This is a genomic window from Aquabacter sp. DMC10 (genome assembly GCF_056314145.1).
Window position 1 is genome coordinate 397,215 of record NZ_JBQUYX010000002.1, and the last position, 226,613, is coordinate 623,827.

General features: G+C 67.6%; 198 protein-coding genes, 1 tRNA gene, 2 pseudogenes, 1 riboswitch and 1 other annotated feature (2 of these 203 cut by a window edge). Of the genes and pseudogenes, 84 read left to right on the top strand and 117 right to left on the bottom strand.

What is annotated here, in order from left to right; translation table 11 throughout:
• From ACT54L_RS06590 to paaA, 15 genes are all read right to left on the bottom strand, one after another.
• Positions 1-428 carry the 5' portion of a MaoC family dehydratase gene (locus ACT54L_RS06590; protein WP_476084747.1) on the bottom strand. The gene continues 28 nt to the left of window position 1, outside the view, so the window shows 428 of its 456 coding nt (coding positions 1-428); its start codon is at positions 426-428; its stop codon lies beyond the left edge, outside the window.
• Positions 425-889 carry an FAS1-like dehydratase domain-containing protein gene (locus ACT54L_RS06595; protein WP_476084748.1) on the bottom strand — a complete coding sequence of 155 codons (465 nt, stop codon included), beginning with the start codon at positions 887-889 and terminating at the stop codon, positions 425-427. The genes ACT54L_RS06590 and ACT54L_RS06595 overlap by 4 nt, the downstream gene beginning before the upstream one ends.
• A gap of 8 nt (positions 890-897) precedes the next feature.
• The gene (locus ACT54L_RS06600) at positions 898-1,251 is read right to left on the bottom strand and encodes an ArsC family reductase (RefSeq protein ID WP_476084749.1); all 354 of its coding nucleotides are present in this window, start codon (positions 1,249-1,251) and stop codon (positions 898-900) included.
• Positions 1,252-1,413: 162 nt separating this feature from the next.
• The gene (gene rpoC, locus ACT54L_RS06605) at positions 1,414-5,598 is read right to left on the bottom strand and encodes a DNA-directed RNA polymerase subunit beta' (RefSeq protein WP_476084750.1); all 4,185 of its coding nucleotides are present in this window, start codon (positions 5,596-5,598) and stop codon (positions 1,414-1,416) included.
• Between the two features lie 122 nt (positions 5,599-5,720).
• A complete protein-coding gene (rpoB, locus tag ACT54L_RS06610; protein WP_476084752.1) occupies positions 5,721-9,851 on the bottom strand; it encodes a DNA-directed RNA polymerase subunit beta in 4,131 nt (1,376 codons plus the stop codon).
• A 263-nt stretch (positions 9,852-10,114) separates the two neighbouring features.
• Complete coding sequence (gene rplL / locus ACT54L_RS06615; protein WP_209104658.1) at positions 10,115-10,492, bottom strand: 50S ribosomal protein L7/L12; 378 nt, start codon at positions 10,490-10,492, stop codon at positions 10,115-10,117.
• 53 nt (positions 10,493-10,545) lie between these two features.
• Positions 10,546-11,064 carry a 50S ribosomal protein L10 gene (gene rplJ, locus ACT54L_RS06620; RefSeq protein ID WP_209104659.1) on the bottom strand — a complete coding sequence of 173 codons (519 nt, stop codon included), beginning with the start codon at positions 11,062-11,064 and terminating at the stop codon, positions 10,546-10,548.
• A 732-nt stretch (positions 11,065-11,796) separates the two neighbouring features.
• Positions 11,797-12,495: a 50S ribosomal protein L1 gene (rplA, locus tag ACT54L_RS06625; RefSeq protein WP_476084753.1), complete on the bottom strand. Its 699-nt coding sequence runs from the start codon at positions 12,493-12,495 to the stop codon at positions 11,797-11,799.
• 5 nt (positions 12,496-12,500) lie between these two features.
• The gene (gene rplK, locus ACT54L_RS06630) at positions 12,501-12,950 is read right to left on the bottom strand and encodes a 50S ribosomal protein L11 (RefSeq protein WP_476084754.1); all 450 of its coding nucleotides are present in this window, start codon (positions 12,948-12,950) and stop codon (positions 12,501-12,503) included.
• A gap of 287 nt (positions 12,951-13,237) precedes the next feature.
• On the bottom strand, positions 13,238-20,077 hold the full coding sequence (locus ACT54L_RS06635) for a hypothetical protein (protein WP_476084755.1): 6,840 nt from the start codon (positions 20,075-20,077) through the stop codon (positions 13,238-13,240).
• A gap of 588 nt (positions 20,078-20,665) precedes the next feature.
• Complete coding sequence (gene paaE, locus ACT54L_RS06640) at positions 20,666-21,808, bottom strand: 1,2-phenylacetyl-CoA epoxidase subunit PaaE (protein WP_476084756.1); 1,143 nt, start codon at positions 21,806-21,808, stop codon at positions 20,666-20,668.
• Between the two features lie 12 nt (positions 21,809-21,820).
• Positions 21,821-22,291 (bottom strand): 1,2-phenylacetyl-CoA epoxidase subunit PaaD, encoded by a 471-nt coding sequence (paaD, locus tag ACT54L_RS06645; RefSeq protein ID WP_476085174.1) that lies wholly within the window; start codon positions 22,289-22,291, stop codon positions 21,821-21,823.
• Between the two features lie 53 nt (positions 22,292-22,344).
• Positions 22,345-23,121: a 1,2-phenylacetyl-CoA epoxidase subunit PaaC gene (gene paaC / locus ACT54L_RS06650; protein WP_476084757.1), complete on the bottom strand. Its 777-nt coding sequence runs from the start codon at positions 23,119-23,121 to the stop codon at positions 22,345-22,347.
• A 58-nt stretch (positions 23,122-23,179) separates the two neighbouring features.
• Positions 23,180-23,467, bottom strand: a complete 288-nt coding sequence (gene paaB, locus ACT54L_RS06655) for a 1,2-phenylacetyl-CoA epoxidase subunit PaaB (RefSeq protein ID WP_209104664.1) — start codon at positions 23,465-23,467, stop codon at positions 23,180-23,182.
• Between the two features lie 177 nt (positions 23,468-23,644).
• Positions 23,645-24,631: a 1,2-phenylacetyl-CoA epoxidase subunit PaaA gene (paaA, locus tag ACT54L_RS06660; protein ID WP_476084759.1), complete on the bottom strand. Its 987-nt coding sequence runs from the start codon at positions 24,629-24,631 to the stop codon at positions 23,645-23,647.
• A gap of 434 nt (positions 24,632-25,065) precedes the next feature.
• Here paaA and ACT54L_RS06665 point away from each other — a divergent pair, with 434 nt between their 5' ends.
• The 4 genes from ACT54L_RS06665 to ACT54L_RS06680 all read left to right on the top strand — a co-directional run bounded on the left by ACT54L_RS06665 (position 25,066) and on the right by ACT54L_RS06680 (position 29,916).
• On the top strand, positions 25,066-25,374 hold the full coding sequence (locus ACT54L_RS06665; protein WP_476084760.1) for an alkylphosphonate utilization protein: 309 nt from the start codon (positions 25,066-25,068) through the stop codon (positions 25,372-25,374).
• 145 nt (positions 25,375-25,519) lie between these two features.
• Positions 25,520-26,929: a class II fumarate hydratase gene (gene fumC / locus ACT54L_RS06670; protein WP_476084761.1), complete on the top strand. Its 1,410-nt coding sequence runs from the start codon at positions 25,520-25,522 to the stop codon at positions 26,927-26,929.
• A gap of 102 nt (positions 26,930-27,031) precedes the next feature.
• Positions 27,032-28,651: an NAD-dependent malic enzyme gene (locus tag ACT54L_RS06675; protein ID WP_476084762.1), complete on the top strand. Its 1,620-nt coding sequence runs from the start codon at positions 27,032-27,034 to the stop codon at positions 28,649-28,651.
• 2 nt (positions 28,652-28,653) lie between these two features.
• Positions 28,654-29,916, top strand: coding sequence for a threonine/serine exporter family protein (locus tag ACT54L_RS06680; RefSeq protein WP_476084763.1), 1,263 nt, complete (start codon positions 28,654-28,656; stop codon positions 29,914-29,916).
• Positions 29,917-29,940: 24 nt separating this feature from the next.
• Here the strand turns inward: ACT54L_RS06680 and paaX are convergent, their stop codons facing one another.
• A complete protein-coding gene (paaX, locus tag ACT54L_RS06685; RefSeq protein ID WP_476084764.1) occupies positions 29,941-30,828 on the bottom strand; it encodes a phenylacetic acid degradation operon negative regulatory protein PaaX in 888 nt (295 codons plus the stop codon).
• A gap of 70 nt (positions 30,829-30,898) precedes the next feature.
• The gene (locus tag ACT54L_RS06690; protein ID WP_476084765.1) at positions 30,899-31,663 is read right to left on the bottom strand and encodes a TetR/AcrR family transcriptional regulator; all 765 of its coding nucleotides are present in this window, start codon (positions 31,661-31,663) and stop codon (positions 30,899-30,901) included.
• Between the two features lie 315 nt (positions 31,664-31,978).
• Here ACT54L_RS06690 and ACT54L_RS06695 point away from each other — a divergent pair, with 315 nt between their 5' ends.
• From ACT54L_RS06695 to ACT54L_RS06730, 8 genes are all read left to right on the top strand, one after another.
• A complete protein-coding gene (locus tag ACT54L_RS06695; protein WP_476084766.1) occupies positions 31,979-33,136 on the top strand; it encodes an ABC transporter substrate-binding protein in 1,158 nt (385 codons plus the stop codon).
• Positions 33,137-33,438: 302 nt separating this feature from the next.
• Complete coding sequence (locus ACT54L_RS06700; RefSeq protein WP_476084767.1) at positions 33,439-34,311, top strand: branched-chain amino acid ABC transporter permease; 873 nt, start codon at positions 33,439-33,441, stop codon at positions 34,309-34,311.
• Positions 34,311-35,258: a branched-chain amino acid ABC transporter permease gene (locus ACT54L_RS06705; protein ID WP_476084768.1), complete on the top strand. Its 948-nt coding sequence runs from the start codon at positions 34,311-34,313 to the stop codon at positions 35,256-35,258. Before ACT54L_RS06700 ends, ACT54L_RS06705 begins: the two co-directional genes overlap by 1 nt.
• Complete coding sequence (locus ACT54L_RS06710) at positions 35,255-36,043, top strand: ABC transporter ATP-binding protein (protein ID WP_476084769.1); 789 nt, start codon at positions 35,255-35,257, stop codon at positions 36,041-36,043. The genes ACT54L_RS06705 and ACT54L_RS06710 overlap by 4 nt, the downstream gene beginning before the upstream one ends.
• On the top strand, positions 36,030-36,728 hold the full coding sequence (locus tag ACT54L_RS06715) for an ABC transporter ATP-binding protein (protein ID WP_476084770.1): 699 nt from the start codon (positions 36,030-36,032) through the stop codon (positions 36,726-36,728). Before ACT54L_RS06710 ends, ACT54L_RS06715 begins: the two co-directional genes overlap by 14 nt.
• Positions 36,729-36,922: 194 nt before the next feature.
• Positions 36,923-37,936, top strand: coding sequence for an ABC transporter substrate-binding protein (locus ACT54L_RS06720; protein ID WP_476084771.1), 1,014 nt, complete (start codon positions 36,923-36,925; stop codon positions 37,934-37,936).
• A 247-nt stretch (positions 37,937-38,183) separates the two neighbouring features.
• Entirely contained in the window at positions 38,184-38,963 is a 780-nt protein-coding gene (locus tag ACT54L_RS06725) for an ABC transporter ATP-binding protein (protein WP_476084772.1), read from the top strand.
• Positions 38,960-39,730 carry an ABC transporter permease gene (locus ACT54L_RS06730; protein ID WP_476084773.1) on the top strand — a complete coding sequence of 257 codons (771 nt, stop codon included), beginning with the start codon at positions 38,960-38,962 and terminating at the stop codon, positions 39,728-39,730. Before ACT54L_RS06725 ends, ACT54L_RS06730 begins: the two co-directional genes overlap by 4 nt.
• 108 nt (positions 39,731-39,838) lie before the next feature.
• Here the strand turns inward: ACT54L_RS06730 and ggt are convergent, their stop codons facing one another.
• Positions 39,839-41,374 (bottom strand): gamma-glutamyltransferase, encoded by a 1,536-nt coding sequence (ggt, locus tag ACT54L_RS06735; protein WP_476084774.1) that lies wholly within the window; start codon positions 41,372-41,374, stop codon positions 39,839-39,841.
• Between the two features lie 106 nt (positions 41,375-41,480).
• Positions 41,481-42,056: a MarR family winged helix-turn-helix transcriptional regulator gene (locus tag ACT54L_RS06740; protein WP_476084775.1), complete on the bottom strand. Its 576-nt coding sequence runs from the start codon at positions 42,054-42,056 to the stop codon at positions 41,481-41,483.
• Positions 42,057-42,178: 122 nt separating this feature from the next.
• On the opposite strand from ACT54L_RS06740, the gene ACT54L_RS06745 reads away from it, so the two are divergent.
• The 4 genes from ACT54L_RS06745 to ACT54L_RS06760 are packed head-to-tail and all read left to right on the top strand — an operon-like array spanning position 42,179 to position 46,083.
• Positions 42,179-42,736 carry a flavin reductase family protein gene (locus ACT54L_RS06745; protein WP_476084776.1) on the top strand — a complete coding sequence of 186 codons (558 nt, stop codon included), beginning with the start codon at positions 42,179-42,181 and terminating at the stop codon, positions 42,734-42,736.
• Positions 42,737-42,770: 34 nt separating this feature from the next.
• Positions 42,771-44,255, top strand: coding sequence for a 4-hydroxyphenylacetate 3-hydroxylase family protein (locus tag ACT54L_RS06750; RefSeq protein WP_476084777.1), 1,485 nt, complete (start codon positions 42,771-42,773; stop codon positions 44,253-44,255).
• A gap of 35 nt (positions 44,256-44,290) precedes the next feature.
• The gene (locus tag ACT54L_RS06755; protein ID WP_476084778.1) at positions 44,291-44,671 is read left to right on the top strand and encodes a cupin domain-containing protein; all 381 of its coding nucleotides are present in this window, start codon (positions 44,291-44,293) and stop codon (positions 44,669-44,671) included.
• Between the two features lie 53 nt (positions 44,672-44,724).
• A complete protein-coding gene (locus tag ACT54L_RS06760; protein ID WP_476084779.1) occupies positions 44,725-46,083 on the top strand; it encodes an amidase in 1,359 nt (452 codons plus the stop codon).
• A gap of 32 nt (positions 46,084-46,115) precedes the next feature.
• Here ACT54L_RS06760 and ACT54L_RS06765 read toward each other — a convergent pair whose 3' ends face one another.
• The 11 genes from ACT54L_RS06765 to yidD all read right to left on the bottom strand — a co-directional run bounded on the left by ACT54L_RS06765 (position 46,116) and on the right by yidD (position 56,436).
• Entirely contained in the window at positions 46,116-46,793 is a 678-nt protein-coding gene (locus ACT54L_RS06765; RefSeq protein WP_476084780.1) for a GntR family transcriptional regulator, read from the bottom strand.
• 126 nt (positions 46,794-46,919) lie between these two features.
• On the bottom strand, positions 46,920-47,606 hold the full coding sequence (locus tag ACT54L_RS06770; RefSeq protein WP_476084781.1) for a DUF2848 domain-containing protein: 687 nt from the start codon (positions 47,604-47,606) through the stop codon (positions 46,920-46,922).
• Between the two features lie 139 nt (positions 47,607-47,745).
• Positions 47,746-48,918, bottom strand: a complete 1,173-nt coding sequence (locus ACT54L_RS06775) for an ABC transporter substrate-binding protein (protein WP_476084782.1) — start codon at positions 48,916-48,918, stop codon at positions 47,746-47,748.
• Between the two features lie 19 nt (positions 48,919-48,937).
• Positions 48,938-49,669: an ABC transporter ATP-binding protein gene (locus tag ACT54L_RS06780; RefSeq protein WP_476084783.1), complete on the bottom strand. Its 732-nt coding sequence runs from the start codon at positions 49,667-49,669 to the stop codon at positions 48,938-48,940.
• 3 nt (positions 49,670-49,672) lie between these two features.
• Entirely contained in the window at positions 49,673-50,428 is a 756-nt protein-coding gene (locus tag ACT54L_RS06785) for an ABC transporter ATP-binding protein (protein WP_476084784.1), read from the bottom strand.
• The gene (locus ACT54L_RS06790) at positions 50,425-51,267 is read right to left on the bottom strand and encodes a branched-chain amino acid ABC transporter permease (protein WP_476084785.1); all 843 of its coding nucleotides are present in this window, start codon (positions 51,265-51,267) and stop codon (positions 50,425-50,427) included. Before ACT54L_RS06790 ends, ACT54L_RS06785 begins: the two co-directional genes overlap by 4 nt.
• Positions 51,267-52,139: a branched-chain amino acid ABC transporter permease gene (locus ACT54L_RS06795; protein WP_476084786.1), complete on the bottom strand. Its 873-nt coding sequence runs from the start codon at positions 52,137-52,139 to the stop codon at positions 51,267-51,269. The genes ACT54L_RS06790 and ACT54L_RS06795 overlap by 1 nt, the downstream gene beginning before the upstream one ends.
• Before the next feature lie 313 nt (positions 52,140-52,452).
• On the bottom strand, positions 52,453-53,307 hold the full coding sequence (locus tag ACT54L_RS06800; RefSeq protein WP_476084787.1) for a nitroreductase family protein: 855 nt from the start codon (positions 53,305-53,307) through the stop codon (positions 52,453-52,455).
• Between the two features lie 131 nt (positions 53,308-53,438).
• Complete coding sequence (locus ACT54L_RS06805) at positions 53,439-53,783, bottom strand: DUF1236 domain-containing protein (RefSeq protein ID WP_476084788.1); 345 nt, start codon at positions 53,781-53,783, stop codon at positions 53,439-53,441.
• 244 nt (positions 53,784-54,027) lie between these two features.
• Positions 54,028-56,001 carry a threonine--tRNA ligase gene (gene thrS / locus ACT54L_RS06810; protein ID WP_476084789.1) on the bottom strand — a complete coding sequence of 658 codons (1,974 nt, stop codon included), beginning with the start codon at positions 55,999-56,001 and terminating at the stop codon, positions 54,028-54,030.
• 150 nt (positions 56,002-56,151) lie between these two features.
• Positions 56,152-56,436, bottom strand: a complete 285-nt coding sequence (yidD, locus tag ACT54L_RS06815) for a membrane protein insertion efficiency factor YidD (RefSeq protein ID WP_476085176.1) — start codon at positions 56,434-56,436, stop codon at positions 56,152-56,154.
• A 458-nt stretch (positions 56,437-56,894) separates the two neighbouring features.
• On the opposite strand from yidD, the gene ACT54L_RS06820 reads away from it, so the two are divergent.
• Positions 56,895-60,398, top strand: coding sequence for a DUF4214 domain-containing protein (locus tag ACT54L_RS06820; protein WP_476084790.1), 3,504 nt, complete (start codon positions 56,895-56,897; stop codon positions 60,396-60,398).
• A gap of 89 nt (positions 60,399-60,487) precedes the next feature.
• Here the strand turns inward: ACT54L_RS06820 and ACT54L_RS06825 are convergent, their stop codons facing one another.
• Complete coding sequence (locus ACT54L_RS06825) at positions 60,488-60,946, bottom strand: iron-sulfur cluster assembly scaffold protein (RefSeq protein ID WP_476084791.1); 459 nt, start codon at positions 60,944-60,946, stop codon at positions 60,488-60,490.
• A 266-nt stretch (positions 60,947-61,212) separates the two neighbouring features.
• Between ACT54L_RS06825 and folE the strand changes: the two genes are divergently transcribed.
• From folE to ACT54L_RS06840, 3 genes are all read left to right on the top strand, one after another.
• Positions 61,213-61,884, top strand: coding sequence for a GTP cyclohydrolase I FolE (folE, locus tag ACT54L_RS06830; RefSeq protein WP_476084792.1), 672 nt, complete (start codon positions 61,213-61,215; stop codon positions 61,882-61,884).
• Positions 61,885-61,908: 24 nt separating this feature from the next.
• Positions 61,909-62,394, top strand: a complete 486-nt coding sequence (gene hisI / locus ACT54L_RS06835) for a phosphoribosyl-AMP cyclohydrolase (protein ID WP_476084793.1) — start codon at positions 61,909-61,911, stop codon at positions 62,392-62,394.
• 124 nt (positions 62,395-62,518) lie between these two features.
• The gene (locus tag ACT54L_RS06840; protein ID WP_476084794.1) at positions 62,519-63,571 is read left to right on the top strand and encodes a patatin-like phospholipase family protein; all 1,053 of its coding nucleotides are present in this window, start codon (positions 62,519-62,521) and stop codon (positions 63,569-63,571) included.
• Between the two features lie 36 nt (positions 63,572-63,607).
• On the opposite strand, the gene ACT54L_RS06845 is transcribed toward ACT54L_RS06840, so the two are convergent.
• Both ACT54L_RS06845 and ACT54L_RS06850 read right to left on the bottom strand, forming a co-directional pair.
• Complete coding sequence (locus ACT54L_RS06845) at positions 63,608-64,039, bottom strand: CBS domain-containing protein (RefSeq protein WP_476084795.1); 432 nt, start codon at positions 64,037-64,039, stop codon at positions 63,608-63,610.
• Between the two features lie 172 nt (positions 64,040-64,211).
• Positions 64,212-64,967 carry a rhomboid family intramembrane serine protease gene (locus ACT54L_RS06850; RefSeq protein WP_476084796.1) on the bottom strand — a complete coding sequence of 252 codons (756 nt, stop codon included), beginning with the start codon at positions 64,965-64,967 and terminating at the stop codon, positions 64,212-64,214.
• 264 nt (positions 64,968-65,231) lie between these two features.
• Here ACT54L_RS06850 and ACT54L_RS06855 point away from each other — a divergent pair, with 264 nt between their 5' ends.
• Positions 65,232-65,894, top strand: a complete 663-nt coding sequence (locus tag ACT54L_RS06855) for a transglutaminase-like cysteine peptidase (RefSeq protein ID WP_476084797.1) — start codon at positions 65,232-65,234, stop codon at positions 65,892-65,894.
• Positions 65,895-65,927: 33 nt separating this feature from the next.
• Here ACT54L_RS06855 and ACT54L_RS06860 read toward each other — a convergent pair whose 3' ends face one another.
• On the bottom strand, positions 65,928-66,458 hold the full coding sequence (locus ACT54L_RS06860) for a gamma carbonic anhydrase family protein (RefSeq protein WP_476084798.1): 531 nt from the start codon (positions 66,456-66,458) through the stop codon (positions 65,928-65,930).
• 104 nt (positions 66,459-66,562) lie between these two features.
• Positions 66,563-67,138 (bottom strand): low affinity iron permease family protein, encoded by a 576-nt coding sequence (locus ACT54L_RS06865; RefSeq protein WP_476084799.1) that lies wholly within the window; start codon positions 67,136-67,138, stop codon positions 66,563-66,565.
• Between the two features lie 84 nt (positions 67,139-67,222).
• Here ACT54L_RS06865 and ACT54L_RS06870 point away from each other — a divergent pair, with 84 nt between their 5' ends.
• From ACT54L_RS06870 to ACT54L_RS06895, 6 genes and pseudogenes are all read left to right on the top strand, one after another.
• On the top strand, positions 67,223-67,645 hold the full coding sequence (locus tag ACT54L_RS06870; RefSeq protein ID WP_476084800.1) for an MAPEG family protein: 423 nt from the start codon (positions 67,223-67,225) through the stop codon (positions 67,643-67,645).
• A gap of 71 nt (positions 67,646-67,716) precedes the next feature.
• Positions 67,717-68,391 (top strand): 5'-methylthioadenosine/S-adenosylhomocysteine nucleosidase, encoded by a 675-nt coding sequence (locus tag ACT54L_RS06875; protein WP_476084801.1) that lies wholly within the window; start codon positions 67,717-67,719, stop codon positions 68,389-68,391.
• Positions 68,388-69,689 carry an RsmB/NOP family class I SAM-dependent RNA methyltransferase gene (locus ACT54L_RS06880; RefSeq protein ID WP_476084802.1) on the top strand — a complete coding sequence of 434 codons (1,302 nt, stop codon included), beginning with the start codon at positions 68,388-68,390 and terminating at the stop codon, positions 69,687-69,689. The genes ACT54L_RS06875 and ACT54L_RS06880 overlap by 4 nt, the downstream gene beginning before the upstream one ends.
• A 44-nt stretch (positions 69,690-69,733) precedes the next feature.
• A complete protein-coding gene (locus ACT54L_RS06885) occupies positions 69,734-70,561 on the top strand; it encodes an ArsR/SmtB family transcription factor (protein ID WP_476084803.1) in 828 nt (275 codons plus the stop codon).
• A 108-nt stretch (positions 70,562-70,669) separates the two neighbouring features.
• Positions 70,670-72,217, top strand: a complete 1,548-nt coding sequence (gene guaA / locus ACT54L_RS06890; RefSeq protein ID WP_476084804.1) for a glutamine-hydrolyzing GMP synthase — start codon at positions 70,670-70,672, stop codon at positions 72,215-72,217.
• 53 nt (positions 72,218-72,270) lie between these two features.
• Positions 72,271-72,791 (top strand): annotated as a pseudogene (locus tag ACT54L_RS06895) (transposase family protein); the annotation flags it as partial.
• Positions 72,555-72,671, top strand: a sequence feature (AL1L pseudoknot). It overlaps the preceding pseudogene by 117 nt.
• On the opposite strand, the gene ACT54L_RS06900 reads toward ACT54L_RS06895, so the two are convergent.
• Entirely contained in the window at positions 72,695-72,976 is a 282-nt protein-coding gene (locus tag ACT54L_RS06900; RefSeq protein WP_476085197.1) for a hypothetical protein, read from the bottom strand. The pseudogene ACT54L_RS06895 and the gene ACT54L_RS06900 sit on opposite strands and share 97 nt — an antisense overlap.
• Here ACT54L_RS06900 and ACT54L_RS06905 point away from each other — a divergent pair.
• On the top strand, positions 72,975-73,268 hold the full coding sequence (locus ACT54L_RS06905; protein WP_476085199.1) for a hypothetical protein: 294 nt from the start codon (positions 72,975-72,977) through the stop codon (positions 73,266-73,268). The genes ACT54L_RS06900 and ACT54L_RS06905 overlap by 2 nt on opposite strands.
• A 151-nt stretch (positions 73,269-73,419) precedes the next feature.
• On the opposite strand, the gene ACT54L_RS06910 is transcribed toward ACT54L_RS06905, so the two are convergent.
• Positions 73,420-74,412 carry an MBL fold metallo-hydrolase gene (locus ACT54L_RS06910; RefSeq protein ID WP_476084805.1) on the bottom strand — a complete coding sequence of 331 codons (993 nt, stop codon included), beginning with the start codon at positions 74,410-74,412 and terminating at the stop codon, positions 73,420-73,422.
• 174 nt (positions 74,413-74,586) lie between these two features.
• Here ACT54L_RS06910 and ACT54L_RS06915 point away from each other — a divergent pair, with 174 nt between their 5' ends.
• A complete protein-coding gene (locus tag ACT54L_RS06915; protein WP_476084806.1) occupies positions 74,587-75,492 on the top strand; it encodes a LysR family transcriptional regulator in 906 nt (301 codons plus the stop codon).
• A gap of 131 nt (positions 75,493-75,623) precedes the next feature.
• Here the strand turns inward: ACT54L_RS06915 and ACT54L_RS06920 are convergent, their stop codons facing one another.
• The 3 genes from ACT54L_RS06920 to ACT54L_RS06930 all read right to left on the bottom strand — a co-directional run bounded on the left by ACT54L_RS06920 (position 75,624) and on the right by ACT54L_RS06930 (position 77,746).
• On the bottom strand, positions 75,624-75,959 hold the full coding sequence (locus ACT54L_RS06920) for an Atu4866 domain-containing protein (RefSeq protein WP_476084807.1): 336 nt from the start codon (positions 75,957-75,959) through the stop codon (positions 75,624-75,626).
• A gap of 126 nt (positions 75,960-76,085) precedes the next feature.
• Positions 76,086-76,637 carry a nuclear transport factor 2 family protein gene (locus tag ACT54L_RS06925; RefSeq protein WP_476084808.1) on the bottom strand — a complete coding sequence of 184 codons (552 nt, stop codon included), beginning with the start codon at positions 76,635-76,637 and terminating at the stop codon, positions 76,086-76,088.
• A gap of 50 nt (positions 76,638-76,687) precedes the next feature.
• Positions 76,688-77,746: an aldo/keto reductase gene (locus ACT54L_RS06930; RefSeq protein ID WP_476084809.1), complete on the bottom strand. Its 1,059-nt coding sequence runs from the start codon at positions 77,744-77,746 to the stop codon at positions 76,688-76,690.
• A 98-nt stretch (positions 77,747-77,844) separates the two neighbouring features.
• Between ACT54L_RS06930 and ACT54L_RS06935 the strand changes: the two genes are divergently transcribed.
• Positions 77,845-78,735 carry a LysR family transcriptional regulator gene (locus ACT54L_RS06935; protein WP_476084810.1) on the top strand — a complete coding sequence of 297 codons (891 nt, stop codon included), beginning with the start codon at positions 77,845-77,847 and terminating at the stop codon, positions 78,733-78,735.
• A gap of 233 nt (positions 78,736-78,968) precedes the next feature.
• On the opposite strand, the gene ACT54L_RS06940 is transcribed toward ACT54L_RS06935, so the two are convergent.
• A complete protein-coding gene (locus tag ACT54L_RS06940) occupies positions 78,969-80,174 on the bottom strand; it encodes an alpha/beta hydrolase family protein (protein WP_476084811.1) in 1,206 nt (401 codons plus the stop codon).
• Positions 80,175-80,520: 346 nt separating this feature from the next.
• Here ACT54L_RS06940 and cbiB point away from each other — a divergent pair, with 346 nt between their 5' ends.
• Positions 80,521-81,477 (top strand): adenosylcobinamide-phosphate synthase CbiB, encoded by a 957-nt coding sequence (gene cbiB, locus ACT54L_RS06945; protein WP_476085178.1) that lies wholly within the window; start codon positions 80,521-80,523, stop codon positions 81,475-81,477.
• On the opposite strand, the gene cobF is transcribed toward cbiB, so the two are convergent.
• The 4 genes from cobF to cbiE are packed head-to-tail and all read right to left on the bottom strand — an operon-like array spanning position 81,430 to position 85,574.
• Positions 81,430-82,239: a precorrin-6A synthase (deacetylating) gene (gene cobF / locus ACT54L_RS06950; RefSeq protein WP_476084812.1), complete on the bottom strand. Its 810-nt coding sequence runs from the start codon at positions 82,237-82,239 to the stop codon at positions 81,430-81,432. The genes cbiB and cobF overlap by 48 nt on opposite strands.
• Positions 82,236-83,555 (bottom strand): cobyrinate a,c-diamide synthase, encoded by a 1,320-nt coding sequence (locus ACT54L_RS06955; protein WP_476084813.1) that lies wholly within the window; start codon positions 83,553-83,555, stop codon positions 82,236-82,238. Before ACT54L_RS06955 ends, cobF begins: the two co-directional genes overlap by 4 nt.
• Positions 83,555-84,337 (bottom strand): precorrin-4 C(11)-methyltransferase, encoded by a 783-nt coding sequence (gene cobM, locus ACT54L_RS06960; RefSeq protein WP_476084814.1) that lies wholly within the window; start codon positions 84,335-84,337, stop codon positions 83,555-83,557. Before cobM ends, ACT54L_RS06955 begins: the two co-directional genes overlap by 1 nt.
• 16 nt (positions 84,338-84,353) lie before the next feature.
• On the bottom strand, positions 84,354-85,574 hold the full coding sequence (gene cbiE / locus ACT54L_RS06965) for a precorrin-6y C5,15-methyltransferase (decarboxylating) subunit CbiE (RefSeq protein ID WP_476084815.1): 1,221 nt from the start codon (positions 85,572-85,574) through the stop codon (positions 84,354-84,356).
• Between cbiE and ACT54L_RS06970 the strand changes: the two genes are divergently transcribed.
• Complete coding sequence (locus ACT54L_RS06970) at positions 85,573-86,325, top strand: cobalt-precorrin-6A reductase (protein WP_476084816.1); 753 nt, start codon at positions 85,573-85,575, stop codon at positions 86,323-86,325. The genes cbiE and ACT54L_RS06970 overlap by 2 nt on opposite strands.
• On the opposite strand, the gene cobJ is transcribed toward ACT54L_RS06970, so the two are convergent.
• From cobJ to ACT54L_RS07010, 8 genes are read right to left on the bottom strand one after another with little or no spacing between them, the layout of a single operon-like run.
• The gene (gene cobJ / locus ACT54L_RS06975; RefSeq protein ID WP_476084817.1) at positions 86,301-87,035 is read right to left on the bottom strand and encodes a precorrin-3B C(17)-methyltransferase; all 735 of its coding nucleotides are present in this window, start codon (positions 87,033-87,035) and stop codon (positions 86,301-86,303) included. The genes ACT54L_RS06970 and cobJ overlap by 25 nt on opposite strands.
• Positions 87,032-87,763 (bottom strand): precorrin-2 C(20)-methyltransferase, encoded by a 732-nt coding sequence (locus tag ACT54L_RS06980; RefSeq protein ID WP_476084818.1) that lies wholly within the window; start codon positions 87,761-87,763, stop codon positions 87,032-87,034. Before ACT54L_RS06980 ends, cobJ begins: the two co-directional genes overlap by 4 nt.
• Before the next feature lie 9 nt (positions 87,764-87,772).
• Positions 87,773-88,402, bottom strand: coding sequence for a precorrin-8X methylmutase (locus tag ACT54L_RS06985; protein WP_476084819.1), 630 nt, complete (start codon positions 88,400-88,402; stop codon positions 87,773-87,775).
• A complete protein-coding gene (gene cobG, locus ACT54L_RS06990) occupies positions 88,402-89,568 on the bottom strand; it encodes a precorrin-3B synthase (protein WP_476084820.1) in 1,167 nt (388 codons plus the stop codon). The genes ACT54L_RS06985 and cobG overlap by 1 nt, the downstream gene beginning before the upstream one ends.
• On the bottom strand, positions 89,565-92,813 hold the full coding sequence (gene cobN, locus ACT54L_RS06995; protein WP_476084821.1) for a cobaltochelatase subunit CobN: 3,249 nt from the start codon (positions 92,811-92,813) through the stop codon (positions 89,565-89,567). Before cobN ends, cobG begins: the two co-directional genes overlap by 4 nt.
• Before the next feature lie 3 nt (positions 92,814-92,816).
• Positions 92,817-93,881: a cobalamin biosynthesis protein CobW gene (gene cobW / locus ACT54L_RS07000; protein ID WP_476084822.1), complete on the bottom strand. Its 1,065-nt coding sequence runs from the start codon at positions 93,879-93,881 to the stop codon at positions 92,817-92,819.
• A gap of 12 nt (positions 93,882-93,893) precedes the next feature.
• Positions 93,894-94,244, bottom strand: a complete 351-nt coding sequence (locus ACT54L_RS07005; RefSeq protein WP_476084823.1) for a DUF1636 family protein — start codon at positions 94,242-94,244, stop codon at positions 93,894-93,896.
• Between the two features lie 56 nt (positions 94,245-94,300).
• Positions 94,301-94,981 (bottom strand): energy-coupling factor ABC transporter permease, encoded by a 681-nt coding sequence (locus ACT54L_RS07010; protein WP_476084825.1) that lies wholly within the window; start codon positions 94,979-94,981, stop codon positions 94,301-94,303.
• Positions 94,982-95,239: 258 nt separating this feature from the next.
• Positions 95,240-95,457: riboswitch (cobalamin riboswitch) on the bottom strand.
• 92 nt (positions 95,458-95,549) lie between these two features.
• On the opposite strand from ACT54L_RS07010, the gene cobO reads away from it, so the two are divergent.
• A complete protein-coding gene (gene cobO / locus ACT54L_RS07015; RefSeq protein WP_476084826.1) occupies positions 95,550-96,167 on the top strand; it encodes a cob(I)yrinic acid a,c-diamide adenosyltransferase in 618 nt (205 codons plus the stop codon).
• A gap of 17 nt (positions 96,168-96,184) precedes the next feature.
• Positions 96,185-97,633, top strand: coding sequence for a cobyric acid synthase (locus tag ACT54L_RS07020; RefSeq protein ID WP_476084827.1), 1,449 nt, complete (start codon positions 96,185-96,187; stop codon positions 97,631-97,633).
• Between the two features lie 9 nt (positions 97,634-97,642).
• On the opposite strand, the gene ACT54L_RS07025 is transcribed toward ACT54L_RS07020, so the two are convergent.
• The 6 genes from ACT54L_RS07025 to ACT54L_RS07050 all read right to left on the bottom strand — a co-directional run bounded on the left by ACT54L_RS07025 (position 97,643) and on the right by ACT54L_RS07050 (position 105,152).
• Entirely contained in the window at positions 97,643-99,730 is a 2,088-nt protein-coding gene (locus tag ACT54L_RS07025) for a putative bifunctional diguanylate cyclase/phosphodiesterase (RefSeq protein WP_476084828.1), read from the bottom strand.
• A gap of 166 nt (positions 99,731-99,896) precedes the next feature.
• On the bottom strand, positions 99,897-100,970 hold the full coding sequence (gene cobD, locus ACT54L_RS07030) for a threonine-phosphate decarboxylase CobD (RefSeq protein WP_476084829.1): 1,074 nt from the start codon (positions 100,968-100,970) through the stop codon (positions 99,897-99,899).
• 72 nt (positions 100,971-101,042) lie between these two features.
• A complete protein-coding gene (locus tag ACT54L_RS07035) occupies positions 101,043-102,761 on the bottom strand; it encodes a cation:proton antiporter domain-containing protein (protein ID WP_476084830.1) in 1,719 nt (572 codons plus the stop codon).
• Between the two features lie 96 nt (positions 102,762-102,857).
• Positions 102,858-103,274: a DUF192 domain-containing protein gene (locus tag ACT54L_RS07040; protein ID WP_476085179.1), complete on the bottom strand. Its 417-nt coding sequence runs from the start codon at positions 103,272-103,274 to the stop codon at positions 102,858-102,860.
• A gap of 346 nt (positions 103,275-103,620) precedes the next feature.
• Positions 103,621-104,607, bottom strand: coding sequence for an NAD(P)H-quinone oxidoreductase (locus ACT54L_RS07045; protein WP_476084831.1), 987 nt, complete (start codon positions 104,605-104,607; stop codon positions 103,621-103,623).
• Entirely contained in the window at positions 104,604-105,152 is a 549-nt protein-coding gene (locus ACT54L_RS07050; protein ID WP_476084832.1) for a hypothetical protein, read from the bottom strand. Before ACT54L_RS07050 ends, ACT54L_RS07045 begins: the two co-directional genes overlap by 4 nt.
• Before the next feature lie 398 nt (positions 105,153-105,550).
• Here ACT54L_RS07050 and ACT54L_RS07055 point away from each other — a divergent pair, with 398 nt between their 5' ends.
• Positions 105,551-106,471, top strand: a complete 921-nt coding sequence (locus ACT54L_RS07055; protein WP_476084833.1) for a LysR family transcriptional regulator — start codon at positions 105,551-105,553, stop codon at positions 106,469-106,471.
• Between the two features lie 73 nt (positions 106,472-106,544).
• Here the strand turns inward: ACT54L_RS07055 and ACT54L_RS07060 are convergent, their stop codons facing one another.
• Together ACT54L_RS07060 and ACT54L_RS07065 are read right to left on the bottom strand one after the other, a co-directional pair.
• Positions 106,545-107,192: a cold-shock protein gene (locus ACT54L_RS07060; RefSeq protein ID WP_476084834.1), complete on the bottom strand. Its 648-nt coding sequence runs from the start codon at positions 107,190-107,192 to the stop codon at positions 106,545-106,547.
• Positions 107,193-107,434: 242 nt separating this feature from the next.
• Positions 107,435-108,217 carry an SIR2 family NAD-dependent protein deacylase gene (locus ACT54L_RS07065; RefSeq protein ID WP_476084835.1) on the bottom strand — a complete coding sequence of 261 codons (783 nt, stop codon included), beginning with the start codon at positions 108,215-108,217 and terminating at the stop codon, positions 107,435-107,437.
• A 63-nt stretch (positions 108,218-108,280) separates the two neighbouring features.
• Here ACT54L_RS07065 and ACT54L_RS07070 point away from each other — a divergent pair, with 63 nt between their 5' ends.
• Positions 108,281-108,703, top strand: coding sequence for a VOC family protein (locus ACT54L_RS07070; RefSeq protein ID WP_476084836.1), 423 nt, complete (start codon positions 108,281-108,283; stop codon positions 108,701-108,703).
• Positions 108,704-109,131: 428 nt separating this feature from the next.
• Positions 109,132-109,206: transfer RNA gene (locus ACT54L_RS07075), tRNA-Glu, on the top strand.
• A gap of 59 nt (positions 109,207-109,265) precedes the next feature.
• Here ACT54L_RS07075 and ACT54L_RS07080 read toward each other — a convergent pair.
• The 10 genes from ACT54L_RS07080 to ACT54L_RS07125 form a co-directional block, all read right to left on the bottom strand.
• On the bottom strand, positions 109,266-110,282 hold the full coding sequence (locus ACT54L_RS07080; protein ID WP_476084837.1) for a hypothetical protein: 1,017 nt from the start codon (positions 110,280-110,282) through the stop codon (positions 109,266-109,268).
• Between the two features lie 177 nt (positions 110,283-110,459).
• The gene (locus ACT54L_RS07085; protein ID WP_476084838.1) at positions 110,460-110,861 is read right to left on the bottom strand and encodes a type II toxin-antitoxin system death-on-curing family toxin; all 402 of its coding nucleotides are present in this window, start codon (positions 110,859-110,861) and stop codon (positions 110,460-110,462) included.
• Positions 110,858-111,082, bottom strand: a complete 225-nt coding sequence (locus tag ACT54L_RS07090; protein WP_209104771.1) for an AbrB/MazE/SpoVT family DNA-binding domain-containing protein — start codon at positions 111,080-111,082, stop codon at positions 110,858-110,860. The genes ACT54L_RS07085 and ACT54L_RS07090 overlap by 4 nt, the downstream gene beginning before the upstream one ends.
• A 112-nt stretch (positions 111,083-111,194) precedes the next feature.
• Entirely contained in the window at positions 111,195-112,268 is a 1,074-nt protein-coding gene (locus ACT54L_RS07095; protein WP_476084839.1) for a 2,3-butanediol dehydrogenase, read from the bottom strand.
• A 77-nt stretch (positions 112,269-112,345) separates the two neighbouring features.
• The gene (locus ACT54L_RS07100; protein ID WP_476084840.1) at positions 112,346-112,690 is read right to left on the bottom strand and encodes a carboxymuconolactone decarboxylase family protein; all 345 of its coding nucleotides are present in this window, start codon (positions 112,688-112,690) and stop codon (positions 112,346-112,348) included.
• A gap of 10 nt (positions 112,691-112,700) precedes the next feature.
• Positions 112,701-113,498 carry a glucose 1-dehydrogenase gene (locus ACT54L_RS07105; RefSeq protein WP_476084841.1) on the bottom strand — a complete coding sequence of 266 codons (798 nt, stop codon included), beginning with the start codon at positions 113,496-113,498 and terminating at the stop codon, positions 112,701-112,703.
• Between the two features lie 59 nt (positions 113,499-113,557).
• Positions 113,558-114,664, bottom strand: coding sequence for an acetoin dehydrogenase dihydrolipoyllysine-residue acetyltransferase subunit (locus ACT54L_RS07110; RefSeq protein WP_476084842.1), 1,107 nt, complete (start codon positions 114,662-114,664; stop codon positions 113,558-113,560).
• Between the two features lie 28 nt (positions 114,665-114,692).
• Positions 114,693-115,715 carry an alpha-ketoacid dehydrogenase subunit beta gene (locus ACT54L_RS07115; RefSeq protein ID WP_476084843.1) on the bottom strand — a complete coding sequence of 341 codons (1,023 nt, stop codon included), beginning with the start codon at positions 115,713-115,715 and terminating at the stop codon, positions 114,693-114,695.
• A gap of 28 nt (positions 115,716-115,743) precedes the next feature.
• Positions 115,744-116,727, bottom strand: coding sequence for a thiamine pyrophosphate-dependent dehydrogenase E1 component subunit alpha (locus tag ACT54L_RS07120; RefSeq protein WP_476084844.1), 984 nt, complete (start codon positions 116,725-116,727; stop codon positions 115,744-115,746).
• A 39-nt stretch (positions 116,728-116,766) separates the two neighbouring features.
• The gene (locus ACT54L_RS07125) at positions 116,767-117,840 is read right to left on the bottom strand and encodes an ATP-NAD kinase family protein (RefSeq protein ID WP_476084845.1); all 1,074 of its coding nucleotides are present in this window, start codon (positions 117,838-117,840) and stop codon (positions 116,767-116,769) included.
• A gap of 336 nt (positions 117,841-118,176) precedes the next feature.
• Here ACT54L_RS07125 and ACT54L_RS07130 point away from each other — a divergent pair, with 336 nt between their 5' ends.
• Positions 118,177-120,192 (top strand): sigma-54-dependent Fis family transcriptional regulator, encoded by a 2,016-nt coding sequence (locus tag ACT54L_RS07130; protein WP_476084846.1) that lies wholly within the window; start codon positions 118,177-118,179, stop codon positions 120,190-120,192.
• Positions 120,193-120,486: 294 nt separating this feature from the next.
• Positions 120,487-122,679, top strand: coding sequence for a methyl-accepting chemotaxis protein (locus tag ACT54L_RS07135; RefSeq protein ID WP_476084847.1), 2,193 nt, complete (start codon positions 120,487-120,489; stop codon positions 122,677-122,679).
• Positions 122,680-122,740: 61 nt separating this feature from the next.
• On the opposite strand, the gene ACT54L_RS07140 is transcribed toward ACT54L_RS07135, so the two are convergent.
• From ACT54L_RS07140 to ACT54L_RS07160, 5 genes are all read right to left on the bottom strand, one after another.
• Positions 122,741-123,139: a DUF779 domain-containing protein gene (locus tag ACT54L_RS07140; RefSeq protein WP_476084848.1), complete on the bottom strand. Its 399-nt coding sequence runs from the start codon at positions 123,137-123,139 to the stop codon at positions 122,741-122,743.
• 179 nt (positions 123,140-123,318) lie between these two features.
• Positions 123,319-124,350 (bottom strand): alcohol dehydrogenase AdhP, encoded by a 1,032-nt coding sequence (gene adhP / locus ACT54L_RS07145; RefSeq protein WP_476084849.1) that lies wholly within the window; start codon positions 124,348-124,350, stop codon positions 123,319-123,321.
• A 277-nt stretch (positions 124,351-124,627) separates the two neighbouring features.
• Positions 124,628-126,145 carry an aldehyde dehydrogenase gene (gene adh / locus ACT54L_RS07150; RefSeq protein WP_476084850.1) on the bottom strand — a complete coding sequence of 506 codons (1,518 nt, stop codon included), beginning with the start codon at positions 126,143-126,145 and terminating at the stop codon, positions 124,628-124,630.
• Positions 126,146-126,280: 135 nt separating this feature from the next.
• Positions 126,281-127,252, bottom strand: coding sequence for a GAF domain-containing protein (locus ACT54L_RS07155; protein ID WP_476084851.1), 972 nt, complete (start codon positions 127,250-127,252; stop codon positions 126,281-126,283).
• Between the two features lie 186 nt (positions 127,253-127,438).
• Entirely contained in the window at positions 127,439-129,238 is a 1,800-nt protein-coding gene (locus ACT54L_RS07160; RefSeq protein WP_476084852.1) for an ABC transporter ATP-binding protein, read from the bottom strand.
• Between the two features lie 430 nt (positions 129,239-129,668).
• Here ACT54L_RS07160 and cls point away from each other — a divergent pair, with 430 nt between their 5' ends.
• Complete coding sequence (gene cls / locus ACT54L_RS07165) at positions 129,669-131,117, top strand: cardiolipin synthase (RefSeq protein ID WP_476084853.1); 1,449 nt, start codon at positions 129,669-129,671, stop codon at positions 131,115-131,117.
• Positions 131,118-131,150: 33 nt separating this feature from the next.
• On the opposite strand, the gene ACT54L_RS07170 is transcribed toward cls, so the two are convergent.
• From ACT54L_RS07170 to ACT54L_RS07230, 13 genes and pseudogenes are all read right to left on the bottom strand, one after another.
• Positions 131,151-131,438 (bottom strand): YciI family protein, encoded by a 288-nt coding sequence (locus tag ACT54L_RS07170; RefSeq protein WP_476085181.1) that lies wholly within the window; start codon positions 131,436-131,438, stop codon positions 131,151-131,153.
• A gap of 85 nt (positions 131,439-131,523) precedes the next feature.
• Positions 131,524-132,525: a sugar ABC transporter substrate-binding protein gene (locus ACT54L_RS07175; RefSeq protein ID WP_476084854.1), complete on the bottom strand. Its 1,002-nt coding sequence runs from the start codon at positions 132,523-132,525 to the stop codon at positions 131,524-131,526.
• 55 nt (positions 132,526-132,580) lie between these two features.
• Positions 132,581-133,618 (bottom strand): ketopantoate reductase family protein, encoded by a 1,038-nt coding sequence (locus tag ACT54L_RS07180; RefSeq protein ID WP_476084855.1) that lies wholly within the window; start codon positions 133,616-133,618, stop codon positions 132,581-132,583.
• A 99-nt stretch (positions 133,619-133,717) separates the two neighbouring features.
• Positions 133,718-134,692: a sugar ABC transporter substrate-binding protein gene (locus ACT54L_RS07185; RefSeq protein ID WP_476084856.1), complete on the bottom strand. Its 975-nt coding sequence runs from the start codon at positions 134,690-134,692 to the stop codon at positions 133,718-133,720.
• A gap of 131 nt (positions 134,693-134,823) precedes the next feature.
• Complete coding sequence (locus ACT54L_RS07190) at positions 134,824-135,798, bottom strand: ABC transporter permease (RefSeq protein ID WP_476084857.1); 975 nt, start codon at positions 135,796-135,798, stop codon at positions 134,824-134,826.
• The gene (locus tag ACT54L_RS07195) at positions 135,795-136,754 is read right to left on the bottom strand and encodes an ABC transporter permease (protein ID WP_476084858.1); all 960 of its coding nucleotides are present in this window, start codon (positions 136,752-136,754) and stop codon (positions 135,795-135,797) included. Before ACT54L_RS07195 ends, ACT54L_RS07190 begins: the two co-directional genes overlap by 4 nt.
• On the bottom strand, positions 136,747-138,285 hold the full coding sequence (locus ACT54L_RS07200) for a sugar ABC transporter ATP-binding protein (protein ID WP_476084859.1): 1,539 nt from the start codon (positions 138,283-138,285) through the stop codon (positions 136,747-136,749). The genes ACT54L_RS07195 and ACT54L_RS07200 overlap by 8 nt, the downstream gene beginning before the upstream one ends.
• Before the next feature lie 8 nt (positions 138,286-138,293).
• Positions 138,294-139,703: an FAD-linked oxidase C-terminal domain-containing protein gene (locus ACT54L_RS07205; protein WP_476084860.1), complete on the bottom strand. Its 1,410-nt coding sequence runs from the start codon at positions 139,701-139,703 to the stop codon at positions 138,294-138,296.
• Positions 139,704-139,765: 62 nt separating this feature from the next.
• Entirely contained in the window at positions 139,766-140,653 is an 888-nt protein-coding gene (locus tag ACT54L_RS07210) for an intradiol ring-cleavage dioxygenase (RefSeq protein WP_476084861.1), read from the bottom strand.
• Positions 140,650-141,567 (bottom strand): NAD(P)-dependent oxidoreductase, encoded by a 918-nt coding sequence (locus ACT54L_RS07215; RefSeq protein WP_476084862.1) that lies wholly within the window; start codon positions 141,565-141,567, stop codon positions 140,650-140,652. The genes ACT54L_RS07210 and ACT54L_RS07215 overlap by 4 nt, the downstream gene beginning before the upstream one ends.
• A 12-nt stretch (positions 141,568-141,579) precedes the next feature.
• Positions 141,580-142,944, bottom strand: a complete 1,365-nt coding sequence (locus ACT54L_RS07220; RefSeq protein ID WP_476084863.1) for an amidohydrolase family protein — start codon at positions 142,942-142,944, stop codon at positions 141,580-141,582.
• A 3-nt stretch (positions 142,945-142,947) separates the two neighbouring features.
• Positions 142,948-144,036: a maleylacetate reductase gene (locus ACT54L_RS07225; RefSeq protein ID WP_476084864.1), complete on the bottom strand. Its 1,089-nt coding sequence runs from the start codon at positions 144,034-144,036 to the stop codon at positions 142,948-142,950.
• A 127-nt stretch (positions 144,037-144,163) separates the two neighbouring features.
• A pseudogene (locus tag ACT54L_RS07230) lies at positions 144,164-144,466 on the bottom strand (Dabb family protein); the annotation flags it as partial.
• A gap of 108 nt (positions 144,467-144,574) precedes the next feature.
• On the opposite strand from ACT54L_RS07230, the gene ACT54L_RS07235 reads away from it, so the two are divergent.
• From ACT54L_RS07235 to ACT54L_RS07245, 3 genes are all read left to right on the top strand, one after another.
• Positions 144,575-145,489: a LysR family transcriptional regulator gene (locus ACT54L_RS07235; RefSeq protein ID WP_476084865.1), complete on the top strand. Its 915-nt coding sequence runs from the start codon at positions 144,575-144,577 to the stop codon at positions 145,487-145,489.
• 241 nt (positions 145,490-145,730) lie between these two features.
• Positions 145,731-146,339: a TetR/AcrR family transcriptional regulator gene (locus ACT54L_RS07240; RefSeq protein WP_274774458.1), complete on the top strand. Its 609-nt coding sequence runs from the start codon at positions 145,731-145,733 to the stop codon at positions 146,337-146,339.
• A gap of 413 nt (positions 146,340-146,752) precedes the next feature.
• The gene (locus ACT54L_RS07245) at positions 146,753-147,409 is read left to right on the top strand and encodes a DUF3313 domain-containing protein (RefSeq protein ID WP_476084866.1); all 657 of its coding nucleotides are present in this window, start codon (positions 146,753-146,755) and stop codon (positions 147,407-147,409) included.
• A 106-nt stretch (positions 147,410-147,515) separates the two neighbouring features.
• Here ACT54L_RS07245 and ACT54L_RS07250 read toward each other — a convergent pair whose 3' ends face one another.
• Entirely contained in the window at positions 147,516-148,577 is a 1,062-nt protein-coding gene (locus ACT54L_RS07250) for a carbon-nitrogen hydrolase family protein (RefSeq protein ID WP_209104800.1), read from the bottom strand.
• A 379-nt stretch (positions 148,578-148,956) separates the two neighbouring features.
• On the opposite strand from ACT54L_RS07250, the gene ACT54L_RS07255 reads away from it, so the two are divergent.
• The 6 genes from ACT54L_RS07255 (at position 148,957) to ACT54L_RS07280 (ending at position 154,191) form a co-directional block, all read left to right on the top strand.
• Positions 148,957-149,814 (top strand): branched-chain amino acid ABC transporter permease, encoded by an 858-nt coding sequence (locus tag ACT54L_RS07255; protein ID WP_476084867.1) that lies wholly within the window; start codon positions 148,957-148,959, stop codon positions 149,812-149,814.
• Positions 149,811-150,815 carry a branched-chain amino acid ABC transporter permease gene (locus tag ACT54L_RS07260; RefSeq protein WP_476084868.1) on the top strand — a complete coding sequence of 335 codons (1,005 nt, stop codon included), beginning with the start codon at positions 149,811-149,813 and terminating at the stop codon, positions 150,813-150,815. Before ACT54L_RS07255 ends, ACT54L_RS07260 begins: the two co-directional genes overlap by 4 nt.
• A gap of 5 nt (positions 150,816-150,820) precedes the next feature.
• Positions 150,821-151,573, top strand: a complete 753-nt coding sequence (locus ACT54L_RS07265) for an ABC transporter ATP-binding protein (protein WP_476084869.1) — start codon at positions 150,821-150,823, stop codon at positions 151,571-151,573.
• Entirely contained in the window at positions 151,570-152,277 is a 708-nt protein-coding gene (locus ACT54L_RS07270; RefSeq protein WP_476084870.1) for an ABC transporter ATP-binding protein, read from the top strand. Before ACT54L_RS07265 ends, ACT54L_RS07270 begins: the two co-directional genes overlap by 4 nt.
• Before the next feature lie 25 nt (positions 152,278-152,302).
• Positions 152,303-153,616, top strand: coding sequence for an ABC transporter substrate-binding protein (locus tag ACT54L_RS07275; protein WP_476084871.1), 1,314 nt, complete (start codon positions 152,303-152,305; stop codon positions 153,614-153,616).
• A 119-nt stretch (positions 153,617-153,735) separates the two neighbouring features.
• Positions 153,736-154,191 (top strand): YccF domain-containing protein, encoded by a 456-nt coding sequence (locus ACT54L_RS07280; protein WP_476084872.1) that lies wholly within the window; start codon positions 153,736-153,738, stop codon positions 154,189-154,191.
• Between the two features lie 121 nt (positions 154,192-154,312).
• Here the strand turns inward: ACT54L_RS07280 and ACT54L_RS07285 are convergent, their stop codons facing one another.
• The 3 genes from ACT54L_RS07285 to ACT54L_RS07295 form a co-directional block, all read right to left on the bottom strand.
• The gene (locus tag ACT54L_RS07285) at positions 154,313-154,948 is read right to left on the bottom strand and encodes an OmpA family protein (RefSeq protein WP_476084873.1); all 636 of its coding nucleotides are present in this window, start codon (positions 154,946-154,948) and stop codon (positions 154,313-154,315) included.
• A 37-nt stretch (positions 154,949-154,985) separates the two neighbouring features.
• The gene (locus tag ACT54L_RS07290; RefSeq protein WP_476084874.1) at positions 154,986-155,405 is read right to left on the bottom strand and encodes a hypothetical protein; all 420 of its coding nucleotides are present in this window, start codon (positions 155,403-155,405) and stop codon (positions 154,986-154,988) included.
• A 200-nt stretch (positions 155,406-155,605) separates the two neighbouring features.
• The gene (locus tag ACT54L_RS07295) at positions 155,606-156,610 is read right to left on the bottom strand and encodes a helix-turn-helix domain-containing protein (protein WP_476084875.1); all 1,005 of its coding nucleotides are present in this window, start codon (positions 156,608-156,610) and stop codon (positions 155,606-155,608) included.
• A 94-nt stretch (positions 156,611-156,704) separates the two neighbouring features.
• On the opposite strand from ACT54L_RS07295, the gene ACT54L_RS07300 reads away from it, so the two are divergent.
• Complete coding sequence (locus ACT54L_RS07300; protein ID WP_476084876.1) at positions 156,705-157,748, top strand: AraC family transcriptional regulator; 1,044 nt, start codon at positions 156,705-156,707, stop codon at positions 157,746-157,748.
• 40 nt (positions 157,749-157,788) lie between these two features.
• On the opposite strand, the gene ACT54L_RS07305 is transcribed toward ACT54L_RS07300, so the two are convergent.
• From ACT54L_RS07305 to ACT54L_RS07325, 5 genes are all read right to left on the bottom strand, one after another.
• Positions 157,789-158,997 carry an alpha/beta hydrolase family protein gene (locus ACT54L_RS07305; protein WP_476084877.1) on the bottom strand — a complete coding sequence of 403 codons (1,209 nt, stop codon included), beginning with the start codon at positions 158,995-158,997 and terminating at the stop codon, positions 157,789-157,791.
• Positions 158,998-159,160: 163 nt separating this feature from the next.
• On the bottom strand, positions 159,161-159,556 hold the full coding sequence (locus ACT54L_RS07310; RefSeq protein ID WP_476084878.1) for a DUF2177 family protein: 396 nt from the start codon (positions 159,554-159,556) through the stop codon (positions 159,161-159,163).
• Between the two features lie 89 nt (positions 159,557-159,645).
• The gene (locus tag ACT54L_RS07315) at positions 159,646-160,452 is read right to left on the bottom strand and encodes a DUF1295 domain-containing protein (RefSeq protein WP_476084879.1); all 807 of its coding nucleotides are present in this window, start codon (positions 160,450-160,452) and stop codon (positions 159,646-159,648) included.
• 10 nt (positions 160,453-160,462) lie between these two features.
• Positions 160,463-161,101, bottom strand: coding sequence for a cadmium/peroxide/UV radiation responsive anti-sigma factor ChrR (gene chrR / locus ACT54L_RS07320; protein ID WP_476084880.1), 639 nt, complete (start codon positions 161,099-161,101; stop codon positions 160,463-160,465).
• Positions 161,098-161,658, bottom strand: coding sequence for a sigma-70 family RNA polymerase sigma factor (locus ACT54L_RS07325; RefSeq protein ID WP_476084881.1), 561 nt, complete (start codon positions 161,656-161,658; stop codon positions 161,098-161,100). The genes chrR and ACT54L_RS07325 overlap by 4 nt, the downstream gene beginning before the upstream one ends.
• Before the next feature lie 191 nt (positions 161,659-161,849).
• On the opposite strand from ACT54L_RS07325, the gene ACT54L_RS07330 reads away from it, so the two are divergent.
• The 10 genes from ACT54L_RS07330 to cydX all read left to right on the top strand — a co-directional run bounded on the left by ACT54L_RS07330 (position 161,850) and on the right by cydX (position 172,873).
• The gene (locus ACT54L_RS07330) at positions 161,850-163,190 is read left to right on the top strand and encodes an NAD(P)/FAD-dependent oxidoreductase (protein ID WP_476084882.1); all 1,341 of its coding nucleotides are present in this window, start codon (positions 161,850-161,852) and stop codon (positions 163,188-163,190) included.
• Positions 163,187-163,996, top strand: coding sequence for a DUF1365 domain-containing protein (locus tag ACT54L_RS07335; protein ID WP_476084883.1), 810 nt, complete (start codon positions 163,187-163,189; stop codon positions 163,994-163,996). Before ACT54L_RS07330 ends, ACT54L_RS07335 begins: the two co-directional genes overlap by 4 nt.
• Entirely contained in the window at positions 163,993-165,258 is a 1,266-nt protein-coding gene (locus ACT54L_RS07340) for a class I SAM-dependent methyltransferase (protein WP_476084884.1), read from the top strand. The genes ACT54L_RS07335 and ACT54L_RS07340 overlap by 4 nt, the downstream gene beginning before the upstream one ends.
• A gap of 55 nt (positions 165,259-165,313) precedes the next feature.
• Entirely contained in the window at positions 165,314-165,670 is a 357-nt protein-coding gene (locus ACT54L_RS07345) for a low affinity iron permease family protein (RefSeq protein WP_476084885.1), read from the top strand.
• Between the two features lie 216 nt (positions 165,671-165,886).
• Entirely contained in the window at positions 165,887-166,471 is a 585-nt protein-coding gene (locus ACT54L_RS07350; RefSeq protein WP_476084886.1) for a GbsR/MarR family transcriptional regulator, read from the top strand.
• A 5-nt stretch (positions 166,472-166,476) separates the two neighbouring features.
• A complete protein-coding gene (gene cydD / locus ACT54L_RS07355) occupies positions 166,477-168,186 on the top strand; it encodes a thiol reductant ABC exporter subunit CydD (protein WP_476084887.1) in 1,710 nt (569 codons plus the stop codon).
• Positions 168,183-169,880 carry a thiol reductant ABC exporter subunit CydC gene (gene cydC, locus ACT54L_RS07360; RefSeq protein WP_476084888.1) on the top strand — a complete coding sequence of 566 codons (1,698 nt, stop codon included), beginning with the start codon at positions 168,183-168,185 and terminating at the stop codon, positions 169,878-169,880. The genes cydD and cydC overlap by 4 nt, the downstream gene beginning before the upstream one ends.
• Positions 169,881-169,952: 72 nt before the next feature.
• Positions 169,953-171,530 carry a cytochrome ubiquinol oxidase subunit I gene (locus ACT54L_RS07365; RefSeq protein WP_476084889.1) on the top strand — a complete coding sequence of 526 codons (1,578 nt, stop codon included), beginning with the start codon at positions 169,953-169,955 and terminating at the stop codon, positions 171,528-171,530.
• A 6-nt stretch (positions 171,531-171,536) separates the two neighbouring features.
• Positions 171,537-172,691, top strand: a complete 1,155-nt coding sequence (gene cydB, locus ACT54L_RS07370; protein ID WP_476084890.1) for a cytochrome d ubiquinol oxidase subunit II — start codon at positions 171,537-171,539, stop codon at positions 172,689-172,691.
• Between the two features lie 65 nt (positions 172,692-172,756).
• Complete coding sequence (gene cydX, locus ACT54L_RS07375) at positions 172,757-172,873, top strand: cytochrome bd-I oxidase subunit CydX (RefSeq protein WP_476084891.1); 117 nt, start codon at positions 172,757-172,759, stop codon at positions 172,871-172,873.
• Between the two features lie 75 nt (positions 172,874-172,948).
• Here cydX and ACT54L_RS07380 read toward each other — a convergent pair whose 3' ends face one another.
• Together ACT54L_RS07380 and ACT54L_RS07385 are read right to left on the bottom strand one after the other, a co-directional pair.
• Positions 172,949-174,076 (bottom strand): zinc-dependent alcohol dehydrogenase family protein, encoded by a 1,128-nt coding sequence (locus ACT54L_RS07380; RefSeq protein WP_476084892.1) that lies wholly within the window; start codon positions 174,074-174,076, stop codon positions 172,949-172,951.
• 192 nt (positions 174,077-174,268) lie between these two features.
• Entirely contained in the window at positions 174,269-175,111 is an 843-nt protein-coding gene (locus ACT54L_RS07385) for an HTD2 family dehydratase (RefSeq protein WP_476084893.1), read from the bottom strand.
• Between the two features lie 273 nt (positions 175,112-175,384).
• Here ACT54L_RS07385 and ACT54L_RS07390 point away from each other — a divergent pair, with 273 nt between their 5' ends.
• The gene (locus ACT54L_RS07390) at positions 175,385-176,599 is read left to right on the top strand and encodes an ABC transporter substrate-binding protein (RefSeq protein WP_476084894.1); all 1,215 of its coding nucleotides are present in this window, start codon (positions 175,385-175,387) and stop codon (positions 176,597-176,599) included.
• Positions 176,600-176,615: 16 nt separating this feature from the next.
• On the opposite strand, the gene ACT54L_RS07395 is transcribed toward ACT54L_RS07390, so the two are convergent.
• The 3 genes from ACT54L_RS07395 to ACT54L_RS07405 form a co-directional block, all read right to left on the bottom strand.
• On the bottom strand, positions 176,616-178,142 hold the full coding sequence (locus ACT54L_RS07395) for a fumarate hydratase (protein WP_476084895.1): 1,527 nt from the start codon (positions 178,140-178,142) through the stop codon (positions 176,616-176,618).
• Positions 178,143-178,202: 60 nt separating this feature from the next.
• On the bottom strand, positions 178,203-179,204 hold the full coding sequence (locus ACT54L_RS07400) for an MBL fold metallo-hydrolase (protein ID WP_476084896.1): 1,002 nt from the start codon (positions 179,202-179,204) through the stop codon (positions 178,203-178,205).
• Between the two features lie 166 nt (positions 179,205-179,370).
• The gene (locus ACT54L_RS07405) at positions 179,371-180,747 is read right to left on the bottom strand and encodes an MmgE/PrpD family protein (RefSeq protein WP_476084897.1); all 1,377 of its coding nucleotides are present in this window, start codon (positions 180,745-180,747) and stop codon (positions 179,371-179,373) included.
• A gap of 307 nt (positions 180,748-181,054) precedes the next feature.
• On the opposite strand from ACT54L_RS07405, the gene ACT54L_RS07410 reads away from it, so the two are divergent.
• The 3 genes from ACT54L_RS07410 to ACT54L_RS07420 all read left to right on the top strand — a co-directional run bounded on the left by ACT54L_RS07410 (position 181,055) and on the right by ACT54L_RS07420 (position 184,018).
• Positions 181,055-182,197 (top strand): CaiB/BaiF CoA transferase family protein, encoded by a 1,143-nt coding sequence (locus ACT54L_RS07410; protein WP_476084898.1) that lies wholly within the window; start codon positions 181,055-181,057, stop codon positions 182,195-182,197.
• A gap of 14 nt (positions 182,198-182,211) precedes the next feature.
• Positions 182,212-182,910 (top strand): class I SAM-dependent methyltransferase, encoded by a 699-nt coding sequence (locus tag ACT54L_RS07415; protein WP_476084899.1) that lies wholly within the window; start codon positions 182,212-182,214, stop codon positions 182,908-182,910.
• A gap of 145 nt (positions 182,911-183,055) precedes the next feature.
• Positions 183,056-184,018, top strand: coding sequence for a LysR family transcriptional regulator (locus ACT54L_RS07420; RefSeq protein ID WP_476084900.1), 963 nt, complete (start codon positions 183,056-183,058; stop codon positions 184,016-184,018).
• 15 nt (positions 184,019-184,033) lie between these two features.
• Here the strand turns inward: ACT54L_RS07420 and ACT54L_RS07425 are convergent, their stop codons facing one another.
• Positions 184,034-184,504 (bottom strand): hypothetical protein, encoded by a 471-nt coding sequence (locus ACT54L_RS07425; protein ID WP_476084901.1) that lies wholly within the window; start codon positions 184,502-184,504, stop codon positions 184,034-184,036.
• Positions 184,505-184,853: 349 nt separating this feature from the next.
• On the opposite strand from ACT54L_RS07425, the gene ACT54L_RS07430 reads away from it, so the two are divergent.
• From ACT54L_RS07430 to ACT54L_RS07460, 7 genes are all read left to right on the top strand, one after another.
• The gene (locus tag ACT54L_RS07430) at positions 184,854-186,149 is read left to right on the top strand and encodes an ABC transporter substrate-binding protein (RefSeq protein ID WP_476084902.1); all 1,296 of its coding nucleotides are present in this window, start codon (positions 184,854-184,856) and stop codon (positions 186,147-186,149) included.
• A gap of 135 nt (positions 186,150-186,284) precedes the next feature.
• On the top strand, positions 186,285-187,190 hold the full coding sequence (locus tag ACT54L_RS07435; protein WP_476084903.1) for a branched-chain amino acid ABC transporter permease: 906 nt from the start codon (positions 186,285-186,287) through the stop codon (positions 187,188-187,190).
• 1 nt (position 187,191) lies between these two features.
• Positions 187,192-188,169: a branched-chain amino acid ABC transporter permease gene (locus tag ACT54L_RS07440; RefSeq protein ID WP_476084904.1), complete on the top strand. Its 978-nt coding sequence runs from the start codon at positions 187,192-187,194 to the stop codon at positions 188,167-188,169.
• Positions 188,166-188,921 (top strand): ABC transporter ATP-binding protein, encoded by a 756-nt coding sequence (locus tag ACT54L_RS07445; RefSeq protein WP_476084905.1) that lies wholly within the window; start codon positions 188,166-188,168, stop codon positions 188,919-188,921. Before ACT54L_RS07440 ends, ACT54L_RS07445 begins: the two co-directional genes overlap by 4 nt.
• A 3-nt stretch (positions 188,922-188,924) precedes the next feature.
• Positions 188,925-189,602 (top strand): ABC transporter ATP-binding protein, encoded by a 678-nt coding sequence (locus tag ACT54L_RS07450; protein ID WP_476084906.1) that lies wholly within the window; start codon positions 188,925-188,927, stop codon positions 189,600-189,602.
• Entirely contained in the window at positions 189,599-191,077 is a 1,479-nt protein-coding gene (locus tag ACT54L_RS07455) for an aldehyde dehydrogenase family protein (protein ID WP_476084907.1), read from the top strand. The genes ACT54L_RS07450 and ACT54L_RS07455 overlap by 4 nt, the downstream gene beginning before the upstream one ends.
• A 10-nt stretch (positions 191,078-191,087) precedes the next feature.
• Positions 191,088-191,837: an SDR family oxidoreductase gene (locus ACT54L_RS07460; protein ID WP_209104840.1), complete on the top strand. Its 750-nt coding sequence runs from the start codon at positions 191,088-191,090 to the stop codon at positions 191,835-191,837.
• 51 nt (positions 191,838-191,888) lie between these two features.
• Here ACT54L_RS07460 and ACT54L_RS07465 read toward each other — a convergent pair whose 3' ends face one another.
• The 8 genes from ACT54L_RS07465 to ACT54L_RS07500 form a co-directional block, all read right to left on the bottom strand.
• Positions 191,889-193,445, bottom strand: coding sequence for an acyl-CoA synthetase (locus tag ACT54L_RS07465; protein ID WP_476084908.1), 1,557 nt, complete (start codon positions 193,443-193,445; stop codon positions 191,889-191,891).
• Positions 193,446-193,447: 2 nt separating this feature from the next.
• A complete protein-coding gene (locus tag ACT54L_RS07470) occupies positions 193,448-194,464 on the bottom strand; it encodes a zinc-dependent alcohol dehydrogenase family protein (protein WP_476084909.1) in 1,017 nt (338 codons plus the stop codon).
• Positions 194,465-194,468: 4 nt separating this feature from the next.
• Entirely contained in the window at positions 194,469-195,626 is a 1,158-nt protein-coding gene (locus ACT54L_RS07475) for an acyl-CoA dehydrogenase family protein (RefSeq protein ID WP_476084910.1), read from the bottom strand.
• A complete protein-coding gene (locus ACT54L_RS07480; protein WP_476085182.1) occupies positions 195,623-196,579 on the bottom strand; it encodes a branched-chain amino acid ABC transporter permease in 957 nt (318 codons plus the stop codon). Before ACT54L_RS07480 ends, ACT54L_RS07475 begins: the two co-directional genes overlap by 4 nt.
• Positions 196,579-197,439 carry a branched-chain amino acid ABC transporter permease gene (locus ACT54L_RS07485; RefSeq protein ID WP_476084911.1) on the bottom strand — a complete coding sequence of 287 codons (861 nt, stop codon included), beginning with the start codon at positions 197,437-197,439 and terminating at the stop codon, positions 196,579-196,581. Before ACT54L_RS07485 ends, ACT54L_RS07480 begins: the two co-directional genes overlap by 1 nt.
• Before the next feature lie 106 nt (positions 197,440-197,545).
• Positions 197,546-198,760, bottom strand: coding sequence for an ABC transporter substrate-binding protein (locus tag ACT54L_RS07490; RefSeq protein ID WP_476084912.1), 1,215 nt, complete (start codon positions 198,758-198,760; stop codon positions 197,546-197,548).
• Positions 198,761-198,835: 75 nt separating this feature from the next.
• Complete coding sequence (locus ACT54L_RS07495) at positions 198,836-199,537, bottom strand: ABC transporter ATP-binding protein (protein ID WP_476084913.1); 702 nt, start codon at positions 199,535-199,537, stop codon at positions 198,836-198,838.
• Position 199,538: 1 nt separating this feature from the next.
• Positions 199,539-200,285, bottom strand: coding sequence for an ABC transporter ATP-binding protein (locus ACT54L_RS07500; protein ID WP_476084914.1), 747 nt, complete (start codon positions 200,283-200,285; stop codon positions 199,539-199,541).
• Between the two features lie 143 nt (positions 200,286-200,428).
• On the opposite strand from ACT54L_RS07500, the gene ACT54L_RS07505 reads away from it, so the two are divergent.
• Positions 200,429-201,340, top strand: coding sequence for a LysR family transcriptional regulator (locus ACT54L_RS07505; protein WP_476084915.1), 912 nt, complete (start codon positions 200,429-200,431; stop codon positions 201,338-201,340).
• Between the two features lie 78 nt (positions 201,341-201,418).
• Here the strand turns inward: ACT54L_RS07505 and ACT54L_RS07510 are convergent, their stop codons facing one another.
• Positions 201,419-202,465, bottom strand: coding sequence for a YeiH family protein (locus ACT54L_RS07510; RefSeq protein ID WP_476084916.1), 1,047 nt, complete (start codon positions 202,463-202,465; stop codon positions 201,419-201,421).
• A gap of 250 nt (positions 202,466-202,715) precedes the next feature.
• Between ACT54L_RS07510 and ACT54L_RS07515 the strand changes: the two genes are divergently transcribed.
• Entirely contained in the window at positions 202,716-204,221 is a 1,506-nt protein-coding gene (locus ACT54L_RS07515) for a porin (RefSeq protein WP_476084917.1), read from the top strand.
• 4 nt (positions 204,222-204,225) lie between these two features.
• On the opposite strand, the gene ACT54L_RS07520 is transcribed toward ACT54L_RS07515, so the two are convergent.
• Entirely contained in the window at positions 204,226-204,996 is a 771-nt protein-coding gene (locus ACT54L_RS07520; RefSeq protein WP_476084918.1) for a GntR family transcriptional regulator, read from the bottom strand.
• Positions 204,997-205,269: 273 nt separating this feature from the next.
• Between ACT54L_RS07520 and ACT54L_RS07525 the strand changes: the two genes are divergently transcribed.
• From ACT54L_RS07525 to ACT54L_RS07550, 6 genes are all read left to right on the top strand, one after another.
• Complete coding sequence (locus ACT54L_RS07525; RefSeq protein WP_476084919.1) at positions 205,270-206,280, top strand: ABC transporter substrate-binding protein; 1,011 nt, start codon at positions 205,270-205,272, stop codon at positions 206,278-206,280.
• A gap of 128 nt (positions 206,281-206,408) precedes the next feature.
• Entirely contained in the window at positions 206,409-208,478 is a 2,070-nt protein-coding gene (locus ACT54L_RS07530; RefSeq protein ID WP_476084920.1) for a metallophosphoesterase family protein, read from the top strand.
• A gap of 13 nt (positions 208,479-208,491) precedes the next feature.
• Positions 208,492-209,295, top strand: coding sequence for an ABC transporter ATP-binding protein (locus tag ACT54L_RS07535; RefSeq protein ID WP_476084921.1), 804 nt, complete (start codon positions 208,492-208,494; stop codon positions 209,293-209,295).
• Complete coding sequence (locus ACT54L_RS07540; protein ID WP_476084922.1) at positions 209,295-210,182, top strand: ABC transporter permease; 888 nt, start codon at positions 209,295-209,297, stop codon at positions 210,180-210,182. The genes ACT54L_RS07535 and ACT54L_RS07540 overlap by 1 nt, the downstream gene beginning before the upstream one ends.
• Positions 210,179-212,497 (top strand): PHP domain-containing protein, encoded by a 2,319-nt coding sequence (locus tag ACT54L_RS07545; RefSeq protein WP_476084923.1) that lies wholly within the window; start codon positions 210,179-210,181, stop codon positions 212,495-212,497. Before ACT54L_RS07540 ends, ACT54L_RS07545 begins: the two co-directional genes overlap by 4 nt.
• Positions 212,494-213,291, top strand: a complete 798-nt coding sequence (locus tag ACT54L_RS07550) for a phosphosulfolactate synthase (RefSeq protein ID WP_476084924.1) — start codon at positions 212,494-212,496, stop codon at positions 213,289-213,291. Before ACT54L_RS07545 ends, ACT54L_RS07550 begins: the two co-directional genes overlap by 4 nt.
• Before the next feature lie 22 nt (positions 213,292-213,313).
• Here ACT54L_RS07550 and ACT54L_RS07555 read toward each other — a convergent pair whose 3' ends face one another.
• The 3 genes from ACT54L_RS07555 to recA form a co-directional block, all read right to left on the bottom strand.
• Positions 213,314-214,564, bottom strand: coding sequence for a cyclic nucleotide-gated ion channel (locus ACT54L_RS07555; protein ID WP_476084925.1), 1,251 nt, complete (start codon positions 214,562-214,564; stop codon positions 213,314-213,316).
• Positions 214,565-216,190: 1,626 nt separating this feature from the next.
• Complete coding sequence (gene alaS, locus ACT54L_RS07560) at positions 216,191-218,839, bottom strand: alanine--tRNA ligase (protein ID WP_476084927.1); 2,649 nt, start codon at positions 218,837-218,839, stop codon at positions 216,191-216,193.
• Between the two features lie 295 nt (positions 218,840-219,134).
• Positions 219,135-220,217 (bottom strand): recombinase RecA, encoded by a 1,083-nt coding sequence (recA, locus tag ACT54L_RS07565; RefSeq protein WP_476084928.1) that lies wholly within the window; start codon positions 220,215-220,217, stop codon positions 219,135-219,137.
• A 220-nt stretch (positions 220,218-220,437) separates the two neighbouring features.
• On the opposite strand from recA, the gene ACT54L_RS07570 reads away from it, so the two are divergent.
• The 5 genes from ACT54L_RS07570 to ACT54L_RS07590 form a co-directional block, all read left to right on the top strand.
• On the top strand, positions 220,438-221,511 hold the full coding sequence (locus ACT54L_RS07570) for an AI-2E family transporter (protein ID WP_476084929.1): 1,074 nt from the start codon (positions 220,438-220,440) through the stop codon (positions 221,509-221,511).
• Between the two features lie 349 nt (positions 221,512-221,860).
• Positions 221,861-222,742, top strand: coding sequence for an IclR family transcriptional regulator (locus ACT54L_RS07575; RefSeq protein ID WP_476084930.1), 882 nt, complete (start codon positions 221,861-221,863; stop codon positions 222,740-222,742).
• A gap of 3 nt (positions 222,743-222,745) precedes the next feature.
• A complete protein-coding gene (locus ACT54L_RS07580; protein WP_476084931.1) occupies positions 222,746-224,809 on the top strand; it encodes a hydantoinase/oxoprolinase family protein in 2,064 nt (687 codons plus the stop codon).
• A gap of 11 nt (positions 224,810-224,820) precedes the next feature.
• On the top strand, positions 224,821-226,383 hold the full coding sequence (locus ACT54L_RS07585) for a hydantoinase B/oxoprolinase family protein (protein ID WP_476084932.1): 1,563 nt from the start codon (positions 224,821-224,823) through the stop codon (positions 226,381-226,383).
• A gap of 76 nt (positions 226,384-226,459) precedes the next feature.
• A protein-coding gene (locus ACT54L_RS07590) for an ABC transporter substrate-binding protein (RefSeq protein ID WP_476084933.1) crosses the window boundary here: on the top strand, positions 226,460-226,613 show its 5' end (the start). Its footprint extends 986 nt past the window's final position; the window shows 154 of its 1,140 coding nt (coding positions 1-154); it begins with the start codon at positions 226,460-226,462; its stop codon lies beyond the right edge, outside the window.

Consider the following 226,613-nt stretch of genomic DNA (forward strand, 5'->3'; position numbering starts at 1 on the left):
GCGGCCGCCACCGGACCGGGCAGGCGAATTTCAGCCTCGCCCACGGCGACAGGCCGGCCCCGCACCCGTGCGGTGAGGTCCGCGCGGATGTGGCGCCAGGGGCCGTCATCGCGCACCTCCAGGACTTTGCCCTCCACACGCACGGTGTCGCCCGGCCGCACCGGGGCCACGAAGCGGGCCGTGAGGCTGCGCACGAAGCCCGCCGGGCCGGCGGCATCGCTGGCGACCCGGCCCATGAAGGCCATGGTGAGCATGCCGTGGGCGATGATGCCGCCGAGCCCCGCCGCCTCGGCGAAGGGCTTGTCATAATGGATGCGGCTGTAATCCTCCGAGGCGCCGGCATAGCGCACCAATTGCTCGGTGGTGACGGGTGCTGTCTTCAGGACGAACACATGGCCCACGGGCCAGGCGCGGGGATCGATGCTCATGCGGACAGCCCCAGCTCCTGGAGCGAGCGATAGATGGTGGTGCGGGCGCACGTGACCACCCTTTGGCCGGCCTCGTCATCCACGCGCACCTCCTGCCGCATGACCTCAAGAGGTCCCTTGCTGCCGCGCCGCTCCTCGAGGCCGGCAAAGGCGAAACGGCAGACCAGTCGCATGCCTGCCACCACCGGGCGTTCGTAGGTGAAGGTCACCGCGCCCGCGAGGATCCGACGCCGGTCCAGGGCGGCGAGCCAGGGCGCCTCATGGGGCGGGCGAAAGGTGATGGGAAAGGTGGGGGGCGCGAGAATGTCGCCATACCCCTGCGCCCGTGCCACATCGGGATCATGGAACAACGGATTGGTGTCGCCGATGGCGCGGGCGAACTTGCGCACCGCGCCCCGCTCCACCTCCACGATGAATGGCTCCATCTGCATGCCGATGAGGGAGCGGTCGATCTCGCTCATGCCCGGCATCAGCCCTTCAGCGCCGCATAGGCGGCGGGATCGAAGCCCACCAGGAGACGTCCGCGCGCTTCCAGCACCGGCCGCTTGATGAGGCTCGGATGGGCCAGCATGAGAGCGACGGCCTTGCCTTCGTCCAGGTCCGCCCGCTCCGCCTCGGGCAGCTTGCGGAAGGTGGTGCCGGCCTTGTTCACCAGCTTTTCCCAGCCCACCTGGGCCATCCAGGCCTGAAGCTTGTCCCGTGAGATGCCCGCCGTTTTGTAGTCATGGAAGGCATAGGCCACGCCCGCCCCGTCCAGGGCGGTCCGGGCCTTCTTCATGGTGTCGCAGTTCTTGATGCCGTAGATCGTGACGTCCGACGCCATGTCCGCCTCTCCATGCCAAGTGCGCCGGTCTCGGTCATCCCCGCCGCGGGGTCAAGGCGGCAGCACCGCCGTCCCCATTCCCATATGCGCCGGCCAAAGAAAAAGGCCGCCCCGAAGGGCGGCCTTGATCCGTTTGTCACACCCGGGCGCAGGCCCGATGGCTCACTCCGCCGCGTCGAGCGGACCTTCCACCATCGGCTGCCCACCTTCGGACTGCTCGCGGGTGGCGACGATGAGGTCGTCGCGGGAGTTCGCCACCACGCGCAGACGGTTCATCTGGGCGCCGGTGCCGGCCGGGATGAGGCGGCCGACGATGACGTTCTCCTTGAGGCCTTCCAGCGGGTCCACCTTGCCGTTAACAGCCGCTTCCGTGAGGACGCGGGTGGTCTCCTGGAACGAGGCCGCCGAGAAGAAGGAGCGGGTCTGGAGGCTCGCCTTCGTGATGCCGAGGAGCACGGGATGGCCGGTCGCGGGCTTCTTGCCCTCTTCCGCCGCCTTCTCGTTGGCCTCGACGAACTCGATGCGATCCACCTGCTCGCCATCCAGGAAGTCGGTCTCGCCCGCGTCGTCGATCTCCACCTTCTGGAGCATGTTGCGGACGATGACTTCGATGTGCTTGTCGTTGATGTTCACGCCCTGGAGCCGGTAGACCTCCTGGATCTCGTTGACGAGGAAGGCGGCGAGCTCTTCCACGCCCTTGATCGCCAGGATGTCGTGCGGCGCCGGGTTGCCGTCCACCAGGAAGTCGCCCTTCTCCACCACGTCGCCGTCCTGGAGATGGATGTGCTTGCCCTTCGGGATCAGGTACTCCACCGCATCCCCGCCGTCAGACGGCTCGATGGTGAGGCGGCGCTTGTTCTTGTAGTCGCGGCCGAAGCGGACCGTGCCGGAGACTTCCGCGATGATGGCGGCATCCTTCGGACGACGGGCCTCGAACAGCTCCGCCACGCGCGGCAGACCGCCCGTGATGTCGCGGGTCTTGGCGCTTTCCATGGGCACGCGGGCCACCACGTCGCCGGCCTTGATGCTCTGGCCGGGGTCCACCGAGATGATGGCTTCCACGGGCAGGGCGTAGCGGGCGTCACCGCCGCGGGCCAGCTTGATGACCTTGCCGTCGCCACCCTTGATGAGGATGGCGGGGCGCAGGTCGGCGCCGCGCACGGCACGGGTGTCCGTGACCACGCGCTTGGCGATGCCGGTGGCCTCGTCGATGGCCTCGTTCATGGACTGGCCTTCGACCAGATCCTCGAAGCCCACGGTGCCGTCCACCTCGGTGAGGATGGGACGGGTGTAGGGGTCCCACTCGGCGATGCGCTGGCCGCGCTTCACCGTGTCGCCCTCGTCCACCTTCAGGCGCGAACCATACTGGACGCGGTTCACCGCGCGCTCGGTGCCGTCATGGTCGACGATCACCACCGCGAGGTTGCGGCCCATCACGATGAGGTCGCCGTCCGAGTTCCGCGCCACATTGCGGTTGCGGATGCGGATGGTGCCCTCGAAGTTGCTCTCCACAAAGGACGAGTCCGCCAGCTGGGCGGCGCCGCCGATGTGGAAGGTGCGCATGGTGAGCTGGGTGCCCGGCTCGCCGATGGACTGCGCCGCGATGACGCCGACCGCCTCGCCCATGTTGACGGGCGTGCCGCGGGCCAGATCGCGCCCGTAGCAGGTGCCGCACACGCCGTTGCGGGTCTCACAGGTCAGCACCGACCGGATCTTGATTTCCTGGATGCCAGACTTGTTGATCCGATCGATATGCGGCTCCTCGATCATGTGGCCCTTGGCCACGATGATGGCGCCGGTGGCCGGCTCGACCACGTCTTCCACGGCGGTACGGCCGAGGACGCGCGAGGCGAGCGAAGCCACCACCTGTCCGCTGTCGATGATGGCGCGCATGTGGATGCCATTCGTCGAGCCGCAATCGCGCTCGGTGATGATGGAATCCTGCGCCACGTCGACGAGACGACGGGTGAGATAGCCCGAGTTGGCCGTCTTCAGAGCGGTGTCGGCAAGGCCCTTACGCGCGCCGTGGGTGGAGTTGAAGTACTCCATCACGGTCAGGCCTTCCTTGAAGTTCGAGATGATCGGGCTCTCGATGATCTCGCCCGACGGCTTGGCCATGAGGCCGCGCATGCCGGCAAGCTGCTTCATCTGCGCGGGCGACCCACGCGCTCCGGAGTGGGACATCATGTAGATCGAGTTGATCTGCTTGTCCCGACCGGTCTTCGGGTCCTTCTTGACCGAAGAGATTTCCTTCATCATCTCGTCGGCGATGCGATCGGTGCACTTGCCCCAGGCATCGACGACCTTGTTGTACTTCTCGCCCTGGGTGATCAGGCCGTCATTATACTGCTGCTCGTACTCCTTGGTGAGAGCACGGGTCTCTTCCACCAGGTCCCACTTCTTCTTCGGCACGACCATGTCGTCCTTGCCGAAGGAAATGCCGGCCCGGAAGGCGTTGTAGAAGCCCAGCGCCATGATGCGGTCGCAGAAGATCACGCTCTCCTTCTGACCGCAGTGACGGTACACCGCGTCGATCATGTTGGAGATTTCCTTCTTCGTCATCAGCTTGTTGACGACGTCGAAGGGCACCTTCGGGTGCTTGGGCAGCAGCTCGCCGATCTTCATGCGGCCGGGCGTGGTCTCGTAGATCTTGGAGACCTTGTTGCCGTCCGCATCCACGCCGATGTAGCGGCCGCGGATCTTGGTGGCGAGCGTGATGGACTTGGCCGCCAGCGCGTGGTCGATCTCGCCCATGTCCGCGAACGCCATGCCCTCGCCGGGCTCGTTGTCGCGCATGATGGAGAGATAATAGAGACCCAGCACGATGTCCTGCGAGGGCACGATGATGGGCGCGCCGTTCGCCGGGTGCAGGATGTTGTTGGTGGACATCATGAGCACGCGGGCCTCAAGCTGGGCTTCCAGCGAGAGGGGAACGTGCACGGCCATCTGGTCGCCGTCGAAGTCCGCGTTGAAGGCCGAGCAGACCAGCGGGTGAAGCTGGATCGCCTTGCCCTCGATCAGCACAGGCTCGAAAGCCTGGATGCCCAAGCGGTGCAGCGTCGGGGCGCGGTTGAGCATCACGGGATGCTCGCGGATGACTTCGTCCAGGATGTCCCAAACCTCGGGACGCTCCTTCTCCACCAGCTTCTTGGCCTGCTTGACGGTGGCCGAATGGCCCTTGGCGTCGAGGCGGGCATAGATGAAGGGCTTGAACAGCTCGAGCGCCATCTTCTTCGGCAGGCCGCACTGGTGCAGCTTGAGCTCGGGACCCACCACGATCACCGAGCGGCCGGAATAGTCGACGCGCTTGCCGAGCAGGTTCTGGCGGAACCGGCCCTGCTTGCCCTTCAGCATGTCGGCGAGCGACTTCAGCGGGCGCTTGTTGGCACCCGTGATGACGCGGCCGCGGCGGCCGTTGTCGAACAGCGCATCCACCGCTTCCTGAAGCATGCGCTTCTCGTTGCGGATGATGATGTCCGGCGCGCGCAGCTCAATGAGTCGCTTCAGGCGGTTGTTGCGGTTGATGACGCGGCGATAGAGATCGTTCAGGTCCGAGGTGGCGAACCGGCCGCCGTCCAGCGGGACGAGCGGGCGCAGGTCCGGCGGGATCACCGGGACATGGGTGAGGATCATCCATTCCGGCTTGTTGCCGGAGAGCTGGAAGGCCTCCACGATCTTCAGGCGCTTGGCGAGCTTCTTGGGCTTCAGCTCGGTGGTGGCCTCGGCGATCTCCACCCGCAGGTCGGCGGCGATCTTTTCCAGGTCCATGGAGCGCAGCAGCTCGCGGATGGCTTCGGCGCCGATCATGGCGGTGAAGCTGTCCTCGCCATACTCGTCCTGGGCGCGCAGATAGTCGTCCTCGGACAGAAGCTGGCGATACTTGAGGGGGGTCAGGCCCGGCTCAAGCACCACGAAATATTCGAAGTAAAGGATGCGCTCCAGGTCCTTGAGGGTCATGTCGAGCAGCAGGCCAATGCGGCTCGGCAGGGACTTCAGGAACCAGATATGGGCGACGGGCGCGGCCAGTTCGATATGGCCCATGCGCTCGCGGCGCACGCGCGAGAGGGTGACCTCGACGCCGCACTTCTCGCAGATGATGCCCTTGTACTTCATGCGCTTGTACTTGCCGCACAAGCACTCATAGTCCTTGATGGGCCCGAAGATGCGTGCGCAGAACAGGCCGTCGCGCTCGGGCTTGAAGGTCCGGTAGTTGATGGTCTCAGGCTTCTTGATCTCGCCATAGGACCAGGAGGCGATCTTCTCGGGGCTCGCGATCGAGATCTTGATCTGATCAAAGGTCGGAGCCGGGGTCGCCGGATTGAAGAGATTCATCACCTCTTGATTCATCGCCGTCTCCTTCGGCTCGGCCGGGTGGTCCCCTCATGCCGCCTGAGGGGGACCGGCCGGAAAATTCGTGTCACATCGCGGCGGCGCAGGCTCGACGCCTGCGCCCTTGGATGAACGCGGCCTTATTCGGCCGCGGGCAGGTTCTCGCGGGTGCCGGGGGCGACGTTGCGCCCGGTCTTGGAATTCACCAGCTCGACATTGAGGCCGAGCGAGCGCATTTCCTTCACCAGCACGTTGAAGCTTTCCGGAATGCCGCTCTCGAACGTGTCCTCGCCGCGCACGATGGCCTCGTAGACCTTGGTGCGGCCGGCCACGTCGTCCGACTTCACGGTGAGCATTTCCTGGAGGGTGTAGGCCGCGCCATAGGCCTCCAGCGCCCACACTTCCATTTCGCCGAAGCGCTGGCCACCGAACTGCGCCTTGCCGCCCAGCGGCTGCTGGGTGACGAGCGAGTAGGGGCCGATGGAGCGGGCGTGGATCTTGTCGTCCACCAGGTGATGCAGCTTCAGCATGTAGATGTAGCCGACCGTCACGTTACGGTCGAAGGGCTCGCCGGTGCGTCCGTCATAGAGGGTGGACTGGCCGGACGGGTTGAGACCAGCCTTCTCCAGCTGCGCCTCGATGTCGGCCTCGCGGGCGCCGTCGAACACCGGGGTGGCCATGGGCACACCCTTGCGCAGGTTCTCCGACAGCTCGATCAGCTCGTTCTGCTTCAAGGGCTCGATCTCGGCCTTGCCGTAGACGCTCTCCAGAGCGCCGCGCAGCTTGGCTTCGTCGTGCGCCGCATAATAGGCATCGACCGCCGCCGCCACCTGGCGACCCAGGCCCGCGCAGGCCCAGCCCAGATGGGTTTCGAGGATCTGTCCCACATTCATGCGGCTCGGCACGCCGAGCGGGTTCAGCACGATGTCCACGTTGGTGCCGTCCTCAAGGAACGGCATGTCTTCCACGGGGACGATGCGCGAAACCACGCCCTTGTTGCCGTGACGGCCGGCCATCTTGTCGCCAGGCTGGATCTTGCGCTTCACCGCGACGAAGACCTTGACCATCTTCATCACGCCCGGAGGCAGCTCGTCGCCACGCTGGAGCTTTTCGACCTTGTCGAGGAAGCGCTGCTCAAGGCGCTTCTTGGACTCGTCATACTGGGCGCGCATGGCTTCGATTTCACCCATGAGGGTGTCGTCGGCCACCGCGAACAGCCACCACTGCGAGCGCGGGGTGTCACCCAGCAGCTCCTTGGTGATCTCCGTGTCCTTCTTGAAGCCCTTGGGACCGGCAATGCCGGGCTTGCCCGAGAGCATCTCCAGGAGACGGCCATAGACGTTGCGGTCCAGGATCGCCTGCTCGTCGTCGCGGTCCTTGGCGAGACGCTCGATCTCCTCGCGCTCGATGGCCAGCGCACGCTCGTCCTTGTCGACGCCGTGGCGGTTGAACACGCGCACTTCCACCACCGTGCCCGTCGTGCCCGGAGGCAGGCGGAGCGAGGTGTCGCGCACGTCGGCGGCCTTCTCGCCGAAGATGGCGCGCAGGAGCTTTTCTTCCGGCGTCATCGGGCTCTCGCCCTTGGGGGTGATCTTGCCCACCAGGATGTCGCCGGCCCGCACTTCCGCGCCGATATAGACGATGCCCGCTTCGTCGAGATTCTTCAGCGCCTCTTCCGAGACGTTGGGAATGTCGCGGGTGATTTCCTCCGGCCCGAGCTTGGTGTCGCGGGCCATGGCCTCGAACTCCTCGATATGGATCGAGGTGAACACGTCGTCCTTGACGATGTTCTCCGAGAGCAGGATGGAGTCTTCGAAGTTGTAGCCGTTCCAGGGCATGAAGGCGACGAGCACGTTCCGGCCCAGGGCCAGCTCGCCCAGCTCCGTGGACGGGCCGTCGGCGATGATGTCGCCGCGACGCACCTGGTCACCCACGCGCACCAGCGGACGCTGGTTGATGCAGGTGGACTGGTTGGAGCGCTGGAACTTCATCAGCCGGTAGATGTCGACGCCGGACTTGGAGGCGTCGGTCTCTTCCGTGGCGCGGATAACGATACGGGTGGCGTCCACCTGGTCCACCACGCCGGTGCGGCGGGCGGCGATGGCGGCGCCGGAATCGCGGGCCACGACGGCTTCCATGCCGGTGCCGACGAGGGGCGCCTGCGAGCGCACCAGCGGCACGGCCTGACGCTGCATGTTGGAGCCCATGAGCGCGCGGTTCGCGTCGTCGTTCTCAAGGAACGGGATCAGCGCCGCGGCCACCGACACCAGCTGCTTGGGCGACACGTCCATGAAGTCGACGCGGTCGGGTGACACCAGGAGCACGTCGCCCGCATGGCGGCAGACCACCAGGTCTTCCTCGAACTTGCCATTGGCATCGAGCGGGATGTTGGCCTGCGCGACGTAGTACTTCCCCTCCTCCATGGCGGAGAGATAGACCACCTCGTCGGTCACGTGCCCGTCCACCACCTTGCGGTAGGGGGCCTCGATGAAGCCGTACTTGTTCACGCGGGCGAAGGTCGCCAGCGAGTTGATGAGGCCGATATTCGGACCTTCCGGAGTCTCAATGGGGCAGATGCGGCCGTAGTGGGTCGGGTGCACGTCGCGCACCTCGAAGCCCGCCCGCTCGCGGGTCAGACCGCCCGGGCCAAGCGCCGAGAGGCGGCGCTTGTGAGTGATCTCGGACAGCGGGTTGGTCTGGTCCATGAACTGCGACAGCTGCGAGGAACCGAAGAACTCGCGCACCGCCGCCGCAACCGGCTTGGCGTTGATGAGGTCCTGCGGCATCACGGTGTCGATGTCGACGGACGACATGCGCTCCTTGATGGCGCGCTCCATGCGCAGCAGGCCGACGCGGTACTGGTTCTCCATGAGCTCGCCGACCGAGCGCACGCGGCGATTGCCGAGATGGTCGATGTCGTCGATCTCGCCCTTGCCGTCGCGCAGCTCCACCAGCGTGCGGATGACCGAGAGGATGTCCTCGCGGCGCAGCACGCGCACGGTGTCGGGGCAGTTCAGGTCCAGGCGCATGTTCATCTTCACGCGACCGACCGCGGACAGATCGTAGCGCTCGGCGTCGAAGAACAGCGAATGGAACATGGCCTGGGCGCTGTCGAGCGTCGGCGGCTCGCCCGGGCGCATCACGCGATAGATGTCGAAGAGCGCATCCTCGCGGGTCATGTTCTTGTCGGCCGACAGCGTGTTGCGGATGTAGGCACCCGTGTTCACGTGGTCGATGTCGAGGATCGGGATGTCGTTATAGCCGGTCTCCTCGAGCAGCTTCAGCAGCTTCTCGGTGACCTCGTCGCCCGCTTCCGCATGGATCTCGCCGGTGGCGGCGTCCACGAGGTCCTCGGCGATATACTGGCCGATCATCTCCTCGTCGGAGATCTTGAGGGCCTTGAGGCCCTTCTCGGCCAGCTGGCGGGCGGCGCGCACGGTCAGCTTCTTGCCGGCCTCGACCACCACTTCGCCGGTGTCGGCGTCCACCATGTCGGAGACGGCCTTGTAGCCCTTCATCCGCTTGGGATCGAACGGCATGCGCCAGCCGTCCTTGGCGCGGGAATACTGGATCTTCTGGTAGAAGGTATCCAGGATCTCTTCCGCGTCGAGGCCGAGCGCATAGAGCAGGCTCGTCACCGGGATCTTGCGGCGACGGTCGATGCGCGCATAGACGATGTCCTTGGCGTCGAACTCAATGTCGAGCCAGGACCCGCGATAGGGGATGATGCGCGCCGCGAACAGGAGCTTGCCCGAGGAATGGGTCTTGCCCTTGTCGTGGTCGAAGAAGACGCCCGGCGAACGGTGCATCTGGGAGACGATGACGCGCTCGGTGCCGTTGACAATGAACGTGCCGTTCATGGTCATGAGCGGGATGTCGCCGGTGTAGACGTCCTGCTCCTTGATGTCCTTGACGGACTTGGCGCCGGTGTCCGGGTCCACATCGAACACGATGAGACGCAGGGTGACCTTCAGCGGGGCAGCAAAGGTCATGCCGCGCTGGCGGCACTCGTCCACGTCATATTTCGGGGGCTCGAACTCGTAGCGCACGAACTCCAGCATGGCGGCGCCGGAAAAGTCGGAGATGGGAAATACCGACTTGAACACGGCCTGGAGACCGTCGTCCGCGCGCCCGCCCTTCGGCTCTTCGATCTGCAGGAACTGGTCATAGGACGCCTTCTGAACCTCGATGAGGTTCGGCATCTCAGCGACTTCCTTGATCTTGCCGAAGAATTTGCGGATCCGCTTGCGACCGGTGAACGTTTGCGCCATCTCGATCCTCGTCCGTCCTGGTCCTTGGGGTCCGGCCCTCCTGGACGCTCTCCTGCAAGGAAAGCAGCCGTGCCGGCCCATCGACCCCACACCGTCCGGCCGGAAAGGTGGGGGCGAAGCGCCATCCCTTTCCAAGCCGCGACGGCTCTCCGGACCGCCTGCCCCTTCAGGCCGTCCGGAGAGCCGTCCCCCTCGTCCCATCCGCCGTCCATGAACGGCGAAACAGGCGGCCCCGGAAACCGGGGCCGCCCACTTTCAAAAGCTCACTTGAGCTCGACCTTGGCGCCAGCCTTCTCGAGCTGGGCCTTGAGCTTCTCGGCTTCGTCCTTGGACACGCCTTCCTTGACGGGCTTGGGCGCGCCTTCGACGAGATCCTTGGCTTCCTTGAGGCCCAGGCCGGTGATGGCGCGGACTTCCTTGATGACCTCGATCTTCTTGTCGCCGGCAGCCGCGAGCACCACGGTGAACTCGGTCTGCTCTTCGACGGCCGGGGCGGCAGCAGCCGCGCCGGGGGCAGCCGCAACCGCGACGGCGGCAGCAGCGGAAACGCCCCACTTCTCCTCGAGGAGCTTGGCAAGCTCAGCGGCCTCGAGAACGGTCAGGGAGGACAGCTCGTCAACGAGCTTGGTCAGATCAGCCATTGTCGTTTCTTTCTAGATAGGTTCGAAATTCAGGTTTGCGAGATCCAACCGCCTCACGCGGCTTCGTCCTGCTTGGCATAGGCCCCAAACACGCGCGCGAGCTTCGCAGCCGGCGCCGTGGTGAGCTGGGCGATCTTGGTAGCCGGGGCCTGGATGAGGCCGACCAGCTTCGCACGCAGCTCGTCAAGGGACGGCATGGTGGCGAGCGCCTTCACACCGTCAGCATTGAGGGCCGTCTTGCCCATCGCGCCGCCGAGGATGACGAACTTGTCGTTACCCTTGGCAAACTCGACGGCAACCTTCGGCGCCGCCACCGGATCGCTCGAATAAGCGATGATGGTGGGTCCCTTCAGAAGGGACGCCACATGGGCGACGTCGGAGCCTTCCAGAGCGATCTTGGCGAGGCGGTTCTTCGCCACCTTCACGGTCGCACCCTCGGCCTTCATCTGTCGACGAAGCTTCGACATCTGGGCCACGGTGAGGCCGGAATAGTGGGCCACCACGACGACCGAAGTGGTCTTGAACACTTCGGCGAGCGTCGTGACGAGCTCTTGTTTTTCCGCTCGATCCACGTCTGGCTCTCTTTAAGCCTGTGGCGGAACCAGAGACTGGCTCCACCGGTTGCACCTTGCCGCCCGCACGAGAGTGACGTGCCCAATGTTGGACATGCCGCTCGCGGAACGCGCGACGCTCAATGCCCTGTCCCCTCGGATCCGGGTCACCGGCCACAAGGTGCTGGTTCGAACCGATCTGTTGCGGCAAGCTCGAGGCTGCCGCGCGAAATCCGTCTTCCCCGTCTATGCTGGCCCTCCAGGGGACCTTCCGGGCGGAAGGTCTGGCGAGGATTAAGCCACGCGTGAAGCGTGGCGCCCGCAGTCTCGGACAGGACTTCTGCCCGCCTGCGTCCCTGGCCGAAACCTGAGATTCAGACGAACATAAAGGCCGGGAGGGCGAACCCTTCCAGCCCCTCCGACGCCGTCTCCGGCGTGGAAGCCATAAACCCGCCTCGCCTCTCGGCAACGCGGGAACAGGGTGTATATAAGGTCAAGGCCGGCTTGTCACGCCCTCCCGCACTTTTTTCTCTTGACGCGGAAGCCGTCCTGTTACAGCCGCCAGACCCCCGCTCCGGTTCGGGGGAGCCACTGAAAAGGAGGCGCAAACGCCTGCGGCGGCACGATTTCACCCCGCGCGGGCAAGGCCCCTTCCTTTGCGCCCCTTGCAGGCCCCGAATGCAGAAAGGCCGGGCGCAGGGCCCGGCCTTTCAAGCTTTCTCGTCCGATCGCCCGCAGGCGATTCTGCGCCAATCAGGCGACGAGCACGGTGGACGGCTCCACCTTGATGCCCGGGCCCATGGTGGAGGACACCGCCACGCGCTGCACATAGGTGCCCTTGGCGCCGGTGGGCTTGGCCTTCACAACCGCGTCCACGAAGGCGCGGATGTTCTCGGCCAGCTTGTCCTGCTCGAACGAGGCCTTGCCGATACCGCCGTGGATGATACCGGCCTTCTCGACGCGGAACTCCACCGCGCCGCCCTTGGCGGCGGCGACGGCGCCCTTCACGTCCATGGTCACGGTGCCGACCTTCGGGTTCGGCATCAGGCCACGCGGGCCGAGCACCTTGCCGAGGCGGCCGACGAGCGGCATCAGGTCGGGGGTGGCGATGCAGCGATCGAAGTCGATCGTGCCGCCCTGGATGGTCTCCAGCAGGTCCTCGGCGCCGACGATGTCAGCCCCGGCGGCCTTCGCCTCGTCCGCCTTGGCGCCGCGGGCGAACACCGCCACGCGCACCGTGCGGCCCGAACCGTTGGGCAGGTTGCAGACGCCACGGACCATCTGGTCCGCATGGCGGGGGTCCACGCCGAGGTTGATCGCGACCTCGATGGTCTCGTCAAATTTGGCGGTGGCACGCTCCTTCAGGAGGGCGAGCGCCTCATCCAGAGAATAGAGCTTGGTGCGATCGATACCCTCGCGGGTGGCGCGGACGCGCTTGCCGTGATTCGCCATGATGCTCACCCCTGAACCTGGAGGCCCATGGACCGGGCCGAGCCTTCGATCATCTGAAGCGCGGCCTCAACGGTGTCGCAGTTCAGATCCTTCATCTTCTTCTCGGCGATCTCGACCATCTGGGCGCGGGTCACCTTGCCGACGGTCGCACCCTTGCCGGGGGTCTTGGAGCCGGAGCCGGGCTTCTTCTTCGTCTCAAGGCCGGCGGCCTTCTTGAGGAAGTAGGAGACCGGGGGGGTCTTCAGCTCGAAGGTGAAGGAACGGTCCTGGTAGACCGTGATCACGACGGGGATGGGCATCCCCTTCTCTTCCTTCTGCGTGGCGGCATTGAACGCCTTGCAGAATTCCATGATGTTCAGGCCGCGCTGACCGAGCGCCGGGCCGATGGGCGGCGCCGGGTTGGCGCTGCCAGCCGCAACCTGCAGCTTGACGTAACCGGTAATCTTCTTCGCCATCTCTAGCTCCCGTGAAACGCCGAATAGCCCGCGGATGCGGGCCAGCCGGCCAGGATTGCGTGGTCTGGATATTGGAGGTGCGTGGCGAAACGCCCGCCTCACCTCCCACGCCGCGACCGGAATGCCTCCCGGCCGCACTTCCCCGAAGGCGCAGGACGCCCCCAAGGGAGGCGCCTCCATATAGGAGGAGCGCCTCGGATGCAAGGGTCTCATCCCCTGGCGCACCGGGACGAGGGCCGCCCTGCCTTGCGCCCGCCCGCCCCTCCGTTCGCGGAGCGGCCGCCCGATCAGAAGGGAATGGCGAGCCGGGCGCTGAACTCCTGGGCCAGATAGTCCTGCCCGATCTGCGCCTTGTACTCGCCGCGCAGCTCGTAGCCCTTCACGTGGTAGAGCTGCACGCCCACCCCCAGATCCACCAGGGTGTCCGGCATGGATTGGGAGGACGTGTAGGCGGGCACATTGGCCCCCACGCCTTGCAAGGTCGCCTGCACATCCATGCTGTCATTGGACAGGAAGGTCATGCCGACGGTGGCGTAGGGCCGCAGCCAGTATTCCTTGCTGAGGTCCACCCGCGCGCCGATTTCCACATTGGGGCTGAAGGCGAAGGTCCACTCCTTCATGGACGCCATCTGCAGGTTGAGGCCACCGGCCCCGGTTTCCGCATAGCCGGGCATGTAGGTGTAGATCACATCGAAGTCGGCGTAGGGCTTCACGTACCAATTGTCGAAGGCGAACTCATAGGCCGCGCGGAAGCGGCCGCCCAGGGTGACCACTTCCGAGGAACTCTCGGCGAGCCAGGTGGCATTGCCAAGGCTCACATAGCGCTCATTGTCATAGCTGCCGAAGCCGAGATGGCCGGTCACCGACAGCAGCCAGGGGCCAAGCTGGCGCTTCAGCGAAACCGCGACATCGCCCGCCTGGCCGTCCGCGCTGGAATAGCCGTTTGCCGGATTGAAGTTCGAGGAGGTAAAGCCCAGCGTCGATCCGAGGAACCAGCCCTCGGCGATCTCCCGCTGCATGCCAATGCGGTAGGTGAGGCTGTCGATGGTGTAGCCGTTGACCTGCGCGGTGGAATATTGCTCCGCCCGGCCGGCGATGACCCGCGCCCAGGCGCAATCGGTCTCCTGAAGCATGGCGGAGGAGCCCGAGAAGGCGGGGCAGCTCAAGGACGCATGCATCGAGGTGCGCGCGCCGGTGGTCTGGGACACCGCCGAGGCATTGTTCTCTTCCGCCGAGAGGCTGTCGAGCTGGGACTGGTAGTTGGCGAGCGTCGAAATGCCGGCCAGGGTGGCGAACGTCGCGGCCTGGGTGGCGTCCGAATTGCCCCAGGACGCCTGGAGGTGCTGGGCCAGATTCTGCTCGCTCTGGGTCAGGCTGACCCCGGTGGGCTGGAAATTGGCCTGCGGCGCCACGCTCAGCTGGAGCGCGCCATTCACATTCACGGAGGTGGTGCTGCCGGGCGAGCGATCGCTGCTCACCATCCAGGTGATGACGTTCAGCGGCGAGGCCGCGATGGTGGCGTTGGCGTTGATGCCCTGGTTGGCGGTCAGGAAGGTGTAGGTGCCGGGCAAGAGGGTGCCGGTGGCATTGAACTGGATCTGCCCGCCCAGCTTCGCCGTGCCGGACACCGTATAGAGATCGGTGGTCTGCGTGCCCGTCTTGTTCACGTCCACCACCAGGGTGCCGGTCGGGGCCTGGATGAAGTTGCCGTTGATCTGCGTGGTCGCCAGCACCCCCGGGCCACCGGAATTCAGCACCCCGGCATTGGTGAAGGTGGCGGTGCCGAGATTGACGGCCGAGCTGAAGGTGCTGCCGCCGCTATAGAAGGCGCCGTAATTGTTGAAGGCGGACCCGGTCCCGGCCTGGCTGAAGTCGATGCCGCCCAGCAGCGTGCCATAATTGTTCAAGGTCGTGCTGCCGCTGCCGGTGGCGATCACGCTGGTGCCGGACAGGGCGCTCACCGTGCTGCCGCCCATGAGGTTGATGGTATTGGCAAGGCCGCCATCCACCTGGATCGCCGCGCCGGCATAGCTGCCGCCGACAAGGGTGCCGGCGAACGTAATGTCGATGGTGCCGCTCGGGGTGAAGATGGCGCCGGACGTGCCCTGCGTGCCGCTCTGGGCGAAGATGCCCACCGCGTTTTCGCCGGTGGCGGAGATGTTGCCGGTATAATTGATGCTGACGCCCTTGGCCTGGGTAAAGCTCTGCTCGCCCCCTTGCAAGATCGACAACACATTGGGCGCACGGGCGGTATTGCCGCTGGTGGTCGGCACGATCAGCCCGGAGATATCCGACACCGCTCCACCGCCGCCGCTCAGGCTCTGGGCGAAGATGCCGTGCGCGGACATGCCATTGGTGACGATGCTGGTGGTGCCGCTCCCGGCGGGCGCCGTGATGGTGACGAGCCCGCCGTTGCCCACGCCCATGGTGCCGGACATGAGCGCGCTGTAGCTGAAGCCCAGCGCATCCCACATGCCCGCATAGCCGCCACCGCCGCCGATGCTTTGTGCCAGGATGCCCGCGGCGCCGGCGCCGGAGGTGACGATGGTCGCCCCGCTGGCCAGGGACACCGTGACGGCCCCGCCATTTCCGAGGCCACCGCCCATGGAGCTGCCGCTGCCGAGCGAAATGCTGGCCGAGGAGCCCGCGCCATCGGTGGCAAAGCCGCCGCCGCCACCGATGGACTGCGCCAGAATGCCCATGGCGCCATTGCCGGAGGTGGAGATCGCCCCCGAATGGTTGACGGTCACCGCGCCGCCATTGCTCATCCCCGGCACGCTCTGCTGGAGGCCAAGCGTCAGCGTGACCGTGCCAGACGCATTGTCCAGCTGGGTCTGCAACTGGCCCAACAGAGCGTTGAGATCGATGTTGGAGGCCTGCGCCGTCTGGTTCAGCGCGGTCAACATGGCGTCAATGGCCGCGTCCACATCGGCGTTCACGCCGGTGATGTCGATGGGCGTGCCCTCATTGAGGAAGAAGATGCCGCCGCCGCCCCCCACGCTCTGGGCGACCAGCGCGTGCGCCTCCTCTCCCTGCGTGGAGATGGACCCGCCATTGGTGAGCGTCACCGTGCCCCCCTGCAGTCCGCCGCCCTGCGCCCCTGCGCCGCCCACCTTCACGGCGAAGTCCAGCGAGAAGGTCTGCGGATCGGTGGCCAGGCCGCCCACGCCGCCGCCGCCCCCCGCCGATTGGGCGAGGATGCCGAACGCGGAATGCCCGGAGGTGGCGATGTTGCCGGTGTTGTTGATCGTCACGATCCCGCCGGAGCCGGCCGCCCCGCCGCTGCCGCCCACGCCCACGCTGGCATTGGCGATCTCGCCACCGGCCACCGTCGCCGCGCCGCCGGTGCCGCCACCGCCGCCGATGGATTGTGCAAAAATGCCGAAGGCCACGTCCCCGACGGTCAGGATGTTGCCGGCATTGGTCACCGTGACGGCCCCGCCGTCCCCGCCGGCGCCGCCGCTGCCGCCCACGCCCACATTGGCGGAGACGGTGATGCCCGGCCACTTGTTCTCCGTCACGCCGAGCCTCTTGGAGAAGTTCGGCAGGTTGTTCATGATCCAGGACTTGGCGAGATAGATGATGCCATTCTTGGTCTCGTCGCCAATGGTGGAATCCATGAAACTGTCGCCGGAATCCGCCGTGCCCGAACCGCCATTGCCGCCGCCGCCGCCAACGGACTGGGCGAAGATGCCATGCGCTCCGTCGGCATTGGTCTTGATGGTGCCGGCCGTCTGGTTGGTGACGAGGATGGTACCGCCCACGCCCCCACCCGCGCCGGCGCCGCCCACGGAGACATTGACCGTGTAGGTGTCGCTGCCGCTGCCCTGGCCGGCGCCGCCCGTGCCGCCGCCGCCGCCCACCGACTGGGCGAAAATGCCCCGGGCGTCGGTGCCCAGGGTGGTGATGGTGCCGGAATTGGTGACCGTCACCGCGCCGCCGTCGCCGCCTCCAGCGCCCTGGCCGCCGATGCCCACGGAGACCCCGCCGCTGGTGCCGGTGGAAACCGGGATATGGCTGAGAAGGCCCAGGGACGAGGGCAAGCTGGTGGACAGCGCGGCCGTGCCGAGGCCGCCATTGCCACCGCCGCCGCCAATGCTCATGGCCAGGATGCCGTCCGCCGAATAGCCATTGGTGAACAGGGTGCCCGTATTGACCACATTCACGGTGCCGCCGACACCGCCGCCGCCGCCATTTCCGCCCACCGCCGTGGCCACGGAAACCTGCGGGGTCTTGCCATAGGTATAGCTGCTGGCGGTGGCATTGCCGCCCGTGCCGCCGCCGCCGCCAATGCTGTAGGCGGCGATGGCCGCGGACTGGCTGTCGAGCGTGGTGACGGTGCCGTTGTTGGTCACCCACACAGCGCCGCCCTCGCCCGCCGTGCCGCCCGTGCCGCCCACCGCCACGGACAGGCTGATGGCCGGCACTTCCCCATATCCGACCGAAAAGGCGTTGGCGCTCGCCTGGCCGCCGCCACCGCCGCCGCCGCCGATGCTCTGGGCGAGGATGCCCGGGGCATCCATGGCGGCCGTGGTGATGGTGCCGTTATTGGTCACCTGGACCGTGCCGCCATTGCCGCCCGGGCCGCCATTGCCGCCGATGCCCACGCTGACGCTGGGGCCAACGCTCACCGAGCTGGAGGAGGCTTCGCCGCCATTGCCGCCGCCGCCGCCCACGCTGACCGCCAGGATGCCCGATGCGCCGGTGCCGGTGGTGCTGATGGTGGCCATGTTGGTGACGGTCACAAGACCGCCATTGCCGCCGAGCCCGCCATTGCCGGCCACCGTCACGCAGACGGCCAGGCACCAGCCATCGGACGAGCCGCCATTGCCGCCGCCACCGCCAATGGAGGTGGCCACCACGCCGAAGGCCTCATAGCCGGCGGTGGTGATGCTGCCGGCATTCAGCTGCACCAGGACATTGCCGCCGGCGGAACCCGCCCCGGCATCACCGTCATTATGATCCACCGTCCAATCGGCCGTGCCGCCATTGCCGCCGAAACCGCCATTGGAAACGGCGAAAATGCCGAAGGCGTAGTCCCCTGCGGTGGTGACCGCGGTGCCGTAATTGGTGACCGCCACCTGATACTGGGTGTTGGCGCTGTTCCAGGTCATCGGGCCGCCACCCGCGCCGCCGGCCCCGCCCGTTTCGGACACGCCGCTCGTGGCCTCGCCGCCGGCGCCGCCGGCCCCGCCGGAACTTTCCGCAAAGACGCCATAGGCATTGGCGCCGGTGGTGGAGATCACCGAGGCGCCGCCCAGATTGACCGTCACATAATTGCCGCCGCCGCCCGCGCCGCCGACACCGCCGGTCCCCGAGCCGACCATTTCGCCGCCCGTGCCGCCGGCCCCGCCCTGGCTGAGGGCATAGATGGCGGCGGCGGCGGCGCCCTGGGTCACGATGGTGGTGTTGGACCAGGTGCCCACATAGACGGTGCCGCCATTGCCGCCCGCCCCGCCATTATAGCCGGTATAGGAGAAGGCCCCGCCATTGGCGCCGCCGGGTGCGCCGGTGCCCCCGACGGCCTCCGCGTCGATGCCCCGCGCGCTCGACCCCACCGTGGTGATGCTGCTGGTCGCGCCAGCGGCATTGCCGAGGGTGACCACGGTCGCCCAGCCGGGACCCGCCCCGGCTCCCGTGGTCGACCCCACATTGGCGCCGGCATTGCCGCCATTGCTGAGGGCATAGACGCCCGGCGACTGGCTGCCGCTGGTGGCCAGAGTGCCGGTGATGTTCGCGGTCGCCACATTGGCGGCGCCGCCCCAGCCGCCGGGGCCGCCAATGCCGCCGGTGCCGCCATTGGCGGTCAGGTAGATGGCGGGCGCGGACGCCCCCGTGGTGGTGTAGCCGCCGGCCGAGGGGGAGAGGTTGGCATTGACAGTGACGACGCCGCCGCGCCCACCATTGCCCGCGCCCACGTCGTCCGCCGAATTTCCGCCGGTGCCCCCATTGGCAGAGGCGCCGATGGCGGGCGCATTCAGCGCGGTGATGGTGCCGTTGGCGGTGATGTTCACCGTCCCGCCATTGCCGCCCACGCCGCCCGACGCATCGGTGAAGGCGGTGCCGCCATTGCCGCCGGTGCCGCCGCTGGACGACGCCCAAATGCCGAAGGCGGAGGCGGCGGACGTGGCGATGCTGCCGTTATTGGTGATGTTGACGATGCCACCATTGCCGCCGGCACCGCCCGGACTTGCATCGCCAAGCCCGGTGCTGCCGCCCACGCCACCCGCGCCGCCATCCACCTGGGCGACGATACCGGATGCGTAGGTGCCGGAGGTGGTGATGGCGCCATCATTGGTGATGTTCACCGTGCCGCCAGTGCCGCCGGTCCCGCCCACGTTGCCGGCGCCGGAGGACGGGTTACCGCTGCCCCCGCTGCCGCCGAGGCTGGTGGCCTGGATGCCGAAGGCGCCTTGCGAGCTGGTGGTGATGGTGCCGGAATTGGTGACGTTGGACACGCCGCCATTGCCGCCATTGCCGGGCCGGGCCGTATCCAGATTGGCAGCGCCGGCGCCACCGTCGCTGGTGGCGACCATGCCATTGCCGCTGGTATTGATGAGGATATAGGCCCCGGCGGTGTTGGTGGCATTGGCGGTGCCGCCATTGCCGCCATTGCCGCCATTGCCAGCGCCCGCCCAGGTCGAGGAATTCCCCCCCATGCCGCCGGCGCCGCCATTGGCCTGCGCCGTCAGGCCAGACCGACCGATGGTCCCGCCGACGGAAATGACGCTGGAATTGATGGCGGTCGCGGTGCCGCCCTGCCCGCCCGCGCCGCCATTGCTGCCGCTGTCCCAGCCCGCATCGCCGCCGGAACCGCCGGGACCGCCGGGCGACTCGGCATAAAGGGCCCAATTCAGCTGGCTGTGGTTTTGCACGGAGACGATGCCGCCCGTCCCGCCGGCGCCACCATTGTCGCTGTCGTCATTGCTGTTCCAGCCGCCGGAGCCATTGCTGGCGCCCGTCCACCAGGTGGCCCCATCGGTCCCGCAAAAGGAGGCCGAGCAGGAAATATTCTGCGCCCACGCTGCCCTGGAGGCGCCAAGATCGAGCGCCAACGGGCCGGCAAGGCAGGTGGCAGCCAGCAAAGCCCGCTTCAGGGCTTTGCGTCCAGACAGTGCGACGATCATAAAAGGCCCCCAAGCCCAAATCCCAGCCAAATCATCGGCAGCCGTCCCAGCAACGGCCACCCCCAAGCTCAGCCGCCCGCTGCAAAGCGGATCGTTCCGAGCCTGTCAGATTGCAGAACCGCACAAATATGGGGGAAGGGACCGTCGAACCCGCCGCCAGCACCGATGAGCGTCAGTAACCAACACCGTTCTATTCATCGCCACCGTCTATCACCACGGTCAGCGCAACAGATGCGGCCCATCTCGCCGGCGATGAACTCCTGCCTCCGCCCCCACTCAGCGACAATGCAGTCCACCACAACATGACGGTACGTGTAGCCCAGCGGAATGACAATAACACGAACATGAAGCCGACATTTTCGCGCATTAATTGTTCTCCATATTCACGGGACAGTTGCATATTTATCCATGTCTCACAACTTTTAGCATGTATTTCTTGGTTCAAATGGGCCGCTAAGCAACGCCTGACGTAGAAAAGGCCGGCCCCGAGCGGGACCGGCCTCCTGATGTCCATGTCTCTGAAAGGGGAGCGCTGCCGTGCGGCGTTGCGGCTCCTCGTTGCGGCTCCTCTTGGTGTCCGGCGGCGCCTCACACCTGATCGTAGTCGATCACCACCCGTGCGCTGGTGGGATGGGCCTGGCAGGTGAGGATGAAGCCCGCCTCCAGCTCCCAGCCTTCCAGCGAATAATTGAGGTCCATCTCGGCCGAGCCCTCCACCACCTTGGCACGGCAGGTGGAGCACATGCCGCCCTTGCAGGCGAAGGGCAGGTCCATGCCGGCCCGCAGCGCCGCGTCGAGGATCGCCTCGCCTTCCGCCACCGGCACGTCACGGCGCTTGCCGTCGACGATGAGGGAGGCGACATGGGCGGGGGCAGCTTCCGGGGCGATGACGGGCCTGGGACGCGGCTTGCCGCCATGGGCGGAGACGAAGCGCTCCACATGCACCTTTTCGGGGGGCAGGCCGAGATCCTTCAGCGTGCCTTCCAGCTCGTCGATCATGGCGGTCGGGCCGCAGACGAAGGCATGGTCCACGGCGGCGGCCGGCACCATGGCGGTGAGCAGCAGGCGCACCTTTTCCCCATTGAGGTGGCCGTTGAGCACCGGCAGGTCCTGCTCTTCCCGCGAGAGCACATGGAACACGGAGAGGCGGCCCAGGAAGCGGTCCTTCAGCTCCTCCAGCTCGGTGCGGAAGAGGATGTCGGACGTCGTGCGGTTGCCGTAGAACAGATAGAAGCGGCTGTCCGGCTCGCGCGAGAGCACGCCGCGGGCGATGGACAGGACCGGCGTGATGCCCGAGCCGGCCGCGAAGGCCACATGGATGCGGCCATTGCCGGGATCGCTTTCCAGGCCGAAGCGGCCGGTGGGGGTCATCACGTCGATGGTGTCGCCGGCGGCAAGGTTCGCATTCACCCAGCCGGAAAAGACCCCGCTCTCCACCTGCTTCACCGCCACCCGCAGCTCGCCGTCATCGGGCCCGGAGCAGATGGAATAGGAGCGGCGCACCTCTTCCCCGTCGATGGTGGTGCGCAAAGTGAGATACTGGCCGGGTGCGAAGGCGAAGTCGGCGGCCAGATCGGCCGGGACGGCAAAGGTGATGGACACCGCCTCCGGCGTCTCCCGGCGCACCTCGCGCACGGTGAGCGCGTGGAATCTCGGCACGGCGCGCCCCGCGACGGGGGGAACGAGCGGGCTGCCGCCGGTCGCGGCATTGGTCTCAATGGCGGTGGACATGGCGTTTCCCGTTCAATGGCATTTGAAATAGTCGAAGGGTTCCCGGCAGACGTTGCAGCGCCACAGGGACTTGCAGGAAGTGGAGCCGAAGGCCGCGATCTCCGACGTGTCGGTGGCCCCGCATTGCGGGCAGGCCACCTGGTCCTCGCCGAACAGCGCCCGGCGCCCTCCCCCCTGGGCGGGAGGGGCGATACCATAGGCGCGCAGCTTGTCGCGGCCGTCCTGGCTCATCCAATCGGTGGTCCAGGCGGGGGAGAGCACCGTCTTGACGGTGACGGGGCCAAGCCCCGCTTTCTCAAGCGCCAGCTCGATCTCCAGCGCGATCATGTTCATGGCCGGGCAGCCGGAATAGGTGGGCGTGATCAGCACCTCGATCCGCCCATCCACCAGCCGCACGTCCCGCAGCACGCCGAGATCGGCAATGGTGAGCACCGGGATTTCCGGGTCCGTCACCTGGCCCGCCACGGCGCGGGCGCTCTCCAGGAGGCGCGCCTCCGGCCCGGTTCCGGTGCCGGAGAGCGCCCCGAGGGGCTGGTTCACCAGGTGGCTCCGGGGAAGGTGCGCTGAAGATATTGCAGCTCGGCGAGCAGATGGCCGAGATGCTCGGAATGCCGGCCCTGCCGTCCGCCCTTGTGCATCCAGGTGCCGGCGGGAAGGGTGAGCGTCGCCTCGGCGAGCACCGCATCCACCTTGGCCTTGAAGCCGGCGCGCAGCGGCTCGGGGTCCACAGCCACGCCCGCCTCGATCAAGGCGCGCTCGGCCGCGTCCACCTCGAACAGCTCGCCCGTGAAGGCCCAAAGCTCGTCCACCGCCGCCTGGGCGCGCTGATGGCTCTCCGCCGTGCCGTCGCCGAGGCGGATGATCCATTCGGCGCAGTGGCGCACATGATAGGCGCTCTCCTTCTCCGCCTTGGCGGCGATGGCGGAAAGCGTCGCGTCGGACGAACCCATCAGCGCTCGCCAATAGGGGTCGATGAAGGCGGAATAGAAGAACTGGCGCACCATGGTGCGCGCGAAGTCCCCGTTGGGCTGCTCCACCAGGAGCAGGTTCTGGTAGTCCCGCTCGCCGCGCAGATAGGCGAAGGCGTCCTCGTCATGGCCGGCGCCTTCCACCTCGCCCGCATAGCTATAGAGCGCGCGCGCCTGGCCGATGAGGTCGAGGCCCATATTGGCGAGCGCCATCTCCTCTTCCATGAGGGGGGCATGCCCGCACCATTCCGAGAGGCGATGGCCGAGGATCAGCGCATCGTCGGCGCGGCGCAGCAGATAGCGCACGAGCGGAATGTCCGCCACTTGGATGCTGGAGGTGGCCATGATGTGTCCCTCTTGCCGTTTCCCTTGCCCTGTCTTGTTCTGAACGTGCCGGGCACGTTCACATGTGGCCGACTTCCTCGGGCACTTCGTAGAAGGTGGGGTGGCGGTAGATCTTCGAGGCGGTGGGCTCGAACATCATGTCCTTGTCCGCCGGGTCCGAGGCCGTGATGGCATTGGAGGGGACCACCCAGATGGACAGGCCCTCGCCCCGGCGGGTGTAGAGGTCACGGGCCGCCTGGAGGGCGAGGGTGGCATCGGCCGCGTGCAGCGAGCCCACATGCTTGTGGGCCAGGCCATTGCGCGAGCGGATGAAGACTTCCCAGAGCGGGATGGCATTGACGGGCATCGCGTTTCCTCCTGTTGGCAGACGGCCCCACCTGTCGCTCGGGGGCGTTCACTGCGTTTGGCGGCGACATCGTTGGTTTATTCGTGCGGGTGCCGCCGGACTCTCGCCCCGCTCACCCTCTCCCCACCTGGAACTCCCCTCCCCCGCAAGCGGGAGAGGGGGCGCGTCGTGCCGGGGTCAGGCGGCGGCCTTGGCCTTGCGCTTCTCGGCGAAAGCGAGCGCGGCATCGCGCACCCAGGCGCCGTCGTCGTGCGCCTTGCGGCGGGCGGCCATGCGGTCGCGGTTGCAGGGGCCGTTGCCGGCGATCACCTGCTTGAACTCCTCCCAGTCGATGGCGCCATATTCCCAGTGGCCGGTCTCTTCATTGAGCTTGAGGTCCGGGTCGGGAAGGGAGAGGCCCAGATAATGGGCCTGCGGCACGGTGGCATCGACGAACTTCTGGCGCAGCTCGTCATTGGAGAAGCGCTTGATCTTCCAGCGGGTGGAGGCGTCCGAATGCTGGCTGGCCGCGTCGGGCGGGCCGAACATCATCAGGCAGGGCCACCACCAGCGATTCAGCGCGTCCTGCGCCATCTCCTTCTGCTCGGCGCTGCCCTTGGCCAGCGTCAGCATGATCTCGTAGCCCTGGCGCTGGTGGAAGGATTCCTCCTTGCACACCCGGATCATGGCGCGGGCATAGGGGCCGTAGGAGCAGCGGCACAGCGGGATCTGGTTCATGATCGCCGCGCCGTCCACCAGCCAGCCGATGGCGCCGATGTCCGCCCAGGTCAGGGTCGGATAGTTGAAGATGGACGAATATTTCGCCTTGCCGGACAGGAGCTGGTCCACCAGTTCCTCGCGCGAGGTGCCCAGCGTCTCGGCGGCCGCATAGAGATAAAGGCCGTGGCCGCACTCGTCCTGCACCTTGGCGAGCAGGGCCGCCTTGCGTCGGAGCGAGGGGGCGCGGGTGATCCAGTTGCCCTCGGGCAGCATGCCGATGATCTCGGAATGGGCATGCTGGGAGATCTGCCGGGTCAGCGTCTTGCGATAGGCGGCCGGCATCCAGTCATTGGGCTCGATGCGCTGCTCATCGTCGATGCGCGCCTGGAAGCGCGCGAGCAGCGCGGCATCCTCCAGCGTACGGTCGTTGGCGTCGGGATTGGCGTTGAGAGCCTGCGTGTACATGCGGTCCTCCCTATCTTGAAAAAATTATATGTGACGAAATTTAAGATCACAAGTGATTTTTGTAACATGTTTAGGATCGGTGATGCCGATCGGCCCGCTACGCGGTGCGCCTTGCATGCCAGCTTCGCCCCCTCCTGGCCTTCCCGGGCCTTGCCCCCTCCCCGGCCCTCCCCCGCTTCGCGGGAGAGGGGGTCATGGCGCGCCCGGCGGCGCGCCTCCGCACCAAGCTTCCGGCCTCCCTCCCGCACTGTCCGGCCCCCTCTCCCGCTTGCGGGGGAGGGTTGGGGAGGGGGAGGGCTCGGCGGCTGGTGCGGGCAGCGAACCCGCACGGCACGCCGCCTCAGAAAGAGAAAGCAGCCATGCCGCCGCCGGCCTCGCTTTCGCTTCACGGCCTCGTGTATGGTCCGCGCCCCATCCCAACCTGGAAGGACGCCATGAGCACCGACGGCGATTATGTGTATGACGATGCCACCGGCGAATGGCTGAGCCCCGAGGATGCCGCCGCCCGGAAGGGCGAGGCCGGCGCTGGCGTCGAGGTGCGCGATTCTCTCGGCAACCTGCTCCAGGACGGTGACAGCGTGACCCTCATCAAGGACCTGACGGTGAAAGGCGCCGGCCAGACGCTGAAGCGCGGCACGGTCATCAAGACCATCCGCCTCACCGGCGACGCCCAGGAGATCGACTGCCGCTATCCCGGCATCAAGGGCCTGGTGCTGCGCGCGGAGTTCGTGAAGAAGGTCTGACACGACCCTGGCGGTGGCGCCACACTGCGACACCACAAGTCATTGCCAAAATGGATGAAACTCTCATTGCCTCGGGCGTCATGAGTGATTTGCATCCGACCCTCATTGTGAGCAGTCTGGATGAAATCACAAAAATGGGGCGGCCATGACTGAGATGCGGACCGAAACCGACAGCCTGGGCGAAGTCCAGGTTCCCGCGGACAAGCTCTGGGGCGCGCAGACGCAGCGCTCCCTGGAGCATTTCAGCATCGGCAAGGACCTGATGCCGCGGGAAATGATTACCGCCTATGCCACCCTCAAGAAGGGCGCGGCCGCGGCCAACCACAAGGGCGGGCGCCTGCCGGACGAGCAGTTCAAGCTCATCACCGCCACCTGCGACGAGATTCTCGCCGGCCAGCACCACGACATGTTCCCGCTGCATGTGTGGATGACCGGCTCGGGCACCCAGTTCAACATGAACGTGAACGAGGTGATCTCCAACCGCTGCTGCCAGATGGCGGGCAACCCGCTGGGCGCGAAGACGCCGGTCCATCCCAATGACCACGTCAACATGTCCCAGTCGTCAAACGATTCCTTCCCCTCGGCGATGCATATCGCGGTGGGCGTCAACGCCACCACCCGCCTGATCCCGGCCGTCACCGCCCTGCGCGATGCCATCGCGGCCAAGGCGGAGGAGTGGAAGGACATCGTCAAGATCGGCCGCACCCACATGCAGGATGCCACGCCCCTGACGCTGGGTCAGGAATGGTCGGGCTATGCGGGCATGCTGACCGATGACCTGGAGCGCATCGACGACGCGCTGAAGGGGGTCTATCGCCTGGCTCTGGGCGGCACGGCCGTGGGCACCGGCATCAATGCCGCCCCCGGCTTTGCCGAGGCGGTGGCGGCGGAGATCGCCGCCCTCACGGGCCTTCCCTATGTGACCGCGCCCAACAAGTTCACGGTCCAGGGCGCCCATGACGCGCTGGTGCAGTTCTCCGGCACGCTGCGCACGCTTGCCGCCTCGCTCTACAAGATCGGCAACGACATCCGCCTGATGTCGTGCGGCCCGCGCGCGGGCTTTGCCGAGCTCATCATCCCGGAGAACGAGCCCGGCTCCTCCATCATGCCCGGCAAGGTGAACCCCACACAGGCCGAAGCGCTGACCATGCTGGCCGTGCAGATGATGGCCAATGACGTGGCGGTAGGCTTTGGCGGCGCCAGCGGCTATCTGGAGATGAATGTCTACAAGCCGCTGATGATCTTCAACATCTGCAACTCGATCACGCTGGCCACCGACGGCTGCACCAATTTCCGTCGCTTCCTGGTTGAGGGCACCAAGCCGAACCTGAAGAAGATCGCCGAATATGTGGACCGCTCGCTCATGCTGGTGACGGCCCTTGCCCCGGTGATCGGCTACGACAAGGCCTCCAAGATCGCCCACCACGCCATGGACAACGACCTCACCTTGAAGGAGGCGGCGCTGGAACTGGCCTATGTCACCGAGGACGAGTTCCACCGCGTGGTGGACCCGACCAAGATGGTGAAGCCCTACGTCGCCCACGAAGGCGACTGAGCGCCGTCCAATCCCCCCGCCGGCCCCGCGCCGGCGCCTTCCTGCCGGGCGGCCGCTCATGGCCGCCCTGTTCCTTGTCCAAGGACAGCATTGGGGCCTTCCATGACCGCTACCGGCTTTTCCCTCCTGCACGATTCCGAACTCAATCGCGGCAGCGCCTTCGCCGTGGAAGATCGGGCGCGCCTGGGCCTCGAAGGCCTGCTGCCGCCCGGCGCCGATACGCTGGAGACGCAGGTCGCCCGCGTGCACCTGCAACTGGAGCAGCTCGACAACGACCTGCAAAAGTACCTGCTGCTGAGCGATCTCCAGGCCCGCAACCAGACGCTCTATTACGCCACCCTCATGTCCGACCCGGCGACCTTCATGCCGCTGGTCTATACCCCCACCGTGGGCGAGGCCTGCCAGAAGTTCGACCATTTCCTGCGTGCCACGCGCGGGCTCTATCTGCCCATCACCGCCAAGGGGCGCCTGAAGTCCCTCATCGCCAACTGGCCGTACAAGGACATCCGCTTCATCGTCGTCACCGACGGCGAGCGCATCCTCGGCCTCGGCGATCTCGGCGTGAACGGCATGGGCATTCCGGTTGGCAAGCTGGCCCTCTATACGGTGTGCGCCGGCGTTCCCCCGGAGATGACGCTGCCCATCACGCTGGATGTGGGCACCAACAACGCCACCTACCTGGACGACCCGCTTTATCTCGGCCTGCGCCAGCAGCGGGTGCGCGGGGCGGAATATGACGCCTTCATCGAGGAGTTCGTCACCGCCATCACCGAGCTCTATCCCAAGTGCTGCATCCAGTGGGAAGACTTCGCCAATTTCCATGCGGTGCCGATCCTGGAGCGCTACAAGGACCGCACTTGCACCTATAATGACGACATCCAGGGCACGGCGGCCGTGGCGGTCGCGGGCATTTATGGGGCGCTCCGCATCTCCAAGGAGAAGCTCACCGATCAGACCTTCCTGTTCCTGGGCGGCGGCTCGGCGGCCACCGGCATCGCCGAGCTCATCAGCGAGGCCATGGTGCTGGAAGGCATCACCATCGAGGAGGCCCGCGCGCGCTGCTGGCTGTTCGACATCAACGGCCTGATGGTGTCCTCGCGGACCGATGTGGCGGATTTCCAGAAGCCCTTCGCCCACGACCATGCGCCGTTGAGCTCCTTCGTCGAGGCCATCGAGCAGTTGAAGCCCACCGGCATCGTCGGCGTCTCCACCGTGCCCAAGCTGTTCAACCAGGCGGTGATCGAGGCCATGGCCAAGATCAATGCCCGCCCCATCATCTTCCCCTATTCCAACCCCACCTCGCGCTCCGAATGCACGGCGGAAGAGGCCTATAAGTGGTCGGAGGGACGGGCCATCTTTGCCTCGGGTAGCCCCTTCCCGCCGGTGAAGCTGGGCGACAAGACCTTCATCCCCGGCCAGGGCAACAACGTCTATATCTTCCCGGCCATGGGCATGGCGGTGCTGGCGACCCAGGCCACCCGCGTCACCCAGGACATGTTCATCGTCGCCGCCCAGGCGGTGGCCGAGCTGGTGACGCAGGAGGAGCTGGACAGCGGCCTCATCTATCCGCCCCAGCACGACATCCGTGCCGCCTCCCTCCATGTGGCCGCGCGCATCGCCGAGCGGATCTTCGACAAGGGCCTTGCCCGCGTGGAACGGCCCGCCGACATTGCCGCCCATATCGAGGCCATGGCCTATCTGCCCGCCTATCCGGCGGTCTGACCATGGGGGATGCATCGCCGGCCGGTGAGGAAGAGGTCATCGCCCTGTTGCGCACCTGCACCCGTCTTCTGTTCTGCAACGGACAGACGACGGAGCGCACCGTGCGCAACGTCACGCGGCTTGCGGCCCATTTCGGCCTGACGGTGTCCGTCGGGCCGCGCTGGGGCGAAGTGGCGCTGCGCTTCATGAGGCCGGGCCAGGGCGAGCGGCTTGAAATCGTGCCGGCCATTCCCGCCGGCGTGGAGATGCACAAGGTCACGGAGACCTTGGAGGTCATGGACGCGGTGCGGGCGGGCCATCTGCCCCCCGCGGCAGCGCTCGACCGCCTCGCGGCGGTGGAGCACCTGGCGCCGGTCTCGCAGTTGCGCTTCGCGGCCCTTGCGGGCGCAGGCGCGGCGGCGCTGTCGGTGATCTTCGGCGCCACCGATCCGGTCACCATTCTCCTGGTCTTCGCCAGCGCCTTCGCCGGTGCCGTCCTGCGCCGGTGGCTGGCGCGGGTGGCGCCCACGCCCCTGCCCCAGCCGCTGGGGGCAGCCTTCCTCGCGGGCATCGTGGCCGTGGGCATCGCGCGGCTGCTGCCCTCCAGCGCCGTATTCGTTATCGCGCTGTGCCCCTGCATGGTGCTGGTGCCCGGGCCTCATCTCCTGAATGGGGCCATCGATCTGGCGCGCATGCGCCTGCCGCTCGCCCTCGAGCGCCTGTCCTATGCGGGGCTGCTCATCCTTCTCATCACGGTCGGCCTGCTGGCGGGCCTGTCGGTCGGTGGCCAAAGCATCCCGCTCACCCCCGGCGGCGCCAATGTGGCCCTGCCGGTGGACATGATCGCGGCCGGCATTGCGGTGGCCGCCTATGGCACCTTCTTTTCCATGCCCTGGCGGCGCTTGCCCTTGCCCATGGCGGTTGGAATGGTGGCACATGCGCTGCATTGGGGTGTCCTGGCGGTGGGCGGAGGTGCGGCTCTGTCGTCCTTCGTCGCCTGCCTCTTCGTGGGGGCCGTGGTCACCCCCCTCAGCAACCGCCTTCACATGCCCTTCGCCGCCTTCGCCTTCGCCTCCGTGGTCTCACTCATCCCCGGCTCCTATGTGTTTCGGATGGCGGACGCGCTCATCGGCATGGCCAATGCGGGCTCTGCAGCCGCGCCCCAATTGCTGACGGCGGCGGCGGTCTATGGCACCACCGCCATGGCCATCATGGTGGCCATGGCTTTCGGCCTCATCCTGCCGAAGATGCTGATCGAGGACATCGATCCCCCGGCCGATCTGTGAAGCCTCGGTCGGAAACAGGACGTCCTACGCCCTGAAGCGCTGCCTCAGGTCCCCCTGCGGCGCCGGCAGGGCGCCGTGCTCGTTCACCCCATGGGCATCGAGCCAGCGCTCCGATCCCTCCACCAGCGCGCCATAAATATCCGCGCACAAGGCCCGCGCCGCCGCGCCCGGCCAGTCCGCCGGCAGGATTTCGGCCGGAAGGAGCGGATCGCGCAGCACAATGCGCCGGTATTCGTGGATGAGCAGCACCCGCGCCACCAGCCGGTCGAGGTCGCTCATACCACCCCCATCCGCCAGCGCGGCGCCCAGCGGACCGAAGACGGCAAGGAAGCGCCCATAGGCTTCGCCCGTCTGGCCCAGGGGCCAGGCGCGGGCGGCGAGCGCGCGGGCCTCGTCCGACCCGCCCCGCGCTTCCACATGCAGGCTGTCGGCGGCTTCAAGTGGCACCGATGCGCCCCCCGGGGCGATCCAGACGCCGGACGCCGGCGAGCCGAAGCCGGCATCGGAGAGCGCCTCGCGCAGGCCCTCTCGCGTGGAGATGCCATCCAGGAACAGCATCTCGAAATGCCCGCGCCAGTCCGGCGGACGCTGGGCATAGATGTGCGCGCTCGCCCGCCGGAAGGTCTCGCGGCCCTTGTCCGCCAGCCGGTAGAAGGAGTTGCGGCCGATGCGCGTGCGCTCCAGCCAGCCATCGGAGGCAAGGCGCGAGACGGCCGTGCGCACCACCCCGTCGGCGATCCCCATGGCATTGAAGAAGGCCAAGAGTGTGCCCAGCCACACGCTGCCGCCACGCGGCACGATGGCATCGCCATAGATGGTGATAATGATGGACCATGTGCGAGAGGGTTCGGCCCGCACATGGTCAAGGATCTGGTTCAGCGCCGCTTGGGTGGGCGAGGAGGCGTCCGGCATGGATGCTCCATAGCGCTGGAAGGGCCGAACCGGAACCCTTCACGGGCCGTGGCGCCAATGACGGCCCGGCTCAGTCCCCCGAGGCCGCCGAGCGCGGCCGCGCCGCGGCGCGCTTGCGGGGCTTGGCGGAGGACGGCGCGGGAGCGGGCACCACAGCCGCCCTTTCGGCCGTTGTCCCGGTCTCAGCCTCCGCCACCACCGTCTTGCCTGCGCGCTCCGCCGGCACGGGCGTGCCGACCGCCGCCACCGCCTCCAGCGCGCCCGCCTGGAGCAAGGTGGTCACGAGCCGGGCATATTCGGCGCGCGACAGGCCTTTGCCGTCCCGGAACCAGAGATAATGCCAGTTGAGCATGCCGAAGAGCGACATGGTCAGGGGCTTCAGCATCGGCCCCCGCCCCACCTGCGGCACCGCCTCGGCCAGCGCATCGGAGAAGATGCGCACCAGCACGCGCTCCAATTCGCGCAGCACGTCCTGCTTTTCCTGCGGCAGGAGCTTCAAGTTCGCGATCTGGATCTGGTGCTGCGAATCGGCGTCCCGATAGGCTTCCAGCAGACCGGCGGAAATGGCGAACAGGCGCTCCTGCGGATCGCGCGCGCCGGAGGCCGCCTCCTCCACCACCTGGATGAGGGCGTCCAGATGGTCAGAGATGATGTCGAAGAGCAGCGCTTCCTTGTCGGGATAATAGTGATAGAGCAAGGCCTTGGACACGCCGCAGGCGTCCGCGATCATGGTGATCGAGGTACCGGAATAGCCGAACTGCGCGAACAGCTCGGCCGATTTGTGCAGGATCGCCAGCCGCTTGGTGTCGTAATCCTGGGCGCGTGTGCGGGCCATCCGTTTCCCAATCCCAACCTTCAAGGCGCACGCCAGCCGCGAAGGGAGAGCCGCTCACAACGGCCGGCGCGGCGCGCGCTGAAATCCCGCATATCAAAGATTGTCCGGTTGGTCGATCAATTGCGTTGCGCGGCGTTTTTGACCTCGATCAAATCCGCACGGATATGATTGACCAATCGGTCGGTTAATCTTACAGTACAGATGTCGCTCCTCCCCAAAGGTCAGGCCGCAAGGCCCCTGGGGTGGGCGGACGCTTGGAGGCGGGCCAACCCGCCCTTGCGACGGTCAGGTCTGGACCTTTTGGAGGAACGCCACATGGGTATGTCCGTCTTCGGACGGTGGACGCTGCGCGCTGCCGCCTTCGCTGCCGCGCTTTCCACTTCCGCCTTCGCCGCCGAGCCCGTGAAGATCGGCTCCGTCGTGTCGGCCACCGGCCCCGCCGCCTTCCTTGGCGACCCGGAAGCCAAGACGCTCAAGCTCTATGTGGAAGAGCTGAACAAGAAAGGCGGCCTGCTCGGGCGCCCGGTGGAACTGGTGCTCTATGACGATGGCGGCGATGCCAACAAGGCGCGTACCTTCGCCACCCGCCTCGTGGAAGACGACAAGGTGATCGCCATGGTGGGCGGCACCACCACCGGCACCACCATGGCCATGATCCCCGTCTTCGAGGACGCGAAGATCCCCTTCATCTCGCTGGCCGGCGCCATCGAGATCGTCGAGCCCGTGCGCGCCTTCGTCTTCAAGACCCCGCACACCGACAAGACCGCGTGCCAGAAGATCTTCGAGGACATGAAGGCCAAGGGCATCACCAAGATCGGCATGATCTCGGGCACGGACGGCTTCGGCAAGTCCATGCGCGCCCAGTGCCTGAAGGTGATCGGCGACTACGGCATCACCGTGCTGGTGGACGAGAATTACGGCGCCACCGATTCCGACATGACGCCCCAGCTCAACAAGATCAAGAACACCGCCGGCATCCAGGCGGTGCTCAATCCCGGCTTTGGCCAGGGCCCGGCCATCGTGACGCGCAACTATGCCCAGCTCGGCATCGCGCTGCCGCTCTATCAGAGCCACGGCGTCGCCTCCAAGAGCTTCATCGACCTGGCCGGCCCCGCCGCCGAGGGCGTCCGCCTGCCCGCCCCCGCTCTGCTGGTGGTGGACAAGCTGCCCGACAGCGACCGCCAGAAGGCCATCGGCGCGGCCTACAAGGCGTCTTACGAAAAGGCCACCGGCCAGCCCGTCTCCACCTTTGGCGGCTATGGCTTCGACGGCATCCAGCTTCTGGTGAACGCCATCGAGAAGTCCAAGTCCACTGACCCGCAGAAGATCCGCGACGCCATCGAAGGCACCAAGGACTATGTGGGCGTGACCGGCATCTACACCATGTCCGCCACCGACCATCTGGGCCTCGGCACCGACAGCTTCCGCATGCTGGTCATCAAGGGCGGCGACTGGGTGATGGAAGCCAAGTAGGCTTTTGGGGGCCTGTTCCCGGCCCTCCCCCTCCCTGGCCCTCCCCCGCGAGCGGGAGAGGGAAATCCGCCGGGATTGAACACGTTCGGCCCAGCCTTGCCCGCTGAGCTCCTCTTGCGCGCAAGCTCCCTCTCCCGCGAGAGCGGGGGAGGGTTGGGGAGGGGGCGCCGGGCGGAGGAGGCGCTGGGCGGAGCCTTGGAGGGTCAGCCCGCCACGATCGCGCCCGCGTCCGAAGGGCGGCGATGCCCCGACCCGCCCCACCAAACATCCACCATCCGCTTCCAACAGGACCCGACACCCCTATGGCCGAGTTCCTGCAACTGGTGTTTTCCGGGCTGACGGTGGGCGCGGTCTATGCGCTCGTCGCCCTCGGCTTCACCCTCATCTACAACGCCTCGGACGTCATCAATTTCGCCCAGGGCGACTTCGTGATGATCGGCGGCATGGGCACCGTCTTCCTGGCGGCGACCGGCATCGCGCTGCCGCTGGCGGCCTTCATCGCCATTCTGGGCGCCGTGATCGTGGGGCTGCTGCTGCATCGCCTAGCCATCGAGCCGGCGCGCGGCGCCTCACCCGTCGCCCTCATCATGATCACCATCGGCGCGTCCATCTTCATCAAGGGCGTGGCGCAGGTGGTGTTCGACAAGCAGTTCCATTCCCTCCCCGCCTTTTCCGGCGATGCGCCCATCGCGGTGGGCGGCGCCACCATCCTGCCCCAGAGCCTGTGGGTGGTGGGCACCGCGCTGGTGCTGTTCGTGGGGCTCTATCTGTTCCTGGAAAAGACCTTGATCGGCAAGGCGTTGCTCGCCACCGCCGCCAATCGGCTGGCCGCGCGGCTCGTGGGCATCAATGTCACCATCATCCTGGCGCTGGCCTTCGGTGTGTCGGCCGCCATCGGCGCCATTGCCGGCGTGGTGGTGACGCCCATCACGCTCACCCGCTACGACGTGGGCACCCTCTTTGCCCTCAAGGGCTTTGCCGCCGCCATGGTGGGCGGCATGGGCCATCCCTTGGGCGCGGTGGTGGGCGGCTTGCTCATCGGCCTCCTGGAGGCGTTCGGCGCCGGCTACATCTCCTCCACCTACAAGGATGCGGTGGCCTTCCTGGTCATCCTGCTGGTGCTCTTCTTCATGCCGCGCGGCTTGTTCGGCGGCCGCAGCGTGGAGCGCGTGTGATGCTGGCCGCCGCGCTCAAAGCCCGTTTCTCGCCCCTCCTGGTGCTGGCCCTCATCATGGTGCTGGTGCCCCTCATCGCCCCCTCCTCCTTCTATCTGCGGGTGGCGGCCCTGGTGTGGATCTTCGCCCTCGCCGCCCTGGGCCTCACCATCCTCATGGGCTATGCCGGCCAGGTGAGCCTGGGCCATGCCGGCTTCCTCGGGATCGGCGCCTATGCGGTGGCCATCGGCCCGGCGCATCTGGGGCTCCATCCGCTCCTCTCCCTGGTGCTGGGGGCAGCGCTGTCCGGCCTCATCGCCTTCCTGGTGGGCCGGCCCATCCTGCGGCTGAAGGGCTATTATCTGGCCATCGCCACGCTCGGCTTCGGCGTCATCATCGCCCTCGTGCTCCACAGCGAGAGCGCGGTCACCGGTGGCCCGGACGGCATGTCGGTGGCACGCCTCACCTTGTTCGGCTGGCGCGTCTCCGGGGCACAGAACTGGTACTGGATTTCCGCCGGTGCGCTTCTCATCGGCGCCTTCCTCGCCCTCAACATCGCCGCGAGCCCCACCGGGCGGGCGCTGAAGGCGCTGCATGACAGCGAGGTGGCGGCGGCCGGCACGGGCGTGGACGTGGGCGCCAAGAAGCTCGTCGCCTTCGTCATCGGCGCCGTCTATGCGGCCTTTGCCGGCGGGCTGCTGGCGATGATGAATGGCCTCATCACCCCCGACGCCGCCTCCTTCATGCATTCCATCGAGCTGGTGGCCATGGTCATCATCGGCGGCCTCGGCTCGGTGCTGGGCGCGGTGGTGGGCGCCGCCTTCCTGGTGGTGCTGCCACAGGCCCTGACCGGCCTCCAGGAATATGAGCAGGCGGTGCTGGGCCTGCTCATCATGGTGTTCATGATCTTCCTGCCCGCGGGCATCGTGCCCACCATCCGCAACTGGCTGCTGGAGCGCGTGTCATGAGCCTGCTGGCGGTGGAGGACATCGGCATTTCCTTCGGCGGCCTGGTGGCGGTCGACAAGGTGGGCTTTCAGGTGGAGGCGGGCCAGGTCTTCTCCATCATCGGCCCCAACGGCGCCGGCAAGACCACGCTCTTCAACCTCGTCACCGGCATCTACAAGCCAAGCCGGGGCGAGGTGCGGCTCGGCGGCGAACGTGTCACTGGCCTCGCCCCCCACCTGCTGACGCGCCGGGGCATGTCGCGCACCTTCCAGAACCTCCAGGTCTTCTTCCGCATGAGCGCGGTGGAGAATGTGATGGTCGGCTGCCACCTATCCGAGAAGACCGGCTTCCTGGCGGACCTGCTCGGCCTGCCCAGCGTTACCCGGCAGAACCGGGACACCCGCGCCACGGCCGTCGCCCTCTTGGAGCGCGTGGGCCTGAGGGAGGTGGCGGATGTTTCCGCCGGCTCCCTGCCCTATGGCGCCCTGAAGCGCCTGGAGATCGCCCGGGCGCTCGCCGCCAATCCCAAGGTGCTGCTGCTCGACGAGCCCGCCGCCGGCTGCAATGCGGTGGAGACGGAAGCCATCGACGAACTCATCGGCGAGATCGCCAAGAGCGGCATCGGCGTGGTGCTCATCGAGCATGACATGAAGCTGGTGATGAAGATTTCCGACCGCGTGCTGGTGCTCGCCCAGGGCAAGCGCCTGGCGGAAGGGCCGCCGCGCGAGGTGCGCAACGACCCGGCGGTGATCGCCGCCTATCTCGGGGACCATGGATCGCGGGAGGCGGATCGTGCTCACGGTTGAAGGCCTGACCTCCGCCTATAGCCGCATCAAGGTGCTGCACGACATCTGCCTGACGGTGAAGGCCGGGGAGATCGTGGCGCTGGTGGGCTCCAACGGGGCCGGCAAGACCACGCTCCTGCGCACCCTCTCCGGTGTTCAGCCGGCGAGCGGCGGACGCATCCTGTTCGAGGGCAAGCCCATCGAGCGGCTGGAGCCCCACGCCCGTGTGGCGCTGGGCATTTCCCAGTCGCCGGAGGGCCGGCAAGTGTTCGGCCCCTTGTCCGTGGAAGACAATCTGCGCCTCGGCGCCTTCCGCCGCCGCGCGCCCGACAAGGACACGCTGGCCCAGGTCTATGAGATGTTCCCCATTCTCCACGAGAAGCGGCACATCCCGGCCATGAGCCTGTCGGGCGGGCAGCAGCAGATGCTGGCCATCGGCCGCGCCCTCATGGCGGCCCCCAAGCTGCTATTGCTGGACGAGCCTTCGCTCGGCCTCGCGCCGCTGCTGATCGACCAGATCCTGGCGGCGGTGGTGGCCTTGAAGGCGCAGGGCATCACCGTGCTGCTGGTGGAGCAGAACGCTTCCGCCGCGCTGGCCATCGCCGATCGCGGCTATGTGCTGGAAACCGGCCATGTGGTGCTGGAAGGCAAGGGCGCGGCCCTGCTGGATGATCCCAAGGTGCGCGCCGCCTATCTGGGGCTCTGAGCCCCCTGCCCTTCCCACCCCGGCCGGCGGGGCGGGCATAGCTGAAGGTCTCTCTCCCCGAGGTTGCGAAACAGGCGCAATATTCGCGCATCCGCCTATTGCTTAGGCACAGTGGCGGCGCAGAACGACGTCAGGACTGCCCGCATTCTTGGCATGTGGGTTGCTTCTCCTGGGGTCATCCAAGGGAGAGCACCATGAGGCGCTTCGTTAAGGGTGTCGTTTGCGCAATCGGCCTGACGCTGTCCGCGCCGGCCTTTGCCGACACCGACATCAAGTTCGCGTTGGACTGGAAGTTCGAGGGGCCGTCCGCCCCCTATTTCGTCGCCATCGACAAGGGGTTCTACAAGGCCGAGGGCCTGAACGTCACCATCGACAGCGGCCCCGGCTCGGTGGCCGGCATCGCCCGCGTGGCGGCGGGCACCTATCCGCTCGGCTTCTTCGACATCAACTCACTGGTGAAGTTCCACGACCAAAACCCGGACAAGGGCGTCAAGGCCGTCATGATGGTCTATGACAAGCCGCCCTTCTCCATCGTGACGCTGGCCAAGACCGGCATCTCCCAGCCCAAGGACCTGGAAGGCAAGATCCTCGGCGCGCCCGCGCCCGACGGCGCCTATGCCCAGTGGAAGGCCTTCGTGAAGGAGAACGGCATCGACGCCAGCAAGGTGACGGTGGAGAATGTGGGCTTCCCCGTGCGCGAGCCCATGCTGGCCGACGGCAAGGTGGACGCCATCACCGGCTTCTCCTTCTCCTCCTATTTCAACCTGCTGCAAAAGGGCATCAAGCCCGAGGACGTGAAGGTCATGCTCATGGCCGATTACGGCCTCGTTCTCTACGGCAATGCGGTGATCGTCAACGAGGCCTTCGCCAAGGCCAATCCGGCCGCGGTGGCCGGCTTCGTCCGCGCCACCATCAAGGGCATCATCTACACCGTGGCCAATCCCGAGGATGCCATCAAGTCGGTGATGAAGCGCAATGAGACCGGCGACGAGAAGGTGGAGCTCGCCCGGCTCAAGATGGCCATCAAGGACAATATCGCCACCGAATGGGTGACGAAGAACGGCGTCGGCGGCATCGATCGGGACCGGATGAACAAGTCCATCGACCAGATCGCCGTCACCTATGACTTCAAGAACAAGCAGCCCGTGGCGGTGGACATCTTCACCGAGGAATTCCTGCCTCCGGCCGCCGAGCGCAAGCTGAAGTGACGGCGGCGGGCTGGCCAGGCCGGCCCCCTCCCTGGTCCTCCCCCTGGCCCTCCCCCGCAAGCGGGAGAGGGGAACCCCCGCGGTTTCCGGAGGGCGAGAAGATGTCTTGCACAGGAACATGACCTGCACACAAAACTCCCTCTCCCGCTTGCGGGGGAGGGCTGGGGAGGGGGAAGGCCGGGCGAGACCTCCCGAAAACTCCTCAAGCCGAGCCGCGACGAACCACTCTGCCTGAAAGGCTTGAGCCTTGATCCGCCTCCATGACGTAACCTTGTCCTATCGCGGCCGCACCGGCGATGTGACGGCGCTCTCCCACACCTCGCTGCATGTGAAGAAAGGCGAGTTCGCCGCCGTGGTCGGCCCTTCCGGCTGCGGCAAGTCCACGCTGATGAAGCTGGTGACCGGCCTCATCCGCCCCACCAAGGGCAAGGTGGAGGTGGAGGGCCACGAGGTGACGGGTCCCGTGAAGGTGGCCGGCATGGCCTTCCAGCACGCCAACATGCTGCCCTGGCGCACCGTGCTCGACAACGTGATGCTGCCGCTGGAAATCGTCGAGCCCCACCGCAGCGCCTATCGTCGCGACAAGGCTGCCTACAAGGCCCGCGCCCTCGATCTGCTCGGCGTGGTCGGCCTGCGCGAATTTGCTGATCGCTATCCCTGGGAAATGTCCGGCGGCATGCAGCAGCGCGCCTCGCTCTGCCGCTCCCTCATCCACGAGCCCGCGCTCCTGATGCTGGACGAGCCCTTCGCGGCCCTCGACGCCTTCACCCGCGAGGAATTGTGGTGCGTGCTGCGCGACCTCTGGCAGCGCCTCGGCTTCACCGTGATCCTGGTGACCCACGATCTGCGGGAAGCCGCCTTCCTGGCGGACACCATCCATGTGATGAGCGCCCGGCCCGGCCACATCGTTGAGACCCGCGCGGTGGATTTCCCCCGCCCCCGCGCGCTCGACATCTGCTACGGGACCGACTTCACCACTCTCGTCCATGACCTCCGCAACAAGATCGCCGAAGTGAGGCAGGCATGAAGATCACCAGCGAAGACCTCACGCCGGTCACCTTCACTGTCGCTTTGTTCGTGATCTGGGAGGCGGCCTGCTATCTGTTCAGGATCGACAGCTTCATCCTGCCGGCCCCCAGCGCCATTTTCGGCGCCATGGTGCAATATTGGTGGCCGCTGCTGAAGAACTCCTTCGTCACCTTGTGGACCACGGCCGCCGGCTTCCTCCTGGCGGTGGCCTTCGGCATCGCGCTGGGGCTGGTGGTGGGCTGGTCGCGGGCGATCTATCGCGGGCTCTATCCGGTGATGATCGGCTTCAACTCCATCCCCAAGGTGGCGGTTGTGCCCATTCTCATCATGTGGTTCGGCATCGGCGAGATTCCCGCCATCCTCACCGCCTTCCTGATCTCCTTCTTCCCCATCGTGGTGAACGTGGCCACCGGCCTTGCCACCACCGAGCCGGAGCTGGAGGACGTGCTCCGCGCGCTGGGCGCCAGCAAGCTGGACATCATGCGCAAGGTGGGCATCCCCCGCACCGGGCCCTATCTCTTCGGCGCGCTGAAGGTGGCCATCACCTTGGCCTTCGTGGGCGCTGTGGTGTCGGAGACCATCGGCGCCAATGCGGGGCTCGGCCACCTGATGGTTCAGGCCGGTTCCAACTTCCAGATGCCGCTGGTGTTTGCCGGCCTGATGATGCTGGCGATTGAGGGCATCCTCATGTACGCCGTCTTCGCGGCCCTTGAAAAGCGCATGGTGTCCTGGGCCTTCCGCTCCTCCATGAGCGCGGCGGCTTAGCTTTTTCCAGGCGTGCGGACGCCCGGTGCCATCACGATTTGATCCGGGCGCGCCTCACCTGCGCGCCCGGCGCCCTTATGGCGGAAAAGACGGGAACGACCGCTCCGGCTAAAAGCCGAGCGCCATCCCATCCTTGCGCGGATCGGACCCGCCGATCAGCACGCCCCGCGCGCGGTCGATCCGGATCGCCTGGGCCCCGCCAATGGCTTCATCGGCCAGGATGATCTCGTGCCCGCGCGCGGCGAGCCCGGCGCGCAGGTCGGCGCCGAACGTGGTCTCCACCTGGAGCACGCCGTCATGGGCAAAGCTGCGGGGCGCCTCGGCGGCCGCCTGGGGATCGCGTCCGAGATCCAGCACTTGCATCAGAAGATGAGCGTGCCCGGCCGCCTGGTAATGCCCGCCCATGACGCCGAACGGCATGAAGGGATGGCCGTCCCCATCCAGCGCCATGCCGGGAATGATGGTGTGCAGCGGCCGTTTGCCCCCGTCCATGCGATTGGGATGTCCCTCGGCGAAGGTAAATCCGAGCCCCCGGTTGTTCAGCATCACCCCCGTCGCCGGATCGAAGATGCCGGAGCCGAAGGCGTTGAACAGGGAATTGATGAAGGACACGCAGTTCAGGTCCCGGTCCACCACGCACAGATAGATGGTGTCGGTGTGCGCCGTGCGGTCATGCGGCGGCGCGGTGCGGGCGGTGTCCATGGAAATGGCATCCGCCAGAGCCCGCGCATGGGCGGCCGAGAGCAGGCGCTCCACGGGCGCCGCCGCGAAGGCCGGGTCCGCGCACCAGGTGTTGCGCTCCCAATAGGCAAGCTTGGTCGCCTCAGAGAAGAGGTGGATGCGATCCAGCTCCGAAAGTCCCGCCAGATCCTGGCCGCTGGCGGTGAGAATGTTCAGCAGCATCAAGGCGGTGATGCCCTGCCCGTTGGGCGGGCATTCCAGCACGTCGATGCCGCGATAGCGGGTGCGGATGGGCGTGACCGCCTCGCCGCGATGGGCGGCGAAATCCTCCGCCGTATGGAGCCCGCCGGCCGCGCGCAGGGTGGCGGCAAGGCTCTCCGCGACCGCGCCCTCATAGAAGGCCGCGCGCCCCTCGCGGGCGATGGCGGCGAGCGTCCCGGCCAAAGCGGGATTGGCGAAGCGCTCGCCTGCCCGCAGCGCCCGGCCCTCTTGCAGGAAGAGGGCTGCCGCCTCGGGCCGGGCCTTGGCGCGGGCCTCGAAATGGGCCCAGTCCCAGGCAACGCGGGGATGCACGATGCAGCCCTCGCGGGCGAGCGCGATGGCCGGGCCGAGCAGCCGGTCCAGCGGCAGGCGGCCATGGCCTTGATGGAGCGCCATCCAGGCATCCACCGCCCCGGGGATGGTCACCGCATGGGCGTCGGTGGGCGCGAGCGCGGTGATGCCGCGCTCGGCGAAATGGCCCGCCGTGGCGGCGGCCGGGGCGCGGCCCGAGCCGTTATAGGCGTTCACCGCGCCCGCCGCGTCCGCATGGATGAAGAAGGCATCGCCGCCAATGCCGGTCATCTGCGGCTCGGCGATGCACAGCACGGCGGCGGCGGCCAGCGCCGCATCGGCGGCACTTCCGCCCTCGCGGAGCACCTCGATCGCGGCAAGGGTCGCAAGGGGATGGGAGGTGGCGACCATCGCCCTCTCCCCATAGGCCGCAGAACGGCCGGGCTGCTGGAAATCTCGCACCGTTTCTCTCCCTATGGGTCGCATCTTGCGCGCGCGACCGTTTCGTTTGTGGGTCTCAGTCTCCCGCGCCGGCAGCCTTGCGCCGACGCTTGGGGGAATCCGCCAGGGCATCAATGACCGCGAGCGTCCGTGGGCCGGTGCCGGCAAGGCGCCTCATGACCTCGCGCAAGACGCGAAAATCCTGAGCTTCCAATGGCTCGAAGAGAGCATCATTGGCGGGGCACTGGATGTGGTTCAGGTCCCGCAGCCTGTGCCGCGCCTCCTCGGTGATGGCCAGCACCACGCGGCGGCGATCATCGGGATTGACGGTCTTGGTGACCAGCCCCGCCGCCACCAGCTTGTTCACCTCGATGGTGACGAAGGCACCGGACAGATGAAGATGCTCGGCCAGTTGGTTGACGCCGAGATCCGCATTGCTTTCGCTGAGGCGGGCGATGGAAATGAGTAGGGTATATTGCGTACCGGATAGGCCGATCTGCTGCCCGAGACGGTTGCGCACCTCCTGGATGGCCGAGGAAAAGGCCAGCATGTCGTGCACGAGCTCGCGGAACTCGCGATCCGATCCGCCCACCAGCAGCGCCGGGCGGGACGCCGTGGGCGGAAGGGAGGTGCGGGCATCTGCCTCCGGCATGGGCGGCTCCATTCAAACGCGCGTTTCCTCCCCTCTTAAGAGGTGTCGGCGCTTGACGTCCATCCCTTTCGCAATTAGCTTTGTATCAAAGCTATTATAACCCTTCCGTGGAATCAGGCATCATGTCGCACGCCTCTTCGCACGCACGCGCCGCCGCAGGCGCGCCCCCGCCCGCCCCCACCGACACGTTCGACCCGCGCGCCTTTCGCCAGGCGCTGGGTCACTTCGCCACCGGTGTGGCCATCGTCACCGCCCGCACCGCGCAAGAGGAGAGCGTGGGCATGACCATGAGCTCCTTCAACTCGGTCTCGCTCGACCCGCCGCTGGTCCTCTTTTCCGTCGCCAAGAGCGCCTATTCGCTCCCCGCCATGCAGCAGGCCCGCGGCTTCGGCATCAACATTCTCGGCCAGGACCAGCAGCATCTGTCCAACCGCTTCGCCCGCGCGCTGGACGACAAGTGGCAGGACGTGGACCACACGCCCGGCGCCCATGACGCGCCCCTCATCTCCGGCGCCATCGCCCATTTCGAGTGCGAGCCCTTCGCCCGGCACGATGGCGGCGACCACGAAATCTTCCTGGCCCGCGTGCTGCGCTTTTCCGCGCCGGGCCTTGGCGATCCGCTGATCTTCTTCCGCGGCCGCTATCACGCCCTCGCCTCCGGCCAGACGCCGGACTGCTGACCTTTCAACGACATCGCCTCCAGAGGTCCCCGCCATGATTAAGACCGGCGCCCAGCACATCGCCTCCCTGAATGACGGACGCGAGATCTTCCTCGACGGCCGCCTGGTGGAAGATTCCACCACCCATCCCGCCTTTGCCGGGGCCATCGCCTCCGTTGGCAAGATGTTCGATTTCCACAGCGCGCCGGAAAACCGCGAGCTGATGACGTTCGAGACCGACACCGGCACCCGCGCCAACCGCATCTGGCAGTTGCCCACCTCCTATGAGGAGATGAAGACCCGCCGCATGGCGCTGGAAGCCTGGACGGAGCTGCATGCCGGCTTCCTCGGCCGCGCGCCGGACCATGTGGCCTCCTGCATTTCCGGCATGTTCATGGGGCTCGACAAGTTCGAGGCCTATGACCCGGCCCGCGCCAAGGCGCTGGCGGATTATTACCGCTACGCCCGCGACAACGACCTCTATCTCACCTATGTCATCATCAATCCGCAGGCGGACCGGTCCAAAAGCGCGGCCGAGCAGCAGGATCCCTATCTGTCCGCCGCCATCGTGGATCGCGACGCGGAAGGCATCACGGTGCGCGGGGCCAAGATGCTGGCCACCGGCGGCATCATGGCCAATGAGGTGTTCGTCACCTGCATCCAGCCGCTGCCGCCCGGCGACGAAAAGTATGCCTTGTCCTTCGCCATTCCCATGAATGCCAAGGGCCTGAAGATCCTGTCCCGCAAGTCGTATGAGGCCGGCGCGCCGTCCGTGTTCGACAATCCGCTGTCCTCGCGCTTCGACGAGAATGACGCGGTGCTCTATTTCGACGACGTGAAGGTGCCGTGGGACCGCATCTTCATCGTGGACAGCCGCGAGATGACCGGCGCCCAGTTCCACGCGACGCCCGCCCATGTCTACCAGAACTATCAGGCTCAGATCCGCCTCTCGGTGAAGATGCGCTTCCTGCTGGGCCTTGCCCGCCGCATCACGGAAGTGAACGGCACCACCAATTTCCCGCAGGTGCGCGAGACGCTGGGGCAGCTGGCCGCCGAAGCCGGCATGGTGGACGCCTTCGTCGCCGCCATGGAGGCCAAGGGCACCTATTACGGCCCCTATTTCGTGCCCGATCGCCACACCCTCTATGCCGCCCAGACGCTGGCCCAGCAGGTCTATGGCAAGGTCATCACCACGCTCCGGGAGCTGGCCGGCGGCGGCATGATTATGCTGCCCTCCTCCGTGCACGACTTCGAGAATCCCGAACTGGCGCGCCTCATCGGCAAGACCCAGCAGTCGCCCGCCGCCTCGGCGGAAGAGAAGGTGAAGTTCTACAAGCTCGCCTGGGATGCGGTCGGCTCGGAATTCGCCTCCCGCCACACCCAGTATGAGATGTTCTATGCGGGCGCGAGCTTCGTGGTGAAGGGCCACTCCTTCCGCACCTACGACTGGGCCCGCGCCGATGGCCTGCTCAACCGCATGCTGTCGGGCTACGCGCTGTCCGACGAGGTCTCCACCCCGATCGCCCGCGCCGCCGAATAATCCCTCACCCCTTCCAGACGAGGAAAGACGCCGAAATGGCCATCAACAAGCTGCATGACGAGTTCTATACCCTCGACCTGACCACCGGATGGGAAGTGCCCCCCGGCTATCCGTCGGGCATTCAGCAGAAGATCCTGTCCGGCGCGCTGGACGAGAAAAACAAGAGCGGCTCGCGCACCCGCCTGCTGCGCTTCGATCCCGGCGTCTACACCACCAAGCCCTTCGTGCATGACTATTGGGAAGAGGTGTTCCTGGTCACCGGCGACTTGACGGTCGGCAATGACGACAAGGGCGAGGGCGGCGAGGCCTTCGCGCCCTTCACCTATGCGGTGCGCCCGCCGGGGGCCTTCCACGGCCCGTTCAAGTCCGATAAGGGCTGCATGCTGCTCGAGATTCACTATTTCGATCCGGCCTGAAGTCCCAACCTTGAACCCGCGCCCACCGGGCGCGGGGCCATGACGGCGGTCCCATGCCCACCTCTTCCCAGCCGACCCTCGCCTCCCTCGCCGAAGACCTCGCCTCCGGACGCACGCGCTCCGTGGACCTGGTCGAAGCCTGCCTCGCCCGCATCGATGACGCCGATGGCGAAGGTGCCCGCGCCTTCTCGCTGGTGGATCGCGCCGGCGCGCTGAAGGCGGCGGAGGGGTTCGACGCGCTGCGGGCGGCAGGGGCTGCGCCCTCTCCGTTCGCCGGCATTCCCATCGGCATCAAGGACCTGTTCGACGTGGCCGGCCAGGTCACCACCGCCGGCTCCAAGGTGCTGGCCGATGCCCCGCCCGCGCCGCGCGATGCCGCCTCCGTGGCGCGGCTGCGCAAGGCCGGTTTCGTGTTCATCGGCCGCAACACCATGACCGAGTTCGCCTATTCCGGGCTCGGCCTCAATCCGCATTATGGCTCCCCCCGCGCGCCCTATGACCGCGCGACCGGCCGCATTTCCGGCGGCTCCAGCTCGGGCGGCGCGGTGGCGGTGGCCGATGGCATGGCCCATGCGGCGCTCGGCACCGACACCGGCGGCTCGGCCCGCATCCCCGCCGCCTTCTGCGGCCTTGTGGGCTTCAAGCCCACGGCGCGCCGGGTGCCGCTGGATGGGGCGTTTCCCCTCTCCTCTTCGCTGGATTCCATCGGCCCCATGGCCCGCTCGGTGGCCTGCTGCGCCGCGCTCGATGCCATCCTGGCGGGCGAGGAACCGACGCTTCTCACCGCCCGGCCGCTCGCCGGCCTGCGGCTGCTGATCCCCGCCACGGTGGCGCTGGACGAACTGGACAGCACGGTGGCCTCCGCCTTCGAGGCGACCATCGCCCGCCTCTCGAAGGCGGGGGCCCGCGTCACCTCGGCGCCCTTCCCGGAATTTGGCGAGGTGGCCGGCATCAATGCCAAGGGCGGCTTCACGGCGGCGGAGAGCTATGCCGTCCACAGGAACCTGTTGGCGGAGAAGGCCGAGGGCTATGACCCGCGCGTGTCCGTGCGCATCAAGCGCGGCGCCGAGCAGTCGGCGGCGGATTATCTCGACATCCTCGCCGCCCGCCGCGCCCTCATCAAGCGCGCCACCGCGCGTCTTGCCCCCTATGACGCGCTGGTGCTGCCCACCACGCCGGTCATCCCGCCCCGCGTGGCGGACCTGGAGGGCGACGATGCGGCCTATGGCAAGGCGAACCTGCTGATCCTACGCAACCCGACCCTTATCAACATGATCGACGGCTGCGCCATCTCGCTCCCCGTGGCGGGCGAAGGGGGCGCGCCGACGGGGCTGATGCTGGCGGGACCGGCCGGCGCAGACGCTCGCATCTTCGCCATCGCGGCGGGGATCGAAGCGGCGCTGAAGGGCTGACGGCAAGGTCGCGCCTCAGGGCGCGGCGTTCCTCAAAGCTGGCGCTTGAGATTGTCGGCGAAGGATTGGATGTGGGCGCGCACGGCCTGCTCGGCCGCGTCCGCATCGCGCGAATGGAGGGCGGCGACGATGGCGCCGTGCTCATCCACCACGCGGCGGTGATGCTCCCGGTCGCGCAGCGAGACGAACCAGACCCGCTGCGCCCGCTCATGCAGATTGCGCAGGATCTCGCCCAGCACCGGATTGCCGGCGGCGGCTGAAATGGTGGCGTGAAACTCGCGATCCAGTGCCATCAAGGTGGGCACGTCGCGCTCCGCTGCCGCTTCGACACCGCGCGCCACATTGGCGGCGAGCGCCGCCAGCGTCTGCGGTTCGGCCCGTTCGGCGGCGAGGCGGGCGCAGAAGCCTTCATTGAGGAGGCGCACCTCCACCATGTCGCGCACCTCGTCCTGGGAGATGGGGCGCACGATAATGCCCTTGCGGGGCAGCACCTCCACGAGGCCGTCCCGCATCAGCCGGTCGAAAGCCTGGCGCACGGGCGTGCGCCCGAGCCCGAGGGCAGAGGACACCACCGCCTCGCTCAGGGCCTCGCCCGGCCGCCACGCGCACATGATGATGCGCTGCTTGATCAGCTCATAGGCCTCATCGCGCAGCGAACGGGGCGCGGCCGGTTCCGCGGGCAGTGTCAGCACATCCTGGTCCACCGGCATGCGCCCCTCACCCTCCAGAGCGTTTCGTCGCGATGTGAACACGGGCCGCGTGACGGACTCACGCCTAGCCAAAGACATAGAGCGTTTCAGATGCCCGGGAATGCCGAAACGCTCAAGGGCGCGCGGTCATCCCGACACCGGCAGGAGCGCCACGTCATAGCCGTGGCGGATGATGCGCCCGAGCACGGGATCTTCGATCTCGAATTCGAACCGCTCGGCGGGGCGAATGCCACCGTGGGCCGCCAGCGTACCGCAGAACATGGCATAGCCGTCCGAAAGGGTGCCGCCATATCCTTCCAGGACCTCCTGCGGCGCCAGCATGGCCGCCACCGATCCCTCCTGGTAAAGCGCGCGCGCGCCACCGTTCACCACATAGGAGCGCAGCACCAGCTTGTCCCAATGGGGCAGAACGTCGTCCAGAAGCCACAGATCGGGCGCCACCGGCTTGTCGCACATCTGCTTGGAGACGGTGATGTTATAGGTCTCCACCTTGCGGTCCGTATGATCCGATCCAATGCCCAGATAGCGCGTGCCCATGGCCTGGAGGATCATGAACTCCACCTCGCCGGAGGAGTCCGGGCCGGTGCATTCGATCACATCGGCCGTGGTGAGGCGGGCGGCGGCGACCCGGTAATAGATGGGGGTGGACGCCGGCCGGGGCACGCCCAGCTCTTCCAGTTCCTTGATGTGCTTTTCGAGCGCCACCTTATCTCGGCCCGTCCAACCCGCAATGATGGCAGTGCGGATCAGCAGCGTGTCCTGCGCGCTGACCCCGTCGGCATGAATGGTGAAGGTGAGGGCGGTACCGGTCATCAGCCAGCTCCTTGGCGCCAGTTCCCTGGCGGCGGCTTTCGTTTCTGGGAAGAAGCCCGGGCGCCACGCGTCCGGGTGAAAGGCAGAGCCGGCGCCCCGTGTCAGGGCAGGCCGAGGCGCCGGCTCGACGCGCGCGCCCTCAGTTGGGCATGCGCGTATCGAGAAGGGTCCACTTGCCGTCCTTGACTTCCAGCACATAGACCGGCTTCACGGCATCGCCCTCGGTGAAGGAGATGGAGCCTTCCAGCGCCTGGTAGTCCTTCAGCTTGGCGAGCTGGTCGCGGATGGCGGCGCGCTCCTCTGCGACCTTGGCCTTGTCGCCGGTGACGCCCGCGCGCTTCATGGCCTCGGAATAGAGGTAGACAATGTCATAGACCGAGGCGTCCATCTGGTTCGGCTCGGTGCGGTTGAGGCCGGCGGCCTTGGTGCGCTTGCCGAATTCCTCGGTGAAGGCCTTGGTGGTGGCGTTCACTTCGGGGAAGAAGGTGGTGCCGATGGTCAGCTTGTCGCCGGCGCCGTCCATGCGCTTGGGCAATTCGGGATCGGCGATGGTGGTGCCGCCGATGAGACGGGTGGAGACGCCCTGGCGCTTCAGCTCCTTGGCGAGGTTGATGGCGCCTTCGGGCGGCGAGCCGAGGCCCACCACGTCAGGCGCGATCTGCTTGAGCTGGGCCACCTGCGGCGACAGGTCGAAGGCGGCCAGCTGGAAGTCCACGGAGCCCTTCAGCGGGATGGAATACTTCTCGAACAGCTTGGGGATCACCACCGTGCCGATGGACTTGGAGACCACGTCGTCGGTGGCATAGGCGGCCGCGCCCGTGGCGGTGGGCAGCTTCTTGTCCTTCAGCGAGCCCAGCACCTGGTCGATGACCTTGCCTTCGTCCGTGGTGTTGCGGAAGCCGTAGGTGAAGCCCTTCGTCAGGCCCGGGGCGGAGGAGGCCATGGACATCTGGGGGATGCCCTCGCGCTCGCCCACCGGGAAGGTGGTGCGCACCTCGGAGGAGGAGAAGGGACCGATGACCGCGAGCGCGGCATCGTCCTGGGCAAAGCGGCGCAGCGCGGTGGTGGCCTGCTTGGGATCGCCGGCGGTGTCGAACTTCACCACCTTGATCTTCTTGCCGTTGATGCCGCCCTTCTTGTTGATCTCTTCCACCGCCATGTCCACCGCCACCTCATTGGTGTTGGCAAGGCTCACATAGGGGCCGCTCTTGGCCATCATGTAGCCGAGGACGAGCTCGCCATCGGCCCGCGCGGCGCCGGTGGAAACGAGCGCCGCCAGCATGGTGGCGCCCAGCAGAACCGATGTCTTCATGGTGCAACTCCTCTCTGGATTATTGAGCGGGGGCAGCGCTGCCCTCGCCGAGATAGGCTTCCTGGAGACGGGGATCGGCGGCGAGCGCCTTGGGGTCGCCGGCCATCATGACGCGGCCGAGTTCGAGCACGGTGGCCTGGTGGGCGACCGAGAGCGCCTTGCCCGTATTCTGCTCCACCAGCAGCACGGAGAGGCCCTCCCCGTTCAGTTCGCGGATCAGCTCGAACAGCTTGGAGACGAAGAGCGGCGAGAGGCCCAAGGACGGCTCGTCCAGCATCATCAGGCGCGGACGGGACATCATGGCCCGGCCGATGGCCAGCATCTGCTGCTCGCCACCCGACAGACACGAGGCCAGCATGTGGCGCCGCTCAGCGAGATTGGGGAAGCGGCCGTAGATGGCGTCCATCTCCCGCTTCATGGCCGCCGTATCGGTGCGCATATGGGCGCCCAGCAGCAGGTTTTCCTCCACCGACAGGGTGATGAGGATGCGCCGGCCCTCCGGCACCAGGACGAGGCCGCGGGCGATGCGCTTGTGGGCCGCCTCGCCGCTGATCTCCTCGCCGTCAAAGGCGATGCCGCCGCCTTTGAGCGGGACGGCGCCGAGAATGGCCTTCAGGAGCGTGCTCTTGCCGGCGCCATTGGCGCCGAGCACGGTGACCACCTCGCCCTGCCCCACCTTCAGCGAGACATCGCAGAGCGCGGTGACGCGGCCATATTGGACGGTGAGGCCGGAGACCTGGAGCAGAGCCATGGGTCAGTCCTCCGCACCGATATAGGCTTCGCGCACCTTGGGATCACGGCGCACCTGAGAGAGCGGCCCCTCGGCGATCTTCTCGCCGAAATTCAGCACCACCACCTTCTCGCAGATGCTGTCCACGAAGTGCATGTCGTGCTCCACCACCAGCATGGTGAGGCCCTTGTCCATGAGCGCGCGCAGATGGTCGCGCAGCGCGTTGGTCTCGCTGGGATTGAGGCCCGCGGCGGGCTCGTCCAGCATCAGGACATTGGCGCCGGCCAGCGTCGCCCGCACCAGGTCGATGCGCTTGCGCACGCCATAGGGCAGCGCGCTCACCATCTCGTCCGCGTAGCGCTCCAGCCCGTTCTCGGCGAGGGCGGCCCGCGCCTCCCGCTTCCAGCGATGATTGGGGATGAGGCGATAGGGGGTCAGCAGCGCACCGAGCGAAGAGGCCCGCACATGCTGGCCCACCAGCAGGTTTTCCAGCACCGACAAATGGTTCATCAGCCGGATGTTCTGGAACGAGCGGGCGATGCCTGTGCCGATGCGCTTGCGGGACGCCATGTGGGTGACATCCACGCCGTTCACCTTGATCGTCCCGGCATCGACGCCATAGACGCCGCTGACCAGGTTGAACACCGTGGTCTTGCCCGCCCCATTGGGGCCGATGAGGGCGGTGGTGCGGCCCTTGGGCACCTCGAAGGACAGGTCCCGGATGGCCCGCACGCCGGCAAACGACTTGCACAGGCCCGAGATGGACAGAGCCGAGGTCATCGCGTCACCTCCGGCGCGCGGCGGCGGAGCAGGCGGAAGAGCGAGGTGGTCACCAGCCCCTGCGGCCGCACCGCCATGAACAGGATGATGAAGATGGCGAACAGGGCGTAGCGCCACTGGTCGGACGCCCGCAGCAGTTCCGGCACCAGCGTGAAGAAGGCCGCGCCCACCAGCGGGCCCCACACCGTCTGGGTGCCGCCGAAGAGGACGTAGAGCACCGTGAAGACGGAGAGCAGGACGTTGAAGTGCTGGGCTTCGACGAAATTGTAATGGTGGGCATAGAAGGCGCCGCCAAAGCCCGCCACCGCCGCCCCCAGCGCAAAGGCCGCCACCTGGATGCCCCGCACGGACACGCCCAGCAGATCCGCCACCGTCGGGTCGCTCTTCACCGCCGTGAGATAAAGGGCAAAACGGGTGCGGGAGACAAGGAGCATCAGCAGCACCACCCCGCCGGCCGCCGCATAGACCGCATAGGGACCGGCATAGTCGGTGACGGGATAGCCGGCCGCCCCGCCCACCACGTCCAGATTGAGGAAGACGGCGGCAATCACCTGCCCCAGCGCGAAGGTGGCCATGGCGAGGTAAATGCCATGGGTGCGCAGCACGGGAATGCCGATGAGGATGCCCATGAGCCCCGCCAGCGCCGAGCCCACCGGAATGGCCGCCCACATGGGCCAAGCATATTCATTGGTCAGGAAGGCTGAGGCATAGGCGCCGATGGCCATGAAGCCCGCAATGCCCAGGTTCAATTGCCCCGCCGCCAGCGGCAGATAGACCGCATAGGCCGCCATCACATTGAAGGCGAGGACGACGAGGACGCCCGTCAGATAGCCGCTCATCACAGCTTCTCCCGGCTGGCGGGGCGCCCGAGGAGACCTTGGGGCCGCAGGATGAGGATGAGGAGCAGGAGCCCGTAGACCGTGATGTTGACCACGTCGGCACCGATGAAGGAGATGGACAGCACTTCGGCAAGGCCGATCAGCAGGCCGCCCAGCACCGCGCCCCAGATGGAGCCCATGCCGCCCACAATCATGGCCGCCACACCCTTGAAGCCGACGCCCTCCCCCATGAAGGGTGAGACCTGCTGGTAATTGACCGCGAACAGGATGCCCGCGAGCGCGGTGAGCAAGGCACTGGCCACGAAGAGCTGCGGCACCAGGCGGGAGATGTTGATCCCCATGAGCAGCGCCGTATCGCGGCTCTCGGCCACCGTGCGGATGCGCCGGCCCATATTGGTGGAGCGCAGGAACCAGGACAGCCAAGCCACCAGCGCAACCGAAATCGCCAATGAAATCAATTGCGCGATGCCGATCACAAGCCCGCCGATGCGCAGATTGAGGTCCGGCAGGAGGCTCGGGAAGGCCTGCTGGTCCGAGCCGTACTGGATCAGCATGAGGTTTTCGAGCAGCACCAGGAAGCCCAGCGAGGAGACCAGCGGCACCTCCGGGTCCCCGCCCTGCATGGGCCGGTAGGCGAGGCGCTCGACCAGCAGCGAGACCAGGGCGGCCACGAACAAAGCGGCGGCAAAGGCCAGGAACCAGGGCCAGCCGATCTTCATCATGCCGAAGGCCAGCATGCCGCCCACCATGAACAGGCCCGGCAGCGAGAAGTTGAGGAAGTTCAGCACCCCGATGGCCAGCGTGAAGGCCACCGCCACCAGCATATAGATGGCGCCGAGCATCAGGCCGTTGACGATCTGCTGGGCGAGCATGACGCAGGCGTGTCCTTAATGACCGAGACAAGCCCAAGGCCGTCTGGAGCCGGCGGCACCCGAGGGTGCGGCCCGATCGTCCGGCCGAGGAATTAGATAACATACAAAGCTAATTCAAAGCCGACTTCAAGCTGAAATTTCAGGCGGATTTCAGACGGATTACAGGCAGGGCCTGCGCCTGCATGCCCCAACGGAAGCATCGGCATTTCGTTTGTCGGCGCGCCATCGCGCACGGTTCCGGGCGCCAGCGCGGGCGCCCGGAACATGCCCTTTTTCGCGGCAAATTCCGCCTGGGTTAAACTCAGATCACCCCTCAGCGAAGGGGGAATCCGAGCCTCTTCAGCACCTCGCGCAGCCGATCGCGCCCGGTGAGCGCCGCCGGGCCGCCCACCCTCTGCACGACCACCCTGGACCAGCCCACCGGCCGCATGCCCTCGGCCTCCTGGAAGGCGGTCATGGCCGCGTCATAGGCCTCCACCGCCGGCGGGGAGAGGCTGGGGTCATAGCGCTCCTCATGGAGCACAAGTCCTTGAGACAAGCGGGGTTTCACCTGGGCGGGGCGCGCCGGGTCGGGCTGGCCGACGCACATGCCGAACACCGCCACCGCCCGTTCGGGCAGGCCGAGCAGCTCCGCCACTTTCTCGGGATCATTCCGCAGCCCGCCAATATAGACGATGCCGAGCCCGAGCGATTCCAACGCCACCGCCGCATTCTGGGCCGCCAGCGCCGCATCCACCGCGCCCACAACAAACATCTCAAGGAAATCAAGGCCTTCCACGGCCCCGCCGGTCCTCTCCCCCAGCTCCGCGAGGCGGGACAGGTCGGCGAGCCAGACCAGCAGGACCGGCGCCTCCACCACATGCCTCTGCCCGCCCGCCACGGCGGAAAGCGCCGCCTTGGTCACCGGGTCGCGCACCGCAACCACGCTCCAGGCCTGGAGATTCGAGGAGGTGGACGCACTCTGCGCCGCCGCCACCGCCGCCTCCAGCGCCCCTGCCGGCACGGGCGCCGCCGTGAAGGCCCGCACCGAGCGGTGGGTCAGGAGGGTGTCGATGACAGGATTGGACAGAAGCGTGCCGGGGACGGGCTGCGTGCCATAGCGGGCGGCCACGCGCGCCGCACTGTCACCACCCTCATCCGGCAGGAGGGCGTGCTGAACTTGCGCCATTTCATACTCCGGCGCGGCGCCGCCATAGCGCGCCGCGATCGTTCGAGGCTGGCCTCAGGCACGGCTTTGTGCCGCCCATCGGCCTTCGCCGCGAATGTGCGCGAGGCCATGCCCAAGCACAAGCCACCGGCCTATTCGATCACTTTGACGATCCGGCGCGTGGAGGGGTCAACGAGGACCGTGTCCCGGCCGACCACCGCGAACTGGTAGTGCGGAATGCCAACGTCTTCTGGCAACGGATGAATTTCCACCGACGGCGGCAGTTCCACTCCGGTGGCGACGATGAAATCACGGGCCGGAGGGGTGGCGGCCCGCTGATCGGCGGCGACGTCCCGGATCTTCTCCTCCTGATCCAGGGTCACCGAAACGGAGGGCGTCGCGACCGTGCTGGGTGGCGCGGGAAGAGGAGTTTGGGCGAGCGCGGGGCCGCCGAGCGCCGCCAGCACAAGGACGACGTGGGAGAGGCATAAACGCATGGTTCTTTCCCTATCCGTGGCCCCCTCCCTTGAACGTGGCCGCCGCCGGGGAGGTTCCCTCCCCCGTCCCCGAACCGGTGCGACGCACCATATCCCCATCTTTGCCGCGCGCCGGCCTCTGCCCGGTTCGGTCGCACCTTCGGACACCTCAGCCTCCTCCCCCGCCAGGCACAGACGCAGAAAAGCCCGGACGGCACGATCAGGTGCCATCCGGGCCTAGAAACTTGCAGCGAAGGCCTGCCGCTCAGACCGCCTTGGCCAAAGCCCGGCGGCGCACGTCCGGCGGGGTCGCCTCGTCAGTCAGAAGGGCCAGCGCCTCGTCGAGGGGCAGAACCACCTGCTGGTTGGAGCCGAGCCGGCGGATGGACACCGTCCGCTCCGCCGCTTCCTTGCGGCCAGCCACCAGCATCACCGGCACCTTGGCCAGAGAGTGCTCGCGCACCTTGTAGTTGATCTTCTCGTTGCGAAGATCAAGGTCGGTGCGCAGATCAAGCGCCTTGGCGGCGGCGGCCACCTCGACGGCATAGTCGTCCGCATCGGAGGTGATGGTGGTCACCACAACCTGGGTCGGAGCCAGCCAGAGCGGGAAATGCCCGGCGAAGTGCTCGATCAGGATGCCGGTGAACCGCTCCATGGAGCCGCAGATGGCGCGATGGATCATCACCGGCGTCTTCTTCTGACCGTCCGCATCCACATAGAAGGCGCCGAAGCGCTCCGGCAGGTTGAAGTCCACCTGAGTGGTGCCGCACTGCCATTCGCGGCCGATGGCATCCGACAGGGTGTACTCGAACTTGGGGCCATAGAAGGCACCCTCGCCGGGCAGGATGCCGGTCTTGATCTTGCCGCCGGACTGGGCCTCGATCTGCTGGAGAACGCGGCCCATCACCTCCTCGGCATGGTCCCACACCGCGTCCGATCCCACCCGCTTCTCGGGACGGGTGGAGAGCTTCACGATGATGTTCTCGAAGCCGAAGTCGGCATAGGTGGAGAGGATCAGGTCGTTGATCTTCAAGCACTCGGCCGCCATCTGGTCTTCGGTGCAGAAGATGTGGGCATCATCCTGCGTGAAGCCGCGCACGCGCATGAGGCCGTGCAAGGCGCCGGAGGGCTCGTAGCGGTGCACCGCGCCGAACTCGGCGAGGCGCAGCGGCAGGTCGCGATAGGATTTCAAGCCGTGCTTGAAGATCTGCACATGCCCGGGACAATTCATGGGCTTGAGCGCAAAGACGCGCTCGTCGTCGGTCTCGTCGCCCGCCGACTGCACCTTGAACATGTTCTCCTTGTACCAGCCCCAATGGCCCGAGGTCTCCCACAGGGACTTGTCCAGCACCTGGGGGGCGTTCACCTCGTCATAATCGGCCTTCAGGCGCCGGCGCATATAGGCGACGAGCCCCTGGAACAGGCTCCAGCCCTTGGGATGCCAGAACACCGTGCCTGGCCCCTCCTCCTGGAAGTGGAAGAGGTCCATCTCCCGGCCCAGCCGGCGATGGTCGCGCTTCTCGGCTTCCTCGAGGCGATGGAGATAGCCGTCCAGCTCCACCTGGTCATGCCAGGCGGTGCCATAGATGCGGGTCAGCATGGGATTGTTGCTGTCGCCGCGCCAATAGGCGCCCGCCACCTTCATCAGCTTGAAGGCCGTGCCCACCTTGCCGGTGGAGGGCATATGCGGGCCGCGGCACAGGTCGAACCATTCGCCCTGCTTGTAGATCTTGACGTCCTGGTCCTCGGGAATGGCGTCCACGAGCTCCACCTTGAACGCCTCGCCCTTCATGGCGAAGACGTTCTTGGCCTGATCGCGGGACCACACTTCCTTGGTGAAGGGGCGGTCCTTGGCGATGATCTCGCGCATCTTGGCTTCGATCTTCGGCAGGTCGTCCGTGGTGAACGGCTCATTGCGCGCGAAGTCGTAATAGAAGCCGTTCTCGATCACCGGGCCGATGGTGACCTGGGTCCCGGGATAAAGCGCCTGCACCGCCTCCGCCAGCACGTGGGCCGCATCGTGCCGGATCAGTTCCAGCGCGCGGGCATCGTCACGGGTGACGATTTCAAGGCGCGCATCGGCGGTGATCGGCTCGGACAGATCCGCAAGCACGCCGTCCAGCGTCACCGCCACGGCCTTCTTCGCGAGGGATTTGGAAATGGCGGCGGCGATCTCCGCGCCGCTCGTTCCGTCGGGATAGCTGCGCGCGGCGCCATCGGGGAACGTCAAGGTAACCATGGCATGTCTCCGGCCCACTCCTGCGCACCAGGCAGGTAGGCGAGTTGAACAAGGCTGGCGTCTCTAGTCCCATTGGGCGTGCCCGTCTAGGGGCGCGCGGGCACGATCGGTCCATTGCCTCTCCGGCCCATGGGCGCCGCAAGCCCCACGTCAGCCCTGAGTGTCCGACGACGCGGGCTGACGCCAGCGCCCGTAGGTCCAAGGACGGGACCAGCGCGCCCCCTGCGGCACCGCCTCAGGCACCGGGTCAAAACCATGCCCACCCCAGGGATGGCATCGGCAGATGCGGGCGGCCCCCATCCATCCCCCGGCCCAGGCGCCGTGCTTCTGGATGGCCTCGTCCGCATAGGCGGAGCAGGTGGGCAAGTAGCGGCATTGCCGACCCATGAAGGCCGATAGGGAATAGCGATAGACGAGAATGGGCAGGCGCAGCATCTGGCGCGGAATGAGCCGCACCGTCCCCCAGAGGCGGGCAAGCGGCTGTGAGGCCTCGGCGCGTGGCGGCTCCGGGGGGAACAACGAAAGTACCATCCTGCCCCTCCCCTGTTGTCGCGCCAGCCCCCAGCGGCGGCGATTTCCGCATGCTACATCGGCAGCGCACATCCGCGGGTCAAGGCCAACCGGCAGAAACACGCGGCCCGCCAGGGCGCAACGCACGAGGCCTGCGGGCGTGCGGGACCGTCACGCCGGCGCCCAGACCGCAAGTAAAACGCAACTCATGGCGAGGCTATTTAGCCAACAAATAGCAACTACCGGGATAGGCTTGCAATCGTCATAAGCTTGTCGCAGCGTCATTACATAAGGTCACTCACATTCAGAAACAAACCAGCGGACGATTCATGATCGCCCGCTGCGGCCTCCCTTTGCCATTTTGGCTCCTGAGGATTTGACCGATGGCGACCTACACCCTTCAGCTTCTTCATTTTTCAGACGCAGAAGCCGGCTTGCTTGCCTCCACGACCGCACCCAACCTCGCCGCGCTGGTGGATGCGTTCGATGACGATTACGCCAATACGCTCATCCTCGCCGGCGGTGACAACTGGATCCCCGGTCCGTTCCTGGCCGCTGGCACCGACCCCGCGGTGCGCAACGCGATCAATGCCGTTACCGGCTCGACCATGACGGGCACCATTCCGATCGCCGCTGCGGATATTGCCATCCACAATCTGATCGGCGTCCAGGCCTCGGCTCTGGGCAATCACGATTTCGACCTGGGCTCGAACGTGCTGGCGAGCGCCCTGTCCGCCAATAGCGGCTGGGTGGGTGCGCAGTTCGTGTCGGTCTCCGCGAACCTGGTCTTCGGGCCGTCTTCGCCTTACTACACCAACCCGACCGCCACCGATTCCCCGCTCAATGCCATCTACGCGGATACGCTGGACTTCAATGTTCAGCCCACGCTGAACGCCGCGCCCACCACGACCGCGGTGGCGGAAGCCTCCACGCTGAAGGGCAAGATTGCGCCCGCCACCGTCATCACCGAGGGCGGCGAGAAGATTGGCGTGGTCGGCGTGACCACGCAGATCCTGGAGTCCATCTCCTCGCCCTCCAGCGCCGAGATCGCCGGCTTCCCCGGCGGTGCCGGTGCCAATGGCGAAGTGGACAACATGGATCTGCTGGCCGCGCAGCTTCAGCCCATCATTGACGAGCTGATCGCCGAAGGCATCAACAAGATCTTGCTGATGTCGCATCTGCAGATCATCGGCAATGAAATGGTGCTCGCCACCAAGCTGAAGGGCGTGGACATCATCCTGTCCGCCGGTTCGCACCAGCGCATGGGCGACTCCTCCGACGTTCCCGCGAGCCTTCCCGGTCACGGCGCCGACTTCGCCTATGACTACCCCTATGTGACGGCCGGTGCCGACGGCAAGACCACGGTCATCGTCAACACCGACAATGAGTACACCTATCTCGGCCGCCTCGCCGTGGACTTCGACGAGCAGGGCGACATCATCGCCGACAGCCTGACCGCCAATGCGGGCATCAACGGCGCCTATGCAGCCACCACCGCCAATGTGGCGGCCGCCTGGGGCGTGAGCGAGGACAATCTGGCCACCACCGCCTTCGCCGCCGGCACCAAGGGCGGCGACGTGGCGCAGATCACGACGGCCGTCCAGGGCGTCATCAATGTCAAGGACGGCAACGTCTACGGCTATTCCACCGTCTATCTGGAAGGCGAGCGCGGCTATGTGCGCGGCCAGGAGACCAACCTGGGCGACCTGTCTGCCGACGCCAATGCGGCGACGCTGAAGAGCGCCCTCGCCGGGGCCATCGGCGCCGACGCGGTTCAGGAAACCTATGTGGTCTCCATCAAGAATGGTGGCGGTATCCGGGCCCAGATCGGCACCCTGTCCGCGCCCAATCCGGTGGATGGCTCGGTGCAAAAGCTGCCGCCGGACGGCGGTGTCTCCCAGCTCGACGTCGAGAACTCCCTGCGCTTCAACAACAAGCTCATGGCGTTCGACACCACCGCTGCCGGCTTGAAGGCGATCATTGAGCACGGCGTCGGGTCCTACCCCAACCAGGGCCGCTTCCCCCAGATCGGCGGCGTCGCCTTCTCCTTCGACCCGGACCTGCCCACCGGCAGCCGCGTGTCGAGCATCTCGCTGATCGATGCGGACGGCCACACGGTTGTGCGCCTGGTGGAAAACGGCGTCGTCCTCGCCGACGTGCCTGACGTGATCCGCGTCGTCACGCTGAACTTCATGGCCGATGGCGGCGACGGCTATCCCATGAAGGAGAACGGCTCCAACTTCCGCTATCTGCTGGAGGATGGCAGCCTCGGCCCGGTGCTCGACGAGGCCTCTGACCTCGATGCCAATCCGCCGGCCAATGCCATGAGCGAGCAGAAGGCATTCGAGCTTTACATGCGCTCCCACCACGCCACGGCCGAGACCGCCTATACGCAGGCGGACACGGAAATGTCCGGCGACCTGCGCATCCAGAACCTCAATGCCCGCACCGACACCGTGCTCGCCAGCGCGGCCGAGACCTTCCTGGGCGGCGAGGCCAATGATGTGTTCGACGGCAGCGCGAGCGACGACCGGGCCAATGGCGGCGCCGGAAACGACGTGCTGCGCGGCCACGCCGGCAACGACATTCTGTTCGGCGAGGCGGGCAATGACCATCTGATCGGCGGTATCGGCGACGACATCCTCGTCGGCGGCACCGGCGACGATCTTCTGGCGGGTGGCACCGGGCGCAACTCCCTGCATGGCGGGCTCGGCAATGACCGCGCCACCTTCGAGGGCAATCGCGCCGACTATGCCATCATCCGCGACGGCGCTGCGGTCATCGTGCGGTCGCTCGCCGACGAAAGCCAGGAAACCCGCCTCATCGGGGTGGAGACCCTCGCCTTCACCGACGCCAACGTCACGGTGGAAGACAATCCGGCCACGGCGCTGGTGGCCGGCCTCTACCAGCAGGTCATGGGGCGTCTGCCCGACCTGCAGGGCCTGCAATACTGGACCGGCCTCATCGACAAGGGCGCCAGCCTGGGTGATGTGGCCGTCAGCATGATCCTGTCCCCGGAGGCGCAGGCGCGCGGCGTCGGGGCGGCGTCGGTGGCCGACATCACCGTGGACCTGCTCTATACGACGCTGCTCGGCCGCCCGGCCGATGCGGAGGGCAAGGCCTATCACGAGGCAGCCCTGGCGGCTGGCCTTCCCCTCGCCGTGGTGGCCGGCCACTTCGTGCATGCGCCGGAAATGGAGCCTTTCCAGCTGGCGGGGGCGGCCCTCGACACCACCTTCCTCAGCCCCGATCTCTTCACCCGCACCGGCTCTGCCGGCAATGACGTGCTGTTCGGCGGCGTCGGAGCCGATGTGCTGGTGGGTGGAGCGGGATCGGACCTGCTGCATGGCGGCCGCGGCATCGACACCGCCGTCTTCAACGGCAACAAGGCGGATTTCGAGATCACCTATGGCCATGGCACGGTGACCGTCACCGCCCGCACCGAAGTCGGCGCCGTCGACACGCTGGTGAATGTGGAACGGCTCGCCTTCAACGATGGCAGCGTGGACGTGACGACGGACGTCACCGCCCTCAACCTGGCGACCCTTTATGGACGCGTCCTGGATCGGCAGGCGGATCTGTCCGGCCTGTCCGCCGCGCTGACGGCGCATGAGGGTGGCATGTCGGAAGGGCGCCTCCTGCTCAACCTCATGCATTCCCCCGAGGCCCAGGCCAAGGGCGTCGGTGCTTCCGCCGACGGCAGCCTGACGGTGGACACCCTTTACAACACCGTCTTCGGGGCCGACGGCACCGACAGCGACCGTGCCACCTACCAGTCCATGGCCGCCTCGGGCGCAGATCTTGAGGAAGTGGCAAGCGCCATGGTGCGGTCCGATGGGCTGTCCCACCTGCGCCTTGCGGCGTCGGACCTCGACTTCTTCATCTGACCCGAACACATCCAGCGGTGGCGGGGGCCGGCAACGGCTCCCGCCATTTGCGTTTTATGGCCTTCCGGTCCGCACCGAGGGAGAGGGTGTCAGGCCGTCTTTTCCGCCGGCGTGCAAGCCGCGCGGGCGGCGACCTGATCCAGCGCATCCACAACGGCATCGAAGGTCAACAAGGTGGAAGCGTGGCGGGCCTTGTAGTCGCGCACCGGCTCCAGCACGGCCAAATCCGCCCATTTGCCCTCGGGCGGGGCGCCATTTTCCTTCAGCATGGCGCGAACCGTGTCGCGAATCGCGCGCAACTCCTCGGCCGTGGAGCCCACCACGAGGCGCGCCATGATAGAGGACGAGGCCTGGCCGAGGGCGCAGGCCCGCACCTCATGGGCGAAATCCACCACCTGCCCGTCCGCCACCTTGAGGTCGATGGTGACCGTCGATCCGCACAGCCGGGAATGGGCGGTGGCGCTGGCATCGGCATCCGCCAGTCGCCCGAGCCGCGGAATGTCGGCGGCCAAGGCGAGGATACGGGCATTGTAGACGTCGTTAATCATCGGCTCATCCGCGGCAAGCATGCGGCGCGCATCACCCAGTCCGGCTAAACATGCATTTGAAGCAGGCGCGCTCTGAACTTATATAGGGAAGGCTTGGTCCGGCGGAAGACGCCGGACCTCAGGGCGCGGATGCCCATCATCCGCGACGACGGACGGCAAGGCCGCCGCCGGGGCTTCCGGCGGGGCGCGGCAGGAAAGGTCCCGCGCATGCGTAGCCGACACCGGTGACACTCCCGCCCACCATGGGCGGTCGGACGGAGTTGGGCATGGACGCGGTGGTCAGACTTCTCAAGGCCCAGGCCGAGAGCGAGGAAAAGGCGCGCCGGCGCGGCGCGAAAGGGCCCGTGGCGCAGCGCCGCGACCCCAATCGCCCCTCCCGCGAGGCCGCCGAGGCTGCGGTGCGCACCTTGCTGGCCTATATGGGCGAGGACCCCGAGCGGGAAGGCCTGCTGGACACGCCGAGCCGCGTGGTGCGCGCCTATGACGAGCTGTTCTCCGGCTATGGCCACGACAGCGAGGAGATTCTCGACCGCACGTTCGGCGAGATCGGCAATTTCGACGACTTCGTCCTGGTGCGCGACATTCCCTTTTATTCCCATTGCGAGCACCACATGGTCCCCTTCATCGGCAAGGCTCATGTGGCCTATTTTCCGGTGGAGCGAGTGGTGGGCCTGTCCAAGATCGCCCGCGTGGTGGACATCTATGCCCGGCGCCTGCAGACGCAGGAGCACCTGACCTCGCAGATCGTTACCGCGCTGGACGAGGCGCTGCACCCGAGGGGCATCGCGGTGCTGATCGAGGCCGAGCACATGTGCATGGCCATGCGCGGCGTCATGAAGGCGGGGGTATCCACTGTCACCAGCCAGTTCACCGGCGCCTTCCGGGATGACCCGGCCGAGCAGGTGCGCTTCATCTCCATGGTGCGCGGCAAGGCCTGAAGCCGCGCGAGCGAGCATTATCCCATGTCTGAGACTTCCTTGGCCGTCTTCCCGGTAAGCGCAGGCTCGCACGAATTGGAGGAAGGCACCCGCCTGACCCCGCGCTTCGATGCCCACGGACTGGTCACCTGCGTGGCCACCGACGCGGTCACGGGCGAGGTCCTGATGCTTGCCCATATGAATGCGGAGGCGCTGGCGCTCACCATTTCCACCGGTGAGGCGCATTATTACAGCCGCTCGCGCCAGAAGCTCTGGAAGAAGGGCGAGAGTTCCGGTCACACGCAGAAGGTGGTCGACATGCTGGTGGACTGCGACCAGGACGCGGTCATCATCAAGGTCGAAATGGGCGGCACCGGCGCCGCCTGCCACACCGGCCGCCGCTCTTGTTTCTATCGCCGCATCCCTCTGGGCGGGCAAAATGCTGCCGAAACGGCGCTTGAATTCACCGGCGATACGCCCCGCTTCGACCCGAAGGCCGTGTACGGCGACGATCACGGCCACGGCCACTGAATCGCCAAGGCGGGCGGCAGCGCCCGCGCCGGGAGCCTCCGAGCGCGAGGGCCACGCTTCCGACATCAAACGCCGATAAGCTCCCGTTTCCCTTGCGCAAAGCGGCGGGGGATCGGAGGCGCGGATGTTCCAAAGCTTCAACCCGTTCGGCAACAAAGGTCCGAGCACGCCCACCGAGGGCGAGGCGGACCCGGCCAGCGCGGGACTTGCGCCGGACATGGATCTGTCTCCCGCAGCCCCCCGCATGAAGCCCGGCCAGCCCCGGCTGGCCCTGGCGCTCGGGGGCGGCGCGGCGCGCGGCTTTGCCCATGTGGGTGTGCTGCGCACCCTGGATCGCCACGGCATCCGCCCGGACGTGCTCGCCGGCACCTCTATCGGAGCGGCGGTGGGCGGGCTTTGGGCGGCTGGCAAGCTCGACGACTTCGAGGACTGGGCCCGCAGCCTCAACAAGCGCCGCGTCCTCGCCCTGCTCGACCTGACGCTGGGCTCGCCCGGCCTCATCGGCGGGCGTCGGCTTCTGGAGCGCCTGCGCGTGGAACTGGCGGGACAAGCCATCGAGGCCCTGCCGGTGGCATTCGCGGCCATCGCCACGGAGCTCGGCAGCGGACATGAAATCTGGCTGACCCGTGGCGACCTTGCGGAAGCAATCCACGCCTCCTACAGCCTGCCCGGCATTTTCACCCCCACCAAGGTGGGAGGGCGGTGGCTCATGGACGGGGCGCTGGTCAATCCCATTCCGGTGTCGGCCGCCCGCGCCCTCGGCGGGCGCGTGGTGGTGGCCGTCAACCTGAATGCCGAGGTGTTCGGACGCGGGACGGTCATCCAGGACCATGGTGGCGTCATTGCGGAAGCGGCTGAGGAGTTCGTGGCTCAGAAGCGCCTGCGCCTCGGTGGCATGCTTCGCCCCGACAAGCTGCTGCGCCGCCATTTCCTCTCCGGGCCGAAGGACGGGCCGCGCGGCATTTCCGCGGTCATGATCGATGCCTTCAACATCACCCAGGACCGTATCGCGCGCTCCCGCCTCGCCGGCGATCCGCCGGACGTCCTCATTTCCCCCAAGCTCGGCCGCATCGGCCTGTTCGATTTTCACCGCGCAGACGACGCCATCGCGGCGGGTGCGGAGGCCGCCGAGCGGATGGTGGAAGACATTGGCGAGGCCATGGCCGCCTTGGGCTGACGACGGCGCGGGCGCCGCCGCCGGCCCCTTGCGCTGTCAGGCGGTCATGATGTAGTCGCGCAGTTCCGCGCTTTCCCGCTCCATCTCTTCGACCCGGTGCTTGACCACGTCGCCAATGGAGATGATGCCCAGGAGGCGGCCGCGCTCCACCACGGGAACGTGGCGGAACCGACCCCGTGTCATCCGCTCCATGATGACGGGGATGCTCTCCTCCAGCGTGCAGGTGACGACCGCACGGGTCATCACGGAGGACACGGGATCGCTGAGCACCTCCGGGCCTTTCTCGGCCAGGATGCGCACCACGTCCCGTTCCGAGAGGATGCCCACGAGGCGGCCACCGTCGTCCACCGCCACGATGGCGCCGATCCGATGCTCGGCGAGGCTCGCCACCGCGTCTGAGAGGCTGGCGTCCGGCGCGATGGTCACCAGGGGACCGGACTTGCGCTGCAAAAGAATGCCGACCGTCATGAGTGTCTCCTTCCCCGCCCATTCAAGGGTGGCGGCCCGGAGGCTCTCTGTGACGGAGCCAATTCATGGCCGCCGGATCAGGATGAGGTCGCATCGCGCGCCCCACCTGCCTTGAGGGAATGATCCACCCTCCCCTTGCGTTGCGCAAGAGCCCCTTTTGCCGGGGATCGCCTCAGCTCCGCGGCGAAGCACCACGCAGACGGGGCACAGGGTCGAACAAAGGAAACAGCAGCAGGCCCGCCGCGAAGCCGCCCAGATGTGCCTGCCAGGCCACCTCCGCTCCTTCGGTCCCCGGCATGGCCATGCCGGCGCCAAACAGGAAATTGAGTAGGACGAAGACGCCGATGAACACCAGAACCCGGCGATCCTGCAGCACGGCCGTGAGCGGCATGGCGGGCTGATGGTCCGCGTAATGGCTGCGGCGCGGCCCGAGCGCCCCACCGGGCGCAAAGGCAAAGCGCACCGAAGCCGCCATGGCACCCGACACCACCGCGGATGCGCCGATCATGGGGGAGATGCCCTCGGGATAGGCCAGCAGATGCGCGGCCGCACCGGCCACAGCGGTGGCGATGAAGAACAGCAGAAACCGGGGCGTGCCGAAGCGGCGCGCCACGGGAGAGGCGAACGCCAGCATCCACACGCTATTCACCCCCACATGCACCCAATTGGCGTGCAGGAAGGCATAGGTCACGAAGGTCCAGATCTGCGCCCCAAGCCCCCCGGGCAAGGCATCGGGCGCCCCCAGGTCGTAGCGGATCGGCACGAAGGCGAACCACGCCAGCATCATGAGGTCGGTGTCGGGATCGAGCAGATACGCCCGCACGAACTCGATGCCCGCCATGATGAGGACGAGCGCGGCCACCACCCCCGGAATGTTGAAAACCGGCTCGCGGGAGGGGGGAGTGCGGAAGTCGAAGGATTGGGACACGCCACGGACATAAGCCCCCTGCCCCGCGGGGGCAAGGGCGCTTCCCATGCAAAGCCCAAGGCAGGGGCGCCGGGCCATGCGGAGCGGCGTCCCGCTCGGCAAGAGGCCGCGCCCGGCCGGAGGGTCCAGGCGGGCCAGGGCGCGCGGCCGCAACACCCAAGTCCATATGGTGAATTGGCGTTAAGGTTAAGAAAAGGTTGACGGCGCAAAAGTGGCGAAGATCGGGCATTATGATTTCGTTAACCAGAAGCGATCATCTCCGCCATGCCGCTGTCCCGTCTGCTCACGACCCTCGCTCTGCTCGTTGCGGGCACGGTCTGCGCCGCCGCCGGCGATGCCCGCCACGCCGCGCTGCAGCCCCAGGTGGTCCCGCTTCCCCAGCCGGCGCCGTCCTTCTCGGCCCATCTGGTGGCGATCGGCGGCACCAGCCCGCCGGTGGGCTATGTGCGCTTCTGCGCCGAGAATGCCGGGGACTGCGTGGCGCGTGGCGAGATCCTGTTCGAGATGCCACTGGACCGGGCGCGCTGGAGCGAGCTTGAGCAGGTCAATCGCAAGCTGAACACCGAGATAGAGCCCATGACCGACCTCGACCATTATGGCGAGGTCGAGCGGTGGGCCTACCCCACCGACGGAAAGGGCGATTGCGAGGACTATGTGCTCGCCAAGCGCAAGGTGCTTCTGGAGAAGGGCTGGCCGGCCTCCGTGCTGCTCATCACCGTGGTACGGGACAAGGAAGGCGACGGCCACGCGGTGCTCACCGTGGTGACGGACCGCGGCGACCTGGTCCTGGATAACCAGGAAGCCGAGATCTTGCCCTGGCAGGACACCGGATACCGCTACGTCAAGCGGCAGTCCCAGGGCGATCCCAATCTGTGGGTGTCGCTGGGCGAAACCCGGTCTCCCCCGGTGGTCGGCGGCGGGCGCTGAGCCCGCCCGCAGCGCCGAGCCTCTGGCCTGCCGTCAGTCGAGGCGCTTCAGCCCGCTGGCATAGCGCTTCCAATTGATCTGGTAGTGCATGGCGGTGCGGTGCAGACGCGCGATCATGTCTTCGTCCAGGGTGCGGATCACCCGGGCCGGTGAACCGACGATGAGGGAATTGTCGGGAAACTCCTTCCCCTCGGTGACCAGCGCATTCGAGCCCACAAGCGAATTGGCGCCGATGCGGGCGCCGTTCAGCACGGTCGCGCCCATGCCGATGAGGCTGTTTTCACCCACCGTGCAGCCATGCAGGATGGCCATGTGCCCCACCGTGACGCCCGCCGCCAAGGTGAGCGGAAAGCCGGGATCGGTGTGGAGGACACAATTCTCCTGGATGTTGGTCCCCGCCCCCACCACGATGGGTTCATTATCCCCCCGCAGCACGCAGCCAAACCAGATGCTGGCATTTTCCTTCAGCACCACGCGGCCGATGACCGTCGCATCCGGCGCGATCCAATAGCGCCCGGAGGCGGGAAGTTCGGGCTTCACGCCATCGAGGGAATAAAGCGGCATGCAAGTCTCCTGACATGGGCGGTCCGCTCCCGTGCAGCGCGGCACGCACGGGTCTCACTATACCGAGCCACCCGCCCGTTCCAGCCCTTCCATGTCGGGACTTTTCAGGAGGAAGATGCCGTCTTTGTGTCCGAGGCCTCTGCGCGGACTGCGGACGCCTGGATCGCTCGGGCTTCCACGCCCAGGTGCGACAGTCCGCCCTTCTCGGGCGGGTCATCGGCGGCGGCCGCCCCATGGTCGGCGCTCGCCCGTGCACCATCGGCCAGCCGCGCATAATCCGCACGCAGGCGGTCGAGCGTCTTCTCGTCCAGGTCCTCCAGGTCCAGGAGCACGTTGCGCGGGCCATCGCTGCGGGCGATCAGCTCGTCGATCTTGATCTGAAGTGCCTCTGTGTCGCGGTTCTGGCTGTTCTGGATCAGGAAGACCATCAGGAAGGTGATGATGGTGGTCGAGGTGTTGATGATGAGCTGCCAGGTGTCGTTGAAGCCGAAAAGCGGCCCCGTCAGCCCCCAGATGATGATGACGAGGACCGCCAGGAAGAACGTCACCGGCTTGCCGGCATACCGCGACACCGCTTGGGAAAAGCGGGTAAAAAAGGGCCGCGGGGCGGGCCCGGACCCCACCTGCGGGGCGCAATGGGTGGGAGCGGACGGGGGGTGTGCGGTCTCGGCCGTGGACATGGCCTCTTCCTCCAAATCACATGCAGGAGGGAACGGACCGCCGCGTTCGAGGTTCCAGCTTCACCACGACCATGGGAGACCGGCATGTCCGTCGCGATGATCCTTCTGCCCCTTTTCGTTCAGGTGGGCCTCACCTTTGTCCTCCTGTTCGCCCTCGGCCCCATGCGCTTCCGGGCGGTGCGCGAGGGGCAGGTGGCCTTGGATGCGGCGGCCATGGATGGGAACGCCTTCCCGCCGCGCTGCCGCCAGTTCGCCAATGCCTTCCGCAACCAGTTCGAGCTGCCGGTGCTGTTCTATGTGCTCACCGCGCTGGCCCTCTTCACGCGCAAGGCGGACATCGTGTTCGTGGCCCTGGCGTGGGTGTTCGTGCTGACGCGGATCGTCCATGCCACCGTGCACGTGACGTCCAACAACCTGCGCCTGCGATTCACCGCCTTTCTGGTGGGCACCCTCGTGCTTCTCCTTATGTGGGTGCTGTTCGCGCTCTCCATCCTGCTGAATGTGTAAGCGGCGGCGGATTGACAGACGGGCTTGGGCATCGGAGGAGAGGCGCCAGCTTTTCCAATGGGTGTTGGACCATGGATGATCCCCGCCGCCATGTGCGGTCCGTCGGCGGCCTCGACGTGCTGTTCGTAATGGCCGCGCAGGCGGAATACGGGCCGCATCTGAAGGCGCGGATCGACCCGCTGATGACCGGCGTCGGCCCTGTGGAGGCCGCCGCCGCCACCGCCCTGACCCTTGCCGGCCTCTCCCACCGCGACGACCTGCCGGACCTTATCTTCACCCTGGGATCGGCCGGCTCGCGGGCGCTTGACCATGCCGGCGTCTACCAGGTCTCCAGCGTCTCGTACCGGGATATGGATGCCTCGGCCCTTGGATTCGAGCGGGGACTGACGCCGTTCGGCGACCACCCCGCCATTATCCCCATTCCCCATCTGTTCGCCGGCGTGCCGGCCGCCTCCCTCTCCACGGGGGGGGCCATCATTTCCGGATCGGCCTATGAGGCCATCGCCGCCGACATGGTGGACATGGAGACCTTCGCTGTCCTGCGCGCCGCCCATCGGTTCCGCGTGCCGGTCATTGGTCTGCGCGGCATCAGCGATGGCAAGTCGGAGCTGACGCGCTACGAGGACTGGACCGAATATCTGCACATCATCGACGAGCGCCTCGCCGCGGCGCTCGATTTGTTCGATGCGGAGGTGACCGCCGGGCGGTTCAGCCTCCGCGCACCCGTTCCCGGAGAGACCCCTTGACCCCTTCCGCCCGCCTGTCGGCCGCCATGGAAATCCTGGCCGACCTTGCCGCGCGTCGCCGCCCGGCCATTGATTGCCTGAAGGATTGGGGCGTCTCCCATCGCTTCGCCGGCTCCGGCGACCGCGCTGCCATCGGCGGGATTGTCTTCGACACCCTGCGCCGGCGCGCCTCGGCGGCTCACGTGATGGGAGCGGACACCCCGCGCGCGCTCATGCTCGGCATGCTCGCCGTGATGCGGGGCCTCGACCTTGCCGCCATCGAACAGCTCTGCGACGGCGGCCGCTTCGCCCCCGCTCCGCTATCGGAGGAGGAGCGCACCCGCCTCGCCACCCCCTCCCTGGACGGCGCCGCCCCCTGGGTGCAGGGCGATTATCCCCAATGGCTGGACCCGCAACTGGCCTCCATGTTCGGAGAAGCCCGCATCGCGGAAGGCCGGGCACTCGCAGCCCGTGCGCCGCTGGACCTGCGGGTCAACACCTTGCGCGCCCGCCCCGACGAGGTGCTGGAGGCGCTCGGCCACCTCAACCCCGTGGGCACAGAATGGTCGCCGCTTGGCCTGCGCATCGCCCTCGACGCGGAAGGCAAGACCCCGCCCGTCACCTCCGAACCCATCTTCCTCAAAGGTGGGCTGGAGGTGCAGGACGAGGGCTCGCAGATCGCCGCCATCCTCGCCGCGCCCGTGCCCGGCTCGCAGGTGCTGGACATGTGCGCGGGGGCCGGCGGCAAGACGCTGGAGCTGGCCGCCCTCATGGACAATAAGGGCCAGATCTACGCTCATGATTCCGACGTGCGCCGCCTGAAGCCCATGCATGAGCGCCTGGAGCGCGCCGGCGTGCGCAACGTGCAGGTGCGCGCGCCGCGCGGTCCGGCCGACGTGCTCGCCGACCTCGCCGGCAAGATGGACCTGGTGCTGGTGGACGCCCCCTGCACGGGCACTGGAACCTGGCGCCGCAATCCCGACGCCAAGTGGCGGGTGCGCCCCGGCGCCCTCGACGAGCGGGTCCGCGACCAGGCCAGCATCCTCGCGAGCGCCGCCCGCTATGTGCGGCCCGGCGGGCGCCTAGCTTATGTCACCTGCTCGGTGCTGGACGACGAGAATGGCGCCCAGATCCGCCGTTTCCTGGATCAGCAGCCGGATTTCTCTGTCGTGCCGGCCGTGGAGACCGTGCTGGCGCTGGGGCAACAGGGCCTTGCCCTGCGCGAGGCCGCGCTCGCCTCCCCCGAAGGGCTGCTCATGACGCCCCGCCGCACCCGCACCGACGGCTTCTTCGTCAGCATCCTCAGGCGCGCCGCGTAAGTGCGGCGTGCGTCTTGCACGGCGTGCGCTGGAGGCGCACTTACGTGACCAACTTGACACGTGACCAAAACGGCACATATCATTTTGCCATGGATGCGGTCTTCGATGCTCTCGCCCATCCAGTCCGACGCGAACTGCTCGACCGTCTAAGAGAAACAGACGGGCAGACGCTTACGGCTCTGGAGCGAACGCAGGCGCTCACCCGGTTCGCCGTGATGAAGCACCTGGCGATCCTTGAACGCGCCCATCTCGTCACCACCCGCAAGGTGGGGCGCGAGAAGCTGCATTTTCTCAACCCCGTGCCGCTCCAGCAGGTGGCCGACCGGTGGATCTCCCGCTATGCGGCACCGTTCGCTCGCACCCTGGAGGATCTGTCCCGCGCCGTGGAAGGACCAAAGCCCGTGCCGTCATCTGCCACAGCCCCGCGCCACGCCTATGAGCATCTCATCCGGGCACAGCCGGAAGACATCTGGTCGATCCTCACTGACGACGCCAAGACCCCCCTTTGGCAACACTTCAACATGTCCTCTTCAACGGACTGGCGCGTTGGCGGCGCCATCACGTTCTTTGTCGGGGAACAGGCAATGATCGTGGGCGAAATCCTGGAACTCACGCCACCGACACGGCTCGTCCACAGCTTCAGCGCGCGGTGGTCCTCGGAGGTCGCGGGCGACCCGCCTTCGCGCGTGACGTGGACCTTGGAAGCGGTGCCGGGGGGCACGCGCCTCGTGCTGGTGCATGATGATTTCGGAGGCGATACCTTGACCAGCCGCATGGTGACCGGCGGATGGCCGGAGAGCCTGTCGCGTCTGAAGACGCTCGTCGAAACGGGCATCCCCTTTCTGGTACCGGCCCCAATCCCGGCAGCCTGACCCCGCCGCCCGCCCCTTCCGCGCGCGGGAGCCATGCGGGCAATGGCTTCCGGTTTGGAAGCTTTGCGACTAAAGAGACGGCACCTTCGCCTCTTGGAAAGCCGCGCCATGCAAGACACCGTCCTCATCATCGACTTCGGCAGCCAGGTCACCCAGCTGATTGCCCGGCGCGTGCGCGAGGAAGGCGTCTATTCCGAAGTGGTGCCGTTCCAGAAGTCCTCCGAGGCGTTCGCGCGCCTGAAGCCCAAGGCGGTCATCCTGTCCGGCGGCCCGGCCTCCGTGATCGAGGGCGAGAGCCCCCGCGCGCCCCAGGAGATTTTCGAGGCCGGCATTCCCGTGCTGGGCATCTGCTATGGCGAGCAGACCATGGCGGACCAGCTGGGCGGCAAGGTGGAAGGCGGCCATCACCGGGAGTTCGGCCGCGCCGAGGTTGAGGTGAAGAAGGCGAGCCGCCTGTTCGAGGGCGTGTGGCAGCCGGGCCAGCGTTATCTGGTGTGGATGAGCCATGGCGATCGCGTCACCGCCCTCCCCCAGGGCTTCGAGGCCATCGCCACCTCCGAGAACGCGCCCTTTGCCGCCATCGCCGATGAGAGCCGCAGCTATTATGCCGTGCAGTTCCACCCCGAGGTAGTGCACACGCCTGATGGCGCCAAGCTCCTGCGCAATTTCGTGCGCCGCATTGCCGGCCTCGAGGGCACCTGGACCATGGGCGCCTTCAAGCAGGAGGCCATGGCCCGCATCCGCGCCCAGGTGGGGTCCGGCCGGGTGATTTGCGGCCTTTCCGGCGGCGTTGATTCCGCCGTGGCCGCGGTGCTCATCCACGAGGCCATCGGCGACCAGCTCACCTGCGTGTTCGTGGACCACGGCCTGATGCGCCTCGGCGAGGCCGAGCAGGTGGTTTCCCTGTTCCGCAACACCTACAATATCCCGCTGGTGCACGCGGACGCCTCCGAGCTCTTCCTGCGGGAGCTGTCCGGCGTCACCGACCCGGAAGCCAAGCGCAAGACCATCGGCCGGCTCTTCATCGACGTGTTCGAGGCCGAGGCCAAGAAGGTGGGCGGCGCCGATTTCCTCGCCCAGGGCACGCTCTATCCGGACGTGATCGAAAGCGTCTCCTTCACCGGCGGCCCGTCGGTGACCATCAAGAGCCATCACAATGTGGGCGGCCTGCCGGCCCGCATGAACATGAAGCTGGTGGAGCCGCTGCGCGACCTCTTCAAGGACGAAGTCCGCGCGCTCGGCCGCGAACTCGGCCTTCCCGAGAGCTTCGTCGGCCGCCACCCCTTCCCCGGCCCGGGCCTTGCCATCCGTTGCCCCGGCGAGATCACCCCCGAAAAGCTGGACATCCTGCGCCAGGCGGACGCCATCTTTCTGGAAGAAATCCGCGCCGCCGGCCTCTATGACGTCATCTGGCAAGCCTTCGCCGTGCTGCTCCCCGTCCGGACCGTGGGCGTCATGGGCGACGGGCGCACCTATGACCACGTCCTCGCCCTGCGCGCCGTCACCTCCGTCGACGGCATGACCGCAGATTTCTATCCCTTCGACATGACCTTCCTCGGCCGCACCGCCACCCGCATCATCAATGAGGTGCGCGGCATCAACCGCGTGGTCTACGACGTGACGAGCAAGCCGCCCGGCACCATCGAGTGGGAATAGTGAACAGTCCCGGGTTTGCCGGAGGCCCTAACTCCTGAGAGATAGGGGCCATTATGAGCAGCAAGACGACGAACAGATTTTCGCCTGAGGTGCGCCAGCGCGCGGTGTGGATGGTGCTGGAGCACGTGGGGGGTCATCCGTCTCGGTGGGCGGCGATGGGTCTCGATCGCCGAGAAGATCGGCTGCACGGCCCAGACCATCAACGAGTGGGTCAAGAAGACCGTGGTCGACGCGGGTAGGCGAGCGGGCGTGCCCAGCGACGTGGCCGAGAAGATGATGGCGCTGGAGCGGGAGAACCGCGAGTTGCGCCAGGCCAATGATATCCTAAGCAAGCGTCGGTTTAATTCGCCCACTCGGAGCTCGACCGCCCAGTCAAGCGATGATCGCTTTTATCGACGATCACCGAGAGGCGTATGGGGTCGAGCCGATCTGCAAAGTCTTGCCGATCGCCCCGTCCACATACCACGAGCAACTGGCTCAGCGGCGCGATCCCGGGCGAATGCGGGCCAGGGCGCGGCGGGACCAGGCGCTGAAGCCCGAGGTCGCCCGCGACTTCGCGGAGAACTTCGCCGTGGTCGTCAATTGGTCCTGCGCCACCGACTCGTGATGGGTAACGCCCACATGGCGGATGAGCCCCTCCCGCTTCCAGGCCTTCATCGGCGGGATGATGACCGGCGCATTGGTGATGCTTTGGCATTGCATGAGATTGATCGTGTCGCGCCAGGTGCGCAGACGCGACTGCCGAAAGCTCCTCGGCATGGCTCTCATCACCGAGATATTCTCCCGTGGCCCACACCTTGTTGGCAAGGAACATCCCGTCCGATCTCGCATACTCCCCCATGAACTGACCGATACTGACCTCCGCCGAGCCATAGAGCGGCGAGGTGTCGACGACGCGGCCGACGGCCGTGACATAGCGCTCAAAGACCTGCCGGAGAGCGGCGCGGGGCATGCCGGGCTTCAGGTCGAAGGTCAGGAAGGTGCCAAGGCCGAGCGCCGTGAGCCGCTCACCGATCCGCGGCAAGGGGCGGGTCAGCACATCTGGACTTGAGCCGGAAGCAGCAGACGCCACCGGCGTCCCGGGGCCTGGGCCGTGGCCGTCGTGGCAAGGGCGAGCCGCGTTGCCGCCGCGCCCATGGTGCCGAGGAAACCGCGTCGATTGATCTTGGATTGATCCATGGGATCCTCCTCTGTCCTGCGCGTCAGAACTGCCAGTTGGCGGGCACCCAGACGTAGGCGCCATCGGTCTTGAGCAGCCGACCGAGGCCCGGGAACGGAAAGTGAAAGCCGAGCACGGGAATGCCATCTGTGGCCGCCCGGTCGAAGATGCGCCGGCGGGAGGCAAGGGCCGTCGCCTTGTCGCGATCCGGGCCCGGAACCCACGGCCGGTCCACATTGACCACAGGGTGATAGGCAAGGTCGGCTGTCAGCAGGAGTTGGTCGTTGCCGGAATGGACGAGGAATGAGGCCATGCCCGGCGTGTGACCAGACGCGACAATCGTTGTGAGGCCGGGCACGATCTCGGCGCCGGCTTCGTACAGCGTGACATCGTTGGTCACCGGCTCAAGGCTGGCCTTGATGGCGGCAGCGAAGCGCACGCGGAAATCCTGAGGGACCGGCATGTAGGAGAGGTCAGGGTCGGTGCGGACAAAGAAATCCCAGTCGGCCTTCGGCACGAAGACAGCGGCGCGAGGGAAGGCCTTGCCGCCTTCTGCCGTTCTCAGATTGCCCACATGGTCGGGATGGGTGTGCGAAATGACAATCACATCAATGTCTGCAGGCCCAAGCCCGATCGCCGCAAGGTTCTCAAAGACGCGGCCGCCATTGGGGCCCATGGTCTTGCCCGCCCCTGCCTCGATCAGGATGCGCCGCCCGCCGGTTTCGACCAGCAGCGTGTTGAGATTGAGCGTCATGTGGTCCGTGGGCAGAAATGCGCGCCGGAGCACCGCCTGAAGCTCCGCCTGGGGCGCATCGCTCGCATAGATCCGCGGCGGGCCGCCAATGACACCGTCGCTCAAGACGGTCGCCCGGATATCGCCGACGCGGAAGCGGTAGCAGCCGGAATTGCCGATCTGCGACGGGGCTTCTTGGGCCTGCGCGCCGCCGGAACCGCCATGGACGGGGACGATCAGGCTCGATGCGCCTGCGACGGCGGACAGCATGATGGCGCGTCGGTTGAGGGTGAAGGCATTCATCGGTCTTCCCTTTCGTGTGAGCGCGCCTGCTTCACCCCAGCGTCAGGGCCGGAGGGGCCGGGAGAGGAAGCAGGCCAACCGCGCGCGTCAGTTGCCCCTACGGCAACCATGACACGGGGATATTCGACCGATAAGATGCGCAATCAAGATCAGCTTGATTAGATTTCCTTCCCAATGAACCCGATCCGCCTCGACAGTCTTGACGTGTTCGCCGCGATCGTCCGCTGTGGCGGTTTCCGCGCGGCGGCGCTCGAGCGCGGCGTGTCGTCATCGGCCTTGAGCCAGACGATGAACGCGCTGGAAGAGACCCTCGGCATCCGGCTTCTCAATCGCACGACGCGGAGCGTGTCGCCCACGGAAGCTGGGCAGCGCCTCCTCGAACGGCTGGCCCCTGCGCTGAGTGACATCAGGCGTGCGATTGTGGAAGTCGACGCGTTAAGGGATACGCCGTCCGGTACATTGCGGATCAATGCCCCCGCGCCGGCGGTCGACCACGTTCTCTGCCCGCTGGCATTCGCCTTCATGGAAGCCTATCGCGAGGTGAACATCGAAATCATCAGCGATGCGGCGGTTATCGACATCGTGGAACAGGGTTTCGATGCCGGCGTCCGGTTCGGCAAGCAATTGGCGCAGGACATGATCGCGCTGCCGCTTGGCCCGCCGCTTCGCTATACGATCGTGGCCTCGCCGGCCTACATCGCAAAGCACGGTCACCCAAAGTCACCGCATGATCTCATCGATCACGACTGCATCAAGCGCAGGTTTCCCGGCGGCACACTGGTCACGTGGCAGTTTGCCGATGGTCTGGAAGAGATTGAGGTCACGCCCACCGGCCGCCTGTTGGTGAGTTCGGCGCAGAACGAAGTGCAGGCGGCGCTGGCCGGCAGAGGGATCGCGCATGTCTTCGATGACTATGCCAGGCCTCACATCCTCACCGGCGAGCTCGTCGAACTCCTATCCGATTGGAGCCCGACCTTGCCGCACTGGTTTTTGTACTATCCAAGCCGCCGCCTCCCGAGCGCCGCCCTACGTGCGTTTCTCGATTACGTAAGGGGCTATGATTGGCAGGCCCGGCGCTAACCGCATGGAACGGCAAGACCGTTCGATCCCCGACGGGATCGTCCCTTAAGGAACCTTGATCGGGAACCTCCCCTCGCTGAGCGCACGGCAGATGACGCCGGCAGGCCGGCCCGCCTGCCTGTGCGGCCGCGTCAGGGCGTCGCGAGTGGAATCCCCTGTCGGCGCAGTATCATGCCGCCGTGACGCAAGGTGGCGAGGTCCACGAAGTCGCCATCGGCGGTGAAGCCGGTGTCGTCCCAATATTCGATACGCGTGCCGGTCACTTCATAGCGACCTTCATAGGCGCGCTCGCGCGTGCCACGGGCTTCGACATAGCGACCGTTGGGCAGCAGTTCGTGGCGGACACGACCATCGTCGGTCACCCACATGCCGGCATAGGGATGGTTCGGCTGCAATGCGGACACCTCGGCTTGGACGGATTGGCTCAGGAGGGTGGCGGTCACCAGGGCGGCGAATGCTTGTCGCATGATCGGGCTCCTCTCCATTGATGGGGGTGGTCGACCGCGAAAGGCGCACTGGTGCTGCAAGGGGTCTGAGGGCGGGCGGGCGGCCCGCCCGCAGCGCGGCGAGCCGTGGCACGGCCCGCGTCCAGGCTATTGCGCGCGCGGCTCGTTGTTCTCGACGACCTGCTGATAGGCAATGAGATCCAGAAACGCCTCGGCTTCAATGACCCGCCCATCCTTCATTCGGAAGATCCAGAGGAACTGGTTGCGATAGGGCGCGCCCGAGGTGGTGGTCGCCGAGCCGTCGAAGCGGATGAGGACGGTGTCTCCGACGGCATAGATGCCGCGGACCTCCGGCACGACCGGGCTGGCCAGGCGGCTGGTCAAGGGCCGCGAGGCCCGTTCGACGAAGTCGTCCTGGCTGCGATATGTGCCCGCGACCGGTCCGGAGCCGTGGATGGTCCAGACGACATCGGGGGCGAGAAGCGCGGCGAAGACGTAGGTGCCTCCGCGCCACTTCTCGAAGGCATCCTGGACGACGGCCTTGTTGCCTCTTTCGATGTCGGTGTCATGGGTCTGCGCGTGCAGATCAGAGGCGGTGATCTCGGCGTGCGCGGGCCCGAGCATGGCCAAGACCACCGAGGCGACGAACAGCCGGCGGCCCGGGCCGGCGAGACGGGAGAGCGATGAAAAGCGGGTCATGGGATCAGTCCTTGCGTTGGCAGACGGGGGCACGGCGCCGCTCTACGGAGTCAGCTGCGGCGCGCCACGGACGCTCCACCGAAGATGAGCTGCTGAACCAAGGGACGTTCGACGAAGCGGGCTGGGAAGATCGGATCGGGTTCGCTGACCCGGTTGAGGCGGGCAAGCTGTTCCGGGGACAGCGTCACATCCAGAGCGCCCAGATTTTCCTCCGCCTGGGCGATGGTGCGGGCGCCCATGATAGGCGATACGACAGTCGGGTTGGCGAGCGTCCAGGCCAGCGCGACCTGGGGCGGCGTCGCGCCCATGTCCTCGGCCACGGCGCGGACCTCCTGCGCGATTGCGATCGCGCGCTCGGTGAGATGACCTGACGAGGCGATGATGCCCTTGCGGCTGGGAGACACCGCGGCCTCCCGTGAATCCTGGATGTCCGCCGGGGTGTATTTGCCGGCGAGCACGCCGCCCCCCAGGGGCGACCAGGGGAGCACCCCGAGCCCCAGCGCCGCGGCCATCGGCATGAGCTCATGTTCGACGGTGCGCTCCACCAGACTGTATTCGATCTGAAGGGCGACGAAGGGCGACCATCCCCGCATATCGGCGAGGGTCTGCATCTCGGCGATCCGCCAGGCGGGGGTATTGCAGATGCCGAGATAGAGGACCTTGCCGGAGCGCACGAGGTCGTCCAGCGCCCGCATCACTTCATCCGGTCGGGTCGTCATGTCCCAGGCGTGGAGATGGACGAGATCGATCCGGTCGGTGGCAAGCTGCCGCAGGCTTTGCTCGACGGAACGCACCATGTTGAGGCGGTGGTTCCCGCCCGAATTGGGGTTCCCGGGATCGCGGGCCATGGTGAACTTTGTCGCCAGGACGAGCCGCTCCCGCTTATCGCCGACGAATTCTCCCAGGAAGCGTTCGGCCTCCCCGTTGGTGTAGTTCACCGCGGTGTCAATGAAGTTTCCGCCGTGATCGATGTAGAGATCAAATATGCGGCGGGCCTCGTTGCGATCCGCGCCCCAGCCCCACTGCGATCCGAACGTCATGGTCCCCAGGCTCAGCGGCGAAACACGCAAGCCCGAACGTCCCAGCAATCTGTAGTCCGCGAGTGTCATCTTTCGGCCATCCTCAATTCCAGGATCGAAAACTAGAGGCCGGACAGAGAGCGGACAACTTGCACAATCGTGACCAAGCTGGTAATTTCAGATTACCAATGGCCGTCGATCTCACTGGCATCACCGTCTTCCTGACCGTCGCGGAACTGCGAAGCTTCCGCGCGGCCGCCGAGCACCTGGGCGTGACACGGCCAGCGGTCAGCCAGGCCATCCGTCGCCTCGAGGATCGCCTGGGCGTCGCCCTGATCCAGCGAACGACCCGCAGCGTCAGCCTCACCGAGGCCGGCGCGCAGCTTTTCCAGCGCGTGGCGCCCGCCATCGCCGAGGTCGGCCTGGCCCTGGACGCGGCAGCGGATCGGGACATCGCGCCGAGCGGCCTTTTGCGGCTGGCGGTGTCCACGATCGCGGAGCGATTCATTTCAGGGCCGCTGCTGGCGGGATTTGCGGACGCCTATCCGGCCGTTCAGATCGACGTGACCGTCACGGACGAGGAGTTCGACATCGTGGCGGAGGGCTATGATGCCGGTGTCCGGCTTGGCGAGGTGATTGACCAGGACATGATCGCCATCCCGGTGTCGGGCGAGCAGCGTCAGACGGTGGTCGCTGCGCCCGCCTATATCGCGCGCTTCGGCAAGCCTTCGCATCCATCCGAACTGGTACGGCATCGCTGCATCGGCTGGCGCCCCGCGCCGCAGACGGCGCCCTACCGCTGGGAGTTCGGCGAAGACGGGCGCGAGTACGACGTCGCCGTGAACCCTGAGATCACCACCAACGACATGTGGCTGATGATCCGCACCGCCTGCGCGGGGGGAGGCATAACCTTCGGCATGGAGGAGACCTTCAGGCCCTATGTCGCCTCCGGCCAGTTGGTCCCTCTCCTCGAAGACTATTGCCCGTCCTTTGCGGGCTTCTTCCTGTATTTCCCAAACCGTCGGAACCTTGCCCCGAAGCTGCGGGCCCTGGCCGACCACGTGAAGCGCTGGCGATAGCGACGATAGATTTGCCGTGGCCGCTCTGGGCCAACGTCGCAAGCTTCGGGACTGTTGGAGAACGGCCGATCGCCCCGCCCTGGGCGGGTGGGTTCCCCGCGCGCCGCAGTTCCTCTTTGAGGGCCCCTGCGATAGCACCGAGAGCCGAAAGGCTTTTTTTATTTAAGAAAATCAATAACTTAGCTGATGTCACAAGCGGTCTGGGACAGTCCATGCCCGCTTGGGGACCGGAACTAACGGACGCCGGCCTTCAGCGTGTCGTCGAGCCAGTTGAACACCACCTCATCCTTGAAGGCCAACGCGCCGGACTGGCAATGGTTCTCGGCTCCGTCTTTCGCGGTGAACGCGTAGAAGGTTTTCGCGCCCGGCAAAGAGTCGAAAATCCGCTTGGGCTGGCCCCGGAAGAACAGGTCGTTCTCTGCCTCCAGGACCAGACACGGGCAGCGGATTAGGTGCGTGAGGCCCTCCATGCTCATCAACTTGGTCTTCTCGATATAGTCCGGGATGTTGCTGGCGCCGAAGGACCACAGCCCCTGCTCGACCGCCCAGCGCACATTGGTGTTCCGGGCCATCAGATCGTGGACGATCCGATCGCCCGCGGCCTTATCTCCTCTGCTGTAGGCGGCCATCGCATCCTTGGGCAGGACGCCCTCGACGGCGGCGTGGAAGTCATAGACGCCGTCGAAGAACACAGCCGCCCCAAAGCGCTGCTCATAGGCCACCGTTCGGGCGGCAAGGTACCCGCCCAGGCTCATCCCGATCAGGCCAAGTTTGCCGCCGTCCACGTCCGGCCGCCCCAGCGCGTAGTCGACGACGGGTATGACGACCCTTTCCCAATCGTGCCGGAACACCAGGCCCTGCGCGCGTAACGGCAGCCCCTGGCCCGGCCCGTCGAATGTGAGGCAATTGTACCCACGCCGGACGGCGGCGGCGCCCCCGAAAAAGAACAGCTCTTCAAGGCTGGAGTCATACCCGCCGTGGAGGATGATGGTCGGTCGCGGCTGACCGGTCTCGTCTGCCTTGTAGAAATAGCCTGGAAGGGTCGTTCCTTCGTAGGGGATTTCGACAGGCTCCCAGGTCGGGCCCATCAGCTTGGCAGCCTCCGCATAGCTGCTCGCCGAAGCTTTTGCTGTCTCCAGGATGCGGCGATCGTCCGGGTCGCCGTGCAGGTAGAATTCCGCCATGCGCAAGTAGGTGGAGGCGCGCAGGTAGGATTCACGTGCGCTGATGGGATGCCCGGCGGCGAGATACGCCTGCGCCCGCTCCAATGTCCGGCGTCCACGCGCGTTCCAGGCGGTGAACCAGCTCTCCAGGTCGCCTTCGACAATGTCCTCGGCCGTCGCAAACATCTCGCCGAGGTCGGCACCACCATAATAGGTGAAGCCGAGGTTGCGGATGAACTCAAACGCGAAAGACTCATCCTTGAACGCCACACGCATTGAAACCTCCAACGGTGCCGCCCGCTCCGGGAAACGGGCCGGTTCAACGCAGGTCCAGCCCCCGACGACCCGTTTGGGGGTGTACATGTCGCGCATGCCGGCGACATTGCGCCAGCCCAAGCTGGCATGAATGCGGTGAGGTCCACCCGCCGGACGCGCTCGGGGGTGCAGTTCTTGAACGGCCGTGCGCGCCGGGGGGCGGTGACGCGATCGGCTTGCCCGGCATGCGGCCGCGCCACAGGCCCGAGGGAGGAGCACTGCCAGGTGCGGTGCGCCCCTGCCGCTGAGATGGTTTCAGTCTCGGCGAATGGCGTTCTAGAAGGGGTGGCGCGACCTCAAGGAGCCCATCGTGTTCGCCTTCGCCATGCTCATCGCCCTGCTCGTCGACGCCGCGGTCGGGTGGCCGGATCGCCTCTATGCCCGGGTGGGCCATCCCGTGACGTGGCTGGGCCGGCTCATCGCCACGCTCGATGCGCGGCTGAATGAGGGCACTCCGTCTCGCCGGCGGCTGTTGGGGGTGGTGACGCTGATGCTGGTGGTGCTGGCGGCGGCCCTGCCTGCATATGCGCTGCAGCGGGCGGTCGGGCAGATCCTTGGCTGGAATTGGGCGGGCATGATGCTGGTGGGCATCGCCGCGTGGCCGCTGGCGGCGACCCGGTCGCTCTATGTCCATGTGGCGGCCGTCGCCCTCCCCCTGCGCCAGGGGGACTTGGCGGCCGCGCGGCGCGCAGTCGCCAATATCGTGGGCCGCGACGTGAGCGTGCTCGACGAGGCGGGCGTGGCGCGGGCGGCCATGGAGAGCCTGGCGGAGAACGCCTCCGATGGCGTGGTGGCCCCGCTTTTCTGGGGGGCGGTGCTGGGCCTGCCCGGCATTGCGGCCTACAAGGCGGTCAACACCCTGGATTCCATGATCGGCCACCGCACCGAACGCCATGAGGCCTTCGGCTGGGCCTCGGCCCGGCTCGATGATGTCGTCAATCTCATCCCCGCCCGGCTAACGGGGCTGCTGCTCGCCCTCGCCTCCCCGCGCCCGGTTCGCGCCCTTGCGATCATGATGCGCGACGGTCATCGCCACCGCTCGCCCAATGCCGGCTATCCCGAGGCGGCCATGGCCGGGGCGCTGGGCGTGCGACTCGCCGGGCCGCGCATCTATCACCACGTGGTCGCGCAGGAGCCCTGGCTCAATGGCGCGGCGCCCGATCCCGTCCCCGCCGACCTCGACCGCGCCCTTCGCCTCTATGTGACCGCCATGGCCCTAGGCGCCGCCCTGCTCGCCGCCATCGGCCTCATGAGCGCGGCCTGAGCGGCGCAGCAGATAGATGTCCATGATCCAGCCGTTGCGCGCGCGCGCGGCGCGGCGTTCGTCCACGATGCGCGGCCCCATCTCCATAAGGGGGCCCGCCAGGAGGATCTGCTGCGGCAGGCCGAGATAGGCCCCCCACCAGATCTCCACCCCCTCCGGCGGCACGCTCTGGAAGGAGGTTTCCCCGTCCAGCATCACCACCAGCGTGTCGGCGCCCTCGGGCCAGCCGGCGGTGCGCAATTGCCGGCCGGTGGTGATGAGAACGGGCGCGCCGATGTCGTTGAGGGGCAAGCCATGGGCCGCGGTGAGAAGCTGCACCGAGGTGAGGCCAGGCACCACCGTGACGCGCAGCGGCAGGAGGGCCGACAGGCGTTCGGCGATGCGCAGGGTGCTGTCATAGAGGGACGGGTCGCCCCAGACCAGAAGCGCCACGCGCCCTCCCCGCCCCTGGAGGCCCGCCACCATCTCTTGCCGCCAGGCCTCCGCGATGGCATCGTGCCAACGCTCGACGCCATCACGATAATCCCCGTCCGCGTCACGGACCGGCATCTGGAATTCGGCGATGCGGACAGCGGGGTCGGTGACATGCTCGGCGAGGATGGCACGGCGCACCTCCGCCAGATCCGCCTTCTGCCGCCCCTTGAGCGGCACCAGGATGAGATCGGCGGATTTCAGCGCCTTCACGGCCCCGAGCGTCAGATGGTCGGGGTCGCCCGTGCCGATGCCGATGAGCATCAGCTCGATCTGCTCCAACGGCGTCATCGGGCCTCCGCCACCAGATGAAAGAAGGAGCCGCTCACGAGGCCTCGGCGGGAGCCCGTCTCCGGCACCGGCACGCCGGCGGCGTCGGTGACCTCGGCCAGCGGAGGGTCCGGCTGGGCGAGGATGGTGGAATAGTGAAACTCGTGCCCGCGCAGACGCGCGCCTGCGTCATGGCCGGGGATGGGCGCGAGAAGCTCGGCCACGCGATAGCCCAGATGCATCTTGCGCTGGTGATAGGACGTCACGAGCCCGAGCAGCCCGAGCATCGGATGGCGGACGCCCTCCTTGTCCACCAGGGCCTCGCCCAGCACCATGTAGCCGCCGCACTCCCCATGAACGGGCCGCGTTGCGGCGAACGAGCGAACACCCGCCAGAAACCCGCAGGCCGCCGCGATCCGCCCCGCATGCAGTTCGGGATAGCCGCCGGGCAGCCAGGCCACGTCCGCCGTCGGGTCCGGCCCCTCATCGGCGAGGGGAGAAAAGGGCAGGATCTCCGCCCCCGCGTCGCGCCATCCCTCCAGCACATGGGGATAGACGAAGGAGAAGGCCGCATCCCGCGCCAGGGCGATGCGCTGGCCCGGCGGCGGCGAAAGCCGCGCCAGGGGAGCCTGCGGCCGCGCCCCGGCGGACGCGGCGCGCAGCACCGCGTCGAGGTCCACATGCCCCTCCACCAGATCGGCCAAGCCGTCCAGGATGGCGTCGAGCGCCTCGGTCTCCTCCGCCTGGACGAGGCCGAGATGGCGCTCCGGCAAGGCGATGGCATCCCGCCGCGGGAGGCTGCCGAGCACGGTGAGCCCGGTGCCCTCGAAGCCGTGGCGCAGCAAATCCCCGTGGCGCGGGCTCGCCACCCGATTGAGGATGACACCGGCAACCGCCACATCGGGCCGAAACCGGGCGAGGCCGCAGGCCACGGCGGCGGCGGTCTGCGCCTGGCCGGAGCAATCCAGCACCAGCAGCACCGGCCAGCCGGCGAAGGCGGCGATATCGGCGCTCGCCCCGGTGCCCAGGGCGCCGGAGACCTTCACGCCGTCGAACAGGCCCATGGAGCCTTCCGCCAGCGCCAGGTCCGCCCCCTCCCCCTTGGCCAGCAGCGCCTGGAGGAGCGCCTCCGGCATGGACCAGCTGTCCAGGTTGAAGGAGGCACGGCCTGTGGCGGCACGGTGGAAGGCCGGGTCGATATAATCCGGCCCGCATTTGAAGGGCTGCACCTTGAGCCCGCGCCGGGTGAGCGCGCGGGCAAGGCCGAGGCTCACCGTGGTCTTGCCCGAGCCGGTACTGGGGGCGGCGAGCAGAAGGCCGGGAGGCGGCTTGCCCATCACTCGGCCTCCGGAAAGCGCGGATGTGTGCCGCGCGGCCGGTAGCGGCGGTCATAATCGTCAGCATAGAGCCGGCTTTCGCCGAACGCAGCCGTGCCCAGGGTCCGGCCCACCAGGATGAGCGCCGTGCGGTCCAGCCCCTCCCCCGCTTGGGCGACCAGTGTGGCCAGCGTGCCGCGCACCACCTTTTCGTCCGGCCAGCTCGCCCGCCAGACGATGGCGGCCGGGCAGTCTTCCCCATAATGGGGGATCAGCTCCCTGACCACGCGCTCCAGCACATGGATGGAGAGGTGAATGGCCAGCACCGCGCCGGTGGCGGCGAAGGCGGCGAGGTTCTCGCTTTCCGGCATGGCGGTGGCGCGGCCGGTGGTGCGGGTGAGCACCACCGATTGCGCCAGACCCGGCAACGTGAGCTCCGCCCGAAGCACGGCGGCGGCGGCGGCGAAGGAGGGCACGCCGGGCGTGACATCATAGGGAATGCCCAGCGCCTCCAGCCGCCGCACCTGCTCGCCCATGGCGGACCAGACGGAGAGGTCGCCGGAATGAAGGCGGGCCACATCCTGCCCCTCGCCATGCGCCCGTGCCATCTCGCCGATGATCTCGTCCAGCGACAGGGGGGCGGTGTTCACGATCCGCGCGCCCGGCGGACAATGCGCAAGGACGCCCTCCGGCACCAGGGAACCCGCATAGAGGCAGACGGGGCTTGCCGCGATGAGGTCACGTCCCCGCAGCGTGATGAGATCGGGCGCACCCGGCCCGGCGCCAATGAAATGCACCGTCATGCCCGCCCCTCCCCGCTCATCGCACGACGCTCCATTGCACGATGGGACGGGCCGGCGTCCAGCCGCGCATGCCGCCCAAGGGCTGCGCCTGCGCCAATTCGATCCGCATGAGCGTGCCGCCGTGGCGGGCGGACCAGTCCGCGAGCAGCGCCTCGGTCTCCAATGTCACCCCGTTGGCGACAATGCGCGTGCCGGCGGGCAAGAGCGACCAAAGCGCTTCCAGAAGAGGCGCACTGCCGCCCCCGCCGATGAACACGGCCTGTGGCAGGGGCAATGCGACCAGGGCCTCCGGCGCCTTGCCTTCCACCACCTGAAGCTGATCCTCCACGCCGAAGGCGCGGCCATTGGCGGCGATGGTGGCGGCCCGGTCGGCGCGCGGTTCGATGGCGATGGCCCGCCCGCCGGGTCCGGTTGCCAGCAGCCACTCGATGGCGATGGAGCCCGAGCCTGAGCCGATGTCCCACAAATGCTCGCCCCGGCGCGGCGCGAGGGTGGAGAGGGTCAAGGCGCGCACTGGACGCTTGGTGATCTGTCCGTCATGGCTGAAGGCCTCGTCCGGCAGGCCGCTGGCCCGGATGGGGCCGCGCCCGCCACGCACGTCGAGCGCCACTCCCACGAGGGGACCCGCCAGGGTATCCGCCAATCCGGCCGCCACGCAGCGCACCACCCGCTCGTCTGGCCCCCCCATGGCGGTGCAGACGTGCGCCGCGCTGGCACCGAACCCGTTTTTGTCCAGCCACGTCCCCAGCGCCCGCACGGCTGCGCCGTCGCGCACCAGGCAGATGAGGCGTGCGCCTTCGGACAGATGCGCCCGCAGGCGGGAGAAGGGCGCCGCATGAAGGCCGAGGCAGGTGGTCTCCTCCAGCCGCCAGCCGAGGCGGGCGGCGATGAGGGAAAAGGTTGAAGGCGCCGGAAAGGCGCGCCATTCGGCAGGGTTAAGGTGCGCCGCGAGGCTCCCCCCGACACCGAACCAGAACGGATCGCCCGAAGCGAGCACCGCCACCTTGCGCCCCCGCTGCTCCAGCACCGGTGCGACGGAAAACGGCAAGGGCCAGGGCTGCCCCCGCTCGCCCACGCCGGCAAGGGCCAAGTGACGGGGGCCGCCGAATACGATATCCGCCTCGTCCAGCGCGGCGCGGCTTGCAGCGGTCAGGCCGGAAAGGCCATCCTCGCCAATGCCGATAAGGGAGAGCCAGGGCTGCATGGGATCACCGGGCCTGGAAACGGAAACGAGCATGCGCGTCCTGCTTTTGGGCGGCACCTCCGAGGCGAGCCGGCTGGCGGCGGCCTTGGCGGCACGCGGCGTGGACGCGGTCTTCTCCTATGCGGGCCGCACCGATGCGCCCATCCCCCAGCCGCTGCCCACCCGCGTGGGCGGCTTCGGTGGCCTGGAGGGGCTGATCGCCTATCTGCGCGCGGCGGGCATCACCCACATGGTGGATGCCACCCACCCCTTCGCCGCCGGCATGAGCCGCAATGCGGTGGCAGCAGCCGCCGAGACGGGCATTCCGCTCCTCGCCTTGGAGCGCCAGCCCTGGACGGCGCAGCCCGGGGACCTGTGGCGCCCTGTGGAGGACGTGGCGCAGGCCGTGGCGGACCTGCCGGAGGCCCCGCACCGAGTCTTCCTGGCCATCGGCCGGCAGAATATCGGCGCCTTCGCGGCTCGTCCCCAGCATTTCTATCTGCTGCGCATGGTGGAAGCGCCCCGCTCCCCCCCGCCTCTGCCCGATCATCACATCATCGCCACGCGCGGGCCATTCAGCCTGGAAGACGATCTCGCCCTGATGCGCGCCCACGGCATTTCCTGGGTGGTGTCCAAGAATGCGGGCGGTCCCCAGGCGGGCGCAAAGATCGAGGCGGCGCGCCAGCTTGGCCTGCCCGTGACGCTGATCGCCCGTCCCCCCATCCCGCCGCGCCCCCGCGCCGAGACGGTAGAGGAAGCGCTCGCCTGGCTGATGGGCGCTCATGGCCCGCGCCTCGGCGTATAGACCCAGCGGCCCACCTGACGGGTGGCGGAACTGCCGATGATGACCAGGGTGCGCATGTCCACGATCTGAGGATCGGTCTCGCTCAGCGGCGCGATGCTCACGCTCTCTCCCGGCCGGCTGGCATCCTTGACCAGCATCACCAGCCGGTCCCCGGCCCCGGCCTCGGCCAGCACCGCAAAAGCCGCGCCCAGCGCATCGGGCCGGGCCTTGGAGCGGGGATTGTAGAGGGCGATGGCGAAATCCGCCTCGGCCGCGAGCTTTAGCCGGCGTTCGATGAGCGACCAGGATTTCAAATTGTCGGAGAGGTTGATCGCGCAGAAATCATGCCCGAGCGGCGCCCCGACAGTCGCCGCCGCTGCCAGCATGGCGGTGATGCCGGGCACCACCGCGATGTCGAGATCGCGCCATTCCGGCGCCTCTTCCAGCGCCTCGAAGACCGCTGCCGCCATGGCGAACACGCCGGGGTCACCGCCCGACACGATCACCGCATGCCGCCCCTCAGCCGCCGCCGCCAGCGCGGCCCGCGCCCGCATCAGTTCCTCGCCATTGTCGGAAGCATGGCGCACAAGGCCGTCCCGCGCCGCCACCCGCGATACATAGGGCGCATAGCCGAAGACATCGGTCGCGGCACCAAGCGCCGCCTCCGCCTGCGGCGTCAGGAGCTCCGGCGCGCCGGGCCCCAGCCCGACGATGCGCAGGGAGCCGCTCATTCGGCCACCATGGGCCGCCGACCATTGCCGGCCACCAGCACAGTCGCGAAATAGGGGCAGTCGACCACGTCCGCTTCCGCCAGGCGCACCACCCTCTGGCCGGGCATGGTGCCGCGCTCGATCAGCAAGGCCTCGCCGAGGCGCCCGGCCTTTTCCAGCGCGCGGCGCACCTTGGGCAGGTTGCGGCCGGTCTTCATGACCACGATGGCATCGGCCCCCGCCATGTGATGGGCCAACGCCTCCTCCGACAGCGTGCCCATGAGCACGGTGCACACGTCATCGCCCCAGGTGAAGGGCAGGTCCGCCACGTTCCAGCATCCCGCCATGCCGGTAATGCCGGGAATGACCTCCAGCTCCACCCGCCCCCGCAGGCGGATGAAGACATGCATGAAGGAGCCGTAGAAGAAGGGGTCACCCTCGCACAGCACCACCACGTCGCCATCCTCAGCCAGGTCCGCGAGGCGCGCCGCCCATTGGTCGTAGAAGGTGGCGAGGGCATCCACATAGCGTGGATCGTCGAACGGGATCTCCGTGGTGACGGGATATTCCATGGGATATTCCGCGCATCCCGGGGCCAGCAGGCCCTCCACGATGCGCCGGGCATTGCCTGCCCGCCCCTTCTTGCGGAAGTAGGCGATGCGGCGCGCACCCGACACCGCCCGATGGGCGCGCAGGCTCATCAAATCGGGATCGCCGGGCCCGAGGCCGGCACAGATCACCTTTCCCATGCCGCCCTCCTATTCCCTGGCGCTGGCAAGCGCATTGACCGCCGCCACCGTGATGGCCGACCCACCCAGGCGCCCCTCCACGATCAGCGCCGGCACGGGCGGGGCGGCCATGAGCGCGGCCTTGGATTCCGCCGCCCCCACAAACCCCACCGGGCAGCCGATGATGGCGGCCGGTCGCGGGCAGGCGGGATCTTCCAGCATGTTCAAGAGGTGGAACAGCGCGGTGGGCGCATTGCCGATGGCCACCACCGCCCCTTCCAGCCTCGGCCGCCACAATTCGAGGGCAGCGGCGCTGCGGGTGGTGGACATCGTCCGGGCGAGATCGGGCACACTTGGATCGTGCAGGGTGCAGATGATCTCGTTGCCTCGGGGCAGGCGGGCGCGGGTGATGCCCTCCGACACCATGCGGGCATCGCACAGGATGGGCGCGCCGGCTTCCAGCGCCGCCCGCGCGTCCTGCGCGAAGCTCGGGGTGAAGCGGATGAAGGGGGCAAGCTCCACCAGCCCCGCCGCATGGATCATCCGCACCGCCACCGGCTCCTCGGCAGGCGAGAAGCGCGCCAGCTCCGCCTCGGCCCGGATGATGGCGAAGGACCGGGCGTAGATGCGCGCCCCGTCGGTTTCATAAAGGTGCGGCATCAGGCGGGCTCGAACACGGATTGGGGGTTGGCGCGGATCCCGGCTTCGCTCAGGGCGAACCTCGCCGGCACGTCGCGGGCTGTGCCCTTCAGGATGAGGTCAAAGCCGGATGAGGTCGCGCAAAGGGTGACATCGGACGCCCCTTGACGGGCGCAACCCTTGGCGCAGCCGGAAACGTGCAGGTGGCGCCCCGGCGGGATGAACGGCGCCAGATGGCGGGCGAAATCGCGGGTCGGGGCAAGGGCCTGGGGACAGGCGGGCGCGCCGGAACAGGCGCTCACCGCGAGAAGAGGATCGCCGGGCAGAAGGGTGAGGCCCGCAACGGCGGGAACATCCTGCGGCCCGACCACCAGCAGCATCCGCCAGGGCGTGACCCGGATCTCCCGCCCGAGGCCCGCCAGGGCGGCGAGGGCCTGCGCCTCCAACTGCCCGAAGGCAGCACCCACCAGGACGCCCTCGGCGCGGGGGCCGACCGTGGGCACAGTGGCCTCGGCCGGCCGCGCATGGCCGGAAAGCGCCGGATCCAGCCGCGCGCCGGCTGCCAGATGCCGCGCCATGCGCCCGCGTCCCTCCACCACGCCACCGCTCGCCACGAACCAGCGGGCCATGCGCAAGGCAAGATCAGCGGCGGCGGAGGCATCGGCGGAAAGCCCGGTCGGCGCGCCGTCCGGCCGCACCAGAAGCCGGCCAGCCTCGTCCCGTTCGATGCGAATGTCGGCGGGCGCCGTGGCGAGGACGCGCGCGGGGCCGGTGTCCACCGCAAAGCCGAACTTGCCGGGAAGATCCGGCCCGGTCGACAGACCCGCCTCCAGCCGGCGGGCCATCTCCAGCGTCTCGGCCCGCGACTCGCCCGCCCCCAGGGGCGTGACGATGATGTTCCGGCGCGCCTCGAAGGCCGGGTCGCCATCGATGAGACCATGCACCGCAAGGGCCTGTAGAAGCGGCAGATGTCCCTCGGGCCGTACGCCTCGGATCTGGAAATTGGCACGGGAGGTGAGGTCGATCAGGCCATTCCCATGAAGCCGGGCGCCTTCCGCGATGGCCAGTGCCTCGGCGGGCGACAGGCATCCGCCATGGGGCCGCACCCGCACAACGAGGCCGTCGCCGCTCTCCATGGGGCGCAGCGCGCCAGGGCACCAGCCCTTGATCTCGAAGGCCGCGCTCACGGCGTCGCCTCCAGGCTGGCGGCGATGGAATTGCGGCGCGTCGTCCACACGCCCGCATCCCGCAGGCGCAGGAAGAGCGCGCGCAGGGCATCAAGGGCGGCGGGGTTCTCGCGGGCCATGAACGCAGTCACTTCGGGGCGGCCAAGGGTGGCCTCGTGGTAGAGATCGAACAGATGGGAAGGTACGACCCCGGCCAGATGAGCGAAAGCAGCCATATGGTCAAGTGTGGCCGCGATCTCCGCCGCTCCGCGGAAGCCGTGCGCCATCATGCCATTCGCCCAGGCCGGGTTGGCGGCCCGAGCGCGCACCACGCGGGCCACCTCCTCGGCGAGGGAGCGGGCGCGGGGCGTCTCGGGCCGGGTGGCGTCCAGGTGATAGAGCGCCGGTTTGGCCGCGCCGTCGGAAAGCCGGGCCACGGCGGCCGCAAATCCGGCTTCATGGACGGCATAGTCGGCGGCCAGGAGCAGGTCGGTTTCCGGCAGATCCTGCGCATGAACAAAGGCATTCGAGGACAGGACGCGCCGCTCCAGGGCCGCGCGATCCGCGGTGGCGACGCCGTCGCGGCCGAGGGCATAGGACGACGCCTTCAGCCAGGCCTCCCCTGCCGCCGCACGGGCCTCGTCCGAAAAATCCCCGAACCTCAGGTCCATGCCGGCGCCATACTGGCCCGGACGGGGGCAGAAGACGCGGGGCTCGCCCTTGCCATAGGGGTTCTCGTCGCCGGGCTCGTCCCGCTCCGCCAGGGCCTCGGTCGCCGCCTGGAACAGCTGGCCGAGACCTGGAAACACATCGCGGAACAGGCCCGATATGCGCAGCGTGACCGCAATGCGCGGCCGCCCCAGCAAAGCGGGCGCGAGAATCTCGAAACCCGTCACCCGGCCGCTGCCATGGTCCCAGACCGGCTTCACGCCAGCCAAATGCAGCGCCATGGCGAAGTCCTCGCCTGCCGTGCGCATGGTGGCCGAGCCCCAGAGGTCCACCACCAGCCCGCGCGGCCAGTCGCCATGGTCCTGCAAATGCCGGCGCAGCACTTCCTCGGCCATCTTCACGCCCGCCGCATGGGCGTTGGGGGTGGGAATGGCGCGGGGATCCACCGAATAAAGATTGCGGCCCGTGGGCAGCACGTCCCGTCGGCCACGATAGGGCGAGCCGGCCGGTCCCGGCGCCACCCGGCGCCCGTCGAGGGCGGCCAGCAAGCCGTCCCGTTCCCGGGCGCCGCACGGACCCTGACCGAACACATGGAGCCCCTGCCCCAGCTGGCTTTCCTTGATGTCGCAGACAAAGCGGTCGATGCGGGTGATGGCCTCCGCGGCGCTCGCTTCCGGGGGCAGGCCGAGATCTTCCTCCACCCCGGCCGCGCGCGCCTCTTCGCGGACATCGGCGATCAGGCGGGTGCGGCGGGCGGGATCGAGGCCGTCCGCATTGGCATATTCGTCCAGGAGGCGCTCAAGGCGGGCGAGTCCTTCGGGCACCTCGGCCGCCACCAGCGGGGGCGGCAGATGGCCGAGCGTCACCGCACCGATGCGGCGCTTGGCCTGCGCGGCCTCGCCGGGATCGTTGACAATGAAGGGATAGATGACCGGCATTGCCCCGGTCAGCGCCTCCGGCCAGCAGCCAGACGACAGCGCCACCGCCTTGCCCGGCAGCCATTCCAGCGTGCCGTGCGCGCCCATATGAATGAGGGCATGAAGGCCGAGCGACCGCAGCCACAGATAGAAGGCCACATAGGCATGGCGCGGGGTGCGGCTCAAATCGTGATAGTCGCCCTCCCGTGAGGCAACGGTCCCGCGTTCCGGCTGGAGGGCGACCAGCATCTCGCCGGCCTTCATGGCACGGAAGTGGAAGGCGCCGTCGTGTACCGCCGGGTCGTCCTCCGGCTCCCCCCAAGCGGCCGCGAGGCTCTCGCGCAACGGTTCGGGCAGGCAGGCCAGGGCGTCCCGATACGCCGAGACCGGCCAGCTCAGGTCCGCGTCCGCCAGGTGCTCCAGAGGCTGCACGGGCTGGGCGGCGGCATAGCCTGCGACTGCAAGGTCATCGAGCAACGCCCGCGTGGAGGCGAGCGTGTCGAGCCCCACCGCGTGGGCCATCTGAAAGGCGCGACCGGGATAGGTGGAGAGCACCACGGCCAGCCGCCGCGCCCTTGGCGGCGTGCGGGCGAGCTTTTCCCAAGCGAGGATGCGCTGCACGGCCGCCGACACCCGCTCGGCATCGGCCCGGTGGGAGAAGCGGGAATATTGCAGGTCCTCATCCCGCCGGCCAGGCGACTTGAAGGAGACGACGCCCGCAAAGAGCCGCCCATCCACCTCCGGCAGCACCACGTGCATGGCCAGATCGGCGGGGGAGAGGCCCCGCTCCGCCTCGCGCCACTCCCTTTTCCGGGCGGTGGAGAGCGCCACCTGGAAGACCGGGCAGCCGACGCGATCGAAGGCCGCGCGGCCGTCCTCGCCAAGCGCCGAGAAGGCGGTGGCATTGAGGATCACCGAAGGCCGTGCCCGATCGGTGACGCCATCCAGCCAAGGCCGGACGCCCGGCGCCTTCAGCGAGGGGGCGAAGACGCCCATGGCCTCAAGCCCCGCGCCGCGCAATTCCCTGATCAGCGCGTCCACCGGCCCGGTATCGGCGGCGGTGACATAGGAGCGGTAGAAGGCGACGAGCGCCACGCGCGGCCCCCAGACGGGCTCCGGCACAACCCCTTGGTCGGGATCATAAAAGCCCTGATCCGGCAGCTCGGTAGCGCCGTCCACCGGCCCGGCGGGAAGGCCCGCCGCCTCGGCCAGCACCGCCAGCGCCTTCTGCGCCGCCACGGCCCCGCCCGCGTCGCAAAGTCGGGACAGATGACGCAGCAAGGGCACCGGCACCGTGGAAAGGGCATCAAGCCGCCCGTCGGGACGCCCATCCGCGGGCAGGACGGCGAGGGCCAGCCCCCGCTCCCGCGCCAGGCGGTTCACGCTGGCGAGACCATAGGCCCAATAGGGCTCCCCGCCGATGAGCCGCACCAATATGCCCCGCGCGCCGGCCAGGGTGCGCTCCACATAGGTGTCCACGGAGATGGGATGGCGCAAAGCGACGAGGTTCGCGAGGCGCAGCGTCGGCAGGCTTCCGGCCGCCCGCTTCCATCCCGCCGCGAAGGCGCCGAGATCACTGTCGGAAAAGGAGAGGACCACGAGATCGGCCGGGCTCTGGCCGATATCCTGCGGAATGTCGGCTTCCTCCAGCCCATGGCGCTCGCGGAAGACGACGTGCAACGATCAGGCCTCCACCGGCGTCCCGCCGAGCACGCGCGCGAAGGCGGCGGGGTCCACATGGTCGTGTTCGGCGATGCAGACCAGGCGGGAGACCCGCGCCTCGCCCCCCCACGGCCGGTCATATTGCCACCGCACCCGCTCGCCTACCGCCTGGACCAGGAGGCGCATGGGCTTGCCGGCCACCGCCACATAGCCCTTCACCCGCAGCACCTGCTGCTCGCGGGCCAGCCGCCGCACGGCCTCCGCGAGGCCTTCCGGCGCCTCGATTTCCGCCAGGGTGATGACGGCCGATTCGAAGTCCTCATGATCGTGCTCGTCCTCGCCGTCATGGTGGCTGGGGCGCGCTTCGAGGTCGTTCTCGGCCTGGGCATCGAGGCCCAGAATGATGCGGGGATCAACGGCCCCATCCGTCACGGGAATGAGCGGCAGCGGACGCGGCAGCTCGCGCTCGATCACCGCACGGGCGGCGGCGAGGCCCTCTTCGCCAGCCAGGTCCGCCTTGGTGAGGAGGACGAGATCGGCGCAGGCCAGTTGGTCCTCGAACACCTCGGACAGAGGCGTCTCATGGTCGATGCTGCCGTCCGCTTCCCGTTGTGCTGCAACGGCTTCCTCGTCCGGCGCGAAGCGGCCGGCGGCCACAGCCTCGGCATCCGCGAGGGCGATCACGCCATCCACCGTGATGCGGGAGCGGATGGGCGGCCACTCGAAAGCCTTCAGGAGGGGCTTGGGCAAGGCGAGGCCCGAGGTCTCGATCAGGATATGGTCCGGCCGGCGCGGCAGGGCCATCAGGCGCTCGATGGTGGGCACGAAGTCATCGGCCACCGTGCAGCAGATGCAGCCATTGGCGAGCTCGATGATATTCTCCGCCGGACAGGCCTCGTCGGCGCAGGATTTCAGGATCTCCCCATCCACCCCCACCGTGCCGAACTCATTGACCAGAATGGCGAAACGGCGACCGTTCGCATTGGCCATGAGGTGCCGGATCAGCGTCGTCTTGCCCGATCCCAGGAAGCCCGTGATGACCGTCACGGGGATCTTGGCAAGGTCGGAGGCAGCACGGTCAGTCATGACTCATCAATCCTAAAGAGGCGGCACGCGGGCGATGGAGCGCTTGCGGATGATCTCGGCGCGCTCCCGCCACGGCACCAGGCCGTCGGCGGTGCGGCCATAGGCGGCGGCGGCGTCCAGCAGCACGGGCGCGTCCAATTCCCCCATGTCGCCATACACATAGGTCCAGCGCCCAGGAGAGGAGAAGGCCACCGCCGCGCCCCTCGGGCAGGCGGACAGGCACTCAACCGGCACCACCTGGACACCGTCCGGGCACGGTTCGCGCAGCAAGGCCTCATGCAGGCGGCGGCCGGCGCAGGGCTGCCCCTCCACCTGAACCTCGCCGGCGCGGCAGGTGATGCAGACGTTCAACGTGACAGACATGCCTGTTCCAGCAATGGGTTAGGCGGCCCGGCGGCGATCGCGCCGGGCCGGCGATCTCACGCCGCCGCGTGGTGCAGGCGGGCGGTGAAGAGGCGGCCCGAGGTCAGGGCGTGGAGCTGTTTGGCGGCGAAGAGGACCGCGAGGTCCACCAGCGGCTCCACCAGGATCACCAGCATGTAGGCGCCGCCGAACTGGGCGATCTCCACCAGATTCTGCGCCGCAAGGCCGCCGCCATAGATGGACCAGAAGGCCACCCACGCCACCACGCCAGCCTGATAAGTGGTCGAAAGCGCAAGGGCTTGGCCGTATTTCAGCTCCACATAGGGGGTCGCCGGGGCGATGACGCGACGGGCCAGAGCGGAGAGGCCGAAGAGCGGCACCAGCAGGGTGGTGACGTTCATGCCGTACTGCGGCAGGTCGAAGGGGGCGAAGAAGAGGCCCTGGATGAGCAGGCCGAAGGCAAGGCCCAAGGCGGCGGGGGCGGCGCCGAAGAGCAGGAACAGCGTGGAGCCGAGGATGAGGTGAACTTCCGAAACTCCCACCGGATAATGGGGGAACACCTCGAAAAAGCAGAAAACCAGTGCCGTGGTCAGCACGGTGCGGCCGACGAGCGGCAGGACGCCGGCTTCCCGCGCGGTGTCGGCGGCAAGCTTCAGGGCATAGCCGCCGGCAGCGGCGCCGGTGGCATAGCTGAGGACGATCTTGGCGCCGTCGACGACGCCGGGCTCCATGTGCATGTGGGTCTCCTAGAAGTCGGGATGTCGGGGTTCAACGGGCCGGAAAAGACGACAGGACAGCGTCGCGCGCGCCGGGACAACGCCGGGCATCAACATTATAAGTCATTGGTAAATAAGAGTAATTACAGGCCGCAGCCTGTCGGTGACGGATCTGGAACACCATGCGCCTCGCCCTCCGCGGTCGCCGGCGGGGAAGAAGGCAAGGCTCCAGGCATGCGGGATTGCGCGCCGTGACGTCCGCCCTCCAGGACACCCCGCCCGGATCAAGTTGGGATGGCTGGTCTCCTGGCTCGCGGGTCTCGGCTTCCTCGATCCTTCCCGGCCGTCACTTGCCAGTGGATATGTTCGAGGTCGCTCGCCGCTTACAGTTGCGGGGGCAGCTGTGGAATGGGTGGACGCGCCACCGCACCACATTCCCAATTAGCCGAAACACTTGTTTTCACAAGACATTCGGCACCATCATGACAGAGCTTACACGAGGTCGTGAGCGCCCGCAACATTCCTCCTGTCCCCCAAGGGCCGGTCGTGCCATAGACGGGCAAAGCCCTCCCTCCGAGAAAGGCCGCCCATGAGCGAGACGTCCGACGCCGATGCCCGCCACAGCCAGAAGATGGCCCGGATCAAGGCTTCGCGCGACAAGATCATGGCCGGAAAAACCGGTGAGAAAGGCCTCCTCATCGTTCACACCGGGCCGGGCAAGGGAAAGTCGACCGCCGCCTTCGGAATGGTGCTGCGGGCGGTGGCACACGGCATGCCGTGTGCGGTGGTCCAGTTCATCAAGGGGGCCTGGGATACCGGCGAGCGGCGGCTCCTGACCACCCGCTTTGCCGACCTCTGCCAGTTCCACGCCATGGGCGAGGGCTTCACCTGGGAGACGCAGGACCGCCAGCGCGACATCGCCGCCGCCGCCGCCGCGTGGGAGAAGGGCAAGGAGCTGATCCGCGACCCGGACATTCGCCTGGTGGTGCTGGACGAGATCAACATCGCCCTGCGCTATGACTATCTGGACCTGGCCGAGGTGCTGGCCTTCCTCAAGGCCGAGAAGCCGCCTTTGACCCATGTGGTCCTCACCGGCCGCAATGCCAAGCCGGAGCTGATCGAGGCGGCGGATCTCGTCACCGAGATGACGCTGATCAAGCACCCCTTCCGCTCGGGCATCAAGGCCCAGGCGGGCATCGATTTCTAAATAGCGGGATCAAGGCCATGGCGCGCGCCCTCATGGTGCAGGGAGCCGGCTCCAATGTGGGCAAGTCGCTGCTGGTGGCGGGCCTGTGCCGGGCGGCGCGGCGGCGGGGGCTGAAGGTCGCCCCGTTCAAGCCGCAGAACATGTCCAACAATGCCGCCGTCACCGTGGATGGCGGCGAGATCGGCCGGGCCCAGGCGCTCCAGGCGCTGGCGGCGGGCCTTTTGCCGGTGGTGGACATGAACCCGGTGCTGCTGAAGCCCGAGACCGATGTGGGCGCCCAGGTGATCGTCCAGGGCCGGCGCCTCGCCACCGTGAAGGCGCGGGCCTATGGGGCGCTGAAGCCGCAATTGCTGGCCTCGGTCCTGGAGAGCTTCCACCGTCTCAGGGCGGACCATGACCTGGTCATCGTGGAAGGCGCGGGCAGCCCGGCGGAGGTGAACCTGCGCAAGGGCGACATCGCCAATATGGGCTTTGCGGAAGCGGCCGGCGTGCCGGTGGTGCTGGTGGGCGACATCGACCGGGGCGGCGTCATCGCGCAGATGGTGGGCACCAAGGCGGTGCTGGACCCGGCCGATGCCGCGCGCATTTCCGGCTTTCTCATCAACAAGTTCCGGGGCGACCCGAGCCTCTTCGACGACGGCTATGCCTTCATCGCCGAGCGCACCGGCTGGCGTGGCTTCGGGGTGGTGCCCTTCTTTCCGGGTGCATCCGACCTGCCGGCGGAGGATGCCCTGGACCTTGCCCGCAAGGCGGGCGGGGGGCCGGTCAAGATCGTCTGCCTGGCCTTGTCCCGCATCGCCAATTTCGATGATCTCGATCCGCTCCAGCAGGAGGCGGGGGTGGCGGTGGAGATGATCCTGCCCGGCCGTCCCCTTCCGGGGGATGCGGACCTCGTCATCGTGCCCGGCTCCAAGTCCACGCGGGGGGACCTTGCCTTCCTGGGGGCGCAGGGCTGGGACATCGATCTACTCGCCCATGCCCGGCGCGGCGGGCGGGTGCTGGGCATTTGCGGCGGCTACCAGATGCTCGGCCGCACCATCGCCGACCCCGACGGCCTGGAAGGGCCGCCCGGCACCTCGCCGGGCCTCGGCCTTTTGGAGGTGGACACGGTGATGACCGGCGACAAGCGCCTCACCCGGGTGAGCGCCCGCCATCTGGCGAGCGGCCTGCCCATCGCGGGCTATGAGATCCACATGGGCCGCACCCAGGGCCCCGATTGCGCCCGCCCCTTTGCCGACCTCGACGGCACGCCGGATGGCGCCATCTCGGCCGACGGGCGGATCACCGGCACCTATCTGCACGGCATGTTCACGGACGATGCCTTCCGCGCCGCCTTCCTGAAGGGGCTGGGCGCCGCGCCCTCCGGCCTTGCCTATGGCGCGCGGGTGGACACCACCCTTGATGCGCTGGCCGCACACCTGGAGGCGCATGTGGATGTGGAGGGGCTTCTGGCCCTGGCGCGGTAAGCGAACGCCTCAGGCCGCCGCGACGCCGGTCTGCGGCGGGGTGGGCGCGGGCGGGCGTCCATCCACAAGGGGGGCGGGCCGGCCGAACAGATAGCCCTGGACCTCGGTGCAGCCCTCGGCGCGCAGAACGTCAAGCTGCGCCAGCGTCTCCACCCCTTCCACCAGAACCCGCATGTGGAGGGCGCGGCCGAGCGTCAGCACCGCCCGCAGGATGGCCAGCCCGTCCGTGCTGCCGGCGATGTCGCGCAGGAACAGGCGGTCCAGCTTGATGCGATGGAACGGAAAGGCCCGCAGCGTATCGAGCGAGGAATAGCCGGTACCGAAATCGTCCATGGCCACCGTCACGCCCAGCGCGCGGATGGCGGTGAGCACGTCCAGACACCTCTGCCGGTCGGAGATGAGCATGGTCTCGGTGACTTCCAGCTCCAGGCGATCGGGCGCAAGGCCGGTCTCCTCCAGCACGCGGGCCAGGAGGGCGGGCAGGTCGCCCTGCAGGATCTGCAGCGCGGACACGTTGACCGCCACGCTGGCCGCGGTCGGCCAAGCCGCCGCATGGCGGCAGGCGGTGCGCAGCACCCATTCCCCGATTGGGATGATGAGGCCGCTTTCCTCCGCCACGGGGATGAAATCGGCCGGGGAGATGAAGCCGCGCAAGGGATGGCGCCAGCGCAGCAGCGCCTCATAGCCCAGCACCCCAGCAGGTCCACCCGCCACTTCGGTCGGGGGACCGGCGGCGGCTGGCCGGTCGAGAGCCACCTGCACCTGGTAATGCAGCTCGAATTGGTCTTGCCGGAGGGCGCGGCGCAGCTCGTGCACCAGATCCCGCCGGGCCCGGGCCGCCTCGTCCATGCCCGGCTCATACCAGCTCACCCCCCGGCCGGGGCGCCCCTTGGCGCGCAGAAGCGCCAGGTCCGCATTGCCCAGCAGTTGAGCCGCATCGTCCCCATCCCGCGGGAACAGGGCGACGCCGAAGCTCGCCTGGGGCATCACCTCCAGCCCTCCCACCCGGACGGGCGCCTCGATGCCCCGCTGAAGGCGCCGGATGAAATCCTCCACCTGCTTGCGCTCGAAGAACAGCTTGGTGGCCACGAACTCGTCGCTGCCCATGCGCGCCAGGAACTCCCCCGTGCCGAGCATGGCCTGCATGCGCCGCGCGGCTTCGCGCAACAGGGCATCGCCGCCCTGGTGGCCGTGAACCCCGTTCACCGCCTTCAGCCGGTCGAAGTCGAAGGTCACCACGGCGAGACTCGCGCCCCGCCCCCGGGCGCGGGCAAGGTCCTTCTCCAGGTGGACGGCGAGGCTGTTGCGGTTCGGCAGGTCGGTGAGCCCGTCCACCAGTGCCAGCCGCCGCAGCGCCTCCAGCGCCTGGGAATTGGCATCGGAATCGATCATGGCGCTGACCCCGCCGGTCGCGGCGATCAGCAGCACACCGAAAGTCAGCACGACCGCCAGCTGGCCGGTGTCCGTCTGGCCGCTCTCCACGTCGCCGAACGGCACCAAGGTCAGCCCCGACATGCCGGTGAAGTGCAGCGAGACGATGCACAGGACGAAGGCGCCAAGGGCAAGGCGCGGCCGCCCGCCCACCTCAAGGGCAAGGCAGGCCAGCGCAAAGACGATGGCAAGCCCCACGGACGCGATCACATAGGGCCGGTTCCAGATGAGCAGGCCCTGCACCTCATAGGCGGTCATGCCCACATAATGCATGCCCGCAATGCCCGCCCCGAGCGTCACCCCGGCCAGGAACCAGGCCAGCACATGGCGCCCCTGGTGGCGCCCGCCGAGGCGCTCGGGCAAAAGGTGGAAGGCCACCGCCGTGCTGCCGATGACGAGGAACAGAGAGAGCAGGGTGTGGAAGGGATCGTAGGCCGCGGGCACGTCGTTGCGATAGGCCAGCATGGCGACGAAATGGGTGCACCAGACCGCGCAGCCCGCCGAGACGGCGGCGATGAAGATCCAGCCGAGCCTCTGCCGCCCCTGCCGTCGCCGCGCCCTGCGGAACAGCTGGATGGCGATCGCACTGCCAGCGAGGCACACCAGGAGCGAGAGGACGACCAGCCAGGGATTGTGCTCTGCCGTCAAGCACGAAAGGATACGCATAGAAGAAAGGCAGCCGAGTGTGAAGGTGACACAGCTCTAACGTGTAATCGCCCGACTTGGCCTCGGCAATGCACGAATTTTTGTGGTCTTTTTTAGCGTCTTTTCGCTTCTTTCGCGGAACAAGACGGCGCCGGGCGCGTTTGTCCCGCCAAGCTTGCCTGGGGCTTCAGGGCGCCGCCGCCAAGGACGACCCGAGGGTTGGAGCAAGAGCCGGGGCGAGGGTCTGGGCCAGGCGCTGCCAATGGGCCGGGCAACCGGGCAGGCCCAGGCGCACCAGATGGGGCGACCAGGGGAAGATGCGCACCCAGATGTGCGCCTGCGCCAGATGCCGACGGGCGGCGCCGGCGTCGGCGCAGGCATAGAGGCGGAAGAGGTCCGTGCCCCCCGCGCCGCGCCAGCCGGCGGCGGCGGCGAGGCGGTCCAGCTCCCCCGCCTCGGCCCTGAGGCGGGCCATGGTGGCGCCGGCCCAGGCTTGGTCCGCCAGCGCCCGGCTGGCGATAGCGATGGCCGCGCCCGAGACCGGCCAGGGGCCGGCGAGATCAGCGAGGCGGGCGACATCGGCTCCATGGCCCACCACGAAGCCCAGCCGCAGGCCCGCCAGGCCATAGAATTTGCCGAAGGAGCGCAGCACCAGCAGCCCCGGCCGGTCCGCCAGGGGGGCGAGGGAATGCTCCGGGGTCGGGTCCATGAAGCTCTCGTCCACCACCAGGCGCCCCACCCGGCCGGCCAGCGCCAGCAGGTCCTCCCGCCCGTAAAGGCGACCATCGGGATTGTTGGGGTTCACCACCACGGCAAGGTCCGCGCCGGCCAGATCCTCCAGCCGCTCCGCCTCCCGCACCTGCCAGCCCCGCGCCCGCAGGGCGGCGGCGTGCTCGTTATAGGTGGGCCCGCGCACCGCCGCGATGCCGGGCGGCGCCAGCAGCGGCACGAGCTGAATGGCCGCCTGCGCCCCCGCCAGCGGCAGAAGCGGAGCGGCGGTGCCATAGGCCGCGGCGGCCGCCGCCTTCAGCCGGTCCATGTCGGCGCGGGTGGGCAGGCGCGTCCAGGCCGCCTCCGGCAGCGGCGGCACGGGATAGGGCTGTCCATTGATGCCGGTGGACAGGTCGATCCAGTCGCCCGCCGCCCCGCCATAGGTGGCGATGGCCGCGTCCAGATCGCCGCCATGGTCGCGCCCGGGCGATGCCGGCTCCGGCGCGCCCGCTTCGACCTCACGGGCAGATGGGGCGTCGACCAAGGCCATGCTCTCGTCTCGTTGGTGATGGGGCGGAAAGTGTCAGGAAAGCCGGCGGGCCACAACCTCGGCGGCGGCGCCTCAGCCGCCTTCGGTGAGGCGGCCGCGCTCGCGGGCGCGGGCCTCGTCCAGATGGATGGCCACCGCCTCCTCCGAGAGGCCGAGATTGCGCAGCAGGAGCCCGGCCAGGTGCAGGCTCGCCTCCACCGCCTCGGGGATCACGTCGCGGGCGCCAAGAGCCGCCAGGCGCCGGGCATGGGCGGCATCCTTCACCCGCGCCAGCACCAGGGCATCCGGGTTCAGGTGCAAAGCGGCGCGCACCATGCCTTCCGCCGCATGGGCCTCGTCCAGCGTCACCACCACCGCCCGCGCCCGCTCCAGCGCCACGCGGGCGAGAATCTCCGGCCGGCTGGCATCGCCCAGAAACACCTGCCGTCCGGCGGCCTGCTCGCCCCGCACCCGGCCCGCATCCGCATCCAGCGCCACGAAGGGCACCCCTTGCCGCTCCAGGCTTTCGGCGACGATGCGCCCGACCCGGCCGAAGCCGCCGATCACCACATGCCCATCCTCCGGCACCGCGAAATCCTGCGCATCCTGCCGCGCCCGCTCCAGCACCCCGCGCACCGCCCGCCCCGCCCGCGCCAGAAGCGGCGTCAGCACCAGGGTGAGCGTCACCACCGCCACGATGAAGCCGGCCTCCCGCCCCTCCAGCTGTCCCCGCGCCTGCAGCAGGCCCAGCACCACGAAGGCAAACTCCCCCGTCTGTGACAGAAGCAGCGCCAGCTCGCCGGCCAGCGGCACCTCCACCTTCAGCAGGCGGGCGGCCAGATAGGTGGCCACGAACTTGGCGAGGATGATCCCCGCCGCCGCCGCCAGCACCCAATGCAGCACCGGCAGGATGGCGGACAGGTCCACCCCCATGCCCACCGAGACGAAGAAAACGCCGATCAGCAGCCCCTTGAAGGGCTCCAGATCCACCGAGATCTGGTGCTGGTAGATGGTGCCGGACAGCATCATGCCGGACAGGAAGGCGCCGAGCGCGGCGGAGAGGCCCGCCGCCTGGGTAAGGCCGGCCGTGCCGGCCACCACCACCAGGGTCACCGCCATCAGCAGGTCGCGCGCCCCGGTGCGGGCGGCGGCCCCCACCAGCGGGGCCAGCACGAAGCGTCCCGCCAGCAGGATGATGGCCACCGCCGCCACCGCCTTCACCAGCGCGAGGCCCACCACCAGCGCCAGATTCTGCACCGGCCCGCCAATCAGCTCGGCCGCCAGCAGCACCGCCACCACGGCGAGGTCCTGGAACAGCAGGATGGCCAAAGCGGTCTGGCCGATGGGCGCGGTGGCGCGGCGCTGGGAGGCCAGGATCTGCATCACCAAGGCGGTGGAGGACATGGCGAGCGCCACCCCTGTCACCAGCGCCAGATCGGTGGGCAGCCCGCACAGGGCGAGCCCCGCCGCCAGCACCGCCCCGCAGAAGACCACCTGCAACAGGCCGAGCCCGAACACCTCGCGCCGCAGCGCCCACAGCTTTTCGGCCGAAAATTCCAGGCCCAGCAGGAACAGGAGGAAGATGACGCCCAGTTCGCCGAACTGGGCCGCGCGGTGCTGGTCGGTGATGGTCAGGTAGGACAGGGCCGGCGCCTGCCCCGCCCATTGGCCAAGGCCGTGCGGCCCGAGCAGGGCGCCGAGCGCGATGAAGCCCACCACGGCGCTCACCCGCGCGCGGTGGAACAGAGGGATCAGGATGCCCGCCGCCACCAGATAGACGAGCACGTCCTTCAGCCACATGGCATTATGCATCGCCCGGCCCGCCTGCTCCCCTGACCTTTGGTCACCTTGCCCGCATGGCGCGGCCCGCGCCTTGATCGAGACGGGCCTCGCGCCGGCGTGCCGACGCTATTTGCTGCCGAACAGGCTGGTGGAGACCTTGTCGCCGACGGCGATGCCAAGCCGCTGCGCCGCCCCGCCGGAGATTTCCAGCACCGCGCGCACCGGCTCGCCGGAGGAGATGGTGGCTTCCGACAAAGGAGTGGTCATGGCGGCGATGCGGGCGATGGAGCCGTCGGCGCGGATGAACAGCATGTCGAGGGGGATGTAGGTGTTCTTCATCCACATATAGACCGGCTGGTCGACGCCGAAATCGAACAGCATGCCCTGCCGCTCCGGCAGTTCCTTCCGGTACATAAGGCCAGTGGTGCGCTGCTGCTCGGTGCGCGCCATTTCCACCTCCAGCACCACCACGCCCTTGCGGGTGGCGATCTCCAGGGGATCGAGCTGCGCCGCCGCCACCGGGCCGGCGAGCACCGCCAGCATCAGGCAGAGCCAGGCGGCAAAGGCCAAAAGGGAGCGATCGGGGAAAGCGGCGAGGCGGCGGGCGGCCGGACGGCGCGCACCGCGCAGGCTCGGGCGCAGGGCCAAGGTCGAGACGGACATGAGCGGACCTCGAAAGACGAGCATTCGCCTCCGCCTTACAGCACCCGCCGCCGTCCGGCCAGGGGGCGCTGGGGATCACCAAGGGGCAGGACGGGCGACGCGCGACGGGCGGCGGGCGACGGGCGCCCCTCACCCCGGCGCCCAGCCGCAGGGGGTCCCGCGGCCACGGCGCCTTTGCCCCCCGTCCGACCGGCCAAGGCTCAAGGGGAGCCGCGGCCGCCGGAGGTCACGAATGCACCTGAAGCACGATCTTGCCGAAGCCGCCGCCGGCTTCCATGGCGCGATGGGCGTCGGCGGCCTCCGCGAGCGGGAAGACCTTGCCGACGATCGGCTTCAGCTGGCCATCGGCGAACAGGGGCAGCGCCCCTTCGGCGAAGCGGCGGACCATGGCCCGCTTCTCCTCGCCGCTGCGGGACTTCATCACCGTCCCGATGAGGCGCAGATGATGGTGCAGAAGGAGTCCCAGCGGGATCTCCGCCCGGTCCTGCCCGCCCAGCAGGCCCACCTGCACCAGGCGCCCGCCGGGGGCCAGGCTGCGCAGATTGCGGGCAAGATAGTCACCGCCGATGAAGTCGACGATCACATCCACGCCACGCCCCTGGGTGGCCTCGCGCGTGCCCTGCTCGAAATCCTCCGACCGATAGTCGAACACCGCTTCCGCGCCGAGGCGCAGGACATCCGGGCGGCGCTCGGCATTGGCGGTGGCGAAGACCCGGGCGCCGAGGGCGTGGGCGATCTCCACCGCGGCAGAGCCGACGCCGCCGGCGGCGGCATGGATGAGCACGGCCGTGCCCTCCTGCGCGCCGCCGAGATGCACCACCGCTTCCCATGCGGTGACGAAGGATTCCATCACCGCCGCCGCCTCCACATAGGCCAGGGGTTCGGGAATGTGGACGGCCATGCCCCGGTCCACACGGGCATATTCGGCATAGGCGCCACCACCGACGATGGCCATGACGCGGTCGCCCGGTCGCATGTCGGTGACCGCGCTGCCCACGGCGGCCACCTCGCCGGCCACTTCCAGGCCCAGCAGCTCGCTCTCGCCGTAATGCTGGCTCCCGTAGCGGCCCTGCCTTTGGAGCAGGTCCGCACGATTGACACCGGCCGCCATCACCCTGACCAGGAGATCGGTCGGGCGGGGCTGCGGCATGGGCACGTCGGCAAGGCGCAGGACGTCGGCCGTGCCGAAGTCCGCATAGGTGATCGCCCTCATGTCACATTGGCCTTGCCGAGCGCGCGGCGGGCGATGCTGGCGGCGAACAGCGGGGTTTCGCGACGGTTATGGTCGCCGCCGGCCTCCTGCCGGGCCGCCGCCGCCTGCTCGAAGGTCTGGTTGTGCGCGGCGAGGAACGCCATGAACACATCGGTGGGGTGGGAGGTGACCCGGTTGGTGTAGCGGGTGCGCCCGTTCTCGCCCGGCTCGGCCATGAGTTCCCAGATCACGTTGACCTGCGTGCGGCCCACCGGCGTGAACACGTCCGAGATGGAGTTCATCCGGCAATAGGTCGCCGTCGCCTCCTCGGCCACGTAGTGCTGGATGACCAGCCCGGTGCCGATCATCTCCACATTGATGACCATGCGCCGGCCATCATCGGTGGTGGTCACGCCGGAGCCGATATGGTCGGGCGGGCAGCAGCGCAGATATTCCGCCTCCGGCAAGGTGAACAGCCATTCGGCGATGTCGACCTTCTCCAGGGCCACGTCGATCTCGGCGGAATAGGCGGACTGTGAGAGGAGTTTGTCGGTGAGGATTTTCATGATGATCCCTTTTGCCTGAAGAGCTTGGCTGCCAGATGTTGAGCGTTCGGGGACGCGGGCCAGCGGCGCCTTCATGCCATTGCGTGTGATCGATCTTCAGCGATCGCCCTGACGTGAAAGACGTTCCCTCCGCCCTCCGATGAACAATAGAAGACCGTATCTTTTATTTATATAATACTTCACATTTTGATGCTGATTTCACCGTATAGAAACCCACATCAAAGTATAATTTCTGCAGACATCACCACCAGAAACGCAGCGTCAGTGCACGGGTTCATAGCTACCTGCGACCCCAGACACATGGCAGATGCCTGCGGTTCTGAAATGATTTAATGCTTCTACTGCCGGAGAAGGATAAGCCGTATTCCTCCGCAAACGGCTTTGCCAGGGGCGCAAAGATGAGACCTCACTTCGCCGAACACCTCTCCACCTTCGTGGATGTGGTGCGGGCCGGCAGCTTCTCCGCGGCCGCCCGCAAGCGCGCCATGACCCCTTCGGCGGTGATCCGCCATATCGATGCCCTGGAGGCGGATCTGGGCGTCGCCCTGTTGATCCGGTCCACCCGCGCTCTGGTGTTGACCGATGCCGGCCGCCGCCTGCACGACAAGGCGCAGCCGCTCCTGGATCAGCTGGCGGACACCCATGCGGAAGTGGCGGCCTTCGAAGGGTCCGTGTCCGGCACGCTGCGGATCGCCTGTTTCCCCACCTTTGGCCGGCGCTATGTGTTGCCGGTCATCGCCGCGCTGCAGGCCGAGCATCGCGCGCTCAAGGTCGAGCTCGACCTGACGGAACTGCTGGCCGATCCGGTGCTGGAGCGCCTCGATGTGGTGGTGCGCATGGGCGCGCTGGCCGACAGCACGCTGATCGCCACCAAGCTCGCGCCGCTGCACCGCCTGCTGGTGGCGAGCCCGGCCTATCTGGCGCAGGCGGGCGAGCCGAAGGTCCCGGCCGACCTGTCCTCCCATCGCCTCATCGACAAGCTGCACGGGGCCGATCTTCTCGGATGGCGCCATGTGATCGGCTGTCCGGCCGGCGAAAGCGGCAAGGGCGTGGTGGCCTTCCGCTCGGACGATTTCGAGGTCCAGCGCGCCGCCGCCGAGGCGGCCCTGGGGATCGCGCTGCTGCCCAGCTGGGTTGTGGGGCCCGATGTGAGGGCCGGGAAACTCGTGCGCTTGCCGCTGGAGGGCGAGACGTGGAACGCCGAGCCCACCGGCATCTACCTCCTGCGCGCCCTGCCGCAGCCCAGTGCAAAGGTGAGTGCCTTCACCAAAGCCCTGCGGAACGCGATCGGACATCCCCCCATCTGGGAACCGGGCTGAGTGGACGAGAGGGGGGCCAGGGAGAGGCCTGCAATTCCCGGGCGGACCACCGTCCGGCGCCCCGCGGGCGTCTTCAATGCGCCCCCGGTAGCCCGTCCTCGGCCTTCACATCGGTGGCCATGCGGCCCTTGGGGGTGTCGCCGAAGCGCACCAGAACCTGCTGGCCGGGACGCAGCTCGGTCAGGCCGTTGCGGCGCAGCGTCTCCATATGGACGAAAATGTCGGGGGTGGCCTCGCCCTGGGTGAGGAAGCCGAAGCCGCGCAGGCGGTTGAACCATTTCACGGTGGCCGTCTCGAAGCCGCCGGTGGGAGCGATGGTGGCGCGCACGCGGGTGGGCGCGGGAATGGTCACCGGCACCGCCGTGGACAGGTCCAGCGACAGGACGCGGAAAGCCTGCATCCCCTTGGCCCGCTGCACCGCCTCGCAGACGATGCGGGCGCCCTCGATGGCGGTCTGGAAGCCGTCGCGCCGGAGGCAGGTCACATGCACCAGCACGTCCGCGCCGCCGCCATCGGGCACGATGAAGCCGTAGCCCTTGGCCACGTCGAACCATTTGATGGTGCCGGCGATCTCGGTCAGGCCCACCGGGTCCTGGCTTTCGGGTGTCTGATCGCTCACGGGCGCCTCACCGGGCCTTGCACCTTCCGGCGGCGCCCCGCCGGCGCGGCCCTCGGTCGCGCCCCCGACGCGGGGCGTCTGAGATCGCGTCGCAGCGGCCATGCCGGGCGTCCCCGCCAGATCGCCGGAAGACCCGGCACCGGCCGGTTCGATCCCTCGTCCGTGAGACCCCATCTGACCTGACCCTACGCACGCGGACCCGATTCAAAGGCTACAAACCATAGGATAACATCCCCTGCGTCAGCGCACAGCCTTTTCCGGGCCGAAATTCGCCCCTCCATGCTGCTTTGTTGAGCATGAATGCCGCAGCGGCACCGGAGTGCCGGACCGCCCTGCCCCGCCCCTCAGGCGGCGAAGGCCGCCTCCCCCGCAAACGGGGCGAGCACATCGCCGATCTCCTGGCGGATGACGAGGTCGGCAATGTCGTCGAAATCCGTGGGCTCGCGGTTGAGGATGACGAGCCGCGCGCCGTTGCGCTTGGCTTTCAGCGGGAAGCCGGCGGCGGGATAGACCACCAGTGACGAGCCGATGACAATGAACAGGTCGGCCGCCAGGGTGAAGGCATCGGCCCGCGCCATCTCCGCCTCCGGCATGGCCTGGCCGAAGGAAATGGTGGCCGTCTTCACCGGCCCGTCGCAGGCCTCGCAATCGGGCGCGCTGCCGCCCGAGGCCTGGAAGCGGGCGCGCACCCAGTCGAGGGAGTAGCGCACGCCGCAATCCAGGCAGGTGGCATAAGTGGTGTTGCCGTGCAGTTCCACCAGCGCCGCATCGGGAATGCCGGAGTCCTGGTGGAGATTGTCGATGTTCTGGGTGATGACCGCCCACAGGCGCCCGCGCTCCATCAGCCGCGCCAACGCCCGATGGCCGCGCCCGGGGCGCGCCTGGGCGAAGGCCTCGTCCATGGCGAACTTGCGCCGCCACGCCTCGTCGCGCGCCGCCTTGTGGGCGACGAACACGTCGAACGGGATGGGCTTGTTCTGCGTCCACAATCCGCCGGGGGAGCGGAAGTCGGGGATGCCGCACTCGGTGGAAATGCCGGCCCCCGTGAAGGCCACGGGATGGCGGGCGGCGGAGATTAAATGGGCCAGTTCGCTCTGCGCGGTCTTGAGATCGGGCGCCAAGTTCATACGTTCCCCCTCGTCCGGTCCCGCGCCGCGCGCGGGCCGCCGGGACCCCATCCAGGAGCTGACATGCGCTTTCTGCACACCATGGTCCGTGTCACGGACATCGATCAATCCCTGGACTTCTACTGCAATAAATTGGGGCTGACGGAGGTGCGCCGCAAGGAGGTTCCCCAGGGCCGCTACACCCTTGTCTTCCTCGCTGCCCCCGGCCAGGAGGGCATCGCCGAGGTGGAGCTGACCTATAATTGGGACGCGGAAGCCTATGGCGAGGGCCGCAATTTCGGCCATCTGGCGTTCGAGGTGGACGACATCTACGCCACCTGCGCCAAGCTCCAGGCCGAAGGCGTCACCATCAACCGCCCGCCCCGCGACGGCTACATGGCCTTTGTGCGCTCCCCCGACAACATCTCCATCGAGCTGCTCCAGAAGGGCGGCGCCAAGGCCCCCGAGGAGCCCTGGGCCAGCATGCCGAACACCGGCAAGTGGTGATCCGCCGGAAGGTGGTGAACGCCGGGAGGTGGTGGGCATCGCAATGCGCCGAATGCCCGGGGGCGGTGAATGCCGGAAGGCGATGAACAACCCTGCGGTAAACACCACCGACCGTGGCAAAAACCCGAAGGTGGCAACGCCCCGCCCCGAGCGTGAGCGCTCCCAAGATGGCCGGAACGGCCGCAAGCCCTGAAGGTGGCAAACCCCGCCCGCTCCCCCGCGCCACCGGTGCTGGGGAGCGGGGACCCAGCAGGCGCCGCGCGCTCCCCTCGGGGCGATGCGGGAAGCGCGGCACGCGAAGCGAAAGCCGGGCCGCCGAAACCCTTGCGCGGCAAGGGCTGGCGTGAGATCTCCACAGCCCTCTCCAATTTCCCTGGCCCATGGGCTTGCCTGCCGCCGGGCCTCCCCCTATAAGGGCCACCCTGTCCGCGCCCTTCGTCTATCGGTTAGGACGCCACCCTTTCACGGTGGAGAGAGGGGTTCGACTCCCCTAGGGCGCGCCAGATCTTCGCTGAAATTATCGTTGTTTTGGTGCACCGACAGGGGCCCATGGCCGGGCCGCTCACGGTCGCGCCCGGCCCAGCTTGCCGAAGATCTCCAGCAAATAGGCTTCTGCGGCATCGCCCAAGAGATCGCGGTCCATTCGCATTTCGTCGTCGAAGGTGATCTTCGCCAGCGTCCTGTCGGTGAGGATCGTCCCCAGCAGGCTCAGGGCACCCGGCTGATCGAAGACGTTCTCGGCATAGATCAAACGCGTGTCCACCGCGTCTTCGCCCAGGGCAAAACGGAAATAGGAAAACTGAAGATTGGCGGCACGCGGCATTCGCGGACCGAGGACGAAGACGCGCACACGCTTCCATTCGTCATCCGACATCTGGGCGCGCCAGCCCTGAACCACCGCATGGATCATGTCGATCTGCGCGCGCGCGGCGGAAGCGGCGCTGGCGAGCAAGATGGGGGCGAGGTCTCGCGCCATGGCCTTGAGGCCATCGGGGCTATAGCTGCCTGCCGCCAGGGTGGCCGCGATAAAGGCGCCGCCTCTGGCCAGCACGAACTTGGCGCGCGCCACGCCATCCTCATCCAGGCCCAGCGTGCCGACAATGGGGTCCATCGCCTTCACTTGCGCCTGCAGCTTTTCCAGGTGCGGCCGCCACTTATCGGCCGTGCCCGCGGGATCGTCGGCAAACGCCTCCAGCAGCGCGATCGTGCCGAGCGCCAGATGGGAGATGGTCTTCTGAGTGGTGTAGCTGGCGGGCGTATAGTCCGCATGCACCTCCCGGCCTTGGGTAAGCAAGGCCAAGTCCCGACCGACAATGATAACCGGCCCTTTCTTGGCCAGCATTTCCGCCTTGCCGGCGGCATAGGCCGCGCGCGCCGTATCATTGAACGACTGCAGCAACTCGGCGTTGGAGAGCGCGAAGGCCGGTGTCGTGAGGACCAGGAGGGCAAGGCCTGCAAGGATCCGAATCATGATCTTCCTCGTCGGGGTTCTCTTCGGCGTTGTCTTCGGAATGCGCCACGGCGCAGCGCGCGGGGCGCCCGATGGCCATGGCCCGGACGACGCGGACGCAAGCCCCATTCGCTCCCTGGCCGCACACCACGTCATGTATCATCTTACTTGCCAGGTGTCCTGACCGAGGCTGTTGGCTGCGTCTGAGAGACGCCCCCTCCCCGCCCCCGTCCTGGCGGGACACCCCAGCGGCCCCGCCGTGCGCGCGGGCGACTGCGGCGGCCAGAATCCTGGCGCGCGAAGCTCTTACGCCCCTGCCGGCAGAGGGCTCCTGACCAGCTCCGCCAGTTCCGCTTCCGTCATCCCGCCCGAGGCCAGCGTCAGCCAGGTGGCGACCGCCTCTGCATCATCCAGGCCCAATTCCTGCCCGTTGAGCGCCAGGAAAAGCTCGCACACCACGAAGGACGTGCGCTTGTTGCCGTCGATGAAGGGATGGTCCTTGGCCAGGCCATAGGCATAGGCGGCCGCGAGCGCGGCAAGGTCGGGCGCATCGCCGTAATGGAACAGGTTGCGCGGGCGCGCGAGGGCGGCTTCCAGGAGGCCGTCGTCGCGCAGGCCGCGCCCGCCGCCATGCTCGGCCAGTTGCTCGTCATGAATGGCGAGCACGACCGCCTTGGGAATCCAGCGCGGCTGGGCGCTGGGCGTCACTTGGCAAGCTCGCGCAGGACGTTGCGGCGCTTCTTCATGATGCGCCGCGCCTCTTCCATCTGCGCTTCGAATTCGGGCTCATAGGGGGTCAGGCGATAGCCGTCCGGCTCCTCGGTCAGATAGAGGGTGTCGCCCTGCCCCACCTTCAGGCGGGCGAGCACCTCCTTGGGCAGGATGGCGCCCACCGAATTGCCCATCTTGCTGAGCTTCAACGCGACCATGTCCCGTGCCTCCGCAACAGCCCGCAGGCGTCACGTCAGAACATATGTAAGAACAGGTCATGCCACAACACCGGTGGGGCCGCCCCTCTGGACGGCCCGACCGGCACTGCCCTCACGCCAGGTCGATGAGGATCTTCAGCTCCGTCCCCGCCGGGCTCAGAAGCTGCTCGAACCCTTCCCCCACCACATCGTCGAGGCGGATGCGGCGGGTGACGACCTTTTCGGCCGGCAGCAGGCCGGAGCCGATGAGGGCCGCCACGCGGGGCCAGATGAGGGTCGGGTAACACCACGAGCCGCGCAGATCGATGTCCTTGAAGGTCAAGGTGAACCCGTCCACCGCCGGCTTGCCCACATGGAGCCCCACCTGCACCACCACGCCCTGACGGCGCACCGCCTCGATGCAGGTGGCGGTGGCGGCTTCCGCGCCCACGCATTCCAGCGCCACGTCCACGCCCACATGGCCTTCCGTCTGGTCGCGGATGGCCTCCACCACGTTCTCTTTCTTGGGGTTGAGGGTGATGACATCCGGCAGCACCTTGCGGGCCATGGCGAGGCGGTTGTCATTGGTGTCGGAGAGGAAAATGGTGGTGGCGCCCGCCGCGCGGGCGGCGAGGATCTGCAATTGGCCGATGGGGCCGGCGCCGGTCACCAGAACGGACGAACCCGGCCGCACGCCGCCTCGCTCGGCCGCATAGACCACCACGGCGGTGGGCTCGATGAGCGCGGCCTGCGCGTCCGACACGCTGTCGGGCATGGCGAACACGTTGTAATCATTGACGATGGAATATTCGGCCATGCCGCCCCAGGGCCACATGAGGCCGACAATGGCGAGCTTGTCCGAGAGCTGGTAGAGCCCGCGCTTGCCGTAATGATCATCGCGCGGGGAGATGAGGGGCTGGATGGAGACCCGGTCGCCGGGCGCGACGTTGGTCACCGCCGAACCCACCGCCACGACGGACCCGCCATATTCATGGCCCAGCACCTGCGGCAGGCTGGCACCCGTATAAGGATGGGGCTCGGTGGGGATGAAGATGGGGCCGGCGGCATATTCGTGCAGGTCGGTGCCGCAAATGCCGCAGAAGCGGTTCTTCACCAGCACCTGGTTGGGGGCAAGGTCGGAGGCCTGAGGGGTCGGGACTTCCTCCACGCGGACATCGCGCTTGCCGTGGAAGCGGGCGGCTTTCATGGGGACACTCCAGGTCGCAAGGGGATAAGACGGGCCGCAGCGCCCGCCGGCACGGAGCCGGCGGGCGGAACGCGCCGTCAGGGGAGCGTGTCGAAGGCTTCCAGGGCCCGGCTGGCATAGACGGCGGAGGGGCCGCCGCCCATTTCCAGCGCCACGGCGAGCACCTCCACCAGTTCCTGCCGACCGGCGCCATGGGCCTTGGCGTTGGAGACATGGAACAGGATGCAGTCGGCGCAGCCCTGGTGGACGGCGAGCGCCACCGCCACCAATTCCTTGGTGGCAGCCGGCAGCGCGCCGGGCTTGGAGGCTTCCATCATCAGCGATCGGAAGGCGCCCATGGGGCCAGGGGCGGCCTTGGCCAGCGCCGTGAAGCGCCGGTGCATGTCTTTCAGCTGATCGGGCAAGGTGTCGGTCGAGGCCATGGTCGCGCCCTCAGATGAAGACCATGCCGCCGTCCACCATCAGGGACTGGCCGGTCATGAAGTCGGAATCGGAGGAGGCGAGATAGCGGGCGACGCCCACGAGATCGCCCGGCTGCGAGGCGCGCCCCAGCACGGCGGTGGCGGCGAAGCTGTCGAAGGCCTCGTTCTCCTTGGTGGTGAGCTTCTCGTCGCGAAAGCCCTTGTCGATCACCTCCCACATGGGGGTGGCGACCACGCCGGGGCAGAAGCAATTGGCGGTGATGCCCTCCTTGCCGAAGGCGCGGGCCGCCGCCTGGGTCATGGCCACCACCGCGAACTTGGAGGCGCAATAATGGGCCAGCGGCTCATAGCCCTGCTTGGCGGCGATGGAGGCGGTGTTGATGATCTTGCCGCCGCCGTGCCCCGCTTCCGCCTGGCGCCGGAAGGTCTTGATGGCCTCCTGCATGCCGATGAGCACGCCGAGCGCGTTCACGTCCGTGACGAAGCGCCAGTCCTCCTCGGTGATGGAGAGGAAAGGCCGGGTCTGGGCGACGCCGGCATTGTTGAACACCACGTCCACCCGGCCGAAAGTGTTCGCCGCCTTGTCCAGCATGGCGCGCACCTGGTCGCGCTGGCGCACGTCCACGGCGACGCCGATGGCCGTGCCGCCGGCGGCTGTGATGGCGGCCGCCCCCTTGTCCGCCGCCTCCTGGGAGAGGTCGGCCACCGTGATGGCGGCGCCATCGGCGGCGAGCGCCCGGGCGATGGCAGCGCCGATGCCGCCGGTGGCGCCGGTGATGACGATGCTCTTGTCCTTGAGATTGGGCATGGGTCCTCCTTCGCCGTCCGCGCGGGGCGGCGGCGGGATGTTTTCGGGATGGTTGGGTCTCAGGCGATGCGGGCGAGGATCAGCTCATTGACCCGGCCGGCCTTTTCCATCTGCACCATGTGACCGGCCTCAGGGATCACCTCGACGGTGGCGCGGGACAGGGCGCTGGCATGGGCGGCGGGGATCACCTGGTCGGTCTCCCCGAACACCACCAGAACCGGCACGGAGGCGGCGGCCAGAGCATCGGCGAGCACCTCCGCTTGCCGCCCGCCGGCAAAGAGCGCGCCCGACACGGCGGTGAGCGCACCGCCCACCCCGTCCAGGCGCTTGTATTTCAGGAGGTCATCCACCAATTGCCGGGTGACGGTGGCCGGATCGTGGAAGAGCTGCTCCAGCACGGGCTTGAGGTCGCGGCGGGAGGACGCCGCCACGAAGCCGTCCGTATAGCCGGAATTGATCTCCGGCCCGAGCCCGGCCGAACCGATGAGCGAGAGGGAGGACACCCGGGCGGGCGCATCCAGGGCTATCTTCGCGGCCACCGCCCCGCCCATGGAATGGCCCACCAGATGGGCCTTTTCGATGCCGAGCGTATCCATGAAGCCGAGCACGGCGGCCGAGAGCCCCTTCAGCGAAGGGTCCGTCACATTCTTGTCCGACTGGCCGTGGCCGGGCAGGTCCAAAGCGGTCACGCGGGCCTTTTCGGCCAGCGCGTCGATATTGAAGAGCCAGTTGTCCAAATCCCCGCCGAAGCCGTGGATGAGGATCACATCCGGCCCGCTCTCGCCCCGCCGGGCATAGCGCAGGCGGCCGGCGGGGGTGTCCACGAACTCATAGCGCGGCCCCGCCTCCTCCTCCGCCTCCGCGGCGGCCTGCGTGGCGTATTGGGCGACGAAGGCGTCGATCTCGTCGTCCGGCACCTCCTCATCGGCGATGACGCCGATGAGGGCCTTGACCGGATAGATGGTGCCGGGCTCGCCCAGCACCCGCCGCAGAAGGCCCGGTTCATGGGCCTCCACCACGCCGGCGATCTTGTCGGTTTCCACCTCCACCACCTCGTCGCCGGCTGAGATGGCGGTGCCGGCGGGCTTCAGCCAGCCGGTCACCTTGCCCTCCGACATGGAGAGCCCCCATTTGGGCATGACGATGGGCTTGATGCGTTCATTCATAACGGTTTTCCTCAACCTGCCCGGTGCGTCACGCCGCCGACTTGGCGCGGCCCGTGGTGGCATGGACGGCGGCGACGATGGCGTCCGCAGTGGGGATGTAGAGATCCTCCAGCACCGGGGAGAACGGCACCGGCGTGTGGGGCGCGGTCACCATCTGCGGCGCCGCCTTCAGCGCGCCGAAGGCATGCTGGGCCACATAGGCGGTGATGTCGGAGGCGAGCGAGCAGCGCGGATTGGCCTCGTCCACCACAACGAGGCGGCCCGTGGCCTCCACGCTCTCGATCACCGTGTCCCAGTCCATGGGGGAGAGGGTGCGCAGGTCGATCACCTCCGCCTGGATGCCGGAGCGCGACAGGGTGTCGGCGGCGGCCAGCGCGCGGGGCACGGTCAGGCCATAGCCCACCAGGGTCACGTCCTTGCCGTCGCGCACGATATTGGCCTCGCCGAAGGGGATGGCATAGCTCTCCTCCGGCACATCCGCCTCGCTGCCATAGAGCGCCTTGTGCTCGCAGAAGATGACCGGGTCGTCATCGCGGATCGCCTGGATGAGCAGGCCCTTGGCGTCATAGGCGTTGGAGGGGCACACCACTTTCAGGCCGGGAATGTGGGTGAAGAGCGGGGTGAGCATCTGGGAATGCTGAGCGGCGGCGCGGAAGCCGGCGCCCACCATGGCGCGGATCACCACCGGGGTCTTCGCCTTGCCGCCGAACATATATTTGAACTTGGCGGCCTGGTTGAAGATCTGGTCGAAGCACACGCCCATGAAGTCCAGGAACATCAATTCGGCCACCGGGCGCATGCCGCAGGCGGCGGCCCCGATGGCCGCGCCGATATAGGCGCTCTCGGAGAGCGGCGTGTCCATGAGGCGGTTGCCGTGCTTGGCATGCAGGCCCTTGGTGACGCCGAGCACGCCGCCCCAGGCGTCCATCTCGCCAGGGGCGCCGGCGCCGCCCACAATGTCCTCGCCGAGCATGATGACGGTGGGATCGCGGCGCATCTCCAGGTCGAGCGCCTCGTTGATCGCCTGCTTGTAGCTGATCATGCGAGCCATGGTTTTTCCTCCAGATTTATGAGTTCGCTCAGTAGGCGACGTAGACATCGGTGGTGAGTTCGCGCGGGCTCGGCAGGGGCGCGCCCTTGGCGGTGTCCACCGCATCGTCGATGAGGGCGGCCACTTCCCGATCGACGACGGCAAGGTCCGCCGCGCTGATGATGCCGGCGCCGGTGACGCGGGCGGCGAACAGCTTCAGGCAGTCGCGGGTGGCGCGGTTGTGGTCGTTCTCGCCCTTGGCCTTGTAGGTCTGGGCATCGCCCTCGAAATGGCCGAAGAAGCGCACCGTCTTGCATTCCAGCAGCGCCGGCCCACCGCCCTCCCGCGCCCGCTTGATGATCTCGCCCGCCGCCTCGTGCACGGCGAAGAAGTCGGTGCCGTCCACGGTCACGCCCGGCAAGCCGAAGCCGGCGGCGCGGTCCACATAGCTGTCGACGGCGGTGGCATATTCCACCGAGGTGGATTCCGCGTAGCCGTTATTCTCCACCACGAAGATCACCGGCAGGTTCCAGATGGCGGCCAGATTCATGCTCTCCAGGACCGTGCCCTGGTTGGCCGCGCCATCGCCGAAGAAGGTGATGCCCACCCCGCCATCGCCGCGGAACTTGGCGGCAAGGCCCGCCCCGCAGATGAGCGGCGCACCGGCGCCCAGAATGCCGTTGGCGCCCATCATGCCCTTGGAGAGGTCGGCAATGTGCATGGAGCCGCCCTTGCCCCGGCAGCATCCCGTCACCTTGCCGTAGATCTCGCCCATCATCTCGTGCACATCGACGCCCTTGGCGATGCAATGGCCGTGGCCGCGATGGGTGGAGGCGATGCGGTCGATGTCGGTGAGGTGCATCATGATGCCGGTCGCGCAGGCTTCCTCGCCCGCATAGAGGTGCACGAAGCCGGGGATGTCGCCCTTGGCGAACTCCACATGCAGCCGCTCCTCGAACTCGCGGATGGTGCGCATGGTGCGGTAGGCGCTCAGCAATTCGTCCCGGGAGAGGGGGAAGGGATTGTTGGTCATGGCGTCGGTTTTCCTCCTTGGGTCTTGGTTGATTGAAGGTCAGGCGCTCAGCCCCAACCTCATGCGCGGGCGCGGAGCGGACGAGCGCAGGAGCAGCTTTTCCCGCGCGCAGAAGGCCATCACCGCCGCCACGTCCACCGTGTGGAAGGCGGCATCGCGCAAGGTGATGGCCACCTCCTGCGGGCTGTCGAAGAAGAGTTCGCGCTCGCCATCAAGCGCCACCGATCCGGCCGGCAGGCGCGAGGTGAAGACCGTGTCCGCCGGCATGCGGCGCCAGTCCTCCACCCCGATCTCGGTGACGAGGCCCGGCGCGATGGGGGCGCGCACCACGGTGGGCGCGGTGGCGGCGGGCGCCAGCATCACCGCAAGCCCGCCGCTCTCGGCCCGGCGCACGGGCTCCAGCAAGCCGGCAATGGCGGCCATGCCGATGACTTCCGGGTCGGCGAACGCGACGTAAAGCTCGCGGAAGGTCTCGGCCCGCCAGAGCGCGCGGGCGCCCACATAGCGGTCGGTGACGAGGGCGACGTCCACCAGAGCGATCTCGGGCGCGCCGCCATCGAGGCGCACCTCGATCAGCTTGTTGGGCGCGAACGCGATGGCGGGTGGCACGAGGCCAAGCGCGGCAAGCCCGGTGGCAAGTCCGGTAATGGTGGGCTCGCGATGCTCGGGAAAGGCATTGTTGGTGCCGGTGGAAATGCCGGCAATGGGCACCGCCCCGCATTCCGCCACCACCGCGCGATGGGTGCCGTCGCCGCCGAGCACGATGATGGCGGCCACATCGCCGGCCTCGCGCATCAGGCGCGCTGCCCGGCGCGTATCGGCCACGGTTCCGGTGACGGGCATGGCGAGGTGCGTCAGGCGGGGAAAGCGAGCCTCGCCCTGCGCGTTCGAGCGCTCCATGCCCCGCAGCACATGGGTGGCGATGCCGCCCCGCTCGGGCATCATCACCACATCCTCGATGCCACAGGCGGCCAGCGCCGCCAGCGCGCGCAGCACGATATTGGCCCTGTCAGCCACCTGCACGCCGTTGGCGGAGGCCACCACGCGGCGAATGTCCCTTGCGGAGACGGGATTGGCGATAATTCCGACCTTCGGCGTCCGGTGCGACGTCATCCGGCTCCCTCTCGTGGCGTTCGTCCCTGCGGGCCCGCCTATGCCGGGGGCCTCGTCTTGTGCGCTCTTCATCGCAAGGGGCGGGCCAAGTGGAGCCAGCGCTTCAAACCCTTGATTTTCGGACATATTGCGCTGCAAACCGTGGCGGCCGGCCTGCGGCGCTCCCGCCGCACCTGTGGCGGGGCCTGCAACAGGTGTGGCGGGCGATGCGCTTCGTGACGGCCTCGGGCGCGCGCAACGCTTGCACCCGGCGCGCAAGGCGCGGACACTCGCCTTTAACGGGAGGCTACAGCCCGGCGCCGGTCACAGCCGGCAAGAATGGTGCGGAGGACGCCCATGAAGCGGGACGAAGTGAGAACCGAACAGGCCGCTCACATCGATGAGCTGGTGCGCGCGGCCAGCGGTGCGCGCACGCGCCGGGACGCCGTCATCCAGGACTCCTGGCGCCGCTGCGTCTCCGAGCATCGGCTGGACCCGGAAGTGCTGCGCGAGCCCTGCATCCTCACCCCCGCGCGCCTGCGCGAGCATCAGGATGCCATGGAGGAATTCACCCACACCGCCCGCTTCGGCGTGGAGACGCTCTACCGGCAAGTGGCGGGGCTCGGCTATGTGCTGCTGCTCACCGATGCCAAGGGCATCACGGTGGATTTCATCGGCGATCCCACCTTCGACAACAACCTCATGCGCGCCGGCCTATATCTCGGCGCCGACTGGAATGAGCGGCATGCGGGCACCTGCGCGGTGGGCACCTGCATCCATACGGGCGAACCGCTGATCGTCCACCAGACCGACCATTTCGACGCCACCCACATCCCCCTCACCTGCACCGCCGCCCCGGTCTATGACCCCTTCGGTTCGCTGGCCGCCGTGCTGGACATTTCCGCCCTGCGCTCGCCGGAGCCCAAGGAAAGCCAGTTCCTGGCCCTGCAATTCGTCAAGGGCTTCGCCAACAAGATCGAGACGGCGCACCTCATGAACCGCTTCCGGCGGGAATGGATCGTCAAGCTGGCCGCCTCGCCGGAGTTCGTGGACGTGGAGCCGAGCTACGTGCTCGCCGTGGATGGCTCCGGGCGGCTGCTGGGCTTCAACAATGCGGCCCGCCAATTGCTGCTGCGGGAGTTGGGCGACGCGGGCGCGGGCGTCAATCTGGTGGGGCAGCGCTTTGGCGCCTTCTTCGAGCTGGAGATGGACGACCTGCCGCGCTTCTCCCATGCGCTGCCGGCGGGCCAGCGCCTGGTGCGGCTCGCCCGCTCTGGCACGCCGCTCTTTGCCGCCACCCTCTCCCCGCCCTCCCAACCCGGCCGACCGGTGGCCGAGCCCCCCGCCCCGGCCCTGCCGGCGCCGCTCTGCGCCCTGTTCCGCGACGAGCCGGCAATGCACCGGGTGGCGGCGCGGGCGGCCAAGCTCGTCAACACCCAGATGAGCCTCCTCATCACCGGCGAGACCGGATCGGGCAAGGAATATCTGGCCAAGGCCATCCATATGGCCAGCGCCCGCGCCGCCCGGCCCTTCGTGCCGGTCAATTGCGCCGCGCTGCCCGAGACGCTGGTGGAGGGCGAACTCTTCGGCTACGAGCCCGGCGCCTTCACCGGCGCGGTGGCACGCGGCAAGAAGGGGCTGGTGCTGGAGGCGGACGGGGGCACCCTGTTCCTGGACGAAATCGGCGACATGCCCCTCCCCCTCCAGACCCGCCTGTTGCGCGTGCTGGCCGAGCGGGAGGTGACGCCGCTCGGCCGCTCAAAGCCCGTGCCCGTGAATGTGCGCGTCATCGCCGCCACCCACCGCGACCTGGTGGCCGAGGTGAAGGCCGGGCGCTTCCGGGAAGACCTCTATTTCCGCCTGTCCGGAGCCATCCTCGCCTTGCCGCCGCTCCGCGCGCGGGCGGACATCGACTGGCTGATCGGCCGCCTCATTGCCGGCCGCACCCATGCGAGCGGCGTGCCGTTCTCGGTGAGCGAAGCCGCGCGGGCGGCGCTGAATGCCCATGACTGGCCGGGCAATATCCGGGAACTGGCCAATGCGCTGGACTATGCCTGCGCGGTGGCGGACGGCGCCCTGATCGGCCTCCAGGACCTGCCGGATCGCCTGCAGGGGCGCGCCGAGCCGCGCCTGTGCGCCGTGCCGGTGCGGGAGCCGCCGCGCCTTGCCGGGCCGTCCTTTGCGCCTGCGCAGCCGTTTGCGCGGGAGACCCCGGCCAGCGAGCGCGAGGCCCTGCTTGCGGCCCTGGCGGCCCATGGCTGGAACATCTCGGCAGCGGCGCGCGAACTCGGCCTCGACCGCACCACCGTGCATCGCCGCATGCGGCGCTTCGGCCTCGTCACGTTGCGCCATGTGGGACGCCTGCCCTCCTGATCCGCGCTGCACTGCGTCAATGACCCGCAGGGCTTCCAGCCCCGGTCCCGTCAGGGGCGGACGGGGCGCACAAGGCCGCGCGCCACGCTCGTGCCGGAATCATTTTTCCCTTTGCTTTTTCAATCCGCTAGCAAAGTTCCGCGCGCCGTCCTGCCCGGACGGCGCGGCGCCGGCCCGTCCGGTGCGCCGCGCCGGGGGGCATGGAGGGGTACCGCCCCCGGACCGCCAAGTCCCAGCCCCGCGCAAGCTCCGACGCCTACCGCAGGATGTCCCTTCGCGTTTCCGGTGGCAGGCATGAATATTCATTCGATCAAGATCAGGATCATCGCGCTATCGGCGCTGTGCGTCATCTCAGTGGCTGGCGCCATGCTGGGCTACAGCCTCTATGCCGCCTCCCAGACCTCCCGCTATGTCACCGAGCGCGTGGGCGGGCTGCTCGACCGCACCAGCCAGGAATCCCTTCAGCGGCTCGCCTCCGTGCAGGCCGCGGCCATCCGCACCGAGATTGATTCCGCCTTCGACGCGGCCCGCAACATGGCCAGCGCCCTTGAGGTCATCGCGGAGAATGACGGCAACGGAACGCCGCGGGACGGCCGCCGCGCCCAGCTCAATGCATTGCTGCTGTCTGTCCTGAAGGACAACAGCCGCTTCAATGGCACCTACAGCGCCTGGATGCCCAATGCGCTCGACGGCGCCGACGCCCTCTTCATCAGCCGCAAGGACCTCGGCTCCGATGCGACCGGCCGGGCCCTGCCCTATTGGACGCGGGATGCCGGCGGCAACATCGCCCTGCAGCCGCTGGTGGAATATGACAGCCGCGACCTGCATCCCAACGGCGTGATGAAGGGTGGCTGGTTCATCGGGCCGCAGACCACCGGCAAGGAAAGCCTCCTCGCCCCCCTGCCCTATATCGTGCAGGGCAAGTCGGTTTACCTCGCCACCATGTCGGTTCCGATCACCGTGGGCGGCCGGTTCGCGGGCGTCGCCGGCGCCGACTTCGACCTGTCCTTCGTGCAGAGCCTCGCCGAGAAGGTGGATGAGTCCATCTACAAGGGTGAGGGCACCGTCTCCATTGTCACCAGCACCGGCCTTGTGGTGGCCTCCAGCGCCGACCCGCGCGCGATCGGCGGGTCCTACAGCAAGCTGGAAGCCAAGCCCGACGAGGACATGGCCCTCATGCGGGCCGGCCAGGCCGTGGCCAAGGTGGACGAGGCCAAGGACGTCATCAAGGTGTTCGCGCCCGTGCCGCTTGGCCGGACGGGCGCGTCCTGGTCGGTCATCATCACGGTGCCTCGCGCGCTGGTGATGGCCGACGCCAATGCCCTGGGCGCCGCGCTGGCGGAGCGCAGCGGAACCGACACGCTCTGGCAGATGGTGGCGGCCGCCATCGTCACCGTGCTCGCCCTCATCGCCATGTCGCTGGTGGCCCGCGGCATCTCCAACCCCATCACCCGCCTCACCCTGGCGCTCCGGCGTCTGGCCGCGGGCGAACAGGTGGCCGAGATCGCCGGCGCCAACCGCAAGGACGAGATCGGCGACATCTCGCGGGCCGTGGACCAGATCCGCATCGGCGTGGAGGAGGAAGCGCTGCGCAAGGCCAAGGAGGCGGAAGCCACCCGCCTGCAGGCCGAGGAGGAGCGCCGCTCCACCATGATGAACCTCGCCGACGGCTTCGAGCGGGCCATGGGCCGGGTGGTGGAAAGCGTGGGCGTGGCCTCCGACCAGCTCCAGGGCGCGGCCGGCACCATGACCACCGCCACCCGCAAGGTGGCCGATTCCTCCCACACCGCCGCCAGCGCCTCGGAGGAAGCCTCCAACAATGTGCAGACGGTGGCTTCGGCGGCGGAGGAGCTCGCTTCCTCCATCGTCGAGATCAAGCGGCAGGTGGATGAGAGCGCCCGCATCGCCGCCGAGGCCGTGCGCGAGGCTGGCGCCACGGCCGCCCAGGTGCAGGAATTGTCCAACTCCGCCGTGAAGATCGGCAAGGTGGTGGACCTCATCCGCACCATTGCCGGCCAGACCAACCTGCTGGCCCTCAATGCCACCATCGAGGCGGCCCGCGCCGGCGATGCGGGCAAGGGCTTCGCGGTGGTCGCGGCCGAGGTGAAGGAGCTGGCGGAGCAGACCTCCCGCGCCACCGCCGAGATCGAGGCCCAGATCGACGAGATCCAGGGCTCCACCCGCGCCTCCTCGCAGGCCATCAGCGGCATCACGGACGTGATCGAGGCCATCAACCGCATCGCCGGCTCCATCGCCTCCGCGGTGGACCAACAGGGCGCCGCCACCCGGGAGATCGCCCACAATGTGGCGCGCGCCTCCCAGGGCACGCAGCAGGTGTCGTCCAACATCACCGGCATCAACGGCGCCGCGGCGGATTCCTCCGTCGCCGCCACCCAGGTGCAGGATGCGGCGACCACCCTGGCCTCCCAGGCCCAGACGCTGCGCCGCGTGATGGCGGAGTTCCTCGGCACAGTGCGCGCGGCCTGATCCCCCGGGCGTGCGCAGGAAAAAGGACGGGCGGCTTCGGCCGCCCGTCTTCCTTTGGGGATCAGCGTCCCCCGATCCGGCACATCTCCTCGCCGGAAAAGGCGCGCGAGCGGGTCAGGAAGCGCCGCTCCGTACCGTTGTCGAGGGAGAACATGCCGCCCCGCCCCGGCACCACGTCGAGGATGAGCTGGGTGTGGCGCCAGAGGTCGAACTGATCGGCGCCCATATAGACCGGCGCGCCCGCCACTTCGCCCAGGCGCACGTCCCGGTCGCCCAGCAGGAAATCCCCTTGTGCGTAGCACATGGGCGAGGAGCCATCGCAGCAGCCGCCCGACTGGTGGAACAGGATCGGCCCATAGCGGGCCTGCAATTCGGCGATGAGGGCCAGCGCGGCCGGCGTGGCCAGCACCCGTTCCGGCTCATCGGCGGAGTGTTCGGTTTCTGGAGTGTTCGCGACCATGGCGTCCTCCCTGGCGTTCTCCCACGGGCCCCTGAAGGGGCATCTTATCGCGGGGCCGCCGCCGCGGGAGCGCGTGAGGCCGCCCGCCGGGGGACTGCCCCTTTTTCCTAAAGGCGACATGCTCCGCGCAAAAAAATGGGCCCGCCGGTGCTCAACCGGACGGGCCCAGGGCGGGAGGTTCAGCTGGCCATGTCGAGGACGATGCGGCCCTCGATCTGGCCCTTGTGCATGCGGCCGAAGATGTCGTTGATCTCTTCGAGCTTGGCCGTGTGGATGGTGGCCTTCACCTTGCCGTCGGCGGCGAAGTCCAGGGATTCCTGAAGGTCGAGGCGCGTGCCCACGATGGAGCCGCGCACCGTGATGCCGTTCAGCACCATGCCGAAAATGTCCAGCGGGAAGCCGCCGGGCGGCAGGCCGTTGAGCGCAATAGTGCCGCCGCGCGCCACCATGCCGATGGCCTGCTCGAACGCCTTGGGGCTCACCGCCGTCACCAGCACGCCCTGCGCGCCGCCGCCGGTCTCGCGGCGGATGACGGTGCGGGGATCTTCCGTCTTGGCGTTCACCGTGACGGTGGCGCCGAGCCGGCGGGCAAGATCCAGCTTGGCGTCGTCAATGTCCACCGCCGCCACGTTGAGGCCCATGGCCTTGGCATATTGCACGGCCATGTGGCCGAGCCCGCCAATGCCGGAAATCACCACCCAGTCGCCCGGCTTGGTATCCGTGACCTTCAGGCCCTTATAGACGGTGACGCCTGCGCACAGCACCGGGGCGATCTCGGTGAAGCTGATATTGCCCGGCAGATGGCCCACATAATTGGGGTCGGCCACCACATATTCGGCAAAGCCGCCATTGACCGAATAGCCGGTGTTGAGCTGGCTTTCGCACAAGGTCTCCCAGCCGCCGAGGCAATGGCGGCAATGGCCGCAGGCGGTATAGAGCCAGGGCACGCCCACCCGGTCGCCTTCCTTCACATGCTTGACGCCAGCCCCCACCGCCGAGACATAGCCCACGCCCTCATGGCCGGGGATGAAGGGTGGGTTCGGCTTCACCGGCCAGTCGCCCTCGGCGGCGTGCAGGTCCGTGTGGCACACGCCGGAGGCGCGGATGGCCACCTGGATGAGGCCGGGACCGGGCTCTGGCACCGGCACCTCGTCGATGGTGAGCGGCGCGCCGAACATGCGCACCACGGCGGCTTTCATCGTCTTTGCCATGGCTCTGTCTCCTCCTTTGAACGGGCGGTTCGCGCGCCCTCTCCCTGACACGTGGTGGGGAAGCGGGAGCGCGCCATCACCGGCGCGCTCCCCCTTGCCATGTTGCCGGGACGGGCCGGCGCGGAACCCCGGCAAGGCCGCGACGGCCGCCAGGGTCCCGCGCGACGGCCCCCGCCGTGGGGATGCCGCGATCATGGGACCGGCTTCAGGACCCATCCCGTTGGAGCACCGCCTGCTGCAGTGAAGGCAGAGGCGGTGCCGGGCGCCTTGATCCGGCTCAGAAGAAACCGAGCTTCTTGGGCGAGTAGCTCACCAGCATGTTCTTGGTCTGCTGGTAGTGGTCGAGCATCATGGAATGGTTCTCGCGCCCGATGCCCGACTGCTTGTAGCCGCCGAAGGCCGCATGGGCGGGATAGGCGTGGTAGCAATTGGTCCACACCCGGCCCGCCTGGATGGCGCGTCCCATGCGATAGGCCCGGTTGCCGTCGCGCGTCCACACGCCGGCGCCGAGGCCGTAAAGCGTGTCATTGGCGATGGACAGCGCCTCTTCGTCGTCCTTGAAGGTGGTCACGCACACCACCGGGCCGAAGATCTCCTCCTGGAAGATCCGCATGCGGTTGTGGCCCTTGAACACGGTGGGCTTCACATAATAGCCGCCCGCCAGATCCCCCGGCAGATCGTTGCGGGCACCGCCGATGAGCACCTCGCCGCCTTCCTGCCGGCCGATGTCGATGTAAGAGAGGATCTTCTCCAGTTGCTCGGAGGAGGCCTGGGCGCCGATCATGGTGGTGGGGTCGAGCGGGTCGCCCTGCTTGATGGCGGCGACACGGGCGAGCGCGCGCTCCATGAAGCGGTCATAGATGCTCTCATGGATCAGGGCGCGGCTGGGGCAGGTGCACACCTCGCCCTGGTTGAGGGCGAAGAGGACGAAGCCCTCGATGGCCTTGTCGAAGAAATCGTCGTCCTCGGCCGCCACGTCCTTGAAGAAGATGTTGGGCGACTTGCCGCCCAGCTCCAGCGTCACCGGGATCAGGTTCTGGCTGGCATACTGCATGATGAGCCGGCCGGTGGTGGTCTCGCCCGTGAACGCGATCTTGGCGATGCGGTTGGACGAGGCGAGCGGCTTGCCGGCTTCCAGGCCGAAGCCGTTGACGATGTTCAGCACGCCGGGGGGCAGGATGTCGGCGATCAGCTCGGCCAGCACCAGGATGGAGGCCGGGGTCTGCTCCGCGGGCTTCAGTACCACGCAATTGCCGGCGGCAAGCGCCGGGGCAAGCTTCCACACCGCCATCAGAAGCGGGAAGTTCCAGGGAATGATCTGGCCGACCACGCCAAGCGGCTCATGAAAATGATAGGCGATGGTGTCGTGGTCGATCTCGGAGATGCCGCCTTCCTGCGCCCGGATGGCGCCGGCGAAATAGCGGAAATGATCGATGGCCAGCGGCAGGTCGGCGGCGGTCGTCTCGCGCAGCGGCTTGCCATTGTCCCAGGTCTCGGCGCGGGCCAGCAGGTCCAGATTGTCTTCCATCGCCTGCGCGATGCGGTTGAGGATCAGCGCGCGCTCGGCCACCGAGGTGCGGCCCCAGGCGTCCTTGGCCGCATGGGCGGCGTCCAGCGCCAGCTCCACGTCGGCGGCTTCCGAGCGGGCGACCTCGCACAAAGGCTGGCCGTTGACCGGGGAATGATTGGTGAAATAGCGCCCGCTCAGCGGCTCGACGAAGCGGCCATTGATGAAGTTCCCATAGCGGGCCTTGAAGGGGGCGGCGGACTGGCGAATGAATTCCGGCTTGTTCATGGTTTCCTCCACAACCGTCGTGCGGTTGGAGGAAGGATCGGCGGACGGGGCCGGATCGTCACCGGGGCGGGCGTTCGCAGGCCGGCCGGAGTGTCGCGATCCTGAGACAGGTGGCGACACAAAAATGCGACGGTCTCAATTGGGACGGTGAAGACCGAGCTTGGCAAGCTTCCTGTGCATGGTGGCGCGGCTGATGCCCAGCGCCCGCGCGGCCGCCGACACATTGCCCTCCGCCCGCGCCAGCGCCCGCTGGATGACGCCCCGCTCGCCCGCGCAGAGGTCATCCGCTGCTTCCTGGGTCTCGCCCTTCAGCAGCAAATCGGCGGGGAACGGGGTGGCAAGGCGCTGCTCGGTGAGGTCGAAGGCGAGGCGCGCGGCGCGGTTGGCGCCGATCACCAGGTCTTCCCGGTCCACCGCCAGGAGCGCGTCCGCCGCGCGGCCGGTCTCGGCCACCACAATCCGGGCATGGCTGAAGGCGGCGCGGAACTGGCTCGCCTCGATGCGATGGGCGGCATCCACGGTGGCGGCGGCGATCAGCTTCAAGGTGGCGGGGGTGAGGTCCTGCCGGCAGGTGGAGACATCAAGCGCGCCCGCAAGACGGCCCTGCGGATCGAAGATGGGCGCGGCGGAACAGCTCAACCCGATGTTCCGGGTGAGGAAATGCTGGTCGCGATGGATGGTGAGCGGGCGCGCCTCGGCCAGGCACGTGCCGATGCCGTTGGTGCCGCCGCAGGCCTCGCTCCACACCATGCCGGTCCAAAGCCCGAAGCGGCGGAAGTCCGCATTGTCGCCGGGCAAGGCCCGCCGCTCCAGCGGCACGCCGTCCTTATCCGTGAGCAGCACGCAGCAGCCCGCCTCCCCCACCATCTGGAACAGGCGGTCCATCTCCACCTTGGACTGGCGCACCAGCAGGCCGGACCGGTCGCAGGCGGCGTCGAACTCGGCCTGCGTGAGCTGCTCGGGCGGGCGGGTCTTGTCGGGGTCGAGCTTGTAATGAACGAGGGAGCGCGTCCAGGACGCGGCGATCAGCGAAGCGGCGCCCGCGCCCGCGCTGTTCAACGTGGAATAGACGGCGTCCGCATGCGGCGCCTTTCCGGTCCCGTTCATCGACCGACCTCTGCGCTTCCCTGCGATCCGCATTCTCCCCCGCTTGCGACGGGGGGTGCGATTTGCCGGGGAGCTTTCCCGACCAACCATTGGCTGTCAAGCGCGGGGGATGCCGGAGGGCATGGGCGAAAAGTCCAAGGGGGAGGCGGGCAAGGCGCTCCGTGCGCGGCGCCTTGCCCCTTCCCCTCACCCCACCGGCACGCCAAGCTCCCCCGCCATCCCCTCCGACTGGCGCTCGAACAGGAGGCGGTAGCGGCCGTTGGGGCGGGCGAGGAGGGTCTCGGGACGGCCGTCCTCGACGATGCGGCCGTGCTCGAACACCAGGATGCGGTCCATGGCCCGCACCGTGGACAGGCGATGGGCGATGATGAGGGCCGTGCGGCCCCGCATCAGGCGCTCCATGGCCTCCTGGATGGCGGCTTCCGATTCTGAATCCAGGCTCGAAGTGGCCTCGTCCAGGATCAGGATGGGCGCATCCGCCAGGAAGGCCCGCGCGATGGCCACCCGCTGGCGCTCGCCGCCGGAGAGCTTCACACCCCGCTCGCCCACCAGGGTGCGATAGCCCTTGGGCAGGCGGGCGATGAAGCCATCCGCATTGGCGAGGCGCGCCGCCTGCTCGATCTGCGCCGCCGTAGCGTCAGGCCGGGCATAGGCGATGTTCTCCGCCAACGTGCGGTGGAACAGGATGGGCTCCTGCTGCACGATGGCGATCTGCTGGCGTAGGGACGCCTGCGCCACCTCGCGCACATCGTGCCCGTCGATGAGCACCCGGCCGCCGGTCACGTCATAGAGCCGCTGGAGCAGCTTCACGAACGTGGTCTTGCCCGAGCCTGACGGCCCCACGAGGCCCACCCGCTGGCCGGCGGGAATGGTCACGTCCAGGTCGCGGAACAGCGGCGCGGCATGGAGGCCGTAATGGAACGTCACTTGGTCGAAGCGCACCTCCCCGCCCGGCACGGCGAGGGGACGGGCCGCCTCCGCATCGGCGACGCCGGGGGCGAGGCCGTGCAGGTCCACCAGTTCCTCCATGTCGTTCACCGCCCGCTGGAGGTTGTGCACGTACTGGCCGATCTCGCGCAGATAGCCGTGCAGCACGAAATAGGTGGTGAGCACATAGGTGACATCGCCCGGCGTGGCGCGGCCTTCCCACCACAGCCACAGGGCCGTGCCGGTCACCATGGTGCGCACGCCCCACAGCAGGGCAAACTCGCCGCTGGCGCTCCAGGTGTGAAGCATCCAGGTGCGCTGCACCCGCCGGCGCCAGCGCACCACCACAGCCTGGAGGCGCGCATCCTCCCGCGCCTCGGCGCCGAACGCCTTCACCACCTGGTTGGCGCCCAGCGTATCGGAGAGGATACCGCCGATGCGGGTGTCCCAGGCATTGGAGAGCCGCGCGGCTGGGGCCACCACGCGGGTGGCGAGCGTCACGGTCAGCGCGCCATAGGCGAGCGCCCCCACCGCCATCACCAGCCCCATGAGCGGCCAATGCAGCATCAGGAGCGCCACCGTGCCGGTGAGCACCACCACCGAGGGCAAGAGCATGAGCAGCAGCACGTCGTTGAGCACGTCCAGCGCCCACATGCCGCGCGTGATCTTGCGCACGGTGGAGCCGGCGAAGCTGTTGGCGTGCCAGTCGCTGGAAAAGCGCTGCACCCGGTGGAAGGCCTCGCGGACCACGTCGGCCATGATGCCCAAGGTCAGCGGCACCACCCCCCACCAGGCCAGGTGCCGCAGCACCACCATCACGAGGCCGAGCCCGGCCATCATGAGGAAGGCCTCCAGCGCGGCGGGCGCGGCCTGCCGGCCCTGCGTCAGGGCATCGATGAGCCGCCCGGCAAAGAGCGGCACGAAGATTTCGGTCAGCGTCGCCGCGACAATGGCGACCGCGATGCCCGCCGCCATCGGCCAGCGGCGCGCCCAGTGGCGAAACGTGAAGGCAAGGACATTGCGCAGCGCATCCGCGCCGTGCCGGGAAGACTGAAACATGACCGTGAAGGCGCGGGGCGCGCCTCTCCTGCGAAACGGGAAACGGGTTGCGCGGAGGTATCAGGCCAAGCGGAGGAGCGCGGAGCGGCGGCCGGCTCAGTTGAAGCTGGCGTCGCGAAAAGGAGCGTCCTGAAGATCCGCGTCGGGCGGGCCCGATAACCTCAAGGCCTTCATTGAAGACCTGGCCGAACTAGCGGTTCGGCATCCCGGATGGGATGGGCTGACGCAAAACATCTGTCATCTATGCCCTCCCTGGTGCGCGGCAACGATGGGCGTTGAGTAGCACAGGTCGCTCTTTTGGGCAATTGCGCTGCGGCAGGAGCGCCATGCACCGTGGCGGCGTGCCGCCGTGAGGCTTCAATGGGAGGCCTTCGCGCCGCGTCCGGCATGCTTTACATCCGAGGGGTCCTCCTGTCCCCGCGTGGCCGCCATGCATGATTCCGCCGTCTTCGCCTGGGGGCTCTTTGCCGTCCAGGCGGTCATCCAGCTGGTCTTCATCCTGCGCGCCTTGCTGCGCCCCCACCGGGAGCCCGCGGCCCGCTTTGCCTGGGTGCTGGTCATCGTGCTGGCGCCGGGCCTCGGCGTGCTCGCCTATGTGCTGTTCGGCGAGATCAATCTGGGGCGGGACCGGGTGGACCGGCTCAAGGCCGCCTTCGACGCCCTGCCCCCGCCCGCGCAGATCACCGGCCCCTCGGCGGAAGCGGAAGTGCCCGAGCGCTACCAGCCCTTGTTCCGGGTGGGACGCTCGGTGAGCCATTACGAGCCCTCGGCGGGCAACCAGGCGCGGCTCCTGGACGATTCCGCCTCCGCTATCGCGTCCCTGGTTGAGGACATCGATGCCGCCCGCGAGAGCGTGCATGTGCTGTTCTATATCTGGCTCGCCGATGAAAGCGGGCTGAAGGTGAAGGCGGCCCTCCAGCGGGCGGCCGCCCGGGGCGTCACCTGCCGGGCCATGGCGGATGATCTGGGCTCGCGGGCCTTCATCCGCTCGGCCCATTGGCGGGAGATGGCGCAAAGCGGGGTGCGCCTTGCGGCAGCGTTGCCCGTGGGCAATCCCCTGCTGCGCCCGCTCAAGGGGCGCATCGACATGCGCAACCACCGCAAGATCGCGGTGATCGACAATGCCATCACCTATTGCGGCAGCCAGAATTGCGCCGACGCCGCCTTCGCCATCAAGGCGCGCTATGCGCCGTGGGTGGACGTGCTTGCCCGCTTCGAGGGGCCGGTGGCACGGCAGATGCAGCATCTGTTCGCCAGCAATTGGATGGCGCAGGTGAATGAGGACCTCGCCCCGCTGTTTTCCGCTCCCCTGCCCGCCCCGGCGCCGGGCGGCTTCATCGCCCAGGCCATCGGTTCGGGCGCGGGCGTGCGCTATTCGGCCATGCCGGAGACCTTCGTGGCGCTGATGAATACGGCGCGGCGGGAGCTGACCATCACCACCCCCTATTATGTGCCGGACGAACCCATCCAGGCGGCCCTGTGCGCCAGCGCCCGGCGGGGGGTGGCGACCACCATCGTCTTCCCCCGCCGCAATGATTCCTGGATCGTGGCGGCGGCGAGCCGGTCCTATTATCGCGACCTGCTGGAGGCGGGCGTGGAGATCCGCGAATATGAGGGCGGCCTGCTCCACGCCAAGACGCTGACCCTCGACGGAGAGGTCACGCTCATCGGCTCGGCCAATATCGACCGGCGCAGCTTCGAGCTGAACGCCGAGAACAACATCCTGCTCTATGACCCCGCCTTCACGCGCACCCTGCGCGCCCGCCAGCAGGTGTTCCTGGATGCCGCCCGGCCGGTGCACAAGGCCGAGGTGGAAGCCTATAGCCGCGCCCGGCAGATCTGGAACAACACCATCGCCATGCTCGGCCCGGTGCTTTAGGGCGGCGTGGGGCTGTCCGCGCCGCCCTGCCCCTCAGCCCTGCCGACGGATGAAGCCGGTGATGCTCACGCGCTCCCAAATGCCGGCCTTGTGGAAGGGATCGGCGGCGTTGAAGCGCTCGACGGTGGCGAGATCCTCCGCCTCCACCACGAACAGCGAGCCGATCATGGTGGTGCCGTCCTGCGCCACCAGGGGCCCGGACATGACGATCTTCACCCCATGGGGCGCGGTGTCGGACAGAAAGGCCTTGTGGGCGTCGTAGTTGGCGAGGCGGGTGTCGAGCGCGCCGGTGCGGTCGAGGGCATGGATGGCGAACAGCATCAAAGGCTCCGTCATGAGGAAAGGCCCCCGGCCGCATCGGCGGGCCGGGAGCCTTGGTGGTGAACTCAAATAAAGGCCCGAAGGCTCACTTCTTGCTGGCCATGGCGGCCGCGTCCGACCAGGGCGGGCAGGCGCGGGATTCCAGCGGCACGTCATAGGGCTGGTAGTTGGAGGCATTCACCACGGTGGGCTTCAGCACCACTTCGGAGACGATGGCCTCGCCCCGGATGGCGCGGATGGCCACCATGGTGCCGATGCAGCCCTGGAGGAAGCCGTTATAGTCGCCGGAGGCGAGCAACTTGCCGGACTTGATGGCGTCCACCGCCTCCTTGGTGCCGTTGATGCCCACCACCTTGGCCTTGCGGTTGGCGCCGTCCAGCGCCTCGATGGCGCCGATGGCCATGGCATCGTTGGCCGCCAGCACGCCGTCGATCTGCGGGTGCGACTGCATGAGGTTCTCCATCACCTGGAGGCCCTGGAGGCGCTGGTAATTGGCCGGCTGGCTGGCGAGCAGCTTGACGTCCTTGTTCTCCTTGATGGCGTCGTTGAAGCCGCGCACCCGGTCGATGTTGGTGAGCGAGCCCTTCACCCCTTCCAGGATCACCACATTGCCCTTGCCGCCCATCTCTTTCAGCAGATAGCGGCCGGTCTCAAGGCCCAGGCTGTAATCGTCGGCGCCCACGAAGGCGAGGAACTTGCCGCCGGCGCTGCGGTCGGTGACGTTGACCACCGGGATCTTGGCCTCGTTGATCTGCTCCACGCCCGGCACCATGGCCTTGTAGTCCACGGGAATGAAGACGATGGCCGCCGGCTTCTTGACGATCACGTCCTCCACCTGGCTCAGCTGCTCGGGAATGCTGTCCGGCTTGGTGGGGATATAGTTCACCACCTTGGCGTTCATGGCCTTGGCAGCGGCCTCCGCGCCCACGCGCACGGTCTGGAAGTAAGGGTTGGTCTGGTTCTTGGTGAAGACAGCGATGGTCTCCCCGTCGGCCAGGGCCGCGCTGGCGAAGAAGGCCAGCGGCGCCGCGACGGCGAGGGTCTTCAAGGTCCTGGTCTTCAGGCTGTTGGACTTCAGGTGCCTCATGGGGTCCTCCGGTTCCGTGATGTCTGTGACGTTGATGGGCCGCGGCCGTGCGGGGTCAGCCGGCGATGAGGGCGGCGGCATTTTCCGGGCGCGGCTCCAGGCTGCCGGCCTCGATGGCCAGGGCCATTTCCACGATCTTCCGGTTGACCGGGGCGGTGCGGCCAGACTTGGCGAGGATGTCCATGACGTGCCCGTTGATGTCATAGACCTCCGCCCGCCGCCCCTTGCGCCAATCCTGCAGGGAGGTCACCAGCGTGGTCGGGGTGGAGAAGGTCTTCAGCACCTCGTCGAAGATGTCGTCCACATAGCGGTCGGGATCATTGGAGGTGATGGGCGGCAGGCCGATGATGGGGGTGACGGTGGCGCCGTCGGCGATGGCCGCCTCCATGGCCTCGTAACCGGCGGCGCGCATCACCTTCAGCATGCCGGGCAGGCGCACCGCATCCGCCAGCGGCAGGTTGAGGATGGAGGACGGGATCAGCTCGGCGGCATTGACCACCAGCTTCATCCATTTGCAGGACTTGATGTCGTCCGTCACCTCGACGCGCCCGGTGGTGCGCAGCACATTGGCCACGTCCTCGACGCGCGGCTGCGTCTTGGCGGTGAGCGCGCCGAGCGCGAACCAGGCGGTCTCGTGGTCGTTCTCCCGGTTGGTGACGCCTGGCTCCCACATGTTGGAGGCCATCTCGATGACGCCGCCGATGCAGCGGTCCTCGCCCACCACCTCGGCGATGGCGGTGTGGGTCATGCCGTTCTGGAGGCCCACCACCAAGCCATCATCGGCGAGATAAGGCGCGATGAGCTGGCAGGCCCATTTGGTGTCATAGGCCTTGGTGATGATGAAGACGAGGTCGAACTTCCCCTTCACCTCGGCCACCTCGCACAGGTGGATCGCGGGCACCTTCACATTGATGGTGCGGGTGGGGAAGTTGACCGTGATGCCATTGGCGCGGATGGCCTCCACATGGGCGGGCCATTGCTCGATGAAGGTCACGTCATAGCCGGCGCGGGCGAAGTCGGCGCCGGCGGAGGCGCCCTGCGCGCCGGTGCCCAGGACCGCGATGCGCGGGTTGTAGCGGGATGTGGCGGTCATGCTGCTGGTGTCCGTTGTCTCAGGCGGTCTGTGATCGGGATGGGCCGGCGGGACAAAACCGCAGGCCGTGCGCCATGGCGCGGATCAGTTCGTCGCGGATCAGTTCTTTTTGGCGCCCAGCGCCACGCCCTGCTCCCAGGTGGGGCAGGTGCGGGCCTCCAGCGCCACGTCATAGGGCTGGTAGTTGGTGGCGTTCACCACCTTGGGCTGGAGGATGATCTCGGTGACGATGGGCTCGTTGCGGATGGAGCGCAGCAGCGCCATGGTGCCGAGGCACCCCTGGATGAAGCCGTCATAATCGCCCGAGGCCGTCATCTTGCCGGCCTTGATGGCCTCGATGGCTTCCTTGGTGGCATTGACGCCGGTGACCTTGGCCTTGCGGTTGGCGCCGTCCAGCGCCTCGATGGCGCCGATGGCCATGGCGTCGTTCGCCGCCAGCACGCCGTCGATCTGCGGGTGCGACTGCATCACATTCTCCATCACCTGGAGCGCCTGCAGACGCTGGAAGTTGGCGGGCTGGCTCGCCACCAGCTTCACGTCCTTGAATTCCTTGATGGCGTCGTTGAAGCCGCGGACACGGTCGATGGAGGAAATGGAGCCCTTCACGCCCTCCAGGATCACCACATTGCCCTTGCCGCCCAATTGGGTGAGCAGATAGCGAGCGGTCTCCTTGCCCAGGCTGTAATCGTCGGCGCCGATGAAGGTGAGGTATTTTCCGCCCGCCAGCCGGTCGGTGATGTTGACCACCGGGATCTGCGCCTTGTTGATCTCCTCCACGCCCGGCACCATGGCCTTGTAGTCCACGGGGATGAAGACGATGCCCGACGGTTTCTTGACGATCACGTCCTCCACCTGGCTCAGCTGCTCGGGAATGCTGTCCGGCTTGGTGGGAATATAGTTCACCACCTTGGCGTTCATGGACTTGGCGGCCGCCTCCGCACCGACGCGCACGGCCTGGAAATAGGGATTGGTCTGGTTCTTCGTGAACAAGGCAACGGTCTCGCCATCGGCCCGCGCCGCGGTGGCGGCGAAGGCGAGGGGCAGGAGCGCGGCGATGACGGCAGCTTTTTTCATTGTGTTTTCTCCCTGTTCTATTGCTTTTGTTCTTCGCGAAGAAAGGTGTCCGGCCGGGCCGTCTCGCAGCCAGCGTATCCGCCCGACCGGACCAGTCTCGTCTTGGATGGGATTGTTGCTTCGTCCTTCTTCTACCTGCGCCGGCGGCCCATCATGTCGAGCCAGACGGCGAAGATCACGATCACGCCCGTCACCAGCGGCTGCCAGCTGGCATTGACCGCCAGCAGGTTCATGCCGTTGAGCACCAGGGTGAGGATGACGGCGCCGATGAAGGTGCCGAACACGCTGCCCACGCCCCCGAACAGCGAGGCGCCGCCAATCAGCACCGCCGCGATGGCAGGCAGCGTCATGGCCTCGCCGATATCGCCTTCGGCCGAGTTCAGCCGGGCGAGGAAGACGATGGAGGCAACGCCCGCCATGGCGCCGGAGAAGGCATAGACCAGCACCAGGCGCTTGTTCACCGGGATGCCGGTGAGGCGGGCGGCCACGGGATTGGCGCCGATGGCGTAGATCTGCTGGCCCCAGACGGTGCGCTGGGCAAAGAAGGACCCCGCCAGCAGGAACACCACCATCAGATAGACCGGGATCGGCACGCCCAGGAAATAGCCCGAGCCGATCTGGCGGAAGCCGGGCGGGAAGCCATGAATGGTCTCGCCGCCCATGTAGTAATAGGTCACGCCATGCAGCACCCACAGCATGCCATAGGTAGCGATGAAGGAGGGGATGCGGAGCTTGGCCACCATCAGGCCGTTGAAGATGCCCACCACGCACCCTGTGGCGAGCCCCGTCAGCGTGCCCAGCACCGGCGAGCCGGTGGCCTTGATGACGGTGGCGGCAAGGCAGGCGGACAGGCCGATATTGGCCCCCACCGACAGATCGATGCCGCCGGTGAGGATCACCAAGGTGAGGCCGGAGGCGAGGAAGAACAGCAGGCTCGCCTGCCGCAGCACGTTGAGGATGTTGTTGGTGGTGAAGAAGGCGTCCGAGAGAACGGACAGCACCACGCAGATGAGGCCCGCCGCCAGCAGCCGGTAAATGAGCTGCTGCATGTCCTTGGACAGATGCAGGCGCGGGGCACCCGTGGAAACGTCGCCGGCGATGCTCATGACTTTTGTCCCCGGATGCTGTCGAGGAAGAGGGCGAAGATCACCAGGAGGCCGATGCAGGCCACCTGCACAGAGGACGGCACGGCCAAGAGGTTCAGCCCGTTGCGCAGCACGCCCACGGTCAGCACGCCCATAAGGGTGCCGAAGATCCAGCCATTGCCCCGCTCGAAGGAGGTGCCGCCCAGCGCCACGGCGGCGATGGCGTCGAATTCCATGCCGATGGCGGCGGTGGGATGGCCCGCATTCATGCGCGCCGTCATGAGCAGCGCCGCCACCCCGGCCATGGCTCCCCCCAGCGCATAGACCGCGATGAGCAGGCGCCGCCACTTCACGCCCGCCAGCGTGAGGGCATCCCGGTTGCCGCCCAGCGCGCACACATAGGTGCCGAAGCGGGTGTGGTAGAGCAGGACGTGGAACAGGGCATAAAAGCCGGCCCCGATCACGAGTGGATAGGGGATCAGCCCGAACAGGTCGCCCGAATAGACCTGCCGCACGAAGCGGGGAATGCCCACCACGCTCTGCCCGTCGGAGACGATGAGGGCCAGGCCCTGCGCCGCGCCCATGGTGCCCAGCGTCGCCACGAAGGGCGGGATGTTCACCACCGAGATCAGCCAGCCATTCACGAGCCCGAAGGCGAGGCCGACGCCGATGGCCCCCATCAGCCCCAGCGCCAGCGACTGGGTGGACACGACGATGAGCGCCAGCACCAGCGAGGACAGGGTCAGCACCGCCCCGATGGACAGGTCCAGGCCCTCGGTCATGATGATGAGGGTCATGGGGAGGGCCAGGAGCAGCAGGATCACCGACTGCACGAGGATGTTGGAAATGTTGCCGCCGGACAGGAAACCGGGGCTCGTGGCCGCGAACAAGGCGGAGAGGCCCACAAGGGCGACGGCGACGCCGGGCACCGAAGGCAGGCGCAGGCCGCGGCGGGGGGAAAGGGCGAGATCACTCATCGTGCATCCCCATTCGGACAATGTTTTCCTCGGAGAGGTCGGCGCGCGCCAATTCGCCCACGATGCGCTTGGAGCGCATCACATAGGCCCGGTCGCACACATGGACGATCTCGGCCTGCTCGGACGAGATCATGAGCACCGCCGCGCCCTCGGCCACCAATTGGTCGATGAGGGCGAAGATTTCCGACTTCGCACCCACGTCGATGCCGCGGGTGGGTTCGTCGAAGATGAAGAGGCGGGTGCCGGCGGCGAGCCACTTGCCGATCACCACCTTCTGCTGGTTGCCGCCCGAGAGCACCGCCACATTCTGGTTGGCGGAGGGGGTGGCGATGCGCAGGCGGCCGATCACCTCGTCCGCTGTACGCCGCGCCTTACCGGGCGAGAACAGCATATTGGGGAAGAGCTTGGGCAGGCCCGCCACGGCGAGGTTGTCGGCCACGGAGCGGATGAGCGCGAGGCCTTCGCTCTTGCGGCTTTCCGGGATGAGGCCCACGCCGATGCGGGCGGACGCGTCCGGTCCGCCGGTCTTCTTCTCGCCGAAGATGCGGATCTCGCCGGCGGTCACCTCGTCGGCGCCGAAGATGGCGCGGGCCACCTCGGTGCGGCCGGACCCCACCAGGCCGCACAGGCCGACGATTTCGCCGGCGCGCACCTTCAGATTGATGTCGGCAATGCCGGATTTCGCCGAAAGACCGGACACCTCCAGCACCACCGGCCCTTGCTCGGTGGCAAAGCGGCGGGGATAGGACATGTCCACATTGCGGCCGACCATCATGCGCACCAGCTCGTCGGGGCTGGTCTCGCCGGGCATGGCCCGGCCCACCAGCTTGCCGTCGCGCAGCACGGTGATGCGATCCCCCAGCGCGAACACCTCCGCCATGCGGTGGGAGATGTAGACGATGGCGACGCCCTTCTCCTGCAACTGGCGCATCACGGCGAAGAGCCGCTCGGTCTCGCGGTCGGACAGCGCGGCGGTGGGCTCGTCCATCACCAGGATGCGGGCGTTCTGGGAGAGGGCCTTGGCGATCTCCACCATCTGCTGCTGGGCAACGCCCAGCGTGTGCACCTTGGTGCGCGGGTCGATCTCCAGGCCGATCAGGTCCAGCACCTTCTGCGCCTCGGCATAGAGGCGCCGCCGGTCCAGCAGGCCGGGGATGCGGGAGGGAAATTCCCGACCCAGGAAAATATTCTGCGCCACGTCCAGATAGGGCACCAGCGAGAATTCCTGGAAGATGACGGCGATGCCCAGCGCCCGCGCATCGGCCGGCTTGCGGATCTCCACCTTCTCGCCCTTGTGGAAATATTCGCCCGCATCCGCCCGATAGGCGCCGCACAGCACCTTCATCAGCGAGGACTTGCCGGCACCGTTCTCGCCGAGGAGCATGTGCACTTCGCCGGGCCACACGGCGAAGGACACGTCGTCCAGCGCCTTCACGCCGGGAAAGGTCTTCGACACGCCCCGCAATTCCAGCAGCGGCGGGCCCTTTTCGGCGGCCGGCGCCGAAGGTTGCAGGCGAGGCGTCGTCTCCATCACCGCCCTCATTGGGTTTCTCCGTGACTGGATGGCGCGGGCCGGAAGATCTTTCCGGGGTTCATGATGCCGAGGGGATCGAGCGCGCCTTTCACGAGGCGCATGGCGTCCACCGCCTCCCCCAGCTCCAGGGGGAGGAAATCCATCTTGCCGAAGCCGATGCCGTGCTCGCCGGTGGAGGTGCCCTCCAGCGCGATGGCCCGGCGCACCAGGCGATCATTGAAGGCCTTGGCGCGGGAAAGCTCCTGCGGATTGTCAGGATCGAGCAGCACCAGCAGGTGAAAGTTGCCGTCGCCCACATGGCCCACCACGGGGGCGACGAGGCCGCTCTCTTCGATGTCAGCGGCGGTGGCCACCAGGCATTCGGCCAGGCGCGAAATGGGCACGCACACATCGGTAATCATGGCCTTGGCGCCGGGGCGCAAGGCCAGGCCCGCATAAAGGGTGTTGTCGCGGGCATGCCAAAGGCGCGAGCGCTCCTCCGGCGTGGTGGCCCAGGCAAAGCCGAGGCCCCCCTGCTCCTGCGCCAGCGCCTGGGTGGTCTCCGCCTGCTCGGCCACATAGGCCTTCGAGCCGTGGAACTCGAAGAACAGGTGCGGCACCTCGGGCAGGCCGAGCTTGGCGTGCAGGTTCATGCCGCGCATCATCACAGCGTCCAGCAATTCGATGCGCGCCACCGGCACGCCGCATTGGATGACGGAGATGGCGGTGTTCACCGCCGCCTCCAGGCTCGGAAAGGCGCACACCGCCGAGGAAATGGCCTCCGGCTGGGGATGCAGCTTCAGCGTCACCTCGGTGATGACGCCAAGGGTGCCTTCCGCGCCCACGAACAGGCGGGTGAGATCATAGCCCGCCGCGGACTTGCGGGCGCGCTGGGCGGTCCGGATGACGCGGCCGTCCGCCAGCACCACTTCCAGGCCCAGCACATTGTCCTTCATGGTGCCGTAGCGCACCGCCATGGTGCCCGAGGCCCGCGTGGAAGCCATGCCGCCGATGGAGGCATCCGCGCCGGGATCGATGGGGAAGAACAGGCCGGTGTCGCGCAGATGGGCGTTCAGCGTCTTGCGGGTGATGCCGGGCTGGACGCGCACGTCCATGTCCTCAGCATTCACCGCCAGCACCTTGTTCATGCGCCCCATGTCGAGGCACACCCCGCCCTTCAGCGCGGCCGCATTGCCTTCCAGCGAGGTGCCGGCACCAAACGGCACCACCGGCAGGCGCAGGTCCCGGCACAGGCTGACGATGGCTTGCACCTCGGCGGTGCTTTCGGGGAAGACCACCACGTCGGGAGGACGGGCGGGGTGATAGGCTTCGCTGCGGCCGTGGTCGGCCAGCACGCCGGCGGCACTGCTGGCGCGCGGCCCGACAATGTCGGCCAGCCGCGCCAGGACCATGTCCTTCGGCACATGGGCTGTCATGGTTTCCTCCCTCCGCGGCGGCCCGTTTGCCGGACTTCTCCGCTTGACGCGTCTGTCCCCTCTCAGGCCGCCTTGGAGGCGGCCTCGGACAAGGGATTGAGCTGGAAATCGTAATGGAGCGCGCACCAGTCGCGGTCGAGCACGCGGCCGTCGGGCGCGGCGCCGGGGTCGAAGACGGCGAACTCGCGGATGAGGGAATCCTTCACCCCGAACACCGCGTCGGAGTCCAGATAGGGATCGCCGCCCACGAACACATGGGTGACCAGCTTCTCGAAGCCGGGCGCCTCGATCATGAAGTGCACATGGGCCGGCCGCCAGGGATGGCGCCCCTGCGCCTCCAGCATCTTGCCCACCGGGCCGTCATGGGGAATGGGATAGGCGGCCGGCTTGATGGACCAGAAGTGGAACCGGCCCTGCGCATCGGTGCGGAAGCGGGCACGGGCGACGAGACCGGCCTCTTCCCCCGTATGCTGCACGTCGTAATAGCCGTCCTCGTCGGAATGCCAGACATCCACGATGGCATTGGCGAGCGGCGTGCCGTCCGGCGTCGACACGGTGCCGCTGGCATACATGGGCTGGCCGGCGAGATCGCCGGAAATGTCGGTGCCGCAAGGCGCCTCCGGCGGGCCTTCCACATAGAAGGGGCCGAGCACCGTGCTTTCCGTCACCTTGCCCTGATGGTCATGGTTGATGGCGTCCACCAGCATGGACACGCCAAGCGTATCCGACAGCAGGATGAATTCCTGCCGGGTGTCGGAGCACATCTGGCCGGTGGCGGTGAGGAAGGCGATGCCCTGCTCCCATTCCGCCTGGGTGGGGCGCACCTCGCGGATGAAGTCGTGCAGGTGGCGGACGAGCGCATCGCTGATCTGGCGGATGCGGGGATCGGTTGCGCCGGCGACCCGTTCCCGCACGGCGTCGGTGATGGAAAACTGGTCGAAATTCCTCAACGGAGCCTCCCTTGGTTTTTATTGAGGTCGGGCGCCTCCAGGCCGGCGAGCCATTCGGCCAGCCGCACCGTGGAGATGAAGTCCGCCTCGCCTTCGCCGCGCCCGATGAGGGCGCCGTAGATTTCGCGGGTCATGGATGCCAGAGGCATGGACATTTCCGCCGCCTGGCCGGCATCGACGATGAGGTCGAGGTCCTTGGCCATCTGGCGGCAGGAGAAGGTGGAGGAAAAGTCCCGCGTTTCCAGGCTTTTCGCCTTGTAATGAACCATGGGCGAGCCGACCGCGCTGTTGGTGAGCACGTCCAATATGTCCTGCCAGGCCAGATTCCCCTTGCGGGCGAGCACCACGCTCTCGCCCATCATGGCGGCGGACACCGCGATCATCAGGTTGACGGAGAGCTTGGCGTAACGGGCCTCCTCCCCCGTGCCGAGATATTTCTGGGCGCGGGTGAAATCCTTCGCCACCGGCAGGAAGGTCTCGAACGCGGCTTCCGGGCCGGAGACAAAGCAGGTGAGGTTGCCCGTATGGGCGATGGCCGCATTGCCGGAGACGGGAGCGCGCAGATAGTGGACGCCCCGCTTTTCCGCCGCCTCACCCACCTCAGCGGAAATGCCGGGGCTGACCGTGGAGGTCTCCACCAGCAGCGCGCCGGGCCGCATGAGGGACAACAACTCGCCATCAAGAGCCAAGGCGCGCAGCACCTTGTCGTCCGGCAGGGAGGTAAAGACGATGTCGTGCTTGGCGGCTTCCGCCAGCGTCGCGGCAGGAGTGACGCCGCCCTCGGAGGCGGCGGCGATGCGCGACTGGTCGCGGTCGTGGCCGGCAATGGCATGGCCCGCGCCGGCAAGGCGCGTGGAGATGGGCAGCCCCATCTTGCCGAGGCCGATCCAGCCGAGCGTTGCGGTTCCCGCCATCTGTCCTGATCCCTAAGCTGCCGACCGCGAGAGGCCGAGTTCGTCCACGATGCGCGCCCCCGAGGCGGTCAGGCGCGCGAGCTTGTCGGAAAGGCCGGGGGCATCCAGCACCCGGTCGCGCTTGCGGAAGCGTCCGGCGATCATCACCGCCTCCACGTCGCCCCGCCCCGCCTGCATCACCACGGTGGCCACCGGGTCGTGCACCGGCTGAAGGTGGAAGGCGCGGGCATCAATGAGCGTGATGTCCGCCTGCTTGCCGGGGGTGAGCGAGCCGATGCGATGGTCGAGCCCCAGCATCCGCGCACCCTCGATGGTGATCCAGGCGAGCGCCTGCCGCACGCGGATGGTGGAGGTGGGCGGGATAGCGCCCGTCTCCTGCCGGCTTTTGGCATTGTCGAGGGAGCGCTGCATGCCGAGCGCGATGCGGGCGACGCCCATCATGTCGCCGGCCAGCACCGATTCCAGATCCACACCCAGCGAGGGCGCCGCGCCCCGCGCCAGAAGACGGCCGGTGACGGGGAAGCCGTGGCCCTGGGTCATTTCATTCTCGGGCGTCGCCGAGAAGGAGACGCCGAGATCCACGAGGTTGGAGAAGAGGGCGTCGGAGAGATCGTTGCCGTGCACCACATTGATGCCCGGCCCCACCAGCCCGTCGGCGATGAGCTGCTCCCAGCCGCCCGGCGTCTTGGCCGGCCCGCCGCCCTGGTGCATGGAGGCGACGAGGCCGAATTCGCGCGCCAGCCGGAAATCGGCGCGCGCCACCTCCAGGGTGGAATAATGGGGGCCGAGAATGGCAAGGCCCAGGGTCATCAGGCCGTCATCGCCGGTAAAGGTCTCCCGCCGCAGCCGCTCGATCTCGGCGCGGGGATGGGGCACCTCGGAGAAATGGGGTTCGCCGGGCTTGGGATCGGGCTTGGGCGAGCCGTGGAAGAAGGCGGCGCGGATGCCGCTTTCCGCCAGCGCCTCAACGGCCGCGTCCGTATGGGCGGAGGTGGGGTTGTTGTGGCACCAATCCACCAGCGTGGTGGCGCCGGCATCGATCTGGCCATAGGCGCCCATGAGGGTGGCGATGCCGATGTCATCAGGCCGGAAGCGGGTGGCAAGGCCCGCATGCACCCAGCGGAAATATTCCAGGAGCGTCCAGTCGGCCGCAAGGCTGCGCAGGCCGGTCTGCCAGGTGTGCATATGGGCATTGACGAAGCCCGGCACGGCGATGCGGCCCGCCGCGTCCACCACCTCCGCGCCATCGACCTCGATGCGTGGCGCGACGGCGACGATGCGCTCGCCCTCCACCAGGATGTCGCCTCTGGCGAGGTCACCCACCCCGTCATCCATGGACAGGATGGTGGCGCCGGAAAGGAGGATGGGGCGCGCCATGGCTCAGGCCGCCTCTTCTGCGGAGCGGGCAGCGCCAGGACGCTCGCCCGCATAGGCGTTGGCGATGAGGTCGCGGATGCCGTCGCGGGTCACGGGGCGCGGGTTCCAATAGGGATTCTGGACCGCAATATCGGCCGCCCGCTCGATGCCCTCCTCGGGCATGCCGATCTGCGACAAGGCACGCGGCACGCCCAGCGCCCGCACCAGGTCAAACAGGCCCTGCGCCGCATCAGGCGCGCCGAGCGCGCGGGTGATGGCGGCCATGGCCTCGGGCGCGGCGGGGGCATTATAGGCCACCGCATGGGGCAGCACGATGGTGTGGGTTTCCGCGTGGGGCAGGTCGAACGTGCCGCCCAGCGTGTGGCAGAGCTTGTGATGAAGGGCCATGCCCACCGCGCCGAGGCAGCAGCCGCACAGCCACGCGCCATAGAGCGCCTGGGTGCGGGCTTCCACATTGGCCGGCTCATGGATGAGGATGGGCAGCGCCCCCGACAAGGTGCGGATGCCATCCTCGGCCATCAGCGAGATGACCGGGTTGCGGTCCCGCGCATAGAGCGCCTCCACCGCATGGGCAATGGCGTTCACGCCCGAGGTGGCGGTGAGGCCGGGCGGCAAAGAGAGCGTGAGGTCCACGTCATAAATGACGGTCTCGGGCAGCACATCCAGCGAGCGGATGGTGGTCTTCTGCCCGTCCCGGGTCTCGCCCAGGATGGGAGTCATCTCCGAGCCCGCATAGGTGGTGGGAATGACCACCTGCGAAATGCCGGTGCGCAGCGCCAGGGCCTTGCCGAGCCCGGTGGTGGAGCCGCCGCCCAGCGCCACGACGCAATCCGCCCCGCTCGCCTTCAGCGCCTCCAGCGCCGCCTCCGTGACACCAACCGGCGTGTGCATGGTGGCGCCGGCAAACAGGCCCGCATAGGACGCGCCCAGTGCGGCGCCCAGCTTCTCGCCCTCGGCCGCCTGTTGGGGGGTGGTGAGCACCAGAGCGCGGGTCGCGCCGAGCTTGCCCACTTCCGCGCCCGCCTCGGCGATGGCGCCCCGGCCGAACCGGACCCGGATGGGCAGGGCTTCATAGGTGAAGGTTTCGATCATGGATCAGGTCCCGGTGGGGATCGAAGCGGGTAAGGGAGGCCTATTGACCGGCGAGAACGCCGTCATGGGCCGCATGGCCGTTCGCGGCGTGCCCGTTGGCGATGACGCCGGTGCTGGCGGCTGTCGCCGGATAGTCCACCTGGAAGCGGGCGATGCGGATATTGCCCAGCTCCCGGCGCACCCGCAGATGTTCGGGATCGGAGGCATAGGCCTCCAGCGCCGCGGCATCGCGGAACTCGGTCACGAGCACCACGTCGCAGGCATAGTCCACGTCGGAGACGTCGAGGCCCACTTCCATATGGGTCATGCCGTCGATGCGGCCGCGCAATCCCTCGAAGGCGGTCTTCACCTTCAGCCGGGCCATGGCGCGTTCTTCGGGCGTGTCGCCGCCCACGCGCCACATCACGATGTGGCGGATCGGTCCGGTCATTTGGCGTTTCCTCGACCCTATTGGTCTTTCGTTGAATGGGAGTTTTGCCTTGCGCCGAGCGGAAATAAATCAGAATTTTCGGAACGCTCTTTTACGCAGGCCGTAACAATGGATCGCCTGACCCAGATCGAGGTGTTCGTGAAGACCGCCGAGCTCGGCTCGCTGACGCGGGCGGCGGAGACCCTCGGCATGTCCACGGCGGCCGCCAGCCGCCATCTGTCCGCGCTGGAGGAACGCCTCTCCGCCCGGCTCGTGGAACGCAACACGCGGCGCCTGTGGCTGACGGAAGCCGGGCAGGATTTCTTCCAGCGCAGCGGCACGCTGCTCGCCGAACTGAACGAGGCCGAGGAGGCGGTGAACGCTCACACCCTCTCGCCTCAAGGGCTGCTGCGGGTGACGAGCTCGCTGTCCTTCGCCACCATCTATATCGCGCCCATGCTGCCGGAATTCCGCCGGCTCTATCCCAAGCTCAACGTGCATGTGGCGGTGGCGAACCGCTATCTGGACTTCATCGAGGCGGGCATCGATGTGGCCGTGCGCACGCGCCTGCACGAGCCGGACACCAATATCGTGGTACGCCGGCTCGGCCGCATGCGCCGGGTGCTGGCCGCCTCCCCCGGCTATCTGGAAGAGCGGGGCCGCCCGCGCGAGCCGGCGGACCTCACGCGGCACGACATGCTGGTCTACAACCTCGCCGCAGACCCGTTCTCGCTGCGCCTCACCAAGGGCGACCTGGAGCGCACGGTGCGCATTTCCGGCGCGCTCGATTGCAATGACGGCCAGGTGATCCGCGAGGCGGCGCTTGCCGGCCTCGGCATCCTCATCCAGCCGCTCTACATCGTGCAGGGCGACATCGAGGCCGGCCGCCTCGTGCCGGTGATGCAGGACTGGCAATTGCCCATGCTCACCATGAACATCGCCTACCAGAACCGCGAGCGCCTCCCCGCCAAGATCCGCGTCTTCGCCGACTTCCTGGTGGGCTATGTGCGCCGGGCCTCGCAGGCGGAGATCTGGTCGAGGTGAATGACTTAACGGCAGGACCTGCTCGCGCATAAAACCGTCCAGACGGCTTGCGCACTATCCCTGCGGACAGCTATTCCCTCAAAAGGCAAGCCGATCCGGCAGTAAAGCTGACGCTAGAGCGCGATCCGATCAGATTGAATCAATCTGATCGGTGAATCGCCCTCTAACTCATTGAGAGAATGCGCGATCCGATCAGCCTGCACCGCAGGCCGATCGGCGCATGCTCTAGGACAAGGTATTCATGGATAATAACGCCCGATCCGAGCGCACCCGCGCCGCCGTCATCAAGGCCGCGCTCACGATCATCGCCCGTGACGGCGCCGGTCATCTCACCCTCGACGCCATCTCCAAGGAAAGCGGCATCAGCAAAGGGGGGCTGCTGCACCAGTTCCCCAACAAGCGCGCGGTGCTTGCGGCGCTGCTGGACCACCAAGCGGGGTTCTTCGCCGCCTTCTCCCAGAATTTTATGGAAGCGCACGGCGCCGAATACGCCCAGCCGCGCCTCGCGGCGCAGATCGCCACCTTGAGAGAGGTTCTCAAGGAACCCAATTCCCTCGCCTTCGCGGTGCTGGCGGCGGCCTCTCAGGACCCCTCGTTCCTGTCCACCATCCGCGACGGCGATGCCGAAACCATCGCCGCGATCCGGGCCGAGGCGGCCGCGCCCGACCTTGCGGTCCAGCACTGGTTCGCGGCGCGCGGACTCGCCTTCTCCGTGCTACTGGGCCTGTGCCCGCTCGATCCGGCAGAGCGGCAGAGCCTCTTCCAGCGCCTACTCGATGGCCTGCGCCGACCCGAACAAGGGCTGGGCGCCCTGGCCAAGCCCCGTCGGACGCGCAAGATCGGCGCCTGAGGCGCCGGCCTCGCGCGCAGAGCCATCGGCCGGACCATGCGGGGATCCCACACGGACTTCCCCGTCGGACGCCTGCAAGCCATCACCCGCTTCACACCCCGCAAACTGACGGGAGCGCATGGCCCGCGCCCTCTCGCGACACCGCCGCAGGACGGCCTGCCGGCGAGACTTGGGCTTGCGATGTCCGATGGCCAGAAGGCAGGGGCGCGCGCCGCCGCGCCCGGCCGGAACCGTCGCCCCCATGCCCCTTGCATGTAACCCGCCTTGGGCACGCTCCAGCAAGGTCGAAGAAACTTCCAGAAAAACCGTCTAGACGGTTTGTTTTTTCATCAAGCTGAGCTAATGTCCCCTCGACCGCAGCCCGATGGCACGCGGACGCTATTCCGAAAATATCCAGGAAGGCGCTTCAGCCCATGCGAAGCCGATCTCTCAGCTTGCCCCTGCTTGCCCTAGCCAGCCTTTTGGCGGGATGCGCGAGCGAAGCACCTGTCGCCTATCAGGGGCTCGCCTCGTCGTCGTATCTGGCCCCCAACAGCGCGGACACCACCGGGCGAATGCCGTTCCGCTATAGCACGCAGGTGAACTGGCAGAGCTATCACAGTGTCATCGTCGACCCTGTGACGGTTTATGCGGGACAGGACCAGCAATTCGGAGATCTCACGCCGGAGCAGAAGGAAGAACTCGCTCGCTATATGCAGGAAACCTTCACGGCGAGCCTTGCCAAGCGCTTCACCCTTGTGCGCATTCCCGGCCCAGGAACGCTGCGGATCAAGGTGACCCTCACCGGCGCGACGCAGAACACACCCGCCCTCGCCACCTTGTCCCGCCTCGACGTGGCAGGCCTTGTCTATAATGGCGTGCAGGCGGCGCGCGACGGAGAAGGCGCCTTCACCGGAGCGGTGCGCTACGCGGTGGAGATCTATGACGCCCGCAGCACCAAGCTGCTCACCGCCTTTGTCGCCAAGGACTATCCGCCTCCCTTCGACCTGCCCGCGGGCATCGGCCCCTTGACCGCCGCCAAGGCGGGCATTGATCGCGGAGCCAATGCGCTGGTGGCCCGGCTGAAATAGGGACCGCTTCACGTTTCCCCGTGCGCCAAATGCCCCCGGCGCCGGTGGAGAGGAGCTGCGGGCGGCCCCGCCTGGCCGTCCGCAGCTCGCCTAACCCCTCAGGTCCTCACCCCACCCGCTCCTCCACCGCATCCAGCCGGTCCTCGGCGAGGTCGAGGGCGAGGTCCGGGGCGAAGGCGGGGGTGCGGTCGGGGCGGAAATGGGCGGGTTCCTGGGCGCCGCGGTCGATGTCCAGGTGGAAGATGTCGAAGCGGTTGTAATAGCCGACCACGTCGTGGAACTGCTTGGGCTCCACGCAGCGCTGGGTGTCGATGTCGGCATAAAGGATGCCCTCATGCTCGCTCAGCACGTCGCCGATCACCTCGGCGGCGGGGTCGAGCACCATGGAGACGCCGCGCGGCGAGGCGTCGATGATTTCGAGGCTCGCCCGATTGACCGAACCCAGAGCCTCCCGCATGGCCGCATCCACCACGCCCGAGGCGACGATGTTGAACACCTTGGCCTCGAAGGCGTGGGCGCCGGCGCGGATCTCGATGGCGCGGCGCAGATCATAGGCGCCGTCTTCCGTCGGCGGGCGGGTCGGCCAGATGGGCGGGTAGGAGGAGATGTGGACCTGCTCGCCTTCCGCCATGAGGCTGTAGCGGGCGAGCGGATTGGTGTTCTCGCCGCAAATGAGCATGCCCAAGCGGCCGATGGAGGTGGGCGTCACCCGCAGGCCGCGCGCATCGCCATTGGCCCAGACCAGCTTCTCGTAGAAGGTCGGCACCAGCTTGCGATGGTGGTTGAGGATGGCCCCGTCCGGCCCGATGAGAATGTTGGAATTCCACATGCAGCCGATGGAGGCCTCCGTCCCCTCGGTGAAGCCGAGCGAGACGAAGACGCCGTGCCGCCGGGCGGCGGTGCGCACCGTGCGGATGGCGCCATCGGTGAGCTTCTGCGCCTGGGCGGCCAATGCCCGGAAGAAGTCGTGATTATAGATGGGGGCCTGGAGCGCCGCCCAGATGGGAAAGCCCGGCAGATAGGATTCCGGGAACACCACCAGCTCCGCCCCACCGCGCGCCGCCTCGGCGATGAGATCGCAGGCCTTCTCGGCCGACTTCTGGGCGTCGAGGAAGACGGAGGAGGTGTGGCAGGCGGCGGCCTTGAAGCGCGGATAGCGGGTGGTCATGACGTCCCCTGTCGGGAAGGCGGGGCGCCGGCCCTCACGGACGGCGCGCCGCACGTGGCGGTTTCGGACGCCATTAGTGAGCGTGGCCGAGAGGGCCGGAAACGGGGAATTTCCGCACAGGCCCTTGCCGTGAGCCCGCGCGAACCCTCCCAACGGGACCTTGTCCGCACAAGTCGGCCCTAAGCCTTGGTCCACCGGCCCTGGCGCCTGCCGCGGCCGGATAGAAACGCCTCAGAAGCGGTCATTTGCCTGCCCCATCCTTAAGCAAGCGCCACCCTTGCAGGCAGATCTTTTGCGCAAAGGGCATTGCAATTTTTCGTGGTATCGCTGGGGCGTCGCTGCGAACAGCATCAGACAAAATCAAACCGACCAGAGCGCAATGCCGGACCTCATCATAGCCCTGACAATCAACGGCCTGGTCTGGGGACTGATCGTCGCCCTGATCGCATTGGGCCTCTCAATCATCTTTGGGTTGCTGGACATCATCAATGTGGCGCACGGCGACTTTTTCATGGTCGGCACCGTGCTCGGCCTGGTGGTGGCGGGAACCACGGGCTTCTGGATCGCCCTCATCGTGGTGCCCATCGCCGGCTTCATCCTCGGCCTCGTGATCGAGCGCCTGGTGATCCGGCCGGCCATCTCGTCGGCCTCGCTGACCATCGTCACCACGTTCGGCCTGTCCATGATCCTCCAGGAGGCCGTGCGCGCCACCTTCGGCGCCCAGGCCCGCCGCATGCCGCCGCCCATTCCTGGCACGGTGCATCTGTTCGGCATCGACTATGACATCTACCGCCTGTTCGCGGCCCTGTTCGCGGCTGCGGCCATCGTGGTCTTCTTCCTGTTCCTGTCCCGCACCCGGCTCGGCACCTGGATCCGCGCCGTGCGGCACGACCGGGAGACGGCGACCGCCCTCGGCATTCCCGTGACCCTGGTCTGCGCCTTCACTTTCGCGCTCGGCACCGCCCTGGCGCTTCTGGGCGGCGCCATCGCCGCGCCCATCACCACGGTGGAATTCCGCACCGGCGTCGACATCCTGCCCGTCTGCTTCATGGCCGTGGTCATTGGCGGCCTCGGCAACCTGAAGGGAACGGTCGCCGCCGCCGTGCTGCTGGCCATGATGGAGGGCCTCGTCACCTCCGTCACCGACCCCACCATCGCCCGCATCGCATCCCTCGCGGTGATGAGCCTTGTCCTGCTCGTGCGCCCGCACGGCCTGTTCGCGGGAGCCACGCGATGAGCGCCCTTTCCTCCGCGCGCCTTCCGCTCCTTGCGGGTATGGGCGCGCTCGTCCTTCTCGCTCTGCTGGCCGCCGTGCCGCAGGTGCTGCCGCTCCTGGGCCTCGGCTTCTGGGTCAATGTGGTCGCCGAGATCCTCATCTGGTCGCTGCTGGCGGCCAGCGTGAACCTCTTGTTCGGCTATGTGGGCCTTCTGTCCTTCGGGCAGGCGCTCTATTTCGGCTTCGGCATGTATGGGGTGGCCATCGGCATCTCCACCTTCGGCCTCGGCCTGTGGCCGGCGCTGCTCCTGGGGGTGTTCGCGGCCACCGCCATGGCGGCGGTGGCGGGTGCGTTCGCGGTGCGCCTCACCTGGCATTACTTCGCCATCATCACCGTCGTCTTCTCGCTCATCTTCTATTTCCTGGCCATGTCGGCCAAGAACATCACCGGCGGCGATGATGGGCTATCGTTCAGCGCCCCGGCCATCTTCAGTTCGCTGGGCCTGACGCTCACCGACCGCGCCACCCAGTATTATTTCATCCTCATCATCTGCGCCGCCTGCTACGGCCTGATGGCCCTGGTGGTGGGAAGCCCGCTGGGCCTGCGCTTTGCCGCCGTGCGCGAGAATGAGAAGCGCGCTTCGCTGATCGGCATCAATGTCTATGCCACACGCTGGCTCGCCTTCGTGCTGGCGGGGTTCCTCGCCGGGGTGGGCGGGGCGCTGTTTGCCCTGTTCGGGCGCTACGCCTCGGCCTCCTTCATGTTCTACCACGTGTCCGGCGAGGCGGTGGTGTGGTCCATCGTGGGCGGGGCCGGCACCTTGCTCGGCCCGCTGGTGGGCACCGCGCTGCTCATCCTCTTCCGCGAAGTGGTTTCCGGCTTCTGGGAAAACTATCTGATGGCGGTGGGCGCCATCACCATCCTGGTGGTCATCTTCGCGCCCAAGGGGCTGGTGGGCTCGCTCAACGGGCTGATCGCCCGCCTGCGCGGCCGCGCCGCCACCGCGACGGACGGGGAGTGAGCGCAATGGAAAACATCCTCTCCATCCGCGGCCTCACCAAGCGCTTTGGCGGGCTGACCGCCGTCAACAGCGTGGATATCGACTTCCCCAACGGCCAGCTCAATGCGGTGATCGGGCCCAACGGGGCGGGCAAGACCACGCTCTTCAACCTCATCACCGGCATGATCCCGCCGGACCGGGGACAGGTCATCTTCGACGGCGACGACATTGCCGGCTTCAAGCCGCACCGCATCGTCGCCCGGGGTCTCTCGCGCACCTTGCAGATCAAGAGCGTCTTCTCGGGCCTCTCCGTCGCCGACAATGTGCGGGTGGCGGTGATGGCCCACGAGAAGATCGCGAGCCCCGTGCGCCCGGCGCTCGGCTATGCCGGGGTCACGCGCCGGGTGGAGGAGGTGCTGGAAGACACTGGCCTTGCCCCCCATGCCCGCCGGCAGGCCGGCACGCTCGCCTATGGCGACGTGGCGCTGCTGGAGATCGCGCTGGCGCTGGCCAACCGGCCGAAGCTGCTTTTGCTGGACGAGCCCATCTGCGGCATGAGCCCGGCAGAGACGGAACGCACGGTGGCGCGCATCGTCGCCTTGTCCAAGACCACCCAGATCATCCTCATCGAGCACGACATGGAGGTGGTGTTCGCCATCGCCGACCTCATCACGGTGATGGCGGCCGGCGGCGTGCTGGCGCGCGGCACGCCGAAGGAGATCGCCGCCAGCGTCGAGGTGCAGGAGGCCTATCTGGGCATGCCGGAGGAGGTGGAATGAGCCCGGTTCTTCAAGTCGCGGGCTTGGCCGCCCATATCGGCCGCGTGCCCGTCCTGCGCGGGGTCGACCTGGAGGTGCGCGCGGGCGAGACGGTGGCGCTGCTCGGTCGCAACGGGGTGGGCAAGACCTCGACGCTGCGGGCCATTCTGGGCCTTCTGCCCCGCAAGGGCGGCGCGGTGACCTTTTCCGGCACCGACCTCACCCGCATCGCGCCCCACAAGGTGTCTGGGCTGGGCATCGGCTATGTGCCGCAGGGCCGGGGCATCTTCCCGCTGCTCAGCGTGGAGGAGAACCTCTTCTTGGGCCTCAAGGCGGACCCCGACCCGGCACTGGTGGAGGAGATCTATACCCGCTTCCCGCGCCTTGCCGAGCGCCGACGCCAGCCGGCCGGCACGCTCTCGGGCGGCGAGCAGCAGATCCTCGCCATCGGCCGCTGCCTCATGCGCAAACCCTCCCTCATCCTCCTGGACGAGCCCACCGAGGGCATCATGCCCAAGCTCGTCGCCGACATCCGGCGCGAAATCGCCGCCATCGCCAAGCGCGGCGTCTCGGTGCTGCTGGTGGAGCAGAATCTGCGCACGGCGCTGTCCCTCGCCACCCGCATCTACCTCATGGAAAAGGGCCAGGTGGTGCACGAAGCCACCCCCGAGCAACTCAACTCAGACCCGAGCACCGTCCATCGCTATCTCGGCGTGGCGCTGTAACGGGTCGCAACCTCCGGAGCGGATCATGACCCACATCAAGCCGAAGGCCGATGCGCCAGCCGTTCAGACCGGCCTTTCCCGCCGCAGCTTCCTCTCCCATGCGCTTGCCGGGGGCGTGGCCGCCGGCACCGCCTATCTCGGCCTCACCCGCGACCTCTATGCCCAGGCGAGCGGCCCCATCATCCTCGGCAATCATTGCGAGCTGACGGGCGGCTTTGCCTCCTGGGGCTATTGGCACGACAAAGCCGCCAAGGCCGCCGTGAAGCTCGTCAACGAACAGGGCGGAATTGCCGGGCGCAAGGTGGAGCTGGTGACGGAAGACACCGAATCCAACCCGGCGGTGGGCGTGCGCAAGCTGCGCTCGCTGATCGAACGCGGCGGGGCGAACTTCATCGTCGGCTCGGTGCATTCGGGCGTGATGCTGGCCTCCATCCCGGTCGCCACCGAACTGAAGACGGTTTATTTCTCCGCCGGCGAGGCCACCGAAGTCACCGGCTCCAAGGGCACCCGCTATTCCTTCCGCACCGGCACGGACACCTATGGCCTGGCCGCCGCCGGCGCGCCCTGGGCTTTCGAGAATCTCGGCAAGACCTGGACCATCATTTCGCCCGATTATGCCTGGGGCCACAGCCACTATCAGGAGCACAAGGCGGTCATCGAGAAATTGGGCGGCAAGGTGAACCCGCCCATCTTCGTGCCGCTGGACGCCAAGGACATGGTGCCCTACCTCGCCAAGATCCCACAGGACACGGAAGTCCTATTCTCGGTCTTCTTCGGCGCCCAGTCCATCGCCTTCTACACCCAGGCCAAGACCATGGGCCTGGAGAAGACCATGCGCATGTATTCCATCTGCGGCACCATGGAGGCCATCGCCCCCGCCGACCTTCAGGGCGCGGCGGAAGGGGTCTATCTGGTGGAGAACTTCCCCCGCATGTTGAAGTACAAGGACGATGAGTTCCACAAGCAGCACAACGTCATCATGGAGATCGACGATGTGGATGCCCGCGAGAAGACATCAAGCCGCGTAATGGCCAAGAGCCATGCCTGGCAGTCCTGGGAGAATGTCTTCGCGCTGAAGGAGGCCATCGAGAAGAGCGGCTGGAAGTCCAAGAAGGACGACCTCCTGGTCATCGAGGCGCTGGAGGGCCTGGAGATGGCCAATTCGCTGGGCCATCCGCAGGGCGCCAAGCTCCTGCGCAAGGAAGACCATTCCGGCATCATCGACTGCTACATCTCGCAGGTCGTGGACAACAAGTTCGAAGTCAAGAAGAAGGTCACCAAGGAAGAATTGCAGAAGGCCATGCCGCCGCGCGTGGACCTCGCAAAGATGCCGGCCTGAGCCTTCGCCTTCCCATGCGGCGGCGGGTGCCCCTTGCCCCTGCCGCCGTCCCCCCTGCCGCACTGGACCGGGGATGAGCACGCCCCTATGGTCGCGGCCGCAACAAAGGGGCCAAGGCCATGCGGATCGGTGCCAACATCCTGTGGTTCGTGCTGGGCGGCTGGGCCATGGCGCTCATGTGGTGGGCGGCGGCCGTGCTGATGGCCATCTCCATCGTCGGCCTGCCCTGGGCGCGGTCCTGCTGGGAAATCGGCCTCCTGAGCCTTGCCCCCTTCGGCCGCGAGGTCATCTCCCATGCGGAGTTGACGGGTCAGGAGAGCGGCGGGCTTGCCGCCGTGCGGCTCATCGCCAACATCCTGTGGCTGCCGCTGGGCCTCGTGCTGGCCATCGTGCATCTGGTGCATGCGGTGGCCATGTTCATCACCATCATCGGCATTCCCTTCGGCCTCCAGGATTTGAAGCTTGCCGGCCTCTCCCTCGCCCCGGTGGGCAAGCGCGTGGTGACGGTGGAACTGGCGGACGCCGCGCGGGCCGCCGGCGCGCGGGACCAGTTGGACCGCATCCGCCAGGGCTGAAGGCCGCGTCCCTTCTTGCGCAGAACGAAAAAGGCCCGCGGCATGCCGCGGGCCTTTTCCTTTAGAGCATTTCCTTCACCCGTTCCGGAGTTTGCGCCCCGGACGGGCGAAGATCCGCCGATCAGCGCGGCATGGGCACCTGGGCCGGCTGGGCGCCGCCGGCCACCGGGCCGATGTTGAAGATCTGCACGCGGCGGTTGATCGGATCATCCGGCTTGGCGGGGTTCTGAAGCGCCTCTTCGCCAAGGCCGATGGCCTCGAGCCGCGCAGGGCTGACGCGATAGACATTCACCAGTGCCTGGACGATGGCGTCCGCGCGCTCCTGGCTGAGCTTCAGATTATAGGGGCGCGACCCGGTGGCGTCCGTGTTGCCCACCACGGCGAAGCGATAGCCGCGCAGGATGGGGTCATGCAGGGCATCGGCGATGGCGCCGATGGCCGAGTAGGACTGGGGACGGATGATGTCCGAGTTCAGCGCGAACTGAATCTGGACCGTGATCTGCGCCAGAGAGAACAGCTTCCGGACCAGCTCGGGCTGGCTGACCGAATTGGTCTGGCCACCCTGCTTGGCGCTCTCGATGGCCCAGGTGCGCAGAGCCTGCGCGTCCACCGTGGGCGAATCCGAGGTGACGGCGTTCAGCCCCTGGACGATCTGGGCATAGGAGGTGTCGGTCTGCGCGGCAGCGGGGCCGGCAAGAGCGGCGGCGACAACGAGCGCGCTGGCGGTGCGCCCGACGGCGCGAAGGACGTACGACATGGATCGAGACTTTCCGTGAGCGTTTCGGGACGGGCCGTCAGTACCAGCCGGAATCGCGGAGCGACTGGAGGCAGGCGCCCTTGACCACCTTCTTGGCCTGCACCAGGCAATCGCGCAGCTGGCCATCGCCGAGCTGGACGCCGGGGCAGAACTCAGCGGCGGTGGCGGCGCACGTCTTGAAGATTTCCGACTGCGCGGCCACGCGCTTGGAGATGGAAGCCTGCACCGCGGCAAAGTCGGTGAAGCACTGCTGCGGCACGTTCGCCTTGTGGGAGTTCAGGCAGTCCATGATGGTACGGCTGCCAATATTTTCCTTGGCGCAATACTTCTCGATGGAGGGGCCGCAGCTCTTGGCGATCAGCGCGCCGGCCTCCGCATAGCTCATGGTCTGGGCGGACGCACCCGCGCTCAAACCGCCCGTCAAAGCCGCACCCACGGCGAACGCGGCAAGCCACATCCTTGGCGTCATGATTTTGCCCCTCTCTCGTCTCGACCGGCATCGGAACGTGATTGCCCCGGTGGTGCCAGCCATGGTCAAGCTCTGTCAGATCCAGAAGCGCCGCTCAACGCGACGCTTAGCCTTAAACGCCACTGTAGCCAAGTAGGCGCGCGAAGGCACTGGACATCCCCAAATAGCCAATATTTGTCAGGCGATCCCTAGGAACTGCGCAAGCTGGTGGGGGTGCGCGCCGTCCATCGCCGCACCGCGCGGGTGAAGCTTGCGGGCGAACCATAGCCCAGTTCCACCGCCACGTTGCGAATCGGCAGGGAGGTCTGGCGCAGCATGTCCAACGCCTGGCGCGCCCGTTCCTCCTCGATCAGCACCGACAGGCGCGTCTTTTCCTCCCCCAGGCGCCGCTGCAGCGTGCGCGGGCTCATGAAGGAAAGGCTGGCAATCTCCGCCAGGCTCGGCTCGCTCCCCGACATCAATTGCGGCAGCACCGCGCGGATGGAGCCCGCCAGCGTTCCATCGCCCCGCAGGCCCGCGCCCATCTCCGCCGCCGTCGCCTGCGTTTCGGAACCCGGCGCGGGACGGCGGGGATAGGGGCGATCCAGGACTGCCGCCGGCAGCGCCGCGATCAGGGACCGGTTGGCGGACACCTCGACCATAATCCCGAGATGGCCCGCCAATGGCGTAAAGCCGAGCTCCGGGTGCGGCACCATCTGCAGGCGGGACAAGATCGGGGCCGCCGGGCGGCCGCCGAACAGGGAGAGAATGGCCGCCACCTGCGCCTGCTGCATGTAGAACAGGCTCTCATCGTCCACCGGCACGCGGAAGACATGGCGCAATGTCCCCTGCTGCGGCTCAGAGGAAAAGGTGAGCATTTCGTGCGAGCTGAGATGCAGATGGGACCGTGCGATCTTCAGGCACGCCTCGCGCGGGGTGCGGGCGGTGGCGTGGACACGGCCGACGAAGCCCAGCGCCTCGACGCCGCCGTGGCGCACGGCACGAAAGGCAAAGTCGGGCCCCTCCAGCCGGCTCAGCGCGCGCACCAGCCGGATGCAGGATAGAAGCGGGATCGGCAGACCGGGATCGGTGAAGCAGGCGGCGGAGAGGCCATTGTCCTGAAGGCAATGATCCACCGACCGGCCATGATCCTTGAGCCAAAGCAGGAACGGGCGGATCGCGGCAGCACGGACCAGAGGAAGCAGTGTCGTCATTTCATCCAGGGCGATGGGGTAAAGGGGAAAGCTTTGCCGCGGACCTTAGGCGTGTTAGGCACAGCCCGTTTTCCATTTCACGCCAAAGAGCATCATGGGAAAGCCCGACCGGGTGGCAATTCAAAGGGTCAGCCCCGGCGGGGCGTTGCCCGGTCTTTTGCGCGAGTGGGGCGTTGATCCTGCGCCTCTGTTCGACGGGCTGAGCTTCGGCGTCGAGGACCTGGTCAGCTCGGCGAGCGTGCCGTTCACCGACGCGGTAACGCTGCTCGATCGCTGCGCCAGGACCACCGGGCTGCCGGAATTCGGCCTCCATCTCGGTCTCCTGAACGACCATCGGTGCCTCGGACCGCTGGGCGACTTGATGGACACCGCCGCAACCCTGGGCCAGGCGCTGGCCGACAATGTGGGACACCAGAGCGCCTATTCCAGCGCTGCCTGCACCTATCTCATCCCCATCGGGGACCGGTTCGCGTTCGGCTTCGGCGTCTATGACCGGCACCTGCCGGGGGCTGACCAGATCTACGCCATCTTCGCCGGCACCGCCGCGAACAAGGTGCGCCGCATCAGCGGCCGGCCGGACTTGCCCATCGAGGTCCTGCTCTCCTTCGCCCCGCCGCCCCAGCCCGGGCGCTTCGAGCAGCTGCTGCGCGCGCCCGTGCGCTTCAACCAGCCCTTGTCCTGCATCATGCTGGCACCGGATGCCCTCGCCATCCGCAATCCCAATGCGGACACGGCCAGCCGACCGCTCGTTCTGGAGCGTGTGCGGCGGATGCTGCGACGTGACGACATGTCGGTGACCAGCCGCCTGCGCCACCAGTTGCGCCCCTCGCTGAGCCTGGGCGAAACCAGCCTCGTGGAGGCTGCCCGGCACCTCGGCCTCTCCCCCCGTTCGCTGGTCCGTCATTTGCAAGCGGATGGCACCACGTTCCAGCGCGAGCGAGACGAAGTGCGCCATGTGATGGCCTGCGAATTGCTGGCGCTGACAGAATTGCAGATCGGCGAGATCGCGCTGGCGCTGTCCTATGCCAACCATTCCGGTTTTGCCCGCAGCTTCCTGCGCTGGAGCGGGGAGAGCCCCTCCGCGTGGCGGGCCCAAAATACCCCGCAGCGGGCGCAGGCAGACCCTATCCCGGGCTAGGCGCGGATGTTGGCACCCGGACCCCACCGGATCGCACCGCCTATTTTCCATCGAACCAGGACTTCCAGGCGATGATGGCGGTGGCATAGGTGCCGCGATGGGTGGTGGGGCCGGCGGAAATGGCCTCCACCTGCCCGTTGCCGGCGCCCATGGCCGCCTGCCAGGTCATGGCGAGGCGCCCGAGCCCCGGCGTGATGACCTCGTCCGCCTCGCCGTAATAATTGCGAACGGGCGTGCGGATGACCCAGCGATAGGCGGTCAGGTCCTTGAGGATGCGCCCATAGGCGGAATCGGCGAAGAATTTTGCGTCGAAATAGGCCGGCTGGATCAGCTTGTGCAGGTCGGTGGGGATCTTGGCCGGGTCGAACGGGCGGTTTTCATAGGCGGCGCGGGCCTCCGCATAGACCTCGTCGGTCAGGAGGGAGCGGGCCAGGCCCGGCAGCCCGTAATAGGTCTCGAACGAGAAGGCGGTGAGGATGAAGAGGCTGTTGACCCAGCCCGCATCGATCTTGCGCGGAAACTGAAGAAACCCGTTCATCACCAGGAAGCCGTCCAGCGGCGCGCTGGCGGTGGCGACGGCGGTGACCGGCACGCCCGAAGCCTCCAGCTTCTCCAGGAAGGCCATGGTGACGAAGCCGCCTTGCGACCAGCCGCCCAGGAACAGCTTGGGCGTTTCGATCTTCAGGGCGGCGAGCACCGCCCGGGACGCGCCGAGCATGTCGAAGGTGGCCTGCTGGTGGCTGGCTTTCACCAGATAGCCCTGCGGGTCGGTGGCGAGCCCCATGCCGAAATAGTCCGCACCGATCACCACATAGCCCTGCCCTGCAAACTGGGCGAGGACGAGCTGCGTCTCCGGCGACTGATCGGGGAAGGAGGGCACCTCGTCTTTCCCGTAGACGGTGCCGTGCTGGTAGGACAGCAGCGGGAAGCTGGCCGCCCCGCCATCGGGAATGGCCAGGAGCCCGGAGGCCTGCGTCGGCCGGTTGCCCTGCTCGGGAATGACCGAGCCATAGGTAACGCGATAGAGCGTCACCCCCGTGCGGGCGGGCGTATAGGCGGGCGAGAGACCGAAGAACCGGGGTGCGTCGGTGGTCAGCACCTGGTTGAGGCGGGCGGCGTCCCAGTGGCCGATACGCTCATAGCGCACGCCGGACCCCACTTCGCCGCGCTCCGGCAGCGCGTCCGCTGCCCAGACCGGCCCGGCGGCGGCAAGAAGGAAGGCCAAGATGACGGCACACAGATGGGACACGGGCAGCCTCCTGCGGATGGACGCGGGATCATGCGTCTCGTCGCGCCGCCGCGACCTCTCACCCAAAGCCGCAGCGCGCGGATCATTGTCGGTGTGGCGTGTCGGGCAAAAGGGGGCTGAAATAATATTACAGGCCTTGCCAAGGCCCGGATCGTCTCGTCGTTCAGCTGAAATGCGCCATGATTCGCGCCGCCAGGGCGGCAGCCACCGCGCTCGCCACCACACCCCAGGCCATGTCGACACCTGCCAGCGTCACCGTCCAGCGGTTGAGGGTGGCCAGATTGGTCAGATTATAGGTCCCGTAGCAGAACAGGCCGAACAGCGCGCCGCCCGTCAGGCCGGCGACCCATCCGTCCTTCAGGCCGGGCCAGGTGCCGGCCCAGCACAGGCCGGCCGTGTAGAGCAGATAGAAGACCACCGCCGGCGCCATGCGGAAGGGCTCCGCCAGGATGTCGCCGAGGATGGACTTGTAGAAGCGCGCGCCCATGCTGCCGAGCCATACGGCGTCGGCGGCCAGGAACAGGACGAGGGTCAGGACATAGGAAAAGGCCAGGGCCATGGGCGTTCCAAGCATTCGGCCGCCCCCGCGGCCCTCTCTTCCGAAACGCCGCGGCGCCCGGCTTGGATCACCGCCCCGGCCGACGCCGCTCAGGATGCGCGGGGCGGGCGGGGGAAGAAGGCCGGCACGCGGGCCCGGTAGGCCTCAAAGCGCGCGCCATAGCGGCGGGCCATGTGGGCCTCCAGCGGCGGGATGCCGGACACCGCGATCAGCAGCCAGGCCATGAAGGCCGGCCCCACCAGCGCCAGCCAGCCTTGCGGATAGCCGCCCGAAAGGGAGATGGCGAAGACCGGAAAGGCGCACCACACCAGCCATTCAAAAAAGTAATTGGGATGGCGCGACCAGGCCCACAAGCCCGCATCGCACACTTTGCCCGTGTTGGCGGGATCGGACTTGAAACGCCGCAGGCTCTCGTCCGCCGCCCCCTCCCCGATCACGGCGGCGATGAGAATGACCACGCCGATGCCGTCCTGGAGGGTGAGGCCGGGCGTGGGATTACGCGCCGCCAGCAGCACGCAGGCCACCAGGAGAAGGCCCGCGGCCGCCTGGATCATCAGGAACCAGAACAGGCGGGATTGGAAGCTTGCGCCCCATTCCGAGCGGAACCAAGCATAGCGCGGGTCTTCCGGCCCGCCGAAGCTGCGCGCGCCGATGTGCAAGGCCAGCCGCGTGCCCCAGGCGGCCACCAGGAGCGCCACCAGCAGCTGGCGGCCGGTCATCTCGCCGTCGGCCCCCGCCGGCACCAGCGCCACCGCGATGCCGGCGATGCCGACGCCGGCCGACCAGAAGGCATCGGAGACGCCCGCATTGCCGGTGACGCGCTGGGTCCCCCATGCGGCCGACATGACCAAGGCCAGGAACAGGCCGGCGCCGAGGAGCAGCAGGAGAATGGTCACGGCCGCGCCCTCACAGGCGCACGAAGGGCCGCATCAGCCAGCCGAAGGGACCGGACGGCTGGATCTGCCCCTCCAGCGCGATGAGGCAGATGCAGGGATCGTCGGAATTGACCACCGGGCGATGGTCCACCGCCTCGTCGGCCTCCTCGAAGTCGCCGGGTCCGAACGTACCGCTTTCGTCCTCGTAAGACCCGGACAGCACGCAGGTATATTCGCTGCCCGCATGGCTGTGCTGGGGCATCTTGCAGCCCGGCGCGATCTTCAGGAGGAACGCGCGGCTGCCTCCGTCGGACGGCACCAGCACGTTGCGGGCGGTCACCCCCGGCCCCATCCACCGCCAGCGCCCGAGCGGCAGATGGCGAAGGGAGGCCGGCAGTTCCGGCATGTCATTGGCCGGCGGCGCCACCTGCACCGCGCCGCCGTCGCTGTCGATGCGGGCGAGCGCACGGGACAGGGCATCGCCAGACATGTCCTCCTGCGGCAACTCCTCCAGCAGATGCCCGCCCAGGTGGGACAGGCGTCGCACCCAGGTGCGACTGTCCTCGCACAAGGCCAGGTGGGCGGAGACCACCACCGCTTCCGGCGTCTTGAGCGCCCCGGCGGCATAGGAGAGCAGCGTCTCTTCGCTGGGCATGTGGCGCACGTTCATGACAGGTCCCCCAGAAGGCTCCGCAGCCGCGTCATGGCCAGACGCATCCGCGATTTGACCGTGCCGAGGGGCAGGCCGAGGTCTTTGGCGATCTCCGCATGGGCTTTTTCCTGGAAGAAAGACAGGCGCACCACCTCGGCCTGCTCGCGGGGCAAGGTCTGGAGGGCGGTGCGGATACGCCCGGCCGCGGTGGAGGCGAACAGCACGTCGTCCGGCCGGGCGGGGGGATCGGGAATGTCGGACAGGTCAATGTCGGGAATGCCGCGCGCATCGCGCCGCAGGCTGTCGATGCGCAGGTTTCGGGCGATGGTGAAGATCCAGGCGGACGCCCCCGCCCGTGCGGGGTCATACAGCTCTGCCTTCCGCCAGACGGTCAGCATGGCCTCCTGGGCGAAATCCTCCGCCGCCGCGGCGCTCGCTCCGGCCCGCATGAGCCAGGATTTGAGCCGCGGCGCGAAATGCTGGAACAATTGGGCGAAGGCCTCGCGATCGCGGCCCTGGGCGATGGCCACGATAAGGCGCCCATAAGGATCCGTAGCCTCGGGAGGTGAGGTCACGGTGCCGACCACGGCGGGAGGGTGGATCGCGTTCTCATTCATCGCCCTTGTAAACGGAAGCTCGGCATGGGTGGATCACCGTCGAGATCACCTCCCGGTGAAAATATCGCAGCCCCCATTACCGGCCCGGGTCATCCAATCGGAGCTTCGTCGCGTAAATGTAGGGCAAGTCGAGACTGGAGCGTGAAATTATGAGCGAAGCCGAGCGAAACCGCCCCCTGCGCATTGCCGTTGTGGGGTCCGGCATTTCGGGGCTTTCCGCCGCCTGGCTGCTGGCCCGACGGCATGATGTCACACTCTATGAGCGGGCCGAGCGGCTGGGCGGCCATTCCAACACCGTGCTGGTGGAGGAGGCGGGCACCGCCAAGCCGGTGGATACGGGCTTCATCGTCTTCAACACCCCCACCTATCCCAATCTCACCGCCTTGTTCGCCCATCTGGGCGTGGAGACGCGCGAGACCGACATGTCGTTCAGCGCCTCTCTGCGCGGCGGCAAGCTGGAATATTCCGGCAATGGCCTCGCCGGCCTTTTCGCGCAGAAGCGCAACCTTCTGGCGCCCCGCCACTGGGGCATGCTGCGCGACCTCCTGCGCTTCTATCGCGAGGCTCCCGCCGATCTCGGCAAGCTGGCCGATCCCTCGCTCTCGCTGGGCGACTATCTCGCCCTGAAGGGCTATGGGGCGGCGCTGCGCGACGACCATCTTCTGCCCATGGCGGCGGCCATCTGGTCGACCCCCGCGCGCCGCATGCTGGATTATCCCGCCTCCGCCTTCGTGCGCTTCTGCACCAATCACGGCCTGCTTCAGGTGCGCAACCGGCCGATCTGGCGCACCGTGGTGGGCGGCAGCCGCACCTATGTGGAGAAGATGGCGGCCCAGATGCCGAACGTCGCGCGCCTCGGCCGCCCGGTGACCGCGGTGGAGCGGTCCGAAGGTTTCGTGCGGGTGCGCGATGCCGGCGGCGGCGCGGAGACCTATGACCATGTGGTGCTCGCCTGCCACGGCGACGAGGCGCTCGCTTTGCTGAAGGACGCGGACGGGCCCGAGAACGCGCTGCTGTCCGCCTTCAAGTACGACACCAACCTCGCCGTCCTGCATTCGGACGAGGAGCTCATGCCCAAGCGACGCTCGGTCTGGTCCGCCTGGAACTATATGGAGCAGGACGGCCATCTGTGCGTGACCTATTGGATGAACAAGCTCCAGCACATCGAGGGGCGCCCGCTGTTCGTCACCTTGAATCCGCCGCGCCCGCCGCGCGCGGGCACGCTGCTGCATTCCGAGCTCTACGCCCATCCCCAGTTCGATGCCGCCGCCATCAAGGCGCAGCGGGCCATCTGGTCGCTGCAGGGGCGCCGGCGCACCTGGTTCTGCGGCGCCCATTTCGGCGCCGGCTTCCATGAGGATGGGCTGCAATCGGGCCTGGCTGTGGCCGAGGCGCTGGGCGGCGTGCGCCGGCCCTGGCGGGTGGCGGACGAGAATGGCCGCATCCATGTCAATCCGATGCGCATCGAAGGCCGGGAGCGGGCGGCGTGACCCCTCCCGCCGCCCTTTATCGCGGCATCGTCACCCATGCCCGCACCCGCCCGGCCGCGCACAGCCTGCGCTACCGCACCTTCCATGTGCTGCTGGACCTCGACCGCATCGACGAGGCCGCCGCCGCCTCCCGCGTCTTCTCCCGCAACCGCTTCAACCTCCTGTCCTTCCACGACAAAGACCATGGCTCGGGCTCCGGCACGGACCTGAAGGGGGAGGTGATGGCGCATCTCGACCGCGCCGGCATCGACCTGGAGGGCGGCCCCATCCGCATCCTGACCATGCCGCGGGTGCTGGGCTATGTGTTCAATCCGCTGTCCGTCTATTTCTGCCACCATCGGGACGGGCTGCTGAAGGCGGTGCTCTACGAGGTGTCCAACACGTTTGGCCAGCGCCATTCCTATCTCCTGCCGGTGGAGCCGGAGGAGGCGGCGGCCGGCGCGGTGCGGCAGAGCGTGGACAAAGGCTTTTACGTCTCGCCCTTCCTGGACATGGAGATGGCCTATCATTTCCGCGTGCGTCCGCCGGAAGAGACGGTGAAGGTAGATATATCCTGCCGCGACAAAGCAGGGGTCATCCTGCATGCTTGCCTTGCGGCCGAGCGGCGCAGTTTTGATGATTTTTCCCTTTGGCAAGCGTGCCTGTCTCATCCCATGATGACGCTGAAGGTCATCCTTGGCATCCATTGGGAAGCCCTTCTCATCTGGGTCAAGGGGAACGGCCTGACACGGCGCCCACCCGCGCCGGCAGAGGCGGTGACGATCCGCACGGGGGCGGGACAAGGCGCGTCGAGGGAGGGACTATGACGATTCAAGATCGCGGCCCCCTGTCCTGGGAGACGCCTTCATCGCCGGCCCGTGCGTGCCAGGGCCATGCGTCGACACCCCATTCAGCCCCGATGTTCGACCTCGCCGGCCCGCTTTTGGGCGCGGCCCTCGCCAATCTGGCGTGCGGCCGGCTGGTGGTGGAACTGCCCTCCGGCCAGCGGGTGGAGCGCACCGCGCCGCTCGACGGGCCGGACGCCCTGATGCGCGTCCATGACTGGAAGGCGCTGCGCCGGGTGGCAACCGCCGGCTCCATCGGCTTTGCGGAAGGCTATATGGAGGGGGAATGGACCACCCCCAACCTGCCCGCCCTCATCGAGCTGATGGCGGTGAATGCCGATCAGATCGGCCAGACCTGGTTCGGCTCCCGCCTCTCGCGCATGATGGAGCGCCTGCGTCACTGGGCGCGGTCGAACACCAAGCGCGGTAGCCGGCGCAACATCGCCTTCCATTATGACCTCGGCAATGACTTCTACGCCCTGTGGCTGGACCGGGGCATGCAATATTCGTCCGCCCTCTTCGCGGAAGGCGACGACCTGGAGGCGGCGCAGGCCCGCAAGCTCGACGCCATCGTGGAACGCCTCGCGCTGGAGGGCGGGGAGGACGTGCTGGAAATCGGCTTCGGCTGGGGCGCGGTGGCCGAGCGGCTCGCCCGCGACCACGGCGCCCGCATAGTCGGCCTCACCCTCTCGGAGCGCCAGTTGGAATATGCGGCGGCGCGGCTGAAGGGCCAGGGCCTGTCCGCCGACCTGCGGCTCCAGGATTATCGCGACTGCGGCGGCGCGTTTGACCGCATCGTGTCCATCGAGATGATCGAGGCGGTGGGCGAGCGCTATTGGCCGGTCTATTTCGCCAGCCTGCGCGAGCGGCTGAAAGCGGGCGGCCGGGCGGTGATCCAGGCCATCACCATCGAGGAGCGCCGCTATGAGGACTACCGGCGCGAACCCGATTTCATCCAGCGCTACATCTTCCCCGGCGGCATGCTGCCGACGCCTGCCATCATGCAGCGGGAGGTGGAGGCGGCGGGCCTGAAGCTGATCGGCCATGACGCCTTCGGCCTGAGCTATGCCAAGACCCTCGCCGCCTGGCGCGAGCGCTTCCAGGCCGCCTGGGCGGAGGTGGCGCCACTCGGCTTCGACGAGCGCTTCCGGCGCATGTGGGACTATTACCTTGCCTATTGCGAGGGCGGGTTCCGGGCCGGCGCCATTGATGTGGGGCTCTACACCATCGCCAAGCCGGCCTGAACTTTTGGCAAGCGCGAGCGGAACCGCTGGCCCCCGGCCGCGTTTCCGCTTTCGCATGGACAAGCCCCACCACCATATCCTCACCGCCATCGGCACATGGCTCGCCCGCCCCGAGGCCAATCTCGTGGTGGTGGCCTATACGGTGGCCTGGATCATCTTCCAGCCCGAGACGCTGGACTGGCACGGCGCGGTCACCGTGCTCACCTTGCTGATGACGCTGTTCATCCTGCGCGTGGACCATCGCGACACCCAGGCCATCCACGCCAAGCTCGACGAATTGCTGCGCGTCCACGAGCGGGCGCGCGACCATATCGCGGACCTCGACGAGGAAGAGCCCGAGACCATCGAGCGGGTGCGGGATGCCGAGCAAAAGGGCGCCCCGGGCGCGGACGAGGTGCGCGCCTTGCGCTGAGCAGTCATACCAAAGACGGAGAAGGCCAAGCCGTCGCCCCCGCCTGCGACGTTTCCTCCCAACATATTGATTTCCTGAGAAAAGCTCGACCAGGGCCGCGCCCCGCCCCACCGATGCATGGCGGTGGGAGAGGGCACGCGCGCTCTTGTCGCCTGCGACTGTTGCGCCTATAGATTTCAGTAATTTCTGAAATTACCGCGACGACAGAAGCCAGCCATGAACCTTCCGCCGCTGACCCAGGCTTTCGTGCTCCATTTCGGCGAGATGGGCAGCCGGTGGGGCATCAACCGCACCGTGGGGCAGATCTACGCCCTGCTTTATGTGTCTCCGGCCCCGCTCTGCGCCGAGCAGATCGTGGAGGCGCTGGGCATTTCCCGCTCCAACGTCTCCATGAGCCTGAAGGAGCTTCAGGGCTGGAACCTCGTCCTCTTGCGGCATCTGCCGGACGACCGGCGCGATTTCTTCACCACGCCCGACGACATCTGGCTGATTCTGCGCACCCTGGCAGAAGAGCGCAAGAAACGGGAGGTGGACCCCACCCTTTCCGTGCTGCGCGAAATCCTCATGCAGACGCCCTCGACCCCGGACGACATCTTCGCCCAGGAACGCATGGCGCAGATGCACCAGATGATCGAGCGGCTGACCACCTGGTACGACGACGTGAAGAAGCTGGAGACGGCGCGCCTCGCCGCTTTGCTCTCGCTGGGGGCCAAGGTCACACGGTTGTTGGAGGCCAAGGACAAGGTGGTCTCCCTCACCCGTCCGCGCCGCCGTGCGCCCTCGTCCAAGCCTGAGGAGTGAGCCCCGTGCCCGGCCACCGCGCCCGCGCGCCGTCCGATCCTGCCCCCCGCGCGCTGAAGGCAGGCGCCCTGCTCCAGGCAGGGGCGGCGCTGGTCTGGATTCCCCAAGCCGCCCTCATCGCCCATGCGGTGGATCGCGTGGCGCGTGGTGATGTCCAGGCTTCCATCCTCCCCGTGGCGCTGGGCGTCCTCGCGCTCGGCCTGCTGCGGGCGGGGCTGGACGCTGCCGGCACGCGCCTCGCCTTCGGCGCGGCCCGCGCCGAAGTGAGCGCGCTGCGCGGCCATACGGTGACGGCGCTGGCCACCACCTCCCCCCTGGACGGGCAACGCGTGGTCTCTGGCCGGGCGGCAAGCCTGATCGCCGAGCAGGCGGAGGCCGTGCTGCCCTATCGGTCCCGCTTCCTGCCCGCCCGCATGAAGGCGACCCTGGTCCCCCTCGTCCTGCTGGCCGCAGTGGCCGCGGTCTCGTGGGCGGCGGCGCTGGTGCTGCTGGTGGCGGCGCCGCTCATTCCCGTCTTCATGGCGCTGGTGGGCTGGCGGGCGAAGGCGGCAAGCGAGGCGCAGTTGCAGGAAATGGGCGGCATGAATGCCTTCCTGCTGGACCGGCTGCGCGGCCTTGCCACCATCCGCACGCTGGGCGCGGTGGAGGCGACGGCCCTGCGCCTGCGGGCCAGCGCACAAGACCTGCGCGCGCGCACCATGGCGGTGCTGCGGATCGCTTTCCTGTCCTCTGCGGTGCTGGAGCTGTTCTCGGCGCTCGGGGTGGCCATGGTGGCTGTTTATGTGGGCTTCCACCTCCTGGGCACGCTGGAGTTCGGCGCCTGGGGCGGGCAGATGAGCCTTGGCGAAGGCCTGTTCGTGCTCATGCTGGCCCCCGCCTTCTTCGAGCCGCTGCGCGAACTGTCGGCGGTCTGGCACGACCGTGCCGCCGGCCAGGCCGCGGAGGAGGCCCTGAAGGGGGTGGATGCCCCCCGGGTGCCCCTGCCCGGCGCCCTTGCCCGTCCCGCCCCCTTCGCCAATGCGGCGGGCGCCCCGGACGTGGTGTTGGAAGCCCTGCGTTTTTCGCATGGTGATGAAGCCGCCGTGCTGGAGCACTTCGACCTGGTCGTGGCCCCCGGCGAACGGGTGGCGATCCTCGGACCAAGCGGATCTGGCAAGTCTACCCTCCTGTCGCTGATTGCCGCACTTGCCCCTGCGGACGCCGGCATCGTGCGCATAGGCGGTATCCCGATGACGGAAGAAACTGCGACAAATTTGCGCTCGCGCATATCCTGGATCGGGCAGCGCCCGCATTTCTTCGCCCGTTCTTTGAAGGCCAACATCACCATGGGACGCACCGGACTGAGCGAGGAGGCGACGCGTACGGCGATGCGATTCGCCGCACTCGATGCCGTCGCGCAGGCCCATGGCGGCATGGCGGGCACGCTGATCGGTGAAAGCGGAGCTGGTCTGTCCGGCGGCGAAGCGCTGCGCCTTGCCCTGGCCCGCGCCGCTGCCGCGCCCCATGCGGACCTGATCCTGGCGGACGAACCCACCGCGCACCTTGACGCCGCCACCGCCGCGCAGGTGACGGACGGGCTTCTGACCCTCGCCCAGGGCCGCACGCTGATCGTCGCGACCCACGACCCCGATCTGGCCGCGCGCATGGACCGCATCGTCCATCTGGCGGAGGATGGGGGGACCCGCCGGCCCCAAGCCCGGGAGTGCCGGGCATGAACCGCGTCCGGTCCTTCGCCCCGCTCCGGCCGGTGCTCGCGCTTTTCCTGACGCAGCATCGCGGGCGCATCCTCGCCGGCATGGCGCTCGCCGCCGTGACCATCCTGGCGGGCGTCGCCTTGCTCGGCGTGTCCGGCTGGTTCATCACCGCCACCGCCATTGCGGGCCTGTCCGCGGCCACCGCACTGACCTTTGACGTATTCGCCCCGGCCGCCGCCATCCGCTTCCTGGCGCTGGCCCGCACCGCCGCGCGCTATGGCGAGCGGCTCGTTACCCATGATGCCACGCTGGCCGTGCTGGCGGACCTGCGCGAGCGCCTGTTCCGCGGCTGGGCGGGCCCCGGCGCCGCCCGCCAATTGCTGGCCCGCCCCGCCAAGCTGCTGTTCCGGCTCACCGCCGACATTGACGCCCTGGATTCTCTCTATTTGCGGGTGATGGTCCCCGCCGCCGCCGCCGCTGCGGTGACACTGGCGGCGGGGGTGGCCCTCGGCCTCCTGTCGCCCGCCCTGGGGCTGGCCTTCGCCATGGTGATGCTGGTGGGCGGGTTCGGCCTGTTCGCCCTGACCGCCCGCGCGGCGCAACCGGTGGCCCGGCGGCGGGCCTATGGGGTGGAAGCCCTGCGCGCCCGAACGGTGGATCTGGTGGCCGGGCAAACGGAACTGGCCATGGCTGGCCGCCTCGCCGACCAGACGGCGGCGGTGATGGACGCCGATCGCCGCCTCGCCGAGGCCGACGACGCCCTCAACCGCCTGGAGGCCCGCGTTACAGCCGGCTATGGCGTCCTGTCCGCCCTGCTCCTGGCCGGACTGCTCCTCGCCACGTTCTGGCTCGCGCAGGCCGGGCGCCTGACCGCCCCGCTCATGGCCATGGCCCTGCTGCTGGCACTCGGTGCGCTGGAGCCGTTCAGCGCGCTGCGGCGCGGCGCGCTGGAGTTGGGGCGGACCGTGCTCGCCGCCCGGCGCATCGGCCCCCGCTTGACGCCGGATGCCCCCCTTCCCCGTCCCGCCATGCCGCCCGCCGGCATGGCGGTCCAGGCCAATGGCCTCTCCTTCCGCCATCCCGGCGCGGCGCAAGACGTGCTCATGGACATCTGCCTGACGGTGGAGCGGGGCGCGCGCATCGCGGTGGTGGGGCCGAGCGGGGCTGGCAAGTCCACCCTCCTCGCCCTGATGGCGGGCGAACTCACCCCGACCGCCGGCCTGCTGCAGGCCGAGCCCGCCACCCTGCTCACCCAGCGGACGGAACTGTTCGAGGATACCATCGCCGGCAACCTGCGCCTGGCCGCGCCGGAAAAAGACAATTCCGCACTGTTGAATGCACTTGACGCAGCGGGACTTGCGGCGGACGTTTCCAGACTGAGGCTCGGCCTCGAGACCCGGCTGGGAGAAGGCGGGCTCGGGCTTTCCGGCGGTCAGGGACGCCGCCTCGCGCTGGCCCGGCTGCTGCTGCGGGACACCCCGCTGTGGCTGCTGGACGAGCCGACGGAAGGGCTGGACGCCGCCACCGCGGCGGACGTGCTGACACGATTAAGGGAGCAGGCGGGCGGCCGCGCGCTGGTGGTCGCCACGCATATCAGACGCGAGGCCGAACTCGCCGACCAGATCATCATCATGGACAACGGACGGATCACAGCACGGTTGCGACGCGGAGGCCCTGGCTTTGCCACGGCGCTCGGCGGCTTGCGCCCGGACTGAGCCGCCCCTTCAACCCGCCCGATCCGGGCGAACCGAGACGAGAGGAGGGCCGGCCGCCCGCCGGCGAGGACCATGGAACTGAATGTCGTCGACCTATCGCGCCTGCAATTTGCAATGACGGCGCTCTATCACTTCCTGTTCGTTCCCTTGACGCTCGGCCTGTCCATCCTGCTGGCCATCATGGAGACGGTCTATGTCATGACCGGCCGCGTGATCTGGCGGCAGATGACCAAGTTCTGGGGCACGCTGTTCGGCATCAACTTCGTGCTGGGCGTGGCCACCGGCATCGTCATGGAATTCCAGTTCGGCATGAACTGGAGCTATTACAGCCATTATGTGGGCGACATCTTCGGCGCGCCGCTGGCCATCGAAGGCCTGATGGCCTTCTTCCTGGAAGCGACCTTCGTCGGCCTCTTCTTCTTCGGCTGGGACCGCATGTCCAAGGTGGGGCACCTGGCCGCCACTTGGTGCGTGGCGCTCGGCTCCAACCTTTCCGCGCTCTGGATCCTCATCGCCAATGGCTGGATGCAGAACCCGGTGGGCGCGGCCTTCAACCCGCAGACCATGCGCATGGAAGTGGCGAGCTTCTATGACGTGCTGTTCAATCCGGTGGCTCAGGCCAAGTTCGTGCACACGGTTTCCGCCGGCTATGTGGTGGCCTCCATGTTCGTGCTCGGCGTCTCCGCCTGGTACATGCTGAAGGGCCGGCACATGGAGATCGCCAAGCGCTCCATGACGGTGGCCGCCTCCTTCGGCCTCGCCGCCGCCCTCTCCGTGGTGGTGCTGGGCGACGAGAGCGGCTACCTGACCACCGAGCATCAGAAGATGAAGCTCGCGGCCATGGAAGGCACCTGGCACACTGAGCCCGCGCCGGCGCCCTTCGTCGTGGTCGGCTTCCCCGACCAGAAGGCCCGCACCAATTATTACGCCGTGGAGATCCCCTGGGTCGGCGGCCTCATCGACACCCGCTCGCTGGACACGCCCGTCGTGGGCATCACCGAGCTGGCGGACCGCGCCAAGGGTCACATTGCCCGCGGCGTGATCGCCTATGACGCCCTCCAGAAGATCCGGGCGCTCGGCAACCAGCCGGTGCCGGCGGACCTGAAGAAGGCGTTCGAGGACAATAGCGACGTGCTCGGCTATGCGCTTCTGCTGAAGAAGTATGTGGACGATCCGCGCACGGCGACGCCCGAGCAGATCGACAAGGCGGCCTGGGACACGGTGCCGGAAGTGGCGCCCCTGTTCTGGATCTTCCGGGTGATGGTGGGACTTGGCTTCTACTTCATCCTCTTCTTCTCGGTCTTCTTCTTCCTCTCCGCACGGCGGCAGCTCACCCGCTTCCCGCTGCTGCTGAAGCTCGCGGTGATCTCCATCCCGCTGCCCTGGATCGCGGCGGAGTCCGGCTGGTTCATCGCCGAGTTCGGCCGCCAGCCCTGGATCATCGAGGGCGTGCTGCCCACCGCCTCGGCGGTGTCGCGGCTCGGCGCCGCGACGGTGCTGCTGACCATCTGCGGCTTCGCGCTGATCTACACCGTGCTGTTCATCATCGAGATGACCCTGATGCTGCGGGCCATCCAGAAGGGGCCGCAGCCGGATCCCCAGCCGGAAGCCGGCCTCCTCACCCCTCCCGTTCTCGCGCCTGCGGAGTGACCTGAAATGGTCCTGCATGATCTCATTAGCTACGACGTTCTGCGCCTGATCTGGTGGGTGCTGCTGGGCGTGCTGCTCATCGGCTTTGCCATCATGGACGGCTTCGACCTGGGCGTGGCGTCCCTGCTGCCCTTCGTCGCCAAGACGGACGTGGAACGGCGCGTGGTCATCAACACCATCGGGCCGGTCTGGGAAGGCAACCAGGTGTGGCTGATCCTGGGGGGCGGCGCCATCTTCGCCGCCTGGCCGGCGCTGTATGCGGTGTCCTTCTCGGGCTTCTACCTCGCCATGTTCGCCATCCTGGCCGCGCTCATCCTGCGGCCCGTGGGCTTCAAGTATCGCAGCAAGCGCGAGGACGAAGCCTGGCGCACCCGCTGGGACTGGGCGCTGTTCGTCGGCGGGGCGGTGCCGTCGCTGATCTTCGGCGTCGCGGTGGGCAATGTGCTCCAAGGCGTGCCGTTCCAGTTCGACGCGGACCTGCACAGCACCTATCTTGGCACCTTCTTCGGGCTGCTGAACCCCTATGCGCTGCTGTGCGGCCTGCTGTCGGTGGCCATGCTGGTCACCCATGGCGCCACCTGGCTGGTGTTCAAGACCGACGGCCCCATCGCCGACCGGGCCCGCGCGGTCGGCTCGGTGGGCGCCATCCTCACCATCGTCCTGTTCGCGCTGGGCGGCCTTGCCCTGCATTGGTTCGTGGAAGGCTACAAGATCACCTCGGCGATCAATCCCGTCGGCCCCTCCAACCCACTGTCCAAGACGGTGGTGACGGAAGCCGGCGCCTGGTTCGCCAATTACCGGACCTACCCGATCCTGTGGCTCGCCCCGGCGCTGGGCGGCCTCGGCTCGCTGCTGACGCTGGTGCTGCTCCAGGCACGCAAGGACGGCCTGTCCTTCCTCGCCTCGGCCATCGGCATCTTCGGCATCATCTCGACGGTGGGCGTGTCCATGTTCCCCTTCATCCTGCCCTCGTCCATCGATCCGAAGTCGAGCCTGACGGTGTGGGACACGTCCTCCAGCCACATGACGCTGTTCATCATGCTGGTGGTGACCGCGATCTTCCTGCCCATCATCCTGGCCTACACCTCGTGGGTCTACAAGGTGATGTGGGGCAAGGTGGATGCCGCCATGGTCTCGGACAAGAACGGCCACGCTTATTGAGGCAGGCCCTTTGAACCAACCCCGCGCCGGATGGCGTGGGGTGCACCGATCAAGGAGAGACGGAAATGTGGTACTTCGCCTGGATGCTCGGCCTGCCGCTGGCGGGCGCGTTCGCGGTGCTCAACGCCATGTGGTTCGAGCTGCGCGAGGAAGACGACAAGCGCAAGCAGGCGCTGCGCTGAGGCGCTGTCGTTCCAACGCAAAACGGCCGGGGCATGCCCCGGCCGTTTCGTTTCGTGCTTGTCCGCGCGGAGCGGTCAGAAGGTGATGACGTGGCGCACCACCTCGCCCCGGTCCAGCTTGTCGAGGGCGGCGTTGATCTCCTCCAGCGGGCCCGTGCCGGAGAGCAGCTTGTGCACCGGCAAGCGGCCGCGCTTGTAGAGGGCGATGTAGCGGGGAATGTCCCGGGGCGGCACGCAGCTGCCCATATAGCTGCCCTTGATGGTGCGCTCCTCGCCCACCAGATGCACCGGCGGCAGGGAGATGCGGGCATTGGGATTGGCAAGGCCGGCGGTGGCCGTGGTGCCGCCGCGCCGGGTGATCTTATAGGCGAGCTCAAAGGCGGGGGCGGAGCCTGCCATCTCGATGGCATGGTCGACGCCGCCCTTGGTGATCTCCTTCACCTTGTCCACGATGTCCGGGTCGGAGGCGAGGAAGGTGTCGGTGGCGCCCAGTTCGCGGGCCAGATCGAGCTTGGCCTGGGAGAGGTCGATGGCCACCACCTGGTCCGCCCCCGCCGCGATGGCGCCCAGCACCGAGGACAGGCCGACGCCGCCAAGCCCGATCACGGCCACGCTCTGGCCGGGCTTCACCTGGCAGGTGTTCACCACCGTGCCCACCCCGGTCATGACCGCGCAGCCGAACAGAGCCGCATCCACCAGCGGCACTTCGGGGTCGATCTTCACGATGGAGCGGCGGGAGATGACCGCATATTCGGCGAAGGCCGACACGCCGCAATGGTGATAGACGTCCGTGCCATCATCGCAATGCAACCGGCGATCCCCCGAAATCAGCAGGCCGGCGCCATTGGCGGCCTGGCCGGGGCTGCACAATTGTGCGCGGCCTTCCATGCAGGAAGGGCAGGTGCCGCAGGTGGGCAGAAAGCTCATCACCACATGGTCGCCGGGGACAAGGTCGGTGACGCCGGGGCCAGTCTCCACCACCACGGCGGAGGCCTCGTGGCCGAGCACCATGGGGATCTGACGCAGCCGGTCGCCATTGATGACGGAAAGGTCCGAGTGGCACAGGCCCGCGGCGGCGATCTTCACCAGCACCTCGTCACGCCCCGGCGGGTCGAGCTCGATGGTCTCGATGCGCAGCGGCCGGGTCTCGGCATAAGGCCGGGCGACCGGCGAGGAATGAAGAACGGCGGCGCGGATACGCATATGTGCCTCCCTGAATGGTCTTACGGCCTGAGGCCGGTCGGCAGTCCCGCATGCGCGCCGGACCTTCGCCAGCGCGCGCCGCGCGACTCACTCACACGCTATTTGCCCCGCCCATGCGCCGGTGAAAAGCGGGAAACGCAAGCGCGGGCGCGGCGGCCGCAGAGGCGCGGTGTCACGCCCCAACGCGGCCCCTCAGCGGGCCTGCGCCAGCATAGCGGCGCGGCCTTCCGCATCGGCGGTCCAAAGTTCGAGGCCGTCCGCGCCCTCCACCGCATTAAGGGTCAAAGGGGCGCCATCGAAGATGGGGCGCACCGAGCGGAAGGAAAACTCGCTCGGCCGCCGGCCCAGCAGGCGGGCGGCGAATTCCACCAGCAGCGTCGCCTGGAGCGGCCCATGCACCACGAGGCCCGGATAGCCTTCCTCCACCTGGCAGTAGGTGCGGTCATAATGGATGCGGTGGCTGTTGAAGGTGATGGCCGAATAGCGGAACAGCATCACCGGGCCGGCATCGACGCTCTCCTGCCAGCTGGGCACACGGGGCGGCTCGGCCTTGCCCTGCCCGCCGGCCGGCGCATCGACGCCGCGATAGACGATGTCCTGCCGCTCGCGCAATGCGAGGCCCCGGGGGGTGGAGATCTCGTGCGCCACGGTGACGAAGCACAAGGTGCCGGTGCGGCCTTCCTTCACCACCACATCGGCAATGCGCGAGGCCCGCGTCACCTCGTCGCCCACCCGCACGGCATCCAGGAACTGCAGCTCGCCTCCCGCCCACATGCGGCGCGGCAGTGGCACCGGAGGCAGGAAGCCACCGCGGGCCGGATGCCCGTCCGGCCCGACGCCGCGCAAGGGGACGGTGGGCTGGGCAAGGCACCAATGGGCGGTGAGGATCGCCGCATCCCCCGACACCGGCTCTCCTGCATCCTGGTCGAGGGTCACGCGCATTTCGCGTGCCTTCTGGGGGGTCACCGCATCAGACGCGGTGTCGGTGCGGCCGATCCAGCCGCGCAGCGTCTCGATGTCCAGAGTGTGCGACATGGCGGGTCCTTCTGGGATGTCTTGGCGGCGCAAGGTGCGCCCGCCCGGGAAGCTGGGCTGCGAGCTAACAGCTTCCCGCCCCCCTTCGGAAGCCGGGAAAAGCGATGGCGGGGGATCGGGGAAAGTTATGGCCGGCGAGGGTGACGGCTGCACGAGGCAATAATCACGCATAGAACATGTTTAATTTTGAAAACCACTCCATTTATCCACAAGTCCGATTGAAATACGGAAATTTACAGGATAGCTCTCCGGCACATTTCGGAGATCGTTTTCATGCAAACATTCCTGTCCCGCGCTGCGCTGCTGGCCGCCGGCCTCCTGGCCGGGCTCTCCCCGGCCCTGGCCGATCAGAAGCCCCTGCGCATCGGCGTGCTGAACGACCAGTCCGGCATCTATGCGGACATGGCCGGCCCCGGTTCGGTGATCGCCGCCCAGATGGCGGTGGAGGACTTTGGCGGCAAAGTGCTCGGCCGCCCCATCGAGATCGTGGCCGGCGACCACCAGAACAAGCCGGACGTGGGCGCGGCCATCGTCTCGCGCTGGATCGACCAGGACAATGTGGAGGTGATTGCCGATATCCCCACCTCCTCCGTGCTGCTGGCGGTGCAGGAGATCGGCCGCACCAAGAACAAGCTGGTGCTCGCCTCCACCGGCGGCTCGTCGGATTTCACCGGCAAGGCCTGTGCCCCCACCGGCATCCACTGGACCTATGACACCTATGCGCTGGCAGCCGGCACCGGCGCCTCGCTCGCCAAGGACGGCCCCTGGTTCTTCATCACCGCCGACTATGCCTTTGGCACCGCGCTGGAGCGCGACACCAAGGCGGCCGTGCTGAAGAATGGCGGCAAGGTGGTGGGCTCCGTGCGCCATCCGCAGGGCACCACCGACTTCTCTTCCTTCCTGCTCCAGGCCCAAGGCGCCGGCGCCAAGCTGATCGCCTTTGCCAATTCCGGCGCGGACCAGGTCAATGCCATCAAGCAGGCCAATGAGTTCGGCCTCCCGCAGTCCGGCATCAAGCTGGCGGGCCTCTATCTCCACATCACCGACATCCACGCCATCGGCCTGCCCGTCGCCCAGGGTCTCATCCTGACCCAGGGCTTCTATTGGGACCTGAATGACGAGACCCGCGCCTGGTCGAAGCGCTTCTATGAGCGCCACAAGGCCATGCCCACCATGGGCCAGGCGGGCACCTATTCGGCCATCCTGCATTATCTCAAGGCGGTGAAGGCCACCGGCACCACCGACACCCAAACCGTGGTGGCGCAGATGAAGGCCACCCCGGTGGACGATTTCTTCGCCCATGGCGGCCGCATCCGCGAGGACGGGCGCATGGTGCACGACCTCTACCTCCTGCAGGTGAAGACGCCGGCCGAGCAGAAATATCCCTGGGACTATCTCAAGCTCATCCGCGTCATCCCCGGCGACGAGGCCTTCCGGCCTCTGGAGGACGGCGACTGCCCGCTGGTCACCAAGGCGGCGGCGAAGTAGCACGCCCGGCGCCGGCTCAGGCCGGCGCCACTTCCCGGCGGGCGATCTTCTCCCGCCAAAGCGCCGGTCCCAGCGTATGCACCGACTGGCCGACGCTATCCACCGCCACCGTGACCGGCATGTCCTCCACGGTGAATTCGTAGATGGCCTCCATGCCCAGGTCCTCGAAGGCCAGCACCCGCGCCGCCTTCACGGCTTTCGAGACCAGATAGGCCGCCCCGCCGATGGCGATGAGATAGGCCGCCTTGTGGCGGGCGATGGCCTCGATGGCCACTGGCCCCCGCTCGGCCTTGCCCACCATGGCCAGGAGGCCGGTGGAGAGGATCTGGTCCGTATAGGCGTCCATGCGGGTGGAGGTGGTGGGACCGGCGGGGCCGACCGCCTCGTCCCCCACCGGGTCCACCGGGCCCACATAATAGATCACCCGGTCCTTCAGGCTGACGGGCAGGTCCTCGCCCCGGGCCATCATGGCGACCATGCGCTGGTGGGCGGCATCGCGGCCGGTGAGCATGCGCCCGTTCAGGAGTAGCTTTTCGCCCGGCCGCCAGCTTTCCACCTCGGCGCGGGTGAGCGTATCGAGATCGACCCGCCGGGCGGCGGAGGTGGCGGCATCAAGGGCCACTTGCGGCCAGAGCGACAGGTCCGGCGGATCGAGCCGCACGGGGCCGGAGCCGTCCAGCACGATGGTGGCATGGCGGTTGGCGGCGCATTGGGGAATGAGCGCCACCGGCTTTGACGCCGCATGGGTGGGATAGGTGGCGATCTTCACGTCCACCACGGTGGTGAGCCCACCCAGACCCTGCGCCCCGATGCCCAGCGCATTGATCTTCTCGTAAAGCTCGATGCGCAATTCCTCGATCTTGTTGGTGGGGCCGCGGGCGAGAAGATCGGTCATGTCGATCTCCTCCAGCAGGGCCTCCTTGGCGATGAGCATGGCCTTTTCCGCCGAGCCGCCAATGCCGAGCCCGATGACGCCCGGAGGGCACCAGCCCGCGCCCAGCTCCGGTACCGTCTTCAGCACCCAGTCCACCACCGAGGCGCCGGGATTGAGGGTGGCAAAGCGCGCCTTGTTCTCCGAGCCGCCGCCCTTGGCCGCCAGCGTGATCTCCACCGTGCGGCCGGGCACCAGCTCCACATGCACCACGGCGGGAGCATTGTCGCGGGTGTTGCGGCGGGCAAAGAGCGGGTCCTCCACCATGGAGGCGCGTAGTGGATTGGTCTCATCCAGATAGGCCCGGCGCACGCCCTCATGGATGAGGTCGGCAAGTGGGCGGTTCGTGGCGAAGCGCACCTCCATGCCCACTCTCACGAAGGCCACCACGAGCCCGGTATCCTGGCAGATGGGCCGGTGCCCCAGGGCCGCCATGCGGGAATTCACCAGGATCTGCCCGATGGCATCCCGCGCCGAAGGAGAGGCTTCCCGCTCATAGGCGCTGGAGAGATGGGCGATGAAATCCGCCGGGTGGAAGTAGGAGATGTATTGCAGCGCGTCGGCGACGGAGGCGACCACATCCTCCTCTGCGATGACCACGGCGGGATTCATTCAACACACCTTTCAAGCTGCCAGAGGCGAGGGCGGCACGGGCCGCCCCCGTCCCGGCTCTCACATTTCCATGACCATGGGCGCGGGATAATAGCGGAAGCCCTGGCCCTGCGCCGCCACATGGCCGAAGCCCGGCCAGGCGAAATGATAGGCCAGAACCGGGATGCGGTTGGCCGCCAGCATGGTCAGGATCTTCACCCGCGACTGGGCCGATTGCTTGGGATCGGTGTCATAGACGAATTCGGTCAAGGGCTCCTGGAGCAGGAGGACCGGATGATGCGCGAGGTCGCCGATATAGCACAGCGACTTGCCGCCCGAATTGATCATGAACACCGTGTGCCCGACCGTATGGCCGGGCGCCGAGATGGCGGTGATGCCGGGCAGGAATTCCTGGCCGTCCTTGAAGAAGACCATGCGGTCGCGGTTGGGCACCAGGTTCTTGCGGGCCTGGTCGAGGAAGGCCTTCAGGTTCGGCCCCACCGTCTTCTCGTCGGTCCAGTAATCGTAATCGGCCTGCGAGATATAGAATTGCGCATTGGGGAAGTTGCGCGAGCCGTCATCGGCCATGCAGCCCCCGCAATGATCGATATGGGCGTGGCTCATCACCACCGCATCCACATCCTTGGGGTCGATGCCGGCCTCCTTCATGGTCTGCAGCAGCTTGCCGGTGGTGGGGCCGAACAGCTTGGAGGAGCCCATGCCGGTGTCGAACACGATCAGCTTGTCGCCGGTGTTCAGGATCAGGATGTTCTGCTCCAGCACCGCATTGGAGAGCGGGAGGAAATTGTCCTTCAGCTGCTTGTCCATGTCGGCGGCGGAAAGGCCGGTGAAATTGCTGTGGGGGTCGCCCAGCGGCAGCGTGCCGTCGGACACCACGGTGATTTCCCCGTCGCCGAACTTGAAGCGGTAGAAATAGGGGGCGGGCTTGCCCACCAGCGGCGCCTTGGCGAAGGCCGACGAGGCGCTCGTAATCAGGCCCGCCCCGCCCGCCAGCGCGCCCAGCGAAAGGGCGCCGCCGAGCAAGGCATGCCGGCGGCTGATCTTCATCCTTGGGTCGATCATTTCGTTTCTCCCTGACATGCCGGACGCCGGCCGCCGGTGCCTTCGCCAGGGCGACGAAGGTCCGAAGGTCCGGCACCGGCTTCCTGCGGCGCCTGTTCTCGCGCCTTGTCCCCGGCACCAAGAGACCGGACCGCCGCCGGGGGCCTGCGGTCGGAAGGGAAAAGGCTCAGGCCGCCGGGCGCGACAAGGCGAGAAGGTCGGCGACCTTGGGCTGGCGGGCGGCATCCAGGATGGCGCCGCACAAGGCGTTCGCCTTCTCGCCCAGCACGGGGCCGGCCAGGGTTGCGAACTTGCCGGCGAGCGCATCATCCGAGGGGAAGCTCTCCGGCTCGCCGGAGGGGTCGGGAATGCTGGCGGTGAGGGTGCCGGCGGTGGTCTCCACGCTCAGCTCGGCGCCGAAAGGATGGGGCCGGCCCTCCAGGCGCGAATCCGCCACCACCTCGATGCGGTCGCACAGGGCATCGATGGCCCCTTCCCCCAACCGCCGATAATCGTCCCAGCCGAACGAACCCTGGTCGAGGGCGACAGCCGCGGTGAACGGCATGGAGAATTGCCCGTCCACCACGTTGCGCGCCCGGCGCTTGTCGGCCAGTGGCGCGCCCGTGAGCGTGATGCCGTTGGGATGGAGGCCGACGCGGACCTTCACCACGTCGGCCGCGGAGAATTTGTGGGTGTCGCGCAGCTTCAACAGGCCGTCGAGCGCCGCATGAGTGTAGCGGCAGGAGGGATAGGGCTTCAGGCCGATGAGCAGCGTCTCCCACACGGTGCCGAGGTCCGCCACCGCCTTGGCCGGGTCGGCGCCGTCCGTGTACGCATGCAGGAATCCATGCTTGCCCTCCACCGCCTCGCTGGCGCCCTTGAAGCCCTCGGCGGCGAGCGTTGCGGCGATCAGGCCGTTCATGGCGGAGGCGCCCACCTGGTAGCGCTTGTTCCAGGCCCCGTTGACCAGGAATTGCAGCGACCCCGCCGCCTGGCTGCCCGCCACCCCGAAGGCGCAGGCAATGCCGGCCGCATCGAGGCCCAACAGCTTGCCGGCGGCCGCCGCCCCGCCAAAGGCACCGGCGGTGGCCGTGGGGTGGAAGCCGCGCCCGTAATGGACGGTGGGATCAAGGGCAAGGCCCAGGCGGCAGCACACTTCATAGCCGGCGATCACCGCCACCACGAAGTCGCGCCCGCTCGAACCCGCCATCTCCGCCGCCGCCAGCGCAGCTGAGACCACCGGGGCGCTGGGATGAAGGGAAGAGGCGGCATGGGTGTCGTCGAAATCCAACGAATGGCCGAACGTGCCGTTCAAAAGCGCCGCCGCCGCCGGCCCATAGGTGCGGGCCTGGCCGATGACGGTGCACTCGCCTGCCCCGCCAAGGCCCAGGCGATCCACCATGGCGAGAATCGAGGGAGAGGAATCCGCCTCCGCCCCGCCCCGCGCCACGTTGCCAAAGAAATCGAGAATGAGCCGCTCGGCCCGGGCCACCACGGGCGCGGGAATGTCCTCGAAGCGAAGGTCCGCCACGAAGCGGGCGAGGATCTGTGTTTCGTCGGCCATAGGGTCCTCCCGGTCGGCCTGATCTTGGTCACCCGCGACGCGCGCCGCAGGCTCCGTTTGGAGGCGAACAGTGAGCGCGCCGCGGCCCCATGCGAAATAGGGAATTGCGCTTCCCGCCATAAGTCCGCGCTATGGCCGAAGCTTCCCTTGGGGCGCTTCAGTATAACTTTCCCATATGCCAGCTAGGCCACACTTATATTTGTATTCTGGCGGCGGCCCGGCAAGTTTGCCCTTCCATGGGAAAGGCCCCCTTGCCGGGTGGCCCTCAATCCCCAAAGACAGCCGCAAGCAGCATGGCGGAGCACAGATGCAGCGCGATCTCGAAGGCCTCCTCGTCGTTTCGGTGGAACAGGCGGTGGCCGCGCCCTATGTCTCCGGCCGGCTGGCGGATGCGGGCGCGCGGGTCATCAAGGTGGAGCGACCGGAAGGGGATTTCGCCCGCAATTATGACAGCCTCGTCCATGGCGAGAGCGCCTATTTCGTCTGGCTGAACCGGGGCAAGGAATCCGTCTGCCTCGATCTGAAGGCCCCCGACGACCTCGCCATCCTCAAAGAGATGGTGGCGCAGGCGGATGTCTTCATCCAGAATCTCGCCCCCGGCGCCATCGACCGCCTGGGCTTTGCCCCGGACAAGCTGCGCGCCGCCAATCCGCGCCTCATCACCTGCTCCATTTCCGGCTATGGCGACGAAGGCCCGTTCCGGGACCTGAAAGCCTATGACCTGCTGGTGCAGGCGGAGAGCGGGCTGTCCTCCATCACTGGCAACGCACACGGCTCGGCGCGCGTGGGCGTCTCCGTGTGCGACATCGCGGCGGGCATGACCGCCTTCCAGGCGGTGCTCCAGGCGCTGTTTGCCCGCGAGCGCACCGGCGAGGGGCGGCACATCGCGGTCTCGCTCTATCATGCGCTCGCCGACTGGATGAATGTGCCCTATCTGCAATTTGCCTATGGCGGCAAGACGCCGGACCGGGCCGGCCTCAGCCATCCCACCATCGCGCCCTATGGCGCCTATGCCTGCGGCGACGACAAGGCGGTGCTCATCTCCGTCCAGAACGAGCGGGAATGGGGGATGCTGTGCGCCGATGTGCTGGGGCGCCCGGAGGTGGCGACCGACCCGCGCTTCACCAGCAACAATCTGCGGGTGGCCAACCGGCCAGCCCTCGATGCCCTCATCGGCGCGGCCTTTGCCGCCGCCCCGCGCGAGACCATCGTGGAGCGGCTTGAGAAGGCGCGCATCGCCTATGGGCGAGTCAGCACCATGGATGACCTGGTGCGCCATCCCCAGAACCGCTACGTGACGGTGGACACGCCGTCCGGTCCCGTGCGCTATCTGGCGCCGGGCGCGCTCATCAACCACACCTTGCCCACCTTTGGACCGGTGCCAGCCTTGGGTGAACAGACCGACGCGCTGCGCGACGAGTTCTCCCCCGCCCGCCGCGCCACCGCCTGAACGGAACACGCCCCATGCCCGAGCCCGCCCCCTCCCCGCGCCGCCCGGTGGGCGTGACGCTGGACATCATCGCCGCCCAGATCGGCCCGCTGGAGGGCCTCTCCATCCTGGACGTGGGTTGCGGCGGAGGCGGCCTTGCCCGCGCCTTGGGCGCGAAGGGGGCCAAGGTGACCGGCGTCGATCCGCAGGAGGCCGCGCTCGCCACAGCCCGCACCCGCGCACCCGACGCGGACTTTCGGCAAGCGGGCGCCGAGGCCCTGCCCTTCCCCAATGCCAGCTTCGACCGGGTGGTGTTCCTGAATTCCCTCCACCATGTGCCGGTGCCGCTCATGGGCGCGGCGCTGAAGGAGGCGGTCCGCGTCAGCCGGGGGCCGGTGCTGGTGGTGGAGCCGCTGGCGGAAGGCCCCTTCTTCCGCGCCATGCTCCCCGTGGAGGACGAGACCCCCATCCGTGCCGCCGCCCAGGCTGCCATCGCGGCGGCAGTGGAAGCGGGCGCGGTGACGCGCCTCGCCAGCGGGGAATATGACGATGTGCGCCGCTTCGCCGATGCGGACGCCTTCCTCGCCATGATCGTGGCCGTGGACCCTGCCCGCGCGGCGACCGCCGAGCGCGAGCGGGCCCGCGTGGTGGAACTGGTGGCGCAGGAAGGCGCACCCACCGAGGGCGGCGTGCTCTTGCCCCAGCCCCACCGCTTCGACGTGCTGGCGCGATAGCCCGTCCCCATCTTTCCCGCGCATCGCAGCCATAACTTTTGCCCGAAGCGCGTGCGGAACGTTATATGGTGCCGCTCTGACACGGAGCGGCACGGCGCCCTTGCCGTCGCCCACAAAGCCGGGATCGCCGGCCACCGGAAACGCCATGGATCTGCGCCAGCTTCGCTATTTCGTCACCATCGTCGAGGTGGGCTCCTTCTCCAAGGCCGCCCATCGGCTGCGGGTCGCCCAGCCGGCGCTCAGCCAGCATGTGCGCAACATGGAGCAGGACCTCGGCGTCGAGCTTTTATTCCGCAACCCACAGGGCGTGCGCCCCACCGAGGCGGGTGAGACGCTGGTGCGCCATGCCCGGCTCATTCTCGGCCAGATGGAGGTGGCGCGCGAGGCGGTGCGCGGCGGCATGAGCGAACCGTCCGGAGAAGTGCGTTTCGGCATGCCCGGCACCATCAGCCAGATGCTGTGCGTGCCGCTCATCTCCGAGGCGCGCCGGCGCTATCCGAAAGTGAAGCTGCGCGTCGCCGAGGCCATGAGCGGCTTCGTGCTGGACTGGCTGCGCGAAGGCAAGATCGACCTCGGCATCCTCTATCGCACGGTGAACGACCGGGGCCTGGTGGCCCGGCGCATCCTCACCGAGGATCTCTGCCTCATCGGCTCTGCGCTCTCCCCCAGCCCGGACGCGCCTGACGAAGGGCCCGTGCCCTTCTCGCAAGTGGCAGAACTGACCCTCATCTTGCCGAGCCCCGGCCACGGCCTGCGCGAACTCATCGAGGAGCGGGCGCTTTCCGAGGGCGTGCGGCTGTCCACCGTGATCGACATCGACACCTACGGCCAGATCAAGCTCTTGGTGGAAGGCGGGCTCGGCTATGCCATCCTCCCCGAGGCGGCGGTGAAGCGGGAGGTGAGCGAAGGCCGCCTGCGCGCCTGGCCCGTGGGCGTGCCGGTGCTCACCCGCGACCTGCACATCGTCTGCCCCTCCGACCGTCCGCTCTCAAACGCCGTGCGCGCCATCGACGCGCTCGCCCATGCGACCCTGGTGCGCCTCGTGCAGGAGGGCGCCTGGGGCGCCCGCCTGATTGCACCGGAGGAGGAAGCGGACGGCGCCGCCTGACCTTTATCCCAAGGCTCAGAAGCAGCTGGTGGGGGCGCCCTCTTCCACGATGCGCTTCCAGTCCGGCCCCAGCGTCTCGCGGGCGGGAAGGGCATTCTCGCTGCCCGGCTCGCCGTCCTTGAACATGCGGATATAAAAGTCCTGATTGTAGCTCCCGGTGGGGACGGTGGCGCCGGGCTTGTAGGACGTGGTGGTGGTCACCTGCCCGTTGGGCTGAGTCGTCCGTGTGGTCTGGTAGGTGCCGGGCTGCTGCACATAGCGCACATTGTTGGCGCTCTGCTCGCCCAGCACGATGTAGCGGTCAAAGCCGGACCGGATCGTCTCCACCGCCGCAGCTTTCGCTGCCACCGCCGCCGCCTGGGTGCTTCCGCATTCCGGGTCCACCTGCGCCTTGATGATGGCTTCATTCTGCGCGGTGCGCACGGTTTCGGTGCTGGCGCAGGCGCACAGGAGCAACGGCAGAAGAAGAGTTGAAATCTTTCGCATTATTGCAGCCCCATGACGACGCGGAAGCCCGACCTGCCACCGTATAAAGACGCTCACGCGCGCAGAGTCGAGGGGCTTTCACTCAAGCCCTGTGGTCATCGCCCTCTTTTGCCGGCCCGCTTGTCTTTCGGAACGCCCCGGCGATGCCCCAGATTGCCACGGCAGGCAAGAGGGATGCACGCACCGGCTCGATGACGGTATGAGGCCGACACGCCATAGGTTTTCGCTATGACATCCAAGTCAAAATAGTCTTTTGAGATAGCCCCGCCAGAACACAAGATGCCCCCGCTCCGCTTCGGGCGGACACGGGAATAATCATCGCATCAAGCGGGATGGAGGAACGCCGACCATGATCCGTCGATTCTTGGCGGCCGCGGGGCTGTCGCTTATGAGCCTCATGCCGGCGCTGGCCCAGGACAAGCCGGCCGAGCTGCGCATCGGCATCACCACTTACAGCTCCGGCGCCGCCTCCGTCTTCGGCGTGCCGGCGCGCGACGCGGCCGAGCTTCTGGCCGAGGATATCAACAAGAAGGGCGGTATTCAGGGCGTGCCGGTGAAGCTCTACTTCATCGACGAGGGCGCCGGCATCGAAACGCTGATGACCGAATACCGCCGCATGGTGCAGGACACCAAGGTGGACGTGATGTTCGCGTCCATCTCCTCCGGTGTCTGCAACAAGATCGCGCCGCTGGCGGAGGACCTGAAGGTTCTCAACTTCATGTGGGATTGCGGCACCCAGCGCATCCTGGAAGACGACAAATATGCCTACGTCTTCCGCACCCAGGCCAATGCCACCCCCGAGGTGCTCGCCCCCCTGCTCTATCTCCTGAAGACCAAGCCGGACTTCAAGACGGTGGCGGTGGTGAACCAGGACTATGCCTGGGGCCGTGACAGCTGGGCCATCTTCTCCGAGGCGCTGAAGGTTCTGAAGCCCGACGCCAAGGTGGTGGCCGAGTTCTTCCCCAAGTTCGGCGCGCCGGACTTCTCCACCGAAGTCTCCCGCCTGCTGGCTTTGCGTCCGGACGTGATCCTCTCCACCTCCTGGGGCGGCGATCTCGACACCTTCGTGCGCCAGGCCAACCAGCGCGGCCTGTTCCGCACCTCCCAATTCGTGCTGCCGCTGGCGGAAAGCTCGCTGGAGCGCCTCGGCAACGATCTGCCCGAGGGCGTGATCGTGGGCGGGCGTGGCGATCATTACTTCCTTCATCCGGAAATGAAGGGCGATCCCAAGTTCAAGGCCTTCATCGACGCCTACAAGGCCAAGACCGGCCACTATCCGATCTATTCGGTGTTCCACATGGCCCAGGCCTTCGCCGCCCTCCAGGCGGTCTATGACAAGGCGGTGGCGGCCAATGGCGGCAAGTGGCCCACCAAGGAGCAGGTGGCGGCGGCCATGCCCGGCCTGAAGTTCCAGGCCTTCGGCCGCCCGGTGGAAATCCGCGCCGACGGCCAGGGCATCGAGGACCAGCTCATCGGCACCACCAAGCGCGTGCCCGGCTATTCCTTCGACGTGCTGGACAAGATGATGATCTTCCCCGCCTCCCAGCTCATGCCGCCGGTGGGCCAGAAGTCGGAAGCCTGGATCAAGACCCTGACCCCGGCCCTTATCGACATCAAGGTCGATACCTTCTCCCACGGCAACTGACGCCGTCTCGACGGTCCCCGGCACCGGACGCACGCCCGGTGCCGATCATATCCCCCGCGCCGACGTCACGGGCGCGGAAGGTTCGGCAGGCGGCCGGCGCGGTGGCGCGCGGCACGCGGTCCCGGAAGGTCGCTCATGTCATTCGACACCCTGATGCTCGCCGTCTGCGACGGCATCGCCTATGCCTCTTTGGTCTTCCTCGTCGCCGTGGGGCTGACCTTCATCTTCGGCGTGCTGGGCGTGCTCAACATTGCCCACGGCTCCTTCTACGCGCTCGGCGCCTATCTGGCGGTGAGCGCCGGCATCGCGCTGACGAAAGCCGGCTTCAGCCCCTGGCTGACCTTCCCGGCCCTGTTCGTCGCGGCCCTTGCGGTCGGCATCGTGCTGGGCGGGCTGATGGAGAAGTTCCTGCTCCAGCGCATCTATGACAAGGAACAGGTGCTCCAGATCCTCGTCACCTTCGCCATCTTCATGATGCTGGAGAATGTGCAGCGCCTGGTCTGGGGCGTGCAGCCCTATTTCATGTCGGAGCCGCTGCAATTGCTGGGCAATGTGGAATTGTTCGGAATCAGCTACACGGCCTACCAGACCATCTTCCTGCCCATCCTCGCCATCATCGTGCTCGTGGGCCTGCGCACCTTCCTGCGCCACACTTCGGCGGGCGCGCAGATCCTGGCCGTCACCGAGGATCGCGAGGCCGCCAGCGCCATCGGCATCAATGCAGAGCGGGTCTACTTCCTGACCTTCATCGTCGGCGCGAGCCTTGCGGCGCTGGGCGGCGCGGTGGCGGCGCCCACCACCTCGCTCATTCCCGGCATGGGCGCGGAGATGATCGTCCTGTCCTTCGCGGTGGCCGCCACCGCCGGCCTTGGCCAGATCGAGGGCGCGGCGGTGGCCGCCCTGATGATCGGCCTCGGGCGTTCGCTCGCCGTCTATGTGGCCCCCGAATTCGAGGTGCTCGTGCCCTATATTCTCATGGTGCTGGTGCTCATCGTCCGCCCGAGCGGCCTGTTCGGCGCGCCCCAGCTGCGGAAGATCTGACATGACCGCCCGCTCCCTCTTCTTCCTTCTCGTCGCGGCGGTTCTCGCCGCCATCCCCTTCTTCCTGCCCTCGGCGGAGACGTTCCTCGCCATCGTCTATGCCAAGAGCCTGGCGGTGCTCGGCATCATCCTGCTGCTCCAGGCGGGGCAGGTCTCGTTCGGCCACGGCATGTTCTTCGCGACCGGCGCCTATACGGTGGCCTTCCTTGGCCGGAGCCTGGGCGGCGGAGACCTCGGCCTGCTCATCGTGGCGAGCGTCTTCACCTCGGCCATCCTGGGCCTCGTGGTGGGGCTCTTCGTGGTGCGCTACCGCTACATCTTCTTCGGCATGCTCAACCTTGCCTTCTCCATGGTGCTCTATTCCATCCTGGAGAAGTTCTTCCACCTGACCGGCGGCTCCGATGGCCTGCGCATTCGCCGTCCCACCGTGTTCGGTCAGGCCTTCGAGCGCGCCGGCTTCGATGGCGTGCTCTATTACCTGACGCTTATCCTCGCGCTCGCCTCGGCCTATCTGGTCTGGCGCTATCTGAAGAGCCCGCTGGGCCAGGCGCTCAAAGCCATCAAGACCAACGAGACGCGGCTCGAATATATCGGCCTGTCCGCCCGCACCGTGCTGCTCGTGGGCTATGTGATCTCGGCGGTGCTGTGCGGCCTCGGCGGGGCGGCGCTGGGCGTCATCCAGGGCATCGCCACGCCGGAATACAGCTATTGGACGCGCTCGTCTGAATTCGTCTTCATCGCCATCCTCGGCGGCGTGGGAAATGTGGCCGGCGCGCTCACGGGCTCCCTGGTCTATGAGGCGATCCGCACCTATGCGGCGGCCTTCGTGGCCGATTCCTGGCAGCTCATCCTCGGCTTCGTGCTGCTGGTCATCATCCTGCGCGCGCCCACCGGCATTGTCGGCATGGTGGAAACCATCGCCGCCCGCCGCCGGGCCGCGCGCCCCGCCCACCCCGTCGCGACGGAGCCCGCGGAATGAACGCGCACGCTCATCCCATCCTGCTGGAGGCCCGGGGCCTGGAGATCCGTTTCGGCGGCGTGGTGGCTGCCGATGGCATCGACCTTGACGTCCGGGCCGGCGAGAACCTCGCCATCATCGGCCCCAACGGCGCCGGCAAGACCACCTTTCTCAATATCTGCACCGGCTATCTGCGGCCCAAGGCTGGCTCGGTGCGGTTCGAGGACAAGGAGATCACCGCCCAGCCGCCGCGCGACATCACCCGCCTCGGCATCGCCCGCGCCTTCCAGATCCCGCAGCTCTTTTCCGACCACACGGTGCTGGAAAACATGCTGCTGGCCGCCGCCGTCCGCGAGCGGCGCTGGAACCTCCTGCGGCCCCTCGACCATATCGCCGAGCGAGGCGAGATGATCGCCCTCCTCGATCTGGTGGGCTGCGCCGATGACAAGGACAAGCGCGCCGGCGAACTGCCGGAAGGCCATCGCAAGCTGGTGGACATCGCCATCGCGCTGGCTTTGAAGCCCAAGCTCCTGCTCATGGACGAGCCAACATCGGGCGTCGCCTCGGCGGACAAGTTCGAGGTGATGGAGATCCTCGTTTCGGCACTCGCCAAGGCCAAGGTGTCCTCGGTCTTCGTGGAGCACGACATGGACATGGTGCAGCGCTATGCCAGCCGGGTGGCGGTGTGGAGCACCGGCAAGATCAAGCGCCTCGGGACGCCGAAGGAGGTCCTGGAGGACCCCGAGGTGATCCGCACGGTCATCGGAGGCTGAGCCATGCTGAACCTCGATCACGTCACCGTCTCCTTCGGCGCCGTCCCGGTGCTGCGCAATGTCACTTTCGCCATGAAGGAAGGCGAGACGGTCGCCTTCATCGGCCGCAACGGCGCGGGCAAGACCACCACTTTGCGCACCATCATGGGCTTCACCCAAAATGGCGGGCGCATCACCTTCGACGGCCATGATCTGGCCGCCGTGCCCGCCCACAAGCGGCCGGGCCTCGGCATCGGCTATGCGCCGGAAGACCGCCGGCTGTTCTCAAGATTCACGGTGGAAGAGAACATCCTCCTGCCCGCCCAGGTGGCCAAGCTCGACGCCGCCGAGACCAAGCGCCGGCTCGACCGGGTCTATGACATCCTGCCCGAACTGAAGGAGATGGCGCGGCGCCCCGCCGGCTCCGTCTCCGGCGGACAGGGCAAGATGGTGGCGCTCGGCCGCGCGCTCATGCTCGCCACCCGCCTCGTTCTGCTGGACGAGCCCTTCCAGGGCCTCGCCCCGGTGCTGGCCAACCGCTACGCCGAGGCGCTGCGGCGCCTGCGGGACGCGGATTCCAGCCTTACCCTCATCATCACCGAATCCAACCCCCACCTCCTGCGCTCCTTTGCCGAACGCACCATCACCATCGAGCGCGGCGAGATCGCGCAGGACGTGGCAAACGAAGGACTGGCCGCATGACCGAGCACGTGCCCGCACCCGCAGGGGCGGTTGCCGCCGCCAAGGGCGTCTTCATCAATAGCGCTTGGCGCCCGGCTGCCTCCGGCCGCGAGCTGGACGTGGTGGCGCCCGCCGAAGGCGTGGTGTTCGCCCGCATCGCCGCCGGCACCAAGGCGGACGTGGACGCGGCGGTGGCCGCCGCGCGCCATGCGGTGGAGGAAGGCCCCTGGAGCCGCCTCACCGCCACCGAGCGCGGGCGCCTGCTCTCCAAGCTCTCCGTCGCCATCGCCGACCATGCGGAGGAACTGGCCAAGCTCGAAGCCCGCGACACCGGCAAGCCCATGAAGCAGGCGCGCGCCGACATTGTCGCCGCCGCGCGTTACTTCGAATTTTACGGCGGCGCCGCCGACAAGCTGCATGGCGAGACCATTCCCTTCCTCGCCGGCTATTTCGTGCCCACCGAGCGGGTGCCCCACGGCGTCACCGCCCACATCATCCCCTGGAACTACCCCGCCCAGATGTTCGGCCGCACCATCGGCCCGGCGCTCGCCGTGGGCAATGCCACTGTCGTTAAGCCGGCCGAGGATGCCTGCCTGACCCCGCTGCGCATCGCCGAACTGGCCGCCGAGGTGGGCTTCCCAGAGGGCGCAATCAATATCGTGCCTGGCCTTGGCGAAGAGGCGGGCGCGGCGCTGTCCTCCCACCCGGACATCGACTTCATCGCCTTCACCGGCTCGCCGGAAGTGGGCGCTATGATCCAGACCGCCGCCGCCAAGAACCATATCGGCTGCACGCTGGAACTGGGCGGCAAGTCGCCCCACGTGGTGTTCGCTGATGCGGATTTCGACGTGGCCATTCCGGTCATCGCCAACACCGTGGTGCAGAATGCCGGGCAGACCTGCTCGGCCGGCTCGCGCCTGCTGGTGGCGCGCTCCGCCTATGACGAGGTGGTCTCGCGCCTTGCGGCCCGCTTCGCCACGCTGCGCGCCGGATCGCCCGAGATGGACCTGGACCTCGGCCCGGTCATCAATGCCAAGCAGAAGGAGCGGGTGGACGGCTTCTTCTCCCGCGCGGCCGACACCGGCGTCGCCGTGGTGGCGCAGGGTGAGGTGGCCGAAGGCGTACCCGGCGGCGGCTTCTACGTGCCGCCCCGCGTGTTCGGCCCGGTGCCGCGCACCCATGAACTGGCCACCGACGAAGTGTTCGGCCCGGTCATTTCCGTGCTGCCCTTTGACGACGAGGCCGACGCCATTCGCCTGGCCAACGGCACCGAGTTCGGCCTCATGGCCGGCATCTGGTCGAAGGACGCCTCCCGCGCCATCCGCGTCGCCCGCAAGGTGAAGGCGGGGCAGGTCTATGTGAATGCCTATGGCGCCGGCGGCGGCATCGAACTGCCCTTCGGCGGCATGAAGAAATCCGGCCATGGCCGGGAGAAGGGGTTCGAGGCGCTCTACGAGTTCTCGACCCTCAAGACCTTGATCATCAAGCACGACTGAGGAAACGGAAATGCGGCTCAAGGACAAGTCCGCGCTCGTGACGGGCGCGGCATCGGGCTTCGGGGCGGAGATCGCCCGGATGTTCGCCCGCGAGGGGGCCAAGGTCACCATCATGGACCTGAACGGCGATGGCGCCGCTCAGGTGGCGGCAGAGATCGGGCCGGCCGCCATCGCGGTGAAGGGCGACGTGACCAGCCGGGCGGACGTGGAAGCGGCGGTGAAAGCCGCGCAGGACCATGGCGGCAAGCTGGACATCGTCATCAACAATGCCGGCTGGACCCACCGCAACAAGCCGCTGCTGGAAGTCACCGAGGCGGAGTTCGACAAGGTCTACGCCATCAATGTGAAGTCCATCTATTACATGATCCACACAGTGGTGCCGGTCATGTCCGCCCAGGGCGGCGGCGTGGTCATCAATATCGGCTCCACCGCCGGCATCCGGCCCCGTCCGGGCCTCACCTGGTACAATTCCACCAAGGGCGCGGTGAATCTCGCCACCCGCTCGCTGGCCGTGGAACTGGCGCCGCAGAAGATCCGGGTGAATTGCGTCGCCCCGGTGATGGGCGCCACCGCGCTCCTGGAGAGCTTCATGGGCGTGCCGGATACCCCGGAGAACCGGGCCCGCTTCATCTCCACCATTCCGCTCGGCCGCCTGTCCGAGCCCAAGGACATTGCCGGTGCATGCCTCTACCTCGCCTCCGACGAGGCCGAGTTCATCACCGGCGTGGTGCTGGAAGTGGATGGCGGACGCACCGTCTGACGCCTCATCCGCCCGAAAAAGGCCCGCCGCGTCTCCCCGCGGCGGGCCTTGTCATTTCGGCGGCGATGCCTTCGCCCAATATTCGTCCTTCAGGAGCCTCTTGTAGAGCTTGCCCGTCGCCGAGCGCGGCAGATCGGGGCGAAATTCAATGGTCTTGGGGCATTTGATGGAGGACAGCCGCGCGCGGCAATGGGCCATGAGAACGCCCGCCAGTTCGGCGGAAGCGGCCTCGCCCGGCGCCAATTGCACGATGGCCTTCACCTCCTCGCCCAGATCCTCGTTGGGCACGCCAATGACGGCGGCATCAAGCACGGCGGGATGGCTGACCAGAACGTCTTCGGTCTCCTGCGGATAGATGTTCACGCCGCCGGAGATGATGACGAAAGACTTGCGGTCGGTGAGATAGAGATAGCCCTCCCCGTCCAGACGGCCGATGTCGCCGAGCGTGGTCCAGCCCTGCGCGTTGGTGCAAGCGGCGGTCTTTGCCGGATCGTTGTGATAGGCGAAGGGGTGGCCGTTCTCGAAATAGATCTCGCCCTCCTGACCGGCGGGCAGTTCATGCCCCTCTTCGTCGCAGATGTGGAGGACGCCGAGCTTGGCGCGGCCCACGGACCCTTGATGGGCGAGCCATTCCTGCGGGGTGATGGCGGTGAAGCCATTGTTCTCGGTGCCGGCATAATATTCGTGAATGATGGGTCCCCACCATTCCATCATCTGGCGCTTCACCTCCACCGGGCATGGCGCGGCCGCATGGACCGCCATGCGCATGGAAGACAGGTCGAAGCCGGCGCGCACCTCCGGCGGCAGTTTCAGAAGCCGCACGAACATGGTGGGCACCCACTGGCTGTGGGTGATGGCCTCCGCCTCAATGATCCGCAGCGCCTCCTGCGCGTCGAACCGCCCCATGATAAAGGCCGAGCCGCCCATCTTGATGGTCACCATGGAATGGCGCAGCGGGGCGGCATGGTAGAGCGGCGCCGGGCACAGATAGCGCGCCTCGCCGCTATAGCCGAACAGCGAGGTCAGGAGGTCGAGCAGCATGGTGCGCCCGCCCGGCTTGTCTCCTGTCAGCGGCCACCTTATCCCCTTGGGCCGTCCGGTGGTGCCGGAGGAATAGAGCATGTCGAGGCCCTGCGCCTCGTCGGGGATGGGGGTGTCGGGGAAGCCCGCCGCCTCCCCCGCCCAGGTCTTAAAGCCGTCGCCCCCCTTCCCCACCACCAGGATGCGGCAGGCCGGTCCGAGGCGCGCGGCCAGGTCCGTGGCAATGGCCAGATAGGCATCGGAGACCACCAGCACCTTGGCGCCGCAGTCACCGAGAATATAGGCGATCTCATCGGCCGTCAGATGGGTGCTGATGGTGGTGTAATAGACGCCCGTCCGGTCGGCGGCGAAGCACACCTCCAGGAACTCCCGGCGGTTCTCCATCAGGATCGCCATGTGGTCGCCGATGCCCAAGCCACAGGCGCGCAGCAGGTGCGCGCCCTGATTGGCGCGCGCCTCAAGCTCCGCGAAGGTCACGCGCTCGCCGGTGCCGCACATCTTGAAGGCGAGCGCATCGGGCGTGCGCGCGGCATGGGTCCGCGGCTGAAATGGATGGGACGGAAGCATGGTCAGAACCGAATGAGGGTTTTGCCGAAATGGCCGCCGTCGCGCAGATGGGCGAGCGCGGCTTTCAGCTCCTCGAAGGCGAAGGTTTGGCCGATGACGGGCCGCACACCATGCTGGGCGATGGCGGCCAGCATGGCCTCGAAGCCGTCCCGATGGCCCACCGTCACCCCTTGCAGGCGCACCTGGCGCGCCACGATGGGGCCGAGCGAGGCCTCCACATTCAGGCCCGACAGCACGCCGATGAGCGAGATCGTGCCGCCCGGCCGCACCGCGCGCAAGGACAATGGCAAGGTGGAGGCCCCGCCCAGCTCGATGATGTTGTCATAGCCGCCCCGGGCCGCCGTCATCTCCCGGCTTTCCTTCGCCCAGTCGGGGGTCGTGCGATAATTGATCGTGGCGTCCGCGCCCATGGCGCGCACCTGCTCCAGCCGCTCGTCGCTGGACGAGATGACGGTGACATGGGCGCCATGCAGCTTGGCGAAGGCCAGCGCGAAGAGAGCGACGCCCCCCGTGCCCTGGACCAGCAGGCGATCCCCCGCCTTGGTCTGGCCCAGCGTCGCCACCGCGCTCCAGGCGGTGAGTGCGGCGCAGGGCAAGGTGGCCGCCTCGGCGTCCGACAGAACATCGGGGATGCGCACGACCCCCTCCTGGGACAGGCAGACCAGATCCGCCATCACCCCGTCCAGCGGACCGCCCAGAGCGGAGGCGAGCCGCTCCCCATTGGGCGGACCGGAGGTCCAGTTCTGGAAATAGGTGGGGCACACCCGGTCGCCCACCGCCACCCGGCGCACCTCAGGGCCCACCTCCACCACGACGCCCACCCCGTCGGAGACCGGGATCAGCGGCAATTCGCCCGTCGCCCGCCCATAGCCGCGCTCGGGCACGATGAGGTCGCGGGCGTTGAGGGCCGCCATGCGCATGGCCACCACCACCTCCTTCGGCCCCGGCTTGGGCGCGGGGCGCTCCGACAGGGTGAGATGGTCGAAGCCCCAGCCGCCCTCGATCTGAAATACGCGCATCGCACTAGGCCTTTTCTTGGGTATCTGAAGGGGCAGAGCGGCGCCCGAGGCGGGCGATCCGCTCGAGCAGCATGGCGGTGCTGCCGTCGGTGAGCGCGGCGGACTGGAGCGCCCCCAGATGCCGGGCGAGGCAATGCTCCGGGCGCAGTCCCTCGGCACCCATGGCGTGGAGCAGGCGCGGCAGGTGCCGCTGGCCGGTTTCCACCGCATGGACCTTGGCGGCCGCCGCCAGCATCTGCGCGGCACCGGCATCATCGGCCGCGCCCACGGCCTCATTCACCAGCGCCTGCGCGCCGGCCAGGTCCACCCGCGCGCGGGCCACCGTGAGCCGCCAGTCCTGGTGCTCTTCCAGGGGGACGCCGAAGGTACGCCGCCGCGCGCCGTGGGCGCTGACCTCGCGGATGGCCGCCTCCAGCATGGCGCAGCACATGGCCGCCACATAGGTGCGCGCGCCATTGATCTCGGCCAGGATGGCCTTGAAGGCGATGTCGGGCGACAGCAGAAGCTGGTCGTCCTCCACCGCAACATTCTCAAGCCTAAAACCGCCGGTGCCCATGGAGGTCTGGGCGAAGGGCGCGTCCAGCGGATAGCGCGTGACGCCCGGCGCCGTCAGATCCACCAGGAAGGCGCCGATACCCCCGCCCTCCGCCGCCCCGCAGCGGGCATAGACGATGCAGAGGCCAGCATGGCGGGCATTGATGATCCATGCCTTTTCGCCGCTCAGACGCCAGCCGCCCGGCATGCGCTCCGCCGTGGTGGCAAGCGCCGGCACGTCGGAGCCGGCGCCCGGCTCCGTCAATGCGGTACAGGCGGACACCCGCCCGGACAGGAGCTCCGGCAGGTGGCGCGATTTCAGCCGCGCGGAGGCGCTCTTTTCGATCCTCAGCGCCACATTGTGGGTGTTCACCACCGACATGGCGAAGCCGAAATCGGCCGCCGCCAGATGAGCGCACGCCGCCACCTTGAAGGCGAAGTCGGCGCCGAGCCCGCCCGAGGCCGCCGGGACCTCCACGCCCATGAGGCCAAGGCGGGCCGCCTGCGCAAACACATCGGGGCTCACGGACGCGCCCATGGACCAGGCGACGGCGGCGGGGGCGACGGCCTTGGCGGCGAAGGCCGCGATGGCGCCGAGCTGCGCCTCGGCAGAGGGGGCGCCGGTCATGAGCGCGCGCCCTTCAGACGATCCGCCAGCAGGGCGGCGCCACCGACGATGCCGCGCGGCATGAAGATGGTGGCCAGCACCAGGACGAGACCATAGACGATGAGCCGGAAGCCATCCGCAAAGCGCAGCAACTCGGGGAGAAGGACCACGAAGAAGGCGCCGATCACCGGCCCCGCCACCGTGCCCGAGCCGCCGATGATGACGGCGAGGATCGCGTCCAGCGACTGGGCGACCCCGAACACGTCGGGATTGATGAAGCCCTGGTAATGGGCATAGAGCGCGCCCGCAAAGCCCGCATACATGGCCGAGGCCACGAAGGCGAAGAGCTTGTAGCGCCAGGCGGGAATGCCCATGGCGCCCACCAGCGTCTCGTTCTGGCGGATGGCGGAGAGGATCTGGCCGATGCGCGAGCGCATGATGAGCGCGGCAAGCCCGGTGCTCCCCGCCGCCGCCGCCAAGGCGAGATAGTAAAAGGTTTCCCGCCGGCTGAAATCCACCAGTCCCTTCACCCCCGCCGGCTTGGGAATGTCCGAAATGCCGGCCTCGCCATGGGTGAGCGAGGTGAAGTTCATCAGCACGATGAAGATCACCAGGTTGAACGCCAAGGTGACGATGGCGAAGTAATGGCCCTTCACCCGCAGGCTGGGATAGCCGGCCGCGAGCGCGAACACCGCCGTCACCAGAGGCGCGAGCAGAAGGGTCAGCCAGACCGGCAGATGGAAGTGCAGCCCCATCAGGGCGGAGCCATAGGCCCCCACCCCCATGAATCCCGCCTGCACGATGGACACATAGCCCGCGCAGCCCTGGATGAGGTTCTGCCCCTGCGCGACTATCACCCAGATGAGCGCGAGCACGCTCAGGTGGATATAGTATTTGACGGGGACCAGCTGCGGCAGAGCGATGAGGGCGGCGAGCACCGCGCCATAGGCGCACAGTTTCAGGGTGGGATTCATCACGCCTTCCTCCCCATGAGGCCCTCGGGGCGGACCAGCAGCACCACAATCATCACCGCGAAGGCGATCACGTCCTTATAGGCGGAGGAGACGAAGCCAGCCGCCCATGCCTCGGTGACGCCGAGCACAAGGCCCCCCACGATGGCGCCGGGAATGGAGCCGAGGCCGCCCAGGATCAGCACGGCGAACCCCTTCACCACCAATCCCTCGCCGATGCCCGGCGCGATGGCGAACAAGGACCCCACCATCACGCCTGCGGCGACGCCGAGCATGGTGGAGATGGCGAACACCACCAGCGGGATGGTGTTCACATTCACCCCCATGAGAATGGCGGCATCCCGGTTCTGCGCGACGGCGCGGATGGCCTGCCCGGTCTTGGTGCGATCCACGAACAGCGTCATGGCCAAAATCAGCAGCGCGGCCGCCAGGATGGCGTAGAGCCGGAGTTCCGGAATGGTGATGGCGCCGATGCGGAACACCCGCGTCAGATCGGTGGGGATGACCACCTGGTCGGCCCCGAAGAGCTCCAGGTTGAGCCCCTCCACCATCATGGTCAGGCCCAGGGCGACGATGAAGGCATTGATATGGCTGGCGCCACGCACCGGCCGATAGGCCAGCACCTCGATGGCAAGGCCCAGGAGGAAGCCCACCACCAGGGCGATGGCAATGGCCGCCATGAAGGGCACGCCATGCAGCGCCACCAGGGAATAGGTCAGATAGCCCCCGAACATGGAGACCGAGCCGTGGGCGAAATGGGCGATGCCCAGAATGCCGAACACGGTGGTGAGGCCGAGGGCGATCAGGACGTAGACGCCGCCGATGGCAAGGCCGTTGATGGTCTGTTGGATGAGTTCGATCATGCGATCAGGCCACGATCCGCCGGCGCCAGGGCATGGCGGGAGGCGTCAGGACAAAGGGATTGGGGGGGGCGCGGCCCGGTTCCCCCGTCGCGGGCCGCGCCGACGCTCATTCGAGCGTGCTGAGAAACTGTGAGTAGGCCTTCGCGTCAGACGGCAGGTCCTCGACGAACATCCACGTGCTGCCGCGCCACTGGAACGCGCCGTTTGTGGTGTAGGCCTGCCCGTTGCGGTCGAACAGGGTGCCGTCCACGGGGATATATTGCATCACCGCTTCGGCGGGCACGGGGATCTTGCGCAGGGCCGCCGCCACCGCCTTGGTGTCTTCCACCGTGCCGGCCGCTTCCAGCGCCGCCTTCAGGGCATAGACCTGGTCATAGGCATAAGGCGAACTGGGCGAGGGGGCGGCGCCAAAGGCGGCGGTGTAGTTCTTGTTGTAGGCAAGGCCCGCGGGAGAGGCCGACTGGAGGGTCAGCTCGGTCGGCCGCAGGTCCCACACCCCCTCCATTTGCGCGGCGCTGGCCACCTTGAGGAACTGCTCCTCGCTGCCGCTGGTGAAGCCGTAGCGCGGCACGTCCATGCCCAGCTCCGCCGCCTGCCGGTAGATGAAGGCGGCCGGCTCCACATAGCCCGCCACCAGGATGGCATCGGGCTTCAGCTCGCGGATCTTGGTGAGCTGCGGGGTCATGTCGCGATCCTTCAGGCCGAAGGATTCCCGCGCAATGATCTCGCCGCCGGCCTTCTTCAGTTCCTTCTCGAAGGCGTCCACGTAGCTGGCGTAAAAGCCCACATCGAGGGCGCCGAGCACGGCGATGCGCTTCTGGCCCTTCTTGGCCACGAAGGCACCGGCGGCGGCGCCGGTATAGTCGGCCGGCGGGCGGGTGCGCACCAGGTTGGGAATGCCGCGGGTGGTGATGGAGCGCTCGGCGGCATTGCCCACCAGCATCACCGCATCCTCGTTCTTGATGAAGGACGCGACCGCCGCCGTCGCCCCGGAGCAGCAGAAGCCGAGGATATATTTCACCCGGTCGCGGTCGATCAGCTTGCGCACCGCATTGGTGGCCTCGGTGGGGTTGGCCTTGTCGTCATAGGCGATGACGTTGAGCTTATAGACGTCCTTGCCCACCTTGATGCCGCCGGCGGCATTGATCTCCTTGGCCGCCATCTTGACCGCATTGGCTTCCGCCAATCCATAGACGGCGCCGCCCCCGGTGAGGGCATCGCTGACGCCGATGTCCAAGGTCTTGTCCGCCGCCCAGGCGAAGGCGGTGGACAGGGCCAGGGCGGCGGCCGCGGCCGCAAGACCTGCGAATGGCTTCCTCATGGTCGTCTCCCTCAGTCTTGCCGATATTTTTGCTTCGGCTTTCTGGTCGATGGTTCGGACGCCGGTCCGGCCGCTTCAGTGGCCGAGATAGGCTTTGGCGATGTCCGGGTGGGATTGCAGTTCGGCGCCCGTGCCGGTGAGCACGATTTCCCCCGCCTCGAACAGGTAGGCGCGGTCGGCGAGGCGCAAGGCGAGGTGGGAATTCTGTTCCACCAGCAGGATGGTCATGCCGGTGGCCTTGATGCGGGCGATGGTCTCGCCCACTTCCGCCACGATCTTGGGGGCAAGCCCCAGGGAGGGCTCGTCGAAGATGCACAGGCGCGGCCGTGCCATCAGCGCCCGGGCGATGGCCAGCATCTCCTGCTCGCCCCCCGACAAGGTCCCCGCCGCCTGAGCGGCGCGGGCGCGCAGGATGGGGAACATGTCCATCATGGCGTCCAGGTCCTGGGCCTGCGCACCATCGCGCCGGGCGTAGGCGCCCATGCGCAGGTTCTGGAGCACGCTCATCTGCGGAAACACCTGGCGCCCTTCCGGGCACATGGTGATGCCGGCCCGCACCACCGCATGACCGGGCAGGTTGGTGATGTCGCGCCCCTCGAACCGCACCGTGCCACCACGCGCGGGAACCAGCCCGCAAATGGCCTTCAGCGTGGAGGTCTTGCCGGCGCCGTTGGCGCCGATGAGGGCGACGCACTCGCCCGCCTCCACAGTCAGGTCGATGCCGTGAACCACTTCGATGGGGCCGTAGCCGATCCGCAATTGCTGCACCTGGAGCATGTCAGGCGGCCTCGCCCAGATAGGCGTCGATCACCACCGGATCGTTGCGCACCTCGCTCGGCGTGCCCTCGGCAATCTTGGTGCCGAAGCTCAGCACCACCAGCCGGTCGCAGATCTCCATGATGAGCGCCATGTGGTGCTCGATGATGAGGACCGAGGTGCCCCGGTCTCGGATGGCGCGCACCAGTCCCGCCAGGGCGCGGCGCTCGTGGGCGACAAGGCCGGCGGCCGGCTCGTCCAGAAGGAGAACGCGGGGTTCGGACGCCAGCGCCGTCGCAATCATGAGCAGGCGCTGCTGCGCGGCGGAGATGGCGCCGGCCCGGCGGTCGGCGATGCCTGAAAGCCCGGTGAGCGCCAGAAGCTCCTCCACCTTGTGCCTCAGCCCCTCCCGTCCGGCGCCACGCCCCAGCAAGGTGCCGGCGGGCTGGCGCACATGGGCGCCGAGGGCCACATGGTCGCGCACGGTGAATTCGGGGAAGATGCTGGCGGTCTGGAAGGTGCGCGTCAGGCCGCGGGCGACGCGGTCATATTCGGGCAGGGTGTGCACGGGCACCCCGGCCAGCAGGATCTCGCCCGAGGTGGGCGGCAGGACACCGGCGAGCACATTGACTGTGGTGGACTTGCCCGAGCCATTGGGACCGATCAGCCCGAGGATCTCACCCGGTCGCACCTCGAACGACAGGTCGCGGACGGCCCTGACGCCACCGAACGACTTGCACAGGCGGTTGACCGCAAGGGTCGCCGTCATGCCCTTCCCTCCCATCCGCCTTTTTTTGAAGTGCGGTTGCTAGACACCTATCGCCAAGCGGGGAGGATGAAAAATTCAAAGATTGCGGGGTGGCATCGAAAATTTCGATTATGCTCGCCGGCATCGAGCAGAGGCGCGCGGCCGTGGCGGATAGCAAAGCGATCCGAAATATCAAGTCGATTCAAGTGTTTCATGCGGTGTGCGAGACCCGCAACGTGACCAAGGCGGCGCTCGCGCTCAACACCAGCCAGAGCTCGGTGAGCTACCATATCAAAAAATTGGAAACGGACCTGTCCATCGCCCTGTTCCGGCGCACCCGGAGCGGCCTGGAGCTCACCGAGGCCGGCAGCCTGCTGGCGACCTATGTGGAACGTGGTCTGACCATCATACAGGCGGGCCAGGAGCATGTAACCGGGAAAGCGCGCTCGGTGCGCATGGCCTTGCTCCCCATGTTCGCCAGCCGGTGGCTGTCGCCGCGCCTGGGGCAGTTGCTGGAAAGCCGGCCGGGCCTGCATCTGTCGATCCAGAATCACAACAACAGCTATGCCACCATGGCGGACCCGGACCGGTTCGCCGATCTCGGCATTCAATGGGGACGGGGCCATTGGCCGGCCTTCGAGGTGACCGCCCTTTGGCCGGAGCGGCTGGTGGTGGTCTGCAGCGCGGATTATCTGCGCCAGCATCCCATCTCCAGCCCGCAGGACCTTGCCCGCTGCACCCTTCTGCACGTGGACGACACCCAGATGTGGGATGACTGGTTCCACCGCAACGGGCTGCCCCTTTCCCCCTCGCAGCATCAGATGATGCTGGAAGACCGGCACTTCCAATTGTCGTCCACCATCAACGGGCTGGGCGTCTCGCTCTTCGCCTGGTGGCTGGTGCGCAAGGAGATGGAGAGCGGCGAACTGGTGGACCCCTTCGCCCACCGCTTCGAGACCAGCTTTGCCTACCACCTGGTGTTTCCCAGGGATCGCGACCTCTCCCCCTCCGCGCGCTGGGTGCGCGACTGGCTCCTGGAGACCAGCGCCGGCGGCCCCGCCGCAGAGCCGCGCTGAGAGGGGAAATGCAAACGGCCCGCCTCCAGCGGAAGCGGGCCGGTGGTCCGACCTGAGGAATGCCCCCCGCAGAGCGGCTCAGGCGTAGAAGCCGGCGATCAGGGCAAAACCCAGGAGCGAAATGAAGGCCCAGGCGGCCGCGCCCAACGCCAGCGGCTTCAAGCCCTTGGCGCGCAGCTTGCGCACATCGGTCTCAAGACCCATGGCGCCGAGCGCAATGGCCAGGAGGAAGGTGGTGACCTGCGCGATCTGGGGCTTGGCCTCGGCGGGCACGATGCCGAGGCTGTTCACCACGATCATGGCCATGAAGCCCAGCACGAACCACGGCACCGGCGGCGCCGCGCGTCCGGCCTCGCCGCCCTCGGCCCGGCGGGTGGCGGCAAAGCCCAGCGCCAGGACCAGGGGCGCCAGCAGCATCACGCGGGTGAGCTTGGCGACCGTGCCGAACTCGCCGGCCTCCTGACCGCCCTGGAAGGCGGAAGCCACCACTTGTGCCACCTCATGAATGGTGGCGCCGGTCCACAGGCCATAGGCATGGGCCGAGAAGCCGGTGAGCGGCAGCAGCACCGGGAACAGCAGCATGGAGATGGAGCCGAAGACGGTCACGCAGGCCACCGCATAGGCCACGTCCTCATCGGAGCCGCGCGTCACCGTGTTGGTGGCGATAACGGCGGAGGCGCCGCAAATGGAGGTGCCGGCCGCGATCAGTTCCGCAAGGCGCGGTTCGACGCCCATGACGCGGCCCATCCAGCGGGTGGCGAAGAAGGTGGCCACCAGGCAAAAGGCAACAATGAGGAAGCCGGAAGCGCCGATCATCTGCACCTGGGCGAGCGTCAGCTGCAGCCCCAGCAGGACGATGCCGAAGCGCAGGATGCGGCGCAGGGAGAATTTCACCCCCGGCACCGCCCAGGCGGGCGTGCCGATGAGATTGTGGAAGCTCATGCCCACCACGATGGCGATGACCAGCGGGCTCAGCGAGGAAATGCCGGGAATGAGCCGCAGGCCATAGGCAAGGCCGGCCACCGTCACCGTGAGCGCCAGGCCCGGCACTATGTTCCCCGCCGCCTTCGCGGCCGGCCCCAGAGCGCCAGCCAGAAACGACGGCGCCACCCTCTCCTCGGCCATTGCGGCCTCCCTGTTTTCCCGGCTCAAAAGTGCGGCCGCACGTTCGATCGATCAAATAGGCATTCGTGTTTGGTTTGATCTGATTTTCAGATTGTTCTTCCCCGACCGCGCAGGAGGCGCCACCCCAGGGTCGCTCAGGCAAAATGTCATCTGCCCTTCACCGAACGGTCCCCCGCCCTTCACAGGAGTGAGGCTGAATACCAGCGGTTGCACAGGTGTTTGAATACCTCTGATCGGTGGGGGGAAGGTGATGAAGGCAAGTCTTGCCGCGTCCGTCGCGGGGCTTCTTGTTGTCTCCGGCGCGGGTGCATGGGGCGCCGATCTTCCGGTGAAGGCCAAGGCGGCCGACTATGTGCGGGTCTGCTCCGCCTATGGCGCCGGCTATTATTATGTCCCGGGCACGGACACCTGCCTGCGGATCGGCGGCTATGTCCGATTCGACACCTATCTGAACGCCGTCGGCACCTTCAACCCGGCCATTTCTTCCGCCGCCGCCACGGCCTTCAAGGCGCCCGGAGCGAGCATCGGGGGCTATCCGTTCAGCACCTCGGCCGACCCCGCCTATCTGACCCGCGCCCGCACCATCCTGGACCTGGATGCCCGCACTGCGACCGACTATGGCGTCCTGCGCTCCTATCTGCGGTTCGGCGTGCAGTGGGATTCCCAGTCCGGGGCCGGCAGCCCCTCCGGCGCCTCGCCCTATTTCGAGCGGGCTTTCATCCAGTTCGCCGGCTTTACCTTCGGCTATACCCAATCCTTCTTCGACACCGGGATCGGCTATATGCTGACGACGCCCTATGCCGGCTCGAACACCTGGACGTCGCTGATTGGCTATACCGCGCAATTCGGCGGCGGCCTGTCCGCCACGCTCGCGGTCGAGGACGCGGCCAACCGCACCACCGGCCTGCAATATGGCCCCTCGGTTTCCACCTTCGCCTCCAGCTCCACCCTCTCCAGCCTGGGCGGGCTGAGCTATGTGAATGCGCAGGAAGGCACGCAGGTGCCGGACTTCGTGGCCAACCTGCGGCTTGACCAGGCCTGGGGCACGGCCATGGTTTCGGGCGCGCTGCATCAAGTGGCGGGCATGACGCCGACCACAGCGGGCGCCGCCTATTTCGGCGCCTCCGGCTCGGACGCCTGGGGCTGGGCGGTGGGCGGATCCCTGGAGGTGAAGCTGCCCATGCTGGGGGCGGGCGACAGCCTTTACCTGCAGGCCAACTACACGTCCGGTGCGCTGAATTATCTGGGCCTGTCGGGCAATTACCAGGCCCGCGCCACAGCTCTGGGCGCGATCGATCTCAATGGCGGCCTCACCGCGGTGAGCGGCGGCTATTACCCCATCGCCGACGCCATCTGGAACGGCTCTGACTATGCGCAAGAGAAGGGCTTTGCCCTGCAGGCCCAGTTCCGCCATTTCTGGCAGCCGGCTTTGCGCTCGGCCGTCTATGGCGGCTATGTGCGGCTCGACGTGCCCGTGAATGCGACGTTCTCGGCCGCCACCATGGCCAGCTCGCCCGCCGCCCGCCTGTTCAATGCGGGCTTCGACGTGGAGATGTGGCAGGCGGGCCTGAACACCGTGTGGTCGCCGGTGCGCAATCTCGACCTGGGCGTGGAGGTGCTTTATTCGCGGGTGAGCGGTAGCCTGCCGCTCAGCACGGTTTCCGTCTCCGGCACGCCGTCGGCGGGGAGCCTGGCCATGTTCGGCGGTTCTGCCGACGTGTGGTCTGGCGGCTTCCGCGCCCAGCGGAACTTCTGAGCGCTTACTCCGCCGGCACTTCCAAGGTGGTGTTGAACACCACCAGATCGCCGCGATACTGGCCGATGCCAAGATAAAGCACCCGGCCATCCTTGTCGGTGATGAGGCGTCGGACCTCGCCGACGGGGGCGCCGACGGGCAGATCCAGGAGGCGGGCCACCGTGAGGTCCGCCGCCAGGATGCGGAAGGACTGGGCCATCTTCTTCACCTTGGGCTGGCCCAGGCGGCCGAGCACGGGGATGACCATGGCCTGGTCAAACGCCTCCGGCGCGAGGGCGTAGCAGGCATTGTCGAGATAAAGGTCGATGACGCAGTAAGGCTGGTTGCCGGCCCGGTGCACGCGCCGCATGTAGCGATAGGAGGGACCGGCCCGGCCCTCCTCGGGGCGCAGTGCGGGCAACGCCACCTCCGCCTCCACCGTGAGCGTCTGCGGCAGGTTGCCGTCCAGCATCTGGAGGAAATTGTCCCAGCTGGAATCCAGCTGGATGATCTTGCGCGGCTTCAGCCCGTCGGCGACGAAGGTACCCTTGCCCTGCACGCGGTCGATCAGGCCGTCATCCGCCAGCACACCCAGCGCCTGGCGCACGGTGACGCGGGCCATGCCATATGTGTCCGACAATTGATCGAGGGTGGGCAATTGGGTGCCGGGAGGCCAGCGGCCCTCCTGGATTTCGGCGCGCAGGAGGTTGGACAGGGCCACATAGAGCGGCAAGGACGACGTGCGCAGGCGCCGGCGCGCCTCCTCGCCGTCATGCACGTCACCGTTAGGCCCCATCGCCGTATGATCCACCACTCTCAGCTCCGCCGTCACCCGATCTCGCCGCATGTGAAGCCGCTCTGTCTAGTCCTTCCATAGGCGTAGACGAAGCCCATTTGGTGGGCGGTTCCGCCCGCCGGGAGCGGCCGAAGAAAAGGCAGTCTGCACAGGAAATAATCTTGTCTGCTGGTTGACCATACCATAGCATCTTTTCACGACACAGAGGGAAGACGACCGCAACCGGCGCTCCCCCCGGCCCTCGGGCCGGGCCCAGCCAGAGGGACATGGTCCATGCACACATCCTTACGCCTGCGCCTTGCCGCCGTCGCCGCCGCTGCGCTCCTCACCCTGGCCGCGCCGGCGCGGGCGGAGATGAGCAATGTCCGCGTCGCCACCCAGATCGGCCTGCCCTACCTGCCGCTCATCGTCATGCAGGCCGACAAGCTGTGGGAAGAAGAGGCCAAGAAACGCGGCCTCGATGTTACCGTGGAATATGCCCGCCTCGGCGGCGGTGCCCCGCTCAATGACGCGCTTCTGTCCGATTCCGTGCAGATCGCCTCCGCCGGCCTCGCCCCCATGCTGACGCTTTGGGACAAGACGGCGAAGAATTACGGGGTGAAGGGCCTCTCGGCCATCAACGCTTCGCCCATGTATCTCCTCACCAACAATCCCAACATCAAGTCCATCAAGGATTTCGGCCCCAACGACCGGATTGCCCTGCCCTCCATCAAGGTGTCCATCCAGGCCATCGTGCTGGCCATGGGCGTGGAACAGGCCTTCGGCCCCGGCAAGTCCGGCGAACTGGACAATATCGAAGTGGCCATGGCCCATCCCGAGGCCTATGCGGCCCTCACCAGCAAGGCGGGCGGGATTACCGGCTACATGGCCTCCTCCCCGTTCCAGGAGCGGGCGCTGAAGGTGCCGGGCATCACCAAGGTGGCGGATTCCTTCCAGATCCAGGGCGGGCCGGCCACGCTGTCCGTCATCTACGCCAAGTCGGATTTCGTGAAGAACAACCCCAAGCTGGTGGAGGCCTTCATGGCCGCCCAACGCCGGGCGGTGGACCTCATCAAGACCGACCTGAAGGGCTCCATCGACAAATATTACGCCGTCACCGGCGACAAGACCGACCGGGCCATTGTCGAGGAAATCCTCGCCTCGCCGGAATACGACTTCGACATCTATCCCAAGGAAAGCATGAAGATCGCCGACTTCATGTATCGCACCGGCGCGTTGAAGCAGAAACCGTCCTCCTGGAAGGACTATTTCTTCGAGACCGTGCATTCCGAAAAGGGCAACTGAGCCTGCTCCGGCCGGCGTCGGATCAAGCGGCGCCGTCTCATCGCCCCCTCGCAACGTTGCGGCCCCCAAGGTCCCGCCGCGGACGGCCTCGTGCGCCCGCCCGCCGTCTCAAACCTGACGAGTGACCGATGCCGTCTCCCGAAACCCTGCTCTTCTCCTTCGCCCTGGTGGGCGATACCCACGTGAAGCCCGAAAGCGGCGACCAGTCCGCCCCCTGGAAGGTGAACGAGAAGGCCACCAGCCGCGCCCGCTTCATCGCCCGCGAGATTGCCCGCTACGAGCCCAAGTTCGTCATCCATCTGGGTGACCTGGTGCATCCGGTGCCCGAACTGCCCACCTTCAACGCCGCCGTGGCGCTGATGCAGGACGTGTTCCGCCAGCATCACAACCGCATGCATGTGCTGCCGGGAAATCACGACATCGGCGACAAGCCCAACCGGGCCATGCCGGCCAAGGGGGTGCGGGAAAGCTGGATCGACATTCACGAGAAGAATTTCGGCCCCGGCTGGCGCGCCTTCGACCAGGACGGCATCCGCTTCATCCTGCTCAACACGCCCATCCTGAATTCCGACCTGCCGCGCGAAGCGGAGCAGCGCGCCTGGCTGGAAGGGGCGCTGGAAGAGGCCAAGGGCCGGCGCATCTTCGTCTTCCTGCACTATCCCCTGTTCCTGCTCGGGCCCAATGAGCCGAGCACCTATGACAATATCGACGAGCCCGCCCGCTCGGATCTTCTTTCCCTCTTCCGCGCCCATGAGGTGGAAGCAGTCTTTGCCGGGCACGTGCACAACATCTTCTATCACCGGCTGGACGGCACCGAATTCTACGTCATGCCGGCCACGTCCTTCGTGCGGCAGGACTATTCGGAAATGTTCCGCATCGAGGCGGCCGCCGAGAATGGGCGCGATGATGCCGAGAAGCTCGGCTTCGCCATGATCGACGTCCACACGGACGGCCATGTGGTGCACTATCTGCGCAGCTATGGCGCTGAGATCGCGGAAGCCGAGCAGCAGGCGCCCATCGCATCCCGCTCCACCGCCCCCCTGCCCCACCCCAAGAAAGGCGGTGGCGCGCCCATCGGCGTCTTCCTGCGCCATCCCTGGGCCGAGACCGTCACCTTGCCGCAGAACGGCCCCATGGACGAGTTCGTGCGCAAGCAGGCGCGCAACGACTATCCCATCGCCGCGCTTTGGCGCCTGGGTGTCACCCATGCCCGCGTGCCGCTGGACGACCTGATGGATCCGGTCTCCCGCGCCCGCATGGCGGATCTCGTCGCCATCGGCCATCGCTTCACCGTCTCCGGCTTCGGCGTGCCCACGGGCGCCGCCCGCGCGGCCCTCATCGAACATGCCGGCTTGGTGGACCGCTTCGAATGCGTGCTGCCCTTCGAGGCGATCCTGCCCTGCGTCCCCGCCCTCGCCGCCTTCCGGGCCGACTTCGCCCGGCCTGTGACGCTCGCCCGGGTCGCCACCTCGGCGGATGAGGCGAAGGTGGGGTCGAAGATCGAGTTGTTCGTCTCCCACGGCTTCCGGCCGGACCAATTGCCGGAGATCGAGGAGCTTGTGGCGGGTGGCCTCACCGGCATTGACGGCGTGGTGGTGCGGGCCGGCCTCGGCACCGACTTCGTCGCGCTGGCGGGCAAGCTGGACGCCTGGTCCAAGGCCAACGGGCTGTCGGTGGACCTCAACCTTCGCGTGGCCGCCAACAACCCTGCCACCAATGTCATTGATGACGGCGCCATCCTGGCGGCGGCGGTGGAGGCCTATGCCTGCGCCCTCGCTTTTCCTGGCCTCACCGTCATGTTCGATCCCTTCATGGATCTGGATCGCGGCTATTTCGTCCGCCATGGCCTTGTGGACCGCCGCTGCAACCTGCGCCCGGCCGGCCTTGCAGTGGAAGCGCTCGCGGCCTTCCTGCCTTGCGGTGGGGTCGCGTCTCCTGCCCTGACGGCGATGACGGCCGACGGCGGTCGTGTGCTGGTGCTGGACAGCGAAGACACGGCCGCCGCCATTCTCCTGCCGTCACCGGGGACATCGCTGGTGATCCCGGCCGAGTTCGCCGCTCTCCTGCCGCAGGCCCTGCACGTCGTCCCCCTCGACGCATCCTGGACCCTCTCCCCCACCCTCGGCAGCGTCCCCACGGGGCGCTTGCCGGAGCGCGTGGCGGGGCCGACCCTGCTGGTCGGTTCCCGCACCAAATAGGGATAAGCGCCCCATGAGCCTTGCCCCCGCCCACGACCCCGCTTTGCCCGTTCTCACGGCTGACGACGTGTCGCTGCAATATCGCACCCGCGATCATCTGGTGACCGCCACTTGGCGGGTCTCCTTCAAGGTCCATCCCGGCGAACGCTTCGTGCTGCTCGGCCCGTCGGGCTGCGGCAAGTCCTCGCTGTTGAAATCGGTGGCCGGCTTCCTGCCGCCGGTGGAAGGGCGCATCCGCCTCAATGGCCGCGAGATCAAGGGCCCCGGCCCCGACCGCATGATGGTGTTCCAGGAGTTCGACCAGCTCCTGCCCTGGAAAAGCGTCTACGAGAACGTGGCCTATCCGCTCAAATGCACCGGCCGCTTTCCCGCGGCCGAGATCGAGCGGCGGGTACGCGGCTATCTGGACAAGATCGGCCTCACGCGCTTTGCCGATGCCCATCCCCACATGCTCTCCGGCGGCATGAAGCAGCGCGTGGCCATCGCCCGGGCCATGGCCATGGAACCCGACGTTCTGCTCATGGACGAGCCGTTCGCGGCGCTCGATGCCCTCACCCGGCGCACCATGCAGGCGGAATTGCTGCGCCTGTGGGACGAGACGCGCTTCACCCTCCTGTTCGTGACCCATTCCATCGAGGAGGCCCTGATCGTGGGCACCCGCATCCTCGTCCTTTCCCCCCATCCCGGACAGGTGCGCGCCGAGCTGGACGCCACCGGCCTCGGCTTCGAGGAGGCGGGTTCGCCCCGCTTCGTCGCCCTGCAGAACCGGATCGAAGCCATGCTGTTCGGCCATGCCGCTGCTGAGGAGGCCCACTGATGAGCGAGGTCCTTCCCCTGCGCCGCGACCCTCCCGCGCGCCCCGAATATGAGCGCACGCTGGAGACGCTGGGCACCATCGGCGAGATCCAGCGCCAGCTCACCTTGGCGGAGCGGCTGAGACAGAACGCCTTCTTCCGGCGCCTCCTGCTCCTGGTGGCGCTGGGCGCCGCCTGGCAGATCTATGCGGTCATCCTCAACAACGAGCTGATGTTCCCCACCTTCAGCGCGACGGTTGCAGCACTGTGGGATGCACTGGTGCACGGCACGCTCCTGGAGCGCACGCTCTATTCGCTGAAGGTGCTGGTGATCGGCTATGTGATCGGCGTCGGCCTCGCCGGCCTGCTGGTGTCGCTCTCCGCCTCCACGCGGTTCGGCAACGACCTGCTCTCCACGCTCACCGCCATGTTCAACCCGCTGCCGGCCATCGCGCTTTTGCCGCTGGCGCTGTTGTGGTTCGGGCTCGGCATGCCCTCCATCGTCTTCGTCATCGTGCATTCGGTGCTGTGGGCGGTGGCGCTCAACACCCATTCCGGCTTCCAGTCGGTGAGCGAGACCATGCGCATGGCCGGCCAGACCTTCGGCCTGAAGGGCCTGCGCTACATTTTCGGCATCCTCATCCCGGCGGCGCTGCCCTCCATCGTCTCCGGCCTCAAGATCGGCTGGGCCTTTGCCTGGCGCACGCTGATCGCCGCCGAACTGGTGTTCGGCGCCTCCTCCCGCTCGGGCGGCCTCGGCTGGTTCATCTTCGAGAACCGCAACTCGCTTGAGACGCCCTACGTGTTTGCCGGCCTGCTCATGGTGATCCTGATCGGTCTCGCCATCGAAGGCCTCGTCTTCCGCACGCTGGAAATCCACACCGTGCGCAAATGGGGAATGCAGAGATGATCCTCTCCAACCCGTCGGACACCGGCACAGCTCCGGTCCGCGCCCGCCCCAACTGGGTGCCCGAGCCGCCCTCCATCGCCCCCGAGCGGGCCGGCCGCGTGACGCTCTCCCCCGCCGGCCCCTTCCCGGCCGGCTCCTACCAGCACATCACGCTCACCTACACCGCCGGCCATTACGGCATCGACGATACGGGCACGCTTCGGGTGTGCTTCCGCTTCGCCACCGACCAGGGCCAGCCGCAATTTAACGATCCGGCGGGCGCCAATTACGTCTCCATCAGCGCCAGCAACGGCGCCGTCCTGGATGCGCGCTTCGACTACAAGCTGAATGTGCGCCCCTTCGACCGGACCCTCGTGATCCGCGTGGTAAAGGGCTATCTGAAGGAAGGCGACACCATCACGGTGCGCTTCGGCGACCCGGCCGGCGGCTCGCCCGGCTTCCGCCTTCAGACCTTTGCCGACCCCTTCCACGAATTCCAGGTGCTGGTGGACCCCATCGCCTGCGGCCATTATGTGCGCGTGCCCGACCAGCCCACCTTTGCCATCGTGGCGGGGCCGGTGGAAACATTCGCCCTCGTGCTGCCCACCCGTGTCGCGCCGGGCGCGCCCTTTGCGCTGGGCATCCGGGCGGAGGACCGCTGGGGCAATCCGGCGGATCTCTCCGGCCGCCAGCTTCTGCTGGAGGCGGACGCCGCGGTGGAGGGCCTGCCAGCTGACATCGGCATCGCGCAAGCGTCACCCTCCGTGCGCATCGAGCCCCTCACCGCCAGCGAAGGTGTCGTGCGCATCCGCCTGAAGGATGAAGCGGGCGCGGTGCTCGCCACCTCCAACCCCGCCGTCGTGACGCCCTCCGACGGCCTCCTGCGCCTGTGGGCGGACCTCCACGCCCAGAGCGGGGAGACGATCGGCTCCTCCTCCGCGCACGATTACATGTGCTTTGCCCGCGACGTGGCCTTCCTGGATGCGGTGGGCCACCAGGGCAACGACTTCCAGATCACGCTCGACTTCTGGGCCGAGTTGAACCGCCTGATGGGCGCCTTCAACGCGCCCGGCCGCTTCATCACCGTTCCCGGCTATGAATGGTCCGGCAATACGGGCCTTGGCGGGGACCGCAATGTCTTCTTCCCCCGAGAGGACGGCACCATCCGCCGCTCCTCCCACGCGCTGGTGCCGGACCGCTCGGACGAGGCAACCGACGCCATCGATGCCCGCGCCTTGTTCCGCGACCTCGGCACCTCCGGCGATGATCCGGTCTGCTGGGCCCATTGCGGCGGGCGCTATGCGGACATCCATTACGCGCACGACGTGCGGATCGAGCGCGCGGTGGAGGTGCATTCCTCCTGGGGCACGTTCGAGTGGCTATTGGCTGATGCTTTCGAGCGCGGCTACCGGGTGGGTGTCGTGTGCAATTCCGACGGCCATAAGGGCCGGCCCGGCGCCGAGGCGCCCGGCGCCTCCATGTTCGGCGCGCTGGGGGGCCTGACCTGCTTCCTCGCGCCCCGGTTCGACCGGCCGGCCCTGTTCGAGGCCATGAAGGCCCGCCACCATTATGGCACCACCGGATCGCGGCTTGACCTCGACGTGCGCATGGACCTGCCGGAGGGCAGCCTCGTCTATGGCGACGACCCGTCCTTGCCCGAGGCCGAGGGCGAACCCGCCACCACCGCCATCATGGGCGACATCGTCGCCACCCGGGCGGGCACCGCCCGTCTCAGACTGCGCCTGGAGGCCCCAAGCCCGCTCGTCGCCCTGGAAATTCGGGACGGCACGCAGGTGATCGAGACCATCCGGCCCTATGGCGATGCCAAAGGCGGGCGGCGCATCGTCGTGATCTGGTCGGGCGCCGAATATCGCGGCCGCTTCCGCCAGAGCGTGTGGGACGGTGCCCTGGAGGTTTCGGGCAACACGATCGTCTCCGCGAAGCCCATCAATTTCTACAACCCCGACAAGCCGCTGAAGATCGAGGGCAACAGGGTGGCCTGGCAGTCGGTGACCACCGGCAATTTCGCGGGCGTCGAGCTGGAACTGGCCGACGGGCAGGCCGGACGGCTCACCGTCACAACGCCCAACGGCACGCTGGACCTCGCCATTTCCGACATCGCCGCCGAGCCCATCACACGCGACTGCGGCAAGCTGGATCGCGCACTCAGCGCCCATCGCCTGCCTGATGAAAATCCCCACCTGTCGCTGATGCTGGAGCGGGACATTCCCCTCGAAGCCGGCACGGAACGCCGCATCCTCGTGGCCGCGACCTTCGAGGATGGCCACCGGGCCTGGTCGAGCCCCATCTATCTCATCCCGGAGGCGGCGCGGTGACGACACCCTTCGCCTTCGTTCCCCTCGCCCCCGGCCGGAGCCTTGAAAAGCCCCGGCGCACCGGGCTGACCATGATGATCGACCAGGGCCTCGGCCTTGGTGCCGTGCGGGATATCCTGGCCACCGCCGGGGCTTATATGGACCTCGCCAAGATCAAGACCGGCACCGCCCGGCTCTATGGCGAGACGCTCCTCATGGAGAAGCTCGCCGCCTACCGGGACGCCGGCGTGCGCCCCTTCATCGGCGGCCAGTTCCACGAATATGTCTTCGCCACCCTGGGCGCGGACGCCTTGCCGGGCTTCTATGCGGAGGCCCTGCGGCTCGGCTTTGCAACCATCGAAATCTCCGACAATGTGGTTCCCCTCACCGATACCGAGCGGGCCGCGCAGATCCGTGCGGCGCGGGCGGCAGGGCTTTCCGTCTTTGCGGAAGTGGGTGCCAAGGACCGCCGCACCAGTGCCGTCGAAATGGTGTCACAGGCTGAGCTTTGCCTCGCCGAGGGCGCCGAACTGGTGCTGGTGGAAGCGGCCGAGCTGGTGGTGGATGGCGTCGCCGACGAGGACATGCTCGCCGCCCTCCATGCGGGCATCGATCCGGCCCGGCTGATGTTCGAGCTGCCCGGCCCCTGGATCGCCGGCGTGCGCGCCTGCGACATCGAGAGCCTGAAGAAGCTGCTGGTGCGCAGCTTCGGTCCGGACGTGAACGTCGCCAACGTTCCACCCGACACAGTGCTTGACTTCGAGGCCACCCGCACGGGCCTTGGCGTCGCCGGCCCGCCCGCCTTCTGGCACTGACCCCGCATAGCCGGCCGGGCGGTCACGCCGGTCCGGCGGGCGGTGGGCCCGAGGGGGGATGGAAGGGCGTGCCGCTCCCTTCGCCGCCAATCTCCTCGGTGGCAATATCGCCGGTCGGCCGCAAGGCGTGGGGCACCTCGCGCTTGCGGGCCAGTTCGTCCATGCGCGCCCGCATGGCCGGGCGGCGGGCCAGAAGATCATCCAGGTCCCGCGCATCCAAGATCAGCAGTTGCGTGCGGCGGGTGGCCCGCACATTGGCGCTGCGCCGGCTCTGCGACAGCAGCGCCATCTCGCCGAAGAAGTGCCCCTCTCCCAGAAAGAGCGGCTCCCCCGGCAGCTCGATGCGCACCTCGCCGGACAGGATGAAGAACATGGACCGCGCCTCCTCCCCCCGCCGCGCGAGCAATTCGCCGGGATAGGACGTGTGGGCGGAAAGCAGCTTCAGGATCTCGCCGATGGCCGCCGCATCCAGCTCGCAGAAAAGCGGCACGCGCGCCACCATGCCCCAGGTCACCACGAAGTCGCGCCGCCGGATCACCGCCGCGAAGGAGGAGGCGACAATGCCCACCGGCAAGGCCAGCAGGATCATGCCCGTGACCATGGTCAGGGCCGCGATCATCCGCCCGGCAAGGGTGGCCGGCACCGCATCGCCATAGCCCACGGTGGTCACGCTCACCACCGCCCACCAGGCGGCGAGCGGAATGGAGCCGAACCGGTCCGGCTGCACATCCCCCTCCACCAGATACATGAGGGAGGCGGAAAACAGCACGACCACGCCGATGATGCCGACGCAGGCCAGCAAGGCGTGCCGCTCGGCAAAGAGCGCCTCGCCCAGCGAGGCAAGGCCCGGCGAATAGCGCGCCAGCTTCAGAAAGCGGATCAGCCGCAACAGGGCGAGCGTACGCAGATCCGCATGGACGAACAGGGCGAGGCCGAACGGCAGGACCGACAGCAGGTCCACGATGGCGAAGGGCGTAACGGCATAGCGCATTCGCGCCTCGCCATGGGAGAGGCCCCGATAGCGCGGATCGAACGGGGCCACCCACAGCCGCAGCGCATATTCCGTGAGGAAGACCCCAAAGGACATCGCCTCGAACAGACGAAGCGGGGTCCGATAGGCAGCATCGAAGGACGGCACCGTTTCCATCACCGCCGCCGCGGAATTGGCAAGGATCAGCAGCACCAGACCGGCATGGACGGCGCGTGCCACCGGGTCGCGGGGGTTCTCCCGCTCCAGCACCTCATAGATTCGCCGCCGCGTGCTGGTTTCCACCTGACGCTCCCCGCCCATGCCTCCCGCCCCACGGCCCCGACGGGGCGGACCAGACCAAGGCCTTGATCCGTTCGCGTCGGCACTATGTTCCTCGCAGAGGCGGTTTCAAAGACAGGAAAGATCCGCGCCCGGGACCTTTTCATCCCCTCCGCCCCTTGCCGTCCGACCGACCCGACCCAGGGCGGCGCCGACCAAGGCCAACCGACGCGGCTTCCCACTCTGCAGGACCATGCGATCGGCGCGGCCCTATGGGAGACGCCCATGCCGGGTCCCGTGCGCCCGCTCCCGCGCCCATGGAGCCGGCGCCCCCGACACGGACACCGCCATCAGGCCGAGAGTGGCAGACCAGGGCTCTGCCGGACGCCGGTCCATGCATATTTAGTGGCAGCTGGAGGAGCATTCGGCGCGCTGTGGATAGCCGTCCGCCGGAAAGCGAGACTTCGACAAGCCTCCCCCGGCCTCCTGCGCGGCCGCGATCTGATCTCCCTTAGGCAAAACGGGCCGGAAGCCTTGGCGCGGTCCTTCGGTCTCTTAGCCGTCCGCCTCTCTAAGGATCGGCGCTGCCGGCCAAGGGCCGGGAGGGTCTTTCAGCACGACAGCAGATCGCAAAGGGCGCAGGAAAGCCGCCTCGATCGCCCGCAACGTGATCCCGACCCGCAGGATGCCGGCCGTCCCCTTACGGACGCTCCGTTTCGCTCCCGATCGGAGCATGATCTCCAAGGAGGACCCACCGCCCCCCCCCCGCGGGGCAAGACGTCCGCGCGGGGCAAGGCGCCATGCGCCTGCCACGGCGGACGTGCGGGCATGAGGGTCAAGGCTAGGTCATCCTGGCAGGGCCAGGGTCCCCGGAGCGCCGCCCTTTCTCTGACAGGGCCTCCGTCTCAGTCCGGTCGGACCATCATCGAGGGGCGGCCGGCCTCACCCGGGAGGGGCAAAACTCCATGGGTCTGCAACGGCGGACGTGCGGACATGAGGGTGAAGGCCGGGCCATCCTGGCAGGGCCGGGTTCCCCGGAACGCCGTCCCTTCTCTGACCGGCCCTCCGTCTCACTCCGGTCGGGCCATCATCGAGGGGCGGCCGGCCTCACCCGGGAGGGGCACACTCGGTCCGGTAGCCCTCGGGCCACAGCTGGCCCGCAGACAAAAGCGGTTTGAGAGGGCGAGAGCGCACGTGCGCTTGAGGGAGAAGGCGCAGGCCACCACGGCCGCCCCCAGGACGCCGCCCAGAAATGGCGACGGCCAGCCTAGGGAACGTGGGACCGTCGGCCGCTTGGGCTCCACAGGCGCGCTCATACCCGGCCTGGCGTGCCTTTCGTCTTCGTGCCGCGACTGGCGAATAGCGACATCCGCCCGCAGGAGCGGCTTGCCCAAACGTCCGGCCTGCCGCGCGGCGGACAGGGCGGATCGCGGAAAGTCCCATTCCCTGCGAAATCGACGATGTGAGATGCCCCGCGGCGGGTCCATCCCCCGGGTGACCTTGCCGTGAGCGGGACTATCGTCTCGCGGACCGTCACATCTCCGGCCGGACATCCTCCTCGCGGACGACGTGCGATCGGGGTCATGTGATCCGCTCACCGGCGCGCCCGCTCAGCCCGCCGCATCCTGCACCGGTCGTGTCGCGCGCGCCTTAGGACGCGAGCGCGGCCTCCACGGCAGCGAGGGCGTCCGTCGCCTTGCTGCCATCGGGTCCACCGGCCTGAGCCATATCGGGCCGGCCGCCGCCGCCCTTACCCCCCAGCGCCTCGGCGCCCCGGCGCACCAGGGCCACGGCATCGAAGCGGGCGGTCAGGTCGGCGGTAACGCCCACCACGATGCCGGCCTTGCCGTCATCGGTCACGCCGACGATGGCGACCACGCCGGAGCCGAGCTGCTTCTTGCCCTCGTCCACCAGGCTCTTGAGGTCCTTCAGCTCAATGCCCGAGACATGCTTGGCCAGCAGCTTCACGTCGCCCACCTGCCGGGCCGCGTCCTGGCCGGCCGCGCCGCCGCCCATGGCGAGCTTCTTGCGGGCTTCCGCCAGATCCCGTTCCAGCTTCCGCCGCTCTTCCACCAGAGTGGCAATGCGGGCCTCCACTTCGGAGACAGGAGCCTTCAGCAGGGAGGCCGCGCCCTGAAGCGCCGTGCTGGCCGCGTTCAGATGATGGCGCGCCGCATTGGCCGTCAGGGCCTCGATGCGACGCACGCCGGCCGCCACGGCGCTCTCCGACACCACCGACACGAGGCCGATATCGCCGGTGCGCGCCACATGGGTGCCGCCGCACAATTCCACCGAGTAGGGCGCGCCATTGCCGGCATCGGTGCCCATGGTCACCACGCGCACTTCGTCCCCATATTTCTCGCCGAACAAGGCGCGGGCGCCCGACGCGATGGCATCGTCCACGCCCATGAGCCGGGTTTCCACCGGCTCATTGCGCAACACATAGGTGTTGACGATCTCCTCCACCTCGGTGACCTCGTTGGAGGACATGGGCTTGGGATGGCTGAAATCGAACCGGAGCCGGTCGGGCGCGACCAGCGAGCCCTTCTGCGCCACATGGTCGCCGAGCACCCGGCGAAGGGCCTCGTGGAGCAAGTGCGTGGCCGAGTGGTTGGCGCGCACGGCGGCCCGGCGCGCATGGTCCACTTCCAAGGTCAGGGCCGTGCCCAGGCTGAGGGTGCCCTCATTGACGCGCACCTCGTGGACGAAGAGGTCGCCGAGCTTCTTCTGCGTGCCGATGACGGTGGCGCGCACGCCTTCCCCGACCATGACGCCGGTGTCGCCCACCTGGCCGCCGGATTCGCCATAAAACGGCGTCTGGTTGAGCACCACCAGCCCCTGCTCGCCCGTGGCGAGCGCCTCGACTTCACCGCCGTCGCGCACCAGCGCCCGCACCACGCCTTCGGCGCTCTCGGTGTCATAGCCGAGAAACTCCGTGGCGCCCTCGCGCTCGCGCAGGCCGAACCACACCGTGTCCGTGGCCGCCTCTCCCGACCCCGACCAGGCGGCGCGGGCATCGGCGCGCTGCCGCTCCATGGCGGCATTGAAGGCGTCCGTGTCCACATGGATGCCGCGGCCGCGCAGCGCGTCCTCAGTCAGGTCGAGGGGGAAGCCATAGGTGTCGTAGAGCTTGAACGCCACGTCTCCCGGGAAGCGGGCGCCGGCCACCAGCCCCGCGCTTTCGTCCTCAAGGATGGTCAGGCCGCGCTCGAGCGTGCGGCGGAAGCGCTTTTCCTCCAGCAGCAAGGTCTCGGCCGCCAGGGGCTCGGCACGGGCGATCTCCGGATAGGCCCGGCCCATCTCGCGCACCAGGATGGGAACCAAGCGGTGCATGAGCGGGTCGCGCGCGCCCAGCAACTGGGCGTGGCGCATGGCGCGGCGCATGATTCGCCGCAGCACATAGCCGCGCCCCTCATTGGACGGGAGCACGCCATCGGCGGTCAGGAAGACGGAGGCGCGCAGATGGTCGGCGATGACCCGATGGCTGGCCTTCTGCGGCCCCTCGGGGGACACGCCCGTCAGCTCCGCGACCTCCGCGATGATCGCCCGCATGAGGTCAGTTTCGTAATTGTCGTGCGTGCCCTGCAACAGAGCGGAGATGCGCTCAAGCCCCATGCCGGTGTCGATGGACGGGCGCGGCAGCCGCACCCGCTCGCCGCCGGGCAGTTGCTCATACTGCATGAACACGAGATTCCAGATCTCGATGAAGCGGTCTCCATCGGCATCCTCGGAACCTGGAGGGCCACCGGGGATATGGTCTCCGTGGTCAAAGAAGATCTCAGAGCAGGGGCCGCAGGGCCCCGTATCGCCCATGGCCCAGAAATTGTCCGAGGTGGGAATGCGGATGATGCGATCGTCGGGCAGACCGGCAATCTTCTTCCAGAGCTCATGGGCCTCGTCGTCCTCCGAATAGACGGTAACGAGGAGCCGGTCCTTCGGCAGTTCGAACTCACGTGTCACCAGCCCCCAGGCGAGCTCGATGGCGCGGTCCTTGAAATAGTCGCCGAAGGAGAAATTCCCCAGCATCTCGAAGAAGGTGTGGTGCCGGGCGGTATAGCCCACATTGTCCAGGTCGTTGTGCTTGCCGCCGGCGCGAACGCACTTCTGGGCGGTGACCGCGCGGGAATAGGGACGCTTTTCAACGCCAGTAAAGACGTTCTTGAACTGCACCATCCCCGCATTGGTGAACATCAGCGTGGGATCGTTGCGCGGCACGAGCGGAGAGGAGGCGACCGCCTCGTGACCGTTCTTGACGAAGTAGTCGACGAACGTCGACCGGATCTCGTTGACGCCGCTCATGTCCCGGCCACCATACCCTTGGTTTCGTCCGCCGGCCGCGCAGCGCTGTCCGGCGCCCATGGCCGTGCCCCAGGGGAGCCAAGCCGAATGGACCCGTTCGTTTAGCGGGCACCTGTCCGGTTGTCCAGAAAGGGGCGATCGCCCGCTGGGCAATTCACAGCCGGCGACATCTGTCACGGAGGACGGGCGGCCCGGCGGTGCGACCGCCCCGTCCCGGGCTGGGCCGGAGCCCGCCAGCGGTGGAAACGTCAAGCTTCAACCGCCGGCCAGGAATGAAGGACCTTCAGCGCTTGGCTCAGTCCGGGCTCGCCGCGTCGCCATCCTCTTCCGGCGAGCCGGTGAGGATCTGCTCGGCAATCAGCCCCGCATTCTGCCGGATGGCCGCCTCGATGCGGGCGGCAATCTCCGGGTTCTGGCGCAGGAAGGTCTTGGCATTCTCGCGCCCCTGCCCCAGCCTCTGGCTGTCATGGGAGAACCAGGCGCCGGACTTCTCCACCACGCCGGCCCGCACGCCCAGGTCCAGCAGTTCGCCGAGCTTGGACACGCCCTCGCCATACATGATGTCGAATTCGACCTGCTTGAAGGGGGGGGCCAGCTTGTTCTTGACCACCTTCACGCGGGTCTGGTTGCCCACCACCTCATCGCGCTCCTTAATCATGCCGATGCGGCGGATGTCGAGGCGGATGGAGGCGTAGAATTTCAGGGCGTTGCCGCCGGTGGTGGTCTCGGGCGAGCCGTACATCACACCGATCTTCATCCGGATCTGGTTGATGAAGATCACCATGGTGTTGGACTTGGAGATGGAGCCGGTGAGCTTGCGGAGCGCCTGGCTCATGAGGCGCGCCTGCATGCCGGGCTGGTTCTCGCCCATCTCGCCCTCGAGCTCGGCCCGCGGCGTGAGAGCGGCCACCGAATCCACCACCAGCACATCAATGGCGCCGGAGCGCACCAGCGTATCGGCGATCTCCAGGGCTTGCTCGCCGGCATCGGGCTGGGAGATCAGCAATTCATCCAAATTGACGCCGAGCTTGCGGGCATAGATGGGGTCGAGCGCGTGCTCGGCATCAATGAAGGCGCATACGCCGCCCTTCTTCTGTGCCTCCGCCACCACGTGGAGCGCGAGCGTGGTCTTGCCGGATGATTCCGGCCCGAAGATCTCCACGATGCGCCCCTTGGGCAGGCCGCCGATGCCAAGCGCAATGTCTAGCCCGAGCGAGCCGGAGGGGATGCTCTCCACCTCCATCACTTTGCCGCTCTTGCCGAGCCGCATGATCGAGCCCTTGCCGAAATGCCGCTCGATTTGCGACAGCGCGGCGTCGAGTGCCTTCGTCTTATCCATGGAAGAACCTTCGACGAGTCTGAGTGTCGACTGAGTCATCGCTGTGCTCCGCGCCGGACGCAAGATTGTCTCGGATGTTTTTTCGTACCACCTTTGTTCTACGTTCGCAATATGTTCTCATGCCACTTGGTCATGCCACTTGGTCATGCCACTGGCCAAATCGCCAGCGGACCGGTGGAAACTCCTCCGCCCAGCCGCGCTTTCAGTGGTATGGGGGCGTTCCGGTCGCATGGGCCGGTCATGGAGGGCGGGAGACCTGATGCAACGTCCGAATGTGGAACAGGCCTCGTTCCTGGTGGTCATCGCGCTGACCACCATCGCCTTCATCTGGCTGCTACTGCCCTATTATAGCGCGGTGCTGTGGGCGGTGATCCTGACCATTCTGTTCCAGCCGCTCCAGCGTTGGCTGGAGCGCGTGCTGGGAGGTCGCCCGGGCCTTGCGGCGGCGTTGAGCGTGCTCGCCTGCATCTGCATCGTGGTCATTCCCGGGTCCATGATCCTGGCCTCCCTCGCGCAGGAGGCCAACGGCCTCTACCAGCGCATTTCCTCGCGCGAGTTCAATCCCACCGAGCTTGCCGCCCGGGTCGAGGCCCTGATGCCGGCCATGCTGCGCGACATGTTGCCCCCGCTCACCCGGGAAACGCTCGGCCAGTTCGGTGAACGCATCGCCTCGGTGCTCGCCCAGGCCTCGCAGGCGATCGCGGCGCGGGCGGTGAGCATCGGGCAGGGCACCGCACAGCTCTTCGTCGGCCTCGGCGTGATGCTTTACATGCTGTTCTTCCTGTTCCGTGACGGCCCTTCGCTCGCCGCCACCATTCGCCGCACCAGCCCCCTCAGCCCGCACCATACGAACAGCATCCTGTCCAAGTTCTCCGACGTGGTCCAAGCGACGGTGAAGGGCAATCTCATCATCGCGCTCCTGCAGGGGGCGGCGGGAGGCGTGGCCTTCTGGTTGCTGGGCATCAATGGCGCGCTGATGTGGGGCGTGCTCATGGCCATGATGTCGCTGGTGCCGGCGGTGGGCTCCTTCCTCATCTGGGGGCCCGCGGCGCTCATCCTGGCCCTGTCCGGCGACTATGTGCGCGCCCTGATCCTGCTGGCGGTCGGGGTGTTCGTCATCAGCATGATCGACAACATCCTGCGCCCGCCCTTGGTGGGGAAGGGAACGCGTCTGCCCGATTATGTGGTGCTGGTGTCCACCCTCGGCGGCCTGTCCCTGTTCGGCATCGACGGCATCGTGGTGGGCCCCCTCATCGCCGCGCTGTTCGTGGCGGTGTGGTCGCTGCAGGCGGAAGACCAGGCCCGGGGCGACCGGATCGGCACCAAGGGCTGAGGTCCAGCGGGGCGCCCAGCCGCGCGCCCTCCCCGCATTTATTCCCATCCGGCCGGCGCACGACAGCGCCGGCCCTGACCGGGCTGTGCCCGGTCGGCGGGCCATCGGTTGCATCGGGGGGCGATGAGCCGCGGGTGACGCCCGCCGGCCGCGAAGGCTTGCGCCCGTGGCACAACCGCTGAAGCAACGGGCGAGGCGATGCTGCGCGGCACAAGATAGTGCCCGCATTGCACCAACAAGAATCCGGCTTGACCAAAGACGTGGTGCGCCGTACCGTCTGAATAACAAAATGATGTTTCACTATTCAAAACGAAACATCCTTCGGAAACGCTCATAAGAGGATTGGAACGTGGCACCACGTTCGACGGCGCGCGGCCAGCGCGGCGCTGCTCCCATGCCTGCTGCGCCGGCTTCAGGCGAGGACCGCGCCCTTGCGTCGGAGATGGCGCAAGAGACGGCACCGGCGGCATCGTCCGCCACGGGCACCAGCACGCTCGACCTCGCCTTGCGCATGGTGGAATTCCTGGCCATGCAGAGCCGGCCGCTGGCGCTGGCCCAGATCGCCGCCCATTTCTCGGCTTCCAAGGCCACCGTCTATCGCCACCTCGTCACCCTCCAGCGCCATGGCTTCGTGCGGCAGGACCCGGAGACCGGGCGCTATGACGCGGGTGTCAAACTCATGGTGCTGGGCGAGGCGCTGCGTGCCCGCTTCGACGTGCTTTCCGCCGCCCGCGCGGAGCTCATGGAATTGCGCGACCGCACCGGCCAGGCGGTCACCATCTGCGCCCTCGTGGACGGCGAGGTAGTGGTGCTGGAACTGGTGCAGGGCCGCACCCTCATCGAATTCGCCACCCGGCCAGGCACGCGGCTCGACTTCCACGCCAGCGCCCACGGCAAGGTCTGGCTCGCCTTCGGCACGGCCGATTTGCTGCCGCGCGCGCTCGCGGCGCCGCTGAAGAGCTGGACCGCCCATACGATCACCGACCCGGACGCCCTCGCCCGCGAGATCAGCCTCGTGCGCCAGCGCCGCTGGTCCACCGCCCCCGACGAGGTGCTGACCGGCGTTAACACGCTGGCCGCCCCCATTTTTGACCATCGCGGCACCCTCGTCGGCTCTCTGGCCATCGTCGGCGCCACGCAATTCATTCCCCCCGATCCCCCCGATACCCAGGTTGCAGAGGTCACCGGCACCGCCGCGCGCATCTCCCGCAGCCTGGGATGGAGAAGCTGAGCCATGACCTATTCGCTGGCCGTCGATATTGGCGGCACCTTCACCGACATCGTGCTGCGCCATTCCGACGGCCGCCTGCAGGTGGACAAGACGCTCACCACCCACCACGATCTGCTGGAAGGCTTCTTCCGCGGCGTCGACCAGGTGCTCGCCAAGGCCGGCGTGTCGGCGGAAGCGGTGGACGGCGTGGTGGTGCACGCCACCACGGTGGTCACCAACGCGCTCATCGAGCGCAAGGGCTTCCCCACGGCGCTCGTGGTGACGGAGGGCTTCCGCGACGTGCTCGCCATCCGCAACGAGCACCGCTACGACATGTATGACCCGCAGATCGAGTTTCCCGAGCCGCTGGTCCCGGAGCACCTCACCTTCGGCATCAAGGAGCGCGTGCTCGCCGACGGCACGGTGCACGCCGAACCCACAGACGCTGACATCGCGGCGCTCGCCGATGCCATCCGGGCCTCCGGCGCAAAGGCTGTCGCGCTCTGCTTCCTCAATTCTTTCGCCAACGGCGCCAATGAGGCGAAAGTGGCGGGGCAATTGCAGCGTCTGCTGAACGACACCTTCATCTGTACGTCGTCCGACGTGGCCCCCCAGATCCGCGAATACCAGCGCGCCTCCACGGCGACGGTGAACGCCTACACCATGCCCATCTCCCAGCCCTATCTGCGCCGCCTCTCCGAGCGGCTGCGGGACGAAGGCTTTTCCAACACGCCGCTCATCATGCTGTCCTCCGGCGGCGTGGTTGGGGCTGAGACCGCCGGCCGCAATCCGGTGCGCATGATCGAGAGCGGCCCGGCGGCCGGGGCGCTCGCCGCCTGCCATTATGCCGAAGTGCTGGGCATCGACCGGCTCATGAGCTTCGACATGGGCGGCACCACCGCCAAGGCGTGCCTGATCGAGAACCGTACCCCCCTCGTCACCGGCCTGTTCGAGGTGGACCGCCGCTATCGCTTCAAGGAAGGGTCCGGGCTTCCCGTCACCGTGCCCTCCATTGACCTTATTGAGATCGGCGCGGGTGGCGGCTCCATCGCCCATGTGGATGATCTCGGCCTACTGAAGGTGGGCCCCGAGAGCGCCGGCTCCAATCCAGGTCCTGCCTGCTATGGGCGCGGCGGACGCAATGCCACCGTCACCGATGCGGACCTGGTGCTGGGTCTCATTGATGCGGAAAACTTCCTCGGCGGCGACATGCCCCTCGACACCTCAGCCGCCGATGCCGCCATGGGCCGACTCGGGGCAGACCTGAAGGTGCCCGCCGTGCAGGCCGCGCGCGGCATCTATCGCATCGTCACCGAAGCCATGGCCTCCGCCGCCCGCACCCATGCCACCGACCGGGGCGTGGACTATCGCGGCCTGCCGCTCTTCGCCTTCGGCGGTGCCGGCCCGCTCCATGCCTGCGGGGTAGCGGAACTGCTCCAGAGCACGGCGGTGATCGTGCCGCCGCAATCGAGCGTGCTCTCCGCCTTCGGAACGCTGGTGACGCCCGTGCGCCTCGATCTGGTGCGCTCGGACCTGACCCTTCTGGACGATATCGACTGGAGTCGCGTCGATCGCATCCTGGGCGACCTGGAAGCGGAAGGCCGCGCCGCCCTGCGCGAGGCGGGGTGCCTGCCCGCCGATGTCTCGCTCCTGATCGGTGCCGACATGCGCTATCTCGGCCAGCAGCACGAAGTGACGGTCACCTTCGAGGCCGACCCGCGCGAAACCCGCGACACCGCCGCCATCGCCAAGCTGTTCGCCGGCGCCTATCGCCACCTTTACGGCGTCAACCCGGACCATGTGCCGGTGGAGATCGTCACCTGGCGGATCACCGCGCGCGGGCCCGTGGTGCCCTTCCATCCGGCGGCCCGCGTCTCGGAGGGCATTGGCAGCCCCAAGACCCACCGCAAGGTGCATGCCTGGACCGACAACCAGGATGCCGCCGTCTATGAGCGGTCCACCCTCGCCGTCGGCCAGAGCGTCAGCGGCCCCGCCATCATCGAGGAGCGGGAGACCACCACCGCCATCCCGCCCGGCTGGACCGCCACCATCGACCGCTTCGGCTGCATCGTCGCCACCAAGAATTGAGGACAGGTCCCATGCCAAATGTGAAGATGGACGGCGTCGAGCTGGAAATCCTGTGGTCGAACCTCATCGGGGTGGTGACCGAGCGGGCCAAGGCGCTGCAGCGCATCGCCTTCAGCCCCATCGTGCGCGAGGCCGGCGACCTCGCCTGCGCCCTGTTCGACCAGCGTGGCCGCATGGTGGCGCAGGCCAATACGGGCACCCCCGGCCACATCAATTCCCTCGCCTTTGCTGGCGCCCATCTGGTGCGGCTGTTCGCCGGCAAGTGCGCGCCCGGCGACGTGCTCATCACCAATGATCCCTGGCTGTCGGCGGGGCACTTCTTCGACATCACCGTGCTGACCCCCATCTTCGACGGGGAGAAGCTGATCGCCTATATCGGCTCCACCATCCATCACACGGACATTGGCGGCTACGGCATCGGCGCCGGCGCGCGGGACGTGCACGAGGAGGGCCTCTGGATCCCGCCGCTCAAGCTCTATGAAAAGGGCGAGCCGGTGGAAGTGCTGCACACCATGATCCGGCGCAATGTGCGCACGCCGGACGCGGTGTTCGGCGATCTCTCCGCCCAGGTCTCCAGCGGCCAGGCGGCGGCCGAGCATCTCATCGCCCTGTGCGAGCGCGCCGGGCTCGACGACATCGAGACGCTGTCCGACGAGATCATCCAGCGCTCCGAGGAGGCGACCCGCAACGCCATCCGCAAGCTGAAGGCCGGCACCTATCACGGCGAAAGCCAGTTCGATGTGCCCGGCGGCGAGATCATCACGCTGAAGACCGCCGTGACGGTGGACACCGACACCGGGACCATCATCGTGGATTTCACCGGCTCCTCGCCGCAGACGGCCACCGGCATCAACGTGGTGCTGAACTACACCCACGCTTATTCCACCTTCGCCATCCGCTCCTGCCTCAATCCGGACCTGCCGAACAATACCGGTTCGCTCGCCCCCATCGAGATCCGTGCGCCGGAAGGCTCGATCGTCAATTGCGCCTATCCCGCGCCGGTCAATGCGCGCCATGTGGTGGGCATGTATGTGCCCATGCCCATCCTCAAGGCGCTGCACCAGGTGATGCCGGATCGGGTTCTGGCGGAAGGATCGGGCGCGGTATGGACCATCCAGGTGCAGGGCAAGCGCGCGGATGGCCGGCCCTTCACCTCCTCCATGTTCAACTATTCCGGCGGCATGGGCGCCCGCGCCGAAAAGCACGGGCCGAGCGCCACCTGCTACCCGACCGGGGTCGCCGCCGTGCCCATCGAAATCCTGGAAGCGGCCATGCCCATCGTGTTCGACCGCAAGGAATTGCGGCGCGGCTCAGGTGGCACGGGACGCACCCGGGGCGGCGACGGCCAGTCCATCCAGTTCCACCTGCGCACTGACTATCCCTGGCTGCTCAATGCGGTGCCGAGCCGGCTGGAAAGCGGGCCGGACGGCATTGGCGGCGGCGGGCCGGGCGCGGCCGGGCGCTTCCTGGTGAACGGCAAGCCGGTGAGCGAAGCGCGCAAGCTCACCATGAATGCCGGCGACGTGGTGGTGCTGGAAACCCCCGGCGGCGGCGGCTTCGGCCCTGCGGCCTGAGCCCCGCCTCGAACAACGGCCCGGCCGGCAGAAGCCGGGCCACCCAAAAGAACAAGCTCGTTTCGGGAGGAACATCGTGACGCTTCGCACCCTCGCCGCCACAGCGCTGGTGGCCGCTTCCACACTGCTGGCCGCCCCGGCCGGCGCGCAGGAGACCTATAAGGTCGGCATCTCAGCCGGCCTCACCGGCTACGCCGCCACCGTCGACCGCGCCTGGCGCGACGGCGTGG

Bases quoted from the DNA above. Each gene is read 5' to 3' on its own strand.
- ACT54L_RS06595 (WP_476084748.1), bottom strand. From the start codon at position 889: ATGAGCGAGATCGACCGCTCCCTCATCGGCATGCAGATGGAGCCATTC.
- ACT54L_RS06600 (WP_476084749.1), bottom strand. From the start codon at position 1,251: ATGGCGTCGGACGTCACGATCTACGGCATCAAGAACTGCGACACCATG.
- rpoC (WP_476084750.1), bottom strand. From the start codon at position 5,598: ATGAATCAAGAGGTGATGAATCTCTTCAATCCGGCGACCCCGGCTCCG.
- rpoB (WP_476084752.1), bottom strand. From the start codon at position 9,851: ATGGCGCAAACGTTCACCGGTCGCAAGCGGATCCGCAAATTCTTCGGC.
- rplL (WP_209104658.1), bottom strand. From the start codon at position 10,492: ATGGCTGATCTGACCAAGCTCGTTGACGAGCTGTCCTCCCTGACCGTT.
- rplA (WP_476084753.1), bottom strand. From the start codon at position 12,495: ATGGCGAATCACGGCAAGCGCGTCCGCGCCACCCGCGAGGGTATCGAT.
- rplK (WP_476084754.1), bottom strand. From the start codon at position 12,950: ATGGCGAAGAAGATTACCGGTTACGTCAAGCTGCAGGTTGCGGCTGGC.
- ACT54L_RS06635 (WP_476084755.1), bottom strand. From the start codon at position 20,077: ATGATCGTCGCACTGTCTGGACGCAAAGCCCTGAAGCGGGCTTTGCTG.
- paaE (WP_476084756.1), bottom strand. From the start codon at position 21,808: ATGTCCACCGCCATTGAGACCAATGCCGCGACCGGCGGCAGCCCGCTC.
- paaC (WP_476084757.1), bottom strand. From the start codon at position 23,121: ATGGCCACCTCCAGCATCCAAGTGGCGGACATTCCGCTCGTGCGCTAT.
- paaB (WP_209104664.1), bottom strand. From the start codon at position 23,467: ATGCCCGTCAATGCCATCCCGCTCTGGGAAGTCTTCATCCGCTCGCGC.
- paaA (WP_476084759.1), bottom strand. From the start codon at position 24,631: ATGTACACGCAGGCTCTCAACGCCAATCCCGACGCCAACGACCGTACG.
- ACT54L_RS06665 (WP_476084760.1), top strand. From the start codon at position 25,066: ATGAGCACCGACGGCGATTATGTGTATGACGATGCCACCGGCGAATGG.
- fumC (WP_476084761.1), top strand. From the start codon at position 25,520: ATGACTGAGATGCGGACCGAAACCGACAGCCTGGGCGAAGTCCAGGTT.
- ACT54L_RS06675 (WP_476084762.1), top strand. From the start codon at position 27,032: ATGACCGCTACCGGCTTTTCCCTCCTGCACGATTCCGAACTCAATCGC.
- ACT54L_RS06680 (WP_476084763.1), top strand. From the start codon at position 28,654: ATGGGGGATGCATCGCCGGCCGGTGAGGAAGAGGTCATCGCCCTGTTG.
- paaX (WP_476084764.1), bottom strand. From the start codon at position 30,828: ATGCCGGACGCCTCCTCGCCCACCCAAGCGGCGCTGAACCAGATCCTT.
- ACT54L_RS06690 (WP_476084765.1), bottom strand. From the start codon at position 31,663: ATGGCCCGCACACGCGCCCAGGATTACGACACCAAGCGGCTGGCGATC.
- ACT54L_RS06695 (WP_476084766.1), top strand. From the start codon at position 31,979: ATGGGTATGTCCGTCTTCGGACGGTGGACGCTGCGCGCTGCCGCCTTC.
- ACT54L_RS06700 (WP_476084767.1), top strand. From the start codon at position 33,439: ATGGCCGAGTTCCTGCAACTGGTGTTTTCCGGGCTGACGGTGGGCGCG.
- ACT54L_RS06705 (WP_476084768.1), top strand. From the start codon at position 34,311: ATGCTGGCCGCCGCGCTCAAAGCCCGTTTCTCGCCCCTCCTGGTGCTG.
- ACT54L_RS06710 (WP_476084769.1), top strand. From the start codon at position 35,255: ATGAGCCTGCTGGCGGTGGAGGACATCGGCATTTCCTTCGGCGGCCTG.
- ACT54L_RS06720 (WP_476084771.1), top strand. From the start codon at position 36,923: ATGAGGCGCTTCGTTAAGGGTGTCGTTTGCGCAATCGGCCTGACGCTG.
- ACT54L_RS06730 (WP_476084773.1), top strand. From the start codon at position 38,960: ATGAAGATCACCAGCGAAGACCTCACGCCGGTCACCTTCACTGTCGCT.
- ggt (WP_476084774.1), bottom strand. From the start codon at position 41,374: ATGGTCGCCACCTCCCATCCCCTTGCGACCCTTGCCGCGATCGAGGTG.
- ACT54L_RS06740 (WP_476084775.1), bottom strand. From the start codon at position 42,056: ATGCCGGAGGCAGATGCCCGCACCTCCCTTCCGCCCACGGCGTCCCGC.
- ACT54L_RS06745 (WP_476084776.1), top strand. From the start codon at position 42,179: ATGTCGCACGCCTCTTCGCACGCACGCGCCGCCGCAGGCGCGCCCCCG.
- ACT54L_RS06750 (WP_476084777.1), top strand. From the start codon at position 42,771: ATGATTAAGACCGGCGCCCAGCACATCGCCTCCCTGAATGACGGACGC.
- ACT54L_RS06755 (WP_476084778.1), top strand. From the start codon at position 44,291: ATGGCCATCAACAAGCTGCATGACGAGTTCTATACCCTCGACCTGACC.
- ACT54L_RS06760 (WP_476084779.1), top strand. From the start codon at position 44,725: ATGCCCACCTCTTCCCAGCCGACCCTCGCCTCCCTCGCCGAAGACCTC.
- ACT54L_RS06765 (WP_476084780.1), bottom strand. From the start codon at position 46,793: ATGCCGGTGGACCAGGATGTGCTGACACTGCCCGCGGAACCGGCCGCG.
- ACT54L_RS06770 (WP_476084781.1), bottom strand. From the start codon at position 47,606: ATGACCGGTACCGCCCTCACCTTCACCATTCATGCCGACGGGGTCAGC.
- ACT54L_RS06775 (WP_476084782.1), bottom strand. From the start codon at position 48,918: ATGAAGACATCGGTTCTGCTGGGCGCCACCATGCTGGCGGCGCTCGTT.
- ACT54L_RS06780 (WP_476084783.1), bottom strand. From the start codon at position 49,669: ATGGCTCTGCTCCAGGTCTCCGGCCTCACCGTCCAATATGGCCGCGTC.
- ACT54L_RS06785 (WP_476084784.1), bottom strand. From the start codon at position 50,428: ATGACCTCGGCTCTGTCCATCTCGGGCCTGTGCAAGTCGTTTGCCGGC.
- ACT54L_RS06790 (WP_476084785.1), bottom strand. From the start codon at position 51,267: ATGAGCGGCTATCTGACGGGCGTCCTCGTCGTCCTCGCCTTCAATGTG.
- ACT54L_RS06795 (WP_476084786.1), bottom strand. From the start codon at position 52,139: ATGCTCGCCCAGCAGATCGTCAACGGCCTGATGCTCGGCGCCATCTAT.
- ACT54L_RS06800 (WP_476084787.1), bottom strand. From the start codon at position 53,307: ATGGCGCAAGTTCAGCACGCCCTCCTGCCGGATGAGGGTGGTGACAGT.
- ACT54L_RS06805 (WP_476084788.1), bottom strand. From the start codon at position 53,783: ATGCGTTTATGCCTCTCCCACGTCGTCCTTGTGCTGGCGGCGCTCGGC.
- thrS (WP_476084789.1), bottom strand. From the start codon at position 56,001: ATGGTTACCTTGACGTTCCCCGATGGCGCCGCGCGCAGCTATCCCGAC.
- yidD (WP_476085176.1), bottom strand. From the start codon at position 56,436: ATGCTGCGCCTGCCCATTCTCGTCTATCGCTATTCCCTATCGGCCTTC.
- ACT54L_RS06820 (WP_476084790.1), top strand. From the start codon at position 56,895: ATGGCGACCTACACCCTTCAGCTTCTTCATTTTTCAGACGCAGAAGCC.
- ACT54L_RS06825 (WP_476084791.1), bottom strand. From the start codon at position 60,946: ATGATTAACGACGTCTACAATGCCCGTATCCTCGCCTTGGCCGCCGAC.
- folE (WP_476084792.1), top strand. From the start codon at position 61,213: ATGGACGCGGTGGTCAGACTTCTCAAGGCCCAGGCCGAGAGCGAGGAA.
- hisI (WP_476084793.1), top strand. From the start codon at position 61,909: ATGTCTGAGACTTCCTTGGCCGTCTTCCCGGTAAGCGCAGGCTCGCAC.
- ACT54L_RS06840 (WP_476084794.1), top strand. From the start codon at position 62,519: ATGTTCCAAAGCTTCAACCCGTTCGGCAACAAAGGTCCGAGCACGCCC.
- ACT54L_RS06845 (WP_476084795.1), bottom strand. From the start codon at position 64,039: ATGACGGTCGGCATTCTTTTGCAGCGCAAGTCCGGTCCCCTGGTGACC.
- ACT54L_RS06855 (WP_476084797.1), top strand. From the start codon at position 65,232: ATGCCGCTGTCCCGTCTGCTCACGACCCTCGCTCTGCTCGTTGCGGGC.
- ACT54L_RS06860 (WP_476084798.1), bottom strand. From the start codon at position 66,458: ATGCCGCTTTATTCCCTCGATGGCGTGAAGCCCGAACTTCCCGCCTCC.
- ACT54L_RS06865 (WP_476084799.1), bottom strand. From the start codon at position 67,138: ATGTCCACGGCCGAGACCGCACACCCCCCGTCCGCTCCCACCCATTGC.
- ACT54L_RS06870 (WP_476084800.1), top strand. From the start codon at position 67,223: ATGTCCGTCGCGATGATCCTTCTGCCCCTTTTCGTTCAGGTGGGCCTC.
- ACT54L_RS06875 (WP_476084801.1), top strand. From the start codon at position 67,717: ATGGATGATCCCCGCCGCCATGTGCGGTCCGTCGGCGGCCTCGACGTG.
- guaA (WP_476084804.1), top strand. From the start codon at position 70,670: ATGCAAGACACCGTCCTCATCATCGACTTCGGCAGCCAGGTCACCCAG.
- ACT54L_RS06905 (WP_476085199.1), top strand. From the start codon at position 72,975: ATGGCTCTCATCACCGAGATATTCTCCCGTGGCCCACACCTTGTTGGC.
- ACT54L_RS06900 (WP_476085197.1), bottom strand. From the start codon at position 72,976: ATGCCGAGGAGCTTTCGGCAGTCGCGTCTGCGCACCTGGCGCGACACG.
- ACT54L_RS06910 (WP_476084805.1), bottom strand. From the start codon at position 74,412: ATGAATGCCTTCACCCTCAACCGACGCGCCATCATGCTGTCCGCCGTC.
- ACT54L_RS06915 (WP_476084806.1), top strand. From the start codon at position 74,587: ATGAACCCGATCCGCCTCGACAGTCTTGACGTGTTCGCCGCGATCGTC.
- ACT54L_RS06920 (WP_476084807.1), bottom strand. From the start codon at position 75,959: ATGCGACAAGCATTCGCCGCCCTGGTGACCGCCACCCTCCTGAGCCAA.
- ACT54L_RS06925 (WP_476084808.1), bottom strand. From the start codon at position 76,637: ATGACCCGCTTTTCATCGCTCTCCCGTCTCGCCGGCCCGGGCCGCCGG.
- ACT54L_RS06930 (WP_476084809.1), bottom strand. From the start codon at position 77,746: ATGACACTCGCGGACTACAGATTGCTGGGACGTTCGGGCTTGCGTGTT.
- ACT54L_RS06935 (WP_476084810.1), top strand. From the start codon at position 77,845: ATGGCCGTCGATCTCACTGGCATCACCGTCTTCCTGACCGTCGCGGAA.
- ACT54L_RS06940 (WP_476084811.1), bottom strand. From the start codon at position 80,174: ATGCGTGTGGCGTTCAAGGATGAGTCTTTCGCGTTTGAGTTCATCCGC.
- cobF (WP_476084812.1), bottom strand. From the start codon at position 82,239: ATGACGCCGTTGGAGCAGATCGAGCTGATGCTCATCGGCATCGGCACG.
- ACT54L_RS06955 (WP_476084813.1), bottom strand. From the start codon at position 83,555: ATGGGCAAGCCGCCTCCCGGCCTTCTGCTCGCCGCCCCCAGTACCGGC.
- cobM (WP_476084814.1), bottom strand. From the start codon at position 84,337: ATGACGGTGCATTTCATTGGCGCCGGGCCGGGTGCGCCCGATCTCATC.
- ACT54L_RS06970 (WP_476084816.1), top strand. From the start codon at position 85,573: ATGCGCGTCCTGCTTTTGGGCGGCACCTCCGAGGCGAGCCGGCTGGCG.
- cbiE (WP_476084815.1), bottom strand. From the start codon at position 85,574: ATGCTCGTTTCCGTTTCCAGGCCCGGTGATCCCATGCAGCCCTGGCTC.
- cobJ (WP_476084817.1), bottom strand. From the start codon at position 87,035: ATGAGCGGCTCCCTGCGCATCGTCGGGCTGGGGCCCGGCGCGCCGGAG.
- ACT54L_RS06980 (WP_476084818.1), bottom strand. From the start codon at position 87,763: ATGGGAAAGGTGATCTGTGCCGGCCTCGGGCCCGGCGATCCCGATTTG.
- ACT54L_RS06985 (WP_476084819.1), bottom strand. From the start codon at position 88,402: ATGCCGCACCTTTATGAAACCGACGGGGCGCGCATCTACGCCCGGTCC.
- cobW (WP_476084822.1), bottom strand. From the start codon at position 93,881: ATGACTGACCGTGCTGCCTCCGACCTTGCCAAGATCCCCGTGACGGTC.
- ACT54L_RS07005 (WP_476084823.1), bottom strand. From the start codon at position 94,244: ATGTCTGTCACGTTGAACGTCTGCATCACCTGCCGCGCCGGCGAGGTT.
- ACT54L_RS07010 (WP_476084825.1), bottom strand. From the start codon at position 94,981: ATGCACATGGAGCCCGGCGTCGTCGACGGCGCCAAGATCGTCCTCAGC.
- cobO (WP_476084826.1), top strand. From the start codon at position 95,550: ATGAGCGAGACGTCCGACGCCGATGCCCGCCACAGCCAGAAGATGGCC.
- ACT54L_RS07020 (WP_476084827.1), top strand. From the start codon at position 96,185: ATGGCGCGCGCCCTCATGGTGCAGGGAGCCGGCTCCAATGTGGGCAAG.
- ACT54L_RS07025 (WP_476084828.1), bottom strand. From the start codon at position 99,730: ATGCGTATCCTTTCGTGCTTGACGGCAGAGCACAATCCCTGGCTGGTC.
- cobD (WP_476084829.1), bottom strand. From the start codon at position 100,970: ATGGCCTTGGTCGACGCCCCATCTGCCCGTGAGGTCGAAGCGGGCGCG.
- ACT54L_RS07035 (WP_476084830.1), bottom strand. From the start codon at position 102,761: ATGCATAATGCCATGTGGCTGAAGGACGTGCTCGTCTATCTGGTGGCG.
- ACT54L_RS07040 (WP_476085179.1), bottom strand. From the start codon at position 103,274: ATGCTGGCGGTGCTCGCCGGCCCGGTGGCGGCGGCGCAGCTCGATCCC.
- ACT54L_RS07045 (WP_476084831.1), bottom strand. From the start codon at position 104,607: ATGAGGGCGATCACCTATGCGGACTTCGGCACGGCCGACGTCCTGCGC.
- ACT54L_RS07050 (WP_476084832.1), bottom strand. From the start codon at position 105,152: ATGAAAATCCTCACCGACAAACTCCTCTCACAGTCCGCCTATTCCGCC.
- ACT54L_RS07055 (WP_476084833.1), top strand. From the start codon at position 105,551: ATGAGACCTCACTTCGCCGAACACCTCTCCACCTTCGTGGATGTGGTG.
- ACT54L_RS07060 (WP_476084834.1), bottom strand. From the start codon at position 107,192: ATGGCCGCTGCGACGCGATCTCAGACGCCCCGCGTCGGGGGCGCGACC.
- ACT54L_RS07065 (WP_476084835.1), bottom strand. From the start codon at position 108,217: ATGAACTTGGCGCCCGATCTCAAGACCGCGCAGAGCGAACTGGCCCAT.
- ACT54L_RS07070 (WP_476084836.1), top strand. From the start codon at position 108,281: ATGCGCTTTCTGCACACCATGGTCCGTGTCACGGACATCGATCAATCC.
- ACT54L_RS07080 (WP_476084837.1), bottom strand. From the start codon at position 110,282: ATGGGGCTTGCGTCCGCGTCGTCCGGGCCATGGCCATCGGGCGCCCCG.
- ACT54L_RS07090 (WP_209104771.1), bottom strand. From the start codon at position 111,082: ATGGTCGCGTTGAAGCTCAGCAAGATGGGCAATTCGGTGGGCGCCATC.
- ACT54L_RS07095 (WP_476084839.1), bottom strand. From the start codon at position 112,268: ATGAAAGCCGCCCGCTTCCACGGCAAGCGCGATGTCCGCGTGGAGGAA.
- ACT54L_RS07100 (WP_476084840.1), bottom strand. From the start codon at position 112,690: ATGGCCTCGACCGACACCTTGCCCGATCAGCTGAAAGACATGCACCGG.
- ACT54L_RS07105 (WP_476084841.1), bottom strand. From the start codon at position 113,498: ATGCCCAATCTCAAGGACAAGAGCATCGTCATCACCGGCGCCACCGGC.
- ACT54L_RS07110 (WP_476084842.1), bottom strand. From the start codon at position 114,664: ATGAATGAACGCATCAAGCCCATCGTCATGCCCAAATGGGGGCTCTCC.
- ACT54L_RS07115 (WP_476084843.1), bottom strand. From the start codon at position 115,715: ATGGCTCGCATGATCAGCTACAAGCAGGCGATCAACGAGGCGCTCGAC.
- ACT54L_RS07120 (WP_476084844.1), bottom strand. From the start codon at position 116,727: ATGACCAACAATCCCTTCCCCCTCTCCCGGGACGAATTGCTGAGCGCC.
- ACT54L_RS07125 (WP_476084845.1), bottom strand. From the start codon at position 117,840: ATGACGTCGCACCGGACGCCGAAGGTCGGAATTATCGCCAATCCCGTC.
- ACT54L_RS07130 (WP_476084846.1), top strand. From the start codon at position 118,177: ATGAAGCGGGACGAAGTGAGAACCGAACAGGCCGCTCACATCGATGAG.
- ACT54L_RS07135 (WP_476084847.1), top strand. From the start codon at position 120,487: ATGAATATTCATTCGATCAAGATCAGGATCATCGCGCTATCGGCGCTG.
- ACT54L_RS07140 (WP_476084848.1), bottom strand. From the start codon at position 123,139: ATGGTCGCGAACACTCCAGAAACCGAACACTCCGCCGATGAGCCGGAA.
- adhP (WP_476084849.1), bottom strand. From the start codon at position 124,350: ATGGCAAAGACGATGAAAGCCGCCGTGGTGCGCATGTTCGGCGCGCCG.
- adh (WP_476084850.1), bottom strand. From the start codon at position 126,145: ATGAACAAGCCGGAATTCATTCGCCAGTCCGCCGCCCCCTTCAAGGCC.
- ACT54L_RS07155 (WP_476084851.1), bottom strand. From the start codon at position 127,252: ATGAACGGGACCGGAAAGGCGCCGCATGCGGACGCCGTCTATTCCACG.
- ACT54L_RS07160 (WP_476084852.1), bottom strand. From the start codon at position 129,238: ATGTTTCAGTCTTCCCGGCACGGCGCGGATGCGCTGCGCAATGTCCTT.
- cls (WP_476084853.1), top strand. From the start codon at position 129,669: ATGCATGATTCCGCCGTCTTCGCCTGGGGGCTCTTTGCCGTCCAGGCG.
- ACT54L_RS07170 (WP_476085181.1), bottom strand. From the start codon at position 131,438: ATGCTGTTCGCCATCCATGCCCTCGACCGCACCGGCGCGCTCGACACC.
- ACT54L_RS07175 (WP_476084854.1), bottom strand. From the start codon at position 132,525: ATGAGGCACCTGAAGTCCAACAGCCTGAAGACCAGGACCTTGAAGACC.
- ACT54L_RS07180 (WP_476084855.1), bottom strand. From the start codon at position 133,618: ATGACCGCCACATCCCGCTACAACCCGCGCATCGCGGTCCTGGGCACC.
- ACT54L_RS07185 (WP_476084856.1), bottom strand. From the start codon at position 134,692: ATGAAAAAAGCTGCCGTCATCGCCGCGCTCCTGCCCCTCGCCTTCGCC.
- ACT54L_RS07190 (WP_476084857.1), bottom strand. From the start codon at position 135,798: ATGAGCATCGCCGGCGACGTTTCCACGGGTGCCCCGCGCCTGCATCTG.
- ACT54L_RS07195 (WP_476084858.1), bottom strand. From the start codon at position 136,754: ATGAGTGATCTCGCCCTTTCCCCCCGCCGCGGCCTGCGCCTGCCTTCG.
- ACT54L_RS07200 (WP_476084859.1), bottom strand. From the start codon at position 138,285: ATGGAGACGACGCCTCGCCTGCAACCTTCGGCGCCGGCCGCCGAAAAG.
- ACT54L_RS07205 (WP_476084860.1), bottom strand. From the start codon at position 139,703: ATGACAGCCCATGTGCCGAAGGACATGGTCCTGGCGCGGCTGGCCGAC.
- ACT54L_RS07215 (WP_476084862.1), bottom strand. From the start codon at position 141,567: ATGGCGGGAACCGCAACGCTCGGCTGGATCGGCCTCGGCAAGATGGGG.
- ACT54L_RS07220 (WP_476084863.1), bottom strand. From the start codon at position 142,944: ATGGCGCGCCCCATCCTCCTTTCCGGCGCCACCATCCTGTCCATGGAT.
- ACT54L_RS07225 (WP_476084864.1), bottom strand. From the start codon at position 144,036: ATGATCGAAACCTTCACCTATGAAGCCCTGCCCATCCGGGTCCGGTTC.
- ACT54L_RS07235 (WP_476084865.1), top strand. From the start codon at position 144,575: ATGGATCGCCTGACCCAGATCGAGGTGTTCGTGAAGACCGCCGAGCTC.
- ACT54L_RS07240 (WP_274774458.1), top strand. From the start codon at position 145,731: ATGGATAATAACGCCCGATCCGAGCGCACCCGCGCCGCCGTCATCAAG.
- ACT54L_RS07245 (WP_476084866.1), top strand. From the start codon at position 146,753: ATGCGAAGCCGATCTCTCAGCTTGCCCCTGCTTGCCCTAGCCAGCCTT.
- ACT54L_RS07250 (WP_209104800.1), bottom strand. From the start codon at position 148,577: ATGACCACCCGCTATCCGCGCTTCAAGGCCGCCGCCTGCCACACCTCC.
- ACT54L_RS07255 (WP_476084867.1), top strand. From the start codon at position 148,957: ATGCCGGACCTCATCATAGCCCTGACAATCAACGGCCTGGTCTGGGGA.
- ACT54L_RS07260 (WP_476084868.1), top strand. From the start codon at position 149,811: ATGAGCGCCCTTTCCTCCGCGCGCCTTCCGCTCCTTGCGGGTATGGGC.
- ACT54L_RS07265 (WP_476084869.1), top strand. From the start codon at position 150,821: ATGGAAAACATCCTCTCCATCCGCGGCCTCACCAAGCGCTTTGGCGGG.
- ACT54L_RS07270 (WP_476084870.1), top strand. From the start codon at position 151,570: ATGAGCCCGGTTCTTCAAGTCGCGGGCTTGGCCGCCCATATCGGCCGC.
- ACT54L_RS07275 (WP_476084871.1), top strand. From the start codon at position 152,303: ATGACCCACATCAAGCCGAAGGCCGATGCGCCAGCCGTTCAGACCGGC.
- ACT54L_RS07280 (WP_476084872.1), top strand. From the start codon at position 153,736: ATGCGGATCGGTGCCAACATCCTGTGGTTCGTGCTGGGCGGCTGGGCC.
- ACT54L_RS07285 (WP_476084873.1), bottom strand. From the start codon at position 154,948: ATGTCGTACGTCCTTCGCGCCGTCGGGCGCACCGCCAGCGCGCTCGTT.
- ACT54L_RS07290 (WP_476084874.1), bottom strand. From the start codon at position 155,405: ATGTGGCTTGCCGCGTTCGCCGTGGGTGCGGCTTTGACGGGCGGTTTG.
- ACT54L_RS07295 (WP_476084875.1), bottom strand. From the start codon at position 156,610: ATGACGACACTGCTTCCTCTGGTCCGTGCTGCCGCGATCCGCCCGTTC.
- ACT54L_RS07300 (WP_476084876.1), top strand. From the start codon at position 156,705: ATGGGAAAGCCCGACCGGGTGGCAATTCAAAGGGTCAGCCCCGGCGGG.
- ACT54L_RS07310 (WP_476084878.1), bottom strand. From the start codon at position 159,556: ATGGCCCTGGCCTTTTCCTATGTCCTGACCCTCGTCCTGTTCCTGGCC.
- chrR (WP_476084880.1), bottom strand. From the start codon at position 161,101: ATGAACGTGCGCCACATGCCCAGCGAAGAGACGCTGCTCTCCTATGCC.
- ACT54L_RS07330 (WP_476084882.1), top strand. From the start codon at position 161,850: ATGAGCGAAGCCGAGCGAAACCGCCCCCTGCGCATTGCCGTTGTGGGG.
- ACT54L_RS07340 (WP_476084884.1), top strand. From the start codon at position 163,993: ATGACGATTCAAGATCGCGGCCCCCTGTCCTGGGAGACGCCTTCATCG.
- ACT54L_RS07345 (WP_476084885.1), top strand. From the start codon at position 165,314: ATGGACAAGCCCCACCACCATATCCTCACCGCCATCGGCACATGGCTC.
- ACT54L_RS07350 (WP_476084886.1), top strand. From the start codon at position 165,887: ATGAACCTTCCGCCGCTGACCCAGGCTTTCGTGCTCCATTTCGGCGAG.
- cydC (WP_476084888.1), top strand. From the start codon at position 168,183: ATGAACCGCGTCCGGTCCTTCGCCCCGCTCCGGCCGGTGCTCGCGCTT.
- ACT54L_RS07365 (WP_476084889.1), top strand. From the start codon at position 169,953: ATGGAACTGAATGTCGTCGACCTATCGCGCCTGCAATTTGCAATGACG.
- cydB (WP_476084890.1), top strand. From the start codon at position 171,537: ATGGTCCTGCATGATCTCATTAGCTACGACGTTCTGCGCCTGATCTGG.
- cydX (WP_476084891.1), top strand. From the start codon at position 172,757: ATGTGGTACTTCGCCTGGATGCTCGGCCTGCCGCTGGCGGGCGCGTTC.
- ACT54L_RS07380 (WP_476084892.1), bottom strand. From the start codon at position 174,076: ATGCGTATCCGCGCCGCCGTTCTTCATTCCTCGCCGGTCGCCCGGCCT.
- ACT54L_RS07385 (WP_476084893.1), bottom strand. From the start codon at position 175,111: ATGTCGCACACTCTGGACATCGAGACGCTGCGCGGCTGGATCGGCCGC.
- ACT54L_RS07390 (WP_476084894.1), top strand. From the start codon at position 175,385: ATGCAAACATTCCTGTCCCGCGCTGCGCTGCTGGCCGCCGGCCTCCTG.
- ACT54L_RS07395 (WP_476084895.1), bottom strand. From the start codon at position 178,142: ATGAATCCCGCCGTGGTCATCGCAGAGGAGGATGTGGTCGCCTCCGTC.
- ACT54L_RS07400 (WP_476084896.1), bottom strand. From the start codon at position 179,204: ATGATCGACCCAAGGATGAAGATCAGCCGCCGGCATGCCTTGCTCGGC.
- ACT54L_RS07405 (WP_476084897.1), bottom strand. From the start codon at position 180,747: ATGGCCGACGAAACACAGATCCTCGCCCGCTTCGTGGCGGACCTTCGC.
- ACT54L_RS07410 (WP_476084898.1), top strand. From the start codon at position 181,055: ATGCAGCGCGATCTCGAAGGCCTCCTCGTCGTTTCGGTGGAACAGGCG.
- ACT54L_RS07415 (WP_476084899.1), top strand. From the start codon at position 182,212: ATGCCCGAGCCCGCCCCCTCCCCGCGCCGCCCGGTGGGCGTGACGCTG.
- ACT54L_RS07420 (WP_476084900.1), top strand. From the start codon at position 183,056: ATGGATCTGCGCCAGCTTCGCTATTTCGTCACCATCGTCGAGGTGGGC.
- ACT54L_RS07425 (WP_476084901.1), bottom strand. From the start codon at position 184,504: ATGCGAAAGATTTCAACTCTTCTTCTGCCGTTGCTCCTGTGCGCCTGC.
- ACT54L_RS07430 (WP_476084902.1), top strand. From the start codon at position 184,854: ATGATCCGTCGATTCTTGGCGGCCGCGGGGCTGTCGCTTATGAGCCTC.
- ACT54L_RS07435 (WP_476084903.1), top strand. From the start codon at position 186,285: ATGTCATTCGACACCCTGATGCTCGCCGTCTGCGACGGCATCGCCTAT.
- ACT54L_RS07440 (WP_476084904.1), top strand. From the start codon at position 187,192: ATGACCGCCCGCTCCCTCTTCTTCCTTCTCGTCGCGGCGGTTCTCGCC.
- ACT54L_RS07445 (WP_476084905.1), top strand. From the start codon at position 188,166: ATGAACGCGCACGCTCATCCCATCCTGCTGGAGGCCCGGGGCCTGGAG.
- ACT54L_RS07450 (WP_476084906.1), top strand. From the start codon at position 188,925: ATGCTGAACCTCGATCACGTCACCGTCTCCTTCGGCGCCGTCCCGGTG.
- ACT54L_RS07455 (WP_476084907.1), top strand. From the start codon at position 189,599: ATGACCGAGCACGTGCCCGCACCCGCAGGGGCGGTTGCCGCCGCCAAG.
- ACT54L_RS07460 (WP_209104840.1), top strand. From the start codon at position 191,088: ATGCGGCTCAAGGACAAGTCCGCGCTCGTGACGGGCGCGGCATCGGGC.
- ACT54L_RS07465 (WP_476084908.1), bottom strand. From the start codon at position 193,445: ATGCTTCCGTCCCATCCATTTCAGCCGCGGACCCATGCCGCGCGCACG.
- ACT54L_RS07470 (WP_476084909.1), bottom strand. From the start codon at position 194,464: ATGCGCGTATTTCAGATCGAGGGCGGCTGGGGCTTCGACCATCTCACC.
- ACT54L_RS07475 (WP_476084910.1), bottom strand. From the start codon at position 195,626: ATGACCGGCGCCCCCTCTGCCGAGGCGCAGCTCGGCGCCATCGCGGCC.
- ACT54L_RS07480 (WP_476085182.1), bottom strand. From the start codon at position 196,579: ATGAATCCCACCCTGAAACTGTGCGCCTATGGCGCGGTGCTCGCCGCC.
- ACT54L_RS07485 (WP_476084911.1), bottom strand. From the start codon at position 197,439: ATGATCGAACTCATCCAACAGACCATCAACGGCCTTGCCATCGGCGGC.
- ACT54L_RS07490 (WP_476084912.1), bottom strand. From the start codon at position 198,760: ATGAGGAAGCCATTCGCAGGTCTTGCGGCCGCGGCCGCCGCCCTGGCC.
- ACT54L_RS07495 (WP_476084913.1), bottom strand. From the start codon at position 199,537: ATGCTCCAGGTGCAGCAATTGCGGATCGGCTACGGCCCCATCGAAGTG.
- ACT54L_RS07500 (WP_476084914.1), bottom strand. From the start codon at position 200,285: ATGACGGCGACCCTTGCGGTCAACCGCCTGTGCAAGTCGTTCGGTGGC.
- ACT54L_RS07510 (WP_476084916.1), bottom strand. From the start codon at position 202,465: ATGGCCGAGGAGAGGGTGGCGCCGTCGTTTCTGGCTGGCGCTCTGGGG.
- ACT54L_RS07515 (WP_476084917.1), top strand. From the start codon at position 202,716: ATGAAGGCAAGTCTTGCCGCGTCCGTCGCGGGGCTTCTTGTTGTCTCC.
- ACT54L_RS07520 (WP_476084918.1), bottom strand. From the start codon at position 204,996: ATGGGGCCTAACGGTGACGTGCATGACGGCGAGGAGGCGCGCCGGCGC.
- ACT54L_RS07525 (WP_476084919.1), top strand. From the start codon at position 205,270: ATGCACACATCCTTACGCCTGCGCCTTGCCGCCGTCGCCGCCGCTGCG.
- ACT54L_RS07530 (WP_476084920.1), top strand. From the start codon at position 206,409: ATGCCGTCTCCCGAAACCCTGCTCTTCTCCTTCGCCCTGGTGGGCGAT.
- ACT54L_RS07535 (WP_476084921.1), top strand. From the start codon at position 208,492: ATGAGCCTTGCCCCCGCCCACGACCCCGCTTTGCCCGTTCTCACGGCT.
- ACT54L_RS07540 (WP_476084922.1), top strand. From the start codon at position 209,295: ATGAGCGAGGTCCTTCCCCTGCGCCGCGACCCTCCCGCGCGCCCCGAA.
- ACT54L_RS07545 (WP_476084923.1), top strand. From the start codon at position 210,179: ATGATCCTCTCCAACCCGTCGGACACCGGCACAGCTCCGGTCCGCGCC.
- alaS (WP_476084927.1), bottom strand. From the start codon at position 218,839: ATGAGCGGCGTCAACGAGATCCGGTCGACGTTCGTCGACTACTTCGTC.
- recA (WP_476084928.1), bottom strand. From the start codon at position 220,217: ATGACTCAGTCGACACTCAGACTCGTCGAAGGTTCTTCCATGGATAAG.
- ACT54L_RS07570 (WP_476084929.1), top strand. From the start codon at position 220,438: ATGCAACGTCCGAATGTGGAACAGGCCTCGTTCCTGGTGGTCATCGCG.
- ACT54L_RS07580 (WP_476084931.1), top strand. From the start codon at position 222,746: ATGACCTATTCGCTGGCCGTCGATATTGGCGGCACCTTCACCGACATC.
- ACT54L_RS07585 (WP_476084932.1), top strand. From the start codon at position 224,821: ATGCCAAATGTGAAGATGGACGGCGTCGAGCTGGAAATCCTGTGGTCG.